Source organism: Pseudomonas sp. NY11955 (genome assembly GCF_048068035.1).
Lineage (GTDB): Bacteria > Pseudomonadota > Gammaproteobacteria > Pseudomonadales > Pseudomonadaceae > Aquipseudomonas.
Map to the genome: position 1 here is coordinate 171264 of NZ_JBLUPS010000001.1, position 230686 is coordinate 401949.

202 protein-coding genes, 2 tRNA genes, 3 pseudogenes and 2 riboswitches (2 of these 209 only partly in view) are annotated in these 230686 nt (G+C 63.4%); of the genes and pseudogenes, 98 read left to right on the forward strand and 109 right to left on the reverse strand.

Features of this window, described 5'->3' with window-relative positions; genetic code table 11:
* The 4 genes in view from rlmH to ACNFBR_RS00765 are tightly spaced (at most 43 nt apart) and all read right to left on the reverse strand, a layout consistent with a single transcriptional unit that may run on beyond the window.
* Positions 1–383 carry the 5' portion of a 23S rRNA (pseudouridine(1915)-N(3))-methyltransferase RlmH gene (rlmH, locus tag ACNFBR_RS00750; protein WP_003249722.1) on the reverse strand. It extends 85 nt beyond the left edge of the window, so only the first 383 of its 468 coding nucleotides appear in the window; it begins with the start codon at positions 381–383; the stop codon falls past the left edge of the window.
* A 10-nt stretch (positions 384–393) separates the two neighbouring features.
* Positions 394–813: a ribosome silencing factor gene (gene rsfS, locus ACNFBR_RS00755; RefSeq protein ID WP_009685825.1), complete on the reverse strand. Its 420-nt coding sequence runs from the start codon at positions 811–813 to the stop codon at positions 394–396.
* A 43-nt stretch (positions 814–856) separates the two neighbouring features.
* Positions 857–1516, reverse strand: coding sequence for a nicotinate-nucleotide adenylyltransferase (gene nadD / locus ACNFBR_RS00760; RefSeq protein WP_416733280.1), 660 nt, complete (start codon positions 1514–1516; stop codon positions 857–859).
* Position 1517: 1 nt separating this feature from the next.
* On the reverse strand, positions 1518–2789 hold the full coding sequence (locus ACNFBR_RS00765; RefSeq protein ID WP_416733281.1) for a glutamate-5-semialdehyde dehydrogenase: 1272 nt from the start codon (positions 2787–2789) through the stop codon (positions 1518–1520).
* 486 nt (positions 2790–3275) lie between these two features.
* On the opposite strand from ACNFBR_RS00765, the gene ACNFBR_RS00770 reads away from it, so the two are divergent.
* Positions 3276–3944, forward strand: a complete 669-nt coding sequence (locus ACNFBR_RS00770) for a DNA-3-methyladenine glycosylase (RefSeq protein ID WP_416733282.1) — start codon at positions 3276–3278, stop codon at positions 3942–3944.
* A gap of 2 nt (positions 3945–3946) precedes the next feature.
* On the forward strand, positions 3947–5263 hold the full coding sequence (locus ACNFBR_RS00775) for a bifunctional DedA family/phosphatase PAP2 family protein (protein WP_416733283.1): 1317 nt from the start codon (positions 3947–3949) through the stop codon (positions 5261–5263).
* Positions 5264–5374: 111 nt separating this feature from the next.
* Here ACNFBR_RS00775 and ACNFBR_RS00780 read toward each other — a convergent pair whose 3' ends face one another.
* The 3 genes from ACNFBR_RS00780 to ACNFBR_RS00790 are packed head-to-tail and all read right to left on the reverse strand — an operon-like array spanning position 5375 to position 7050.
* Positions 5375–5965, reverse strand: a complete 591-nt coding sequence (locus ACNFBR_RS00780; RefSeq protein WP_416733284.1) for an LON peptidase substrate-binding domain-containing protein — start codon at positions 5963–5965, stop codon at positions 5375–5377.
* Positions 5966–5974: 9 nt separating this feature from the next.
* Positions 5975–6691, reverse strand: coding sequence for an LrgB family protein (locus tag ACNFBR_RS00785; RefSeq protein ID WP_416733285.1), 717 nt, complete (start codon positions 6689–6691; stop codon positions 5975–5977).
* Positions 6688–7050, reverse strand: coding sequence for a CidA/LrgA family protein (locus ACNFBR_RS00790; RefSeq protein WP_416733286.1), 363 nt, complete (start codon positions 7048–7050; stop codon positions 6688–6690). The genes ACNFBR_RS00785 and ACNFBR_RS00790 overlap by 4 nt, the downstream gene beginning before the upstream one ends.
* Before the next feature lie 143 nt (positions 7051–7193).
* Between ACNFBR_RS00790 and ACNFBR_RS00795 the strand changes: the two genes are divergently transcribed.
* From ACNFBR_RS00795 to ACNFBR_RS00835, 9 genes are all read left to right on the forward strand, one after another.
* On the forward strand, positions 7194–7649 hold the full coding sequence (locus tag ACNFBR_RS00795; RefSeq protein WP_012274386.1) for a MaoC family dehydratase: 456 nt from the start codon (positions 7194–7196) through the stop codon (positions 7647–7649).
* 179 nt (positions 7650–7828) lie between these two features.
* Positions 7829–8707, forward strand: coding sequence for a 50S ribosomal protein L11 methyltransferase (gene prmA, locus ACNFBR_RS00800; RefSeq protein WP_416733287.1), 879 nt, complete (start codon positions 7829–7831; stop codon positions 8705–8707).
* A 42-nt stretch (positions 8708–8749) separates the two neighbouring features.
* Positions 8750–10111 (forward strand): DUF3426 domain-containing protein, encoded by a 1362-nt coding sequence (locus ACNFBR_RS00805; protein WP_416733288.1) that lies wholly within the window; start codon positions 8750–8752, stop codon positions 10109–10111.
* Between the two features lie 174 nt (positions 10112–10285).
* Positions 10286–11299 (forward strand): tRNA dihydrouridine synthase DusB, encoded by a 1014-nt coding sequence (gene dusB / locus ACNFBR_RS00810; protein ID WP_416733289.1) that lies wholly within the window; start codon positions 10286–10288, stop codon positions 11297–11299.
* The gene (gene fis, locus ACNFBR_RS00815) at positions 11296–11616 is read left to right on the forward strand and encodes a DNA-binding transcriptional regulator Fis (RefSeq protein WP_012274390.1); all 321 of its coding nucleotides are present in this window, start codon (positions 11296–11298) and stop codon (positions 11614–11616) included. Before dusB ends, fis begins: the two co-directional genes overlap by 4 nt.
* 81 nt (positions 11617–11697) lie before the next feature.
* Entirely contained in the window at positions 11698–13305 is a 1608-nt protein-coding gene (purH, locus tag ACNFBR_RS00820; protein ID WP_416733290.1) for a bifunctional phosphoribosylaminoimidazolecarboxamide formyltransferase/IMP cyclohydrolase, read from the forward strand.
* A 182-nt stretch (positions 13306–13487) separates the two neighbouring features.
* On the forward strand, positions 13488–14783 hold the full coding sequence (purD, locus tag ACNFBR_RS00825; protein WP_416733291.1) for a phosphoribosylamine--glycine ligase: 1296 nt from the start codon (positions 13488–13490) through the stop codon (positions 14781–14783).
* 135 nt (positions 14784–14918) lie between these two features.
* Entirely contained in the window at positions 14919–17690 is a 2772-nt protein-coding gene (locus tag ACNFBR_RS00830; protein WP_416733292.1) for a response regulator, read from the forward strand.
* A gap of 157 nt (positions 17691–17847) precedes the next feature.
* Complete coding sequence (locus ACNFBR_RS00835) at positions 17848–18444, forward strand: MarC family protein (RefSeq protein WP_416733293.1); 597 nt, start codon at positions 17848–17850, stop codon at positions 18442–18444.
* On the opposite strand, the gene ACNFBR_RS00840 is transcribed toward ACNFBR_RS00835, so the two are convergent.
* From ACNFBR_RS00840 to cobG, 7 genes are all read right to left on the reverse strand, one after another.
* Complete coding sequence (locus tag ACNFBR_RS00840; protein ID WP_416733294.1) at positions 18441–19097, reverse strand: hypothetical protein; 657 nt, start codon at positions 19095–19097, stop codon at positions 18441–18443. The two genes, ACNFBR_RS00835 and ACNFBR_RS00840, sit on opposite strands and share 4 nt — an antisense overlap.
* Entirely contained in the window at positions 19090–19782 is a 693-nt protein-coding gene (locus ACNFBR_RS00845) for a hypothetical protein (protein ID WP_416733295.1), read from the reverse strand. Before ACNFBR_RS00845 ends, ACNFBR_RS00840 begins: the two co-directional genes overlap by 8 nt.
* Before the next feature lie 54 nt (positions 19783–19836).
* The gene (locus ACNFBR_RS00850) at positions 19837–20520 is read right to left on the reverse strand and encodes a hypothetical protein (RefSeq protein WP_416733296.1); all 684 of its coding nucleotides are present in this window, start codon (positions 20518–20520) and stop codon (positions 19837–19839) included.
* 119 nt (positions 20521–20639) lie between these two features.
* Positions 20640–22337 (reverse strand): precorrin-3B C(17)-methyltransferase, encoded by a 1698-nt coding sequence (gene cobJ / locus ACNFBR_RS00855; protein WP_416733297.1) that lies wholly within the window; start codon positions 22335–22337, stop codon positions 20640–20642.
* Positions 22325–23056, reverse strand: a complete 732-nt coding sequence (locus ACNFBR_RS00860) for a precorrin-2 C(20)-methyltransferase (protein ID WP_416733298.1) — start codon at positions 23054–23056, stop codon at positions 22325–22327. The genes cobJ and ACNFBR_RS00860 overlap by 13 nt, the downstream gene beginning before the upstream one ends.
* Positions 23056–23682, reverse strand: a complete 627-nt coding sequence (locus ACNFBR_RS00865; RefSeq protein ID WP_003257545.1) for a precorrin-8X methylmutase — start codon at positions 23680–23682, stop codon at positions 23056–23058. The genes ACNFBR_RS00860 and ACNFBR_RS00865 overlap by 1 nt, the downstream gene beginning before the upstream one ends.
* A complete protein-coding gene (cobG, locus tag ACNFBR_RS00870; protein ID WP_416733299.1) occupies positions 23675–25006 on the reverse strand; it encodes a precorrin-3B synthase in 1332 nt (443 codons plus the stop codon). Before cobG ends, ACNFBR_RS00865 begins: the two co-directional genes overlap by 8 nt.
* A gap of 242 nt (positions 25007–25248) precedes the next feature.
* Between cobG and cbiE the strand changes: the two genes are divergently transcribed.
* The 17 genes from cbiE (at position 25249) to ACNFBR_RS00955 (ending at position 43407) form a co-directional block, all read left to right on the forward strand.
* Positions 25249–26460: a precorrin-6y C5,15-methyltransferase (decarboxylating) subunit CbiE gene (cbiE, locus tag ACNFBR_RS00875; RefSeq protein WP_416733300.1), complete on the forward strand. Its 1212-nt coding sequence runs from the start codon at positions 25249–25251 to the stop codon at positions 26458–26460.
* Positions 26453–27547 carry a cobalt-precorrin-5B (C(1))-methyltransferase gene (locus ACNFBR_RS00880; protein WP_416733301.1) on the forward strand — a complete coding sequence of 365 codons (1095 nt, stop codon included), beginning with the start codon at positions 26453–26455 and terminating at the stop codon, positions 27545–27547. Before cbiE ends, ACNFBR_RS00880 begins: the two co-directional genes overlap by 8 nt.
* Positions 27544–28335 (forward strand): cobalt-precorrin-6A reductase, encoded by a 792-nt coding sequence (locus ACNFBR_RS00885; RefSeq protein ID WP_416733302.1) that lies wholly within the window; start codon positions 27544–27546, stop codon positions 28333–28335. Before ACNFBR_RS00880 ends, ACNFBR_RS00885 begins: the two co-directional genes overlap by 4 nt.
* 438 nt (positions 28336–28773) lie before the next feature.
* The gene (locus ACNFBR_RS00890) at positions 28774–29211 is read left to right on the forward strand and encodes an NfeD family protein (protein WP_416733303.1); all 438 of its coding nucleotides are present in this window, start codon (positions 28774–28776) and stop codon (positions 29209–29211) included.
* A gap of 26 nt (positions 29212–29237) precedes the next feature.
* Positions 29238–30092: an SPFH domain-containing protein gene (locus ACNFBR_RS00895; RefSeq protein WP_016712216.1), complete on the forward strand. Its 855-nt coding sequence runs from the start codon at positions 29238–29240 to the stop codon at positions 30090–30092.
* 207 nt (positions 30093–30299) lie between these two features.
* Positions 30300–30689: a DUF2946 domain-containing protein gene (locus ACNFBR_RS00900; protein ID WP_416733304.1), complete on the forward strand. Its 390-nt coding sequence runs from the start codon at positions 30300–30302 to the stop codon at positions 30687–30689.
* Between the two features lie 47 nt (positions 30690–30736).
* A complete protein-coding gene (locus ACNFBR_RS00905; protein WP_416733305.1) occupies positions 30737–31222 on the forward strand; it encodes a copper chaperone PCu(A)C in 486 nt (161 codons plus the stop codon).
* A 22-nt stretch (positions 31223–31244) separates the two neighbouring features.
* On the forward strand, positions 31245–31676 hold the full coding sequence (locus ACNFBR_RS00910) for a DUF2946 domain-containing protein (RefSeq protein WP_416733306.1): 432 nt from the start codon (positions 31245–31247) through the stop codon (positions 31674–31676).
* Positions 31677–31742: 66 nt separating this feature from the next.
* The gene (locus ACNFBR_RS00915) at positions 31743–33794 is read left to right on the forward strand and encodes a TonB-dependent copper receptor (RefSeq protein WP_416733307.1); all 2052 of its coding nucleotides are present in this window, start codon (positions 31743–31745) and stop codon (positions 33792–33794) included.
* 58 nt (positions 33795–33852) lie between these two features.
* Positions 33853–35220, forward strand: coding sequence for a PepSY-associated TM helix domain-containing protein (locus tag ACNFBR_RS00920; RefSeq protein WP_416733308.1), 1368 nt, complete (start codon positions 33853–33855; stop codon positions 35218–35220).
* A gap of 220 nt (positions 35221–35440) precedes the next feature.
* Positions 35441–36847 carry a D-serine/D-alanine/glycine transporter gene (cycA, locus tag ACNFBR_RS00925; protein WP_416733309.1) on the forward strand — a complete coding sequence of 469 codons (1407 nt, stop codon included), beginning with the start codon at positions 35441–35443 and terminating at the stop codon, positions 36845–36847.
* Positions 36848–37242: 395 nt separating this feature from the next.
* Entirely contained in the window at positions 37243–38508 is a 1266-nt protein-coding gene (gene urtA, locus ACNFBR_RS00930; protein WP_416733310.1) for an urea ABC transporter substrate-binding protein, read from the forward strand.
* Between the two features lie 54 nt (positions 38509–38562).
* Positions 38563–40083: an urea ABC transporter permease subunit UrtB gene (gene urtB, locus ACNFBR_RS00935; RefSeq protein WP_416733311.1), complete on the forward strand. Its 1521-nt coding sequence runs from the start codon at positions 38563–38565 to the stop codon at positions 40081–40083.
* The gene (gene urtC, locus ACNFBR_RS00940; protein WP_416733312.1) at positions 40083–41162 is read left to right on the forward strand and encodes an urea ABC transporter permease subunit UrtC; all 1080 of its coding nucleotides are present in this window, start codon (positions 40083–40085) and stop codon (positions 41160–41162) included. Before urtB ends, urtC begins: the two co-directional genes overlap by 1 nt.
* The gene (gene urtD / locus ACNFBR_RS00945) at positions 41159–42016 is read left to right on the forward strand and encodes an urea ABC transporter ATP-binding protein UrtD (RefSeq protein ID WP_416733313.1); all 858 of its coding nucleotides are present in this window, start codon (positions 41159–41161) and stop codon (positions 42014–42016) included. Before urtC ends, urtD begins: the two co-directional genes overlap by 4 nt.
* 145 nt (positions 42017–42161) lie before the next feature.
* On the forward strand, positions 42162–42860 hold the full coding sequence (gene urtE / locus ACNFBR_RS00950) for an urea ABC transporter ATP-binding subunit UrtE (RefSeq protein ID WP_416733314.1): 699 nt from the start codon (positions 42162–42164) through the stop codon (positions 42858–42860).
* Positions 42861–42891: 31 nt separating this feature from the next.
* On the forward strand, positions 42892–43407 hold the full coding sequence (locus ACNFBR_RS00955) for a GNAT family N-acetyltransferase (protein ID WP_416733315.1): 516 nt from the start codon (positions 42892–42894) through the stop codon (positions 43405–43407).
* Positions 43408–43559: 152 nt separating this feature from the next.
* Here the strand turns inward: ACNFBR_RS00955 and ACNFBR_RS00960 are convergent, their stop codons facing one another.
* On the reverse strand, positions 43560–43865 hold the full coding sequence (locus ACNFBR_RS00960) for a chaperone modulator CbpM (RefSeq protein WP_012274420.1): 306 nt from the start codon (positions 43863–43865) through the stop codon (positions 43560–43562).
* Positions 43866–43867: 2 nt separating this feature from the next.
* The gene (gene cbpA, locus ACNFBR_RS00965; protein WP_416733316.1) at positions 43868–44824 is read right to left on the reverse strand and encodes a curved DNA-binding protein; all 957 of its coding nucleotides are present in this window, start codon (positions 44822–44824) and stop codon (positions 43868–43870) included.
* 164 nt (positions 44825–44988) lie between these two features.
* Between cbpA and ACNFBR_RS00970 the strand changes: the two genes are divergently transcribed.
* Positions 44989–46260, forward strand: coding sequence for an Hsp70 family protein (locus ACNFBR_RS00970; protein ID WP_416733317.1), 1272 nt, complete (start codon positions 44989–44991; stop codon positions 46258–46260).
* Between the two features lie 120 nt (positions 46261–46380).
* Here the strand turns inward: ACNFBR_RS00970 and ACNFBR_RS00975 are convergent, their stop codons facing one another.
* The 3 genes from ACNFBR_RS00975 to ACNFBR_RS00985 form a co-directional block, all read right to left on the reverse strand.
* Positions 46381–47388 (reverse strand): AI-2E family transporter, encoded by a 1008-nt coding sequence (locus ACNFBR_RS00975; protein WP_060498558.1) that lies wholly within the window; start codon positions 47386–47388, stop codon positions 46381–46383.
* Between the two features lie 70 nt (positions 47389–47458).
* Positions 47459–47746, reverse strand: coding sequence for a PsiF family protein (locus ACNFBR_RS00980; protein ID WP_264360928.1), 288 nt, complete (start codon positions 47744–47746; stop codon positions 47459–47461).
* Between the two features lie 63 nt (positions 47747–47809).
* Positions 47810–48598 carry an AraC family transcriptional regulator gene (locus tag ACNFBR_RS00985; protein WP_416733318.1) on the reverse strand — a complete coding sequence of 263 codons (789 nt, stop codon included), beginning with the start codon at positions 48596–48598 and terminating at the stop codon, positions 47810–47812.
* A 253-nt stretch (positions 48599–48851) separates the two neighbouring features.
* Between ACNFBR_RS00985 and ACNFBR_RS00990 the strand changes: the two genes are divergently transcribed.
* The gene (locus ACNFBR_RS00990; RefSeq protein WP_416733603.1) at positions 48852–49724 is read left to right on the forward strand and encodes a DMT family transporter; all 873 of its coding nucleotides are present in this window, start codon (positions 48852–48854) and stop codon (positions 49722–49724) included.
* Here ACNFBR_RS00990 and ACNFBR_RS00995 read toward each other — a convergent pair.
* Positions 49721–50611 carry an alpha/beta fold hydrolase gene (locus tag ACNFBR_RS00995; protein ID WP_416733319.1) on the reverse strand — a complete coding sequence of 297 codons (891 nt, stop codon included), beginning with the start codon at positions 50609–50611 and terminating at the stop codon, positions 49721–49723. The genes ACNFBR_RS00990 and ACNFBR_RS00995 overlap by 4 nt on opposite strands.
* Positions 50612–50734: 123 nt before the next feature.
* Here ACNFBR_RS00995 and osmE point away from each other — a divergent pair, with 123 nt between their 5' ends.
* Positions 50735–51076 (forward strand): osmotically-inducible lipoprotein OsmE, encoded by a 342-nt coding sequence (osmE, locus tag ACNFBR_RS01000; protein WP_004576961.1) that lies wholly within the window; start codon positions 50735–50737, stop codon positions 51074–51076.
* A 36-nt stretch (positions 51077–51112) separates the two neighbouring features.
* Complete coding sequence (locus ACNFBR_RS01005; protein WP_416733320.1) at positions 51113–51643, forward strand: ferritin-like domain-containing protein; 531 nt, start codon at positions 51113–51115, stop codon at positions 51641–51643.
* Positions 51644–51746: 103 nt separating this feature from the next.
* Here the strand turns inward: ACNFBR_RS01005 and ACNFBR_RS01010 are convergent, their stop codons facing one another.
* Entirely contained in the window at positions 51747–53813 is a 2067-nt protein-coding gene (locus tag ACNFBR_RS01010; RefSeq protein ID WP_416733321.1) for an AsmA family protein, read from the reverse strand.
* 341 nt (positions 53814–54154) lie between these two features.
* Here ACNFBR_RS01010 and ACNFBR_RS01015 point away from each other — a divergent pair, with 341 nt between their 5' ends.
* The 3 genes from ACNFBR_RS01015 (at position 54155) to ACNFBR_RS01025 (ending at position 56504) form a co-directional block, all read left to right on the forward strand.
* Complete coding sequence (locus tag ACNFBR_RS01015) at positions 54155–54562, forward strand: phage infection protein (RefSeq protein WP_416733322.1); 408 nt, start codon at positions 54155–54157, stop codon at positions 54560–54562.
* A 122-nt stretch (positions 54563–54684) separates the two neighbouring features.
* Positions 54685–55317: a TetR family transcriptional regulator gene (locus tag ACNFBR_RS01020; protein WP_416733323.1), complete on the forward strand. Its 633-nt coding sequence runs from the start codon at positions 54685–54687 to the stop codon at positions 55315–55317.
* Between the two features lie 89 nt (positions 55318–55406).
* Positions 55407–56504 carry an AGE family epimerase/isomerase gene (locus ACNFBR_RS01025; RefSeq protein ID WP_416733324.1) on the forward strand — a complete coding sequence of 366 codons (1098 nt, stop codon included), beginning with the start codon at positions 55407–55409 and terminating at the stop codon, positions 56502–56504.
* A gap of 164 nt (positions 56505–56668) precedes the next feature.
* On the opposite strand, the gene ACNFBR_RS01030 is transcribed toward ACNFBR_RS01025, so the two are convergent.
* From ACNFBR_RS01030 to ACNFBR_RS01055, 6 genes are all read right to left on the reverse strand, one after another.
* Positions 56669–57436 carry an SDR family oxidoreductase gene (locus ACNFBR_RS01030; protein WP_012274433.1) on the reverse strand — a complete coding sequence of 256 codons (768 nt, stop codon included), beginning with the start codon at positions 57434–57436 and terminating at the stop codon, positions 56669–56671.
* A gap of 593 nt (positions 57437–58029) precedes the next feature.
* On the reverse strand, positions 58030–58746 hold the full coding sequence (locus tag ACNFBR_RS01035; protein ID WP_004576969.1) for an ABC transporter ATP-binding protein: 717 nt from the start codon (positions 58744–58746) through the stop codon (positions 58030–58032).
* A complete protein-coding gene (locus ACNFBR_RS01040; protein ID WP_010955466.1) occupies positions 58743–59618 on the reverse strand; it encodes an ATP-binding cassette domain-containing protein in 876 nt (291 codons plus the stop codon). Before ACNFBR_RS01040 ends, ACNFBR_RS01035 begins: the two co-directional genes overlap by 4 nt.
* Positions 59615–60916: a high-affinity branched-chain amino acid ABC transporter permease LivM gene (livM, locus tag ACNFBR_RS01045; RefSeq protein WP_416733325.1), complete on the reverse strand. Its 1302-nt coding sequence runs from the start codon at positions 60914–60916 to the stop codon at positions 59615–59617. Before livM ends, ACNFBR_RS01040 begins: the two co-directional genes overlap by 4 nt.
* 2 nt (positions 60917–60918) lie before the next feature.
* The gene (locus ACNFBR_RS01050) at positions 60919–61833 is read right to left on the reverse strand and encodes an ABC transporter permease subunit (RefSeq protein WP_416733326.1); all 915 of its coding nucleotides are present in this window, start codon (positions 61831–61833) and stop codon (positions 60919–60921) included.
* Positions 61834–61987: 154 nt separating this feature from the next.
* On the reverse strand, positions 61988–63124 hold the full coding sequence (locus tag ACNFBR_RS01055) for a branched-chain amino acid ABC transporter substrate-binding protein (protein ID WP_003249588.1): 1137 nt from the start codon (positions 63122–63124) through the stop codon (positions 61988–61990).
* A gap of 448 nt (positions 63125–63572) precedes the next feature.
* Here ACNFBR_RS01055 and pncB point away from each other — a divergent pair, with 448 nt between their 5' ends.
* Both pncB and nadE read left to right on the forward strand, forming a co-directional pair.
* Entirely contained in the window at positions 63573–64778 is a 1206-nt protein-coding gene (gene pncB / locus ACNFBR_RS01060; protein ID WP_416733327.1) for a nicotinate phosphoribosyltransferase, read from the forward strand.
* Between the two features lie 3 nt (positions 64779–64781).
* Positions 64782–65609 (forward strand): ammonia-dependent NAD(+) synthetase, encoded by an 828-nt coding sequence (gene nadE / locus ACNFBR_RS01065; RefSeq protein ID WP_346644209.1) that lies wholly within the window; start codon positions 64782–64784, stop codon positions 65607–65609.
* A gap of 114 nt (positions 65610–65723) precedes the next feature.
* On the opposite strand, the gene azu is transcribed toward nadE, so the two are convergent.
* The gene (azu, locus tag ACNFBR_RS01070; protein ID WP_008099951.1) at positions 65724–66173 is read right to left on the reverse strand and encodes an azurin; all 450 of its coding nucleotides are present in this window, start codon (positions 66171–66173) and stop codon (positions 65724–65726) included.
* A 349-nt stretch (positions 66174–66522) separates the two neighbouring features.
* Here azu and ACNFBR_RS01075 point away from each other — a divergent pair, with 349 nt between their 5' ends.
* Positions 66523–67110: a TIGR00730 family Rossman fold protein gene (locus ACNFBR_RS01075; protein WP_416733328.1), complete on the forward strand. Its 588-nt coding sequence runs from the start codon at positions 66523–66525 to the stop codon at positions 67108–67110.
* A gap of 129 nt (positions 67111–67239) precedes the next feature.
* On the opposite strand, the gene ACNFBR_RS01080 is transcribed toward ACNFBR_RS01075, so the two are convergent.
* The 8 genes from ACNFBR_RS01080 to rnr form a co-directional block, all read right to left on the reverse strand.
* A complete protein-coding gene (locus tag ACNFBR_RS01080) occupies positions 67240–69540 on the reverse strand; it encodes a YgiQ family radical SAM protein (RefSeq protein WP_416733329.1) in 2301 nt (766 codons plus the stop codon).
* A gap of 516 nt (positions 69541–70056) precedes the next feature.
* Positions 70057–71454, reverse strand: coding sequence for a replicative DNA helicase (dnaB, locus tag ACNFBR_RS01085; RefSeq protein ID WP_416733330.1), 1398 nt, complete (start codon positions 71452–71454; stop codon positions 70057–70059).
* A gap of 113 nt (positions 71455–71567) precedes the next feature.
* Positions 71568–72014 carry a 50S ribosomal protein L9 gene (gene rplI, locus ACNFBR_RS01090; protein WP_003249568.1) on the reverse strand — a complete coding sequence of 149 codons (447 nt, stop codon included), beginning with the start codon at positions 72012–72014 and terminating at the stop codon, positions 71568–71570.
* 20 nt (positions 72015–72034) lie between these two features.
* Positions 72035–72898 (reverse strand): hypothetical protein, encoded by an 864-nt coding sequence (locus ACNFBR_RS01095; protein WP_012274446.1) that lies wholly within the window; start codon positions 72896–72898, stop codon positions 72035–72037.
* 33 nt (positions 72899–72931) lie between these two features.
* Complete coding sequence (rpsR, locus tag ACNFBR_RS01100; protein WP_003249563.1) at positions 72932–73162, reverse strand: 30S ribosomal protein S18; 231 nt, start codon at positions 73160–73162, stop codon at positions 72932–72934.
* Positions 73163–73190: 28 nt separating this feature from the next.
* The gene (rpsF, locus tag ACNFBR_RS01105; RefSeq protein WP_003249557.1) at positions 73191–73616 is read right to left on the reverse strand and encodes a 30S ribosomal protein S6; all 426 of its coding nucleotides are present in this window, start codon (positions 73614–73616) and stop codon (positions 73191–73193) included.
* Positions 73617–73922: 306 nt separating this feature from the next.
* The gene (rlmB, locus tag ACNFBR_RS01110; RefSeq protein ID WP_416733331.1) at positions 73923–74669 is read right to left on the reverse strand and encodes a 23S rRNA (guanosine(2251)-2'-O)-methyltransferase RlmB; all 747 of its coding nucleotides are present in this window, start codon (positions 74667–74669) and stop codon (positions 73923–73925) included.
* Complete coding sequence (rnr, locus tag ACNFBR_RS01115) at positions 74666–77239, reverse strand: ribonuclease R (protein WP_416733332.1); 2574 nt, start codon at positions 77237–77239, stop codon at positions 74666–74668. Before rnr ends, rlmB begins: the two co-directional genes overlap by 4 nt.
* Positions 77240–77511: 272 nt before the next feature.
* Here rnr and ACNFBR_RS01120 point away from each other — a divergent pair.
* From ACNFBR_RS01120 to ACNFBR_RS01135, 4 genes are all read left to right on the forward strand, one after another.
* Positions 77512–77598: transfer RNA gene (locus tag ACNFBR_RS01120), tRNA-Leu, on the forward strand.
* A gap of 88 nt (positions 77599–77686) precedes the next feature.
* Positions 77687–77773: transfer RNA gene (locus tag ACNFBR_RS01125), tRNA-Leu, on the forward strand.
* A gap of 199 nt (positions 77774–77972) precedes the next feature.
* Positions 77973–78986 (forward strand): extracellular solute-binding protein, encoded by a 1014-nt coding sequence (locus tag ACNFBR_RS01130; RefSeq protein ID WP_416733333.1) that lies wholly within the window; start codon positions 77973–77975, stop codon positions 78984–78986.
* Positions 78986–80551 carry an ABC transporter permease gene (locus ACNFBR_RS01135; RefSeq protein ID WP_416733334.1) on the forward strand — a complete coding sequence of 522 codons (1566 nt, stop codon included), beginning with the start codon at positions 78986–78988 and terminating at the stop codon, positions 80549–80551. Before ACNFBR_RS01130 ends, ACNFBR_RS01135 begins: the two co-directional genes overlap by 1 nt.
* A gap of 50 nt (positions 80552–80601) precedes the next feature.
* Here ACNFBR_RS01135 and ACNFBR_RS01140 read toward each other — a convergent pair whose 3' ends face one another.
* The 14 genes and pseudogenes from ACNFBR_RS01140 to ACNFBR_RS01205 all read right to left on the reverse strand — a co-directional run bounded on the left by ACNFBR_RS01140 (position 80602) and on the right by ACNFBR_RS01205 (position 95652).
* Positions 80602–81072: a DUF2867 domain-containing protein gene (locus ACNFBR_RS01140; protein ID WP_416733335.1), complete on the reverse strand. Its 471-nt coding sequence runs from the start codon at positions 81070–81072 to the stop codon at positions 80602–80604.
* Between the two features lie 171 nt (positions 81073–81243).
* Positions 81244–82128, reverse strand: a complete 885-nt coding sequence (locus ACNFBR_RS01145) for a methyl-accepting chemotaxis protein (RefSeq protein WP_370739372.1) — start codon at positions 82126–82128, stop codon at positions 81244–81246.
* Between the two features lie 21 nt (positions 82129–82149).
* Positions 82150–82842: pseudogene (locus ACNFBR_RS01150) on the reverse strand (methyl-accepting chemotaxis protein); the annotation flags it as partial.
* Between the two features lie 521 nt (positions 82843–83363).
* The gene (locus ACNFBR_RS01155; protein ID WP_234226687.1) at positions 83364–84656 is read right to left on the reverse strand and encodes an adenylosuccinate synthase; all 1293 of its coding nucleotides are present in this window, start codon (positions 84654–84656) and stop codon (positions 83364–83366) included.
* A gap of 56 nt (positions 84657–84712) precedes the next feature.
* A complete protein-coding gene (locus ACNFBR_RS01160; RefSeq protein WP_003249540.1) occupies positions 84713–85900 on the reverse strand; it encodes an ATP phosphoribosyltransferase regulatory subunit in 1188 nt (395 codons plus the stop codon).
* 301 nt (positions 85901–86201) lie between these two features.
* On the reverse strand, positions 86202–87071 hold the full coding sequence (gene hflC, locus ACNFBR_RS01165; protein WP_416733336.1) for a protease modulator HflC: 870 nt from the start codon (positions 87069–87071) through the stop codon (positions 86202–86204).
* The gene (hflK, locus tag ACNFBR_RS01170; protein WP_416733337.1) at positions 87071–88252 is read right to left on the reverse strand and encodes an FtsH protease activity modulator HflK; all 1182 of its coding nucleotides are present in this window, start codon (positions 88250–88252) and stop codon (positions 87071–87073) included. Before hflK ends, hflC begins: the two co-directional genes overlap by 1 nt.
* A 96-nt stretch (positions 88253–88348) precedes the next feature.
* Positions 88349–89650, reverse strand: coding sequence for a ribosome rescue GTPase HflX (hflX, locus tag ACNFBR_RS01175; protein WP_416733338.1), 1302 nt, complete (start codon positions 89648–89650; stop codon positions 88349–88351).
* Positions 89651–89662: 12 nt separating this feature from the next.
* Complete coding sequence (hfq, locus tag ACNFBR_RS01180) at positions 89663–89923, reverse strand: RNA chaperone Hfq (protein WP_012274457.1); 261 nt, start codon at positions 89921–89923, stop codon at positions 89663–89665.
* Positions 89924–90017: 94 nt separating this feature from the next.
* Positions 90018–90989, reverse strand: a complete 972-nt coding sequence (miaA, locus tag ACNFBR_RS01185) for a tRNA (adenosine(37)-N6)-dimethylallyltransferase MiaA (protein WP_416733339.1) — start codon at positions 90987–90989, stop codon at positions 90018–90020.
* A gap of 1 nt (position 90990) precedes the next feature.
* Positions 90991–92889 carry a DNA mismatch repair endonuclease MutL gene (mutL, locus tag ACNFBR_RS01190; protein WP_416733340.1) on the reverse strand — a complete coding sequence of 633 codons (1899 nt, stop codon included), beginning with the start codon at positions 92887–92889 and terminating at the stop codon, positions 90991–90993.
* A complete protein-coding gene (locus tag ACNFBR_RS01195) occupies positions 92889–94319 on the reverse strand; it encodes an N-acetylmuramoyl-L-alanine amidase (protein ID WP_416733341.1) in 1431 nt (476 codons plus the stop codon). The genes mutL and ACNFBR_RS01195 overlap by 1 nt, the downstream gene beginning before the upstream one ends.
* An 11-nt stretch (positions 94320–94330) precedes the next feature.
* Positions 94331–94789 (reverse strand): tRNA (adenosine(37)-N6)-threonylcarbamoyltransferase complex ATPase subunit type 1 TsaE, encoded by a 459-nt coding sequence (tsaE, locus tag ACNFBR_RS01200; RefSeq protein WP_256667174.1) that lies wholly within the window; start codon positions 94787–94789, stop codon positions 94331–94333.
* 2 nt (positions 94790–94791) lie between these two features.
* Positions 94792–95652 (reverse strand): NAD(P)H-hydrate dehydratase, encoded by an 861-nt coding sequence (locus ACNFBR_RS01205; RefSeq protein WP_416733342.1) that lies wholly within the window; start codon positions 95650–95652, stop codon positions 94792–94794.
* A 65-nt stretch (positions 95653–95717) separates the two neighbouring features.
* Between ACNFBR_RS01205 and queG the strand changes: the two genes are divergently transcribed.
* A complete protein-coding gene (gene queG, locus ACNFBR_RS01210) occupies positions 95718–96782 on the forward strand; it encodes a tRNA epoxyqueuosine(34) reductase QueG (RefSeq protein ID WP_416733343.1) in 1065 nt (354 codons plus the stop codon).
* Positions 96783–97078: 296 nt separating this feature from the next.
* Here queG and ACNFBR_RS01215 read toward each other — a convergent pair whose 3' ends face one another.
* Both ACNFBR_RS01215 and orn read right to left on the reverse strand, forming a co-directional pair.
* Positions 97079–97690: a trimeric intracellular cation channel family protein gene (locus ACNFBR_RS01215; protein WP_020193322.1), complete on the reverse strand. Its 612-nt coding sequence runs from the start codon at positions 97688–97690 to the stop codon at positions 97079–97081.
* Between the two features lie 91 nt (positions 97691–97781).
* Complete coding sequence (orn, locus tag ACNFBR_RS01220) at positions 97782–98324, reverse strand: oligoribonuclease (protein ID WP_416733344.1); 543 nt, start codon at positions 98322–98324, stop codon at positions 97782–97784.
* Between the two features lie 152 nt (positions 98325–98476).
* On the opposite strand from orn, the gene rsgA reads away from it, so the two are divergent.
* Both rsgA and ACNFBR_RS01230 read left to right on the forward strand, forming a co-directional pair.
* A complete protein-coding gene (gene rsgA / locus ACNFBR_RS01225) occupies positions 98477–99508 on the forward strand; it encodes a small ribosomal subunit biogenesis GTPase RsgA (RefSeq protein WP_416733345.1) in 1032 nt (343 codons plus the stop codon).
* A gap of 134 nt (positions 99509–99642) precedes the next feature.
* Positions 99643–100122, forward strand: coding sequence for a molecular chaperone Tir (locus ACNFBR_RS01230; RefSeq protein WP_416733346.1), 480 nt, complete (start codon positions 99643–99645; stop codon positions 100120–100122).
* Positions 100123–100320: 198 nt separating this feature from the next.
* Here the strand turns inward: ACNFBR_RS01230 and motB are convergent, their stop codons facing one another.
* Together motB and motA are read right to left on the reverse strand one after the other, a co-directional pair.
* Positions 100321–101373 (reverse strand): flagellar motor protein MotB, encoded by a 1053-nt coding sequence (gene motB, locus ACNFBR_RS01235; RefSeq protein WP_416733347.1) that lies wholly within the window; start codon positions 101371–101373, stop codon positions 100321–100323.
* A 3-nt stretch (positions 101374–101376) separates the two neighbouring features.
* On the reverse strand, positions 101377–102228 hold the full coding sequence (motA, locus tag ACNFBR_RS01240; RefSeq protein WP_012274469.1) for a flagellar motor stator protein MotA: 852 nt from the start codon (positions 102226–102228) through the stop codon (positions 101377–101379).
* 130 nt (positions 102229–102358) lie between these two features.
* On the opposite strand from motA, the gene ACNFBR_RS01245 reads away from it, so the two are divergent.
* From ACNFBR_RS01245 to asd, 3 genes are read left to right on the forward strand one after another with little or no spacing between them, the layout of a single operon-like run.
* Entirely contained in the window at positions 102359–103894 is a 1536-nt protein-coding gene (locus ACNFBR_RS01245) for an HDOD domain-containing protein (RefSeq protein ID WP_416733348.1), read from the forward strand.
* A 44-nt stretch (positions 103895–103938) separates the two neighbouring features.
* Positions 103939–104748, forward strand: coding sequence for a rhodanese-like domain-containing protein (locus tag ACNFBR_RS01250; protein ID WP_416733349.1), 810 nt, complete (start codon positions 103939–103941; stop codon positions 104746–104748).
* A gap of 9 nt (positions 104749–104757) precedes the next feature.
* Entirely contained in the window at positions 104758–105621 is an 864-nt protein-coding gene (gene asd / locus ACNFBR_RS01255; protein ID WP_025340835.1) for an archaetidylserine decarboxylase, read from the forward strand.
* A 321-nt stretch (positions 105622–105942) separates the two neighbouring features.
* On the opposite strand, the gene serB is transcribed toward asd, so the two are convergent.
* Positions 105943–107157, reverse strand: a complete 1215-nt coding sequence (gene serB / locus ACNFBR_RS01260; protein ID WP_416733350.1) for a phosphoserine phosphatase SerB — start codon at positions 107155–107157, stop codon at positions 105943–105945.
* Positions 107158–107291: 134 nt separating this feature from the next.
* Between serB and ACNFBR_RS01265 the strand changes: the two genes are divergently transcribed.
* Positions 107292–108755 carry a histidine kinase gene (locus ACNFBR_RS01265; RefSeq protein WP_416733351.1) on the forward strand — a complete coding sequence of 488 codons (1464 nt, stop codon included), beginning with the start codon at positions 107292–107294 and terminating at the stop codon, positions 108753–108755.
* Positions 108756–108934: 179 nt separating this feature from the next.
* Here the strand turns inward: ACNFBR_RS01265 and ACNFBR_RS01270 are convergent, their stop codons facing one another.
* The 9 genes from ACNFBR_RS01270 to ACNFBR_RS01310 all read right to left on the reverse strand — a co-directional run bounded on the left by ACNFBR_RS01270 (position 108935) and on the right by ACNFBR_RS01310 (position 118264).
* Positions 108935–109645: a PqiC family protein gene (locus ACNFBR_RS01270; RefSeq protein ID WP_416733352.1), complete on the reverse strand. Its 711-nt coding sequence runs from the start codon at positions 109643–109645 to the stop codon at positions 108935–108937.
* Between the two features lie 172 nt (positions 109646–109817).
* Positions 109818–112076, reverse strand: coding sequence for a DNA topoisomerase IV subunit A (gene parC, locus ACNFBR_RS01275; protein ID WP_416733353.1), 2259 nt, complete (start codon positions 112074–112076; stop codon positions 109818–109820).
* Positions 112077–112086: 10 nt separating this feature from the next.
* Positions 112087–112605 carry a retropepsin-like aspartic protease family protein gene (locus tag ACNFBR_RS01280; protein ID WP_416733354.1) on the reverse strand — a complete coding sequence of 173 codons (519 nt, stop codon included), beginning with the start codon at positions 112603–112605 and terminating at the stop codon, positions 112087–112089.
* Positions 112602–113588 carry an esterase-like activity of phytase family protein gene (locus tag ACNFBR_RS01285; protein ID WP_416733355.1) on the reverse strand — a complete coding sequence of 329 codons (987 nt, stop codon included), beginning with the start codon at positions 113586–113588 and terminating at the stop codon, positions 112602–112604. Before ACNFBR_RS01285 ends, ACNFBR_RS01280 begins: the two co-directional genes overlap by 4 nt.
* Positions 113585–115489, reverse strand: coding sequence for a DNA topoisomerase IV subunit B (gene parE / locus ACNFBR_RS01290; RefSeq protein WP_416733356.1), 1905 nt, complete (start codon positions 115487–115489; stop codon positions 113585–113587). Before parE ends, ACNFBR_RS01285 begins: the two co-directional genes overlap by 4 nt.
* Positions 115490–115524: 35 nt before the next feature.
* On the reverse strand, positions 115525–116133 hold the full coding sequence (locus tag ACNFBR_RS01295; protein ID WP_416733357.1) for a YqiA/YcfP family alpha/beta fold hydrolase: 609 nt from the start codon (positions 116131–116133) through the stop codon (positions 115525–115527).
* A 271-nt stretch (positions 116134–116404) separates the two neighbouring features.
* Positions 116405–117202 carry a 3',5'-cyclic-AMP phosphodiesterase gene (gene cpdA, locus ACNFBR_RS01300; protein WP_416733358.1) on the reverse strand — a complete coding sequence of 266 codons (798 nt, stop codon included), beginning with the start codon at positions 117200–117202 and terminating at the stop codon, positions 116405–116407.
* A 1-nt stretch (position 117203) separates the two neighbouring features.
* Positions 117204–117656, reverse strand: a complete 453-nt coding sequence (locus ACNFBR_RS01305) for a DUF1249 domain-containing protein (RefSeq protein WP_041166609.1) — start codon at positions 117654–117656, stop codon at positions 117204–117206.
* Complete coding sequence (locus tag ACNFBR_RS01310) at positions 117647–118264, reverse strand: NUDIX domain-containing protein (RefSeq protein WP_416733359.1); 618 nt, start codon at positions 118262–118264, stop codon at positions 117647–117649. Before ACNFBR_RS01310 ends, ACNFBR_RS01305 begins: the two co-directional genes overlap by 10 nt.
* A gap of 196 nt (positions 118265–118460) precedes the next feature.
* Here ACNFBR_RS01310 and ACNFBR_RS01315 point away from each other — a divergent pair, with 196 nt between their 5' ends.
* Positions 118461–119207, forward strand: a complete 747-nt coding sequence (locus ACNFBR_RS01315) for an RsiV family protein (protein ID WP_416733360.1) — start codon at positions 118461–118463, stop codon at positions 119205–119207.
* Here ACNFBR_RS01315 and cytX read toward each other — a convergent pair.
* Both cytX and thiC read right to left on the reverse strand, forming a co-directional pair.
* Positions 119176–120459, reverse strand: coding sequence for a putative hydroxymethylpyrimidine transporter CytX (cytX, locus tag ACNFBR_RS01320; RefSeq protein WP_416733361.1), 1284 nt, complete (start codon positions 120457–120459; stop codon positions 119176–119178). The genes ACNFBR_RS01315 and cytX overlap by 32 nt on opposite strands.
* Positions 120460–120603: 144 nt before the next feature.
* On the reverse strand, positions 120604–122484 hold the full coding sequence (gene thiC / locus ACNFBR_RS01325; protein ID WP_416733362.1) for a phosphomethylpyrimidine synthase ThiC: 1881 nt from the start codon (positions 122482–122484) through the stop codon (positions 120604–120606).
* Positions 122485–122639: 155 nt separating this feature from the next.
* Positions 122640–122746, reverse strand: a riboswitch (TPP riboswitch).
* A gap of 160 nt (positions 122747–122906) precedes the next feature.
* On the opposite strand from thiC, the gene ACNFBR_RS01330 reads away from it, so the two are divergent.
* The gene (locus ACNFBR_RS01330; RefSeq protein ID WP_416733363.1) at positions 122907–124343 is read left to right on the forward strand and encodes a TolC family outer membrane protein; all 1437 of its coding nucleotides are present in this window, start codon (positions 122907–122909) and stop codon (positions 124341–124343) included.
* A 90-nt stretch (positions 124344–124433) separates the two neighbouring features.
* Here the strand turns inward: ACNFBR_RS01330 and waaA are convergent, their stop codons facing one another.
* Positions 124434–125705, reverse strand: coding sequence for a lipid IV(A) 3-deoxy-D-manno-octulosonic acid transferase (gene waaA / locus ACNFBR_RS01335; RefSeq protein ID WP_416733364.1), 1272 nt, complete (start codon positions 125703–125705; stop codon positions 124434–124436).
* 11 nt (positions 125706–125716) lie between these two features.
* Complete coding sequence (locus ACNFBR_RS01340; protein WP_416733365.1) at positions 125717–126607, reverse strand: LysR family transcriptional regulator; 891 nt, start codon at positions 126605–126607, stop codon at positions 125717–125719.
* 87 nt (positions 126608–126694) lie between these two features.
* Here ACNFBR_RS01340 and ACNFBR_RS01345 point away from each other — a divergent pair, with 87 nt between their 5' ends.
* From ACNFBR_RS01345 to ACNFBR_RS01360, 4 genes are all read left to right on the forward strand, one after another.
* Positions 126695–127027: a DMT family transporter gene (locus ACNFBR_RS01345; protein WP_416733366.1), complete on the forward strand. Its 333-nt coding sequence runs from the start codon at positions 126695–126697 to the stop codon at positions 127025–127027.
* Positions 127028–127425: 398 nt separating this feature from the next.
* Positions 127426–128601, forward strand: coding sequence for an NAD(P)/FAD-dependent oxidoreductase (locus ACNFBR_RS01350; protein WP_416733367.1), 1176 nt, complete (start codon positions 127426–127428; stop codon positions 128599–128601).
* Positions 128598–129410 (forward strand): aldo/keto reductase, encoded by an 813-nt coding sequence (locus ACNFBR_RS01355; RefSeq protein WP_416733368.1) that lies wholly within the window; start codon positions 128598–128600, stop codon positions 129408–129410. Before ACNFBR_RS01350 ends, ACNFBR_RS01355 begins: the two co-directional genes overlap by 4 nt.
* 52 nt (positions 129411–129462) lie before the next feature.
* The gene (locus ACNFBR_RS01360) at positions 129463–130431 is read left to right on the forward strand and encodes a metal ABC transporter ATPase (protein WP_416733369.1); all 969 of its coding nucleotides are present in this window, start codon (positions 129463–129465) and stop codon (positions 130429–130431) included.
* Positions 130432–130579: 148 nt separating this feature from the next.
* Here ACNFBR_RS01360 and hldE read toward each other — a convergent pair whose 3' ends face one another.
* The 3 genes from hldE to ACNFBR_RS01375 all read right to left on the reverse strand — a co-directional run bounded on the left by hldE (position 130580) and on the right by ACNFBR_RS01375 (position 135130).
* Positions 130580–132001 carry a bifunctional D-glycero-beta-D-manno-heptose-7-phosphate kinase/D-glycero-beta-D-manno-heptose 1-phosphate adenylyltransferase HldE gene (gene hldE, locus ACNFBR_RS01365; protein ID WP_416733370.1) on the reverse strand — a complete coding sequence of 474 codons (1422 nt, stop codon included), beginning with the start codon at positions 131999–132001 and terminating at the stop codon, positions 130580–130582.
* 129 nt (positions 132002–132130) lie between these two features.
* Positions 132131–133939, reverse strand: a complete 1809-nt coding sequence (gene msbA, locus ACNFBR_RS01370; protein ID WP_416733371.1) for a lipid A export permease/ATP-binding protein MsbA — start codon at positions 133937–133939, stop codon at positions 132131–132133.
* A gap of 15 nt (positions 133940–133954) precedes the next feature.
* On the reverse strand, positions 133955–135130 hold the full coding sequence (locus ACNFBR_RS01375; protein ID WP_416733372.1) for an O-antigen ligase family protein: 1176 nt from the start codon (positions 135128–135130) through the stop codon (positions 133955–133957).
* A gap of 101 nt (positions 135131–135231) precedes the next feature.
* Here ACNFBR_RS01375 and ACNFBR_RS01380 point away from each other — a divergent pair, with 101 nt between their 5' ends.
* Positions 135232–135837 (forward strand): toluene tolerance protein, encoded by a 606-nt coding sequence (locus ACNFBR_RS01380; protein ID WP_416733373.1) that lies wholly within the window; start codon positions 135232–135234, stop codon positions 135835–135837.
* Positions 135838–135840: 3 nt separating this feature from the next.
* Here the strand turns inward: ACNFBR_RS01380 and ACNFBR_RS01385 are convergent, their stop codons facing one another.
* The 9 genes from ACNFBR_RS01385 to putP all read right to left on the reverse strand — a co-directional run bounded on the left by ACNFBR_RS01385 (position 135841) and on the right by putP (position 146702).
* Entirely contained in the window at positions 135841–136932 is a 1092-nt protein-coding gene (locus tag ACNFBR_RS01385) for a glycosyltransferase (protein WP_416733374.1), read from the reverse strand.
* Positions 136933–136969: 37 nt separating this feature from the next.
* The gene (locus tag ACNFBR_RS01390; protein ID WP_416733375.1) at positions 136970–137743 is read right to left on the reverse strand and encodes a glycosyltransferase family 2 protein; all 774 of its coding nucleotides are present in this window, start codon (positions 137741–137743) and stop codon (positions 136970–136972) included.
* A gap of 65 nt (positions 137744–137808) precedes the next feature.
* Complete coding sequence (locus ACNFBR_RS01395; protein WP_416733376.1) at positions 137809–138765, reverse strand: glycosyltransferase family protein; 957 nt, start codon at positions 138763–138765, stop codon at positions 137809–137811.
* Between the two features lie 48 nt (positions 138766–138813).
* Entirely contained in the window at positions 138814–140217 is a 1404-nt protein-coding gene (locus tag ACNFBR_RS01400; RefSeq protein ID WP_416733377.1) for a PIG-L deacetylase family protein, read from the reverse strand.
* A complete protein-coding gene (locus tag ACNFBR_RS01405) occupies positions 140214–141110 on the reverse strand; it encodes an antimicrobial resistance protein Mig-14 (RefSeq protein ID WP_416733378.1) in 897 nt (298 codons plus the stop codon). The genes ACNFBR_RS01400 and ACNFBR_RS01405 overlap by 4 nt, the downstream gene beginning before the upstream one ends.
* On the reverse strand, positions 141110–142240 hold the full coding sequence (locus ACNFBR_RS01410) for a glycosyltransferase (RefSeq protein ID WP_416733379.1): 1131 nt from the start codon (positions 142238–142240) through the stop codon (positions 141110–141112). The genes ACNFBR_RS01405 and ACNFBR_RS01410 overlap by 1 nt, the downstream gene beginning before the upstream one ends.
* Positions 142224–143981 carry a carbamoyltransferase gene (locus ACNFBR_RS01415; RefSeq protein WP_012274504.1) on the reverse strand — a complete coding sequence of 586 codons (1758 nt, stop codon included), beginning with the start codon at positions 143979–143981 and terminating at the stop codon, positions 142224–142226. Before ACNFBR_RS01415 ends, ACNFBR_RS01410 begins: the two co-directional genes overlap by 17 nt.
* A gap of 220 nt (positions 143982–144201) precedes the next feature.
* Positions 144202–145038 carry a 23S rRNA (adenine(2030)-N(6))-methyltransferase RlmJ gene (locus tag ACNFBR_RS01420; RefSeq protein ID WP_416733380.1) on the reverse strand — a complete coding sequence of 279 codons (837 nt, stop codon included), beginning with the start codon at positions 145036–145038 and terminating at the stop codon, positions 144202–144204.
* A gap of 185 nt (positions 145039–145223) precedes the next feature.
* Positions 145224–146702: a sodium/proline symporter PutP gene (gene putP, locus ACNFBR_RS01425; protein ID WP_416733381.1), complete on the reverse strand. Its 1479-nt coding sequence runs from the start codon at positions 146700–146702 to the stop codon at positions 145224–145226.
* A gap of 29 nt (positions 146703–146731) precedes the next feature.
* On the opposite strand from putP, the gene ACNFBR_RS01430 reads away from it, so the two are divergent.
* Together ACNFBR_RS01430 and putA are read left to right on the forward strand one after the other, a co-directional pair.
* Positions 146732–146965, forward strand: a complete 234-nt coding sequence (locus tag ACNFBR_RS01430; RefSeq protein WP_416733382.1) for a hypothetical protein — start codon at positions 146732–146734, stop codon at positions 146963–146965.
* 94 nt (positions 146966–147059) lie between these two features.
* Positions 147060–151013 (forward strand): trifunctional transcriptional regulator/proline dehydrogenase/L-glutamate gamma-semialdehyde dehydrogenase, encoded by a 3954-nt coding sequence (gene putA, locus ACNFBR_RS01435; protein ID WP_416733383.1) that lies wholly within the window; start codon positions 147060–147062, stop codon positions 151011–151013.
* Between the two features lie 233 nt (positions 151014–151246).
* Here putA and ACNFBR_RS01440 read toward each other — a convergent pair whose 3' ends face one another.
* On the reverse strand, positions 151247–151807 hold the full coding sequence (locus ACNFBR_RS01440) for a hypothetical protein (protein ID WP_416733384.1): 561 nt from the start codon (positions 151805–151807) through the stop codon (positions 151247–151249).
* Between the two features lie 611 nt (positions 151808–152418).
* Here ACNFBR_RS01440 and ACNFBR_RS01445 point away from each other — a divergent pair.
* The gene (locus tag ACNFBR_RS01445) at positions 152419–152910 is read left to right on the forward strand and encodes a hypothetical protein (protein ID WP_416733385.1); all 492 of its coding nucleotides are present in this window, start codon (positions 152419–152421) and stop codon (positions 152908–152910) included.
* 353 nt (positions 152911–153263) lie between these two features.
* A pseudogene (locus ACNFBR_RS01450) lies at positions 153264–153362 on the forward strand (hypothetical protein); the annotation flags it as partial.
* A 308-nt stretch (positions 153363–153670) separates the two neighbouring features.
* Here ACNFBR_RS01450 and ACNFBR_RS01455 read toward each other — a convergent pair.
* Together ACNFBR_RS01455 and ACNFBR_RS01460 are read right to left on the reverse strand one after the other, a co-directional pair.
* A complete protein-coding gene (locus ACNFBR_RS01455; RefSeq protein ID WP_416733386.1) occupies positions 153671–153934 on the reverse strand; it encodes a DUF3077 domain-containing protein in 264 nt (87 codons plus the stop codon).
* 155 nt (positions 153935–154089) lie between these two features.
* Positions 154090–154332: a hypothetical protein gene (locus ACNFBR_RS01460; protein ID WP_416733604.1), complete on the reverse strand. Its 243-nt coding sequence runs from the start codon at positions 154330–154332 to the stop codon at positions 154090–154092.
* 731 nt (positions 154333–155063) lie between these two features.
* Between ACNFBR_RS01460 and ACNFBR_RS01465 the strand changes: the two genes are divergently transcribed.
* The 7 genes from ACNFBR_RS01465 to yccS all read left to right on the forward strand — a co-directional run bounded on the left by ACNFBR_RS01465 (position 155064) and on the right by yccS (position 166279).
* On the forward strand, positions 155064–156866 hold the full coding sequence (locus tag ACNFBR_RS01465; protein WP_416733387.1) for an acyl-CoA dehydrogenase: 1803 nt from the start codon (positions 155064–155066) through the stop codon (positions 156864–156866).
* Between the two features lie 31 nt (positions 156867–156897).
* Positions 156898–158340: a TldD/PmbA family protein gene (locus ACNFBR_RS01470; RefSeq protein WP_416733388.1), complete on the forward strand. Its 1443-nt coding sequence runs from the start codon at positions 156898–156900 to the stop codon at positions 158338–158340.
* The gene (locus ACNFBR_RS01475; RefSeq protein WP_416733389.1) at positions 158340–159659 is read left to right on the forward strand and encodes a TldD/PmbA family protein; all 1320 of its coding nucleotides are present in this window, start codon (positions 158340–158342) and stop codon (positions 159657–159659) included. The genes ACNFBR_RS01470 and ACNFBR_RS01475 overlap by 1 nt, the downstream gene beginning before the upstream one ends.
* A gap of 157 nt (positions 159660–159816) precedes the next feature.
* Entirely contained in the window at positions 159817–161244 is a 1428-nt protein-coding gene (mdtD, locus tag ACNFBR_RS01480; protein WP_416733390.1) for a multidrug transporter subunit MdtD, read from the forward strand.
* A 112-nt stretch (positions 161245–161356) separates the two neighbouring features.
* Complete coding sequence (dbpA, locus tag ACNFBR_RS01485) at positions 161357–162694, forward strand: ATP-dependent RNA helicase DbpA (RefSeq protein WP_416733605.1); 1338 nt, start codon at positions 161357–161359, stop codon at positions 162692–162694.
* A gap of 136 nt (positions 162695–162830) precedes the next feature.
* Positions 162831–164012, forward strand: a complete 1182-nt coding sequence (locus ACNFBR_RS01490) for an NAD(P)/FAD-dependent oxidoreductase (protein ID WP_416733391.1) — start codon at positions 162831–162833, stop codon at positions 164010–164012.
* Positions 164013–164095: 83 nt separating this feature from the next.
* A complete protein-coding gene (yccS, locus tag ACNFBR_RS01495) occupies positions 164096–166279 on the forward strand; it encodes a YccS family putative transporter (protein WP_416733392.1) in 2184 nt (727 codons plus the stop codon).
* 68 nt (positions 166280–166347) lie between these two features.
* Here yccS and ACNFBR_RS01500 read toward each other — a convergent pair whose 3' ends face one another.
* Entirely contained in the window at positions 166348–167085 is a 738-nt protein-coding gene (locus tag ACNFBR_RS01500) for a substrate-binding periplasmic protein (protein WP_416733393.1), read from the reverse strand.
* Positions 167086–167239: 154 nt separating this feature from the next.
* Between ACNFBR_RS01500 and ACNFBR_RS01505 the strand changes: the two genes are divergently transcribed.
* Positions 167240–167692, forward strand: a complete 453-nt coding sequence (locus tag ACNFBR_RS01505; protein WP_416733394.1) for a GNAT family N-acetyltransferase — start codon at positions 167240–167242, stop codon at positions 167690–167692.
* 109 nt (positions 167693–167801) lie between these two features.
* Here the strand turns inward: ACNFBR_RS01505 and ACNFBR_RS01510 are convergent, their stop codons facing one another.
* The 9 genes from ACNFBR_RS01510 to tkt form a co-directional block, all read right to left on the reverse strand.
* Positions 167802–168098, reverse strand: coding sequence for a winged helix-turn-helix domain-containing protein (locus ACNFBR_RS01510; RefSeq protein ID WP_003249396.1), 297 nt, complete (start codon positions 168096–168098; stop codon positions 167802–167804).
* A 12-nt stretch (positions 168099–168110) separates the two neighbouring features.
* Entirely contained in the window at positions 168111–168611 is a 501-nt protein-coding gene (locus ACNFBR_RS01515; RefSeq protein ID WP_416733395.1) for a M48 family metallopeptidase, read from the reverse strand.
* 39 nt (positions 168612–168650) lie between these two features.
* Positions 168651–170777 (reverse strand): putative bifunctional diguanylate cyclase/phosphodiesterase, encoded by a 2127-nt coding sequence (locus ACNFBR_RS01520; RefSeq protein WP_416733396.1) that lies wholly within the window; start codon positions 170775–170777, stop codon positions 168651–168653.
* Between the two features lie 275 nt (positions 170778–171052).
* On the reverse strand, positions 171053–172117 hold the full coding sequence (fba, locus tag ACNFBR_RS01525) for a class II fructose-bisphosphate aldolase (protein WP_012274520.1): 1065 nt from the start codon (positions 172115–172117) through the stop codon (positions 171053–171055).
* 100 nt (positions 172118–172217) lie between these two features.
* Positions 172218–172547: an MliC family protein gene (locus ACNFBR_RS01530; RefSeq protein ID WP_416733397.1), complete on the reverse strand. Its 330-nt coding sequence runs from the start codon at positions 172545–172547 to the stop codon at positions 172218–172220.
* A gap of 63 nt (positions 172548–172610) precedes the next feature.
* Positions 172611–172862, reverse strand: a complete 252-nt coding sequence (locus tag ACNFBR_RS01535; protein ID WP_416733398.1) for a hypothetical protein — start codon at positions 172860–172862, stop codon at positions 172611–172613.
* Entirely contained in the window at positions 172862–174025 is a 1164-nt protein-coding gene (locus tag ACNFBR_RS01540) for a phosphoglycerate kinase (protein WP_416733399.1), read from the reverse strand. The genes ACNFBR_RS01535 and ACNFBR_RS01540 overlap by 1 nt, the downstream gene beginning before the upstream one ends.
* A 12-nt stretch (positions 174026–174037) precedes the next feature.
* Complete coding sequence (epd, locus tag ACNFBR_RS01545) at positions 174038–175099, reverse strand: erythrose-4-phosphate dehydrogenase (RefSeq protein WP_416733400.1); 1062 nt, start codon at positions 175097–175099, stop codon at positions 174038–174040.
* Positions 175100–175249: 150 nt separating this feature from the next.
* Positions 175250–177247, reverse strand: coding sequence for a transketolase (tkt, locus tag ACNFBR_RS01550; protein ID WP_416733401.1), 1998 nt, complete (start codon positions 177245–177247; stop codon positions 175250–175252).
* Between the two features lie 229 nt (positions 177248–177476).
* On the opposite strand from tkt, the gene ACNFBR_RS01555 reads away from it, so the two are divergent.
* The 4 genes from ACNFBR_RS01555 (at position 177477) to ACNFBR_RS01570 (ending at position 182358) form a co-directional block, all read left to right on the forward strand.
* Positions 177477–178469: an ArsR/SmtB family transcription factor gene (locus tag ACNFBR_RS01555; protein WP_416733402.1), complete on the forward strand. Its 993-nt coding sequence runs from the start codon at positions 177477–177479 to the stop codon at positions 178467–178469.
* Positions 178470–178487: 18 nt separating this feature from the next.
* A complete protein-coding gene (metK, locus tag ACNFBR_RS01560; RefSeq protein WP_003249375.1) occupies positions 178488–179678 on the forward strand; it encodes a methionine adenosyltransferase in 1191 nt (396 codons plus the stop codon).
* Positions 179679–180133: 455 nt separating this feature from the next.
* The gene (gene ligB, locus ACNFBR_RS01565; RefSeq protein ID WP_416733403.1) at positions 180134–181834 is read left to right on the forward strand and encodes an NAD-dependent DNA ligase LigB; all 1701 of its coding nucleotides are present in this window, start codon (positions 180134–180136) and stop codon (positions 181832–181834) included.
* 131 nt (positions 181835–181965) lie between these two features.
* Positions 181966–182358 carry a DUF1090 domain-containing protein gene (locus tag ACNFBR_RS01570; RefSeq protein ID WP_416733404.1) on the forward strand — a complete coding sequence of 131 codons (393 nt, stop codon included), beginning with the start codon at positions 181966–181968 and terminating at the stop codon, positions 182356–182358.
* A gap of 125 nt (positions 182359–182483) precedes the next feature.
* Here ACNFBR_RS01570 and ACNFBR_RS01575 read toward each other — a convergent pair whose 3' ends face one another.
* Positions 182484–182930 (reverse strand): c-type cytochrome, encoded by a 447-nt coding sequence (locus ACNFBR_RS01575; RefSeq protein ID WP_416733405.1) that lies wholly within the window; start codon positions 182928–182930, stop codon positions 182484–182486.
* A gap of 119 nt (positions 182931–183049) precedes the next feature.
* Between ACNFBR_RS01575 and ACNFBR_RS01580 the strand changes: the two genes are divergently transcribed.
* Complete coding sequence (locus ACNFBR_RS01580; protein ID WP_416733406.1) at positions 183050–184201, forward strand: murein transglycosylase A; 1152 nt, start codon at positions 183050–183052, stop codon at positions 184199–184201.
* Between the two features lie 111 nt (positions 184202–184312).
* Here the strand turns inward: ACNFBR_RS01580 and ACNFBR_RS01585 are convergent, their stop codons facing one another.
* Positions 184313–184699, reverse strand: a complete 387-nt coding sequence (locus ACNFBR_RS01585) for an MAPEG family protein (protein WP_119371649.1) — start codon at positions 184697–184699, stop codon at positions 184313–184315.
* A 27-nt stretch (positions 184700–184726) separates the two neighbouring features.
* Entirely contained in the window at positions 184727–185560 is an 834-nt protein-coding gene (locus tag ACNFBR_RS01590) for an EamA family transporter (protein WP_416733407.1), read from the reverse strand.
* 206 nt (positions 185561–185766) lie between these two features.
* Here ACNFBR_RS01590 and ACNFBR_RS01595 point away from each other — a divergent pair, with 206 nt between their 5' ends.
* The gene (locus ACNFBR_RS01595) at positions 185767–187002 is read left to right on the forward strand and encodes a cation:proton antiporter (protein ID WP_416733408.1); all 1236 of its coding nucleotides are present in this window, start codon (positions 185767–185769) and stop codon (positions 187000–187002) included.
* Positions 187003–187116: 114 nt separating this feature from the next.
* Here ACNFBR_RS01595 and ACNFBR_RS01600 read toward each other — a convergent pair whose 3' ends face one another.
* Positions 187117–187518 carry an acyl-CoA thioesterase gene (locus ACNFBR_RS01600; RefSeq protein WP_003257757.1) on the reverse strand — a complete coding sequence of 134 codons (402 nt, stop codon included), beginning with the start codon at positions 187516–187518 and terminating at the stop codon, positions 187117–187119.
* A 179-nt stretch (positions 187519–187697) separates the two neighbouring features.
* Positions 187698–187794, forward strand: a riboswitch (S-adenosyl-L-homocysteine riboswitch).
* 20 nt (positions 187795–187814) lie between these two features.
* Here ACNFBR_RS01600 and ahcY point away from each other — a divergent pair.
* The 6 genes from ahcY (at position 187815) to ACNFBR_RS01630 (ending at position 196140) form a co-directional block, all read left to right on the forward strand.
* The gene (gene ahcY, locus ACNFBR_RS01605) at positions 187815–189224 is read left to right on the forward strand and encodes an adenosylhomocysteinase (protein WP_119371650.1); all 1410 of its coding nucleotides are present in this window, start codon (positions 187815–187817) and stop codon (positions 189222–189224) included.
* A gap of 122 nt (positions 189225–189346) precedes the next feature.
* Entirely contained in the window at positions 189347–190192 is an 846-nt protein-coding gene (gene metF, locus ACNFBR_RS01610) for a methylenetetrahydrofolate reductase [NAD(P)H] (protein WP_012274536.1), read from the forward strand.
* Between the two features lie 93 nt (positions 190193–190285).
* On the forward strand, positions 190286–191362 hold the full coding sequence (locus ACNFBR_RS01615) for a hypothetical protein (RefSeq protein WP_416733409.1): 1077 nt from the start codon (positions 190286–190288) through the stop codon (positions 191360–191362).
* Between the two features lie 168 nt (positions 191363–191530).
* On the forward strand, positions 191531–192319 hold the full coding sequence (locus ACNFBR_RS01620) for a substrate-binding periplasmic protein (RefSeq protein WP_416733410.1): 789 nt from the start codon (positions 191531–191533) through the stop codon (positions 192317–192319).
* A gap of 218 nt (positions 192320–192537) precedes the next feature.
* A complete protein-coding gene (locus tag ACNFBR_RS01625) occupies positions 192538–194436 on the forward strand; it encodes a DEAD/DEAH box helicase (RefSeq protein WP_416733411.1) in 1899 nt (632 codons plus the stop codon).
* 150 nt (positions 194437–194586) lie between these two features.
* Positions 194587–196140: a M60 family metallopeptidase gene (locus tag ACNFBR_RS01630; RefSeq protein ID WP_416733412.1), complete on the forward strand. Its 1554-nt coding sequence runs from the start codon at positions 194587–194589 to the stop codon at positions 196138–196140.
* A 72-nt stretch (positions 196141–196212) separates the two neighbouring features.
* Here the strand turns inward: ACNFBR_RS01630 and ACNFBR_RS01635 are convergent, their stop codons facing one another.
* The 3 genes and pseudogenes from ACNFBR_RS01635 to ACNFBR_RS01645 form a co-directional block, all read right to left on the reverse strand.
* The gene (locus ACNFBR_RS01635; RefSeq protein WP_416733413.1) at positions 196213–196791 is read right to left on the reverse strand and encodes a YceI family protein; all 579 of its coding nucleotides are present in this window, start codon (positions 196789–196791) and stop codon (positions 196213–196215) included.
* A 32-nt stretch (positions 196792–196823) separates the two neighbouring features.
* Entirely contained in the window at positions 196824–197375 is a 552-nt protein-coding gene (locus ACNFBR_RS01640; protein ID WP_416733414.1) for a cytochrome b, read from the reverse strand.
* 263 nt (positions 197376–197638) lie between these two features.
* Positions 197639–199267: pseudogene (locus ACNFBR_RS01645) on the reverse strand (flavin monoamine oxidase family protein); the annotation flags it as partial.
* Positions 199268–199477: 210 nt separating this feature from the next.
* Here ACNFBR_RS01645 and ACNFBR_RS01650 point away from each other — a divergent pair.
* From ACNFBR_RS01650 to ACNFBR_RS01660, 3 genes are all read left to right on the forward strand, one after another.
* Positions 199478–199969, forward strand: coding sequence for a hypothetical protein (locus tag ACNFBR_RS01650; protein WP_416733606.1), 492 nt, complete (start codon positions 199478–199480; stop codon positions 199967–199969).
* A gap of 79 nt (positions 199970–200048) precedes the next feature.
* Positions 200049–201455, forward strand: a complete 1407-nt coding sequence (locus ACNFBR_RS01655; RefSeq protein ID WP_416733415.1) for an adenosylmethionine--8-amino-7-oxononanoate transaminase — start codon at positions 200049–200051, stop codon at positions 201453–201455.
* A gap of 55 nt (positions 201456–201510) precedes the next feature.
* Positions 201511–202230, forward strand: coding sequence for a 16S rRNA (uracil(1498)-N(3))-methyltransferase (locus ACNFBR_RS01660; protein ID WP_416733416.1), 720 nt, complete (start codon positions 201511–201513; stop codon positions 202228–202230).
* Here the strand turns inward: ACNFBR_RS01660 and trhA are convergent, their stop codons facing one another.
* The 7 genes from trhA to ACNFBR_RS01695 form a co-directional block, all read right to left on the reverse strand.
* Complete coding sequence (trhA, locus tag ACNFBR_RS01665; RefSeq protein ID WP_416733417.1) at positions 202231–202848, reverse strand: PAQR family membrane homeostasis protein TrhA; 618 nt, start codon at positions 202846–202848, stop codon at positions 202231–202233.
* A 217-nt stretch (positions 202849–203065) separates the two neighbouring features.
* Complete coding sequence (locus ACNFBR_RS01670; protein ID WP_416733418.1) at positions 203066–203539, reverse strand: chemotaxis protein CheW; 474 nt, start codon at positions 203537–203539, stop codon at positions 203066–203068.
* On the reverse strand, positions 203532–208475 hold the full coding sequence (locus tag ACNFBR_RS01675; protein WP_416733419.1) for an Hpt domain-containing protein: 4944 nt from the start codon (positions 208473–208475) through the stop codon (positions 203532–203534). The genes ACNFBR_RS01670 and ACNFBR_RS01675 overlap by 8 nt, the downstream gene beginning before the upstream one ends.
* A 22-nt stretch (positions 208476–208497) precedes the next feature.
* Positions 208498–210522 (reverse strand): methyl-accepting chemotaxis protein, encoded by a 2025-nt coding sequence (locus tag ACNFBR_RS01680; RefSeq protein WP_416733607.1) that lies wholly within the window; start codon positions 210520–210522, stop codon positions 208498–208500.
* A 47-nt stretch (positions 210523–210569) separates the two neighbouring features.
* Complete coding sequence (locus ACNFBR_RS01685; protein ID WP_416733420.1) at positions 210570–211124, reverse strand: chemotaxis protein CheW; 555 nt, start codon at positions 211122–211124, stop codon at positions 210570–210572.
* Positions 211121–211486, reverse strand: a complete 366-nt coding sequence (pilH, locus tag ACNFBR_RS01690) for a twitching motility response regulator PilH (protein WP_012274551.1) — start codon at positions 211484–211486, stop codon at positions 211121–211123. Before pilH ends, ACNFBR_RS01685 begins: the two co-directional genes overlap by 4 nt.
* 46 nt (positions 211487–211532) lie before the next feature.
* Positions 211533–211934 carry a response regulator gene (locus ACNFBR_RS01695; protein ID WP_010955560.1) on the reverse strand — a complete coding sequence of 134 codons (402 nt, stop codon included), beginning with the start codon at positions 211932–211934 and terminating at the stop codon, positions 211533–211535.
* Positions 211935–212088: 154 nt separating this feature from the next.
* Here ACNFBR_RS01695 and gshB point away from each other — a divergent pair, with 154 nt between their 5' ends.
* From gshB to ACNFBR_RS01765, 14 genes are all read left to right on the forward strand, one after another.
* On the forward strand, positions 212089–213042 hold the full coding sequence (gene gshB / locus ACNFBR_RS01700; RefSeq protein ID WP_416733421.1) for a glutathione synthase: 954 nt from the start codon (positions 212089–212091) through the stop codon (positions 213040–213042).
* Positions 213043–213133: 91 nt separating this feature from the next.
* The gene (locus ACNFBR_RS01705) at positions 213134–214039 is read left to right on the forward strand and encodes a TonB family protein (protein ID WP_416733422.1); all 906 of its coding nucleotides are present in this window, start codon (positions 213134–213136) and stop codon (positions 214037–214039) included.
* Between the two features lie 358 nt (positions 214040–214397).
* A complete protein-coding gene (locus tag ACNFBR_RS01710) occupies positions 214398–214967 on the forward strand; it encodes a YqgE/AlgH family protein (protein ID WP_416733423.1) in 570 nt (189 codons plus the stop codon).
* Positions 214967–215392 (forward strand): Holliday junction resolvase RuvX, encoded by a 426-nt coding sequence (ruvX, locus tag ACNFBR_RS01715; RefSeq protein ID WP_416733424.1) that lies wholly within the window; start codon positions 214967–214969, stop codon positions 215390–215392. The genes ACNFBR_RS01710 and ruvX overlap by 1 nt, the downstream gene beginning before the upstream one ends.
* Before the next feature lie 49 nt (positions 215393–215441).
* Positions 215442–215960 carry a bifunctional pyr operon transcriptional regulator/uracil phosphoribosyltransferase PyrR gene (pyrR, locus tag ACNFBR_RS01720; protein WP_416733425.1) on the forward strand — a complete coding sequence of 173 codons (519 nt, stop codon included), beginning with the start codon at positions 215442–215444 and terminating at the stop codon, positions 215958–215960.
* A 12-nt stretch (positions 215961–215972) separates the two neighbouring features.
* Positions 215973–216977, forward strand: coding sequence for an aspartate carbamoyltransferase catalytic subunit (locus ACNFBR_RS01725; protein ID WP_110633220.1), 1005 nt, complete (start codon positions 215973–215975; stop codon positions 216975–216977).
* The gene (locus tag ACNFBR_RS01730) at positions 216974–218245 is read left to right on the forward strand and encodes a dihydroorotase (protein WP_416733426.1); all 1272 of its coding nucleotides are present in this window, start codon (positions 216974–216976) and stop codon (positions 218243–218245) included. The genes ACNFBR_RS01725 and ACNFBR_RS01730 overlap by 4 nt, the downstream gene beginning before the upstream one ends.
* Before the next feature lie 257 nt (positions 218246–218502).
* Positions 218503–219033: an ATP-dependent protease subunit HslV gene (gene hslV / locus ACNFBR_RS01735; RefSeq protein ID WP_003249309.1), complete on the forward strand. Its 531-nt coding sequence runs from the start codon at positions 218503–218505 to the stop codon at positions 219031–219033.
* 76 nt (positions 219034–219109) lie between these two features.
* The gene (gene hslU / locus ACNFBR_RS01740) at positions 219110–220453 is read left to right on the forward strand and encodes an ATP-dependent protease ATPase subunit HslU (protein ID WP_416733427.1); all 1344 of its coding nucleotides are present in this window, start codon (positions 219110–219112) and stop codon (positions 220451–220453) included.
* A 188-nt stretch (positions 220454–220641) separates the two neighbouring features.
* Positions 220642–221019, forward strand: coding sequence for a gamma-butyrobetaine hydroxylase-like domain-containing protein (locus ACNFBR_RS01745; RefSeq protein WP_012274559.1), 378 nt, complete (start codon positions 220642–220644; stop codon positions 221017–221019).
* A gap of 268 nt (positions 221020–221287) precedes the next feature.
* Positions 221288–222967, forward strand: a complete 1680-nt coding sequence (phaC, locus tag ACNFBR_RS01750) for a class II poly(R)-hydroxyalkanoic acid synthase (RefSeq protein ID WP_416733428.1) — start codon at positions 221288–221290, stop codon at positions 222965–222967.
* A 61-nt stretch (positions 222968–223028) separates the two neighbouring features.
* Positions 223029–223880, forward strand: coding sequence for a poly(3-hydroxyalkanoate) depolymerase (gene phaZ / locus ACNFBR_RS01755; RefSeq protein WP_416733429.1), 852 nt, complete (start codon positions 223029–223031; stop codon positions 223878–223880).
* A 52-nt stretch (positions 223881–223932) separates the two neighbouring features.
* Positions 223933–225615, forward strand: coding sequence for a class II poly(R)-hydroxyalkanoic acid synthase (phaC, locus tag ACNFBR_RS01760; protein ID WP_416733430.1), 1683 nt, complete (start codon positions 223933–223935; stop codon positions 225613–225615).
* A gap of 13 nt (positions 225616–225628) precedes the next feature.
* Positions 225629–226243, forward strand: a complete 615-nt coding sequence (locus ACNFBR_RS01765; RefSeq protein ID WP_105946387.1) for a TetR/AcrR family transcriptional regulator — start codon at positions 225629–225631, stop codon at positions 226241–226243.
* Positions 226244–226364: 121 nt separating this feature from the next.
* Here ACNFBR_RS01765 and ACNFBR_RS01770 read toward each other — a convergent pair whose 3' ends face one another.
* Both ACNFBR_RS01770 and ACNFBR_RS01775 read right to left on the reverse strand, forming a co-directional pair.
* Positions 226365–227144 (reverse strand): phasin family protein, encoded by a 780-nt coding sequence (locus ACNFBR_RS01770; protein WP_416733431.1) that lies wholly within the window; start codon positions 227142–227144, stop codon positions 226365–226367.
* A 10-nt stretch (positions 227145–227154) separates the two neighbouring features.
* On the reverse strand, positions 227155–227574 hold the full coding sequence (locus tag ACNFBR_RS01775) for a phasin family protein (protein ID WP_402999916.1): 420 nt from the start codon (positions 227572–227574) through the stop codon (positions 227155–227157).
* 176 nt (positions 227575–227750) lie between these two features.
* Between ACNFBR_RS01775 and ACNFBR_RS01780 the strand changes: the two genes are divergently transcribed.
* Positions 227751–230686 carry the 5' portion of a hypothetical protein gene (locus tag ACNFBR_RS01780; RefSeq protein WP_416733432.1) on the forward strand. Its footprint extends 1738 nt past the window's final position, so 2936 of the gene's 4674 nt are visible here — the first part of the coding sequence; the start codon lies at positions 227751–227753; its stop codon lies beyond the right edge, outside the window.

The following is a 230686-nucleotide window of genomic DNA, read 5'->3' on the forward strand; positions in this document are numbered from 1 at the left end:
AAGGTCAGCGGCGACAGCGACCAACGTTGCTCGGCGCGTGCGCAAACCTCAGGCGCCAGGCCTTCCGGGCCCCCCACCATCAAATTCACCGTGCGCGCATCCAGGCGCCAGCGGTCCAGCTCGGTGGCCAGCTGCTCGGTACTCCAGGGCTTGCCATGGACCTCGAGGGTGACAATGCGTTCCCCAGGCTGCACCTTGCTCAGCATGGCTTCGCCCTCCTGACGGATCAGGCGGGCGACGTCGGCATTCTTGCCACGGGTATTCAGCGGGATCTCCACCAGCTCCAGCGACAGCTCGGCGGGCAGGCGCTTGGCATACTCATGCCAGCCTTCCTCGACCCACTTCGGCATGCGCGAGCCGACCGCAATCAGGCGCAAACGCACAGCGCTTTCCTTATTCGCGGTCTTTGAGCTTGTCGGAGTACTCGTGGGCATGGTCCGGGCTGTGGTGCTTGCCATCGGCGGCACGGCTTTGCTCGGCACCCTGCCACAGGCGCTCCAGGTCGTAGAACTGGCGGGCGGCGGCGGTCATCATGTGCACGATGACGTCGTTCAGGTCCAGCAGTACCCAGTCGCTGTCGCCCTTGCCTTCTTCGCCCAGTGGCTGAGCGCCCTTGGCCTTGACCGCTTCACGAACCTTTTCGGCCATCGCGTTGATCTGGCGGTTGGAGGTACCGGTGGCAATGATCATGTAGTCGGTCAGGCTGTGCTTTTCGCGCACGTCGATGACCTGGATGTCCTGGGCCTTGACGTCTTCCAGCGCTGCCTTGGTCACTGCGACCAGTTCTTCGCCGTAAATTTTCTGCTTGGTCATATAAAACTCGTTCAACTCGTTGGATGAGGCGCCAGAGGCACCGTCAGTTGGGCGCACGATACAGTTCGTGCGCCTCGATGTAGGCCAGTACGGCGTCCGGCACCAGGAACCTCACCGATTTGCCGCTGGCCAGCAGCTGTCGGATCTGTGTAGCCGACACCGCAAGCGGCGTCTGCCAGACGAACGAAATATTTCCCGCCGGGCCGGACATGGCGGTGGGATCGCTCTCCGAGCGCGCAGCCAGCAGGTTGCGCAGCTCGTCAGGGGGTTCTACGTCGGCATCCGGGCGTTGCAGCACCAGGATGTGACAGTGTTGCAGCAATTCTTCCCAGCGGTGCCAGGCAGGCAGGCCACAGAAGGCATCCCAGCCCAGCACCAGGAACAGCTGGTCGTTGCCGGCCAGTTCGGCGCGGATCGATTCCAGCGTCTCGATGGTGTACGACGGCTTGTCGCGCTCCAGTTCGCGAGCATCGACGCTCAGGCAAGCGACGCCCTGCACTGCTTCACGCACCATGGCCAGGCGCTGCTGCGCGGCCACCTGCGGCGTGTCACGGTGCGGCGGCCGGGCGTTGGGCAACAGGCGTAGCTCATCCAGCCCCATGAGCTCGGCCACCTCCAGCGCGCTGCGCAGGTGGCCGATGTGCACGGGGTCGAAGGTGCCGCCTAGAATGCCGATGCGCCGGACTGCCTGGGCCTTGCTCAACTCAGCAGGACCCCTGGCCGCGCAGCTGGCCGTCGCCGATCACCACGTACTTCTCGCAGGTCAGGCCTTCCAGACCGACCGGGCCGCGGGCATGCAGCTTGTCGGTGGAAATCCCGATTTCCGCACCCAGGCCGTACTCGAAGCCGTCGGCAAAGCAGGTCGGGGTATTGAGCATGACCGACGCCGAATCGACCTCAGCCATGAACTGACGGGCCTCACCCTGGTGTTCGCTGATGATCGAGTCGGTGTGGTGCGAGCCATAGTGGTTGATGTGCTCGATGGCCTGGTCCAGGCCATCCACGACGCGGATCGACAGGATTGCGTCGAGGTACTCGGTGTGCCAGTCGTCTTCGCTGGCCGGCTTGGCCTCGATCAGCGCGCGGGTGCGCTCGCAGCCACGCAGCTCCACGCCCTTTTCCTGGAAGCGGCGGGCCATTTCCGGCAGGAAGCGCTCCGCCACCTGCTGGTCGACCAGCAGCGTTTCCATGGCGCCGCAGATGCCGTAGCGGTAGGTCTTGGCGTTGAATGCCACGTTCCAGGCCTTGTCCAGGTCGGCGTGCTGGCTGACATAGACATGGCAGATGCCGTCCAGGTGCTTGATCACCGGCACGCGGGCATCGCGGCTGATACGTTCGATCAGGCCACGGCCACCGCGCGGTACGATGACGTCGACGAATTCCGGCATGCTGATCAGCGCGCCCACGGCTTCGCGGTCGGTAGTCTCGACCACTTGCACCACGGCTGCCGGCAGGCCGGCTTCAGCCAGGCCACGCTGGATGCAGGTGGCAATGGCGCGGTTGGAATGGATGGCTTCGGAGCCGCCACGCAGGATGGTCGCGTTACCCGACTTCAGGCACAGGCTGGCGGCATCGATGGTCACGTTCGGGCGCGACTCGTAGATGATCCCGATCACCCCCAGCGGCGTACGCATCTTGCCGACCTGGATACCCGATGGGCGGTAGCTCATGTCGCGGATGGCACCGACCGGGTCCGGCAGGCTGGCCACTTGGCGCAGGCCGGTGATCATGCCGTCGATGCGTGCCGGGGTCAGCGCCAGGCGATCGAGCAGCGCCGGCTCCAGGCCGTTGGCGCGGCCGGCGGCCAGGTCCAGCTCGTTGGCAGCGGTGAGCTCGGCACGGGCGGCGTCCAGCGCGTCGGCGGCCGCTTGCAGGGCGCGGTTCTTCTGCGCGGTGCTGGCACGGCCGATCACCCGGGAAGCCTCACGGGCGGCGCGACCCAGGCGGGTCATATAGTCAAGAACGGACTCAGTCATGGGTTCGGTGTCTTGGCGAAGGGGAAATCGGCTGATTATAACTGCCGCGCAGGTGTACGCCCAGCGGTGGGTGGCGGATGGTAGGAAATGAGGGGTTCGCCTTTGGTTTTTCTGCGCCTGTGAGATCGAGCGCCGCCCGCGCGGCGCATCGCGAGCAAGCTCGCTCCTACGTTTGTTTCGGGCCAGTGTCGCCTGCACCAGCGCGCGCGACGGCCTGGTTTGTACAACGCGATATCGAGTCATGCGCCAAGGCGTTCGCGCGCAAATCCCACAGGAATAATTGGCCCGAAACAAACGTAGGAGCGAGCTTGCTCGCGATGCGCCGCGCGGGCGGCGCTCGATCTCACAGGCGACGAACACCTCAAGACAAACACCCCGCAGCCCTGCCAATGAAACATGCAGATACCATTCATTCGCAATATTGGTTCAGCCTCGATTAAGCCATTCATTGCTATCATCCCGCCTCCCCAGCCACGAACCGCCCGCATGCCAGCCCTGCCCGACAGCTTTTTCGACCGCGATGCCCAGACCCTGGCCAAGGCCCTGCTCGGCAAGGTTATCCGCCATCGCCACGGCAACCTGTGGCTGGCTGCGCGCATCATCGAGACCGAGGCCTACTACCTCACCGACAAAGGCAGCCACGCCTCGCTCGGCTACACCGAAAAGCGCAAGGCGCTGTTCCTCGACGGCGGGCATATCTACATGTACTACGCGCGCGGCGGCGATTCGTTGAACTTCAGCGCCCACGGACCAGGCAACGCGGTGCTGATCAAGTCTGCCTATCCTTGGCAGGATGCCCTGTCTGGCCCGAACAGCCTGGCGCAGATGCAACTGAACAACCCCGACGCCAGCGGCAAGCTGCGCCCGGATGAGCGCCTGTGCGCCGGCCAGACCCTGTTGTGCCGGGCCCTGGGCCTGAAAGTACCGCACTGGGACGCCCAGCGCTTCGATGCCGAGCGCCTGTACGTCGAAGATTGCGGCAACGCCGTGCCCCGAGTGGTCCAGGCCGCGCGCCTGGGCATCCCGCACGGGCGCGACGAGCATCTGCCGTACCGCTTCGTCGATGCCGAGTACGCCCGCTTCTGCACGCGGAACCCGTTACGCCGCGGCCAAGTCGAAGGCCGTGATTTCTTCATTCTCGAACAAGGAAGCTGAACATGGGCCAATGGCTCGACAGCCTGACCGGCTGGCTCAGCGCCAACCCGCAGTGGCTTGGCCTGGCGATTTTCCTGATAGCCTGCATCGAATGCCTGGCCATCGCCGGCATCATCGTGCCGGGCACCGTGCTGCTGTTCGCCGTCGCGGTACTGGCCGGCAGCGGCGCCTTCAGCCTGGGCGAAACATTGCTGCTGGGCTTTCTTGGCGGCCTGCTGGGCGACGCCTTGTCGTACACGGTGGGCAAGTACTTCCACCAGAACATCCGCCGCCTGCCGCTGCTGCGCCACCACCCGGAATGGATTGGCAGCGCCGAAAGCTACTTCCAGCGCTATGGCATCGCCAGCCTGCTGGTAGGCCGCTTCATCGGCCCGCTGCGGCCAATGCTGCCAATGGTCGCCGGCATGTTCGACATGCCCCTGCCGCGCTTCATCGCCGTCAGCCTGGTGGCCGGTGCCGGCTGGTCGGTCGCCTATCTGCTACCCGGCTGGGCCACCGGCGCCGCCATGCGCCTGCCCCTGCCAGAAGGCTTCTGGCTGGATGCCGGGATCATCGCCGGCACCCTGGCGGTGGTGATCGGCCTGAGCCTGAACAGCAGCCTGCGCGACCAGCGCCACGGCACTCGGCTGGTGGCTGCCCTCAGCTTCGTCGCCCTGGCCGGTGTATTTCTCGGCTGGCCTTACCTGCATGAGTTCGACCAAGGGGTGATGACACTGGTGCAGGAACATCGCAGCCAGGCCATCGATGGCATCGTGGTACTGGTGACGCGGCTGGGCGACTTCCGCACCCAACTGTTCCTCGGCGGCCTGCTGACCGGCCTGCTGCTGCTTGCCCGGCAGTGGCGACACGCATTTTTCGCCGCGGGCGCGCTGATGGGCACGGCGATCGCCAACGGTACTCTGAAATGGCTGTTCGCCCGGGCCAGGCCAGAAGTTCTGACCGACCCGCTGACCAGCTACAGCATGCCCAGCGGGCACAGCTCGGCCTCGTTCGCGTTCTTTCTGGTGCTGGCGGTGCTGGCTGGACGCGGACAACCGCCGCGGATGCGCCTGACCTGGGTGATGCTGGGTTGTATTCCAGCACTGGCGATTGCCCTGTCGCGGGTTTACCTGGGGGCGCACTGGCCGACCGACATCCTGGCCGGGGCCCTGCTGGCATGTTGCGTGTGCGCGCTTAGCCTGACAGTAGTGCAACGCAAACAGACGCTGCCCGCCCTGCCGCTGCGGGTGTGGTGGCTGGTATTGCCGGCGTGCCTGGCGCTGTTGGCATTCTTTGCCATGCATGCGCTGCCGCAGGCCTTGCTGAGATATCAGTATTGATGTGGCCTGTGCCGGCCTCTTCGCAGCGCAAGGCTGCTCCTACAGGCTAGCGAGGTCCCTGTAGGAGCAGCCTTGCGCTGCGAAGAGGCCGGTGCAGACACAACAGAACCATCAGGCAAACAGCTCGCCCTGAATTCGCTCCAACAGCTTCTGGATCTCTCCCAACCGCTGCTGCGGCGAATCGATGGTCAGCAAATCCAGCTTGTCCTCCTCCATGAACGGCAACAGGTATGCCAGCTGGTTGGCCAGCGCCTGGCGCCCATCCACCGGGCGCGGCATGTCCAACGCCTCGACCATGGGGTGCTCACCCAGCGCCACCAACAGCGCCAGCAGGTCGTCATCGGCCTCGAGCAACGGGCTGTCCGCCTGCTCCGGCAGCCATTGCACCTGCCCTACCAGCAACTGGTCCTTCTGCACCTCGGTGCTGTCCAGGTTGAAGCGCCGCACACCCTCGACACGGATACCCAGCAAACCATTGTCCTGCTGCACGAAGTCGCGAATGACGGCTTCACAGCCGATCGAGGCAACCACCGGCGGCGCCTTGCCGACCTGTTCGCCTTCAAGGATGCACACCACACCAAAACCTTCGCCCTGCTTCATGCAGCGCCCGATCATGTCCAGGTAGCGCGCCTCGAAAATCTGCAAATCGAGAAAGCATCCGGGAAACAGCACGGTATTGAGCGGAAACAGCGGTAGCGTCATCACAACTCCTCAAGCCACCAGGCTGACCGCCAGCGGCAGGAACACCGCCGTGGCCACCCCCATCAGGCTCATCGCCAGCGCGGCAAAGGCGCCGCATTCGTCACTTTCCTGCAGGGCCACCGAAGTGCCCACCGCGTGCGCCGTTACGCCCAGCGACATGCCACGCGCCTCGGGGCTGTGCACGCCGAAGCGGCTCAGCAGCGCCGGGCCGAAGATGGCGCCGATCACCCCGGTAATCAAAACGAACACCGCCGCCAGGGCCGCCACACCACCTATCTGCTCGGCCACCAGCATGGCGATCGGCGAGGTGACGGACTTTGGTGCCATGGTCATCAGGATCATGTGCTCGGCACCGAACCACCAACCCAGCACCAGGCAACACAGCGTGGCGAACAGGCCTCCGACTACCAGCGTAGTAAATGTCGGCCAGAACAGCTGACGGATACGCCGCAGGTTGAGGTAGAGCGGCACAGCCAAGGCCACAGTGGCGGGCCCCAGCAGGATGTTCATGATTTCGGTGCTTTTACGGTACTCGCTGTAGTCAATGCCGCACAGCAGCAACACGCCGATCACCAGCAGCATCGATACCAGTACAGGTTGCAGGAAGATCCAGCGGGTTTTCTCGTAGGCGGCCAGCACGACCTGGTAAGCCCCGAGCGTGATGCCGATGCCGAATAATGGGTGATGCACGACCGCGTCAACCGCGCCTTGCCAGTCGAGCATCATGGCTGCTCCTCGCGCTTGCCTTGGCGGTGGATGAGCTTTTGCATCAGCACACCGACGAACACCAGGGTCACCAGGCAGGAGATCAGCAAGGCCCCGGCAATCGCCCAGAAGTCGGCGGCGATGTCCTTGGCATACACCATCACCCCCACCGCCGGCGGCACCAGCAACAACGGCAGGTAGCGCAACAGGCTGCTAGCCGCCTCGCTCAGTGGCGTGCCCACCTCGCCACGGGCCATGAGGAAGAACAGCAGCAGCAACAGGCCGATGATCGGCCCAGGCAAAAACGGCACAAACAGGTGATTGATCGCCGTCCCCAGCAGCTGGAACAGCACCAGCCAGGTCAAACCACGCAACAGCATAAGCATCTCCCTCGGGCATGGCGGCCATTATAAGCACGGGCGGCTATAGACCGATATTCGCCGAAAAGCGGGCAACTTGACTGAAACGGTTCGCCGTGCTGATCTTGCACTCTCGTACCAACTGACAACCCGGAGAGTCCGCGATGCCCTATGTACCGGTTACAGAGCTTTCGCAATACGTTGGTAAGGAACTGGGCCGCTCTGCCTGGTTGAAGATCGACCAGCAGCGCATCAACCTGTTCGCCGAGGCGACCGGCGATTTCCAGTTCATTCATGTCGACCCTGAAAAAGCGGCAAAAACCCCGTTTGGCGGCACGATCGCCCACGGGTTCCTGACCTTGTCGCTGATCCCCAAGCTGATCGAGGACATCCTGGTCCTGCCCCAAGGCCTGAAGATGGTGGTGAACTATGGGCTGGACAGCGTGCGCTTCATCCAGCCGGTCAAGGTCGACAGCCAAGTCCGGCTGAAGGTGGACCTGGCCGAAGTGGTGGAGAAGAAACCGGGGCAGTGGCTGCTCAAGGCAATCGCCACACTGGAGATCGACGGTGAAGAGAAGCCTGCCTATATAGCGGAGTCGCTTTCCCTCTGCTTTGTCTGATGGCCCCATTCGCAGCACAAGGCTGCTCCTACAGGGATAGGCGAACCGCTGTAGGAGCAGCCTTGTGCTGCGAATGGGCTGCACAGCAGCCCCCGATCCACAAATCCCCCGCACTCGCGTAAACTGCCAGCCTTCGCGCAGCCAAGGGCTGCCCCTGTCTATTTATCAAGGTGCCCGCCATGCCCTGGCTGCAAGTACGCCTGGCCATCAGCCCGGAACAAGCCGAAACCTACGAAGACGCCCTGCTTGAAGTAGGCGCCGTCTCGGTCACGTTCATGGATGCCGAAGATCAACCGATCTTCGAACCCGACCTCAACACCACCCCGCTGTGGTCGCACACCCACCTGCTGGCCCTGTTCGAGGCCGATGCCGACCCTGAGCAGGTGTTCGCCCACCTGCGCCTGCTGACCGGTGCCGAGCTGCCCGAGCACCAGGCCGAGGTGATCGAGGACCAGGACTGGGAGCGCAGCTGGATGGACAACTTCCAGCCGATGCGTTTCGGCCGCCGCCTGTGGATCGTGCCCAGCTGGCACGATGCCCCGGACCAGGACGCGGTGAACCTGCTGCTCGACCCAGGCCTGGCCTTCGGCACCGGCACCCACCCCACCACCGCACTGTGCCTGGAATGGCTCGACGGCCAGCAGCTCGAAGGCACCCAGGTGCTGGACTTTGGCTGCGGCTCGGGCATCCTGGCCATCGCTGCGCTGCTGCTGGGCGCCCGTGAAGCGGTAGGTACCGACATCGACGTGCAGGCCATCGAGGCGTCGCGTGACAATGCCCAGCGCAACGGCATTGCCGATGAGAAACTGGCGCTGTTCCTGCCCGAGCACATGCCAGCGATGCAGGCCGACGTGCTGGTCGCCAACATTCTCGCCGGCCCGCTGGTATCGCTGGCTCCGCAGTTGTCCAGCCTGGTTCGCCCAGGTGGCCTGCTGGCGCTGTCGGGCATCCTCGCCGAACAAGGTGAGGAAGTGGCCGCCGCCTACGCCGCCGACTTCGAGCTGGACCCGATCGTCCTGCGCGACGGCTGGGTGCGCATCAGTGGCCGGCGCCGCTAAGCGGGCCTAGAATACTTTTCTGCACAGCACCCGGATCGCCGCATGACCGACAGTTTCGTCACCCAGTGCCCGCATTGCCAGACCAGCTTTCGCGTCACCCACCACCAGTTGAGCGTGGCTCGCGGCGTGGTGCGCTGCGGTCACTGCCTGCAGGTGTTCAACGCCGCCAAGCAGTTGCTGGAGCAGAATCGCGCCGGCTCCGCCAGCGCGCCCGTGATACCTGCCCCGGCACCCGCCGCGCCTGTCGAGCCGCCGATCGAACCGGCCAGCGCTCCTGAGCCTGCCATCGGTGTACGCAGCAGCCACCCTGAGCAGGACTGGGCACTTACCGCCCAGGCGCTGGACGCCCTTGACCTCGACAAGGAACTGGAGCGCCTGGAACGTCGCGGCCAGCCGGCACCGGCGCGCCCGGTCAGCCAGGATGGCGGGCTGCAGGCACGGCGCGACGAGCTGCACCCGGACGAGCACGCAGACGACCTTTTCGGCACCGCCACCGATGAGCCCTTCGAGCCACAACCAGCGGCGCAGCCCACTCCCGTATTGTTGCAGCCGGAGCCTCTGGCGCTGGACCTGGAGCCCGCACCCGGCGAGCGTACCGAGCCGACCCTGGGCAGCAACCTTGACCTGGACATCGATGACGAGCCGCCTGTACAGCGCGCGGCCGAGATCGATGACCAGCCCGCATTCATTGAGCCGCTGCACGCCAGCGATGACGAAACCCCGGAAAAAGGCCTGAGCGCCCGCGACGATGAGCCGCTGGCGCTGCACCTGTCGGCGCGTGACGACGAGCCTGTCGAGCCATTGCCCGGGGAGCGCCTGGAACCAGGCCTTGCCGGCAAGCCCGAGCGCCCCTCGCGCAAAGAGCCGCTGGTCGACGTGGTTGACGACCCCCTGCAACTGGGCTGGGAAAAACCCGCACCCAACTGGGGCAAGCGCCTGCTATGGGGCGTGCTGAGCCTGCTGGCAGCAGGCCTGCTGGCGTTCCAGTACGTGTGGTTCCACTTCGACGAAATGGCCCGTCAGGACCAGTACCGGCCGATCTTCCAGCAGATCTGCCCGATGGTCGGCTGCCAGGTGCCCACTCGCGTCGATATTGCCCGGATCAAGAGCAGCAACCTGGTGGTGCGCAGCCACCCGGACTTCAAGGGCGCACTGATCGTCGACGCGATCATCTACAACCGCGCGCCGTTTGCCCAGCCGTTCCCGCTGCTGGAGCTGCGCTTCGCCGACCTCAATGGCCAGCTCATCGCCAGCCGTCGCTTCAAGCCCAGCGAGTATTTGTCCGGCGAATTGGCAGGGCGCGGCGAAATGCCCAGCCAGACGCCAATCCACATCGCCCTGGACATCCTCGACCCGGGGCCGAAGGCCGTGAACTACAGCCTGAGCTTCCGCTCGCCGGAATAACCACCCGCTGCCACTGGGCAGCGGGTAAGCCCCAGACCCTCGCCAGCAGCAAATGTCATAAGCCGACAACTGTTCAGATTTTATCCAAATCCATCTTTATCCGGTCACCGAGAGCGGGTATCATGCCAACCCTTTTTCGAACTCCAAGATTCGGCCCCACAACAGGGATCACCTATGTCGGCGGTACGCATCGGCCAATACACACTACGTAATAATCTGATCCTCGCGCCCATGGCCGGGGTCACGGACCAGCCTTTCCGTACACTTTGCCAGCGCTTGGGCGCCGGCATGGTGGTGTCGGAAATGGTCAGCAGCGACATGAGCCTGTGGAACAGCCGCAAATCGAGCCTGCGCCGCATTCATGAAGGCGATCCCGAGCCACGCTCGGTGCAGATCGCCGGCGGTGATGCGCAGATGATGGCAGCGGCGGCAAGGGCCAACGTCGAAGCGGGTGCCCAGATCATCGATATCAACATGGGCTGCCCGGCAAAAAAAGTCTGCAACAAAGCCGCAGGCTCTGCTTTATTGAAAGATGAAGCCTTGGTCAGCGAGATCCTCCACGCCGTGGTCGGCGCCGTGGACGTCCCGGTGACCCTGAAGATCCGTACCGGCTGGGACCGGGCGAACAAGAACGGCCTGAACGTGGCGAAGATCGCCGAACAGGCCGGCATCCAGGCGCTGGCGGTGCATGGCCGCACACGCGCCGACCTGTACACCGGCGATGCCGAATACGACACCATCGCCGCCATCAAACAGGCGGTGTCGATCCCGGTTTTTGCCAACGGCGATATCACCTCGCCAGAAAAGGCCCAGGCGGTGCTGGATGCCACCGGGGTTGATGGCCTGTTGATTGGCCGGGCTGCCCAAGGGCGACCCTGGATCTTTCGCGAGATCGAGCATTACCTGCGCACTGGCGAACACCTGCCAGCGCCGCAACTGGACGAAGTGGAACGCATCCTGCTGGAGCATCTGGCCGCGCTGCATGCCTTCTATGGCGATGTGATGGGCGTACGTATCGCCCGCAAGCACGTTGGCTGGTACCTGGCAACACGACCCGGCGGCAAGGAGTTTCGCTCCCGGTTCAACGCTTTGGAAGACACACAAGCGCAGTGCGCCAACGTTCGCGCGTTTTTCAGCGAACGTCGACAGAGCCTTGAGACAGAGGACGGACAAGGGGTGGCCGCATGACGATGATGACCGAGACATTTGTGAGTGGAACAACGCCCGTGAGCGACAACGCCAACCTGAAACAGCACCTCAACACGCCGAGCGAAGAAGGCCAGACCCTTCGCGACAGCGTCGAGAAGGCGCTGCACAACTACTTCGCCCACCTGGAAGGCGCGACCGTCACGGACGTGTACAACCTGGTGCTCTCCGAAGTCGAGGCGCCCCTGCTCGAAAGCGTGATGAACTACGTGAAGGGCAACCAGACCAAGGCCAGCGAGATGCTCGGGCTGAACCGAGGCACCCTGCGCAAGAAGCTCAAGCAGTACGACTTGTTGTAAGCCAGAATCCCATCCAGAAAAGGCGGCTCCCTGAACAGAGACGCCTTTTTTGCTGACTCCACCGCGTTATTGGAACCCGAAATGACCGACCAGACTACCCGCCTGCCAGTCCGCCGCGCCCTGATCAGCGTCTCCGACAAGACCGGTATCCTCGAATTCGCCCGTGAGCTGCAACAGCTCGGTGTCGAGATCCTGTCCACCGGCGGCACCTACAAGCTGCTCAAGGACAACGGCGTCAACGCGGTGGAAGTGGCCGACTACACCGGCTTCGCCGAAATGATGGATGGCCGGGTCAAGACCCTGCACCCGAAGATCCACGGCGGCATCCTCGGCCGTCGCGGCATCGACGACGCCATCATGAACGAGCACGGCATCAAGCCGATCGACCTGGTCGCGGTCAACCTGTACCCGTTCGAAGCCACCATTTCCAAGCCTGGCTGTGACCTGCCGACCGCCATCGAGAACATCGACATCGGCGGCCCGACCATGGTCCGTTCGGCAGCCAAGAACCACAAAGACGTGGCCATCGTGGTCAACGCCAGCGATTACGCCGGCATCGTCGAAGGCCTCAAGGCCGGCGGCCTGACCTACGCCCAGCGCTTCGACCTGATGCTCAAGGCGTTCGAGCACACTGCTGCCTACGACGGCATGATCGCCAACTACATGGGCACCATCGACCAGGCCAAGGACACCCTTTCGACTGCCGACCGCAGCGAATTCCCGCGCACCTTCAACAGCCAGTTCGTCAAAGCCCAGGAAATGCGCTACGGCGAGAACCCGCACCAGAGCGCGGCGTTCTACGTGGAAGCCAAAAAAGGCGAAGCCAGCATTTCCACCGCCGTCCAGCTGCAAGGCAAGGAACTGTCGTTCAACAACGTGGCCGACACCGACGCCGCGCTGGAATGCGTGAAGAGCTTCGTCAAACCGGCCTGTGTCATCGTCAAGCACGCCAACCCGTGCGGCGTGGCAGTAGTGCCTGAAGACGAGGGCGGCATCCGCAAGGCCTACGATCTGGCCTACGCCACCGACACCGAATCGGCGTTCGGCGGCATCATCGCCTTCAACCGTGAACTGGACGGCGAAACCGCCAAGGCCATCGTCGACCGCCAGTTCGTCGAAGTGATCATCGCCCCGAAAATCTCCCAGGCCGCCCGCGACGTCGTGGCAGCCAAGCAGAACGTACGCCTGCTGGAGTGCGGCGAGTGGGCAGCCGAGCGCGCTGCCGGTTGGGACTTCAAGCGCGTCAACGGTGGCCTGCTGGTGCAAAGCCGCGATATCGGCATGATCACCGCCGATGACCTGAAGATCGTCACCAAGCGTGCCCCGACCGAGCAAGAGATCCACGACCTGGTATTCGCCTGGAAGGTGGCCAAGTTCGTCAAGTCCAACGCCATTGTCTACGCCAAGCAGCGCCAAACCATCGGCGTCGGCGCCGGCCAGATGAGCCGCGTCAACTCCGCGCGCATCGCTGCAATCAAGGCCGAGCATGCCGGCCTGCAGGTGCAGGGCGCGGTCATGGCGTCGGATGCGTTCTTCCCGTTCCGTGATGGCATCGACAATGCGGCTAAAGTGGGTATCAGCGCCGTGATCCAGCCGGGTGGTTCGATGCGTGATGCTGAAGTCATCGCTGCTGCCGACGAAGCCGGCATCGCCATGGTATTCACCGGCATGCGCCACTTCCGCCACTGATTTACGACAATCGGCCGCACTGAAGCAGGCATCTGCTGCGTTGGGGCCGGTTCCGCTGATGCTCATTGCCAAAAGGCAACTCCGCTCATCGGAACCGGCCCCGCCTTGCATCTACCTGCTTCATTGCGACCTCGTACAGCGTGAGGCTTTGCCTTACGCCCGAAAGAATTCGAGGTTTTGACATGAAAGTTTTGATCATCGGCAGCGGCGGCCGTGAGCACGCCCTGGCCTGGAAAGTCGCCCAGGACCCTCGCGTCGAGAAAGTCTTCGTTGCCCCGGGCAACGCCGGCACCGCCATTGAAGCCAAGTGCGAAAACGTCGCCATCGACGTCTGCGCCCTGGAGCAACTGGCCGACTTCGCCGAGAAGAACGTCGACCTGACCATCGTCGGCCCGGAAGCACCGCTGGTTATCGGCGTGGTCGACCTGTTCCGCAGCCGCGGCCTGGACTGCTTCGGCCCAACCAAGGGCGCGGCCCAGTTGGAAGGCTCCAAGGCCTTCACCAAGGACTTCCTGGCGCGTCACAAGATCCCGACCGCCGACTACCAGAACTTCACCGAAATCGAGCCGGCGCTGGCCTACCTGCAGGAAAAAGGCGCGCCAATCGTGATCAAGGCCGACGGCCTGGCCGCGGGCAAAGGCGTGATCGTCGCCATGACCCTGGAAGAAGCCGAAGCCGCCGTGCGTGACATGCTGGCTGGCAACGCCTTCGGAGAAGCCGGTTCGCGCGTTGTAATCGAAGAGTTCCTCGACGGCGAGGAAGCCAGCTTCATCGTCATGGTCGACGGCCAGAACGTGCTGCCCATGGCCACCAGCCAGGACCACAAGCGCGTCGGCGATCAGGACACCGGCCCGAACACCGGTGGCATGGGTGCCTACTCCCCTGCCCCGGTGGTGACCGCCGACGTGCACCAGCGCGTGATGGACCAGGTGATCTGGCCGACCGTGCGTGGCATGGCCGAGGAAGGCAACGTCTATACCGGCTTCCTCTACGCCGGCCTGATGATCGACAAGGCGGGCAACCCCAAGGTCATCGAGTTCAACTGCCGCTTCGGCGACCCGGAAACCCAGCCGGTCATGCTGCGCCTGGAGTCGAGCCTGGTGCTGCTGGTGGAAGCCGCATTCGCCAAGGCGCTGGACAAGGTAGAAGCGCAGTGGGACCCGCGCCCGAGCCTGGGCGTGGTCCTGGCTGCTGGCGGTTACCCAGGCGACTACGCCAAAGGCGACGTGATCAACGGTTTGGACGCTGCCGCGAAGATCGAAGGCAAGGTGTTCCATGCCGGTACTGCGCTCAAGGATGGCAAGGTGACCACCAACGGCGGGCGCGTACTGTGTGCCACCGCCATGGGCAGCACCGTTGCCGACGCGCAGCAGCAGGCTTATCGCCTGGCCAAGGAAGTCAGCTGGAACGGTAGCTTCTACCGTACCGACATCGGTTATCGGGCCATCGCCCGCGAGCGCGGTGAGCACCAGCAGTAAGTACTACCGGCATGCCGTAGCGTTTTGCGCCTGCGGCATCCGGCTCGTCGACAGGGCCCGGCATGGGCCTTGCCTTCGACTTGGCGCGCCGCGCATAGTTAGTACCCGGCACATCGGCTAAGAAGGGATTTCGTAGTGCGTCGGCTTCGGATTGCCTCAGCTCTGATCGTCAGCTTGCTGACCCTGCTCTGCATGTTTCCGGCTGCGGCCGAACATGACGGAGGCTGGACCGTTCTGCTCGACGAACAGGCCAACCTGCAACTGAGCGATGTGCGCTCCGAGCGCTACCGCAACCAGTTCAGCCCCCTGATCCTCACCGAACTGGATGCGGCCCCGGCGGAACAGGCCTTGTGGCTGCACTATCGCCTGCAACCAGGCGACCAGGAACAACTGCTGCGGGTATTTGCCCCAGACCTGTCTGGCCTGGACCTCTACGCCCTCGAAGGCGACCAACTTCTTCGTCAGCTGCACCATGGGCGCCAGGCCGGCAATGCCAGCCCGACCCTGCGCGGCAGCGACCATGTACTGCCCCTGCCCAACAGCAGGCAACCGCTGGACATCTACCTGCGCCTGGTTTCCGAACACCAGCTGCGTCCGGCCATCAGCCTGGAGCCCGCGGCCGAAGCTGCCTCTGACCAACGTCAGCCATTGCTGTTCGGCATGCTGTTCGGCGGCCTGGTGATGCTGATCATGCACAACCTGATCCGCTTCCTGTACAGCCGCTCCAGCACCACCCTGATCCTGGCGCTGTACCACGGCCTGATGCTGCTCAGTGGCCTGATTCTGCTGAACCTCAGCGGCCCCTGGTGGCATGTGTGGCACAGCGCGCAAACGCCCGCTGCCTACCTGACGCTGGTCCTGGCCGGCCTGGCCGGGCTGTATTTCACCCAGCATTTCTTCTCGCCGTGCAACTCGCCACGGCTGAACCGCTTGCTACAGGGTGAAATGCTGATCGTCGGTCTCAGCGGCCTGGTGCTGCTGTTCGTCGATACCTTGCCGCTCAACCTGATGACCTACGCCCTGATGGCGCTGGGCAGCGTAAGCATGCTGCTGGTCAGCAGCTATCAATGGTACAAGGGCTATGGGCCCGGGCGCCTGTTCAGCCTGGCCATGGTCGTGTTCAACCTCGGAGGCCTGGTACTGCTACCTGCCCTGCTGGGCCTGACCCGCACCTCCACGCCGTGGCTGCTGTGCATCTTGCTGGGCCTGACCGTGGTCAGCGGCCTGCTGCTCAACCTGGCCGTCAGCGAACGCCTGCGGCGCATGAGCGAGGAGCGTTTCAGCGCCAGCCGCGCCCTGGCTGCCAGTGATGCCGAAATCAATGCCAAGGCCGAGTTCCTCGCCAAGATCAGCCACGAAATCCGCACCCCCATGAACGGTGTGCTGGGCATGACCGAACTGCTGCTGGGCACACCGCTGTCGGTCAAGCAGCGCGACTACGTGCAGACCATTCACAGCGCCGGCAACGAGTTGTTAACGCTGATCAACGAAATTCTCGACATTTCCAAGTTGGAATCCCGGCAGATCGAGCTGGATGACGTGCAATTCGATCTCAACGCGCTGATCGAGGATTGCCTGAACATCTTCCGCGCCAAGGCCGAGCAGCAGAACATCGAACTGATCAGCTTCACCCAGCCGCAAGTACCGCGGGTGATCAGCGGCGACCCGACACGCTTGCGCCAGGCCTTGTCGAGCCTGCTGGAAAACGCCCTGAAAAACACCGACCAAGGCGAGATCCTGCTGGTGGTGGCGCTGGATCAACGCGGTGAGCTGCCCCGCCTGCGCATTGCCGTGCAGGACAGCGGCGAGCCGCTGCCCGCCGCCGACCGCGAAGCCCTGCTGCAGGCCGAGTTGCACAGCCGTCACTTCCTTTCCAGCAACAAGCTGGGTGGCCACCTGGGGCTGGTCATCGCCAAACAACTGATCGGCCTGATGCAAGGCGAGTTCGGCATCAAGAGCAGCACCGGCATGGGCAACACCCTGTGGCTGACCCTGCCGCTGGACCCTTCGCGCCTGGAACAGCCACCGGCCGACCTCGACAGCCCGCTGCGCGATGCCCGCGTACTGGTGGTGGACGACAACGACACCTGCCGCAAGGTGCTGGTGCAACAGTGCAGCGCCTGGGGCATGAACGTCAGTGCGGTGCCGTCGGGCAAGGAAGCCTTAGCCCTGTTGCGCACCAAGGCGCACCTGCGCGACTACTTCGACGCCGTGCTGCTGGACCAGAACATGCCCGGCATGACCGGCATGCAACTGGCCGCCAAGATCAAGGAAGACCCAAGCCTGAACCACGACATCCTGGTGGTGATGCTGACCGGTATCAGCAATGCGCCGAGCAAGGTCATCGCGCGCAACGCCGGGGTCAAGCGGATACTCGCCAAGCCAGTGGCCGGCTACACGCTAAAGACCACCCTGGCCGAAGAACTGGCCCAGCGCGGCCGCGAGCAAGCGGTGCCTGCCAGCCTGCCTGGCATCCCGCAGGCGCTGGACCTGCCTGGCGACTTCCGCGTGCTGGTCGCCGAAGACAACAGCATCTCCACCAAGGTGATCCGTGGCATGCTCGGCAAGCTCAACCTTGAGCCCGACACTGCCTGCAATGGCGAGGAAGCCTTGCAGGCGATGAAAGCGCAGCACTATGACCTGGTGTTGATGGACTGCGAAATGCCGATTCTGGACGGCTTCTCGGCCACCCAGCAGCTACGGGCCTGGGAAACGGCCAACCAGCGTAAGCGCACACCGGTGGTGGCATTGACCGCGCACATTCTTGCTGAACACAAGGAACGCGCGCGGCTGGCGGGCATGGACGGGCACATGGCCAAACCGGTGGAATTGTCGCAATTGCGCGAGCTGATCCAGTACTGGGCCAACCAGCGCGAAGCCAAGGCAGACCCGGCGCATACTTCCTAAGCTACGCTGTCGCACAGAGAAGTGTATTCGAGAGCTCAATACGGACCCTGTGGGAGCGGGCGTGCCCGCGAACATGGGCGAAGCCCGTGCCATCCATTGCGGCACCTGCTCCCACAAGGATCGCGCAAGCTTTTAGATTCCCCAAGGACTAGCCCCCATGCTCCATGAGTTATTCAGCGTCTACCTGAAAATGCTCGTGCTCTACAGCCCGTTCTTCGTGCTGTCGTGCTTCATCAGCCTGACCCGCGGTCACTCCAGCAAGGAGCGCAAGCAACTGGCCTGGAAGGTCGCCTTCGCTGCCCTGGTCGCCAGCGTGCTGCTGTACCTGTTCGGGCGGGTGATCTTCGGCATTTTTGGCATTACCGCCGACGCCTTCCGCATCGGCGCCGGCAGCGTGCTGTTCATTTCGGCCCTGGGGATGGCGCAAGGCAAGCCAGCGGTACAGGCCGACAACGTGCAGCAGGATGTGACCATCGTGCCGCTGACCATTCCACTGACCGTCGGCCCCGGCACCATTGGTGCCCTGCTGGTGATGGGCGTGGGCCAGCCACACTGGGATGACAAGTTGCTGGCCATCGTCAGCATCGCGCTGGCCAGCTTCACGGTAGGCCTGGTGCTTTACCTGTCACACGGCATCGAGCGAATCCTCGGTGAGCAAGGCCTGCAGATCGTCAGTCGGCTGATGGGGTTGTTCGTCTGCGCCCTGGCTGCACAGATCATCTTCACCGGGATAAAAGGCTACCTGGTACCTTAAAGCAGCAAATCACGAATCACCTTCTCATTGCTCCGATCCACGCTGGCCTCTGCCCGGCGACGGTAGTTCTGACGAAATCCTTGCAAGTTGAAACGGATCACCTCCACGCGCAAATCCTTCACTGCCACCTCCCGGTGCAAGTCAATGAACAGAAAACCTTTGGAAGACTGCTTCAGCGACAACTCCATGTGCAGCAGCACCATGTCTATAAATCCGTTCGCTTGCTGAGCACAAGGCAACAGCTGGAAATACCCTCTGCCTTGGTGAACCGTGCGGGACTCGAAGGCAACCAGCGCCTGCTCATCGTTACGCAGCGCTTGCAAGGATCGCTCGGCGAGCGTCGTGTGGGCGGCTGACGCGACAGCGTTAATCTGCGCGACCGCCTGCTTGGCAACACTGTCTCGGTTCGGCCCCGGCTGACGCACTGTAGGTGCCAGTTTGCCATCGAACCCCAGTGCTGCCAGGTTACGCCAATAGTTCCTGAACCAGTCCAGCTCCAAGCCTTCATTCAAATCACCCCAAGCCACTTGCTGGGCATAGGCATTGGCCAGCAGGAGGTCACCACGCGCTTCACGGCTGACCCCAGACATGAACGATAACAAGCTGCTTTGAACGAGCTTGCCACTGGCTGCCTGTTCGTTGGATTCACACATATTCGAGCCCCCGATCTGAACACAATCTGACCGCGCTGCGATATTGTGCCTGCTTGCTCTTGATCGACCTGGACAGCCCAGCACCGATTGCATCGATTTGCTTGTCGCTGGTCAGGTAGTGGCCATCGAATCGCTGACTTGAAAACACGCTTGTATGTTCCAGCGACTGCCACAGCCACTGAGGGCTCAGTGACACGTCAGTGCTGAAACACAATTCAGTGCTGATAACAGTTGAGTCATGCAATATCACCCGCAACTCAATATGTGCATGACTACGGCCCGTGCTATCTGGCAGCCGTACACACTCGCCCCATAACACCTGCTGTACGGTGTCGTCAGGGCAGGCTCGGAATGTGTTCAGGCACTCCGCCAGTGGCGGCTGCAGGACGCTGGGCACCTCGCCAAGCAAGTTGGCCCGCAGTAACGTCCAAGGTTCGAAACGCCCCTCCTTCGTCAGCGACTGACTGTACCGCTGGGCAGCGAGCATGCACCCGAAACCCACTTGAATTCGCAGATATTCTTTATGCCAATCTGCGCGCTGCATTGAAGAAGCGTAACGCTTGTTAGCGGTAAGGTAAGCGGCCAGTTGAACATTGAGCAGGTCTTCGGCGCGAGAATCGCTGATAGCACTATCGATCCACACCAAACTGTTACCGTTCAGCCACAATGCGTACTTGGTTTGCATTAGTGTGCCTCCAGCGCCCACCGACACCCTGGCGTCGGCGGGTCGTCTTCGTGGTCAGATATCAAGAGCCAGCAGCACTTGCAAGGCGTTATCGTTCAGCTTGGTTTCAACCAGAGCGCGGACTCTTTCATATTGGTGCTGATCGAAGTCCAGCACCGCTCCACAGGCGAAGTTGGTAGTGCCACTGCTTTGCCATTTAGCCAAAAGATAACTGGCTTTCTTGCCGGGTTCTGCGTCCGTCTGCATGGCACTCACCAACATGGCCACTTGACCGCCGGTGGTCTGCTCGCACTTGGACAGGCTTAGCGCGGTGCGGTCATCTTCGTTTGTCTTGCGGTCAAGCAGTTCGACATTCTTGGCACTTGCGGCCAACGCCGCGATCACCGTCTTACCGAGGTTTTCCAACGCGTTGGCCACATCACCGGTGAAAACACCGTAGGCTGCCTTGAGCCCCTTGCCGAGCAGGTTGCTGACTTCCAAGTGCATGCCATGCTGTGTGATCTGCTGCACATCGACCCTGCTTGGCGTCCAGCCCATCTTGGACATCAGGAAGATGTATTGCTTGAACCAGAGCTGGGTCTCTCGAATGGGGTCGTGCTGCTTGTTGGCACCTTGGGTGGCTAAGGCGTGGCAGGCTTTGGCGGCATCACGATTGCTATTGCTCATGTTGTCGGGGAAGACGAACAGATTCTTGTCGGCCAGTACCTGCAGTTCCAGTTTATCGCCCTTGTTGCTCATCGCTATGGTCTCCAAGTAGGTATAGGGTTAGAGCCACGTGGCCCTAGCTGCAAACCTACCGGCATAGCGATTCTCAACCAGCCGCGAAGCCCTTCCTCAACCGCAGGGCCTGCCGCCACTCAAGGTTTGATGCCATACCAACGCGGGGTATACACCCACTGCCCACCACCTGCGCGATCAAAGGTGCAAGTGGTGGAGGAACCGACCAACACCATGGTGCGCATATCGACCATTTCTGGCAGCAGTTCGGCCAAGGTGACTACCTTCAGCGTCTGCCCCGGCCTACCGATATCACGGCCAAGGACTACAGGCGTGTTCCCGTCGCGGTGTCGGCGCACCACCTCCAGCGCCACACCGAGCTGATGCGGTCGTGCTTTGGAGATCGGGTTGTAGAAGGCCAGCACCAGGTCAGCCTGGGCCGCCAGGTCCAGGCGTTTTTCGATGATCGACCAGGGCTTGAGGTTGTCCGACAGCGACATCACGCAGAAATCATGCCCCAGCGGTGCCCCTGCCTGGGCAGCGGTTGCCAGCGAGGCCGACACCCCAGGCAAAATCTCGAGGTCCACGCGGTGCCAAGCAGGGTCGCTGGATGCGTGCAACGCTTCAAGCACCGCTGCAGCCATGGCGAACACGCCAGGGTCACCCGATGAAACCACCACCACCGAACGGCCCTGGGCCGCCAGTTCGAAAGCATGCCGGGCGCGCTGCATCTCTTCACGGTTGTCGGTGCAGTGCATGACCTGGTCATCACGGAACGGTCCGGCCATGCGCACATAGGTTTCGTAGCCGAGCACATCCTCGGCCTGCGCAAGCTCGGCCTTGACCGCCGGCACCATCAACTCCGCCGCACCTGGGCCAAGGCCGATGACCGCCAGGCGACCGCGACGGCGGCCAATCTGCGCTACGTCGACCGGGGCAGGCGCAACCGCGATGACGAGTTCGTCGAACGCAATCAACTCGGCATCGGGCAATACCGCTGCAACCATGCTGGCCAAGCCGCCTGGGTTGGTGGCGAAGCGCAAGGCAACACCCAGGGCCTGGGCAGCCTCGTGCAAGTCACCATCAGCCATGGCCTGCTCGTGCGCCAGCAAACAGGCGACCGATGGCTCGGCGATGCCTGCCTGCTGCAATGCAGCTCGAATTGCGTGCAGGTTACCGCCTGCAACACCCACCACCACCGAGCGTGGGTGGATCAGCAGTTCGTCGCGGTTGGCCGGGCGCGCCTGATGCCCAACATGGATGGTGCGCTGCGCCGCTTCGCTGGCGGGCAATTGCGCCTGCTGCAACCACGGGGCCTCCCCCTCGATGCGCACCGACTCGCCAGCCAGCAGATCGGAGACGAAGCGCTTGCCTTGTTCGATATCCGCCAGGGCGTAGCCCTGCGGCGGGTTCAACAGGCAAGTGCCGAAGCGCAGCTCGCCACTGGTGGTAATGGCGGCGGCAACGCCCAGCGCTTCGGCGATTTCGCGCGCCATCAGGTTCACCCCGCCGAGGCCACCGAGCAACGGCACTACCGCGCTGCCATCCTCGGCCACGGCCAGTACCGGCGGCTCGCTGCCTTTCTCGCTGAGCAGGCTGGCCAAGCTGCGGATGACGATACCGGCAGCACACAGGGCAATGATCGGCGTGTCCTGCTGGTACAGCCCACGCAAGGTATCGCCGAACGCGCTGTAGTAAAGGTCGGCACCGTCGACCCGGCCTTCCAGGCCATGGATCGACGCCTGTGGATAACACTGCTGGATACGCTGCGCGGTGGCCAGGCTGCCCGGGCCAAGGATGACGATTGCCGGTGCCTTGTGCATGTTCAACCCTGCCATTTTTCCCCCGGCACGATGATCAGCGAGAAGTAGGGCGACGACTGCGGGTCCACCTGATCCAGCGGCACGATCTTCTGGTTGGCCATGGTCGCCCGCTCCACATACAGCGCGCGCCCGTCCAGGCCCAATTCGGCCAGCACTTCGCGCACCTTGGGGAAGTTGCGCCCAAGTTTCATGATCACCGCCGCATCGGCGTCGGCCAAGCGGCGCTTGAGCTCTTCGGCGGGCAACACGCCTGACAGCACCGACAGGCTCTGGTTGCGGTACACCAAGGGTGCGCCCAGCACCGAAGCGCCACCGAGCATCGAGCAGACGCCAGGGATCACTTCGGCCTCATAGCGCTGCGCCAGGCGGTCATGCAGGTACATGTAGGAGCCGTAGAAGAACGGGTCGCCCTCGCAGATCACCGCCACGTCGCGGCCCGCATCCAGGTGCTCGGCCACTTGCACGCTGGCTTCGTCGTAGAAATCGCTGATCACTTGCTCATAGGACAGCGGCGCCGGCAGGGCCTCGGTGGTTACCGGGTAGACCAGCGGCAACAGGGTCTGCTCGGGCTGCAGGTGCCCCTCGATGATGCCAAAGGCATTGCCACGCTTGCCCTTGGCCACGAAGTAGCCGACCACCGGCGCCTCCCGCAGCAGGCGCAAGGCCTTGAGGGTGATCAGCTCAGGGTCGCCCGGGCCCACGCCCAGGCCCAGCAGTCGTCCACGCGGCGCCATCACTCCACCTCCGTGGCCAGGGCGTTGACCGCGGCGGCGGCCATCGCGCTGCCGCCCAGGCGGCCTTGCATGATCACGAACGGCACACCACGGCTGTCGGCGGCGAGCATGGCCTTGGACTCGGCTGCGCCGACGAAGCCGACCGGGAAGCCGAGGATCAGCGCCGGCTTGGGTGCGCCGGCATCGAGCATTTCCAGCAGGTAGAACAGCGCAGTAGGGGCGTTGCCGATCACGACCACGCTGCCTTCCAGGTGCGGGCGCCACAGCTCCAGGGCCACGGCGGAACGGGTGTTGCCGGCGTCCTTGGCCAAGCCCGGCACGCTAGGGTCACGCAGGGTGCAAATGACTTTGTTGTCTGCGGGCAGGCGGGCCCGGGTGATGCCTTCGGCCACCATGTGCGCATCGCACAGGATCGGCGCACCGTTGAGCAGCGCCTCGCGCCCGGCCCGGCCGGCACCTTCGGAGAACTGCAGGCCATCGATGGCGTCGACCATGCCACAGGCGTGGATCACGCGCACGGCGAGCTTTTCGAGGTCTGCGGGGATCCGCTCGAGTCGAGCCTCCTCACGGATGATCCGGAAGGAATTGCGATAGATCTCCTGACCATCGCGGATGTAGTCAATCATCAAGGTGCTCCGTCGGCAGGTCGAGCATGGCGCCTGCTTCATTCAAGGTAAGGTCGGTGGCGCGCAGGGCACCGAAGCCCGGCAGGCGCGCATCACGCAGGTACAAGTCGTAACGGCCCGGTGAACGGGCCAGCAGCGTGGCCGGGGCAACGTGGGCCACGGCGCAGGAACGAGGGCAGCCGGACAGGTGCACGCTGGCGGGCACGCCAGGGCCCAGCAGCGCGGCCAGGGCAACAGCGTCGGCCTTGGTCTCGCCAAGGGCCTTGGTGCAACCACTGGCACCGGTGCAGGCGCTGATGCGCGCCAGGGGTTCATGGTCGTGGCACAGCAAGCCCAGCGCGGACAGTTCGGCCTGGGCTTGCTCGATGTGCTGTGCATGCAGGTTGGTCAGCACCAGGCTTTGCCAGGGGCTCAGGCGCAGGCTGCCATCACCCGATTCACGGGCAATGCGCGCCGCACCGCGGAGCATGGCCGGGGTCAGGCGGCCTTGCGGCGGCGCGACGCCAAGGGCCACGCCATGCGCCTGACGCAGCGTGCCCAACCACGAGGCGCGGTGCAATTCACGGCGCCACCCGAGCACGGCGGCATCGCGGCGGATGTCCAGGCCGAGCCCATCGACGAAATCGGTTGCCGAGCACACCTCAAGCAACTGGCGCATGCGCGACTGCGCGGGGGTTGCCAGGTCGAGAAAGCGCTCCAGCACCGCGCGCACCAGCGCCAGGCCCTGCGCCAGCGGCACAGCACCGAGCACCTGGCCGTTTGCCGGGCAACCCGCCAGGCCAAATGCCAGCCAGGTCTGCTGCTCCAGGCACAGAGGCGACAGCCACAGGTCATGGGGGTGTTCGAGCATGGCCAGGCGCTCGCCGGCATCCAGTTGCACGGCGAACTTGGCCGACAACTGGTGAAAACGCGGGGTGCCTTCCAGCAGGTCGAGGATCTGCCCGGCCAACGGCCGTGCGTCCAGCAGCATCGCCGGGTCATGCCCGGCCAGCGGGCTGAGCATCAGGTTGCGCACATCGTCACCGCCCGCCTCGCGCGGGCCCAGGCCGGCTGCCAGCAGTGTCTGGACCAACGCACGGTGCTCGCTGCCAATGCCGCGGATCTGCAGGTTGCCACGGTTGGTGGCCTCGATCACGCCATCGGCAAAACGCTCGGCCGCCGCTGCCACAGCTTCGGCCTGCTCGGCCAGCAGCAGACCGCCCGGCAGCTTGATGCGGCAGATACCACCATCACGGGCACTGACGATGCGCCACAACCCCGGGCAGGCCGAGGGGCGGGGCGAAACATTGGGGGCATGAGCCTGCGTCAAAGGGGCATCCGGCAATCTGTGAAAATGCGCTTGAGTGTAGAAGGCGCGGTATTATGCCTGCTTTGTCCGGCGGCATGAAAAGCCGGTGGTCGAGCATCCTCAGCGACTGAGCAGAAATTCAGCACCGCGTCGCCTTCTTCGCGGGCCTGCCCGCTCCCACAGGATCACCGCAGCCCTCGACGGCGGCGCTGAATCTGTCGGAGTGGGCGGGCCCGCGATAGGGCGCGAAGCGGCCCGAAAATGGCGGAATGATAGACATGGCACCCTGGCTGACAGTAGTAGGCATCGGCGAAGACGGCTTCAGTGGCCTGGGCAAGCAGGCCCGGCGCGCGCTGCTGGGCGCTGCGCGTATCTTCGGCAGCCCACGCCAGTTGGCCTTGCTGCCGCGCTGCGTGCCTGGCGAACGGCTGGGCTGGCCAAGCCCGTTCTCGCTGGCCCCGGTACTGGCCCTGCGTGGCGAGCCAGTGTGCGTGCTGGCCAGCGGCGACCCTATGTTCTACGGCGTCGGAGCCAGCCTGGCACGCCAGGTGCCGGCCGCGGAAATGCGCGTGCTGTCGATGCCCTCCTCCTGCGCCCTGGCGGCTGCCCGCCTGGGCTGGCCGCTGCAGGACCTGCCGGTGGTGTCGCTGGTGGCTCGGCCCCTGGCGGCGCTCAATGCCCACTTGCACAGCGGCATGCGCCTGCTGGTGCTGAGTAACGATGGCGACAGCCCAGCGGCCATTGCCGCGCAGCTGTGCGAGCGAGGCTTCGGGCCAAGCCGCCTGCAGGTGTTCGAGCACCTGGGCGGCGTGGACGAGCGGGTGCTGACCGGCACCGCCCAGCACTGGCCGCACGCCGGTGTCGCGGCGCTCAACCTGGCCGCCATCGAGTGCCTGGCTACGCCCGATGCGCCACGCCTGCACCGGCTGGCCGGGCTGCCAGACACCGCATTCCGGCACGATGGCCAACTGACCAAGCGCGACGTCCGTGCCATCACCCTGGCGCGCCTGGCGCCGCAGCCCGGCGAACTGCTGTGGGACGTGGGCGCAGGCTGCGGCTCGATCGGCATCGAATGGATGCGCGCCCACCCAGCCTGCCGCGCCCTGGCCATCGAAGCCGACGAAGGCCGCCAGGGCTTCATCGAACATAACCGCGAGGCACTGGGGGTACCCGGCCTGCAACTGGTTCGCGGCAAGGCGCCGGCAGCGCTGGATGGCCTGGAACGCCCGGATGCGATCTTCATCGGCGGCGGTGTCACCCGCGCAGGCGTGCTCGACCTGTGCTGGGCAAGCCTGCGCCCTGGTGGCCGGTTGGTGGCCAACGCAGTCACCCTGCAAAGCGAACTGGCCCTGGCGCACTTTCGCGAGCTGCACGGTGGTGAACTGACCCGTATCCATGTTGCCCATGCTCAGCCCTTGGGCGCGTTCGACACCTGGCGCCAGGCGCTACCGATCACCCTGCTGGAAGTGGTGAAGCCCGCCGATGCGTGAAGAAACCCGCGAACAGCCCGCGCCCCTGCGCAGCGGCCTGACCACCGGCAGCTGCGCCACCGCCACCAGCCTGGCAGCCGCCAAGTTGCTGCTTACCGGGCAGTGTGACGATGCGGTGGCTATCACCCTGCCCAAAGGCAAGGTGGTACAGATGCGCCTGGAATTCTGCCGCCTGACCGGCGAAGGCGCCGAGGCCGGCACCCTCAAGGATGCAGGCGACGACCCGGATGTGACCCACGGTGCCCTGCTCTACAGCCAGGTCCGCCTGCTGGTCGAACCCGGCATCCGTTTTGTCGCCGGCACCGGCGTTGGCACCGTGACTCGACCGGGGCTGGTGCTGGCGGTGGGTGAACCGGCCATCAACCCGGTACCCCGGCGCATGATCAGCGAGCACCTGCAACGCCTGGCCGACGCGTGCAGCTACCCTGGCGGCTTCGAGGTGACGGTCAATGTGCAGGACGGCGAGCAGTTGGCCCTGAAGACCATGAACCCGCGCCTGGGCATCCTCGGCGGGCTGTCGATTCTCGGCACCAGCGGCATCGTGCGGCCGTTCTCCTGCGCGGCCTACATTGCCTCTATCCACCAGGGCATCGACGTGGCTCACACCAACGGCTACACGCACATTGCCGCGTGTACCGGCAACGCCAGCGAAGACACCATGCGCCGCGTCTACGGCCTGCCGGAAATTGCCCTGATCGAAATGGGCGACTTCGTCGGCGCGGTGCTCAAGCACCTGCGCAAGGTACCGGTGCCGCGCCTGACCCTGTGCGGTGGCTTCGGCAAAATCAGCAAACTGGCCGCCGGCCATATGGACCTGCACAGCCGCCATTCCAGCATCGACCTGCCACAACTGGCCGGTTGGGCCGCGGACATTGGCGCTGACGAAGCGCTGCAGGCGGCCATCATCGGCGCCAACACCAGCCAGCAAGCTCTCGCGCTGGCGCATGCGGCCGGCATTGCCCTGGGCGACGCGGTGTGTGCCCACGCCCTGGCCTTCGCCCGCAGCGTCGTGCCGGCGCAGGTGCAAGTGGAAGTGTTCGCCATCGACCGCCAAGGCGGCATCGTCGGCCGGGCAGGTGTGCAATGACGGCGCGTATCCTGCTGCTGGGCGGTGTCACCGAAGCCCTGGCCATCGCCCGCCGCCTCGGCCCGCAGCATGTCTACAGCCTGGCCGGCATTGGCCGGGTGCCGCAGGACCTGCAATGCCAGGTGCGGGTCGGGGGCTTTGGCGGTGCCGAAGGCCTGGCCAGCTACCTGCGCGAAGCAGGCATCACCCTGCTGATCGACGCCACCCATCCCTATGCCGCGCAAATCAGCCGCAATGCGGCCAGCGCCGCGCGTAATGCAGGTATCCCGTGCTGGGCCTTGCGCCGCCCGGCCTGGCAAGCACAAGCGGGGGACGATTGGCGTGAGGTCGAGGACTGGGCGGGGCTGATAGCGGCACTCAAGCCGTTCCGCAGGCCTCTGTTCACGCTAGGCCGCGAGCCGTTGCAACATCTGGACGAGATTCCACCGGAACAGTTTTGGACCTTGCGTGCGCTGGAGGCATACGCTGGGAACGAACGGTGCGAAGTCATTGGTGCGCGAGGTCCATTCCACATCGAAGATGAGCGCAGCCTTTTTGATGAGCGGGGTATTGATGTGCTGATCAGCAAGAACAGCGGCAGCGTGGCGACGGAACCGAAACTGGAAGTGGCTCGAGAACGGGGGGTTCCGGTTCTCATTTTGAAGCGTCCGCTATTACCTGGCGTGGATTGCGATTTCGATTCTCAGGAATTGCTGGTGGCTGCATTGGAACGCTTCGATGATGACGCCTGCGCAGACTTCATGGTCACCCGCGATCAACCGGAAGAGCAAAAGCGGGAAGATTTGTAGGTCGCTGCACTTTCTGCTCGGTACGACGAAAGTTATTTATTGCCCTCAAGATCGAGCGCCGCCCGCGCGGCGCATCGCGAGCAAGCTCGCTCCTACATCTGTTTCGGGCCAGTATCGCCTGTGCCGGCGCGCGCGACCGCCTTGTTTGTACGACGCGATATCGAGCCATGCGCCAGGGCGTTCGCGCGCAACGCTCACAGGAATAATTGGCCTGAAACAGATGTAGGAGCGAGCTTGCTCGCGATGCGCCGCGCGGGCGGCGCTCGATCTCATAAGCGCTGCATACCTGTCGACAAACACCCGTTAGCCTTACACCTTCTCTATCAGCCCACAGCCATTATCAGAACACTCCTACAGCCCAATCGGTCTCACCTGAATAGCCTTCGCACACCCCACTGAATTAAGCTTTAGCCCCCTCCCCCGGAAGGTTTCACCCATATGGAAATGCAATGGTGGATCTGGCTGGTCTTCGGCATCGCGCTGATCCTGCTCGAACTGGTCCTGCCGACGTTCTTCATCCTCTGGTTCGGCATCGGTGCCGTGCTGGTCTCGCTCATCTCGCTCGCTGCCCCCAGCCTGCAACTGGATATGCAGGTACTGCTGTGGGTGCTGCTGTCCTCTGCCACCACCGTGCTGTGGTTCAAAGTGTTCCGACGCAAGCAGCCGGATGTGCGCTGGACCGCCGACAGCGTGATCGGTGAAGTGGGCCTGCTGACCGCTGGCGTGTCGGAGTTCCAGAAAGGCCGCGTGCGCTTCCAGAAGCCGATTCTCGGCAACGAAGAATGGACCTGTATCGCTGACAGCGAGATCCCGGCTGGCGAACGGGTACGCCTGACCGCCATCGAGGGCAACACCGCCCGCGTCATCCGGGCCTGAACCTGCACAAAAAGGAATAACCCATCATGACCAGCCTCATCGTCGTCGCCGCCATCGCCCTGTTCGTCCTGATCACCGTATTCAAGGGGGTACGCATCGTGCCCCAGGGCGAGGAATGGATCGTCGAACGCCTGGGCCGCTACCACAGCACCCTCAAGCCGGGCCTGAACATTCTCATCCCGTACATGGACGTGGTCGCCTACCGCCTGCCAACCAAGGACATCATCCTCGATGTGCAACAGCAGGAGATCATCACCAAGGACAACGCGGTGATCGTCGCCAACGCCTTGTGCTTCGCGAAAGTGGTCGACCCGCAGAAGGCCTCCTACGGCGTGCAGAACTTCTCGTTCGCCGTCACCAGCCTGACCATGACCTCGCTGCGCGCTATCGTCGGTGCCATGGACCTGGACGAAGCCTTGTCCAGCCGCGAACAGATCAAGGCACGCCTGCGCGATGCAATGTCCGAGCAGACCGAAGACTGGGGCGTGACCGTGCGCTCGGTGGAAATCCAGGACATCAAGCCTTCGGAAAACATGCAACTGGCCATGGAGCGCCAGGCCGCCGCCGAGCGTGAGCGCAAGGCCGACGTGACCCGCGCCGAAGGCGCCAAGCAGGCTGCGATCCTTGAAGCCGAAGCACGCCTGCAGGCAGCCAGGCTGGATGCCGAGGCGCAGATCAGCCTGGCCGAGGCCTCGGCGCGGGCGATTTCGCTGGTCAAGGAAGCGGTGGGCAACGAGACCGTACCGGCCATGTACCTGCTGGGCGAGCGCTATGTCGGGGCCATGGAAAACCTGGCGGGCAGCAGCAATGCCAAGGTGGTGGTGCTGCCGGCAGACCTGCAGGAAACCGTGCGCGGGTTGATGGGCCGCAACAAGGCTTGAGATTGATTCAACCGGCTTCGCGGGCACGCCCGCTCCCACAGAATTACCAAAAGCCTTGAGAACTGCGAGGTACCTGTGGGAGCGGGCGTGCCCGCGAAGCAGACAACACCGCTTCAACTGCCCACCTGCGTCACTTCACCGCACCCCGCCATTTTTACCTATACTCCGCCTTACAATAGCCACCACGATTCCTGACCGGATCTCTCCATGCCCCCACGTCGGCACATTGCCTGGATAGCCTGCCTTGCAGTGCTGTTCAACCTGCTGGCCATGCCGCTGGCCTCAGCTGTGCCCAAGGGCCCGGCCGAGCAGCTGCTGTGGGGGGCTTTCTGTTCCAGCATGGCCAACAAGGCCAAAGTCGATGTCCAGGCCCTGGCCAAGATCGACCTCGGGCCGCAAAGCGACGACAGCGCCAGCATGATGAATTGCTGGTGCTGCTCTGGCGCCGCGCCGCTGCTGGCACTGCCTGGCTATCCGCCACAGTTGCACAACCCGCCGACACTGCTTAGCGGGCTACTGCCGCCACCTGCCAAGTACTCACCCACGCCGCGCCAACTCTGGCCTGCGCTAAACCCCCGTGCCTCTCCGCTGGCCTGAGTTCATCACGCTGTCTGCCTGAACCTGAACAGAAACGGAGATTCACCATGCTCAAGCACGCCCTCGTCATGGCCGCCCTGCTGCTGCCTGGCGCCTTTGCCAATGCCCACGAATACAGCGTGGGTGACCTGCACATTGCCCACCCCTGGTCACTGCAGCTGCCACCCAATGCGCCCAACGTCGCGGCGTATTTCGTGGTGCACAACAATGGCCAGGCCGACGACCGCCTGCTCAGCGTCGACAGCCCCATCAGCGATGACGCACAACTGCACGAGCATGCCATGAGCGCCAGCGGCGCCATGAAGATGCAACAAGTGCCCAGTGTGGTGGTGCCTGCCGGCAAAGACCTGACCTTCGCCCCCAGCGCCTACCATGTGATGCTGATGCAGCCTAAGGACCGCAGCCTGCTCACTGACGGCAAGCGCTTCCCGTTGACCCTGCACTTCGAAAAGGCCGGCGACATCACTGTCGAAGTGGCCGTGCAGAAGCAGGCGCCAACGGACCAGCCGCAAGCCCACGAACACGCGCACTGACACCTGCTGACAGGCACTCATCATGAGCCTGCCGCGCAACAGCACTCGCCGTACCACCCGCCCTGACCGCAGGCGCGCCGGTGGCGGATGGCTGAGCCTGTTCGCCATGTGGATGATCTTCATCGGCCCGCTGATTTCCCAGTCGATGCCGATGGACCACCACGCCGGTATGAGCATGCCGATGGACATGCCGATGGCGGCTGCCCATCAGCATGGCGGCGACACCCATCACGGCCACGGCGGCGGTGGCCAGCTGCATGTGATGTGGGAAAAGTGCGGTTACTGCAGCCTGTTGTTCAACTGCCCTGCCCTACCCCAGGCCCTCAGCCCGCTCAGTGCAGGCAGCGTAATCCCCACCAGCCACTTGCTTGCGCCAACGCACCAGGGCCATGCCCGGCAGGCTGTATTCCCCGGTGCGCGCAGCCGCGCCCCGCCCGCCTCGATCAGCGTCTGAAAGCACATTTTGCGCACGAAGCCAGGAGGCTTCGCGCTAACTCATGACTGATCGACTGGAATCATTATGTCCGGCTGCACCCCCGTTTTTGCCTTGTCCCTGCGTGGGACCCTCGCCGCCGTGTGCGGCTCGCTGCTCGCGCCCGTGGCCCTGGCCGCCGACCCTGGCCATGAAGGCCATGCGCACGACGCCCCCGAGCTGAGCCCGACGGTGATCACCGCCGTGGCCCCAAGCTCGCCCCTGACCGTGGTCACCAACCCGAAAGACCCGCGCCAGCCAGTGCCGGCCAGCGACGGCGCCGACTACCTGAAGACCATCCCCGGCTTCTCGGCGATCCGTGCCGGTGGCACCAACGGCGACCCGGTATTGCGCGGCATGTTCGGCTCGCGCCTGAACATCCTCACCAATGGCGGCCTGATGCTCGGTGCCTGCCCCAATCGCATGGACGCACCCACGTCCTACATCTCGCCGGAAACCTACGACCGCCTGACCGTCATCAAAGGCCCACAAAGCGTGATCTGGGGCCCGGGCGGCTCGGCAGGCACCATCCTTTTCGAGCGCGAACCAGAGAAGTTCGGCACCCTCGGCAGCCGGGTCAACGCCAGCCTGCTGGCCGGCTCCAACGGCCGTTTCGACAAGGTGCTGGATGCCGCTGCCGGTAACAGCCAGGCCTATGCCCGGTTCGTCGGCAACCAGTCACGCTCGGACGATTACCACGACGGCAACGACGACACCGTGCCATCGCGCTGGGAAAAGTGGAACGGCGATGTCGCCCTAGGCTGGACTCCCGACCAGGACACCTTGCTGGAACTCACGGCCGGCAAGGGCGATGGCGAGGCCCGCTATGCCGGGCGCGGCATGGACGGGTCGCAGTTCAAGCGCGAAAGCCTGGGCCTGCGCTTTGAAAAGTCCAACCTCGGCGAAGTGCTCGACAAGGTCGAGGCGCAGGTCTACTACAACTACGCCGACCATGTGATGGACAACTACAGCCTGCGTACCCCGTCGGGCAGCGGCATGATGGGCATGCCGATGGTCAGCAACGTCGACCGGCGCACCCTGGGCGCACGCATCAAAGCCACCTGGCGCTGGGCCGACGTGCAACTGATCAGCGGCATCGATGCGCAAACCAACGAACATCGCCAGCGTGGCGGCATGGGGGTGGATGCGCACAAAGGCCAGGCCTGGACCAAAGACGCCGACTTCCACAACTACGGCGCCTTCAGCGAACTGACCTGGTATGTCAGCGGTGAGGACCGGCTGATTACCGGCGCCCGCCTGGACCGCGCCTCGGCCCGGGACTTCCGCTCGGCCAGCGCCACCAATGGCGATACCCGCGCCGATACGCTGCCCAGCGGTTTCCTCCGTTACGAGCACGATCTGGCGGCACTACCTGCCACCACCTACATCGGCCTGGGCCATGCCCAGCGCTTCCCTGACTACTGGGAGCTGTTCTCGCCCAAGCTGGCACCACCCGGGTCTGCCAACGCCTTCGACGGCATCAAGCCAGAGAAAACCACTCAGCTCGACTTCGGCATCCAGTACCGCACCGAGCGCCTGGAAGCCTGGGCTTCAGGTTATGTCGGCCAGATTCGCGACTACATCCTGTTCGATTACCAAGGGATGAGCTCCCAGGCCCGCAACATCGACGCCCGCATCATGGGCGGCGAACTGGGCGCGGCTTATCAGCTGACCGAAAACTGGAAGGCCGACGGCACGCTGGCCTATGCGTGGGGCAAGAACAGCAGCGACGGCAAGGCGCTACCGCAGATGCCACCTCTGGAGAGCCGCCTGGGCCTGACCTACAGCCGCGATGTGTGGAGCGTCGGCGCCCTGTGGCGGTTGGTGGCGGCGCAGAACCGCATCGCCGAGAACCAGGGCAACGTGGTCGGCAAGGACTACGACAAGAGCGCCGGTTTCGGCGTGTTCTCCCTGAACGGCGCCTACAAGGTGAACAACAACCTCAAGCTCAGCGCAGGGGTCGACAACCTGTTCGACAAAACCTACGCCGAGCACTTGAACCTGGCAGGGAACGCCGGGTTCGGCTACCCGGCCACCGATCCACAGCCGGTCAACGAGCCAGGCAGGACCTTCTGGACCAAGGTCGATTTCAGCTTCTGACAACAACAACGGGCGCCGCTTCGGTGGCGCCCTTCAGCTGGTCAAACAGGAGGTTCCCATGAGAGGAACACGCATCAATTTCTATAACCTGGCCTGGCGTTGGCACTTCTATGCGGGGCTGTTCGTGGCCCCGTTCATGATCTTGTTGGCGATCACCGGGATCATCTACCTGTTCAAGCCGCAGCTCGACCCGCTGCTGTACCGCGACCTGATGGTGGTCGAAGCCGGCCACCACCGACAGGGCGCGGACACGATGCTGGCCGAAGTGCGCCAGGCCTACCCCAAGGGCCACGTCGGCCAGTACCTGCCGCCACTGAACGCCGAACGCAGCGCGCAGTTCGTGGTGCATGACGGCGGGCGCGAATTGAACGTATTCGTCGACCCGTATAGCGGCAAGGTACTTGGCGAACAGGACGGCAAGCAGAACCTGCAGGCCATCGCCCGCGCGCTGCATGGCGAACTGATGGTCGGCACGCTCGGTGACCGCCTGGTGGAACTGGCGGCAGGGTGGGGCATCGTGCTGGTGGTGTCGGGCCTGTACCTGTGGTGGCCACGCGGGCGCAATGGCGCTGGCGTGCTGTGGCCCCGGTTCAGTGCGCGCGGCCGCTTGTTCTGGCGCGACCTGCATGCAGTAACGGGCTTCTGGGGTTCGGCCTTGCTGTTGCTGATGCTGGTCAGTGGCATGACCTGGACCGGCATGTGGGGCAAGCAGTATGCCGATTTGTGGAACCGCTTCCCGGCGGCCATGTGGAACGACGTGCCCAAGTCGGACCAGCAAGCGGGTGAGCTGAACGACGCGCACCGCCAGACCGTGCCCTGGGCCATGGAAAACACACCCATGCCGCAGTCTGGCGCGCACGCCGAGCACGCCGGGCACGGCATGATGTCAGACATGCCGGCAGCGCCCCAGGTGAGCGTACAGCAGGTCGAAGACATCGCCACTTCGCGCCAGGTCGAGCCGGGCTACAGCATCACCTTGCCCACTACCGCCGACGGGGTGTTCACCATTGCCGTGTTCGCCGACGACCCACGCAACGACGCTACCCTGCATGTCGACCAGTACACCGGCAAGGTGCTGGCCGACGTGCGCTGGCAGGACTACAGCCCGGTCGCCCGCGCCACCGAGATGGGCGTGATGCTGCATGAAGGCAAGATGTTCGGGGCGCTCAACCAGATCATCATCCTGCTGGTGTGCCTGATGATTCTGCTGGGCTCGGTGAGCGGGCTGGTGATGTGGTGGAAGCGCCGGCCAGCCGGTGGGCTGGGCGTGCCACCGCTGCGCCATGACCTGCCGCGCTGGAAGACGGCGGTGGGGGTGATGCTGGTGCTGGGGGTGATGTTCCCGCTGGTGGGGCTGTCGATGGTGGTGATGTGGGTGTTGGATAGCCTGGTGGTCCGGCGCAGTCGGGTGCTGGCCAGCGCTTGAGATCAGGCCTTCACCGGCCTCTTCGCGGGCTTGCCCGCTCCCACAGGTGCACCACAGTCCCCAAAATTTGTGGTGACCTTGTGGGAGCGGGCAAGCCCGCGAAGGGGCCGCTGCTACCCAAAAGTCGAGTCGATCTGTCGCGCCCCGAACGGGAACGCGCGTGTTAGCCTAGCCGGCTACCTCCGACAAGAAGACAGACCTTTACAAGGGAATGCAGCCTATGACGCAAACCTCACCCACAACGCCAGATGAACAGCATCTGCAGCGCAACCTGACCAACCGCCACATCCAGCTGATCGCCATCGGCGGCGCGATCGGTACCGGCCTGTTCATGGGCTCGGGCAAAACCATCAGCCTGGCCGGGCCCTCGATCATCTTCGTCTACATGATCATCGGCTTCATGCTGTTCTTCGTCATGCGCGCCATGGGCGAACTGCTGCTGTCGAACCTGAACTACAAGTCGTTCATCGACTTCTCCGCCGACCTGCTCGGCCCCTGGGCCGGCTATTTCACCGGCTGGACCTACTGGTTCTGCTGGGTGGTCACCGGCATCGCCGACGTGGTCGCCATCGCCGCCTACACACAGTTCTGGTTCCCCGACTTGCCACAGTGGATACCGGCGTTGACCTGCGTCGGGCTGCTGCTGTCGCTGAACCTGGTGACAGTGAAGATGTTCGGCGAGCTGGAGTTCTGGTTCGCCCTGGTCAAGATCGTCGCCATCCTCGGCCTGGTCGCGACCGGCCTGTACATGGTGATCACCGGCTTCACCTCGCCCAGCGGACGCACCGCGCAATTGGCCAACCTGTGGAATGACGGCGGCATGTTCCCCAATGGCCTGATGGGCTTCTTCGCCGGTTTCCAGATCGCGGTGTTCGCCTTTGTCGGCATCGAGCTGGTGGGCACCACCGCCGCGGAAGCGAAGAACCCTGAGCGCACCTTGCCACGGGCGATCAACTCGATCCCGATCCGCATCATCGTGTTCTATGTGCTGGCGCTGATCGCGATCATGGCCGTGACCCCATGGCGCGACGTGGTGCCAGGCAAGAGCCCGTTCGTCGAGCTGTTCGTGCTGGCGGGCCTGCCGGCGGCGGCGAGCATCATCAACTTCGTGGTCCTGACCTCGGCGGCCTCGTCGGCCAACAGCGGCGTGTTCTCCACCAGCCGTATGCTCTATGGTCTGAGCCAGGAGGGCGACGCACCCAAGGCCTTCGAAAAACTGTCGAGCCGCTCGGTGCCGGCCAACGGCCTGTACTTCTCCTGCACCTGCCTGCTGCTGGGCGCGGTGCTGATCTACCTGGTGCCGAACGTGGTCGAGGCGTTCACCCTGGTCACTACCGTTTCGGCGGTGCTGTTCATGTTCGTCTGGACGCTGATCCTGCTGTCGTACCTGAAGTACCGCAAGAATCGCGCGGCACTGCACCAGGCGTCGAAGTACAAAATGCCTGGCGGGCGCTTCATGTGCTACGTGTGCCTGGTGTTCTTTGCCTTCATTCTGGTGTTGCTGAGCCTGGAGGCCGACACCCGCTCGGCGCTGGTGGTGACGCCGATCTGGTTTGTATTGCTGGCAGTGACCTATCAATTCGTGCGCAGCAAACGCCATCCACGCACGGCGGTGCGTAACGGCTGATAACGCCGGGGCTGCTCCAACTCCCGCAGGTATGCGCGGAATCTGCAGGAGCAGCCTTGTGCTGCGAAAGGGCAATTGCTGTCGACGCAAATCGTTAGCCTGACCTCCCTTCGCAGCACAAGGCTGCTCCTACAGGTACGGCGCCGACCTGAAGGCCTGTGCTGGGCCTGAGGTACTACCCTTGCTCCAGGCCTTCCAGCACAGCCTCGGCCAGCGCCGGTCGCACAGCGGCCCCAATGCTGTGCAAACACATCCCGCAGGCACCAAGCTGGACCGGAAAAACGCCCCAACACCTCGCACAACCCCTCTATTACGCACCTTCCGCCACTAGGCACACCCCTTGCAATACCCCTCCCCGCTTGCCCAACACATAAAAAACTCAGCGGAGAGAGCACATGAAGCGACGCAGTCTGATCAAGGCTTTTACCCTCAGCGCATCGATTGCGGCGATGGGCCTGAGCTGGAGCATCCAGGCCGCCGAGACCATCAAGGTCGGTATCCTGCATTCGCTTTCCGGGACCATGGCCATTTCCGAGACCTCGCTCAAGGACATGGCGCTGATGACCATCGACGAGATCAACGCCAAGGGCGGTGTGAACGGCAAGCTGCTCGAACCGGTGGTGGTCGACCCGGCCTCCAACTGGCCGCTGTTCGCTGAAAAGAGCCGCCAGTTGCTGACCCAGGACAAAGTCGCCGTGGTGTTCGGCTGCTGGACCTCGGTGTCGCGCAAGTCGGTACTGCCGGTGTTCGAAGAACTCAACGGCCTGCTGTTCTACCCGGTGCAATACGAGGGTGAAGAGATGTCGCCGAACGTGTTCTACACCGGCGCGGCCCCCAACCAGCAGGCGATTCCGGCCGTGGAATACCTGATGAGCGAGGACGGCGGCGGCGCCCAGCGCTTCTTCCTGCTGGGCACCGACTACGTCTACCCACGCACCACCAACAAGATCCTGCGCGCCTTCCTGCACAGCAAGGGCGTGGCCGACAAGGACATCGAAGAGGTGTACACGCCGTTCGGCCACGCCGATTACCAGACCATCGTCGCCAACATCAAGAAGTTCTCCGCAGGCGGCAAGACGGCAGTCATTTCCACGGTCAACGGCGACTCCAACGTGCCGTTCTACAAGGAGCTGGCCAACCAGGGCCTGAAGGCCACCGATGTGCCGGTGGTGGCTTTCTCGGTGGGCGAAGAAGAGCTGCGCGGCATCGACACCAAGCCACTGGTGGGCCACCTGGCGGCGTGGAACTACTTCGAGTCGGTGGATAACCCGGTGAACCAGAAGTTCGTCGCCGACTGGAAGGCCTATGCCAAGGCCAAGGGCCTGCCGGGTGCCGACAAGGCCGTGACCAACGACCCGATGGAGGCTACCTACGTGGGCATCCACATGTGGGCACAAGCGGTGGAGAAGGCCAAGTCCACCGACGTCGACAAAGTGCGCGAGGCGCTGGCCGGGCAGAGCTTCAAGGCGCCGTCGGGCTTCACCCTGACCATGGACAAGACCAACCACCACCTGCACAAGCCGGTGATGATCGGCGAGATCCAGGATGACGGGCAGTTCAGCGTGGTGTGGGAAACCGAGCAGCCACTGCGCGCGCAGCCTTGGAGCCCGTTCATTCCGGGCAACGACAAGCGCCCGGACTATGCAGTGAAAGGGAACTGAGTGCCCTGGGGCCGCTATGCGGCCCAATCGCGAGCAAGCTCGCTCCTACAAGCGATGAATCCACCGCCGATCTCCAGGATTACCCGCATGCTCAAACTCCTGCTCACCCTGCTCCTGCTACTGCCGCTGGCAACCCAGGCCAGCGAGGGCGAATTCTTCCTCACCGCCAAGCCCGCTGAGCAAGCCCGTCTGCTCGAAGGCTGGGCGGCGCAACCCGATGCCGCGCGCCTGCCGCTGCTGAATGAACTGCGCCAAGGCCGCATCGCCGCCGACGACACCCGCAAGGTACGCCTGAACAACCGCCTGCGCGGCCTGATCGACAACGCCCTGGCCAGCCACCAGTTGCTCAGCGACAACAGCGACACTCGCCTGGCCGCTGCCCAACACCTGCAAAAAAGCGCACAACCGGCGCAAATGGCCTTCCTCGACCGGCGCTTCGCCAGCGAGCCGGACGCCACCGTGCACGCCGCCCTCGGCCTGGCCCTGGCCAACCTGCAACTGGGCGCCAGCGAGCCAGCGGTGCGCCTGGCCGCCGTGCGCCTGCTGGGTGAAACCGGCGACCCGCTGGCCCGCACCCGCCTCGAAGCGCTGCTGCAACCTGATGCGGAAAGCGACCCGGGCGTGCGCACCGCTGCCGAAACCAGCCTGGCCCAGGTCAAGCGCAAGCTGCTGGTCGGCGAACTGCTCGGCCAGGCGTTCAGCGGCCTGTCGCTGGGTTCGATCCTGCTGCTGGCGGCGCTCGGCCTGGCGATCACCTTCGGCCTGCTCGGGGTGATCAACATGGCCCACGGCGAGATGCTGATGCTCGGTGCCTACAGCACCTACATGGTGCAGGTGCTGATGCAGCGCTACGCCCCGGGCGCCATCGAGTTCTACCCGCTGATCGCCCTGCCGGTGGCCTTCGCTGTCAGCGCCGGGGTCGGCATGGCGCTGGAACGCGCGGTCATCCGCCACCTGTACGGTCGCCCGCTGGAAACCCTGCTGGCCACCTGGGGCATCAGCCTGATCCTGATCCAGGCCATCCGCCTGCTGTTCGGCGCGCAAAACGTCGAGGTGAGCAACCCGGCCTGGCTGTCCGGTGGTATCCAGCTGCTGCCTAACCTGGTGCTGCCCTACAACCGCCTGGTGATCATCGCCTTCGCCCTGGCCGTAGTCCTGCTCACCTGGCTGCTGCTCAACCGCACGCGGCTGGGCCTGAACGTGCGCGCGGTCACGCAGAACCGCAACATGGCAGCCTGCTGCGGGGTGTCCACCGGGCGCGTCGACATGCTCGCCTTTGGCCTGGGTTCTGGTATCGCCGGGCTCGGCGGCGTGGCCCTGAGCCAGGTCGGCAACGTCGGCCCGGACCTGGGCCAGAGCTACATCATCGATTCGTTCCTGGTGGTGGTGCTCGGCGGCGTCGGGCAACTGGCCGGTAGCCTCTGGGCCGCGTTCGGCCTTGGTATCGCCAACAAGCTGCTGGAGCCGCAGATCGGCGCCGTGCTCGGCAAGATCCTCATCCTTGCGTTGATCATTCTGTTCATCCAGAAGCGCCCGCAAGGCCTGTTCGCCCTCAAGGGACGGGTAATCGACTGATGAACCAGCCACTGCTTGTCACCGCTACGCAAAAGGCCGGGCCACGCCTGGCCCTGGCCATCGGCGCCGTCGTCGTCCTGCTGTTGGTTGCCCTGCCGCTGCTGTCGCTGCTGCCGGCGGACCATGCCTTGCAGGTGTCGGCCTACACCCTGACCCTGGTTGGCAAGATCCTCTGCTACGCCATCGTCGCCCTGGCCCTGGACCTGGTCTGGGGCTATGCCGGCCTGCTGTCGCTGGGCCATGGCCTGTTCTTCGCCCTGGGCGGCTACGCCATGGGTATGTACCTGATGCGCCAGGCCGCCGGTGATGGCCTGCCGGGGTTCATGACGTTCCTGTCGTGGACCGAGCTGCCGTGGTACTGGGCCGGCACCCAGCATTTCGCCTGGGCCCTGTGCCTGGTGGTGCTAGCGCCCGGGTTGCTGGCGCTGGTGTTCGGCTGGTTCGCCTTCCGCTCGCGGATCAAGGGCGTGTACTTCTCGATCATGACCCAGGCCCTGACCTTTGCCGGCATGCTGCTGTTCTTCCGTAACGAAACCGGCTTTGGTGGCAACAACGGGTTCACCAACTTCCGCACCATCCTCGGCTTCGACATTACCGCGCAAGGCACCCGCGCGGTGTTGTTCCTGTTCACCGTCGCCCTGCTGCTGGCCAGCCTGTACCTGTGCTGGCGCCTGACCCGCAGCAAGTTCGGCCGCCTGCTCACCGCCGTGCGCGACGCCGAGAACCGCATGATGTTCTGCGGCTACGACCCGCGCGGCTTCAAGTTGCTGGTGTGGGTGCTCAGCGCCGTGCTGTGCGGCCTGGCCGGTGCGCTGTACGTGCCGCAGGTGGGCATCATCAACCCAAGCGAGATGTCGCCGACCAACTCCATCGAAGCCGCCGTGTGGGTGGCCTTGGGCGGGCGCGGCACGTTGATCGGCCCGCTGCTCGGCGCAGGCCTGGTCAACGGCATGAAAAGCTGGTTCACCGTGGCCTTCCCGGAGTTCTGGCTGTTCTTCCTCGGCGCGCTGTTCATGCTTGTCACCCTGTACCTGCCCAAGGGCGTGGTCGGCCTGTTGAAGAAAAGGAGCCAGCCATGAGAGGCGTGCCCCCGGTTCACCCGGAATTCATGTTGGAGCCGGTGTTCGACAACCTCGGTGCCGGCCGCGACGCCATCGGCCTGGGCCAAAGCCGCAAGGCCGGCCTCGACACCCGCCACGGCACGGTGCTCAGCCTTGAGGACATCAGCGTCAGCTTCGATGGTTTCAAGGCGCTCAACGCACTGAACCTGTACATCGGCGTGGGCGAGCTGCGCTGCATCATCGGCCCCAACGGTGCCGGCAAGACCACGATGATGGACGTGATCACCGGCAAGACCCGCCCTGACAGCGGTACGGCTTATTTCGGCGACACCCTCGACCTGACCCGCATGAGCGAACACCAGATCGCCCAGGCCGGCATTGGCCGCAAGTTCCAGAAGCCCACGGTGTTCGAGGCGCTGACGGTGTTCGAAAACCTGGAGCTGGCACTGAAGGCCGACAAGTCGGTATGGGCCAGCCTGGCGGCGCGCCTGAGTGGTGAACAGCGCCAGCGCATCGAGCAAGTGCTGGCCACCTTGCGCCTGCTGCCCCTGGCCCAGCGCCAGGCGGGCTTGCTGTCGCACGGGCAGAAGCAGTTTCTGGAGATCGGCATGCTGCTGGTGCAGGAGCCGAAATTGCTGTTGCTGGATGAACCGGTGGCGGGCATGACCGACGCCGAGACCGAGTTTACCGCCGAGCTGTTCAAGGGCCTGGCTGGCACGCATTCGCTGATGGTGGTGGAGCATGACATGGGTTTTGTCGGCAGCATTGCCGACCATGTCACCGTGCTGCACCAGGGCAGTGTGCTGGCAGAAGGGTCGCTGGAGCAGGTGCAGGCGGATGAGCGGGTGGTCGAGGTGTACCTGGGCCGCTAGACATGGATACCTGTGCCGGCCTCTTCGCGGGTAAACCCGCTCCCACAGGTACGGCGCAGGTATCAAGACTTGCGCGGTCCCTGTGGGAGCGGGTTTACCCGCGAAAGGGCCGGCACAGGCAATGCAAACTTCCCAGGAACCACACATGCTCAAGATCGACACCCTGCACCAGTACTACGGCGGCAGCCACATCCTGCGTGGCCTGTCTTTCGAAGCCAAGGTCGGCGAGGTCACCTGCCTGCTGGGCCGCAATGGCGTGGGCAAGACCACCCTGCTGCGCTGCCTGATGGGCCTGGTACCCGCCCGTGACGGCAGCATCGAATGGGAAGGCAAGCCCATCACCCGCCTCAAGCCCCAGCAACGGGTCCACGCCGGCATCGCCTACGTGCCCCAGGGCCGCGAGATTTTCCCGCGCCTTACCGTCGAAGAAAACCTGCTCATGGGCCTGTCGCGCTTCCCCGCCCGTGAAGCCCGCGAAGTGCCGGCCTTCATCTATGAACTGTTCCCGGTGCTGGAGCAGATGAAGCAACGCCGTGGCGGTGACCTGTCCGGTGGCCAGCAGCAACAGCTGGCCATCGGCCGCGCCCTGGCCAGCCGCCCGCGCCTGCTGATCCTCGACGAGCCGACCGAAGGCATCCAACCCTCGGTGATCAAGGAAATCGGCGCGGTCATCCGCCGCCTGGCCCAGCGCGGCGACATGGCGATTCTGCTGGTGGAGCAGTTCTACGACTTTGCCGAAGAACTGGCCGACCAATACCTGGTCATGGCCCGTGGCGAAATCGTCCAGCGTGGCCGCGGTGAAAACATGCAAGCCGAAGGTGTGCGCGGGCTGGTAACCATTTAATCTGCATTCAACGACCCTGCGAGACGCTGTCATGAGTTATGAAATCCGCGATGCCCTGCCCGCCGACCTGCCAGGCATCCTCGACATCTACAACGACGCCGTGCGCAACACCACGGCGATCTGGAACGAAACCCCGGTCGACCTGGCCAACCGCCAGGCCTGGTTCGAGGCGCGGGCACAGCAGGGTTATCCGATCCTGGTCGCAGTGGATGAGACTGGTGTGCTGGGGTATGCCTCGTTTGGCGACTGGCGGCCGTTCGAGGGCTTTCGCCTGACCGTGGAGCACTCGGTGTACGTCCGCGGTGACCAGCGTGGCAAAGGGCTGGGGCCGGTGTTGATGGACAGGCTGGTCGAGCGCGCGCGTGCTTGTGGCAAGCATGTGATGGTGGCGGCCATCGAGAGTGGCAATGCGGCGTCGGTGCGCCTGCATGAGCGCTTGGGCTTCGTGGTGACCGGGCAGATGCCCCAGGTGGGGGTGAAGTTTGGCCGCTGGCTGGATTTGACCTTCATGCAGTTGGTGCTGAACCCGGGCGCCGACCCCACCTGAAACCCAGCCCTGACGCAACCCTGTAGGAGCGGCCTTGTGCCGCGAAAGGGCTGCACAGCAGCCCCGGATCTTTGTCCTGCCACAAGATTGCTGGGGCTGCTGCGCAGCCCTTTCGCGGCACAAGGCCGCTCCTACAGGGGGCGGCGCAGCATTTACATCTGGGTAAACCTGCCCAGCCGCTGGCGCAACATGCTGTTCTCGCTGCGCAACTGCTGCACTTCCTGCAACAGCTCCAGCGCCAGCGCCACCCCTTCCCACTCCAGTTCCAGTTCCTGGTGCAGCTTGGCCGCACGCCGGGTCAGCAGCGGCGCCTGATCGTCGAACAACCAGTCCTCGGGCGTTCGCCCAGAGGGTTCGACAATGCCGTGCTCGACGATTTCGATCACGCAGTCCGCCGTGACATCGGCTTCCTGACACAGGGTACGCATGTCCAGTTGAACGATCAGGGTGCTGCTCATGATCACTTACTCCATTGTGTCCTCGGGTTGAACGCGGCCGTTTCGGAAAGCTTGGCCCACAGTTCACGGGTAGCCTCGTCAGACGTCGTCGGCATCACCACTTTGAGCTGCGCGTACAGGTTGCCGCGCTCGCCCTGCTTGTTCGCCAGGCCCTTGCCCGGTACGCGCAGGCGTTGGCCGCTCTGGCTGTCGGGGCGGATGGTCAGGTTGATCTTGCCATCCAGGGTCGGTACCGCCACCTTGGCACCCAGGGCGGCCTCCCACGGTGCCAGCGGCACGGTGATGATCAGGTCATGGCCTTCGACATCGAACAGCGGGTGCGGTGCCATGCGAATGGTCAGGAACAAGTCGCCATTGGCCCCGCCACCGCTGCCCGGTGCGCCCTGGCCCTTGAGGCGGATGCGCTCGCCGTCGGTCACCCCGGCCGGAATCTTCACGTTCAAGGTTTTGGTGGTGAAGCCGGTGCGCTGGCCCATGGCATTGGTCTGCGGCACCTGGAAGCTGATCTGCTTGGACTCCTTGCTCAGGGTCTCCTCAAGGAATACCGCCAGTTCAAGCTCCACGTCCTGCCCCCGCCTGCCGGCACTGCGTTGCTGCTGCCGGGCGCCACCGAAGGGGTTGCCACCCCCACGCCCACCGAAGATCGAACTGAAGAAGTCGGAGAAGTCGCCGCCTTCGAAGCCGCCGCCACCGCCACGGCTTTCCCAGCCCGGTGGTGCCTGGAACGGCCGGCCATGCTGGCCGCCGTACTTGCGGATTTCATCGAACTCGGCACGTTTCTGCGCGTCGCCCAGTACCTCGTAGGCCTCGTTGGCCTCCTTGAACTTGTCCTCGGCGTCGCGCTCCTTGCTGACATCGGGGTGATACTTGCGCGCCAGCTTGCGGTAGGCGGCCTTGATCGCCTTGTCATCCGCCGTGGGCTCTACGCCGAGTATCTTGTAATAGTCTTTGAAGTCCATCTGTGGATCACCAATGTGAAAGTGCGTGTTGCAACTGAAGATAGGGGTCAAGCATAGCCTTTCAAGACCACCTTGGGTTTGCGCCATGGCAGACGACTGGTCTTGATTCTGTAGCCAACTGGCATACACTGCGCGGCCGTTTTGCCTCCGGAAGCTGATTTCCCATGTCTGACGTATCCCCGGCCCGCGCCCTGGGCATCGACTTTGGCACCTCCAACTCCACGGTCGGCTGGCACCGCCCTGGCGTGGAGTCGCTGATTGCCCTGGAAGACGGCAAGATCACCTTGCCCTCGGTGGTGTTCTTCAATATCGAAGAGCGGCGCCCGGTATATGGTCGCCTGGCACTGCACGAGTACCTGGAAGGCTACGAAGGCCGCCTGATGCGCTCGCTGAAAAGCCTGCTGGGCTCGAAGCTGATCAAGCACGACACCAGCGTGCTGGGCAGCGCCCTGCCGTTCAAGGACCTGCTGGGCATGTTCATCGGCGAGCTGAAAAAGCGCGCCGAAGCCGCCGCGGGCCGTGAGTTCGACCAGGTGGTGCTGGGCCGCCCGGTGTTCTTCGTCGACGAAGACCCGGCCGCCGACCAGGAAGCAGAAGATACCCTGGCCGAAGTAGCGCGCAAGATCGGCTTCAAGGACGTGTCGTTCCAGTACGAGCCGATTGCCGCAGCCTTCGACTACGAGTCGAGCATCAGCCGTGAAGAGCTGGTGCTGATCGTCGACATCGGCGGTGGTACCTCGGACTTCACCCTGATCCGCCTGTCGCCGGAGCGCCACCTGGTCGCCGAGCGCCAGAGCGACATCCTCGCCACCGGCGGCGTGCACATCGGCGGTACCGACTTCGACAAGCAGCTGAGCCTGCAGGGCGTGATGCCGCTGTTCGGCTACGGCAGCCGCATGAAGAGCGGCGCGCTGATGCCTACCAGCTACCACCTCAACCTGGCCACCTGGCACACCATCAACGCCCTGTACTCGCAGAAGTCGCAGTTGGCCCTGGGCAGCATGCGCTACGACATCGAGGACAGCTTCGGCATCGACCGCCTGTTCAAACTGATCGAGCAGCGCGCCGGGCACTGGCTGGCGATGGAAGTGGAAGCCAGCAAGATCGAGCTGACCGAGCACGACAGCCGCCGTATCGACCTGCGCCGCGTCGAGCCTGAGTTGACGGCGGACCTGACTCGCGTGCTGTTCGAAGAAGCCATCGAAGGCCTGCTGGAGCGGGTGCGCGGTAGCGTGACCGAGCTGCTGGCCAAGGCTGGCGTGAGCGAAAGCCAGGTCGACACAGTGTTCTTCACGGGCGGTTCCAGCGGCATTCCGGCGCTGCGCAACAGTGTGTCGGCGATGCTGCCGAATGCACGGCATGTGGAAGGCAACATCTTTGGCAGCATTGGCAGCGGCCTGGCCATCGAGGCGCGCAAGCGGTACGGCGCAGCTTGAGCCATTTGGGGCTGCTCTGCTGCCCATTCGCGGCACAAGGCCGCTCCTACAGGGTATCGCGGTCCCTTGTAGGAGCGGCCTTGTGCCGCGAATGGGCCGCAATGCGGCCCCGGCGATCCATCAGACCAGCTCCGCCCGCTTCAGCTCACTCTTCAGGTAGGCATAGTAGATCGGCCCCGCCACCACCCCAGGCAGCCCGAACGCCGCTTCGAACACCAGCATCGCCAACAGCAACTCCCACGCCTTGGCACTGATCTGCCCACCCACGATCCGCGCGTTGAGGAAGTATTCGACCTTGTGGATGACGATCAGGTAACCCAGCGCCGCCGCCGCCACCCAGATCGACAGCGACAAGCCGACGATGGTGATCAGGGTGTTGGACATCAGGTTACCGATCACCGGCAACAGGCCCAGCAGGAACGTCAGCACGATCAGCGTCTTGGTCAACGGCAGGTGCACGCCGAACAACGGCATCACCACGGCCAGGAAGATGCCGGTGAAGACCGTGTTGAGCAGCGAGATCTTGATCTGCGCGAAGACGATGTTGCGAAACGCCTTGACCAACAGGTTGAGGCGCTCGAACAGCGCCGCCGCCAAGGGCTTGCGCCGGGATACATCGGGAATGCGCTGCAAGGCGATGATGGCGCCGAGGATCATGCCGATCAGCAGCGTCACGAACATATGCGCCATGCCCTTGCCCACCAGTTGCAAATCGCTCAGGTGGCTCTTGATCCAGTCACCGATGGCTACCTTGAACTCTGCGGCACTGGCGGGCAGGTAGCCTTCGATGAAGGGGGGCAGTTGACCGCGGGCACGCTCGACCAAGGCCATGAACTTGTCCAGCGAGGCGCCGGGGTTCTCCGCCTCGTGCAGCAAAAAGCTGAAGGCGCCGGCAATCAGCAGCGTCAGGGTGCTGACCACCAGCGTGCCGAGCAGCGCCACGGCCAGCCAGCGCGCGCGTTGGCCAGCCAGCAACGGCTGCAGGCGCGGGGTCAGCATGTTGACCAGTTCGAACACCAGCAGGCCAGCCAGCAGGCTGGGCAGCAACTTCAGGGGCAAAGCCAGCAGCAGCCCGGCCATGACGATGATCAGGCTGGCCAGGGTGATCTGACGGGGGGTAAAGGTCATACAGCCTCGGCGGCAGACAGCGGGAATGCCCGCAGTCTGCCAGCCTTGGCGGCGCAGGCATAGGCGCAGGTCATTTCTTCTTCAGGCAGTCGCTCATGAAGGCCTTGCGCTCGTCCCCCTTCAGGGCTTTGGTGGTGGCGTCGGCGTTGCAGGTCTTCATCTTCTCTTGCTGGGTTTGCGGCACATCCTTCTTCAGGCAGGTGCTCATGAAGGCTTTGCGTTCATCGCCCTTGAGGGCTTTGGTGGTGGCGTCGGCATTGCAGGTTTTCATCTTTTCCTGCTGCGCGGTATTGGCCGCGAAGCCTTGGGCGCTGAACAACACAGCCAACGCCAGCAATGGAATGTGCAGCACTTTCATGGAGTGGTCTCCTTGGCTCCGCGCCCGATGCACGGGGGTCGAGCTGAGTGTAGCCAAGAATTTTCAGCGCCCCGCCCGGGCCTGCCGGCGGTATTGCTCGGGGGTGCACTGGGCCTGGCGCTGGAACATGGCGATGAACGCCGACGCACTGCTGTAGCCCAGGTCGAAGGCGATGGCCTGAATCGGCAGGCCGGCTTCCAGCGCTTCGATGGCGCGCAAAAAACGCAGGCGCAAGCGCCACTCGCCAAAACTGATGCCCAGCTCGCGCAGAAACTGGCGGGCCAGGGTGCGTTCGCTGACATGCACACGGGCGGCCCAGTCGGCCAGCGGGCGGTTGTCGCCAGGCTCGGCGCTGAGCGCGTCGAGCACCTGGCGCAAACCATCGCTGTGGGCGAACGGCAGGTAGCAGGCCTGGGTGGGTGCCAGCAGCAACTGGTCGAGCAGTACCTGCACCAGGCGCTGGTCGCGCGGGTCCTCGGCCACCTTGAGGTCGCGGCGGGCGAAGTCGGCGAGGATGGCCTTGAGGATGTCACTGATCATCAAGCTGCACGGTTGCTCTGGCAGCGCGGCGCATAGGCTGCGGTCGAGATACACGGAGCGGTAGACGATGGCCTGCGGGTTGTAGCAGCCATGCGCCGTGTCGGGTGGCACCCATACGGCGTAGCTCGGCGGCGACAGAAAGCGCTCGCCGGCAACGTCCAGGTGCATCACGCCGTGAGCGGTGTAGTTCAGTTGGCCCCAGGCGTGGCAGTGCACGGCGCTGTGGGTGTCGGCAACGAACTCGTCGTGACGGAAGTACACCGGGGCCGGGAGCTGGGCGAACTGGGGGATGTCGAGGTATTTGCGCGGCATGCTGTCTGCTTGGCGGGGTGGGTTGTCTGGATAGAAGTATAGGCTTGCGAACAGACAGTTGATAATGGCAGCCATCGGGGCTTGCAGACATACCGCGCGCCCCTGTAGGAGCAGCCTTGCGCTGCGAAGAGGCCGGTACTGCCATGAAAGCTCTTGCGCCGGTACCGGCCCTTTCGCAGCACAAGGCTGCTCCTACAGGGACCGCGCAAGCGGTATGGCTTGCCCCAAAACCGCCATACCGAGTACCCGCTACATGAACTACCTGTTCCCCCTCACCGCCATCCTCATCTGGGCCGGCAACACCGTGGTCACCAAGATGTCCGCCGGCGCCATCCACCCCGCCGAGATCGGCTTCTACCGCTGGCTGCTGGCCGCCGTGCTGTTCACCCCGTTCCTGCTGCCCGCCGTGTGGCGCAACCGTGCAGCCATTCGCCCGCACCTGGCCAAGGTGTTCGTACTCGGCGTGCTGGGCATGGCGCTGTACCAGAGCCTGGCCTACTTCGCCGCCGGCATCACCAGCGCCACCAACATGGGCATCATCCTCTCGCTGATGCCGCTGATGTCACTGGCGCTATCCATCGCCTGGCTGGGCCAGCGCCTTAGCTACGGCGCCCTGCTAGGTGCGCTGGTGTCGTTTTTCGGCGTACTGGAGGTGGTCAGCGCCGGCCACCCCGCCGGCCTGCTGCGCCAAGGGCTGAACAGCGGCGATCTGTTGATGCTGGTGGCTACCCTGGCCTATGCGCTGTACAGCTTCCTGCTGAAAAAATGGCAGCTGCGCCTGCCGCCGATGCAACTGCTGTACCTGCAGGTGCTGGTGGCCATCGTCGTGTTGCTGCCGCTGTTCCTGCTGTCGGACAAGACCGGCCTGAACAGCCACAATATCGGCCTGGTGCTGTATGCCTGCGTGCTGGCCTCGATGATCGCGCCACTCATGTGGATGCAGGCCGTACACCGCCTGGGGCCAAGCCGCACCACACTGTTCTTCAACCTGCTGCCGCTGGTCACTGCGCTGATCGCCGCCGTGGTGCTGGACGAGCGACTGGCCAGTTACCACCTGCTCGGCGGCTTGCTGACCCTGGCCGGCGTGGTGCTGGCCGAGCGCTGGACCACACCGATCCGCCGCTAAAGCCCGGCGGCCTTGAGACGCGCGGCATGCTCGGTAAACAGCCGCACCGGCTCGGCGCCCTTGCCCACGGCGCCGAGCGACTGGTTGACGATGTCCAGGTGATCGAGTGGGTAATCGTCGCCGATCACCTGCCCCAGGTGCGAACTGAAACGCCCGACCATACCGTCGCAATGGCCCTTTTCCTTGATGAAACTGCGTGCGAACAGGCGGCAGAAGCGGTTGCTGCCGTCGAAGCGGTTGCGCCCCTGGTCGGTCACGCCGGGCTGCAAGGTGCCCGACCAGGAGTAATAGCGCACACCCTCGACCTCATAGGCCCCTTCCCCACCCCAGGTCTGCGGCAGGCCCTGTGGATAAGCCTGGTTGAACCGTGCCACCCCGGCGCTGGTCAGCGACTGGTGCGAGGCGTGTACATCCACAGGCAGCGGGTCGCGGCGCCAGCCCGTCTCCAGCCATACCAGCAACAGGGCAAAGCCATGCAGCACGGCCTTGAGGATGCGCCCTTGGGGTGAATCGCCCGGTGCCGTGCGCTCCAGGTGGTCGGCCAGTTCCGAGCCATGGTTGGGCCCGGCCACCGAGGTGACCGAGGCCACCCGCCCAGGCCGCTTGGCCGCTGCGTAGCGTGCGCTCAGGGCACCCTGGCTGTGGCCGATAAGGTTGACCTTGTCGGCACCGGTGCGCTGGCAAATGTCTTCGATGATCGCCAGCAGCTGCTCACCGCGCACTTCGCTGGAATGCAGCGGCGAAACCTGCACCGCAAACACCTGCGCGCCCCCTTTGCGCAAGGCCGGCACGATGCCGAACCAGTAGGGGTAAAGCACCACCCGGACAAACCCGAGCATGCCCGGCACCAACACCAACGGGTATCGCGTGGCCAATTCCTGCGGCATTCCCCCAGCCCCTTTGCGTGGACGACCGGCCAACACTACAGCGGCCATCATGACCATCGCAATCGAACTCCCGGCGCGTGCTGTGGTTCCAAACCACACAGACCCTTTGCAAGGAGCGGGACCATGTACAAGCAGACCCTGGCAATCCTTCTGGCAAGCGCCACCCTGGCCGCCTGCGGCAGCCGCCCGGAAAACCCGGTGGACTACGTCACCTACCGTGACGAACCGCTGGTCAAGCAGGTGGAGAACGGCATGACCATGCAGAAGGTCATCGCCATCGGCGGCAGCCCGTCGAACGTGATCGACCTGCCGCACGGGGGAACCTGCAACGACTACATCCTCAACCGCGATGGCAAGCAACAGCCCTACTACGTGCGCTTCGATGCTACCGGCCACGTCGATGCCAAAGGCTTCAAGACCTGCAAGCAACGCCAGGAAGACAGCGACGCCTTGCATGGCGCATAAGCCAATGCCCCAACCTGACCCCTGTTGGAGATAACCATGAGCAATGTTGAACTGACCGATGTGAAGACCCTGCGCGAACGTGCCCGCCAGCATGTGGAGCAAGGCGCGGTGACCGAGGGCTATCACGCCGATCGCAAAGAGATCCTGCGCCTGCTGAACGAGTCGCTGGCCACCGAGCTGGTCTGCGTGCTCCGCTATAAACGCCATTACTTCATGGCCAGCGGTATCAAGGCCAGCGTGGCTGCCGAGGAATTTCTGGAGCATGCCAACCAGGAAGCCGAACATGCCGACAAACTGGCCGAGCGCATCGTGCAACTGGGCGGCGAGCCGGACTTCAACCCCGATAACCTAACCAAGAACTCCCATGCGCAGTACGTGGCAGGCGACTCGCTGAAGGAGATGGTGCTGGAAGACCTGGTGGCTGAGCGGATCGCCATCGACAGCTACCGCGAGATCATTCAGTACATCGGCGATAAAGACCCGACTACACGGCGGATCTTCGAAGACATCCTGGCGCAGGAAGAAGAGCACGCGGACGACATGTCCGACCTGTTGCAAGGGCTGTAATCGCAAGGGGCTGCGTTGCAGCCCATTCGCGGCACAAGGCCGCTCCTACAGGGGGATACGCGATCCCTTGCAGGAGCGGCCTTGTGCCGCGAGTGGCCCCCTGCTATTTCCGCCCTTTCACCGCCGCCGGCGCCTTGCCTGCCTTCATCTGCTGCAACAACGGCGTGCACTGGTTAGGCTCATCGCCACTGCTGGGCGCAATCAGCGCCAGCAACCCCGCCGCCGGCCCGGCCACCACCCCCAGCGCCACCATCCCAGCACCGCGCAACGCCAGCGGCAGCGCCTGCACACCGGCGTTCGGCTTGGCAAACGGCCCACGTACATACAGTGGCGAACGCAGCGAGAACAACCGCAGCCCTTTCGATTCCGGGGTGATCTTCAAATCCAGTTGCTCAGCGGCAAAATTGGCCGTGCCGTTGATGTAGATGATCGCGTTCTCGGTATCGAAGATGAACAGCCGCGTAGTCGCCAGGCCATCCTTGATCCCCACATCGGCCGCCGCGCAGTTGATCTTTACGTCTTCATCGCCGAACAGCTTGCCGACCACATAGTTGCCCACGTTCAACCCGGCAATCTCCATCAGGCTGCGGCTGATGGCGCCATCGTTGATCAGCATGCGCAGATCGCCATTGGCCGTGCCCAGCAAGGCGGCCACCGAGTTGCCACGGCCAGTGATGTCGGCGTCGCCGTTCAACTCACCGAAGCTGGTTTGCATTGGCGCAAACCTGGGGAACAGTTGCTTGAGCTTGAAACCCCGTGCAGTCAAGCGTGCGCGGCCTTGCAAGGGCACGCTGCGCCCGTCCAGGCGGATGTTGGAGGCCAGGCTGCCGCCGGCCACGCCAAAGCGCAGCGGCTCCAGGCGCAGCAGGCCGTCGTCCAGAATCACGTGGGCCGACAGGTCGTTGAACGGCAGTTGCGCGCTGTGCACGATGCGCTTGCCGGCAAAGGTGACGTCAGCGTCCATCGCGCGCCAACGCTCGGTGCGGAACTCCTCCACCGGCAGCACCTTGCCTGCCGGCTGCTTGCTGGCACCGCCGCGGGCCTTCTGTTCGGCGTTGGAGTCGGCGCCGATCAACGGCGCCAGGTCCTTGAACAGCAATTGGTTCGATACCAGGTTGCCGGACAGTTTGGGCCGTGGCTGGCTGGCGACGAAGGCCAGGTCACCGTGGATGTCGCTGTCGCCGATCTTGCCGTTGAAGCCCTGGTAATCGAACGTCGCCCCTTGCGCCGCATGCAGGTTGGCGCGGAGGCGGCCGTCGGTGGAATAGGCCGGGGTGTCGGGCAAGGTTACTCCCGTCAACGGGTAGAGGTTGCCCAGGCTGGCACCCGACAAGCGCAGGCGCAGGTCGAGGGCACCGAGGTTGCGCGGGTCGGTCAGGGTGCCGGCAAGCACCACATGGGTGTCGGCGATGCGCACGTCGGCCTGCAGCGGGAACGGCTGGCTGGCATCCTGCAGGGCCAGCAAGCCACCGATCTTGCCGGTGCCGGACACTGGCTGGCCTTTGTAACGGCCCTGGGCCTTGAGGCCGAAGGCATAGTCCTGGGCAGCGCCAACTTTCTCGGCGCTGGCCTTGCCGACAATGTCGCTGAACGGGATGGGCTTGCCCAGGGGGTCGATCTGCACCTTCATGCTGGTTTTCAGGGTCTGGTCGTCGAAGCTGACATTACCCTGGTCAAAACCGATGGCGCCGATATCCAGCTGCCATTTGGAGGGTTCGGCGTTTTCATCCTTGGGGCCGAAGTCGAACACCCAGTTGGCGCGGCCGTCGGCCAGGCGGGTGAGGCTGGCGGTAGGCTTGGTCAGGTCGATGCGGGGGATGCTGATCTGCTGAAACAGCAGCGGCAGCGGCGCCAGGCGAAATTCCACGCGCTCCAGGCCGACCATCTTTGGCTCCTTGAGCCAGTCCGGGTTGCCCAAAGTCAGGTCTTCGGCAATGAAGTGCGGCCACGGCACCCAGGCCCGCCAACCGCCCTCTTCGGGCTCGGTACGCCAGTGCACGGCGAGGTTGCCATTGATTGCGAAAGGCCGATGCAGGGCTTCGGAGACCTTCTCGTTGAGCAGCGGCTTGACGCGGTTCCAGTCGAAGGTGGCGATTACCACCACCAGGATCGCCAGCACGGTCAGCAGGCTGGTGAGGGTCCAGACGAGGATTCTGACGGGACGCGTCATTGCGTGATTCTCCTTGCGGTATGACACAGAACAGGCACTGCAGTGGCACTCAATATCTCGGACTCATGAAAACCCATGGGGTTTTATCGATGGCGCCATGATAGCGAAGTTTTTCCTGGCCTCTTGCTCAGCAATTTGTCGCGCCAGGCTGTACCTGTTACCCACCCACAACAGGCGCCGCGGGTCGCCTGCATGCCTGCAAGGTGCTGAATAGACAGGTTGCGAACCTGTATCAATACGGTCGATTGTTACCATTACCCGTATGAACTTCTCTCTGGCGTTACGCGGCGTAGCATTGGCTTCGTACCCACTTTCCAGCCCCCGAGAGGAGCACCGAAATCATGAAACGCCATCTGCTGACCCTGACCCTGTCCATCCTGGCTGCCAACGCTTTTGCCCTGCCAGCCGCCGAACAACACCTGACCGCCGAATCGCGCACCAGCGCTGCCGAGATCGCCCAGCCGCTGAAAACCGTAGCTGAAGGTGGTTCCGATCGCCTGATCGAACGGACTGGCCGCGTGGCTGAAGGTGGCTCCGACCGCCTGATCGAACAAGCTGGCCGCGTTGCCGAAGGTGGCTCGGATCGCCTGATCGAACAAGCTGGCCGCGTTGCTGAAGGTGGCTCGGATCGCCTGATCGAACAAGCTGGCCGCGTTGCCGAAGGTGGCTCGGATCGCCTGATCGAACAAGCTGGCCGCGTTGCTGAAGGTGGCTCTGATCGCCTGGTTGAACTCAGCCGTGTGAGCTGATCACCATGGCCGAAAAGAACAACCTCTGTCACACCGCTTGCTCCCCTCCAGGCCCGGTCCATTGACCGGGCTTTGTTTTTTTATCTAGAGTGCCCAGCCTTACCGTCACAGAAGCCCGCATCATGCTGCCGCGCGCCGAACAGAAGCTACAGACCCGCCAGGCCCTGCTCGATGCTGCCTGCCTGCTCATGGAGAGTGGCCGTGGTTTCGGCAGTATCAGCCTGCGCGAGGTGTCGAAAACGGCTGGCATCGTGCCGACCGGCTTCTATCGGCATTTTTCCGACATGGATGCCTTGGGCCTGGCCCTGGTAGCGGAAATCGACACCACCTTCCGCCAGACCATCCGCCTGGTGCGGCAAAACGAATTCGAGCTGGGTGGCATCACCGACGCTTCGGTGCGCATCTTCCTCGACGTGGTAGCCGCGCACCGCGCGCAGTTCCTGTTCCTGGCCCGCGAGCAGTACGGCGGTTCACAGGCCGTGCGCCAGGCCATCGCCCGCCTGCGCCAGGACATCAGCGACGACCTGGCCACCGACCTTGCGCGCATGAAGCGCTGGCAGCACCTGGACAGCGCCGCGCTGGCAGTGATGGCCGACCTGGTGGTGAAAACCGTGTTCGCCACCCTGCCCGAGCTTATCGACAGCCCGGAAGCGGGTTATCCACAGGCGCTGACACCACAGGAAAAGATCACCCAGCAGTTGCGCTTCATCTTCGTCGGGGCGCGGCATTGGCAGGGGCTGGGCAACCCAGGCTGAGTAGACAGCCCGCGAAGAGGCCCGCACAGGCTACCGAAAACCCCAGTTCTGCTACCATGGCGCCCTGCCCGAAAGCGACGAGCGCCGACATGTCCGACCCCCGCCCCACCCAGCCCGAACTGGCCCGCTTCAATCAGCACTTTGCCGAACGCATCGTGCCGCTGTGGCAAGGCCCAGGCTGGAACGCCGACATGGCCCTGCCCTACGAAGCGCTGGACGCCCAGCACCAGCCATTGCCGGTGCAGCGCTACCGGGCCATGGCCTGTGCCCGTCAGCTGTACCTGTTCAGCAGCCGTATCGGGCAACCGGGCGCCGCAGAGCGTGCGGCAGCCCTGTTCCGCTCGCTGCAAAAGCACTTCCACGACGCCGAGCACGGTGGCTGGTTCTACAGCATCGACGCCCAAGGCAAGCCGCTGGACCGGCGCAAGGACCTGTACACCCACGCCTTCATCGTGTTCGCCTGCGCGCACTACTGGGGCCAGGTGCGCGAAAGCCTGGTGGAATCCACGTTGAATGCCGCGCTGGACATCATCGACCAGCAGTTCGCCCGTGACGATGGCCTGTACGAAGCCAGCCTGGACGAAGACTGGGCCGACCTCGGCAGTGGGCCGCTGCAAAACCCGCAAATGCACCTGGCCGAAGCGTTCCTGCAGGTTCTGGCAGTGCGTGACGACGAACATGCCCGCCAGTCGCTGCTGCAACTGTGCGAGGCGCTTGAGGCGCACTTCATCGAACCGGCCCATGGCCTGATGCTGGAGAAGCCACGCGGGGCTGTGGATAACTGGTTCGAGCCGGGGCACCAGTTCGAGTGGTTCTACCTGCTGCACACCTCGCCGCTGCTGCGTGACACGCCGCTGCATGCGTCCATCGACCGGGCTTTCGGCTTTGCCGAGCAGTTCGGGGTGAAAGGTGCGGCGGTGTTGGCGATGCTCGATGTGGATGGCAATGTGATCGACGCTACCCAGCGGATCTGGGCTCAGGCGGAGTATCTGCGCGCGCTCGGGTTGCGCTCGGCGAGCGACGCGAAGCTGGTAGACCAGCTGCAGGCGCTTGAAACGCGGTTCTTGCGCGAAGCGGGTTGGTATGAGTGCCGGGATGGTGAAGGGGCGGTCAGTCGGCATGATATGCCCTCTACCACGCCCTACCATTTGGCGACCTGCCTGGAAGGGTTGCAGCGCCTGGGCTGACGCATTCGCGGGCATGCCCGCTCCCACAACCTCAAGGCATGCGCAATCCCTGTGGGAGCGGGCATGCCCGCGAAGAGGCCGGCACAAGCAGCACAAGACAGTTGCTCCCACAGGGCTCGCGCAGTAATTGTGGGAGCGGGCGTGCCCGCGAATAGGCCCTTGGATCAGCCCTTGGCCGACCGGTCGATGGAGAACCCTGCCCAGTCCTGGCTCACAGGCATCAGCTCCAGGCTGTTGATGTTGATGTGCGCCGGCTGGTTGAGGATCCAGAAGATGGTCTCGGCAATGTCCTGTGGCTGGATCGGCTCGGCACCTGCGTAGGTGGCATCGTACTTGGCCTGGTCACCACCAAAACGCACCAACGAGAACTCGCTCTCGCACAGACCCGGTTCGATGTTGCTCACACGCACGCCAGTCCCGCGCAGGTCGCAGCGCAGGCTCAGCGAAAACTGGCCGACGAAAGCCTTGGTGCCGCCATACACGTTGCTGCCCGGATACGGGTAGTTGCCCGCCACGGACCCTACGTTGAGGATCGACGCGCCGCGGCCGTGGGCGATCAGCCGAGGCAACAGCAAGCGGGTGGTGTACATCAAGCCCTTGATGTTGGTGTCGACCATGGTTTCCCAGTCGTCCAGGCTGCAGTTTTGCGCCGCATCCACACCCAGCGCCAGGCCGGCGTTGTTGACCAGGCCGCGAATTTTTTCGAACCCAGCCGGTAGATTGGCGATGGCCTGCTCCATGGCCTTGCGATCACGCACATCAAGCACCAGGCCGTGCACTTCGGTCTTGGCCGACAGTTCGGCGCACAGGGCGTCCAGGCGCTCTTTGCGGCGGCCAGTGAGCACCAGCTTCCAGCCCGCTTCGGCGAAGCGGCGGGCGGTGGCTTCGCCAAAACCGGAAGTCGCGCCAGTGATGAATACGGTGGACGTCATGCTCTGTTCCTCGGGGTAGGTTGTCATGGCAGCTTTGCAGCATGCCCGCGCCAGGCGCTGGCAGCAAGCCGTTCAGGGTGCTGTTCATTTTTTGTTCATACCTGCCAAACCCTTGTGTCAGAGGGCTCACCGCCAGGTATGCGCATGTTATCCACAGGGCTTTCCCCACAGATTGGGGGCAACTTGTCCACCGTGCGGAACCCATTCAGCGGTCTGTGGTCTGTGGATATCTTTTCAGTGATGGCGCAAGGCTTTCAATTATGCCGCCTGCAGCGGTCTGTCCAAGGTTTTTGCACAGAGTTATCCACAAGCATTCCGCAGGCTTGAAGATAGCCACAGGCCTTTGAAAAACCTGGGAAAATCATCCACGAACGAGATGTGATCAAAAAACGACCACGTCGCTGCAAGGCTTGGTATCAAAGGGCTTGAGCAAGATGCCACCATGTTTTCCACAGGCGGTTCCACATTATCCGTGGAAAAGATCCGCCCTGTGGAAACAATGGCTTGCGAGAAGATACTGGGGTGTGCGGGGCGTGATGCGCGACAAGTTGTCCACATTGATGATGGGGCTGCTTTGCAGCCCCGGATGCAACTCAGTGCCCGCCAAGATAAGCGTTACGCACTTCCTCGTTGACCAGCAGCTCCTGCCCGGTCCCGGTCATGCGAATCTGCCCGTTGACCATCACATATGCCCGATCCGACAGTTTCAGTGCATGGTTGGCATTCTGCTCGACCAGAAAAATGGTCATCCCGGTCTTGGCCAGCTCGCGCAGGGTCGAGAAGATCTGCTTGACCACGATCGGCGCCAGCCCCAGCGATGGCTCGTCCAGCAACAGCAACTTTGGCCGGCTCATCAGCGCCCGAGCAATCGCCAACATTTGCTGCTCGCCACCTGACATGGTCATCGCCCGCTGGTTGCGCCGCTCCTTCAAGCGCGGGAACAGCTCGTACATACGCTGCATGTCTTCGTCAGCATGCTTGTCGCCGATGGGGATGGTCCCCATCATCAGGTTTTCCTCCACGGTCATGTCCGGAAACACCCGGCGCCCTTCCGGCGACTGGGCAATGCCGTTGGAGGCGATGTAGTGGGAAGACTTGCGGGTGATGTCGGTGCCGCGGTACACGATATGGCCGGAGGCCGCGCGCGGCTGGCCGAAAATCGACATCAGCAGGGTCGACTTGCCGGCACCGTTGGCACCGATCAGGCTGACCGTCTCGCCTTCGTTGATGTGCATCGAAACCTTTTTCAGCGCCTGGATCGGCCCGTAGAACACGTCCAGGTCCTTCAGTTCGAGAATGGGTGCACTCATACCAGTTCCTCTTCGTCTGCACCCAGGTAGGCGGCGATCACCGTCGGGTTGTGGCGGATGTCCTGCGGCGCGCCTTCGGCAATCACGTTGCCATGGTCCAGCACCACGATATGGTCGGAAATGCTCATGACCATGCCCATGTCGTGCTCGATCAGCACCACGGTGATGTCATGCTCGTCACGCAATACCCGGATCATGCGGCTGAGCGCCTCGGTTTCCTGCGGGTTCAGGCCCGCCGCCGGTTCGTCCAGGCAGATGATTTTCGGCCGTGTGCACATGGCCCGGGCAATCTCCAGGCGCCGCTGCTGGCCGTAGGACAACTCGCCGGCCAGACGGTTGGCACAGTCGACCAGGTCGACCACCTCCAGCCAGTAGAAGGCGTGGTCCAGGGCATCGCTTTCAGCCTTGCGATAGGCCTTGGTGTTGAGTACCCCGGCCAGCAGGTTGCGGTTGACCCACATGTGCTGGGCCACCAGCAGGTTCTCCACCACCGACATTTCCTTGAACAGGCGGATGTTCTGGAAGGTGCGGGCCAGGCCTGCGCGGTTGACCAGGTGGGTGCCGCCGAACATCTTGTAGTACATGCGATTGGCAAAGCGTGCAGGCGACACGAAGTCGGCCGCCTGGAAGCGCTCGCCGAGCAGCTGGATGACGTTGGTGTGGCTGCCGCGCACGTTCAGCTCGATACGCCCGCCACTGGCCTTGTAGAAGCCGGTCAGGCAGTTGAACACTGTGGTCTTGCCGGCGCCGTTGGGGCCGATCAGGGCGAAGATCTGGTTGCGCCGGACCTTCAGGCTGACATCGCTGAGCGCCTTGATGCCACCGAACTGCATCATCAGGTTGTCGACCGAGAGAATGATATCGTCGCTCATGGCGCCACTCCTTTACGCGGGGTCACACCGGTGCGGCTGATGCGGATCAGCCCACGCGGTCGCCAGATCATCATCAGCACCATCAGCACGCCGAACAGCAGCACCCGGTACTCGGAGAAGCTGCGCAGCAGCTCCGGCGCCACGGTCAGCACGAACGCCGCAATGACCACGCCCACGGTCGAACCCATGCCACCCAACACGACGATGGCGAGGATCAGCGCCGACTCGAAGAAGGTGAACGACGACGGGTTGACGAAGCCCTGGTAGGTGGCGAAGAACACCCCGGCCAGGCCGGCGGTGGAGGCACCCAAGGTAAACGCAGAAAGCTTGACCAGCACGTGGTTCAGGCCCATCGAACGGCAGGCGATTTCGTCTTCGCGCAGCGCTTCCCAGGCCCGGCCGACGGGCATGCGGGTCAGGCGGTGCTTGATGTACAGCACGGCCAGCACGACCAGGAACAGCACCGCGTAGATGAACACGAACTTGAGGTTGGCGTTGTACTCGAAGCCGAAGAACTCGTGGATCGGCACCCCGCCGTCCTTGGCCCGGCGGCCGAACTCCAGGCCGAAGAAGGTTGGCGAAGGCGCCGGCATGCCATTGGGGCCACCGGTGAACGACAGCCAGTTGTTCAGCACCAGGCGGATGATCTCGCCAAAGCCCAGGGTCACGATCGCCAGGTAGTCACCGTGCATCCGTAGCACCGGGAAGCCAAGGATGCACCCCGCCAGCGCCGCTGCGATGGCCGCCAGCGGCAGCACGCTCCAGAAGCCCAGGCCGAGGTACTGGTAACCCAGCGCCAGGCCGTAGGCGCCAATGGCATAGAACGCCACGTAGCCGAGGTCGAGCAGGCCGGCCAAGCCGACCACGATGTTCAGGCCAAGGCCCAGCAGTACGTAGATCAGGCCGAGGATGACCACGGTCAGCAGGTACTTGTTGGCGAAGATCGGGAAGACGATGGCGATCACGATCAGCGCAGGGATGATGTAGCGCAGGCGCGACTTGTAGTCCGGGGCATTCACATGCACGCCCGAGCCACCGCTGTCGAAGCCCTGGAGCATGCGCTGCCCAGGGGCGGTCTGCAGGAACAGGCTGAGCAGGAAGCGCCCGACCATCACACCGCCGACCAGCCAGGCCACGCGGCGCGGCTCGGCATTGAAGGTGTAGCCGTCGAGCACCACGCCAACGACCGGGCCAAACACGATAAGTGCCAGCAGGCCAGCGACGATCGTCTCCAGCAGGCTGCGTTTAAGGTCGAAACCCTTGGTTTCGCTAACAGAGGCAGTTTTGGCAACGGACATGTTCACACCTTAGCCACGAGCGGGCGACCCAGCAGGCCTTGTGGGCGGAAGATAAGGATCATCACCAGCAGCGAGAAGCTGAACACATCCTTGTAGTCGGAGTTGATCAGGCCGGAGAACAGCGACTCGGAAATACCCAGGATGATCCCGCCGAGCATGGCGCCAGGCAGCGAGCCGATACCACCGAGCACTGCGGCGGTGAATGCCTTGATACCGATGATGAAGCCGGCGTAGAAGTCGAAGGTGCCGTAGTTCATGGTGATCAGCACGCCGGCCAGGGCGGCCATCACTGCACCGATGACGAACACGTAGGAGATCACCCGGTCGGTGTTGATGCCCAGGATCGAGGCCATCTTGCGGTCTTGCTGGGTGGCACGGCACATGCGGCCGAGCTTGGTGTACTTGATCACGTAGGTGAGCAGGCCCATGCCGACGAAGGCTGCCACCAGGATGAAGATCTTGGTATAGGTCAGTTGCACGAAGCCGGTGCCGACTTCGATACGCATGGCCCCTTCCAGCAGGGTTGGCACGCCTTGCTGGCGGGCGCCCTGGCTGATCTGGGCGTAGTTTTGCAGGATCAGCGAAATGCCGATGGCACTGATCAGCGGCGCCAGGCGGGTGGAGTTACGCAGGGGTTTGTAGGCGATGCGCTCGATGGTGAAACCATAGACGCCCGTGACGACGACGGTGAACAACAGCGTGCCCAACATCAGTAGCGGGAACGACTCGACGCCGAAATAGGCCAGCAATGCCAGGCTGATTGCCGCGAGGTACGCGGAAATCATATACACCTCGCCGTGCGCGAAGTTGATCATGCCAATGATGCCATAGACCATTGTGTAGCCGATGGCGATCAGGCCATAGACCGACCCGAGGGTCAGGCCGTTGACCAGTTGCTGCAGGAAAATACCATCCATAACGCAATCTCACCTGATTGAGATTGCACGAGCGCCGACCACGGCGCGGGCCACCTGTGCGGGGCCCTCGCAGCGCAGAACTGTGCAGATCTACGAATAAAGACTGGTACCGCGGGGCTTGGGCCCGAGCATCAGCCCGGGCCGTGGGCCGTTGTTATTTTTGTTTTTCCAGCTGGTGGTATTTACCGGTCTTGTCCCACTGGTAGACCACATAGTCGGAGACGGTCAGGTCACCCTTGCTGTCCCATTTCTTCTCGCCCATGACGGTCTGCACCGGGTTGGCCTTGAGCCACTTGGCAGCGTCTTCGCCCTTGTTCGACTTGGCGCCGTTGAACGCGGCGGCCAGGGCCTGCAGCGAGGCGTAGGCATACAGGGTGTAGCCTTCAGGTTCGGTACCGGCCTTGCGGAACTCCTCCACCACCGCCTTGCTGTCTGGCAGCAGGCGCGGGTCGGCGCCGAAGGTCATGTACACGCCATCGACGTACTGCGCGCCGCCGGCGGTGGACACCAGTTCGTCGGTGACGATGCCGTCGTCGGACATGAACTTGACGTCCTTCAGGCCCTGCTCGCGCAGCTGGCGCACCAGCGGGCCGGCCTCTGGGTGCAGGCCACCGAAGTAGACCACGTCGGCGCCAGTGGAGCGGATCTTGGTGACCACGGCGCTGAAGTCTTTTTCGCCACGGGTCAGGCCTTCGTACAGCACCGGCTTCACGCCGCGTTTTTCCAGCTGCGCCTTGGTCGCGTCGGCCAGGCCCTGGCCGTAGGTGTCCTTGTCGTGCAGCACCGCGACTTTCTTGCCCTTGAGCACGTCGACGATGTAGTCGCCAGCGACGATGCCTTGCTGGTCGTCACGGCCGCACATACGGAACATGGCGCTCAGGCCGCGCTCGGTAACCTGTGGGTTGGTGGAGCCCGGCGTGATGGCGATGACACCCGCCTCGTCATACACCTCGGACGCCGGGATGGTGTTGGAGGAACAGAAGTGGCCGACCACGCCGATCACCTTGTCCTGATCCACCAGGCGGTTGGCCACGGCCACGGCCTGCTTCGGTTCACAGGCGTCATCGCCTTTGACCAGAACGATTTTCTCGCCGTTCACGCCACCGGCGGCGTTGATCTTGTCGGCCGCTGCCTGCGCACCTTTCATGTACTGCTCGCCAAACGCTGCGTTTGCCCCGGTCATGGGGCCCGCTACACCGATCTTGACGTCGGCCTGAACATACGAAGAAACACCCAGTGCCGTAGCTACGGCCAGAGCCAGGAAACCTTTCTTGTAAAACGTCTGCGACATGAGGTGGTGCTCCTAGAGTTTTTTTTGGTTGGCACTACAACTTCTCAGCCCTGTGCTCTGAGCAAGGGCCGTGCCATAGGTTTTGTATTCCGGGAAAACACACTGTGCAGGGTGCAGGCAGGCGACCGGCGGCCTTTTCTTTATTGAGCGTGCAACCGTCTGCCGCGCGGCAGGCGCCACCACACGTACAGACAAGGAGCAACCGCCTGGTGCCATCATTGCAACCTCGGCAAGTGTTTACGTGCAACCGCCCTGTAACAGCGGACGTCACCGAAGTGCACACCGCTGGTGCGCGACTGCTACAGGCGGCACCGTTTCAAGGCTAGCCGGTGCACGGAAAAACACCTCTGTTTTGGCTGTTCTGGCTTCTTCGCAGGCCGGAACAGGCACAACAAGGCCGAAAAGGCTGGCACAATATCGGCCATTCGCCGCTTCCGGAGCCCCCTTGATGAGCGAAAGCGCATTCGCCGAGCGCATCGTGCACAACCTGCTCGACACTGACTTCTACAAACTCACCATGATGCAGGGTGTGCTGCACAACTACCCGGACGCCGACGTCGAATGGGAATTTCGCTGCCGCAACGGCGAGGACCTGCGCCCCTACCTCGGCGAGATCCGCAACCAGCTCGAACTGCTGAGCGACCTCACCCTGGACGACGGCCAGCTGGCCTTCCTCGAACGCATCAGCTTTCTCAAGCCTGACTTCCTGCGCTTTCTGCGCCTGTTCCGCTTCAACTTGCGCTATGTGCGCATCGGCATTGAGAACGACCAACTGTTCCTGCGCCTGAAAGGCCCGTGGCTGCATGTGATCCTGTTCGAAGTGCCGCTGCTGGCCATCATCAGCGAAGTGCGCAACCGCCAGCTGCACCCGCACATGCGCCTGGCCGAGGCACGCGACCAGCTATACCGCAAGTTCGACTGGCTGCGCGCGCATGCCAGCGATGACGAACTGGCCGAGTTGCAAGTGGCGGACTTTGGCACCCGCCGGCGCTTCTCCAGCCGCGTGCAGGAAGAAGTGGTTCGCGTGTTGCGCGATGACTTTCCGGCGCGCTTCGTCGGCACCAGCAATGTCGACCTGGCATGGAAACTGGATATCAAGCCGCTGGGCACCATGGCCCATGAATGGATCATGGCCCACCAGCAGCTCGGCCCACGGCTGATCGACAGCCAGATCGCCGCGCTGGACTGCTGGGTGCGCGAGTACCGCGGCCTGCTCGGCATCGCCCTGACCGACTGCATCACCATGGATGCTTTCCTCGGCGATTTCGACCTGTACTTCGCCAAGCTGTTCGACGGCCTGCGCCACGACTCGGGCGAGCCGGTGGCCTGGGCGGAAAAGGCCATCGCCCACTACCAGCAACTGGGTATCGACCCGATGACCAAGACCCTGGTGTTTTCCGACGGCCTCAACCTGACCCGTTCGCTGGAAATCTTCCGCGCCCTGCGCGGTCGCATCAACGTCAGTTTTGGCATCGGCACCAACCTGACCTGCGACATACCGGGTGTGGCACCGATGAGCATCGTGCTTAAAATGACCGACTGCAATGGCGCGCCAGTGGCCAAGATCTCGGACGAAGCCGCCAAGACCCAGTGCCGCGACGAAAACTTCGTCGCCTATATGCGTCACGTATTCAAAGTCCCCAGCAAGGAGTAACCCATGCAAGCGGTTCAGCAAGAGATTGCCCAGGCGCTGAAGGTACAGCCGCCGTTCGCCGACGCTGCAGCGCTTGAGGCCGAAGTCGCCCGACGCGTGGCGTTCATCAAGGGCTGCCTGGCCAACGCCCGGCTCAAGACACTGGTGCTGGGCATCAGCGGCGGCGTCGACTCGCTGACCGCCGCCCTGCTCGCCCAGCGCGCCGTCAACGAACTGCGTGCCGAAACCGGCGACAAGGCCTACACCTTCATCGCCGTGCGCCTGCCGTACCAGGTGCAGCATGACGAGCATGACGCCCAGGCCTGCCTGGAAGTGATCAAGGCCGATGAAGTGCACACCGTGGACATTGCCCCGGCAGTACGGGCGCTGGCGGCTGAAGTGGTGGAGTTGAAGAACGGTTCGCCGACGTTGGTGGATTTCGTTGTCGGCAACGTCAAGGCACGCACGCGCATGGTCGCCCAGTACACCATCGCCGGCGCCCGCGCGGGTTTGGTGATCGGTACCGACCACGCCGCCGAGGCGGTGATGGGCTTCTTCACCAAGTTTGGTGATGGTGCCTGCGACCTGGCGCCGCTGAGCGGCCTAGTGAAGAACCAGGTACGGGCGATTGCGCGCAGTTTCGGTGCGCCGGAGTCACTGGTGGAGAAGGTGCCGACGGCCGACTTGGAAGACCTGGAGCCAGGCAAGCCGGACGAAGCGTCGCATGGCGTGACCTACCAGCAGATCGACGCCTTCCTGCATGGGCAGCCGGTTGACCAGGCAGCGTTCGACATCATCGTCGCCACCTACCGCAAGACCCAGCACAAGCGCGAACTGCCGTTCGCCCCGTAAAAGCTTCGCGGGCACGCCCGCTCCCACAGGTACACCACAGAAGCTGGATCTTGTGGGTTACCTGTGGGAGCGGGCGTGCCCGCGAATAGGCCCGAAAGCCCTACACCGGGATCATTACTTGACGATGACCTTGCCTTTCATCATCGAGATGTGGCCTGGGAAGGTGCAGAAGAAGCTGTAGTCACCACCGGCTTCCAGCTTGGAAGTGTCGAACTTCACTTCGGTTTCTTTTTCCGGTGCACCGATCATCGCAGTGTGGGCGATGATGTTGGCGTTATCTTCCTTCAGGTAGCCCTTTTCAATGCCCTGGCTCATGCCTTCGGTAGCAATGCCCTGCATATCGGCAGTCTTGCTGATCACCAGGTTGTGGCCCATGACGTTCTTCGGCAGGTTGCCGGAGTGGGTCAGTTTGACGGTGAATTCCTTGCAGCTCTTGTCGACGGTGAATTCCTTGGTGGTATAGGACATCTGGTCCGTCGATTCGACAGTTACCGAGCACTCGGCGGCGAAGACAGAGGCGCTGGCGAGGGTCAGCAGGGATACCGCTACAGCTTTCGCAAACATCATGAATCTCCTTGGCAGGGTTTTATCAATTGCGAGACTGCCTGAACCCGTTCATTCCCTTGCTGATATGGGTCAAGGGGGTGTCAAGAGGCCAGCCAGTAGAATTGTTCAATGGATTGTATACAACCAATCTAAGGGCACATCATGCCCTTTTATTGGAGGATGGGACAACCTCTCATTTAGGAGCAATACCAAATGCCCATCTCCAACTTCTTGAATAGCCTGCTTGCTGCCTACGCCCACGGTGCTACGGGGGCCATCTGCGAATTCTCCCGCCCGGAATGAACGCGGCCTTGGAAGCGACGGGCATGCGCCGTACCCTGTGCACCTAAGTGACAGGAGACAAGCAATGCCCGTACGTTCCGTTTGTGTGTTCTGCGGCGCCAGCATCGGCACCAACCCTGCCTACCGTGAAGCGGCCGTCGCGCTGGGCCAGTCCATTGCGCGTCGCGGCCTGACGCTGGTGTATGGCGGCGGCGCCGTGGGCCTGATGGGTGTGGTGGCCGACGCTGCCATGGCAGCAGGTGGCGAAGTGGTAGGGATCATTCCACAGAGCCTGCTGGACGCCGAAGTCGGCCACAAAGGCCTGACGCGCCTGGAAGTGGTCGATGGCATGCATGCGCGCAAGGCTCGCATGGCCGAGTTGAGCGATGCCTTTATCGCCCTGCCGGGTGGGCTGGGTACGCTGGAGGAATTGTTCGAGGTGTGGACCTGGGGGCAACTGGGCTATCACGCCAAACCGCTGGGGCTGCTCGATGTGAATGGCTTCTACGACAAACTGGGCGGGTTCCTCGACCATATCGTCGAAGAAGGCTTCGTGCGGCCGCAGCACCGGGCGATGTTGCTGCTGGCGCAGCAACCGGAGGAGCTGCTGGACGGGATGGAGCGCTTTGTTGCGCCGGTCGCGCCGAAGTGGGTCGACAAAAAACCGGATTGAAGCTGAGATTTTTGGGACCGCTTTGCGGTCCTTTCGCGGCACAAGGCCGCTCCTACAGAAAACCGCGATTTCTTGTAGGAGCGGCCTTGTGCCGCGAAAGGGCTGCATAGCAGCCCCAAAATCGATCAGTTAACGCGGAATGACAGGCTGGCGCGGCTTCTTGTTGCCCTTGCCGCCCTTGGCCGCTTCCTTGCGCTCCTTGGCCGCCTGCTGGTTACGCGCAAATGCTTCGGCCTTGGCCTTCTCGCGCTTGTCCCATGGCTTGCTGCCATCGCTGGCACGTGGCGGCAGGCCGGTGTGCTGGGTGAGGATCTTCTGGTCCTTGCCCACCTTGTGGCTACCCGCCGGGGTCGAGTTCTTGCGGCGCGCGCTCTGGTAGCTGTCGCTCTGCGGCTGGTGCAGCGGGATCAGCTGGTGCTTGCCCGGCCCGATCAGGTCGGCACGGCCCATGCGCTCCAGCGCTTCACGCAGCATCGGCCAGCCTTTCGGGTCGTGGTAGCGCAAGAACGCCTTGTGCAGGCGGCGCTGCTCGTCGCTCTTGACGATCTCCACCCCTTCGCTCTTGTAGGTCACCTTGCGCAGCGGGTTCTTGCCCGAGTGGTACATGGCCGTGGCCGAAGCCATCGGCGACGGGTAGAACGCCTGCACCTGGTCGGCGCGGAAGCCATTGCCCTTCAGCCACAGCGCCAGGTTCATCATGTCTTCGTCGGTGGTGCCCGGGTGCGCGGCGATGAAGTACGGAATCAGGTACTGTTCCTTGCCCGCTTCTTTCGAGAACTTCTCGAACATGCGCTTGAAGCGGTCGTAGGTGCCGATACCCGGCTTCATCATCTTGTCCAGCGGGCCGCGCTCGGTGTGCTCCGGGGCAATCTTCAGGTAACCGCCAACGTGGTGGGTCACCAGCTCCTTGACGTACTCCGGCGATTCCACCGCCAGGTCGTAACGCAGGCCGGAGGCGATCAGGATCTTCTTCACGCCCGGCAAGGCACGGGCCTTGCGGTACAGCTCGATCAGCGAGCTGTGGTCGGTGTTGAGGTTTTCGCAGATACCCGGGAACACACACGACGGCTTGCGGCAGTGCTTCTCGATGTCGTGGCTCTTGCAGGCGATGCGGTACATGTTGGCGGTTGGCCCGCCAAGGTCGGAGACCACGCCGGTGAAGCCCGGCACCTTGTCGCGCATCTCTTCGATCTCGTTCAGGATCGACTCGTGCGAACGGTTCTGGATGATGCGGCCTTCGTGCTCGGTGATCGAGCAGAAGGTGCAGCCACCGAAGCAGCCACGCATGATGTTCACCGAGAAACGGATCATCTCGTAGGCCGGGATGCGTTCCTTGCCATAGGCCGGGTGCGGCACACGGGCGTACGGCATGCCGAACACGTAGTCCATTTCTTCGGTGCTCATGGGGATGGGTGGCGGGTTGAACCACACATCCACTTCGCCGTGCTTCTGCACCAGGGCGCGGGCGTTGCCTGGGTTGGTTTCCAGGTGCAGCACGCGGTTGGCGTGGGCGTAAAGCACCGGGTCGTTACGCACCTTTTCGAACGACGGCAGGCGGATCACCGACTTTTCCCGGGTCACGCTCGGGCTGTCGAGAATCTGTACGACCTTGGCTTCGTTCGGGTCTTCCTGGTCGCCCTTGGCCTGCTCGATGGCGCAGGCCTGGGTGTCCTGGGTGTTCACGTACGGGTTGATGATCTTGTCGACGCGGCCTGGGCGGTCGATACGGGTAGAGTCGATTTCGTACCAGCCTTGCGGCGTGTCACGGCGCACGAACGCGGTGCCGCGCACGTCGGTGATGGTTTCGATCTTCTCGCCGTTGGACAGGCGCTGGGCCACTTCGACCACAGCGCGCTCGGCGTTGCCGAACAGCAGGATGTCGGCGCTGGCGTCGATCAGGATCGAATGGCGGACTTTGTCCTGCCAGTAGTCGTAGTGGGCGATGCGGCGCAGCGAAGCCTCGATGCCGCCGAGCACGATCGGCACATGCTTGTAGGCTTCCTTGCAGCGCTGGCTGTACACCAGGCTGGCGCGGTCCGGACGGCTGCCTGCCAGGCCACCTGGGGTGTAGGCGTCGTCGGAGCGGATCTTCTTGTCCGCGGTGTAGCGGTTGATCATCGAATCCATGTTGCCGGCGGCCACACCGAAGAACAGGTTCGGCTCGCCGAGCTTCATGAAGTCGTCTTTCGACTGCCAGTTCGGCTGGGCGATGATGCCTACGCGAAAGCCCTGGGCTTCCAGCAGGCGGCCGATGATGGCCATGCCGAACGACGGGTGGTCGACGTAGGCATCACCGGTCACGATGATGATGTCGCAGGAATCCCAGCCGAGCAGATCCATCTCCTCCCTGCTCATTGGCAGGAACGGTGCTGGCCCGAAGCATTCGGCCCAGTACTTGGGATAGTCGTAGAGTGGTTTGGCTGCTTGCATGTCAGTGACCGGTTCTGGTGTGCAGGGAAATCGCGGGCGCGGAATATAGCACAAATTTTGACCAAATCCGACTGGATTCGTGGGGATTGGTGGGCGGGGTGACGGCTGGGGGCGAGTCAGGTAGCGGGAGGGCCGCCATGTGTTCGCCGCAGCAGTTTCGGTGCCTATGAGATCGAGCGCCGCCCGCGCGGCGCTTCGCGGCACAAGGCCGCTCCCACATTTGTTGCAACGTGGCCATGCCTGTGGGAGAGGCGTTGTCAGCCTTGGTGCAAGGCTTGAGGCAGGTGGGGCGGCAGTGGTGGCAACCCAGAAATCCAGCCGGCCCTCCCAGGCTGACAACCATGGCCTGACAGGTTTGGCACGTTGCAACAAATGTGGGAGCGGCCTTGTGCCGCGAAGCGCCGCGCGGGCGGCGCTCGATCTCATAGGCACCGAAACTGCTGCGGCGAACACCTGGCAGCCTTCATGCCATATGAAGACAAGCCCTCAACGTCTCATCCCAACAGCCGGCGGCCGTCACTCGTCATCATCGAAGTTGTACATACCCGGCGCAAGGTTCTCGAAGCGGGTGTACTTGCCGATGAACGCCAAACGTACGAAGCCGATGGGGCCGTTACGCTGTTTACCGATGATGATTTCCGCCACGCCCTTGTGCTCGGTCTCGGGGTGGTACACCTCGTCGCGGTACACGAACATGATCACGTCGGCGTCCTGCTCGATTGCACCGGATTCACGCAAGTCGGAGTTCACGGGGCGTTTGTTCGGGCGCTGTTCCAGCGAGCGGTTCAGCTGCGACAGGGCGATGACCGGGCAGTTGAACTCCTTGGCCAGGGCCTTGAGCGAGCGGGAGATCTCGGAAATTTCGTTGGTACGGTTGTCACCCGCCGAGCCAGGGATCTGCATCAGCTGCAGGTAGTCGACCATGATCATGGCGATGTCGCCGTGCTCACGAGCCAGGCGGCGGGTACGCGCGCGCATTTCCGACGGGCTGATGCCGGCGGTGTCGTCAATGAACAATTTGCGGTCGTTGAGCAGGTTCACCGCCGAGGTCAGCCGAGGCCAGTCGTCGTCGTCCAGTTGGCCGGAACGCACCTTGGTCTGGTCGATACGCCCAAGGGACGAGAGCATACGCATGATCAGCGATTCACCTGGCATCTCAAGGGAGAACACCAGCACCGCCTTGTCGGTACGCAGCACGGCGTTTTCCACCAGGTTCATGGCGAACGTGGTCTTACCCATCGACGGACGACCGGCGACGATGATCAGGTCGGCAGCCTGCAGGCCGCTGGTCTTCTCGTCGAGGTCGGTGAAGCCGGTAGAGACACCGGTGATATCGCTGTCGGAGTTGAACAGCGTATCGATACGGTCGATGGCCATGGTCAACAGTTCGTTGACCCCCACCGGGCCGCCGGTCTTCGGCCGCGCCTCGGCGATCTGGAAGATCTGCCGTTCGGCATCGTCGAGAATCTCTTCGGCGTTGCGCCCTTGCGGGTTGAAGGCGTTGTCGGCGATGTCGGTGCTGATGCTGATCAGCTGGCGCAACGTGGCCCGCTCGCGAATGATCGCGGCGTAGGCCTTGATGTTGGCCACCGACGGGGTGTTCTTGGCCAGCTCGGCCAGGTACGCCAAGCCACCGATTTGCGAGGACAGCCCTTCCTTGTCCAATTGCTCGTGCAGGGTCACCACGTCGAATGGCTGGTTGGCGTCGGCCAACTTGTGCACGGCACGGAAGATCAGGCGGTGGTCATGCCGGTAGAAGTCGCCATCCGATACCTGGTCCAGCACCCGCTCCCAGGCGTTGTTGTCCAGCATCAGGCCACCGAGCACGGCCTGTTCGGCCTCGATGGAATGCGGCGGCACCTTCAGGGCTGCGGTTTGCAGGTCAAGCTGTTCGGAGGTGGTGATCTCGTTCATGGCCACGAAAGAATTCTGGAGGATGAAAAAGACAAAGGGCACGGCCTGTCGAAAACAGGACCGTGCCCGATGTTAACCGCCCGACTCACAAGGAGCCAGCCAGTTAGCGCAGCTTAGGCAGCTACGACGACCACACGTACGGTGGCTTCAACGTCGCTGTGCAGGTGCACGGCTACGTCGTATTCGCCAACCTGACGGATGGTGCCGTTCGGCAGACGAACTTCAGCTTTGGCCACTTCAACGCCGGAGGCGGTCAGGGCGTCAGCGATGTCGTGGGTGCCGATCGAACCGAACAGCTTGCCTTCGTCGCCAGCGGTGGCAGTGATGGTCACTTCCAGCTCGGCCAGTTGGGCAGCGCGGCTTTCAGCCGAAGCTTTCTTGTCAGCGGCTGCTTTTTCCAGCTCGGCGCGACGCTCTTCGAACGCGGCCAGGTTGGCGGCGTTGGCAACGGTGGCCTTGCCGAATGGCAGCAGGAAGTTACGGCCGTAACCAGCCTTAACTTTTACTTTGTCGCCCAGGTTGCCCAGGTTAGCGACTTTTTCCAGCAGGATCAGTTCCATTTGGTAAAACCTCTTAACTTTTAACCTTCACCGTTCGCGGAGTCATTCCCCTTGGGGGACTTGCGACCGCGAAAATCAATCAGGCTGTCGACAATGGCCAAAACCATCAGCAAGGGGTAAATCAGCTGCATGATCAGCGGTAGCGTCACGTACATCCCTACCAGCCAGAAACCGGCCAGTCGGCCCTGTGCCACCAGCCCGTGCATCAAGGCGATGCCGGCCAGCACCAGAACCAGGCTTGAGGCCGATGCCAGGATGATGAACTGCGGCCCGATAAACGGAGCCACCACCATCACTGCCACCAAGACCGCCATGGTCTGTTTCGGCAACTTCAGCGCGCGAAACTCGCGACCGAAGCCTCCAGGGTTGTACAACGCTGCCTGCCAATAGCGCGCCAGCACCAAGGCCAGCACACTGAACAATTGCACCGTCACTGCTGTGGAGGCGACCAGCACAGGGCGGATCAGCTCACCGGAAAGCACCGGTTGCCCTTCGATTTTCGGCATGGCTTCGGCAAACGCCTTGGCCAGCACATCGAAGGTTTGCGCCAGCGCCAGATCGAGCACGAGGCTGAAAGCCACGGCGAACACGGCACTGACCAGCAACACTCGGCTCCAGGGATGCTCGGCACGCAACAGGGCGGCCAAGGCCACAGCACCCGCAATCACCAAAAAGGTGATGGGATCGCCCATGACCCACACGGCCAGCCCGGCCAGCAGGCCGCCGGCGATGACCGTTGTAGCATCCTTGAACCCACGCCGCAGCAGCACAAGGCTGCAGGCAGCGGCACTCAACCAGAACAGCAGCGGCAGTACCGCGCTGATGACCACCACCAGGGTGGCCTGCACACGACCGCGCATGATGAAACTTGCTAACGCTCGCATGCTAATCCCTTACTGCTTGTCGACGACCCGGTCTCAGCGGCCGTGGCTGTCGGTGTAGGGCAGCAGGGCCAGGAAGCGGGCGCGCTTGATAGCGGTAGCCAGCTGACGCTGATAACGAGCTTTGGTACCGGTGATACGGCTTGGAACGATCTTGCCGGTTTCGGATACGTAAGCTTTCAGGGTGTTGAGATCTTTGAAGTCGATCTCTTTCACGTCTTCAGCAGTGAAGCGGCAGAATTTACGACGACGGAAGAAACGTGCCATTTAATAGGCTCCTCTAAAGGTCCGTGGATTACTCGTCAGCGTTATCGCTGGAGTCGCTGTCATTGCTGTCGTCGCCTTCGGCGGAGTCAGCATGCTCAGGACGCTCGCGACGCTCACGGCGCTCGCTGCGGTTCTCTTCAGCCTTCAGCATCTCGGACTGGCCGGTAACGGCTTCGTCGCGACGGATGACCAGGTTACGGATAACGGCATCGTTGTAGCGGAAGTTGTCTTCCAGCTCGGCCAGGGCCTTGCCGGTGCACTCAACGTTCAGCATCACGTAGTGAGCCTTGTGAACATTGTTGATTGCGTAGGCCAGTTGACGACGGCCCCAGTCTTCCAGGCGGTGGATCTTGCCACCATCTTCTTCGATCAGCTTGGTGTAACGCTCAACCATGCCGCCGACTTGCTCGCTCTGGTCCGGGTGAACCAGGAAGATGATTTCGTAATGACGCATGAATGCTCCTTACGGGTTAGTAGTCTGCCAGCGAATCTGGTCAGACAAGGAGTGAATGACACTGTATGTCTTGCACGGAGGGGAGGCACATGAGCGCCTGCCAGCTCGGCAAGGGGCGCAATTGTAGAGAAGGCGTGGCGCACAAGCAAGGTAATTGGCGAATATTTGAACAGCCTGAAACATATTCAGAATGTGCCACCCCCCATTCGCGGGCACGCCCGCTCCCACAGGTTCACTGCTGCCTTTGGCATTGCAGATTACCTGTGGGAGCGGGCGCGCCCGCGAAGAGGCAGGAACAGGCTGAGATCAGCGCTTGGCCTGACGCTGACGCACCGCTTCGAACAGGCAAACCCCGGTCGCCACCGACACGTTCAGGCTGCTGACGCTACCGCCCATCGGCAACTTCACCAGGAAATCGCAATGTTCGCGGGTCAGTCGGCGCATGCCCTTGCCTTCCGCGCCCATGATCATCACCAGTGGCCCGGTCAGGTCCTGCTGGTAGATCTCCTGCTCGGCCTCGCCAGCGGTACCCACTACCCACAGGCCACGCTGCTGCAGCTTTTCCAGGGTGCGCGCCAGGTTGGTCACGGCCACCAGCGGGATCACTTCCGCCGCGCCGCAGGCCACTTTGCGCACAACCGGCGTCAGCGTTGCGGACTTGTCCTTGGGCACGATCACTGCCGTGGCGCCGGCCGCATCGGCCGTGCGCAGGCAGGCGCCAAGGTTGTGCGGGTCGGTCACGCCATCGAGCACCAGGATCAGCGGCGGCGTCTCAGTGCGTTCGAGCAGCTCTTCGAGCATCAACTCGCCCCACACCTGGCTTGGGCTCACCTCGGCGACCACGCCCTGGTGCACGCCCTCTACCCAGGCATCCAGCTCACGGCGCTCGGCCTGGCCGACCGCCACGCGGTTTTCCGCGGCCAGCGCCAGCAGGGTTTCCAGGCGTGGCTCTCTGCGCCCTTCCGACAGCCAGATCTGCTTGACCCGCTTTGGATGGTGCTGCAGCAATGCCTGCACGGCGTGCACGCCGTAGATTTTTTCCAGCTGACTCATGACTTGCTCTTGCTCTTGCGTGGCGCGCCGGACTTCGGCGGGCCTTTACGGTGCTTGGTCGGTTTGCCGGACGACTTGCCGCCTTTCTCCGACTTGCTGCCAGCATTGCTGCGCGCATCGGTCATCAGGGCTTTCTTCATCTCGCGGCTTTTACGCACTTCAGCGTTACGCTGCACGGCATCCTTGGGGAAGTACGCCTCGGATGCTTCGCTTTTGCGGCTGCGCGGCTTGGGCGTGGCTTTCGCTTCGGTAACGGGCTGCTGCTCGGCCTTGTCGGCCACCGGCGCGGCGCCGCGCTGCTTGCGGCCGATCGGTGCGGCGAGGGTCTTGTCCGACACTTCGAAGTCGATCTTGCGCTCGTCCAGGTCGACACGCATGACCTTGACTTCGATGGTGTCGCCCAGGCGGAAGCTGCGCCCGGTACGCTCGCCGGACAGGCGATGGTGCACTGGGTCGAAGTGGTAGTAGTCGCCCGGCAGCGCACTGACGTGCACCAAGCCTTCTACATAGATATCGGTCAGTTCGACAAACAGGCCGAAGCCGGTCACCGCAGTGATAACACCCGGGAACGTCTCGCCCACGCGGTCCTTCATGAACTCGCACTTGAGCCAGTTGACCACGTCACGGGTGGCCTCGTCGGCCCGGCGCTCGGTCATCGAGCACTGCTCGCCGAGTTGCTCCAGGGTGTTTTCGTCGTACGGGTAGATACGCGCCTTGGGGATGCTCATGGCGCCGGCACGCTTGACGTGCGGGGTATCCACCTTGGAACGGATGATGCTGCGGATGGCGCGATGCACCAGCAGGTCCGGGTAACGGCGAATCGGCGAGGTGAAGTGGGTGTACGCCTCGTAGTTCAGGCCGAAGTGGCCGTTGTTCTCGGTGCTGTACACCGCCTGGCTCAGCGAGCGCAGCATGACGGTCTGGATCAGGTGGAAGTCCGGGCGCCCGGCGATGCTCGCCAGCAGGGCCTGGTAGTCCTTCGGCGACGGGTCCTTGCCCTTGTGCAGGCTCAGGCCCAGCTCGCCAAGGAAGGCGCGCAGTTTTTCCAGGCGCTCCGGCGGCGGGCCGTCGTGCACACGGTACAGGGCCGGCACGCCGTGCTTCTGCAGGAATTCGGCGGTGGCCACGTTGGCCGCCAGCATGCATTCCTCGATCAGCTTGTGGGCGTCATTGCGCACGGTCGGGCGGATTTCCGCGATCTTGCGCTGGTCACCGAAGATGATGCGGGTTTCCTGGGTTTCGAAGTCGATGGCGCCACGCGTGTGACGCGCATCCACCAGCACCTTGTACAGGTTGTACAGGTTCTTCAGGTCCGGCACGACCTCCTTGTACTCCTCGCGCAGCGCTTTGCCCTCACGGGTGCGCGCATGCTCGAGCATGCTGCTGACCTTGTTGTAGGTCAGGCGGGCGTGGGAGTGGATCACGCCTTCATAGAACTGGTAGTCGACCATCTGGCCAGCTTTGTTCATGGTCATTTCACAGACCATGGCCAACCGGTCGACGTGCGGGTTCAGCGAGCACAGGCCGTTGGACAGCTCCTCGGGGAGCATCGGCACCACGCGCTCGGGGAAGTACACCGAGTTGCCACGCTGCTGGGCTTCGACATCCAGGGCCGAGCCCAGGCGCACATAGCTGGACACGTCAGCGATGGCCACGTACAGGCGCCAGCCACCGGAGAACAGGCGCAGCTTGCCCAGCGGCTCGCAATAGACGGCATCGTCGAAGTCGCGGGCATCTTCACCGTCGATGGTGACGAACGGCAGGTGGCGCAGGTCGACACGCTTCTCTTTGTCCTTCTCCTCGACTTCGGAGCGGAACTTGCGCGCTTCCTTGACCACATCGGCGGGCCAGACGTGCGGAATGTCGTAGCTGCGCAGGGCAACATCGATTTCCATGCCCGGCGCCATGTAGTTGCCGATGACTTCGACCACGTCGCCTTGCGGCTGGAAGCGTGGGGTTGGCCAGTGGGTGATCTTGATCTCGACGAACTGGCCGATCTTCGCGCCACCATTACGCCCGGCGGTTACCAGCACTTCTTGCTGGATTTTCGGGTTGTCCGGGGTTACGTAACCAATGCCGCCTTCTTCGAAGTAGCGGCCGACCACGCTTTCATGGGCACGGGATATGACCTCGACCAGCACACCTTCGCGGCGGCCACGGCGATCGACGCCAGAAACGCGGGCCAGGCCGCGGTCACCGTCGAACACCAGGCGCATTTGCGACGGGCTGAGGAACAGGTCTTCGCTGCCGTCATCCGGGATAAGGAAGCCAAAGCCATCACGGTGGCCGGAGACGCGACCGCAGATCAGGTCCAGCTTGTCTACCGGGGCATAAGTGCCGCGCCGGGTATAGATAAGCTGGCCATCACGCTCCATGGCACGCAGGCGGCGGCGCAGGGCTTCGATCTGGTCTTCTTCATAGAGACCGAACTCTTTCGCCAGCTCCTCGCGCGCGGCGGGTTCGCCACGGTCGGCAAGGCGCTGCAGGATCAGCTCACGGCTGGGAATGGGGTTGTCGTATTTTTCCGCTTCGCGAGCGGCCTCGGGATCGAGGGATTGCCAATCGGCCATCAGAAGGGGTTCACCTTGGGGTATATAGATAGGAATTCTGGCATAGGCGTATTGAAACCGGAAATGTCTGCCTTGGACAGCCCCCGCCGCAGTGCATAGACAGCAGGAATAGGCCTGTGGAATCAACAAGTTGAATTTTTTGAAATTTTTTTTGATTGGGGGCTTTACAGCCTTGGGGAGCGTCCGTATAGTGCGCACCACAACGACGGACAACCCCGAAGTTGTAGTAGAGATGAACGGCGCTGTAAAGCATCTTGTAATCTCGAATGTGTGCCCAGGTGGCGGAATTGGTAGACGCGCTGGTTTCAGGTATCAGTGACCGCAAGGTCGTGGAAGTTCGAGTCTTCTCCTGGGCACCAAATATTTTCAAGTAACAGATGACCAAGGATCTGTTACTACTGTGTGAAAGCGAACGATAGTCGCCTTCTCCAGACGATGTAAAGCTTTGCCCAGGTGGCGGAATTGGTAGACGCGCTGGTTTCAGGTATCAGTGACTTAACGGTCGTGGAAGTTCGAGTCTTCTCCTGGGCACCATACAAAAACCCACTAGCATGCTAGTGGGTTTTTTCTTGCCTGCGTTTTTTGCATCCCTCCCCTTTCAGCCACAGGTGCAAGCCCGTTCCGACGGTTACACCATCGTCTGACCATGAATTTCTCCTCACTCGGCCACTTGAGAAACGATTTCGTTTACCATTGTTTCCAAATATGTAGCCGTAAGCGAGGAAGTACCCGCATGACGATCCGCCCGCAACCGCTGATGCGTACCTTGGCCGCCGCCGTGCTGAGCCTGGTCATCGGCGCTCCGGCCGCCATGGCAGACGCACCGGTCAGCTTGACCATGTACAACGGTCAGCACAAGGAAATCGGCGAAGCCATCGCCAAGGCCTACGAGGCCAAGACCGGTATTCATATCGACATCCGCAAAGGCAGCAGCAACCAGCTGGCCAGCCAGATCATCGAGGAAGGCGACCGCTCGCCGGCCGACATCATCTACACCGAAGAGTCCCCGCCCCTGAACAACCTGGGCGAACTGGGTCTGCTGGCGAAGATCGACGACGCCACCGCGAACATGATGCCCAAGCAGTACGTGGGCGCCAACGGCACCTGGATGGGCATCACCGCCCGTACGCGTATCGTGGTGTACAACCCGAAGAAGGTCGACGAGAAAGACCTGCCAACCACGGTGATGGACTTCGCCAACCCTGAGTGGGAAGGCCGCGTCGGCTACGTCCCCACCAGCGGCGCATTCCAGGAGCAGGCGGTTGCCATTCTGAAGATGCATGGTCGCGAAGCCACCGAAGAATGGCTGACCGGCCTGAAAGCCTTCGGCAAGACCTACACCAACAACATGGTCGCCCTCAAAGCCGTGGAAAAAGGCGAAGTGGCTGCGGTACTGGTGAACAACTACTACTGGTACGCGCTTGAACGCGAACGCGGCAAGCTGGACACCAAGCTCTACTACCTGGCCGACGGCGACGCCGGCAACCTGGTCACCATCTCCGGCGCGGCCGTGGTCAAGGCCAGCAAGCACCCCAAAGAAGCCCAGGCCCTGCTCAACTGGATGGCCAGCGAAGAAGGCCAGCGCGTGATCACCCAGACCACCGCCGAGTACCCGCTGCACAAGGGTATGGTTTCCGACCGCGGCCTGAAGCCGTTCGACGAACTGCGCCCGCCGAAGATCTCGCCAGCCGATCTGGGCAATGCCGAAGAAGCCATCGAGCTTGAGCGCGAGGTCGGTCTGCTCTGATGACTGCCGCCCTGTCCGAACCGGCGCCGGTACGCTTCGTACCGCGCCGCAAGCGCCCCTCCATCTGGGTGGTGCTGCCTGTGCTGTTCCTGGTGGCGATGAGCTTGCTGCCACTGGCTTACGTCGCCATCAAAGCCTGGGAAGCCGGCTGGCGCGAGGCCTTGCACTTGCTGTGGCGCCCCTTTGTCTGGGGATTGATGCGCAACACCCTGATGCTGATGGTCGGGGTGACGCTGACTTGCATGGTGGTCGGCCTGGCGCTGGCCTGGCTGCTGGAGCGTAGCAACCTGGCGGGCCGTCGGCTGTGGGGCGTGGTGCTGTGCCTGCCGTTCGCCGTGCCATCGTTCGTCAGCAGCTTCACCTGGGTGTCGCTGAGCTCGGACTTCGAAGGCCTTGGCGGGGCGATCATGGTCATGGCCCTGTCCAAATACCCGCTGGTGTTCCTGCCCGTTGCCGCGACCCTGCGCAACCTCGACACCTCGCTCGAGGAATCGGCGCGCACCCTGGGTTGCAGCCGCTGGGGCGTGTTCAGCAAGGTCACCCTGCCGCTGCTGTGGCCGTCGATGCTTGGTGGCGCGCTACTGATTGCCCTGCACATGCTGGTGGAGTTCGGCGCGCTGTCGATTCTCGGCCTACAAACCTTCACGACGGCGATTTACCAGCAGTTCGAACTGGAGTTCAGCAATGCCAACGCGGCCATGCTGTCCGCCGTGCTGCTGGCGATGTGCCTGGTGATGCTGTGGCTGGAACTGCGCGTTCGCGGTAAAGCCCGCCATGTGCGCATCGGCCAAGGCGTAGCGCGGCGCGCACAACCGGTACGGTTGCGTGGCTGGGCGGTGCTGGCGCAGGTGTTCTGCATTGCCTTGGCGGTGCTGGGCAGCGGTATTCCGCTGGCCATGCTCGGCTACTGGCTTAGCGTCGGTTCATCGGCGGCGTTCCCTGTGGCAGCCATTTCCAAGGCACTGTTTACTTCGCTGTCGGTATCACTGGGTGGCGCGGGCTTCTGTGTGCTGCTGGCCCTGCCTATCAGCTTCCTGGTGGTGCGTTACAAAGGCCGCCTGGCGATTTGGGCCGAGCGCCTGCCGTACCTGCTGCACGCCCTGCCCGGCTTGGTGATAGCCCTGACCCTGGTGTTCTTCGCCCTGCACTACGTGCCGGCGCTGTACCAGACCACGGCATTGCTGCTGCTGGCTTATGCGCTGCTGTTCTTGCCATTGGCGCAGTCACCGGTGCGCACCGCGCTGAACAAGGCCTCGCCGACGCTGGAAGAAGCCGCGCGCACGCTGGGTGCCAACAGCTTCGCAGCGTTCTGCCGGGTGACCTTGCCAATCATCTTCCCGGCCATGGCGGCAGCGTTTGCGCTGGTGTTCCTGGATGCCATGAAAGAGCTGACCGCTACCCTGCTACTGAGCCCGACCGGGATGACCACCCTGGCGACCGAGGTATGGGCACACACCGCCAACGTCGAATTCGCCGCAGCGGCGCCTTATGCGGCATTGCTGATTGTGGTGTCGGGGCTGCCGGTTTATCTGCTGACCACGCGGATGTACCTGAACAAGGCATGAGTCGTGTAGCCCTCATCGCCTGCAAGGCAGCGATGAGGGCACCCCAGCCATCACGCGATATTGCGCAGCATGCGCCGCACGATTGGCCCGTGAGCCATGCCGACAGGCAGCATGTAGTAGCGACCGAAACGATTGAAGCACTGCACCGAGGTGGTGACGCTAAGGCGCTGCCGGCCTTGCTCTGCTTCACCCAGATCCATGCTCACCATGACCGCCAAGTGCGTGTCACGTGAAGTCAGGACCAGTTGCTGGTCGCTAATTGCCTCGACGGTGAAGAAATCCAGACGCTCACCCACTGCCGGTATCCGCTCGGGGTTGCGCGATAAGAAACCGTGGATGGCGGAAACGTTGAACCGGCGCGAGATGAAGTCGCGCAAGCGGAAGGCTGCAGCCAGCCAGCCCGGCACGTCCGAGGTCATGGCGTAATAAGCCTGGATGGCAGTCATTGGCGCAGTGACGTTTATGCCATCGCTATGAAGAAAATCCAGCTCCGCCGGAGCGGCGACCAGTTGGGCGGACATGAACAACTCCTTTTGTCACGTGTCGCCGCCATCATAGCAATACCGCCCACGGAGTAACGGCCCTGTGTGCCGATCTTTGTGGGAGCGGGCGTGCCCGCGAACACCGGCGAAGCCGGTGCAATTCACCGCGTCGCCTGCTTCGCGGGCACGCCCGCTCCCACAACGCTCACCTTATGCCCTGAATTGTCCCAGGCTTGCCCGCAACTGCGCCGCCAAGTCATCCAGCACCTTGCTGCTGGCCGTTGTCTGCATCACCACCTCAGCCGAACGCTCAGCCTGGGCATGGATGGTTTCCACCCGGCCACGCACCGCCTGTGCGCCATTCGCCTGCTGCTCTGCAGCTCGGGTAGCCAGGCCAATGGCCGCATGTACCTGCTCGACCGCCGCCTGCACCGACTGCTGCCGGCGCTCGTTGTCACGCAGCACCAGCAACCCTTCGCTGGCCTTGAGCCCGGCCTGGCTGATAGTCGCCACTGCTTCCTTGGCGCCCTTCTGCAACGCGGCAATATGCGCCTGGATATCCCCGGTGGAGCTTTGCGTCTTGCTCGCCAGCGCCCGCACTTCGTCGGCTACCACGGCAAAACCGCGCCCGGTTTCACCAGCTCGGGCCGCCTCGATGGCAGCATTCAAGGCCAACAGATTGGTCTGCTCGGCGATGCCATGGATCACTGTCAGCACCACTTCGATCTGCTCACTCTGCTTGGCCAGCCGCTCGATCACCTGGGAGCCGGTATTCACTTGCCCGGCCAGGTTCTCGATCAAGCCGGCGAGCTGGGTCGAGGTGCGGCTGTTCTCGTCAGTGGCCTGGCGGATGTCCACTACCTGCTGCAAGGCCGCCTGCATCGCATGGCTTTCGGCCTGAGCCTCATCGGCCATGCTCGACAAGTCACGCAGGCTGGCCGCCACTTCATCGCGCTGCAGCGCAGCAGCGGCATCGGCACCCGCATTGCGCTGGGCCATCGCGCCAATCTCCACACCGGTGCGCTGCGCCACTTCACCCGCCTCGCGCACGATCGGCTGCAGCTTGTCGACGAAGCGGTTCACCGCCGAGGCCATATCGCCAATTTCATCGCGGCTGTCGAGTGGCACGCGCTTGGTCAGGTCACCTTCGCCGGCCGCCAGGTCGTCAAGGGCAGCAATCAACAGACGCAGCTTGCTCAACACGCGGCGGCCAAGCACGACAGCTACCACCAGCAGCACACCGAGACCGACCAGCACCAAGCCCAAGCCGATGCGCCAGCGCAGCTCAGCAGCGGCATCGCGCACGGTCTGTGCGGTATTGGCCTGCATTGCCGCCGCACTGCCTTGGGCTTTCTCCAGGCGTTCGCGCAGGGTCTTGCCACTGTCGGCAGCGGCGCCGACCAGGCTATCACCTACCAATTGCTCACCACTGGCAATCAGTGCCGCAAAGCGTTGATCCAGGGCTTTGAGTTCCTGGTCAATGCCGGCAGTGGAAACGCCCATCACCACCTTGCCGATTTCCGCACCATTGGGGTTGATCGAGGCTTCGACGAAGTACACCGCCGGATCACGCCGGGCCGCATCGATCACCTTGTCCAGCGCGCGCTCGCCCTGGCCCTTCTCCATCAACGCCTGGTTGATTGGGTTTTGCCGGTTGAGGTAGCGGGTCAGGTGCTGGCCCTGGGCGTCGTCGTACACCACGAACAGCACGTTCGGGTTGCGCTGGGCGCGCCGGGCGAAGTCGGAGAGTACCGGCACGTCGTTGTCCCAGATCGCCCGCGGGGCAACCGAAGCCAGCAGCTCGGCCATGTCGTTGGCGGAGTCCTTGAGATTCTTTTCCAGGGTGCTGCGCAGTTGCTGCTGTTCGCTTTGCAAGCGTTCCGACAACCCTGCACTCAGCCGCTGACGGGTACTGCTGGACAGGCCGTCGAGACCAGAGCGCACATCTTGCCCAGCTTGCTCCAGATCGCTGGCGAGTTGGCGGCTGTCATTGCCCAGGCGTTCGCCAAGCTCGGCCTCCAGGGCGGTGACCGTGCTTCGGGTGAGCGCAACGGCAACCAGCACCTGCACCAAAAGAGCGATACCAAGGGCAACAAACACAGGCCGCAAAAGGCGGCTTCGTAACAGTGAGAGGATGGCAGACACGGTGTAACCCTCGTGTTTTCTGGCGCCACTATTTTGATGGCATCTACAGAAACTTCTTACAGCAAGGGTTGTGCCGGGAGCAGCAGGGATAAACGCCAAGATTCAGCAAGGCGGTTGCCTGCCCCACAAATGAAAACGCCGCAGCCCCTTTCAGGGCCACGGCGTCAGATCAGCCTGGAGGCAGATCAGGCGAACGGATGACGCAGCACGATGGTCTCGTTGCGGTCCGGGCCGGTCGAAATGATATCGATCGGCGCGCCAACCAGCTCCTCGATGCGCTTGATGTAGTTACGCGCAGCTTGCGGCAGCTCTTCCAGGGTTTTCGCACCCAGGGTCGACTCGCTCCAGCCTGGCATCTCTTCGTACACCGGCTCCAGGCCGATGTAGCTGTCGGCATCGGAAGGGGCGTCGATGACAGCACCGTTCTCGTTCTTGTAGCCAACGCAGATGTTGATGGTTTCCAGGCCGTCCAGTACGTCCAGCTTGGTCAGGCAGATGCCCGAGATGCTGTTGACGTCGATGGCGCGACGCAGGATCACGGCATCGAACCAGCCGCAACGACGGGCGCGGCCAGTGGTGGAACCGAACTCGTGCCCACGCTTGGCCAGGGTAGCGCCGGTCTCGTCGAACAGTTCGGTCGGGAACGGACCGGAACCCACGCGAGTGGTGTAGGCCTTGGTGATACCCAGGATGTAGTCCAGGTACATCGGGCCAACGCCGGAACCGGTGGAGATACCGCCAGCGGTGGTGTTGGAGCTGGTGACGTACGGGTAGGTACCGTGGTCGATGTCCAGCAGCGAGCCCTGGGCACCTTCGAACATGATGTCCTTGCCGGCGCGGCGCAGGTTGTGCAGCTCGGCGGTGACGTCGAGCATCATCGGCTTGAGCTGTTCGGCGTAGGCCATGCACTCGTCCAGGGTCTGCTGGAAGTCGATGGCCGGCTCTTTGTAGTAGTTCACCAGCTGGAAGTTGTGGTAGTCCAGCAGCTCACCCAGCTTGGCGGCGAAACGCTCGCGGTGGAACAGGTCGCCCACGCGCAGGCCGCGGCGTGCGACCTTGTCTTCGTAGGCTGGGCCGATACCACGGCCGGTGGTGCCGATCTTGGCTTCGCCACGGGCTTTTTCGCGGGCCTGGTCCAGGGCCACGTGGTACGACAGGATCAGCGGCGCAGCCGGGGAGATGCGCAGGCGCTCGCGCACCGGTACGCCCTTCTCTTCCAGCTTGGTGATTTCACGCATCAGCGCGTCCGGGGCAACGACCACGCCGTTGCCGATCAGGCACTGTACGCCTTCACGCAGGATGCCGGACGGAATCAGGTGCAGAACGGTCTTTTCACCGTTGATCACCAGGGTGTGACCCGCGTTGTGGCCACCCTGATAGCGCACTACGGCGGCAGCATGTTCGGTCAGCAGATCGACGATCTTGCCTTTGCCCTCATCACCCCACTGGGTGCCCAGGACGACGACATTCTTACCCATTACATTGGTCCTCATTCACGCAAACTTGGTTGCCGGCCTGTTGCCGACGCAGAAACTCACTGGGCCAGCGGCAGAACCTGCCAGCGCCCGTCTTGCTGAATCAATTGCCGATCACAATCCGCCTCGAGAGCAGCACTCAACGGCTGGCCAGGCAGAGCCTGGACCACACGCTGGCCCTCGTTGCGCAACTGGCAGACTTGCTGCCAGAGGGCCGCGTCGCCACTGTCCGGCATCCAGATGCCGCCAGTTGGCAATACGACCTCCGCTCGCCCCAGTGTGACCAGGGTCTTCAAATCCGTGGAGAAACCGGTAGCCGGGCGTGCCCGGCCAAAGTCGGCGCCGATGTCGTCGTAGCGCCCGCCCTGGGCGATGGATTGACCTTCGCCCGGCACGAACACGGCGAACACCACGCCGGTGTGATAGTGGTAACCGCGCAGTTCGCCGAGGTCGAAGTACAGCGGCAGGTCCGGGTAGCGCGACGCCAGGCGATCGGCGATCGCCAACAGGTCGTCCAGCGCCGCCAGCACGCTGGCCGGAGCACGGCCCAGGCGCACGCGGGCTTCGGCCAGCACTTCGCGGCCACCGCACAGCTCGACCAGCGCGCGCAGCATGTTGCCCAGGTCCTTCGGCAGGTCGGCGGTCAGCGCCTGCACTTCATCGACAGCCTTGCGTTGCATGGCATCGAACAGCTGTTGCTCGACCGCACCGGACAGCCCGGCGGCACGGGCCAGGCCGCGGTAGATACCGACGTGGCCCAGGTCCATGTGCACATCCGGCACGTCGGCCAGCTGCAGCGTGGCGAGCATCAGGCTGATGACTTCGACGTCGCTGGTGGGGCTGGCATCGCCGTACAGCTCGGCACCCAGCTGGATCGGGCTGCGTGAGGTGGACAGCGCACGCGGCTGGGCGTGCAGCACGCTGCCGGCATAGCACAGGCGGCTCGGGCCTTCACGGCGCAGGGTGTGGGCGTCGATGCGCGCCACCTGCGGGGTGAAGTCGGCGCGGAAGCCCATCAGGCGGCCGGACTGTGGGTCCACCACCTTGAAGGTGCGCTGATCCAGGTCCTGGCCGGCGCCGGTAAGCAGCGACTCCAGGTACTCGATATGCGGGGTGACGACCAGTTCGTAGCCCCAACTCTGGAACAGGTCCAACACCTGGCGGCGCGCGATCTCGATGCGCGCAGCCTCAGGTGGCAGTACTTCCTCGATGCCATCTGGCAGCAGCCAGCGGTCTACCGTTGCCATTACGCCATTTCCCCTCTGGTCCGGGCGGCTTGCCAGCAGGCGAGCCGTCAGTAAAGCCGGTATCGCGCACAGCAGCGGGCAGCACTGATCCCAGCGCAGCCACCGTACCCGACACCCTCGAATTGCCTTGCGACCTGACCAAACCGTCAACTGGCGCGATGCCAATCAACCTTGCAGACGCAAAAAAGCCGGGAAATTTCCCGGCTGCCTCATCATACACCCCTTTTCATTCAGGATGCACCCCGCCTGGTGTTTTAGCTGCCAGGCGGGGCGCCGCTGCACGAAAATCAGGGCCTGAGCATCACGGCTTGCTCTTGTCCAGGTAACGGAAGAACTCGTTCTTCGGGTCCAGGACCAGCACGTCGCTCTTGCTCGAGAAGCTCTCGCGGTACGCCTGCAGGCTACGGTAGAACGCATAGAAATCGGCGTCCTGGGTGTAGGCCTTGGCATAGATGGCGGCCGACTGGGCGTCGCCGTCACCGCGGGTTTCTTCTGCTTCGCGATAAGCTTCGGCCAGCAGCACACGGCGCTGACGGTCAGCATCGGCACGAATACCTTCAGCCAGCTCGTTACCCTTGGCACGGTGCTCGCGGGCCTCACGCTCACGCTCGGTGCTCATGCGGTCGAACACGCTGCGGTTGACTTCCTTCGGCAGGTCGATGGCCTTGACGCGCACGTCGACCACCTCGATACCCAGCTCCTTGCTGGCCATGCGGTTCAGCGATGCCGTGATGTCAGCCATCAGTGCGTCACGTTCACCGGATACCACTTCGTGCAGGGTACGTTTACCGAACTGGTCACGCAGGCCGCTTTCCAGACGACGCGACAGGCGCTCGTCGGCGATCTGCTTCATACCGGACGTGGCGGTGTAGAAGCGCTCGGCATCCTTGACGCGCCACTTGGCGTAGGCGTCGACCATCACCGCTTTCTTCTCCAGGGTCAGGAACCGCTGGGTCGGAGCGTCGAGGGTCATCAGGCGGGCGTCGAACTTGCGTACCTGGTTCACGTACGGAATCTTCACGTGCAGGCCAGGCTGAACGTCCGCCTGGACCACCTTACCGAAGCGCAGCAGTACCGCACGCTCGGTCTGGGACACGATGTAGAAGCTGTTCCAGGCCACGATGGCCAGGACCACGGCGGCGATCAGGGCGATCAGCGATCTATTGCTCATCAGCGGCTCTCCCTAGTGCGCAGCGGCTGCTGTTGCTGTTGCAGGTCCTGCGCCGCACGGGCGGCTGCATCGTTGACCGATGGCGACACGCTGCTGGTCGGCGCGGACGGGTTACGGCTGCCTTCGACCATCTTGTCCAGCGGCAGGTAGAGCAGGTTGTTCTGCCCATCCTTGGTGGCCACCATGACTTTGCTGGTGTTGCTGTAGACCTCTTGCATGGTCTCCAGGTACAGGCGCTGACGGGTCACGTCAGGTGCCTTGCGGTACTCGGCGACCAGCTTGGTGAAGCGGTCGGCCTCACCCTTGGCGCGGGCAATGACTTCGTCGCGGTAACCGTTGGCGTCCTCGATGATGCGCTGAGCCTGACCACGGGCTTCCGGCACCACGCCATTGGCGTAGGACTCGGCCTGGTTGCGGGCACGCTGCTCGTCTTCGCGGGCACGGATCACGTCGTCGAAGGCTTCCTGCACTTCACGCGGGGCTGCCGCGCTCTGTACGTTGACCTGGGTAACGGTGATACCGGTACGGTAGTTGTCGAGGAAGCGCTGCAGACGTTCGCGGATATCCACGGCCATCTGTTCACGGCCTTCGGTCAGCACCTGGTCCATCGAGGTGGAGCCCACCACGTGGCGCAGGGCACTGTCGGTCGCGTGCTGCAGGCTAACCTCAGGCTGGTCGACGTTGAGCACGAAGTCCTGCAGGTTGCTGATCTTGTACTGGACGGTCAGCGGCACCTCGACGATGTTCTCGTCCTCGGTCAGCATCTGGCCCTGTTTGGTGTAGGCACGCTCGCGCGTGACGTTTTCCATGTACTTGCGATCGATCGGCGGGAAGTAGATGTTCAGGCCGGGACCGACCGTCTCGTAGTACTTGCCGAAGCGCAGCACCACGGCCTGCTCCTGCTCGTCGACCACGTACACGGCGCTGTACAGCCAGATGGCCGCCAGTACCGCCAGGCCGATGCCCAGCAGGCCCAGGCCACCGCCCTTGCCGACATTGCGGTCACCACCGCCACGTTTTTTGTTACCGCCGAACATGCCATTGAGGCTGTCCTGCAGTTTGCGGAAGGCCTCGTCCAGATCCGGCGGACCTTTCTTGTCACCACCACCGCCACCGCCACCACGGCGGCCGCCCCAGGGATCCTGATTGTTCGAGTTGCCACCCGGCTCGTTCCAAGCCATAGCGCTCTCCATCTGATAAAGCAAAGACGCGCCCACGGCGCGCCGTCCAATGCTACAGAATGCCTGTCACTGCTGCCCGGCGACCTCGACGAGCATTTATTGCAAAGTGTGTTGCTCGACAAACACTTGCGGCTCCATGCCTTCGCGGCTGACCAGGCGATTCAGTTCGACCATGGGCAGTCGCACGCTCAGCAGGCTGCGCCCTTCTTCATCATGCGCTTCACTCTGCACGGCACCCAGGGCAAAGAATTGCGCGCGCAAGCGGGCAAAACGCTGCTCCAGGCACAGGGTACCGACAAACAGATCATCCCCCAACAACTCGGCAACCGCCTGGCCAACCAGCTCCAGGCCACGCCCATCGCGTGCCGATACCCAGACCCGTTCCGGCTTGCCATCGGCATTGCGCTGGATCTGTGGCTCAACATCTTCGAGCAAGTCGAGTTTGTTGTACACCTCGAGGATCGGCAACCCCTCGGCACCAATCTCGCCCAACACCGCCAGCACTTGCTCGATCTGTTCCATGCGCTCTGGCTCATGGGCGTCGATCACATGCAGCAACAGGTCGGAGTTGCTCGACTCTTCGAGCGTAGCCCGAAATGCCTCGACCAGCTTGTGCGGCAGGTGGCGAATGAAACCCACGGTATCGGCCAGCACGATCGGCCCCAGGTCGTTGAGCTCGAGCCGGCGCAGGGTCGGGTCGAGGGTGGCGAACAGCTGGTCCGCGGCGTACACCTCGGATTCGGTCAGGGCGTTGAACAGCGTGGACTTGCCGGCGTTGGTGTAACCCACCAACGACACCGACGGGATATCCGCGCGCTTGCGCCCACGCCGCGCCTGCTCGCGCTGGCTGCGTACCTTCTCCAGGCGTGACTTGATCTGGCGTATGCGCACCCGCAACAGGCGGCGGTCGGTTTCCAGCTGGGTTTCACCCGGGCCACGCAGGCCGATACCACCTTTTTGTCGCTCAAGGTGAGTCCAGCCGCGCACCAGCCGCGTGCTCATGTGCTCCAGCTGGGCCAGTTCGACCTGCAGCTTGCCTTCATGGGTACGCGCCCGTTGGGCGAAGATATCGAGGATCAGCCCGGTACGGTCGAGCACACGACACTCGAACACACGTTCAAGGTTGCGCTCCTGACTGGGCGTGAGGGTGTGATTGAAAATCACCAGGTCTACCTGTTCGGCATGGACCAGGTCGTGCAACTCCTCGACCTTGCCACTGCCAATCAGGTATTTGGCGGAAGGCTGATGCCTTGTCACCGTGACCAGCGAGACGATGTCGGCACCGGCCGACAATGCCAGTTCCTGAAACTCCTGCGGGTCTTCGCGCGCCTCAGGGTTCTGACCTTCCAAGTGAACGAGCAACGCTCGCTCACCACCACCGTGGCGCTCAAAGAACAATGCAGGCTCCTATCAGGCGTTGCCTGGCTCGCTGTCGCCGTGCTCGCCATCGGTCGGGCTTGGCAGGCGGACCGGACGGGCCGGAACCACGGTCGAAATGGCGTGCTTGTAGACCATCTGGCTGACGGTGTTCTTCAGCAGGACCACGAACTGGTCGAACGATTCGATCGAGCCCTGCAGCTTGATGCCGTTGACCAGGTAGATGGATACCGGGACCTTTTCTTTTCTCAAGGTGTTCAAGTAAGGGTCTTGTAGCGAATGCCCTTTTGACATATGCCGCACTCCTGTAAGGATAAATAATAGAAAATCAATAAAATCGATAAATTAGGCCGCCCCTTCGCAAGAATAGACGGCAATCAGCAGGGACTCAGCTCAATATGGAGATGGCCCCTAGGTATTTCAAGGTGCGGGACAGATTGTCGCAGGCCAGGCTGTCAAGCCAGTGCACTTCAGGCCAGCCACGCAACCAGGTGAACTGCCGCTTGGCCAGCTGCCGGGTAGCAATGATACCGCGTTCACGCATCTCATTCTCAGTCAGCTTGCCGTCCAGGTAGTCCCAGACTTGCCGATAACCCACTGCCCGTATAGACGGCAGCCCGGCGTGCAAGTCACTTCTGGCTCGCAGCGATCGGACCTCGTCAACGAAGCCCTGTTCCAGCATCTGCGAAAATCGTAACGCAATTCGCTGATGCAAAATGTGACGATCTGTAGGAGCAATCGCCAAACTGGCGACAGTATAGGGCAAATGTCCGTCAGCGCCTGCGTCTGCGCCGCGACTTTCCGCGAATTGACGCTGACGATGGGCTGTCATGCTCTCACCACTTACCCGGTAGACCTCCAGCGCACGGATCAACCGCTGCGGGTCGTTGGGGTGGATCCGCGCCGCCGAAACGGGGTCTACCTCGGCCAACTGGCGGTGCAACTCGGCCAGGCCCAAGGCTTCGGCCTGAGATTCCAGCTCGGCCCGCACGGCAGCATCGGCAGCCGGCATATCGGCCAGGCCATCGATCAACGCCTTGTAATAGAGCATGGTGCCGCCGACCAGCAGCGGGATCTTGCCGCGCGCGGTGATCTCGGCCATGGCCTCCAGGGCATCGGCACGAAACTGCGCGGCCGAGTAACTCTCGGCCGGGTCACGAATGTCGATCAGCCGGTGCGGGTGGGCGGCGAGGACCTCTTTCGACGGTTTGGCCGAACCGATGTCCATGCCCCGGTAAACCAGTGCCGAATCGACGCTGATCAGCTCACAGGGCAGCACCTTGGTCAGCTCGATGGCCAAGTCGGTCTTGCCGGCCGCCGTCGGGCCCATCAGGAATATTGCGGGGGGCTTGCTGCTCATTTCATCGACCGCGCAAGAAGAGTTTGTCCAGGTCGTCCAGGCCCATCTGGGTCCAGGTGGGACGACCGTGGTTGCACTGGCCACTGCGTTCGGTGTTTTCCATGTCGCGCAGCAAGGCGTTCATTTCGGGAATTGCCAGGCGCCGGTTGGCGCGCACGGCGCCGTGGCAGGCCATGGTACCGAGCAGTTCGTTGAGGTGCGCCTGAATACGGTCGCTGGTGCCGTACTCCATCAGGTCGGCAAGCACGTCCTGCACCAGGCGGTTGGCCTCGGCCTGCTTGAGCAAGGCCGGGATCTGGCGAATCGCCAAAGTCTCGGGGCCCAGGCGCTGCAATTCGAAGCCCAGGCGCTGGAACCACTGCGCATGCTCTTCGGCACAGTCGGCCTCACGCTGGCTCAGGGCCAGGGTTTCCGGCACCAGCAGCGGCTGACCACTGAGGCCTTCGCTGGCCATGGCCACCTTGAGCCGCTCGTACATGATCCGCTCATGGGCGGCGTGCATGTCCACCAGCACCAGGCCAACGGCGTTCTCGGCCAAGATGTAGATGCCCTTGAGCTGCGCCAGTGCGTAGCCCAGCGGGGGAATGTCGCCTTGGCTTTCGGGCAGGGCTGCAGCAGGCGCGGCAGCGTTTTCCAACGGTTTGTAGAACTCGCGATACACCGCCTGCGCCTCGGCGGCCGGCAGCGGCTGCGAAGGGCGCGGCGTGTATTGATACTGGTAACCGGCGCCACTGCCGCCATTGGAGAACGGCTGCTGCGCGGCACGCGGCTGCTCAAGCACCGGCGATGCCAGGCGCATTTCACCCTGGGGGCCGAACTCACCGGCCTGCTGACCCGTGGGGCGGATCGCCTCCGGCACGGCGGCAGGCGCGGCCAGCTGGTCTTCCGGGCGGACATCGGCCAGGGCGCGGTGCAGGGTGCCATACAGGAAGTCATGTACCGAGCGCCCCTCACGGAAGCGCACTTCATGCTTGGTCGGGTGCACGTTGACGTCGACGCCGTTGGGCTCCAGTTCGAGGAACAGCACGAAGGTCGGGTGCCGGCCATTGAACAACACGTCGCGGTAGGCCTGGCGCACGGCGTGTGCGACCAGCTTGTCGCGCACCGCGCGGCCGTTGACGAAGAAGTACTGCAAGTCTGCCTGGCTGCGTGAGAAGGTCGGCAGGCCGACCCAGCCCCACAGGCGCAGACCGTTGCGCTCGACGTCGATGGGCAGCGCCTGTTCCATGAAGCCTGGGCCGCATATGGCCCCCACCCGCCGCGCGCGGGCGGTTTCGTCGTGGGCTTCGTGCAGGCTGAGGATGCTCTTGCCATTGTGGCGCAGGTGGAAGCCGACATCGAAACGCGCCAGCGCCAGCCGGCGAATCACTTCTTGCAGGTGGTCGAATTCGGTTTTCTCGGCCTTGAGGAACTTGCGCCGGGCCGGGGTATTGAAGAACAGGTCGCGCACCTCCACCAAGGTGCCGACCGGGTGCGCCGCCGGCTGCACCCGCGGGAGCATGTCGCGGCCTTCGGTTTCCACCTGCCAGGCCTCGGTGGCGCTGGCGGTACGCGAGGTCAGGGTCAGGCGCGCCACCGAGCTGATCGAGGCCAGGGCCTCGCCCCGGAAGCCCAGGCTCAAGACGCCTTCGAGATCTTCCAGCTCGCGGATCTTGCTGGTGGCGTGACGGGCCAGGGCCAAGGGCAGGTCGTCGGCGGAGATGCCACTGCCATCGTCCCGTACCTTCAGCAGCTTGACGCCGCCCTGCTCGACCTCCACGTCGATACGCCGGGCACCGGAGTCCAGGCTGTTTTCCAACAGCTCCTTGGCAACGGAGGCGGGCCGTTCGACAACCTCGCCAGCGGCAATCTGGTTGGCCAGCCGCGGGCTAAGCAGCTGAATGCGCGAACCGCCACTCATTATTGCGCGGCCAAGGTTGTGGCAGGGACATCGAGGCGCTGGCCAACCTTCAGCTCATCGGTCTTGAGGCTGTTGGTGCTGCGCAGGCTGGCCACACTGACCTGGTAGCGCACGGCGAGCATCGCCAGGGTTTCGCCAGGGCGCACGGTGTGCTCACGCGGGCCGGCGGCAATCTTGCCGGTGTCGCGCAGCCAGGCGATGTACGTGCCAGGCGGCGGGTTCTGCTGGAAGTACTGGCGCACGCCGGTGTGAATCGAGCGGGCCAGGGCCTGCTGATGGCTGGCAGTGGCCAGTTTGGCGGCTTCGTTGTTGTTCGAGATGAACCCGGTTTCAACCAGGATCGACGGAATATCCGGCGATTTCAGCACCATGAAGCCGGCCTGCTCCACACGCTGCTTGTGCAGCGAAGTGACACGCCCCATGTTGCCCAGCACCTTCTGCCCCACGTTGAGGCTGGAGCTGAGCGTGGCGGTCATGGAGAGGTCAAGCAGCACACCCGCAAGCATGCGGTCCTTGTCATCGAGGCTGACGTTACCCGCACCACCGATCAGGTCGGAACGGTTTTCCGTATCAGCCAGCCAGCGCGCGGTTTCGGAAGTGGCGCCGCGGTCGGACAGGGCGAACACCGAGGCACCGAAGGCCGCGCGCGAAGGCGCCGCATCGGCGTGGATCGAAATGAACAGGTCGGCGCCCTTCTTGCGGGCGATTTCCGTACGCTTGCGCAGCGGGATGAAGTAATCGCCGGTACGGGTCAACTCGGCACGGAAGCCTCTCTCGCTGTTGATCTGCCGCTGCAGCTCTTTAGCGATCTGCAGCACGATGTCTTTTTCGTGCTGGCCGCGCGAGCCCGACGCGCCCGGGTCTTCACCGCCGTGGCCGGCGTCGATCGCCACCACGATGTCACGCTTGCCGCTGGGTACCGGTGGCAGCTTGATCGCAGGCTGGGCCGGCGTCACCGGCACCGCTGGGGTGGTTGCGGGCGTTTGCACCGGGGCCGGTGCGGGCGGCGGCGTGCTGGCCGCGATGGCGTCGGCCTCCTGGTCGTACAGGTCGACCACCAGGCGATTGCCGTACTGGGCATTGGGCGCCAGGGTGAAGCTTTTCGGGGTGACCGACTTTTTCAGGTCGACCACCACGCGCAAGTCCGTCGGCGTGCGCTGGGCCGAACGCACGCTGCTGATCGGCGTGTTGGAGGTAGCCACATTCAAGGGCGCGGCCAGGGTCGCGCCATTGATGTCGATGACCAGACGATCGGGTGCGCTCAGGGTGAAGACACTGTGCTGCACGGGGCCAGACAGGTCGAAGACCAGCCGCGTGTTGTCCGGTGCGCGCCACAGGCGCATGCTCTTGACTTGAGTGACGGCCAGAGCGTCAACGGTCACCGTTGTCAGCAGCAGCCCAACGATGGCGACCAGTGCGCGTATGCGCATACCTACCCCACTTACTGTTTATAGTGTTCGGCCAGTGCCACGCACCAGGCCTCGCCGCGAGCCCCCTGCGGCGAAAGGATCAGCGAGCGTCCGCCCGCTTGGGGGCTTATGGTAATGGTCAGGTCGGGCTTTGGCAAAACGCCCGCACCCTTTTGTGGCCACTCGAACAGGCACAGCGGGTCGCCCTCGAAATAGTCACGAATGCCCATGAACTCAAGCTCCTCCGGGTCGACCAGGCGATACAGGTCGAAGTGAAAGGCTCGGACCTCGCCGATTTCGTAGGGTTCGACCACCGTAAAGGTTGGGCTTTTCACTGCACCCGTATGGCCCAGGCCACGAATCAGCCCTCGGGAAAGCGTAGTCTTGCCCGCCCCCAGGTCGCCTTCAAGAAAGATCACGCCGCGACCACCGGTCACTTCGGCCATTTTTGCACCGAAGTCGACCGTGGCCGCTTCATCGGCCAGAAACAGATTTAAGCCAGACACGCAGAATGCTCCTCCAACAACTCACGAATGACCGGCGCCAGATCGCTGGCCGCCAGGCCTCTACCTTTTACCCCCAGGCGCTCGCCCGCACAGGCGTGCAGCCATGTCCCCAGGCAGCCCGCGCGCCAGGCGTCCAGGCCCTGGGCCAGCAGTGCCGCCAGCACGCCGGTCAGCACATCGCCCAGGCCGGCGCCGGCCATCGCCGGATGGCCGCGCTCGCACAGCGCCAGTTGCCCGGCCGGGTCCGCCACCAGGGTACCGGCACCTTTGAGCACGCAGACGCTGTTGTAACGGCGCGCCAGCTTGCGCGCGGCCCCCGGGCGGTCGGCCTGCACCGCCTCGGTGGAAATGCCCAGCAGCCGCGCCGCTTCCCGGGGGTGCGGGGTAAGGATGCTGCCACTGGGCAGGGCCAGTGGCGTGCGCGCCAGCAGATTCAGGGCATCGGCATCCCACACCTGCGGCCGCTGGGCGTTGGCCACCGCCGACAGCAGGCTACGGCCCCACGCTGCCTGCCCAAGGCCCGGGCCGACCACCAGCACCGAGGCGCGCTCCAGCATGCCCATCAGCTGGTTGGCCGAACTGGCGCCCAGGCACATGACCTCGGGCAGGCGCGCCAGGCTGGCCGCCACATGTTCTGGCCGGGTTGCCACGCTGACCAGCCCGGCGCCGCAGCGCAGGGCGGCTTCGGCGCTGAGCAACACCGCGCCACCGGTGCCGAGGTCGCCCCCCACCACCAGCACATGGCCGAAGTCGCCTTTGTGGGCATGCGCATGCCGTGCCGGCAGGTGCGCGACGGTCACGCTGCTGAGCAGTTGCGGGGCATTGCTGGGGTGTTTGGTCTGCGGCATGGGGTCAAAGGCTCCAATGTCTGGCAGAATTATACGCACCTGAGCCCGTATTGCCTTGCCCATCCATGCCCGCCTCTACTCCTGACCTCGCCCAACTGGCCCAATCGATCAAGACTTGGGGCCAGGAACTCGGTTTTGCCCACGTGGGCATCGCCGGGGTCGACCTTGGTGAACACGAACACCACCTGCAACGTTGGCTCGATGCCGGCTACCAGGGCGAAATGGAGTACCTGGGCGCCCACGGCAGCAAAAGGTCACACCCCGACCAGCTGATCCCCGGCACGATACGCGTGGTCTCGCTGCGCATGGACTACCTGCCGGGCGATACACAGATGGCGCAGCGCCTGGCCCAGCCGGAAAAGGCCTACATATCGCGCTATGCGCTGGGCCGGGACTATCACAAGCTGGTGCGCAAGCGCGTGCAGTTCCTCGCCGACCGCATCCAGGAGGCCATCGGCCCGTTCGGCTACCGCGCCTTCGTCGACAGCGCCCCAGTGCTGGAAAAGGCCCTGGCCGAACAGGCCGGGCTGGGCTGGATCGGCAAGAACACCCTGTTGCTCAACCGCAAGGCGGGTAGCTATTTCTTCCTTGCCGAACTGTTCGTCGACCTGCCGCTGCCAGTGGACGAAGCCACCACCAGCGAGCACTGCGGGCGCTGCCAGGCCTGCCTGGACATCTGCCCGACCCAGGCGTTTGTCGGGCCCTATGTACTGGATGCGCGGCGCTGCATCTCGTACCTGACCATCGAGTTGAGGGGCGCGATCCCTGTGGAGTTGCGCGCAAAGATGGGCAACCGGGTGTTCGGTTGCGACGACTGCCAGATCGTCTGCCCGTGGAACCGCTTCGCCAAGCACAGCCAGGAGCAGGATTTCCAGCCACGGCACGGGCTGGAAAATGCCGAATTGGCGCAGATGTTCCTGTGGGATGAGCGCACTTTCCTGCGCAAGACCGAAGGCGGGCCGCTGCGGCGGGCGGGGTATGAGCGGTTCTTGCGCAACCTGGCGGTGGGGTTGGGCAATGCGCCCTCCACGATTCAGGTGATCGAGGCGTTGAAGGCGCGCCGCGAGGATGCGTCTGAGCTGGTGCGCGAGCATGTGGAGTGGGCGCTGGCCCAGCACGGACAGGCGTAGTTTGCGTTAAGACTGACAGGTGCTTGCCTTGAGGTTTATGGTGCCTGTGGGGCCGAGCGCCGCCCGCGCGGCGCATCGCGAGCAAGCTCGCTCCTACATTTTTTCGGGCCAGTTATTCCTGGGGCAGCGGCGCGCGGCCGCTTGGTATTCGCCTCAAAATCGTGTCGTGCAAACAAGGCGGACGCGCACGTTGGCGCAGGCGTTACTGGCCCGAAAAAATGTAGGAGCGAGCTTGCTCGCGATGCGCCGCGCGGGCGGCGCTCGGCCTCACAGGCCCCGCAACACTCATGCCTGGCCTATTGCTGGTCGTTGTAGTGGAACTTGGGCATTTCCCAGTGGAAGCGAATCGCCAACAGGCGCAGCAGGAACCCGCCAAACAGGGTCAGCAGCATCGCCTGCTCCGCCGGCACCTTGAAATACACGCACCCCAGATAGAACCAGGCCGCCGCGAACGACACACTGGCATACAGCTCACGGCGGAACACCAACGGGATGTCGTTGCAGAAGATATCCCGCAGGATGCCGCCAAACACCCCGGTGATCACCCCGCTGATCGACGCCACCAGCATGCCCTGGCCCATCTCCAGCGCCGTCATGCAGCCAATCAGGGTAAACGCCACCAGCCCCAGGGCATCGAGCACCAGGAACAGCGAGCGCAGGCGGCGCATCATCGGCGCGATGAAAATGGTCAGTAGCGCGGCAAAGCTGGTCAGCACCAGGTACTCCGGGTGCTTCACCCAAGTCAGCGGGTAGTGCCCAAGCAGCACATCACGCACCGAACCGCCGCCCAGGGCGGTGACGCAGGCAATCAGCACCACGCCGAACCAGTCCATGCCGCGACGCCCGGCAGAAAGCGCGCCAGTCATGGCTTCGGCGGTGATGGCGATGAGGTAGAGCATCAACAACATGGTGCGGGTCCGTGCAGGAAAGGCGCGCAGTCTAACCAGTTGCCCAAGGCACCAAAAGGGGGCGCAGATACATTATCTGCGCCGTTTCGGATCACAGCTTGATGAAGTGCTCGCGGTAATGACGCAGCTCGGCGATCGATTCGCGGATATCGTCCAGTGCCAGGTGGGTATTGCCCTTCTTGAAGCTGTCACGCACATCCGGCGCCCAACGCGCGGCCAACTCCTTCAGGGTGGAGACATCCAGGTTGCGGTAGTGGAAGTAGTTTTCCAGGTTGCGCATGTGGCGGTAGAGGAAGCGGCGGTCCTGGCAGATGCTGTTGCCGCAGATCGGCGACTTGCCTTTTGGCACCCATTGTTCGAGGAAGGCGATGGTCTGCGCCTCGGCTTCGGCCATGCCGACCTTGCTTTCGCGCACGCGCTGGGTCAGGCCCGACGCGCCATGGGTGCGGGTGTTCCACTCGTCCATGCGCGCCAGCACTTCGTCACTGTGGTGGATGGCGATCACCGGCCCTTCGGCCAGGGTGTTCAGCTGGCTGTCGGTAACGATGGTGGCCATTTCGATGATGACGTCGCTGTCCGGATCCAGGCCGGTCATTTCCAGGTCGATCCAGATCAGGTTCTGTGGGTTTTGCATGCAGGGGCTCCTCGTATAGGCCGTCATAGTAGCCTAGTGGCCCAGGCTCGCCCATTCACGGCACAAAGGTAAGCGCAATGGTCCAGCGCCTGGCGTGCTAAACTCCCTGCCGTTTTCAATGCCCTATCCTGGGCCTTTCTCACGGTACCTTCATGGCCAAACGCCAGCTCAATCGCCGCCAGAACTGGCGGATCGAAAAAATCCAGGGCGAGCGCGCCGCTCGCGCAGCCAAACGCGAGCAGCATGTACTGCAGGAACTGGAGGGCGGCGACCTGGGGCCAGAGCAACTGGGCCTGGTGATCGCGCACTTCGGCGTACAGGTAGAAGTGGAAGCCCAGGATGGCGAAAGCGCAGGCCAGGTATTCCGCTGCCACCTGCGCGCCAACCTGCCGGCGTTGGTCACCGGTGACCGCGTTGTGTGGCGGGCGGGTAACCAGGGCATTGGCGTGATCGTGGCGCAGATGCCCCGCAGCACCGAACTGTGCCGGCCGAACAACCACGGCCAACTGAAGCCGGTAGCCGCCAACGTCGACCTGATCGTGATCGTGTTCGCCCCAGCGCCGGAGCCGCACCCAAACCTGATCGACCGCTACCTGGTAGCTGCCGAGCACGCCGGTTTGCGCCCTTTGTTGCTGCTGAACAAGGCCGACCTGATCAACGAAGAGAACGGCCCTGGCCTGCATGCACTGCTGGATGTTTATCGCGAGTTGGGCTACCCGCTGCTGGAAGTATCGGCTCACCACGGCGATGGCATGCAGCGCCTGCAGCAGCAGCTCGACGGCCACATCAGCGTGTTCGTCGGCCAGTCGGGGGTGGGCAAGTCGTCGCTGGTCAACAGCCTGTTACCAGAGGCCGGCACCCGCGTCGGCGACCTGTCGGAATGGTCCGGGCAGGGTACCCACACCACCACCACCGCACGCCTGTATCACTTCCCCAATGGCGGCGACCTGATCGACTCGCCAGGCATCCGCGAGTTCGGCCTAGGCCATGTCAGCCGCAGCGACGTGGAAGATGGCTTCATCGAATTTCGCGACCTGTTCGGCACGTGCCGCTTCCGCGACTGCAAGCATGACCGTGAGCCAGGCTGCGCGCTGCTCAAGGCACTGGACGACGGACGTATCAAGCCGCAGCGCATGAACAGCTACCGCTCGATCATCGCCAGCCTGACAGAAGACAGCTATTGAGTGGTCGGCTGAGCAGAGCGAGCTGTAGGATTTTTTACCGCGACATGTAGGGCAATTCTGGTTTCTCCGTCAGCTATTGCCCAAACATCTGCTTTCCCTGATGGTCATGGCTTCTATCAGGGAGCGTAACCGCCATGCCGGTTCTTATCAGTTACCGCCACGAAGTGCGGCTCGACGCCTTCATCCTCAACGAGCGCCTGCTGCTCGAAGGCATCCCCACGCAAGTGGTGCAATTCGACTGCGACGGGCAGACCCATGACGACCTGTATGGCAGTTTCTGCCAACAGATGAACGATGCCACCCACTGGATCGGCGTGCTGCCAACCGATGCCGGCGAGGACTGGTGGACCGCCTGGCGGCTAGGCGCGGCAGCGATGGCCTGCCGCCGGGTGAGCTTCTTTCGCAAAGGGCCAGACGAACTGCCGGAGCACCTGAGCAAATGGCCAACCATGCGCGAACGTGCGCATATCGACCTGTTTGTGCGGGCTTACCATGACGAACGCACGTTCGACCGGGCCATGACCCTACCGCCGGGGCGTGGCTCTGGTACCGACAGGGACAATGCGGACTTCTTTCATGCTGATCTCAAGGCCAAGATCAGGCGGGGGTTCTGATGCAGTCGCAGCCAGTGGCACCGGCTGCGCCGGTGTTCGCGGCTAAAGCCGCTCCCGTAGGAGCGGGCTTGCCCGCGAAGAATCCAGCGCGGTGCATGGCACCGGCTGCGCCGGTGTTCGCGGGCAAGCCCGCTCCCACAGTGTTCGCGCAAACCTGCGGAGGCTGAGCAACACAGTTGCGCCCGCAAGATGCCGGGCTTACTGGTCCTTGGCCTCATCCATCTTCAACGTACCATCCTCGAAGATGTTCAGCTTCTGGCGTAGCTCACGCGGCTGCATCGGCGCCTGTTCGGTCTCGCCGCCCGCCCCCGAGGCAGTTGGCGCGGCCGGTGCAGCAGCCCCAGGCGCTGCACCACTGGCCGGCGGCGCGGCAGGCTCGGCGGCCGGCGTTTCCGGCGTACCCTGCTCGCCCTCAATGTTGCGCTGGGCCTTCTTGGTCAGCACGATGATGTCGATGCGGCGGTTGACCGGGTTGAACGGGTCCTTGCGGTCGAACAGCGACGACGAAGCGTAACCCACCACCCGCGCCACCTGGCCGTCCGGGTAACCACCGGCCACCAGTGCACGACGCGCGGCGTTGGCGCGGTTGGCCGACAGCTCCCAGTTGCCGTACTCGCCAGTGCCGGCATACGGCTTGGCATCGGTGTGGCCGCTGATGCTGATCTTGTTCGGCACCGCCTTGATGGTGTCGGCCATGGCCAGCAGGATGTCCTCGAAGTACGGCTGCAGGCGCGCGCTGCCGATGTCGAACATCGGCCGGTTCTCGGCATCCATGATCTGGATGCGCAGGCCGTCCTGGGTGATCTCGAACAGGATCTGGTCCTTGAACTTCTGCAGCTGCGGGTTCTCTTCCACCTTGTTCTGCAGTTCCTGCAGCAGCAGCTCCAGGCGCTCACGCTCCACCTGCTCGGCCATGGTCTCGACCTGGTCCTTGCTCAACTGGGTGGTGGACTCCTGCGTCGGTTCGGCCTTCACTTCCGGGTTGATGGTCTTTTCCGGTGCCAGCTCAGGTGAACCGCCCAGGTCGATGACATAGGGCGTGCCGCTTTCGGAAAAGCCGATCGGGTCCTTGAAGTAGCCGGCAATGGCGATCTTCTGCTCCGGCGTGGCCGTGGACATCAGCCACAGCACCAGAAAGAACGCCATCATCGCCGTGGCGAAGTCGGCGAAGGCAATTTTCCAGGCGCCGCCGTGGTGGCCGCCGCCAAAGCGCTTGACGCGCTTGACGATGATGGGCTGGTTGTTCTCCATGACTCAGCGACCGCGAACCGCTTGTTCCAGTTCGGCGAAGCTTGGGCGGTGCTTGGGGTACAGCACCTTGCGCCCGAACTCGACCGCCAGCGAAGGCGGCATGCCCGAGGCCGAAGCCACCAGCGAGGCCTTGATCGATTCGTAGAGGTTCAACTCTTCTTTGGCATCGTGCTCCAGGCACTTGGCCAACGGGCCGAAGAAGCCGTAAGCCGCCAGAATACCGAAGAAGGTACCGACCAACGCCGCACCCACGTGCATGCCGATGGCCGCCTGATCACCCTCGCCCAGCGAAGCCATGGTCACCACGATACCCAGCACTGCCGCGACAATACCGAAGCCGGGCATGCCGTCGGCGATGCCGGTCACCGCGTGGGACGGGTGCTCCAGTTCTTCCTTCATGCTCAGCAGTTCCATGTCGAACAGGCCCTCGAGCTCGTGCGGGGCCATGTTGCCGGTGGACATGATGCGCAGGTAGTCGCAGACGAACGCCGTCATGCGCTCATCGGCCAGCACCGTCGGGTACTTGGCGAAAATCGGGCTGGCGGCGGCGTCCTCGATGTCGGCCTCGATGGCCATCATGCCTTCGCGACGGCTCTTGTTGAGGATCTCGTACACCAGGCCCAGCACCTCCAGGTAGAAGGCATGGCTGAAGCGCGAGCCGAACATCTTCATCGACTTCTTGATGACGTGCATGGTCATGTGGCCAGGGTTGGCCTGCAGGAACGCACCAAAGGCCGCACCGCCAATGATCAGTACTTCGAACGGCTGGATCAGCGCCGCGATCTTGCCGTGGGAGAGCACGTAGCCGCCGAGCACGCTCGCGAATACGACGATGATGCCGATAATTTTAGCCATAGGTTCAAAGCACTTGCTGTCGTGGTCAGGGGAAGAGACGGGAGCTTTAAAACTCTTCTTCTACTTATCGGCAGAACTGCGCCAGACTATAGCCACTCAATGCGAAAAGCCAGTTCGGACTGATGTCAAAATGCCAATTGAAACCAAGGTGCCCGCTCAGGCCCCGCGTACGTTAGAGGCCTGGGTAAAGCTGCTCGAGAGTGTTCGCATCCCCGTGCCGAAGCCTAGCTACGACCGGGTAATGGCCGCCATCAACGATAGCCGCCGCTCGCTGCGCGATATCGCCGAACTGATGCAGGATAGCCCGGCACTGGTGCTGTCGGTGATGCGCGAAGCCAATCACCCCACCAATGCCAGCCTGGCCGAGCCCGCCGAAAGCCTGGAAGTCGCCCTCAACCGTCTGGGCCTGGAACGCACCGAACAGTTGCTCAAGCGCCTGCCGGCACTGCCCGTGGAGGAAATCCCGCCGGTGCTGTGCCAGTTCCAGATGATCAGCCAACATGCCGCGCAGCAGGCCAGCGGCCTGTTCGCCAGCCGCCTGGCTCGGCTCTGGCAGGAAATTCATTGGGGCAGCCTGCTGTTCCTGTCGCCTTTGTGGCCACTGGCACTGGCCTACCCCAAGCTGCTCGATACCTGGGAGCTGCGGGTTATCCACAAGGGTGAGGACGCAACTGGGGTGGAGGAAGAACTGTTTGGCGTGCGCATCATGGCGCTGTGCCAGACCATGGCCGAGTACTGGCGACTGCCACAATGGGTCACCCAGGGTTACCGCCTGCTGCTGGAAGAACGCGATCAACTGGCCCAGGTGCTGAACATCGCCCGCGACGAAGACCTGCTCAGCCAGCAACACCGCCTGGACGCCGAACCCGGCCTGCGGCGCTGGTTCAACCAGCCGGCCAATACCGTGTTGCTGGCCAACAACCTGGCCCTGGCGGCACAAGTCGGCTGGGACAACCCGCACCTGCTGCGCTGGCAGCTGCTGACTGCGCTGTACCTGCAAACCTCGCTGGAAGACGTGCAGCAGCAGGTGCACCAGCAGGCCGCCGCCAGCGCCCGCCGCCACGCTCGGCATGCCCTGTTCCACCCGGCCGAGGCGTTGATCTGGCCCTGGCACCAACGCCGCCCGCACCCGGACATGCTGGCCCCGCCTCCACCCAGCAGCGAAGACCTGGCACGCTGGCGCACGCTGTGCCAGGACCTGCTGGCCCAACCCAGCCCGTTCACCAACACCGTGCACCTGGCCACCCAGGCCCGCGAGGCCCTACTGGCTTGCGGCATGCAACGCATCATGCTGCTGAGCCTGGACAAAGCCAATGACTACCTGCGCGTCCAGCAAATTGCCGGCCTACCCAAGGAAGCCGGGGCATTGGCCCTGCAGGTGTCGCAGAGCAAGCTGCTGCAAAAGCTGTTGAGCCAGGCTGGGCAGCTGCGCATCACCCCGGAAAACCACAGCCAGTTCTCGGCCCTGCTGCCCGCCCCGCTGCGTGCCTTGTTCCGCAGCGAGCATGTATTGCTGCGTTCGCTGGCGGTGAACGACCAGGTGCTGATGCTGCTGGTGGCCGACCAGGGCTGCCGGCCCTTGGCCGATATCAGCGTGCAAGCTTTCGGCAAGACCGCACAATGTATCGAGCGGGCCCTGTCGGTGTTTGCCAACCGCAAGGGCTGAGGCTTGCGCTACAATCGCCCCTCTTTCCACACTGGAGACCGTGGATGACTGACTTTTCCGGCTTGCCTCTGGTAATCGAAGCCGCGGACCTGCTGCCACGCCTGGATTCGCCACAGCTGATCCTGGTCGACTTGAGCAGCGCCAACCGCTATGTCAGCGGGCATATTCCCGGCGCACGCTTTGTCGAAGGCAAGCGTACCCAGCTTGGCCAGCCGCCCGCGCCCGGCCTGCTGCCGGCCCTGGGCGACCTGGAAAAACTGTTCAGTGAGCTCGGCCACCGCGACGATGCCGTGTATGTGGTGTACGACGATGAAGGCGGCGGCTGGGCCGGGCGTTTCATCTGGCTGCTCGACGTGATCGGCCACACGCGTTACCACTACCTCAACGGCGGCATCCAGGCCTGGCCAGCCGACAAGCTGGTCACCGAAGTGCCCGCAATCGGCAGCAGGCCGGTGCACTTGCATCTGAACAACGCCCCTACCGCCACCCGCGAGTACCTGCAAAGCCGCCTGGGCGCCGATGACCTGGTCATCTGGGACGCGCGCGGGCCGCAGGAATTCAGCGGCGAGAAAGTGCTGGCAGCCAAAGGCGGCCACATCCCCGGCGCGATCAACTTCGAGTGGACCGCCGGCATGGACCTCAACGACCATCTGCGCATCCGCCAGGACATCGCCGAAGTCCTGCAGAAGCTGGGCATCACCCCCGACAAGGAAGTGATCACCCACTGCCAGACACACCGCCGCTCCGGCTTCACTTATCTGGTGGCCAAGGCCCTCGGCTACCCACGTGTAAAGGCCTACGCCGGCTCGTGGAGCGAATGGGGCAACCACCCGGACACGCCTGTAGAAGTTTAAGGAACCTGCATGAAATCCCGTTTGTTCATCATCAGCCAGTACCTGCTGCCGCATCACCTGCTGTCGCGGCTGGCCGGCTGCATCGCCGAGTGCCGCGTACGCTGGTTCAAGAACGCCTTCACCGCCTGGTTCGCCAAGCGCTACCAGGTCAACATGAGTGAAGCGCTGGTCGAAGACCTGAGCGCCTACGAGCACTTCAACGCGTTCTTCACCCGCGCCCTGAAACCAGGTGCTCGCCCGCTCGACGAAACCCCGGGCGCCATCCTGTGCCCGGCCGACGGCGCTGTCAGCCAGCTCGGCCCGATCGAGCACGGCCGCATCTTCCAGGCCAAAGGCCACGGTTTCAGCGCGCAAGAGCTGCTGGGCGGCGACCCGGCCATGGCTGCCCCATTCATGGGCGGCGAGTTCGCCACCATCTACCTGTCGCCCAAGGACTACCACCGCGTGCACATGCCGCTGGCCGGCACCCTGCGTGAAATGGTCTACGTGCCGGGTCGTCTGTTCTCGGTCAACCAGACCACCGCGGAGAACGTCCCCGAGTTGTTCGCCCGCAACGAGCGCGTGGTCTGCCTGTTCGACACCGAACGCGGGCCGATGGCCGTGGTGCTGGTCGGCGCAATGATCGTCGCCTCGATCGAAACCGTATGGGCCGGGCTGGTCACGCCGCCCAAGCGTGAGCTGAAAACCTTCCGTTACGACGAAGCCAGCCGCGCGCCGATCCACCTGGAGAAAGGTGCCGAACTGGGCCGCTTCAAGCTGGGGTCGACCGCTATCGTGCTGTTCGGGCCAGAGCAGGTGAAGTGGGCCGAGAGCCTGGGTGCTGGTTCTGCGGTGCGCATGGGGCAGCAGTTGGCGGCGCCTGTGCAGGCTTGATTGCTTTGGGGTGTATGTCGCGGTTTATTCTGCGCTTGTGAGATCGAGCGCCGCCCGCGCGGCGCTTCGCGGCACAAGGCCGCTCCCACATTTGTTGAAACGTGGCCATGCCTGTGGGAGAGGCGTTGTCAGCCTTGGTGCAAGGCTTGAGGCAGGTGGGGCGGTAGTGATGCCAACCCAGAAATCCAGCCGGCCCACCCAGGCTGGCAACCATGGCCTGACAGGCTTGGCACGTTGCAACAAATGTGGGAGCGGCCTTGTGCCGCGAAGCGCCGCGCGGGCGGCGCTCGATTTCACAGGCGCTGAAGATACAACGGCAAACTAGCCGCGGGCGTCGCGGTCGCGCAGGCCCAGCAGGTACAGCACCCCATCCAACCCCAGGGTTGAAATCGCTTGTTTGGCCGACTGGCGCACCAGCGGCTTGGCACGGAACGCCACGCCCAGCCCGGCCAGCGACAGCATCGGCAGGTCGTTGGCGCCATCCCCCACGGCAATGGTCTGCTCCAACTGCAAGCCTTCTTCGCTGGCCAGCTTCTGCAACAGCTCAGCCTTGCGCTGGGCATCGACAATCGGCTCCACCGCCACACCTGTCACTTTGCCGTCGACCACTTCCAGCTCATTGGCGAACACATAGTCGATACCCAGGCGCGCCTGCACCTGGCGGGCGAAGTAGGTAAAGCCACCAGACAGAATCGCAGTCTTGTAACCCAGGCGCTTGAGCTCGGCGAACAGGTTCTCGGCGCCTTCGGTCAGGCGCAGGGATGCACCGATCTCGTCCAGCACCCCCACGTCCAGGCCCTTGAGCAGCGCCATGCGCTCCTTGAAGCTGGCGCGGAAGTCCAGCTCACCGCGCATGGCGCGCTCGGTGATGGCTGCAACTTGCTCACCCACACCGGCCGCCTTGGCCAATTCGTCGATGACCTCGGCTTCGATCAGTGTCGAGTCCATGTCGAACACTGCCAGGCGGCGGTTGCGGCGGAACAGGTCGTCCTTCTGGAACGCGATGTCGATGCTCAGCTCTTCTGCCAAGGCAAAGAAATCGGCACGCAGCGCCTGGGCATCGCTCGGTACGCCGCGCACGGAGATCTCGACGGCTGCCTTGCCCTTTTCGGTTTCGGCATCCAACGCAACCCGAGCCGACAGGCGTTCGATGCGTTCGATGGTCAGGGCGTACTGGCTGATCACCGCACTCACCCGCTGCAGTTGCTCGGGGGTGATCTTGCGGCTGAGCAGGGTAACGATATGGCGCGCTTCGCCATGACCGTCGGCCCACTGCTGGTAGTCCGACTCGGAAATCGGTGTGTAACGGGCCTGCAGGTTCAGTTCGTGGGCCTTGGCCTGCACGCTTTGCAGCAAGGCAGTAGCCACTTCGTTGTCCGGGATGTCGACCAGGATGCCAAACGACAAGGTGCCGTGCATGACTGCCAGGCCGATGTCGAGGATACTCACACCGCCCTGCAGCAGGACGCCGGTGATTGCCGCAGTGAGACCGGGACGGTCCTCACCGGTGATGTTGATCAGGACGATTTCGCGCACAACCTGGCTCCGACTTCGATGAAAAATGCGCATTCTACCGATTTTCCATGACCATCGGGCGCCAACGATACTTTGCCGACAAAACCCGGCTCGCTATACTCCCCCCACTTTCATGCCATTAAGAGCCGAGCTCAGTGAACCGGCCCACGCCAGTCAAACCAGACAACTTCTTCCTGATGATCTATCGTGCCCTGAGTCAACGTCGCGTGCCGCTGGCACTGCGTATCGCCTGCACCAACATCTTCCTGGTGGCGCTGGCGCTGGTGATCTATGCCTGCGTGATGGGCCTGCAGTTCAAGCAGGCCATGCATGAGCAGGCCGATGCCCTGGGGCAGAGCCTGACCACTCAGACGGCCACGTCGGCAACCGAGCTGCTGGTGTCGAACGACATCCTCAGCCTCAACGTGCTGCTGGGCAACCTGGTGAAAAACCCGCTGGTGGCCCATGCGGCGATCTACAGCGTGGACAACCGCATCCTCGCCGAGGCTGGCCAGCGCCCACGCAACAGCCTGCTGGGCGAGGCCGAAGGCCTGTACCAGACCAAGATCACCTTCCAGGACGTGACCGCCGGGCAACTGCGCATCAGCCTGGACATGAGCCAGTTCCAGCAACCGATGCTGATCAGCCTGCAGAGCATGGGCATTCTGGCCGCCATCCTGCTGGCCCTGGCCCTGGCCCTCAGCTTGCGCCAAGGCCGTTTCATCACCCTGCCGCTGCTGCAGCTGCGGGTCTGGCTGCGCGACCCGCAGCCCTATACCCCAGCCACCGACCGCCAGGACGAGATTGGCGACATCGCCCGCCAGTTGCATGCACGCCTGGCCCCGCCGCCGCCGCCAGAGCCGGAGCCCGAGGAAGAGGACGACGAGCAGTTCGACGACCTGCACGAAGCTGCCCCGGCCCCCAAGGCCGCACCGCGCGCCAAAAAAGTTGTCGCCCTGGAAGACGAAGATGACGACGAAGCCTTCGCCGGCCTGCTGGACGACGACACTGCGCCCAAAGCCGCCGCGGCGGTCGAGCCTGACGAGCCGCAGTACAGCGCCGTGCTTGCCGTGCAGTTGGGCTCGCAGGAGCAACTGCGCCGCCTGCCACGCACACGCCTGGCCGAGCTGACCGAGCGCTACCGTGATTGCCTGGAGCACGCGGCTTCGCTGTACGACGGCGAAACCCACACGCTCAACGACGGCAGTACCCTGGTGCTGTTCCACAGCCGTGAGTGTGGCGAGGACTACCTGACCAACGCCATTTGCTGCGGCGAGCTGTTGCGCGCCCTGGGCCATGCCTTGCAGATCGAAGTGGCCGACAGCGGCATCACCTTGCAGCTGCAGTTGGGGCTGGTCTTGGGCAACGACCTGCATGGACTGGAACTGGTCGACCTGCTGATGGCCGAGAAGGTCCAGGATGCCTTGGCGCTGTCGCAGCACAGCCGCAACCTGTTGCTGGTGGAGCGGCAGATCAGCGATGACACGCTGATTCGTCAGCGTGCCCGCATTCGCCCGATTGCCAGCCCTGAAGGTGCCTGCTGCGTAGAGCGCCTGATGGAGCCCTACCCGTCCATGCTGGAACGCCAGCTGGCGCGCATGCACGAGCGCAGGGCCTGATACTGCGCCGGCTTCTTCGCGGGTAAACCCGCTCCCACAGCTACTACACAGGCCCTGAGGGCGGTGCAGTGCCTGTGGGAGCGGGTTTACCCGCGAAGAGGCCGGCGCAGGCGATACATGAACCAGCAGATACAAAAAAGCCCGCATGTTCGCGGGCTTTTTTGTATCTGGCAGTTCGATCAGAACCGATAAACTTCCATATCGGTACGAATCGGCGAGGCCATCGGGATCTTGGACTTCTCCGGTTCCTTCTTCACCTGTACCGGCGCAGCAGGCTTTTTCGGTGCTTCTTCGACAATCGCCGGCTGGTTGGCCAGTGGCTTCACCGCGGTGCTCAGCTGCTCGGCCAGCTTCTGCAGCAGTTGGCCCTGAGCCTGAACCTGCGACGACTCACTGCCCTCGTGCGGCTGCTCAAGGTGAACAATACGGTTGTCACGCACATGGCCACGGCGGTCGAGCAGGCGCCATTGGGCATCCAGAATGGCCGGCTGATTCTTGCCCGAGTCCAGGCGAGTGATCGACAACAGCACCTGCACGTCCGGGCTGAAGCCAGCGGTCGCCGGTGCCAATACCACGCGCTGGCTGTCCAGGCGCCAGGCCAGTTGACGGACCAACAGCTGGTCGATATCCGACGAAAGGCTACCGGCCCAACGGCCATCGGTCGCCGCGCTCAGGCTGCCATCGGCTTGACGCTGCAGGAACGTCTCGCGCTGCAGGTAATCGGCCACCGATACCGGGCCGAGTACCACGGCCATGCCCGCACTCTGCGACGGCTGGCCAGGATCACCACTGTCGAGCTGATACAGGGCAACCGGCTGGTGCATGGAGCACCCGCCAAGGCCCAGCAGGCCAGTCATCAACAGCGCAAATGGAAGGCGCAGAAATTTCATCATCCCATCCAGGCGGCCGCCATCAGGCACACCGCAGTGATACATGTAGATTCAAACGGGCACACGGCCACGCCGGCACCGCAAGGGCCATATCATCCGCGAAATAACCGTCCGACTCCAGCATTTCTGCCCGGAACGGCGCTGAAATTGCCGTTCCAGACATTTCTGGCCGTTACGCCGGCACTTCCACCTGCAACCCATCGACGCGCTGGAAGCCGCGTGGCAGCTTGCTGCCGCGCCGTCCACGCTCGCCCTTGTAATGCTCCAGGTCGTCCGCCTTCAGAGACAGGGTACGCTTGCCGGCCTGCAATACAAGGGTCGCGCCTTCTGGAATCACCGCCAGATCGGTGACAAATTCTTCACGGCTGGCCACCCGGTCGCCCGGCACGCCAATAATCTTGTTGCCCTTGCCTTTACCCAGCTGTGGCAAGTCGCTGACCTTGAACACCAGCAGGCGGCCTTCGGTGGTCACCGCCGCCAGCCAGTCCTGCTCGCGATCGGCCACCGGGCGCGGGGTCATGACCTTGGCGCCATTGGGCAGGCTGAGCAAGCCCTTGCCGGCCTTGTTCTTGGCCTGCAGGTCTTCACCTTTGACCACGAAGCCGTAACCGGCATCCGAGGCCACCACATACAGCGCATCGTCATCAGGCAGCAGCACGCATTCGAACGTGGCCCCCGGTGGCGGCGTCAGGCGGCCTGTCAGCGGCTCGCCCTGACCACGCGCCGATGGCAGGCTGTGAGCGGGCAGCGAATAGCTGCGCCCGGTGGAATCGACCAGTACGGCAAACTGGTTGGAACGCCCGGCCGCGGCGGCCTTGAAACCGTCGCCGGCCTTGTAGGAAAGGCCGGTGGCGTCGATGTCGTGGCCCTTGGCGCAGCGCACCCAGCCCTTCTCCGACAGCACCACGGTGACGGGCTCGGTCGGCATCAGTTCGTTTTCCGACAGGGCCTTGGCTTCGCTGCGCTCTACAATTGGCGAGCGGCGATCGTCGCCATAGGTTTCGGCATCCTTGATCAGCTCGCTGCGCACCAGCTTGCGCAGCTTGGCCTCGCTACCCAGCAGGGCCTGCAGCTTGGCTTGCTCTTTCAGCAACTCATCCTGCTCGCCACGAATCTTCATCTCTTCCAGGCGCGCCAGCTGCCGCAGGCGGGTCTCGAGAATGTAGTCGGCCTGGATCTCGGTGAGGTCGAAGCGGGCAATAAGGGCCTGCTTGGGGTGTTCCTCGGTGCGGATGATGTGGATCACTTCATCCAGGTTGAGGAAGGCGGTGAGCAAACCGTCCAACAGGTGCAAGCGCTTCTCGACCTTGTCCAGACGGTGCTGCAATCGGCGACGAACGGTATTGGTGCGGAACTCCAGCCACTCCACCAACAGGGCTCGCAGGTTTTTCAACTGCGGCCGGCCATCGAGGCCGATGATGTTCACGTTGACCCGGTAGGTGCTTTCCAGGTCGGTGGTGGCAAACAAGTGCTGCATCAGCTCGTCGGCATCCACGCGGTTGGAACGCGGAATGATGACGATGCGGCACGGGTTCTCGTGGTCCGACTCGTCGCGCAAGTCGGCGACCATCGGCAATTTCTTGGCCTGCATCTGCGCCGCGATCTGCTCCAGCACCTTGGCCCCGGAGACCTGGTGCGGCAGCGCGGTGACGACGATGTCGCCATCCTCGATGCGGTACACGGCGCGCATGCGGATCGAACCACGGCCACTTTCGTACATCTTGAGGATTTCGGCCCGTGGCGTGACGATTTCGGCCTCGGTCGGGTAGTCCGGCCCCTGGATATGCTCACACAGCTGCTCGATGGTGGCCTTGGGCTCGTCGAGCAGGCGCACACAAGCGCTGGCCACTTCACGCAGGTTGTGCGGCGGCACGTCGGTGGCCATGCCCACGGCGATACCGGTGGTACCGTTGAGCAGGATGTTGGGCAGGCGCGCCGGCAGCACGGCCGGCTCCTGCAAGGTGCCGTCGAAGTTCGGCACCCAGTCCACGGTGCCCTGGCCGACTTCGCTAAGCAGCACTTCGGCGTAGCGCGACAGCCGCGCCTCGGTGTAACGCATGGCGGCGAACGACTTCGGATCGTCCGGCGCACCCCAGTTGCCCTGGCCGTCGACCAGGGTGTAGCGGTAGCTGAACGGCTGTGCCATCAGCACCATGGCCTCGTAGCAGGCCGAATCGCCGTGGGGGTGGAACTTACCGAGCACGTCACCGACGGTACGCGCCGACTTCTTGTGCTTGGAATCGGCATCGAGCCCCAACTCGCTCATGGCGTAGACGATACGTCGCTGCACCGGCTTCAGGCCGTCGCCGATATGCGGCAAGGCACGGTCCATGATCACGTACATGGAGTAGTTGAGGTAGGCCTGTTCGGTGAAGTCAGCCAGCGAGCGGCGTTCGACGCCGTCCAGGCTGAGTTCCAGTGAGTCGCTCATGCGGGCCTCGTCATTTCAGGTTCTGGCGCAACAGCATGGTGCCGCCGCGCTGGGTAAATTCAAGTTGTTGCAGGGCACTCATGCCCAGCAATACGGTGGGCCCATCCAGGCCCGGCACCACGATGGCGCGTACGTCCCGCAGGCGGATATCGCCCAGTTGCAGGCTGGCCAGGCGCGTGCGGTAGCCCTCGGTACGGCCATTGGCGGTGCTGAGCAGCACGGGGCTGCCGCGCTCCAGGCTCAGATCACGCGCCAACGCCTCCGGGATCGCCACGTCGGTGGCACCGGTGTCGAGCATGAAATGCACCACCTGGCCGTTGATCGCACCATCCACCACGAAGTGGCCTTGGCCGTTACTCAGCAAGCGCACTTCGATAAAGCCTTCGCCATGCTCGGATTGCACCTGGCTGTTGGGGTTGCGCTGGTTGTCTTCCCACTGGCCGAAAAAGCGCGTGGCAAGGAACAGCGCCGCCGCCCAGGCGACGATCATCAGCACCCTGCCCGCGCGCTTGCCCGGCGCCTGGCTCATGGCTTGGCGCTCCAGCCGCCTTCGGGCGCGTCGAAGCGCCAGACGATCGGGCGGGTTTCGCCATCGGCACGGGCGCCGTTGTTGTTGTCCAGGCCGATCCAGGCACCCTTGGCATCGATCACCAGGGCTTCGGCCAGGCCAAACGGCTGCGCGTAGCGGCGTGACTCGACCAGCGCATCGGCAGCGAAAGACCAGCAACGCTCGACTTTACCGGTGTCGGCATCACGCCGGCACACCCGGTAGGCGTTGCGTTCAAGGGTAAACAGTTTGCCCTCGAACCAGGTCAGGTCGGCGAAGTCGCGCGACAGGGCCCTGGCATCGGGCATTTGCGCCGGCTGCATCTCGACCCCGGCCTCGCTCAGCAGTACGCAACTGCGCCCGCAGGTCCATACCGATTGCTGGCGCTCGATGGCCACCAGGCCACGGCGTTCACGCTCGGCGGCCAGCCACAGGCGGTCACCCGCCGGGTTGATCGCCAGCCCTTCGAACAGGGCATTGAAGTTCAGCAGCATGCCACTGGCCCGCGCCTGGCGCACCATGGCCGGGTCGATCTTCAACCAGTCCGGCTCGCCTTCCAGCGGTAGTTGCAGCACCGCGGCATGGGCTTCGCTGACCAAATACAGGTTGCCCGCCTGGTCACAGGTGATGCCTTCGAAATCCAGCTCGCCACCGCGAATGTACGACGCTGCCCAGTTACGCGACCTCAACCCCCACGGCAGGCCGCTTTCCGGCGGCGATGGCGGGGTGAAGGTAAGCGGTTGGGCGCGCCAGGTGGTGTTCTGCTGGTCGAAGCGGTAGATACGGTCGTCGTCGCGATCGGAAACGCCCCACAGCCCGCCCCGGCATTGCGCCAGGCCAGACAGGTTGCCACCGCGCATGCCTTCGATCGGGTGCTCGGCACTCAGCTTCAGCTCTGGCCAGTTGCCCGCCAGGCAAGGCAGGGCAACCAGCGCAAGGCAAACGGCAAGTACTTGCCGAATCAAACCATGACCTCGGCCAGGTTGCCCTTGGTTTCCAACCAGCTCTTGCGGTCACCGGCACGCTTCTTGGCCAGCAGCTTGTCCATCAGCTCGCGGGTGGCCTCCACGTCGTCCAGGGTCAGTTGCACCAGGCGCCGGGTGTTCGGGTCCATGGTGGTTTCGCGCAACTGCGGCGGGTTCATCTCGCCCAGGCCCTTGAAGCGGGTGACCTGCGGCTTGCCACGTTTCTTCTCGGCCACCAGGCGGTCGAGGATGCCGTCACGCTCGGCTTCGTCGAGGGCGTAGTAGATTTCCTTGCCCAGGTCGATGCGGTACAGCGGCGGCATGGCCACGTACACATGCCCGGCCTCGACCAACGCGCGGAAGTGCTGGACGAACAGCGCGCACAGCAAGGTGGCGATGTGCAGGCCGTCGGAGTCGGCGTCGGCAAGAATGCAGATCTTGCCGTAGCGCAGCTGCGCCAGGTCCGTGGCACCCGGGTCGACGCCAATGGCCACGGCAATGTTATGCACTTCCTGGCTGGCCAGGACCTCGCCACCGTCCACTTCCCAGGTGTTGAGGATCTTGCCGCGCAGCGGCAGGATGGCCTGGAACTCTTTGTCCCGCGCCTGCTTGGCCGAGCCACCTGCCGAGTCACCTTCGACCAGGAACAGTTCGGCACGCATCGGATCCTGGCCTGCGCAATCGGCCAGCTTGCCAGGCAATGCCGGGCCCTGGGTGATGCGCTTGCGCTCGACCTTCTTGCTGGCCTTGAGGCGGCGCCCGGCATTGCTGATGGCCAGCTCCGCCAGTTGCATGCCCAACTCTGGGTGGGCGTTGAGCCACAGGCTGAAAGCATCCTTGACCACACCGGAGACGAACGCAGCCGCCTCGCGTGACGACAGGCGCTCCTTGGTCTGCCCGGAGAACTGCGGGTCCTGCATCTTCATCGACAGCACGAAGGTAATGCGTTCCCAGACGTCTTCCGGCGCCAGCTTCACCCCGCGCGGCAGCAGGTTGCGGAACTCGCAGAACTCGCGCATGGCGTCCAGCAGGCCTTGGCGCAGGCCGTTGACGTGGGTACCGCCCTGGGCGGTGGGGATCAGGTTGACGTAGCTTTCCTGGATGCTGTCGCCACCCTCGGGCAGCCACAGCAAGGCCCAGTCCACAGCCTCCTTGTTCCCGGCCAGGCTGCCGCAGAACGGCTCGTCGGGCAGGCGCTGGAACTCGTTGACCGAGTCAACCAGATAGGAACGCAGGCCATCCTCGTAGTGCCATTCGACCTTTTCGCCACTGGCCTTGTCCTCGAAGCTGACCAACAGCCCCGGGCACAGCACAGCCTTGGCCTTGAGCACATGCTTGAGGCGGCTGATGGAGAACTTGGGCGAATCGAAGTATTTCGGGTCGGGGCTGAAGTACACGCTGGTGCCGGTGTTGCGCTTGCCGACCGAGCCGACCACTTCCAGCTCGCTGGCTTTGAAGCCGTCGGCGAAGGTCATCTGGTATTCGTTGCCGTCACGCTTGACGCGCACACGCACCTGGGTCGACAGGGCGTTGACCACCGAAATGCCCACGCCATGCAGGCCGCCAGAGAACTGGTAGTTCTTGTTGGAGAACTTGCCGCCGGCGTGCAGCTTGGTGAGGATCAGCTCGACCCCGGACACGCCTTCTTCCGGGTGGATGTCCACCGGCATGCCACGGCCGTCGTCGCTGACTTCCAGCGAGTGGTCGGCATGCAGGATGACCTGCACCGAACGCGCGTGGCCGGCCAAGGCTTCGTCGACACTGTTGTCGATGACTTCCTGGGCCAGGTGGTTGGGGCGGCTGGTATCGGTGTACATGCCCGGCCGCTTGCGGACCGGGTCAAGGCCCGAGAGGACTTCGATGGCGTCTGCGTTATAGGCGCTAGCGCTGGGATTGGCCATAGGGTCTCGTCGTCAGTCTGGTGAGTGCAAAAAAGTCAAAATACAGAAAAATCGAGCGCCGCATACTGCCCACGGGCAATGCCAGCGAAGGCCAGCAGTGCCGGCAGGCGCTCGGCGAAGCCCTGGAAGCTGTGGTCGCCACCGGCCTGGATACGCAGGGCACAAGCACGGTAATAGCGCTCGGCGTGGCGATAGTCCAGGGTTTCATCGGCGGTCTGCAGCCACACTTGATAGCGGCTGGCATCTACCGGGGCCGGCACTTCAAGCTCGGCCAGGGCCTGCACGTGATCGTGGGTCAGCTCCCAGGTTTCACCGCTGTAGTGGTTGCGCTGGGTACCCAGGTAACCGTCGAAATGCTTGTGTGGGGTTACCGCCGGGTTGACCAGCAGGGCCTTGAGTCCATGGCGCTCGGCCAGATGGGTGGCATAGTAGCCGCCGAGCGAACTGCCCACCAGCAATGGCGCACCGAGCTCGGCGATAGCCGCTTCGAGCTGGGCGATGGCCTGACGCGGGTGGTGGTGCAAGGCCGGCACACGCAGCTGGTCGGCCAGGCCGAGCTGCTGCATGACTGCTTCGAGTTGGCGCGCCTTGGTGGAAAGCGGCGAGCTGTTGAAGCCATGGATATAGAGGATGGAACCCGACATGCTGCCCCCGGAATCTGTGGCTTCGCGCCTGATGATGCGGGCGCAGGGACGCGCAGTGTAGCGCGTTCGCCGGGTTTTGACGCAGCATGGGTTAATTCGCAACAATTTCTTCAAATTGCCAGCATCGATCCCTTGGCATGCACGGCCTTGGTAGGAGCAGCCTTGCGCTGCGAAGAGGCCGGTAAATCCGGTAGAAATGCAGGGGCTGTGCTGGCCTCTTCGCAGCACAAGGCTGCTCCTACAGGGGGATGTGCCTGCAGTTACCCCCGCTTCAATACCCTGGGCTGTCGAAGTCGAGCTCAACGATGAAATCCAGCGCCCGCTCCACCCCGGTCTCCAGCCGCCCGTCGGCATGCAGGCGCAACCAGCGGTAACCCGGATGCTCTTCACTCACCTTGAAGTCTTCGCTGCGTGCCGCGAACTGAATACAGGTCGAAGGCGTCGCCAACAGGCGCCGGCCATCGCGTACTTCATCCCATTCCTGGTGCACATGCCCCCACAGCAAAGCCCGCACCTGTGGATAACCCTCGACGATATCGAACAGCGCCTGGGCATTGCGCAAGCCGATCGGCGCAATCCAGGCGCAGCCGATGTCCACCGGCTGATGGTGGAAACACACCAGGCAATGCCGCTCGCCGGCTTCTTTCAAGGCAGCGTCCAGCACGGCCAGCTGGTCGTTCTGCAGAAACCCGTGGGTAGCACCGTGCACAGCGGTGTTGAGCATGATCACACGCCACGCGCCGATATCGGTCACCGCCTGCACCAGTTCCGGCGCCACTTGCGCCATCACCTGGGCCTCGTCATGGTTACCCGGCAGCCAGCGGGTGGGCGCGGCAAACGGCGCAGTCAGTGCACGGAACGCCTCATAAGAGGCGGCACTGGCGTCCTGAGACAGATCGCCCGTGCACAACAGCAAGTCGACAAGCGGTTGCTCCCGACGCACCTGGGCTACCACATGGCGCAGGCTGTCACGGGTGTTGAGGCCCAGCATGCTGCCGGTCGGGTCGGCGAAAAGATGGGCGTCGGTCAGTTGCACCACATGTACAGGACGCGTCTGGTCTGTCTGCATGTCAGCGAACGCTCGCCAGTTCGTGGCCGCAGGCCAGGCAGTGGCTGAGCCATTCACCGAGGAACAGGTTGAGCTGGGCCTTTTCGTCCGGCTGGTGCATGGCCGCGTTCGGATACGGGTAGATGCTGCGCAGGCGCCGGGTGTGTTCGGCGCTGACCACTTCGGCCATGCGTGCATCGTGGTACACCTGCACCTCCAGGTGCGGCACGGGCAACCACGGCAGGCTGTGTTCCTGGCGTACGTGCAACGTGGTGGTGTATGGGCAGGCCAGCACCACGTCGAGCACCAGCACACCGAGCATCTGGTCGCCCTGGGTCATGCCGATGCGGCGCGAGCTCTGGGTGGTGCGCATGTCAGGCAACAGGCGCATCAGCCGGGCGTAGTTGGCCTCGCAGGCTGCCTGCAGCCCAACCAGGTCGACTCGATAGCGCTCGCGCAGCAGGTTCACTTCCACATACCTCGTACTTCGTCACGGTTCAGCGCCAGCCATTGCAGGCCAATGATGGTCGCCGCGTTGCAGATGCGCCCGTCGCGCACCGCCTGCAAGGCATCCTCGAACGACCACACGCGCACGCGAATATCCTCGCCCTCTTCTTCCAGGCCATGCAGGCCGCCCGCCCCCTCGCTGCTGCAGCGGCCAAGGAACAGGTGAACGTATTCATCACTGCCGCCAGGCGACGGGAAGTAACGGGTAATCGGCCACAGTGCACTGAACGTCAGGCCCGCCTCTTCTTCGGCTTCACGGTGGGCGACCTCCTCGGGCTGTTCATCCTTGTCGATCAACCCGGCCACCATCTCGATCAGCCAGGGGTTATCGGCCTTGCCCAAGGCTCCGACGCGGAATTGCTCGATCAGCACCACCTCATCGCGCAACGGGTCGTACGGCAGCACACACACTGCATCGTGGCGCACGAACAGTTCACGGCTGATCTCGCGCCCCATACCCCCAGCGAACAGCTCGTGGCGCAGGTGCACCTTGTCGAGCTTGTAGAAGCCCTGGAAGCAATTGGCTCGCTTGACGATCTCGACCGCCTTGGGCACTGAACTCAACGTGTCTGACATGAAAATCCTCGTTGCTACATCGACCGCATGGTTACCGCATCGCGCCATCCTACTCTGCACGCCTGCCCGTTTCATCCCTTTCCGGCAACCATTCGTACACTCGGGACAGCAGGTCTTCACTCTGTTAGCTTAGTGGCGAACTGAAGGCCGCGCAGACGGTCAAAGGCCGACTTTTCCCTGTTCTGCAAGGATCATCATGACACTTGTCAAACTGACTTCCGTGGCCGTGCTGGCACTCGCGCTGGGCGCCTGCCAGAGCCTGTTCACGCCCAACTACCGGGCCCCGCTCGAGGTCAAGCGCGACGCCTGGGAGCATGTCAAACCCGGCTGCAGCGAGAGCGACTGCCCGCTGGTGAACATCGACATGGTCCACTTCCCGGCCCTGCCCAAGCTCGACGCCATCGTCGAAAAGCGCCTGCTGCAACTGACCGAAGATAATCAGCATGGCACCGCGCCAGGCACCCTGCAGGCCTACGAACAGCAATACCTGGCCAATGCCGACAAACGTAACAGCAGCTACTTGCAAGCCAAGGTACGCGAGCAGCATGACGGGCTGGTGATCATCGAGTTGTCCAGCTATCTGGACAGCGGTGGCGCCCACGGCATGCCCGGGCGCGGCTTCATCAACTACTCGCGCAAGCTGGACAAGGTGCTGACCTTGCAGGACATGCTGGTGCCAGGCCAGGAGGACACCTTCTGGAAAACCGTCGAGGAGTCACACCGCGCCTGGCTGATGAGCGTGGGCATGGACAAGGACGCCGAGTTCGTCAAAACCTGGCCGTTCAAGCAGTCGCCGCACATCGCCCTGACGTACGGCGCGGTAGTGGTCAAGTACGAGGTCTATGCCATCGCGCCCTATTCCATGGGCCACGTGGAACTGAAGATCCCCTACCCACGCCTGAATGGCGTGCTCAAGCCTGAACTGTTTCCCGGCCGCGGCTGAGGCTTAGCAGCCCATGCAGTACACCTGCCAGTAGCAGTGCTGGCAGGGTAGCGCCCAGTTCCGGTGCATTGGCGGCAATCAGATGATACGCCGCCACACCCGCAAACCAGGCCACCAGCGCCTGCCAGTGCAAGCCATCAACCTGCACCGGCAGGCGACGGCGACGGATCACGTAGTGGTCCATCAGCACCACGCCGAACAGCGGCGCGAACACCGAACCGATCAGCAGCAGGAAGTTTTCGTACTGCGCCAGTGGCGCCAGCAGGGCGATCAGGGTGCACAGCACGCCGATGGCCAACGCCAGGTGCTCGACTTTCAGCGGCAGCAGCACACCGGTTGAAACCGCCGCCGAATGGATGTCGGCGAAGGCCTTTTCCGACTCGTCCAGCAGAATCAGCAGCAGCGGGATCCCCATGCCGGCCCCTGCCAGCGCCAGCAGCAGCGCATTGACTTCGCCACTGGCGGCGAAAGCCAGGGTGTAGGCCACGCCCAGGCTCATCAGCCAGGTGTTGCCGATGAAATAGCCCACGACCGTGCCACCGAACACATGCTTGCCGTTGCGGGCGAAACGCGAGTAGTCGGCGATCAGTGGCAACCAGGACAGCGGCATGGCGATGACGATATCGAAGCCCACCGCAAGGGACATCGAACCATCCCCAGCGCGGCTCCACAGATCAGCCAGGTCGGCCTTGGCGAACAGATTCCAGGTGAGCCAGGCGCAAGCACCCAGCAGCAACCAGATACCCCAGGCGCGCAGTACCTTGCGCACGAAGGCCAATGGCCCGCTCACTGCCAGCAAGGTAGCCAAGGCACCGAAGCACAGGGTCCACAGCATCGGGCTGTTCCAGGCACTGTCCTCACCGAAGGCTCGCGCGCCCAATAGGCTGGCAGCATCGCGCATGACGATGATCTCGAACGCGCCCCAGCCCACCAGTTGCAGGAGGTTGAGCAACGCCGGCAAACGGGCGCCGTGGCTGCCCAGGCTGAGCTTCAGCGTGCCCATGGCGGACAGGCCGGTGTCGCTGCCGATCACCCCGGCGGCGCCCAGCAACAGCACACCGACACCGGTGCCCAGGGCGATGGCAAGCACCGCGCCGGCAAGGCCCAGGCCTGGCGCCAGCATGGCGCCGACCTGCAGCACCATCAGGCCGATGCCGAGGGAGAACCACAGCGAGAACAGGTCGCGGGCGCCGAAGATGCGTTGGTGGGTGGGGACCGGGTGGTCGGGGGAAAACTGGCTGGGGGTGGTCATTGTTATGTTCGCCGGAAGAATATGAGTTTGCGCCATCCCCCTGCAGGAGCAGCCTTGTGCTGCGAAGAGGCCAGTGGCTAAAGCATGGAATGACACATGGCCCTTTCGCAGCACAAGGCTGCTCCTACAGGTAGGGTGTTGCCCTTAGACTTTGTGGTACAGCTGGCTGCCTTCCTGGCGGAACCGCTCGGCCTGCTCACGCATGCCTTCTTCGACCGTTACATCCACGGCCTCGATCTTGGCGGCGTACTCACGCACTTCCTGGGTGATCTTCATCGAGCAGAACTTCGGCCCGCACATCGAGCAGAAGTGCGCGACCTTGGCCGACTCCTTCGGCAGCGTCTCGTCGTGGAAGGCACGGGCGGTGTCCGGGTCCAGGCCCAGGTTGAACTGGTCTTCCCAACGGAACTCGAAGCGCGCCTTGGACAAGGCGTTGTCACGAATCTGTGCGCCCGGGTGGCCCTTGGCAAGGTCGGCGGCATGCGCGGCAATCTTGTAGGTGATGATGCCGGTCTTGACGTCGTCCTTGTTCGGCAGGCCCAGGTGCTCCTTGGGCGTGACGTAGCAGAGCATGGCGCAACCGAACCAGCCGATCATCGCCGCGCCAATACCCGAGGTGATGTGGTCGTAGCCGGGGGCAATGTCGGTGGTCAGCGGGCCGAGGGTGTAGAACGGCGCCTCGTCGCAGCACTCCAGCTGCTTGTCCATGTTCTCCTTGATCAACTGCATCGGCACGTGGCCAGGGCCTTCGATCATGCACTGCACGTCGTGCTTCCAGGCGATCTTGGTCAGCTCGCCGAGGGTTTCCAGCTCGCCGAACTGCGCAGCGTCGTTGGCGTCGGCAATCGAGCCAGGGCGCAGGCCATCGCCCAGCGAGAAGCTGACGTCGTAGGCCTTCATGATTTCGCAGATTTCGTCGAAATGGGTGTACAGGAAGTTTTCCTTGTGGTGCGCCAGGCACCACTTGGCCATGATCGAGCCACCACGGCTGACGATGCCAGTAACGCGCTTGGCGGTCAGCGGCACATAACGCAGCAGCACACCGGCGTGGATAGTGAAGTAGTCCACGCCCTGCTCGGCCTGCTCGATCAGGGTGTCGCGGAACAGCTCCCAGGTCAGGTCTTCGGCCACGCCGTTGACCTTTTCCAGGGCCTGGTAGATCGGCACAGTACCGATTGGCACTGGCGAGTTGCGGATGATCCACTCGCGGGTTTCGTGGATGTGCTTGCCGGTGGACAGGTCCATGACCGTGTCCGAGCCCCAGCGGATGCCCCAGGTCAGCTTGGCCACTTCTTCCTCGATCGAGGAACCCAGGGCGCTGTTGCCGATGTTGCCGTTGATCTTAACCAGGAAATTGCGGCCGATGATCATCGGCTCCACTTCCGGGTGGTTGATGTTGGCCGGAATGATCGCGCGGCCACGGGCGATTTCCTGGCGGACGAATTCGGGGGTGATTTCTTTCGGGATGTTGGCCCCGAAGCTGTGGCCGGCGTGTTGCTCGTTGAGCAGGCCGGCGGCGCGAGCCTCTTGCAGCTTCATGTTTTCACGGATGGCCACGTACTCCATCTCGGCGGTGATGATGCCCTGGCGGGCATAATGCATCTGCGAGACGTTGGCGCCGGCCTTGGCGCGGCGCGGGTTGCGTACGTGGGCAAAGCGCAGCTTGGCCAGCTCGGCATCGTTCAGGCGCTGCTGGCCGAAGTCGGAGCTCAGGCCGGCCAGGCGCTCGGTGTCACCGCGGGCTTCGATCCACGCCGAACGCACATCGGCCAGGCCTTTGCGCACATCGATGATTACGTTGGGGTCGGTGTACGGGCCGGAAGTGTCATAAACCAGCACCGGGGCGTTGGACTCACCACCGAAATCGGTTGGGGTGTCATCCAGGCTGATTTCACGCATGGGGACGCGGATGTCCGGGCGCGAGCCTTCGACATAGACTTTGCGCGAACGCGGGAACGGTTGCACGGACTGCTGATCGACTTGCGCCGATTCGCTGAGGTTGATCGCTTTTTCTTGTTTGGTCATCACAGGCTCTCCAGACGGCTTCCTAGCAGTGGAATGTCGGGGTGAACCTGAAACGCGCGGACGCACCCTCTTTGGAGTGCAGTGCCGGATATGGGGGTGCCTGAAGCTGCATGCAGCTGCGACATTCCCGGACCTGGCACAAGAGGCTCCCCGGGAAGGCGAGCAATCTTGTTCCCTACGCAGGCGCTAACCTGATCAGGTTCAACGGGATCCGCACCTCTGCGATCTCAGCCTTTGCTTCAAGGCACCCCGACAAGAACATGCGCAGTCTAGACTGGAGTGGTCGGCAAAGCCAAGCGGGTAAATGCGCGGATGATGAAAGGCACACCGAGCGATTGTTGCCGGGTGCGCATGGCACTACACTGGCCCGTCGCGCGATACTCAACAGTTCAGTAATTAAATTTCGTACAAGGATTGCCTCTATGCTGCGCAAACTCTCACTGGCGATAGCCGTGTCTTGTGCGTCCAACGGAGTGGTCTGGGCAGCGGACGTGCCCCAATCAGTGAAGACCGACCTGGTCAGCGTCTATCAGGAAGCGGTCGACAACAACGCCGACCTGGCGGCGGCACGCGCCGATTACGGCGCCCGCAAAGAGGTGGTGCCCCAGGCCCGTGCCGGGTTGCTGCCGAACCTGTCCGCCGGCGCCGAAATGCTGAACACGCGCACCAAGCTGGACGAGCCATCGACCACCAGCAACCGCAGCGGCAACACCTGGAGCGCCACCCTGGCTCAGCCGATCTTCCGCGCTGACCGCTGGTTCCAGCTGCAAGCTGCCGAAGCGGTCAACGAACAGGCCGCACTGGAGCTGTCGGCGACCGAGCAGAACCTGATCCTGCAAACCGCGCAGAACTACTTCGCCGTACTCCGCGCACAGGACAACCTGGCCGCGACCAAGGCCGAGGAAGCGGCCTTCAAGCGCCAGCTGGACCAATCCAACGAACGCTTCGACGTCGGCCTTTCCGACAAGACCGACGTGCTGCAGTCCCAGGCCAGCTACGACACCGCCCGGGCCAACCGGATCATCGCCGAACGCCAGGTGCAGGACGCCTTCGAAGCGCTGGTGACCCTGACCAACCGCGAATACACCTCGATCCAGGGGGTGGTGCACACCCTGCCGGTGCAGGTGCCGACACCCAACGACGCCAAGGCCTGGGTAGAGACCGCTGGGCGCCAGAACCTCAACCTGCTGGCTACCAACTACGCGGTTTCCGCCGCCGAAGAGACCCTGCGCCAGCGCAAGGCCGGCCATGCGCCGACCCTCGACGCCGTGGCCAAGTACCAAAAAGGTGACAACGACAACTTCGGTTTCACCAACCCCGCACCGGCCCCCATCACGCGCTACGGCGGCGATGTCGAGCAGACCAGCATCGGCCTGCAACTGAACATCCCGATCTACAGCGGCGGCCTGACCAGCTCGCAGGTGCGCGAGGCGTACCAGCGCCTGAGCCAGAGCGAGCAGCAGCGCGAAAGCCTGCGCCGCCAGGTGGTGGAAAACACCCGCAACCTGCACCGCGCGGTGAACACCGATGTGGAGCAGGTACAGGCGCGCAAGCAGTCGATCATCTCCAACCAGAGCGCACTGGAAGCCACCGAAATCGGTTACCAGGTCGGTACCCGCAACATCGTCGACGTGCTCGACGCCCAGCGCCAGCTGTACACCTCGGTACGCGACTACAACAACAGCCGCTATGACTACATTCTCGACAACCTGAGCCTGAAGCAGGCAGCCGGCACCCTGAGCCCGCAAGACCTGCAGGACCTCAAGCGCTACCTGAAAGCGGACTACAACCCGGACAAGGACTTCCTGCCGCCGGACCTGGCTGCCGCAGCGGCCAAGAACTTCGAACGCAGGCCTTGAGTTAGGTGCTGGATTTTTCGCGGGCTCGCCCGCTCCCACAAGCCGAAGCCTGTGGGAGCGGGCGAGCCCGCGAAGAAGGCGATGCAAAAATCAGCGAATAAGCGCGCCCAGCCCATCGAGCAAGCGCTGCAGCGCCCCCTGATTGGCCCGCATCACCGCCCTGCCCGCCTCACCCATGCGCTGGGCATCCTGCGGTAGCTCGACCAGGCGCCGCACCGCACCGGCCAGCCCATCGGCATCATCCACCTGCTGCAACGCCCCTGCCTCGCGCAGCATCGCGCTGATTTCGAGGAAGTTGAACACATGCGGCCCCATGAGCACCGGCAAGGCCAACGCCGCCGGCTCCAACGGATTGTGCCCACCGGTCGGTACCAGGCTGCCACCGACGAAGGCAATGTCGGCCAAGGCATACAGGAACAGCAGTTCGCCCATGGTGTCGCCCAGCAATACCCGGGTTTGCCCATCGACCGGCGTGCCAGCAGAACGGCGCACGGTGGCGAACTGCTCAGTGCACAACGCATGTACCGCATTGAATCGCTCGGGATGGCGCGGCACCAGGATCAGCAAGGCATCGCCATGCACCTGCAACAACTGCCGGTGCGCCTGCAGAATCAACGCGTCCTCACCCTCATGGGTACTGGCCGCAATCCACACCGGGCGCTGTTCGGCCCCCCACTGCTCACGCAGTGCCCTGGCACGTGGCAGCAGTTGCTCATCGATCTTCAGGTCGAACTTGATCGACCCCGTCACCTGCACACACTCAGGGCGCGCACCCAGGTCACGGAAGCGCTGCGCCTCGGTTTCGGTCTGCACGGCAATCAGGCTCATCTCGGCCAGCATCGGCCGGGTCAACTTGGCAAAGCGCCCGTAGCCACGGGCTGAGCGCTCGGACAAACGCGCATTGGCCAGCGCCACCGGAATTGCGCGTCTAGCGCACTGGTGGATGTGATTGGGCCACAGCTCGGTTTCCATGATGATGCCCAGCTTCGGCTGCACATGGTCGAGAAAACGCCCTGCCGCCCATGGCAGGTCGTAGGGCAGGTAGCAATGCTGCACCCGCGGTTCGTCGGCGAACATGGCGCGAATGCGCTCGGAACCGGTCGGCGTCATGCAGGTCAGCGTGATTGGCAACTCCGGGTAGGCCTTGAGCAAGGCCCGCACCATGGGTGCGGCGGCGATGCTTTCGCCCACCGACACCGCATGCACCCAGATCCCACCCTGGCGCATGGCCGGCAGCTTGAAGGCAAAGCGTTCGCCGATACGTTGGCCATAGGCCGGCGCCTTGCGCGCGCGCAGGTACAGGCGCAGCGCAACCAGCGGCAGGCCCAGGTGAAACAGCAAGGTATAGAGGGTTCTGTTCATGGCGGCGAAGTTTACCCGATCGCGCGCAGATGCACTGCAAAGCGCTCGGCCAGCCACTGCGCGGCCGGGCCCAGCGGCTCATCACGGCGCCAGGCCAGCTCCGCCACTAACGCCGGAGGGCGCCACTCGCTGTCCAGTTCGACCATGTATGCCTGGTATGTTGGGTACTGCACCACATGCCGCGGCAGCCAGGCCCAACCCAGGCCGCGCATGAGCAATTCGGCCATGGCGTAGAAGCTGTCGGCACGCCACACCTGCGGGCTGACCGCCTCGCCACCGGGGTAGCCGCTTTGCTGCGGGGTGATGAGCAGTTGCCGGTGGCGCGCCAGTTGCTGCCGAGTGACCCGGCCTTCGCCCGCCAGTGGGTGGCCAACCGCGCACACCGTGACCATTTCCACACTGCCCAGGGCACGACGCTCCAGCGATGCCGGCATGCTTTCGTGGTGAAAGAACAGGCCCAGGTCGGCACGCCGCTCCACCAGCTTGCGTGCCACATCGCCTTGGGCGCCGCTGGCCAGTTGCACTTCCAGAAACGGGTAGCGGCTGGCCAGTTCGTCGAGGCTGTCGATCACCGGTTGATAGGGCATGGCTTCGTCCTGAGCCACACGTAGCAAGGCCTCCTGCCCGCGCATCAGGGCCAAGGCACGGCCATCCAGGCGCTCACACTGGCGCAGCAATTCGCGGGCATCTTCCAGCAAGGCGCTGCCGTTTTCGGTCAGTTTCGGCTGCCGGCCGCTGCTGCGCTCGAACAGGGTGACCCCAAGGTCGGTTTCGAGCAGGGCGATGGCGCTGCTGATCGCCGACTGGGCCTTGCGTTGCTCACGGGCCACGGCGGAGAACGAGCGCAGTTCCGCCACCCGCAGAAAGGTACGCAGTTGTTCAAGGTTCCACTGCTCGGCCATCAACCTATCTCCCCTATTGATAGGTAATGACTTTACCCCATCCAGGTAACGTCTAGAATGCCCGACCAGTAACCGGAGGATCCCGCCATGAATGCCTATACCTATCTCACCATTGCCATCTGCGCCGAAGTCATCGCCACCGCCTCGATGAAAGCGGTAAAAGGCCTGAGCACGCCGGTGCCACTGCTGCTGATGGTAGTGGGCTATGGCATTGCGTTCTGGATGCTGACCCTTGTGGTGCGCAGCATCCCGGTGGGGATCGCCTATGCCATCTGGTCGGGGCTGGGGATTGTACTGATCAGTGTGGCGGCATTGGTGATCTACGGGCAGAAGCTGGATTTGCCGGCGATGCTGGGTATGGCCATGATCGTGGGTGGCGTGGTGGTAATTCAGCTGTTCTCCAAGACTGCCGGGCACTGATGATTGCCTTGTGCCTGAGAGGCGGTTGCGTTAGGGCGGCTAGGCGCTTGCCTTGATTTTTGTGGTGTTGCGTAGATCGAGCGCCGCCCGCGCGGCGCATCGCGAGCTGCGCTCGCTCCTACGTTTGTTTCGGGCCAATTGTTCCTGGGGGATTTGCGCGCGAACGCCTTGGCGCATGGCGCGATATCGCGTCGTACAAACAAGGCGGTCGCGCGCGCCTGTCACAGGCGTTACTGGCCAAAAACAAACGTAGGAGCGAGCGCAGCTCGCGATGCGCCGCGCGGGCGGCGCTCGATTTCAAAGGCGCTGAAGACGTTAAGGCATGCACCTGTTTCGCAAAACCCACACCTGCCCGACCCTGTATACTTGCCAGCTGTCCCAGTCTTCGAGGTACCGCCATGCCATCTGCCATTTCCACTGACGTGCTGATCGTCGGCGCCGGGGTCGCAGGCCTCTGGCTCAATGCCCGCCTGCGTCGCCAGGGCTACTCGACAGTGCTGGTGGAACGCGCCAGCCTTGGCGGCGAACAAACCATCAAATCGCAGGGCATCATCCACGGCGGCACCAAGTACGCCCTGCACGGTGCCCTGACCGGCGCCTCGGAAGCCATTGCCGACATGCCGCGCCGCTGGCGCGAGGCCTTGAGCGGCAGCGGCGAGCTGAACCTGAGCGGCACTCGCCTGCTGTCCGATGCGCACTACCTGTGGTCGCCAGGCACCCTGGCCGGCAACCTCACCAGCTTCTTCGCCAGCAAGGCCGTTCGCGGGCGAGTCGACCAGGTGAAAGGTGAGCAACTGCCGCCGGCCCTGCAAGACCGCGCCTTCAAGGGCAAGGTCTACCGCCTGGCCGAACTGGTCATCGACGTGCCCAGCCTGCTGGCCAACCTGGCCGAACTGGCGGGCGACAGCCTGCTGGCTGGGGAGCACATCGAGCCGCTGCGCGAAAACGACGAGTTGGTCGGCCTGCGCGTTGACGGTCGCGATATCCGGGCCCAACGCGTCGTGCTCAGCGCCGGCGCCGGCACCGAGCAGCTGCTGCATGCCCTGGGCCTGAGCCAACCGGCCATGCAAACACGGCCGCTGCACATGGTCATGGCCAAAGGCGCCAACCTGAAACCACTTTACGCTCACTGCCTGGGTGGCGGGCCCAAGCCGCGAGTTACGGTGACCACCCATCCGGCAGCCGACGGCCAGTGGGTCTGGTACCTGGGCGGCGACCTGGCCGAAGCCGATGGCGTTGCCCGCGAGCCAGCCGCACAAATCGCCGCAGCGCAAAAGGAAATCGCCAGCCTGCTGCCATGGGTCGACCAGAGCCTGGTGCGTTGGGCCACCCTGCGCGTCGACCGCGCCGAACCGGCGCAATCCGGCCTGGTTCGCCCTGACAACGCCTTCCTTGCCGACCAGCAGCGCCTGCTGGTCGGCTGGCCGACCAAGCTGGCGTTGGCACCGGACTTCAGCGACCGGGTCATCAGTCACCTGGAGCGCGACGGCATCCGCCCGCAAGCGCAGACCGACCTGGCCGGCCTGCCACGCCCTCCACTGGGCGTACCGGCCTGGGAGCAATTGCTGCCATGAGCCTGCCAACCCTGCACGACTTCCATCGCCCGCTGGGCAGCACCGGCTTCAAGGTTTCACCGCTGGGCCTGGGCACGGTCAAACTGGGCCGCGACCAAGGTGTGAAATACCCCACCGGCTTCACCATCCCCGGCGATGACGAAGCCCGCCTGCTACTGGCCCAGGCTCGCGATCTTGGCATCAACCTGATCGACACCGCGCCGGCCTATGGCCGCAGCGAAGAACGCCTGGGCCCACTGCTGCGCGGCCAGCGCGATGAATGGGTGATCGTCAGCAAGGTCGGTGAAGAATTCGACCAAGGCCACTCGCATTTCGACTTCACTGCCGCCCACACCCGCCGCTCGGTGGAGCGTAGCCTGCGTCGCCTTGAAACCGACCGTATCGAGCTGGTGCTGGTGCATTCCGACGGCAACGACCTGGCCATCCTCGAACAGCAGGAGGTCTACCAGACCCTGGCCGAGCTCAAGCAGGAAGGCAAGATCCTCGGCTTTGGCCTGTCCGGCAAGACCGTCGCCGGTGGCCTGAAGGCGCTGGAGCAAGGCGACTGCGCCATGGTCACCTACAACCTCAACGAGCAGGCAGAACGCCCGGTGCTGGACTACGCTGCCGAACACGGCAAGGCCATCCTGGTAAAGAAGGCCTTGGCCAGCGGGCATATCTGCCTGGCCCCGGGCGTTGACCCGGTGCAGGCCAGCTTCGAGCTGCTGTTCGCCCACCCCGGTGTCAGCAGTGCTATCGTCGGCACCATCAACCCGTTGCACCTGGCCCACAACGTGGCCACCGTCGCCCGTATCCTGGGCCAGCAGTGAGTCACCCCTGGCCCAAGGGCCGGGAAACTGACCCGACGCAAGGAGGAGCCTCGTGGCGCGAACGCTGATCCGCAAGAACCCGAGCAACTTCAAGACACTGCCACTGCATGTCGAGGCCACGGCCGAAGGCCTGATCTACCAAAGCATCGGCATGCCGCTGAACTTTGCCCAGACCCAGCAGCGGCGCAAGGCCATCCAGCTCCCCGACGTACAGCGCTTCGTGGTCGAACTGGCCAACCTGGGCGTGTCGGTGCGCCTTACCCTGCATTGGCAGAACCGGGATTATTGGGTGCTGGTGCGTCAGCGCCGACAAGACCGTGGCGATGTGGTGCTGAAACTGATTTCCGGTTACGTACCGGCGCAGGAGTTGAACCTGCCGCTGCACACGGCGGTGCAGGAGGTGGCCGAGGAATGCCTGCTGGAAACCCCGGAAGGCTGGCTGGGCGGGCGCTTCAACGATACCTGGCTGCCCGTCCCGTACGCCGCCGCCCTGCACTACCGCGAAACGCCACACTTCGTGCTGGCCCCGGAGTCCGGTGCCGCCCGGCCCGTGCACTGCGGCAAGCTGATGCTGCTCGAGCGCCCACGGGCCTATGTGCACTTGCCCACCGCCTCGCTGCAACTGATCTACGACATGCGCCTGCAGGTGCCCCGTGACGCCAAGAAGCTCAGCCTGTTCCACGTCGATGAGCGGCTGGAGGGCGGCCAATTGGTAGCGCGGCTTAACCGCAAACGTCCAGACCTGTACCTGATGCCGCTGAAGGACGGCCAGCCGCTGGCTGAGCTGTATACCTTGAAGAAGGATGAGCTGGTGCCGGCGAGTACCCGCGGGCTTTATCTGGCAGAGAGTTTTGCCCGGCAGGAAGGCTGGGTGGTCACCGACGAGCGGGTACGCTGGAAAGACTGGGTGAAGCAGCAGGGGCTGGTGGAGAGTAAACCGGTGCGGGCGTCGCACCTGCAGCGCTTTGGCGACAAGGCGCGAGCGCTGCTGGAGCGGGCACGCACCTCACTGCACAAGTAACGCCCCAGGGCCTGCGCTCGCTCCTGTAGGAGCAGCCTTGTGCTGCGAAGAGGCCGGTAGAGCAACTTTGCCTTACCGGCCTCTTCGCAGCACAAGGCTGCTCCTACAGGTATTGAGGCAGCCTCAACAATGGAGCAAGGCAGCTCGATCAGTTCTTGCGAATCTTCTCGACAATCGCCGTGGTCGAGCTGTTCTCGACCAGACCCAGCACCTTCACGGTGCCGCCATAGGCCTTGACGATATCGGCGCCCACCACCTGGTCGATACCATAGTCGCCGCCCTTGACCAACACATCCGGCTTGACCTGGCTCAGCAGGTTTTCCGGGGTGCCTTCTGGGAAGCTGATCACCCAGTCCACCGCGCCCAAGCCGGCCAGTACGGCCATGCGCCGGTCGACACTGTTGATCGGCCGGCCCGGTCCTTTCAGGCGGCTGACCGAAGCATCGTCGTTGACCGCGACGATCAGGCGATCGCCCTGGGCCCGTGCCTGTTCCAGGTAGGTGACATGCCCGGCATGCAGGATGTCGAAGCAGCCGTTAGTGAAGACGATCTTCTCTTTGTGCGCCCGCGCGTCATCGATGGCCAGCAGCAGTTGCTCCAGGCCCAGCACGCCACGCTCGGAGCCTTCCTCACGCTGGATGGCCCGGCGCAGTTCAGGGGCGCTGATGGCCGCCGTACCCAGCTTGCCGACCACGATGCCCGCCGCCAGGTTGGCCAGCGCCACCGCATGGGGCAGGTCCTCGCCAGCGGCGATGGCGGCGGCAAGGGTGGAAATGACGGTATCACCGGCACCGGTCACGTCGAACACTTCACGTGCCCGCGCCGGCAGGTGCAGCGCCGGCTGGCCTACGCGCAGGAGGGTCATGCCGTGCTCGCCACGGGTCACCAGCAAGGCGCCGAGGTCCAGGTCCTGCAGCAGCTGCAAACCTTTGGCGACCAGCTCAGCCTCATCGGCGCAACGACCAACGATGGTCTCGAACTCGCTGAGGTTCGGGGTGATCAGGCTGGCGCCACGGTAAATGGAAAAATCCTTGCCCTTGGGGTCGGCCAGCACCGGAATGCCTTTGGCCCGCGCCGCCTGGATCAGGCTTTGGTGATTTTTCAGTGCGCCCTTGCCGTAGTCGGACAGCACCAGCACCTTGACGCCTTCGAGCAGGCTGTCGACCTCGGAGGCCAGCGACAGCGGGTCGGTGGCGAACGGTTCTTCGAAATCGATACGCAGCAACTGCTGGTGACGGCTCATGACCCGCAGCTTGACGATGGTCGGCTGGTGCGCGATGCGCTGGAAAACCGAACGAACACCGGCAGCCTGCAGGCTGTTGGCCAGGCTGTCGGCAGCCTCGTCCTGGCCGGTGACACCGATCAGCGAAGCCGGCGCGCCCAGCGCGGCAATGTTCAAGGCAACGTTGGCCGCGCCGCCTGGGCGATCCTCGATCTGATCGACCTTGACCACCGGCACTGGCGCTTCAGGCGAGATACGCGAAGTACCACCATGCCAGTAGCGGTCGAGCATGACATCGCCGACCACCAGTACCGGGGCTTGATCGAAACGCGGCATGGACAACTTCATGGGCAACCCATATGAAAATAATGAACAGGGGCAGGATATTAGCACAGGGTAATCGACGGCTTTATGGCCAGATCGTCCCCGGAAAATTCCCGTGACAATCGGGGCCATGACGGCCCCGATCAAGGGGGTTCAGGTGATATCGGCCTTGGCCGGCTCGTCCAGGCCCATGGCATGCAGGCGGGCATAATGGCCATTAGCCGCAAGCAGCTCGGCATGCGTGCCACGCTCCACCAGGCGCCCCTGGTCCATGACCAGGATCTGGTCGGCCTTTTCGATGGTCGACAGACGGTGAGCGATCACCAGCGTGGTACGGCCCTGCATGACGTGATCCAGGGCCGCCTGGATATGCCGCTCGGACTCGGTGTCCAACGCAGAGGTAGCCTCGTCGAGGATCAGCAGCGGCGCGTTTTTCAGCAGTGCCCGGGCAATTGCCAGGCGCTGGCGCTGACCACCGGAAAGCAGTACACCGTTCTCACCCACTTCAGTATCGAAGCCCTTCGGCAGCCGGTCGACGAACTCCTTGGCATAGGCATCGGCCGCGGCGGCCTCGATGTCTGCACGCGGTGCGCCCGCCAGGTCGCCATAGGCGATGTTGTTGGCCACGGTGTCATTGAACAGGGTGACGTGCTGGGTGACTTGCGAAACATGGCGACGCAGGTTGCGCAGGCGATAGTTCTCGATCTCCACGCCATCGAGCAGAATCTGCCCCTGATCGTGGTGATAGAAGCGCGGGATCAGGGCCGCCAGGGTCGACTTGCCACTGCCGGAGCGGCCTACCAGGGCGATCATCTGCCCAGGCTCGGCGACAAAACTGATGTCGCTCAGCACTTCACGCTCGGTCCCCGGGTAGGTGAAGCTCAGGTTGCGCACTTCCAGGCGCCCTTCCACGCGTTCCTTCTCGACAGTACCGGTATCCACTTCAGGCTCTTCGTCCAACTGCTCGAAGATGCTCTCGGCGCCTGCCAGGCCCTTCTGGATGGTCGAGCTGACTTCCGAAAGCTGGCGAATCGGCTTGGGCAGCAGGCCGGCGGCGGTGATATAGGCCACCAGGTCACCGGCGGTGGACTCGCCACGCAGGAACAGCACCAGGAACATCAGCGCAGCCATGGCGCTGTAGATCACCAGCTGCAGCATCGGCGTGTACAGCGAGCCGGTCTTGGTCATGCGCAGTTGTTTGTCGGTGTTGCTCTGGCTGGCCTTGCCGAAACGCTGCTCCTCGTAGGCCTCGCCACCGAAGCTGCGGACCACGCGGTAACCCTGGATGGTTTCCGAAGCGACATGGGTCACGTCGCCCATGGCCACCTGGATCTTCTTGCTCTGCTTGCGGAATTTCTTGCTGGCGACACTGACCATCACCGCGATTACCGGCAGGATGGCGACCATTACCAAGGTCAGGTGCCAGTTCATCCACAGCAGGTAGGCAAACAGGAAGACCACCGTCAGGCCTTCGCGGATCACCACCTTGATGGCGTCGGTAGCCGCGCCGGTGACCATGGTCACGTTGAAGGTGATGCGCGAAATCAAGTGCCCGGAGTTGTGGTTGTCGAAGTAGCGGTTAGGCAGCACCAGCAGCTTGTTGAACAACTCCACACGCAGGTCGTGCACCAGGCACAGGGAAACCTTGGCCAGAAAGTAGTTGCCAAGGAACGAACCCAGGCCCTGCCAGGCGGCGATCAGGATGATCAACAGCGGCACCGCCTGCAGCAACTGCAGGTCACGCAGGTAGGGGACGTTGGGGAACAAGACCGCTTCGGGGTTGCTCAGCCCATCGACGAAATACTTGAGAATGCCGGCCAGCATCGGCTGGGTCGAGGCAAAGATCACGAAACCGACAATGCTCAGCAGGAAAATGCCGACATAGGGTTTCACATAGCTCAGCAGCCGGAAGTAGATCTTCAGGCTGGAGGTGTGCTCCGCCGGTCGCGGGGTTTCGGCCATTATCGAGCTCGCTGTTCAGGTTGAACCGGAAATTTTACCACAGGCGTCATTTTCGGCACGCCCCCATGGCAGCATCATGGCAAGGCCCACCGGCAACCAGCTGATGAACCATTCTGCACGCGGCGTACCGGTGAGGCTGGCAGCATCGAACTGCATGGCCAGGGTCGAATACACCCAGAACCCCAGCAGGACCTTGCCGAACAAGGTGCCACGGGCGCGCACGATTTCACCCAGCGTGAACAGCCATACCAAGACCCACAGCAGCATACCGGGCAGGCCCATCTCGACCGCGATGTGGGTGAACATATTGTGGGTATGGTCGAAATGCTTGCCAACCGCACTCACGTCGTAGGCCGAGCCCAGGCCCAGGCCTGTCCAGGGATGCGCAGCGATCATGTCCACCACGGCATGGAAGATTTCCGGCCGGTACGACGAGCCGCGCTTGGCGATCAGATCGTACACGAAGTAGAAGGCAAGGCCCGTGGCAAAGACCGCCAGGATGGAAAACACCCGGCTGTGGCGGTCGCGGAACCACAGCGGCGCCATCACCACGGTGATCACCAGCGCCAGAATGGCCCCACGGCTTTGGCTGAGCATGGCAAATGCACCCAGGCAAGCCAGTGCCGCCAGCCACAACACCTGCAAGCCACGCTGCCGAGGCGGCTCGTAGAGCAGAAAGAGCACGGCCGAGCCAATGACATAGGCGCCCAGGATGGGGTGGGATATCTCACCGATACCCGCCAGCCTGAACAGCAAAGGCATGTGCTGCAACCCGTAGAAATTGATGATGGAGACCAGCGCCGCGATGGCCAGCAGCGCGCTACCAAGCAACAGCAACTGGCGAATGCGGGCCAAGCCCAGTTGGGCCAGCAGCGGAAACGCCAGCAGGAAGACCAGGATGTAGAGCAGCCGCTTGACCTCGCGCCCGTCATCTTCGGCAGACGACCACACCAGGCTCAGCCCACTCCAGGCCAACAGCAGCAACACGCTCCCCCACAGCGCCGGCTGACGCTTCCAGGCTTGCACCAGCACGTCACGGGCTGACCAGGCCAATACCAGCGTTGGCAGCCACAGGAACAACACCAGCCCCTGCTGATAAACCTTGTTGCTCGGTGCCAGGGCAATCGCCGCCAGGAACCAGACCAGACCCAATCCTAACCAGGCCCGTGCCCAGTTTTTTTGATACAACATCCATTTCCCCCGATGAATCAAAGGCACCATCCATGGTGCTACCGCATTATTTTCGGCATTATTGCCGGTCATTTTGCTCGCCAGACGACAAGGCTCTATTCATGCAATGCTCCCGGCTCACCCAGGTCGACTTCGATCAGCTGACACAAGGCGCACAGGTGCTTGAGGCAGACAGCCATGGCGCCAAAGTCTACCTGCTCGCGAATGGAAATTTCCTCAAGGTTTTTCGTAGGAAACGACTGATTTCATCTGCACTGCTGCGTCCCTACTCGCAGCGCTTCGTCGATAACGCCGCCCGCCTGGCGCAACTGGGCATCCCCACCCTCGAGGTGATCAGCCAGCACAAGCTCGACCTGCCAGGCCGTACCGCCGTGCTGTATCGCCCGCTACCCGGGCGCACGCTGTTGCAGATGTCGCGCGACGAAGGCTTCAGCTGGGACATTTACCTGCCACGCTTGATCGCACTGATCCGCCAGTTGCACCGCAGCGGTGTGTACTTCCGCTCGCTGCACCTGGGCAATGTAGTGGTCACCCCGGACCAGCACCTGGGCCTGATCGACGTCGCCGACATGCGTTTCCTGCGCCCGCCACTGTCGGCACGCATGATTCGGCGCAATGTGCAACATATGGTGCGCTATATCGAGCGGGAGAACCTGGGCGACCGGTTCCCCCTCGCCGCCTTCGAGGCAGCCCTGCTGGCGCGCTGAGCGTCAGCTGCGCAACAGGCTCTGCGAGCCGTTGCAGAACGCCTGCCAGGCCTGCTCCGGTGCCAGTGCCTGGCGCTGCTTTGCGGCAACCGCCGAAGCGCTGAGCGCCGTGCAACGCTCGATTGCCTCGGCCCAGGCGCACTCGTCGGCAACGGGCAGGTAGCCCCCGGTTTCGCGCAACTGCTCGCGGAACACTTGCAAGTCGCTGCACACCACCGGCACATCGGCCATCACCGCCTCCTGCACCACCAGCCCCAGGCCTTCGGAACGCGACGGCACCAATAGCCAGTCGAACGCCCGATACAGCCGCTGCAGGTCTTCGCGGTGGCCGCACAGATGAACGCGACCCGCCAGGCCCAGCGCATCGATGCGCTCCTGCAGCACGGCATGCTGCGGCCCCTCACCAATGATCGCCAACTGCAGGCCCGGTTGCCGTGCACCGGCCTTGGCAAATGCTTCGATCAGCATTTCGAAGCCCTTGCTCTCTACCAGTCGCCCTACCGCACCCAGCATCACGCCGCCGTTACTAGGCAACTGCAGCGCCTGCCTGGCCTGCTCCCGGCTCAGCAACGGTTCGACGAACGCCAGCGGGTCGAGCGCCATGCGCAGCGTCTGCACCGGCCTGCCCAGGTCGCGCTCCAGCGACTCGGCCAGGGTCTGCGACACTGCCGCGATACTCAGGCGCTCGGCCGGGAGCATCCGCAGCAGGCGAATATCGCTGGCATGCAGACGTGTCTTGCCATGGAACAGCACCTTGGCACGCACCTCTGGAATATGCTGCAGCAGCGGCAGCACCAGCCGCGCGACGCCAATACCGTCGAGCAGCACGATTTCTGCCCTGGCTTCGGCCAGCGCCTTGCGCAAGCGCATGCGCAACCAAGGGCGCAGCAAGCGCCACAAGTGCCGCCCTTTGAGCGCACGTGACGGCATGTGCCACTCCCGGGTCGAACCGAGCCCACAGCAAAGCCCGCTGCCCAGTAGCAGCCAGTTACTGATACGGGCATCGGCACCCGCGTTCGACAACACCTGCCGATGCACCTTGTGGATGGACATATACGGCGTTCCACCCGCCCACATCATATTGACGATGTTCATGGGCCCTCTCCCGCTCATGTCAGGTGGGACAGCGACTTCATTGAACAAAAATGGTGATACCCATGCCGATCAAGGCACCCGCCACCAGCGTCAATGCCAGTTTCATCCGATCACGTTGACGACGCTTGGCCTTACGCTCCACTTCAATGGGCAAGGTCACGTGATTACCAAATCCAGTGTGCAATACTGCATCACCCTCCAAGGTGACCGCTGTCAGATTTAACTCAGCGTAGCGGCGGGAAAGCGCCTTCTCTCCAGCATAGGCGGCAAATGGCGCGCAGCGCTGGTAATCGCTCAAACGACGCAGGCCAGGATTGAGCGAGAACGCCTGCCATTCGGCCTTGTCGGAAAGCAGCGGATAACACGGCACACCAGCGATCACCTGGCGATCACCCAGGTGGATGTACGGGCTGTGGATAGCCAGGTCGTGGGCATGGCTGCGCAGCCACACCTGCAACAGGTTGGGGCTGACCTGCAGAATGGCCCGCGAGTCTTCGACGAAGCCTTGGCGGTAGAAATGCCAGTCGTCTTCGCAGTGGAAGATGTACGGCGTCTTGACGTGGCTATAGGCCAGGTCGATAGACGGCAACTGGCCAAGCTTGGGCCGGTTGACGAACACCTTGCAGTACGGCTTCCAGTGCTCCGGCACAGCGGCGTGCACGGCATCGTCACCGGAATCTTCGGTGATGAATACCTCGCGAATGGGCGCGGTGTTGTAGCGATCGAAACTCTCAAGGGTGTCTTTGAGCAGATCGAACCGCCCACAACTGGTCACGACGAGCGTGACGTCACTCTCATTTGAAAAGCGCACCGGACTCCCTCCGCATTGCGACTGTCGGCTTTCAACATCCCGCTCCTGGGCGCGAAAGCTCTTATTTAGATGCCCAGCTTCAGGCGCAACCGCTGCCACGCAGACAACGGTGGGTGGGGCCTGAGCGCCGGGCGCATGTGGTCGACGATGCTACGTCCAACTGCGCCAAAACTGAAACGTGAAACCGCCAGATGGCGGCCATTCTCTGCAATATTCCGGGCCAGTTCAGGGTCTGCACGCAAACGCTGCAGCTTTTCCTGAAGGGTCGGGATGTTGTCATAGAACACCACGTTGTGCATGTCCTGCAGGCCCAGGGCGCGGTTCTCTTCCTCGCCCTGGTCGTATGCCAGCAATACACAGCCACAGGCCATCGCTTCGAAGTTCTTGATCATGTACTCGCCCATGCCGACATCGGCACTGACGAAGAAACGGATACGGTTGAGCGTGTTGCAGTAGTCTTCGCCCGACTTGGTGCGGGTTACCAGCAGGTTCTCGACCTGCCCCAACTCGTCCAGCAGCGCCTTGCGACCGCTGTAGGCCACGCTGTTGACACTGCCGACGAACGCCAGTTCGATGTCGCGCTCGCGCCCCTGGTCGGCCAGCAACTGCTCGTCATAGCCCTTGGGCACGAACACCGCGTCGAACCCTTCCTGGCGCAGGCGCTCGCTGACCATGTAGCCAGAGCTGATCACCCGCGCCCATGGCAGCTGACGGTAATGGGCGCTGAATTTGCCGGTGTACTTGCACGGGATGTAGTTCTGGTAGGCGTCGTGCTCGAGGATGACCAGGTTCGGCACGGTGCGGATGAAGGCCACCTGGCGGATCTCTTGCTTGAAACGCAGGAAGAACACGATGCGGTCGTAGCGCTCGACCTGCACCTCACGCTTGAAATAGCGGCGCAGGTTGCGCTGGTCTTCGCTGGTCAGCCAGCGCAGGTCGCACTCGCAGTTGGCCGCGACGCCATCGTACAGGCGGTCGAGAATCGCCCGCTGTTCCTTCTGTACCAGAAATAGGACTTTCATAACGTTCCTTGGGCGCTCGGCGCCATCGCGGTCAAGCATGGGGCGTGGTTACAGCTCACGCCGCCAAAACAGTTCATGTCGGCGCACGGCCTTGCGGAAGAACTCGTTCTCCCCGTAAGGCGAGGGACGCCGCCCCGCCAGCCAGCGTTGCAACAAGCGGCGCAGACGGCGCTTGAACGGGGCCGGTGGCTGCAGGTCGTGCATCATGCCCAGGGCCATGGCCTTGTCGCGCTGGGTCGCCAGGTCCAGCACCAGGCTGCAAGGGGCCCAGGCCTGGGCGGCACTCAATTGCGGCGGCAAGGCCACGCCATCGCCGCTATCGCCCATGGGCCAGCGGTCGTTGTCATGCAGGTGGTTGGCGTAGCACAGCAGGGTCTGAGGCTGCCAGGCCGAGCCTTGCAAGGCCTCCAGCACCGCCGCCTGGGCGCAGATGTGGTCGGGGTGCGGGTCGAGCTGCGGGTGCGGCATCACCAGCACCTCTGGCCTGGCCAGTTCCAGCAAGGCACGCAGGTCGGCCAGCAGGTTGTGCCAAGTTGGCGCGCCATCGCCATCACCCGGCAACGGGAACGGGTTGAACTGGCGGAACAGACGGATATCGGCCAGGTCAGCTTCGCGGGAGGCAGCCGGCTGGTCGGGCGCGGCTTGCATGGCCGGCAGTTGCAGGCAGAAATAGCCCAGTTGCACACAACGCGATTCCGGCACACCGGCCCAACGCGGTACGGCGATGCTGTCCCAGGCACGCAGGCGGCCCTTCAGGCGTGCGGCTTCGGCTTTATCCAGGCCCATCTGCTGGTAGTGCTCGGCTTCGATTTCGCCGGCAGTCAGGGTTACCACCCAAGTTTCGTCAGCCTGGCTGTAAAGACCGTATGCGGCCAGCTCGGCATCGTCGGCATGTGGCGCAATCACCATTACCCGGCGCCGCTGCAATTCCACCGCTGGGGTTATCCACAGACGGGGCTGGCCCAGCAGGCGGCAATGCCGACCGCGCAGGCGCAAGGTGCCGGCCTGCAGCGGTGCAGCCAGGCCAGTCAGGTTAAGGAAACGTACACCACCGACACCACGCTCGAAGGTTTGCCGATCGACCTGATCGGCAGCGGTCAGCTCGACCCGCGGGTCGAGGAAGCGCCCCAGCCAGCTGCTTTTTACCTGCAGCTCCAGCACCAGGGTTTCGTCGCCCCGCAACGTGCACTCGGCCTTGAGCAACCCCGCCTGCAGGCTGGCAGGCAACGGCTGCGCCTGGTCGCCGAAGTCATAGGCGTAATCCTCGCCTGGCGCATAGAACAGGTGGTCGGCAAACCAGGCTTCGTGAGCGGCCCAGAGCAGCGGCAACAGCAGCAACGGTAGCCACCACCAGGTGAATATCCCCACGGCGACCAGCGCAGCCAGGCCCGCCAGCAGGCCCAGGCGCTTGTTGCGCCGGTGGCGCTTGAGCAACTGCTGCTTGCGGCTCACGCCTGATACACCGGCACAGGGTTGCACCAGCGATCCTTGTACTCGCGGTCGGCACGGCCGAACGAGAACCGCAGTGGCTTGTTGCGCGCACGGGCATCTTCCCAGGCGGCTTGGGTATTGAGGAAGCTCAGCACGCTGCCGGGGCTGAAGGCTTTGGTTTCAGGGTCGACACCACCATTGATGTACTCGACGCTGATCCACTCCGGCGCTTCGACGCGATACACCAGCTGGATGGCGATCGGTTTGCCGTCCAGCAACAGCACCGAGCCGATCAACAGCTCGCGCAGGCGCTCCAGCACCTCGGCCATGCGCTCGGCGCCCGTGGCCGGGAAGCCCCAGCGGCGCAGGAACAGGTCGCAGTACATGCTGGCGATCTCCTGGGCGCTGAAATCGCTGATCGGGCGCACCAGGCCACCCGCCTCTTCCAGCAGGCGCAGTTCTCGGCGCTGGTTGTAGCGGAACTTCTTCGACAGGTCTTCAGGCGCCCGGGCCATGGCCAGCTGTTCCTTTTGCGCCTTGAGGCCGCTGAAGCGACCCTGGTTCAGTTCGGACAGGTAGCGCATGGTATGGCGCAACGGTGCACCGGCATCGGGCGCCGCCGGCAGGATGATTTCAGCATTGCCGAGGTCGAACAGGGCTTTCTTGCCGACACGCTTGAGCACGTCCTTGGACAGCGCCAGGTGGTGCCCCCATGCAGGGATGGCGGCTTTCAGCTCGCCGGCCTGGTGCCAGCCCAGGTAACGTACCGGGATCTGCGCCAAGTCCGCCAGTTGTTCGACCACCAACGGATGGGTGGCGACACTGCCGCCAAAACGCGCCCATGCCTCGGAGTAGGCCTTGGCATCGATAGCTTGCCAACCGCGTTCGCGGAAGGCTTGGATACGATTGAGCATCAGGCCTGCCCCACCAGCGCACGCACCTGCGGCAGTTGCCAGAAGGCCTCGCGCACCGCCTGGTCGGAGAAGCGCTCATGCAAGCGCTGCAGCATATGCTCGGCACAAGCCTGGCGCTGCTCGGCGTTCAGCACGACCATGTGCTTCAGGCCCTCGGCCAGCTGCGCTGCATCGCCCAACGGGAACAGTACACCTACGCCCTCCACCACTTCGCGGGCACCGCCACAGGCCGTGGCCAGCACCGGCACACCCGCGACCATGGCTTCGAGTAGCACCATGCCGAACGGCTCATGGTCGGAGCTCAAGGCGAATACGTCGAAGGCCTGGAAATAGCGGCGTGCATCCGGCACCTGGCCGAGGAAGTCCACCTGCCCGGCAATGCCCAGCTCGGCAGCCAGGGCCTTGAGCTTGGCCTCCAGGCGACCCTTGCCCAGGACCGCCAGGCGAGCGCCAGTCGGCAACCCAGGCAATGCCTGGGCAAAACCGCGCAACAGGGTGGCCTGGTCCTTGTCCGGGTGCAGACGCCCGACGTTGCCGACGATCCACGCCTGCGCGTCCAGGCCCAGGGCCTGGCGCGCCTCGGCACGCGGCACCAGGGCCGCTTGCAAGGCGTCGATGTCGATGCGGTTGTACAGGGTCTGGATGCGCTCGGCCGGCCACTGGGGCAGGCAACGACGCATGTCGTCACGCACGGCATCGGATACACCCAGCAGGCTCAGGCGCTTGCTGAACAGGTTGGCGAAGAGGCGACGCCCCTTGCGCTGGTAATCACCGAAAGCATGGTGCACACCGATCACCGGCAGGCTAGTACCCAGCAACGCCACGTAAATCGGCTTGAAGCGATGGGCGATGCAGAACGCGAAATTGCGCTCGGCCGCGACCCGCCGCAACGCGCGGATCGCCCCAAGCTTCAGGCCGCGCACGGCCTTTGAGCTGAACTCCAGGAACAGCACCTCGTCCGAAGCGCAGCCGGCCGCTACCTGCGGGTCGGCGGCCCCGGTAAGGAACACCGTGGTGACCTGGTAGCCACGCCCCTGGAACAGGCTGGCGTACTGACGGGCGCAATCCAGGAAAGGCCCGTCATAGCCATGGCAGAACTGCAGAATGCGCGGTTCAGAGCGGCTGGTCATAGGCGGCGGCGCCGTCCTTCACGACCAGGATGTCTTCCATGATCAGGTACTGCAGGTCCGAACCGAAGAACATGTTCAGGGCATCGGTCGGCGAGCAAATCATCGGCTCACCCCGGCGGTTCAACGAGGTGTTCAGCGACACGCCGTTGCCGGTCAGGTCTTCCAGCGCCTTCATCATGTCGTAGTAGCGCGGGTTGTATTCGCGCTTGAGCACCTGGGCACGCGAAGTGCCGTCCTCGTGCACCACTTCCGGCACGCGGGTCTTCCACTCTTCAGCCACTTCAAAGGTGAAGGTCATGAACGGCGCCGGGTGGTCGACCTTGATCATCTGCGGGGCAACGGTGTCGAGCATCGACGGGCAGAAAGGTCTCCAGCGTTCGCGGAACTTGATCTGGTGGTTGATGCGGTCAGCCACGCCTTCGACGCTCGGGCAGCCGATGATCGAACGGCCACCGAGGGCACGCGGGCCGAACTCCATGCGGCCCTGGAACCAGGCCACCGGGTTGCCGTCGACCATGATCTTGGCGATCTGCTGGGGCATGTTTTCCAGCTTGCGCCACTTCGGCTGGTTCGGGTGACGGGCGCAGGCGGCGATCACGTCTTCATTGGAGTACGACGGGCCGAGGTAGACGTGTTCCATCTTCTCGACCGGTACGCCACGGGCGTGGGAAACATAGGCCGCGGCGCCAACAGCGGTGCCGGCGTCGCCTGAGGCCGGCTGGACGAACAGCTCTTTCACGTCCGGGCGGGCGATGATCTTCTGGTTGAGCTTGACGTTCAGCGCGCAGCCGCCGGCGAAGGCCAGCTTGCCGGTTTCGCGCAGGGTGTCGCCCAGGTAGTGGTCGATCATCTGCAGCGCCAGCTTCTCGAACAGCGCCTGCATGCTGGCGGCGTAATGGATGTACGGCTCGTCGGCGATGTCGCCTTCGCGCTTGGGGCCCAGCCATTCGATCAACTTCGGCGAGAAGTAGAAGCCCTTGCCCTTCTCTTTATAGCGGCGCAGGCCGATGACGTTGGCGTACTCGGTGTTGATCACCAGCTCGCCGTTTTCGAAGCTGGCCAGGCGCGAGAAGTCGTATTTGCTAGCGTCGCCATACGGCGCCATGCCCATGACCTTGAACTCGCCGTCGAGCATCTCGAAACCGAGGAACTCGGTGATCGCGCCGTACAGGCCACCCAGGGAGTCCGGGTCGAAGAATTCCTTGATCTTGTGGATCTTGCCGTTTTCGCCGTAGCCAAAGAAGGTGGTGGCGTACTCGCCTTTACCGTCGATGCCGAGGATGGCGGTTTTTTCCTTGAAGCCCGAGCAGTGGTAGGCGCTGGAGGCGTGGGCCAGGTGGTGTTCGACCGGCTCGATCTTGACCTTTTTCGGGTCGAAGCCCAACTGTTCCAGGCACCAGACGATCTTCTTGCGGTAGCGCTTGTAGCGGCGGTTGCCCATCAGGATGGCGTCGAGGGCGCGATCCGGGGCGTACCAGTAGCGCTTGGCGTAGTGCCAGCGCGCCTTGCCGAACAGGCTGATCGGGGCGAACGGGATGGCTACCACGTCGACGTCGGACGGCTTGATGCCTGCCTGCTCCAGGCAGAACTTCGCCGACTCGTAGGGCATGCGGTTCTTCGCATGCTTGTCACGCACGAAGCGCTCTTCTTCGGCGGCGGCAATCAGCTTGCCGTCAATGTACAGGGCCGCGGAAGGGTCATGGCTAAGGGCGCCGGACAGGCCAAGAATCGTCAATGCCAAGGGATTAGCCTCTTCATTCGGTAAAAATGCGCCAGCGGCCTCTTGGGCGGGTGGCGGCTAAAGGGCGGGATTATAACGCAAACACCAAGCGCTGCACGGTCGTTGTAGGAGCAGCCTTGCGCTGCGAAGAGGGCCGCGAGGACGACACAGATGCGTGGCCTGTCCCGGCCTCTTCGCAGCACAAGGCTGCTCCCACAGAAACTGCACAACCTCAACCACCTTATTCGGCGATCAGCCAGTCCATGCGGTAGCTACCGTCCGTCTGCGCCAGCTCTTTGGCCAGCCACGGCAACAGCTCGCGCAGCTCTTCCTCCAGCCCCCACGGCGGGTTGGCGATAGCCAGGCCAGAGCCATTGAGCCCCTGCGGGCTGTCCTGGTGGTGCACGTACAGCTCGACCCGCAGCAGCTTCGGTGCGCCGGTGCTGGTCAGGTCCTGGTAATAGCGGGTCAGCGAGCGCTGGTCCTTGATCGGGTACCAGATGGCCGCCACCGTCTGGCGCATGCGGCCAATGGCCTCTTTCATGGCATTGGTACAGCGCTTGAGCTCGTCGGCCTGCTCGAACGGCGGGTCGATCAGCATGATCGCGCGCTTTTCCTGCACGGGCAGCAGCGCCCGCGGCACATGCCAACCCTCACCCAGGTGCACGACCACACGCGGGTCTTTCTTCATGTTCTCTTTGAGCAGCGGCCCGTCTTCGGGGTGCTTCTCGTTGAGCAGGGCGCGGTCTTGCTGGCGCATCAGGCGGCGGGCCAACTCGGGCGAACCTGGGTAGTAGCGCAGCTCGCCGTCGGCGTTCAGCCGCTTGATGACGCGCAGGTAGTCGCTGGCCATGGCTGGCAGGTCATCGCGATTCCACAGGCGGGCGACGCCTTCCAGGTACTCGCCGGTGCGGGTTGCCTGGTCACCTTGCAGGTCGTACAAACCAAGCCCTGCGTGGGTATCGATGTAGGCGAACGGCTGCTCCTTGCGCGACATCAGGGCGATGAGGCGGGTCAGCACGATGTGTTTGAGGACGTCGGCGTGGTTGCCGGCGTGGAAGGCGTGACGATAATTCATGGCAACTCCTGCGGGGGTGGCAAGTTTACCTTGCCTTGCAGGCGGAGTCAGGCCTGGCTGCTGATTGGCGGTGGCTTCTTCGCGGGCTTGCCCGCTCCCACAGTGCCTGCACAACGCGTGGAGCCTGTGCAGTACCTGTGGGAGTGGGCAAGCCCGCGAAGAGGCCGCTGCCGAATCAACGGGTATTACTTGTCAGCGTGATACGCCGCATCAGCCGTCTCGAAACGCTGCACCATCGCCTTCGAAGGGCTGCCCATCTTGCTCACCAGCAAGATGGCGATACTCGCCAGCAGGAAGCCTGGGATAATTTCGTACAGGCCCCAAGGATCGATCTGCTTCCACAGGATCACGGTAACCGCACCGACCACGATACCGGCCAGCGCGCCGTTACGGGTCATACCTTTCCAAAGCACCGAAATCAGCACCACCGGACCAAAGGCGGCGCCGAAGCCGGCCCAGGCGTAGGCCACCAGGCCCAGCACGCGGTTTTCCGGGTTGGCAGCCATGGCAATGGCGATCAGCGCCACGGCCAGCACCATCAGACGGCCGACCCACACCAGCTCGACCTGCGAAGCATTCTTGCGCAGGAAGGCCTTGTAGAAGTCCTCGGTCAGAGCACTGGAGCACACCAGCAACTGGCAGCTCAGGGTGCTCATCACCGCCGCCAGAATGGCCGACAGCAATACACCGGCGATCCATGGGTTGAACAGGATCTTGGCCAGTTCGATGAACACACGCTCGTGGTTCTCGGTAACCGGCCCCGCCAGGCCAGGGTTGGCCGAGAAATAGGCGATACCGAAGAAGCCCACGGCACAGGTACCGGCCAGGCACAGGATCATCCAGGTCATGGAAATGCGACGGGCGTTGGCGATCGACTTCACCGAATCAGCCGCCATGAAACGCGCCAGGATGTGCGGCTGACCGAAGTAGCCCAGGCCCCAGCCCATCAGCGAAATGATGCCAATGAAGGTAGCGCCCTTGAACATGTCGAAGTTGGCCGGGTTCACCGCCTCGATGGCAGCGAAGGTGGTGTCGAAGCCCCCGGTGGAGATCAGCACGATCACCGGAGTCAGGATCAGCGCGAAGATCATCAGCGAAGCCTGCACGGTGTCGGTCCAGCTCACTGCCAGGAAGCCACCAATGAAGGTGTAGGCGATGGTAGCCGCGGCGCCAGCCCACAGGGCGGTCTCGTACGACATGCCGAAGGTGCTTTCGAACAGACGGGCACCGGCAACGATGCCGGAGGCACAGTAGATGGTGAAGAACACCAGGATAACGATCGCCGAAATGATCCGCAGCAGGCCGCTTTGGTCTTCGAAACGGCTGGAGAAGTAGTCCGGCAGGGTCAGTGCGTCGCCGTTGTGCTCGGTCTGCACGCGCAGACGACCGGCCACGAACAGCCAGTTCAGGTAGGCACCCACGGTCAGGCCGATGGCGATCCAGGCTTCGGACAGCCCCGAGAAGTAGATGGCGCCCGGCAGGCCCATCAGCAGCCAGCCACTCATGTCGGATGCGCCGGCAGACAGCGCGGTAACCACGCTACCCAGGCTGCGACCGCCCAGAATGTAATCGGAAAGGTTGTTGGTGGAGCGATAGGCGGCGAAGCCGATCAGCACCATTGCCGCGATGTAGATCACGAAGGTGATCGTTAGTGGATTGCCCATGCGTGTGCCCTGGCGTTTGTTTTTATTTCATGCACAACCGCAGCCATGGCGGTTGCACCCAGGCGGCGAATCCTATGCAACAACACAAAGCAGGTGCAACCATTTTTCATTTGCAAGTTGCACCTTCCCGTGCAATTTCCGCAAAAAACGATTTTTTGCTCCTTTTGGGAGCAACAAGCCGGTTTTTCAGAATAAAACGCATCGAAAACACCCCTTTTCAGGATGTGGAAATGGCTGTCGGACGAGTTGCACCTTGCGTATGAAAAATTCGGGTTGCACCTGGTTGCACCCGAATTGTCCTACAGCTACTCTTGGCGCCAGCTTAGGCCACAACCGTGGCAATAACGAGGATAAGAAATGGCGACTACCACCCTTGGGGTCAAACTCGACGACCCGACCCGTGAGCGACTCAAAGCAGCTGCGCAGTCCATTGACCGCACGCCGCACTGGTTGATCAAGCAAGCGATCTTCAACTATCTGGAGAAGCTCGAGGGTGGCGCCACCCTGACCGAACTCAACGGTCATGTCAGCAACCTGGCCGATGATGCCGGTGAAGTCCAGGCCGACCACAGCCACCAGTGCTTCCTCGAATTCGCCGAAAGCATCCTGCCGCAGTCGGTTCTGCGTTCGGCCATCACCGCCGCCTACCGCCGCCCCGAGCAGGAAGTGGTGCCGATGCTGCTGGAGCAGGCGCGCCTGAGCGCACCACTGGCCGAAGCCACCAACAAGCTGGCTGCCGGCATCGCCGAAAAACTGCGCAACCAGAAGAGCGCTGGCGGCCGCGCCGGCATCGTCCAGGGCCTGCTGCAGGAATTCTCGCTGTCGTCCCAGGAAGGCGTGGCCCTGATGTGCCTGGCCGAAGCCCTGCTGCGCATCCCCGACAAGGGCACCCGTGATGCGCTGATCCGCGACAAGATCAGCACCGGCAACTGGCAGCCGCACCTGGGCAACAGCCCGTCGCTGTTCGTCAACGCCGCCACCTGGGGCCTGCTGCTGACCGGCAAGCTGGTCAGCACCCATAACGAATCCGGCCTCACTTCCTCGCTCACCCGCATCATCGGCAAGAGCGGCGAACCGATGATCCGCAAGGGCGTCGACATGGCCATGCGCCTGATGGGCGAGCAGTTCGTGACCGGCGAGACCATCGCCGAAGCCCTGGCCAACGCCAGCCGCTTCGAGGCCAAGGGCTTCCGTTATTCCTACGACATGCTCGGCGAAGCCGCCCTGACCGAGCACGACGCGCAGAAGTACATGGCGTCCTACGAGCAGGCTATCCACTCGATCGGCAAGGCTTCCCATGGCCGCGGCATCTATGAAGGCCCGGGCATCTCGATCAAGCTGTCGGCACTGCACCCACGCTACAGCCGCGCCCAGTACGAGCGCGTGATGGAAGAGCTGTACCCGCGCCTGCTGTCGCTGACCCTGCTGGCCAAGCAATATGACATCGGCCTGAACATCGACGCCGAAGAGGCCGACCGCCTGGAGCTGTCGCTCGACCTGCTCGAACGCCTGTGCTTCGAGCCTTCGCTGGCAGGCTGGAACGGTATCGGTTTCGTGATCCAGGCCTACCAGAAGCGCTGCCCATACGTGATCGACTACGTCATCGACCTGGCCAAGCGCAGCCGCCACCGCCTGATGATCCGCCTGGTGAAAGGCGCTTACTGGGACAGCGAAATCAAGCGTGCCCAGGTCGAAGGCCTGGAAGGCTACCCGGTCTACACCCGCAAGGTGTACACCGACGTGTCCTACGTTGCCTGCGCTCGCAAGCTGCTGGCCGTACCGGAAGCCATCTACCCGCAGTTCGCCACCCACAACGCCCACACTCTGTCGGCCATCTACCACATCGCCGGGCAGAACTATTACCCGGGCCAGTACGAGTTCCAGTGCCTGCACGGCATGGGCGAGCCGCTGTACGAGCAAGTGGTCGGCAAGATTGCCGATGGCAAGCTGAACCGCCCATGCCGCGTCTATGCGCCGGTCGGCACCCACGAAACGCTGCTGGCCTACCTGGTACGTCGCCTGCTGGAAAACGGCGCCAACACCTCGTTCGTCAACCGTATCGCCGACCACTCGATCTCCATCCAGGAACTGGTCGCCGACCCGGTCGCCAGCATCGAGCGCATGGGCACCCAGGAAGGCAGCATCGGCCTGCCACATCCACGCATCCCGTTGCCGCGTGACCTGTATGGCAACGAGCGGGCCAACTCGGCCGGCATCGACATGGCCAACGAACACCGCCTGGCGTCGCTGTCCTGCGCCATGCTGGCCACCGCCCACAACGACTGGAAAGCCACCCCGCTGCTGGCTTGCGCCGCCAGCGATAGCGCTGCCGTGCCGGTGCTGAACCCGGCCGACCTTCGCGATGTGGTGGGCCATGTACAGGAAGCCACCGTCGCCGACGTCGACAACGCTATCCAGTGCGCACTGAATGCCGCACCGATCTGGCAGGCCACGCCGCCAGCCGAACGCGCCGCCATTCTGGAGCGCACCGCCGACCTGATGGAGGCCGAGATCCAGCCTCTGATGGGCCTGCTCATCCGCGAAGCCGGCAAAACCTTCGCCAACGCCATCGCCGAAGTGCGTGAAGCCGTGGACTTCCTGCGCTACTACGCGGTGCAGGCCCGCAACGACTTCAGCAACGACGCCCACCGCCCACTGGGCCCGGTGGTGTGCATCAGCCCGTGGAACTTCCCGCTGGCGATCTTCACCGGCCAGGTGGCCGCGGCCCTGGCTGCCGGCAACCCGGTACTGGCCAAGCCCGCCGAGCAAACCCCACTGATCGCCGCTCAGGCCGTGCGCCTGCTGCTGGAAGCCGGCATCCCCGAAGGCGTACTGCAGCTGCTGCCAGGCCGCGGTGAAACCGTCGGTGCTGGTCTGGTCGGTGACGAGCGCGTCAAAGGCGTGATGTTCACCGGTTCCACCGAAGTGGCCCGCCTGCTGCAGCGCAACGTCGCCGGCCGCCTGGACAACCAGGGCCGCCCAATCCCGCTGATCGCCGAAACCGGTGGCCAGAACGCGATGATCGTCGATTCCTCGGCACTGACCGAGCAGGTGGTGATCGACGTGGTGTCCTCGGCCTTCGACAGTGCCGGCCAGCGTTGCTCGGCCCTGCGCGTACTGTGCTTGCAGGAAGACTCCGCCGACCGCGTGATCGAGATGCTCAAGGGCGCCATGGCCGAAAGCCGCCTGGGCTGCCCTGACCGCCTGGCCGTGGACATCGGCCCGGTGATCGACGCCGAAGCCAAGGCCGGCATCGAGAAGCATATCCAAGGCATGCGTGAGAAAGGCCGCTCGGTCTATCAGGTCGCCATTGCCGATGCTGCCGAGATCAAGCGCGGCACCTTCGTGATGCCGACCCTGATCGAGCTGGACAGCTTCGACGAGCTCAAGCGTGAAATCTTCGGCCCAGTGCTGCACGTGGTGCGCTACAACCGCCGCAACCTGGACCAGCTGATCGAGCAGATCAACAACTCCGGCTACGGCCTGACCCTCGGCGTGCACACCCGCATCGACGAGACCATCGCCAAGGTGGTGGAGACCGCCAATGCCGGCAACATGTACGTAAACCGCAACATTGTTGGCGCGGTGGTGGGCGTGCAGCCATTCGGCGGTGAAGGCCTGTCCGGCACCGGCCCGAAAGCCGGCGGCCCGCTGTACCTGTACCGCCTGCTGTCGACCCGCCCGGCCGACGCGATTGGCCGCCACTTCCAGCAGCAGGATGGCGAAGGCAAGCCGGACCGCACCCTGCACGAACAGCTGATCAAGCCGCTGCATGGCCTGAAGGCCTGGGCCGAGAGCAACCAGTTGGCCGACTTGGCTGCGCTGTGCGACCAGTTCGCCAGCCAGTCGCAGAGCGGCATCGCCCGCCTGCTGCCTGGCCCGACCGGCGAGCGCAACAGCTACACCATCCTGCCGCGCGAGCACGTGCTGTGCCTGGCCGACAACGAGGCTGACCTGCTGGCACAGTTGGCTGCAGTACTGGCCGTTGGTAGCTCGGCGGTATGGGCTGACGGGGAGCCGGGCAAAGCCCTGCGCCTGCGCCTGCCGCGTGAGCTGCAGGCCAAGATCAAGCTGGTGGCGGACTGGAGCAAGGATGAAGTGGCGTTCGACGCCGTGATCCACCATGGCGACTCGGACCAGCTGCGCGGTGTTTGCCAGCAAGTGGCCAAGCGCGCCGGGGCGATCGTCGGTGTGCACGGGTTGTCCAGCGGGGATCATCAGATTGCGTTGGAGCGGTTGGTGATCGAGCGGGCGGTGAGTGTGAACACTGCGGCGGCGGGCGGTAACGCCAGCTTGATGACCATTGGCTGATGGCTGAGGGTTGTTGAAGAAAAGGGAGAGCTTCGGCTCTCCTTTTTTATGGGTTTTTCTTGAGGTTTGGTTGGGCTGCCGGGTGCTTGCCACAATACTTGCTTCGCCTGTGAGACCGAGCGCCGCGCGGGCGGCGCTCGATCTCATAGGCGCAACAAAACTATCGGCGACCACACGGCGCCCTGATACAACCTACAGGCAACTCCAACCACAAATCCCCCGCCTGACAGGCATCAAGCCACTGCGATCGCAACCAGAGCAAACACCATCATCAGTTGAAGCCCAATCCCGGGCAGCATCCACAGCCAGTTGGCCAGCGTAAGGCGGCTATTGGATTGCCCCGTCATATCCCCCGCACTGAGGTTGATGCCGTTCTGCATCGCGATAAAGAGCATTACCCACGCTGCCTGGAGCACCAGCGACGCCAACAGTACAGCGGCCGGCCGCCCTTCAAGCATCGCGTTGACGACGACCCCGGCCACGGCCAGAGCGTAATGCACAAGCGTTAACCCGAGAATGGACCAGTCACTGGACCTTCCCGACACACGAATGCAGTCGTTCACCCGCCTCAACAGTGGGTAGATGAAGAAAATCGCAAAAAAGCAACGCCAGAAAGGGCTTACCTGCTCACCGGTCCTGGCTTGGTGCAGTTTCCAGTTTTGATAAAAGCAATAAAGCCAGTAAATACCAAAGGTAAAGAAGCCCATGACAGCCACCTTGCCTGGTGAAACGACGAAGAAAGGCGGTTGTTCGGCGCTACTATTAGCCGCGACCCCATTTACAAAATCGCTCATATGAAATGTTTCCCCATTGAATCCACGAATGCGCATTCAACGCCATATGGCACTCCAGTCGCAGTAGTCCGGCGCTAGCAGACTGCGTGGGAAACACCGCTTCAGCTTGTAGGATGAACTTGCACTGTTTGTATCGTCGTGTGTAGCGGTACACACACGACGGCCTTCATGCAACCTGACGACTCCAGGCACTGCAAAAATTCTGAAGACTGAAATAATCCTGTGGGAGCGGGTTTACCCGCGAAGAGGCCAGCACAGGCGACACGCCAATAAAGCACCAGTGCAACGTCTGAGACCAAGTGGCTTGCAGGGGAGTTGGAGGTATATTTCGGAAATGGACTACAAGGAATAGGTGAAAACCTAAAAAGATTGTAGGCAAAGCAGCTAAAAATCGACGGGATCGTAGGTGCGTGCCCTATATAGTTTTCAGCAATCCACGCGCGGCATGATAATAGCACCCACTAATGCACACCCACAAAGATATCTATCATACCACTCCCTTTTAAAGGCAAGAAATTTCCTATAGATATCCCGCTACAATATTGATCAGCCTAATTATTGACCTTCAGCTCTTGGCATATTTTCATAACCACTCTCAAAGGGTGGTTGCCATGCACTGGAAGAACTTAATCATCAACGGCAAGGAACACTGTATGGCACACTTGCGGCCTGCCACCCATTCCTTCAAAACTGTCTCACGCCTCATAAGCGTAGACTTCATATTTGGATTTCACTGCTTCACCGACAACAAGGGCGAAGGCCCACTACTCACCAATCCACGACCAAATGAGCAACGCAGCTTCAGCAGAAGACGCTACGAATGCTCAAAACAACTACCAGAATTCATTGCTCACCGATTCATCGACGCCAAGGTCCGGGCACATTTTGCGGGCAGGAATAATCGCCGTTACTTTTGCCTAGACACTTTTGATTACGCGATATTTTTTGAAATCCGTAAACTAGCTAACACAAAAGACTACCTCAGGGTGAATGTGATATCAGCCTATGAGATAGATCCATGGGGGCGGGCGAGCATGCCTAAAGGCCAACTTTTTAATGTTCGTTACGTGCTGGAAAAGCGCAATGACGGATTGATAGTTTAGTAGCTGATTAACCTCCTAAAAGCCCCACAAACAAAAAGGCCCCGAAACATTTGTTTCGGGGCCTTTTGCCATATCAGAACATCGGCCTGGCCTTTCAAATCCCGCTCACTGGCTGGGAGAAATCAGTATCACCTGATTCCCGGCATCGCTACCCCCTGATCAAGGGTTCCGGTCTGTAGCAACATCGCAATGCTATCCAAGCACAGACGGGACGTCAAAGGGATGAACACTCAAAAATGTTTCTGCGTGTTCCGCACTATCAACTGGATCAATCATGGTAGCTGCCTCCACTTGGTGATACCTACACTCGCAGCATCCCGCCTCAGGACCGCCACCATGCCCGAGACCCTGCTCAGCGCCCGCACTTCGACGAGTACAGCCGCGAAAGCTTCGACGCGGCACTGACCACCGCCTGCACCATCGCCAAAAAATGCTTCGCCCCGCACAACCGCCTACGTCAAGCTGACCACGTTGGAGCGGGCGGTGATCGAGTGGGCGGTGAGTGTGAACACTGCGGCGGCGGGTGGTAACGCCAGCTTGATGACCATTGGCTGAGGCTGAGGGTTGTTGAAGAAAAGGAGAGCTTCGGCTCTCCTTTTTTATGGATTTTTCTTGAGATTGGGTTGGGCTGCCAGGTGCTTGCCACAACACTTGCTTCGCCTGTGAGACCGAGCGCCGCCCGCGCGGCGCTCGATCTCATAGGCTCAGAAAATGTCATGGCGAACACCTATCAGCCTTCACGCAACCGAAAGCCAAGCCCTCACTGCTTCATGCCCAACTCGGCATCATCCATCAGCGCCTTGGCCATCGCACTCAGGTAATGTGCAGCCCAGATCATCATCGGTTTCTCATCCATCAAACCGGTGATGGTCAGTTCGCGGACATAGCCCATCAGCTCCGACGATTGTTCGCGGGCATCCCGACAGGGAATGCCAGGCTCGATGCGGAACAGTGGATGCGTGCCGTTTTCGCCTTGGTAGAAAGTGGTCTTGCCGACCGTGAGCTGGGTGTCTTCTATTGTCATTGTTCAATCCCCTGTAATTTCTCTGGCACCTGGGCCGGCCCTTTCGCGGGCACGCCCGCTCCCACAGGTACTGTGCAAGTCTTGAGGACTGTGATGATCCTGTGGGAGCGGGCGTGCCCGCGAAAGGGCCAGGCCTCACAACACATTAATCCGCCTTAGTGCGAGGTCTTGGGCCCTGCGGGCATCTGCACCTGAATCAATGCCGACTCAAGCAAAGCCCGCAGTACGTCCAGTTCATGCATCGAGGTCCTCATCAGGATCGATGCCAGCGACCTGGGCTGCAACAGCGCGGCCTGGTGCACAACGGTCGCGGCACATAGCGCGTAGTCCGCGGCTTGGATCAGGGTGTCTTCAAGGGAATGGGCGTGACGGGGTGGATCGGGGACTATCTTCAGCATCATGGTTCACCTAGTGATAAGGGCCACCACACACCTGCTGTCAAACAAGAGGGTGGCAGCTGTACATGGGTTGACAGACCGGTAGGCAAACCAAAACCCGGCGCACACGAAGTGCCCCATGCACAGCCGCCATAAAAGGCAATGCCATGCGGTTCGACCTGAGCGGCCTGTCAAAGCCGGTCACTGATTTGACAGCGACCACCCGAGACTAGGGCCCTACCCAGAACACCGCAATGGCTTGGAGGGGGTTGGAAGTATGTTTCGGAAATGGACTACATGGAATAGGTGAAAACCTAAAAAAGCAGCTGGGATGCTGGCCCAAATGCGGCGGGGCTGGCAGGTGATCCCCACGACAGTTGCAGCGCCTGGGAGATCGAGCGCCGCCCGCGCGGCGCTTCGCAGCACAAGGCTGCTCCCACATCTGTTTCGGGCCAGTATCGCCTGTGGCAGGCGCGCGCGACCGCCTTGTTTGTACAACGCGATATCGAGGTGGGCACCAAGGGGGCGCGCGCCCATGTCCCAGGAATAATTGGCCCGAAACAAATGTAGGAGCGAGCTTCGCTCGCGATGCGCCGCGCGGGCGGCGCTCGATCTCATAGGCGCCAAAAAACAAAAGGCAAGCGCCTACATGCCCCACCCCCTTTCTAAACCCATATCACCCAAACCTATTAACCTGTCCCCACCCCCATCACACTCCTACACTCGCAGCACCCCGCCTCAGGACCGCCACCATGCCCGAGACCCTGCTCAGCCCCCGCAACCTGGCCTTTGAACTCTACGAAGTGCTCGACGCCGAAGCCCTCACCCAGCGCCCACGCTTCGCCGAGCACAGCCGCGAAACCTTCGACGCGGCACTGACCACCGCCCGCACCATCGCCGAAAAGTACTTCGCCCCGCACAACCGCAAAGCCGACGAAAACGAGCCACGCTACGTCGACGGCCACGCAGAACTGATCCCCGAGGTAAAACCCGCCGTCGACGCCTTCCTCGAAGCCGGCTTCCTCAACGCCAACCGCGACTTCGAAGCCGGCGGCATGCAGCTGCCCAGCCTGCTATCACAAGCCTGCTTCGCCCATTTCCAAGCCGCCAACGCCGGCACCACGGCCTACCCGTTCCTGACCATGGGCGCGGCCAACCTGATCGAGAGTTTCGGCACAGAGGAACAGAAGCGCCTGTTCCTGCAGCCGATGATCGAGGGCCGCTACTTCGGCACCATGGCGCTGACCGAGCCCCACGCCGGCTCGTCTCTGGCCGACATCCGCACCCGCGCCGAGCCTGCGGGCGACGGCAGCTACCGGCTCAAAGGCAACAAGATCTTCATCTCCGGTGGCGATCACGAGCTGTCGGAAAACATCGTGCACATGGTGCTGGCCAAGCTGCCGGACGCCCCGCCCGGGGTGAAAGGCATTTCGCTGTTCATCGTGCCCAAGTTCAACGTCAACCCGGACGGCAGCCGTGGCCCGCGTAACGATGTGCTGCTGGCCGGCCTGTTCCACAAGATGGGCTGGCGTGGCACCACCTCCACCGCGCTGAACTTCGGCGACAACGGCGAGTGCGTCGGCTACCTGGTCGGCCAGCCGCACCAGGGCCTGGCCTGCATGTTCCAAATGATGAACGAGGCGCGTATCGGCGTCGGCATGGGCGCAGTGATGCTGGGCTACGCCGGCTACCTGTACTCGTTGGAATACGCCCGACAGCGCCCGCAGGGCCGGCTGCCGGACAACAAAGACCCGCACAGCCAAGCAGTGCCGATCATCGAACATAGCGATGTAAAGCGCATGCTGCTGGCGCAAAAGGCTTATGTGGAAGGTGCCTTCGACCTGGGCCTGTATGCCGCCCGCCTATTCGACGATACCCACACCGCCAGTGAAGAACGCACCCGCAAGCAGGCCCAGGAACTGCTCGACCTGCTGACCCCGATCGTTAAATCCTGGCCTTCGAGGTTCTGCCTCAAGGCCAACGAACTGGCGATCCAGATTCTCGGCGGCCACGGCTACACCCGCGAATACCCGGTGGAACAGTACTACCGCGACAACCGCCTGAACCCGATCCACGAAGGCACCGAGGGCATCCAGTCGCTCGACTTGCTTGGCCGCAAGCTGGCGCAAAACAATGGCGCCGGCCTCAAGCAGCTGATCCGCCTGATCGCCAACACAGACGAGCGCGCCAGCCATCACCCGCACCTTGACCCGCTGCGCCAGCCACTGGAGCAACTGGTCAACCGCCTGCAAAGCGTAACGCTGGCCCTGCTCGGCGACCTGGCCCAAGGCAAAGTCGCTGGCGCCTTGGCCAACTCGGCCCTGTACCTCAAGGCCTTCGGCCACTGCGTGATCGGCTGGCGCTGGCTGGAGCAGGCGATTCACGCCGAGCTTGGTTTGCTAAAGGGCAACGCTGCCGACCGCGATTTCTACCTCGGCAAGCTCCAGGCCGCGCGTTATTTCCTGACCTGGGAAGTACCGGGCTGCCATAATGAGCTGGCATTGCTAGAGGCGCGCGACGATACCTGCCTCGCCATGCAAGACGGGTGGTTCTAGGGGGAGCCACCGTGTACACGGAGGCTTTTGCATGTTCGATTCCAGCGCCCTGCTGCGCCAGCGCTTCGCCGCGCTGCGCAGTACGGCCGAGTTGTTTTCCCTGCGCCATGTGAAACAGTCGCACCAGGCGCTTTCAGTTCGTCGCAACGTCGCCGAACCACCCCTCTTCAGCCAGGACGAAGGCGCCATGCTCACCGTGCGGGTCAATGGCGTGGAGGCCTATGCAGCCACCGCCGACCTGTCCCAGGCTGGCCTGCAGCGCGCCCTGGAGCAGGCCGAGGCGCTGGCCCGGCAGATCGCCCGGCACAGCCTGCTGGACCTGCGCGAGCAGCCGGTGACCAGCGCTCGCCACGACCACATCTCACCCAATTTCGACCAGCCCGTGCCAAGCCTCGCCGACTGCCTTGGCCTGCTCGCCGCCGAATCGGCCAGCGTGCCCAAGGACAGCCGCCTGGTGGACTGGCAGGCCAGCCTGGGCCTGAGCCTGGTCGAGCAAACCTATCTGAACTCGGCCGGCGCCGAGCTGCGCCACGCCCAGCGCTTCCTGTTCCCAGGCTTGGGCGTTACCGCCAGCGATGGCCAGGACAGCCAGAGCCGTAGCCTGGGCCGCGACAACTTCGGCCAACAGGGCGGTTTTGAAATCATCGAGCGCTGCGGCCTGGTCGGCGCCGCCCGCCAGGTTGCGGACGAAGCCTTGCAACTGCTTCTGGCACCGAATACCCCCAGTGGCCCGCGCGACCTGCTGCTGATGCCCGACCAGATGATGCTGCAGATTCACGAGTCCATCGGCCACCCGCTGGAGATGGACCGCATTCTCGGCGACGAGCGCAACTACGCCGGCACCAGCTTCGTCAAAGCCAGCGACTTCGGCCACCTGCAATACGGCTCCAGCCTGCTGAACGTGACCTTCGACCCAACCATCGGCGAAGAGCTGGCCAGCTACAGCTTTGATGATGACGGCACCCCGGCCAGCAAGCAGTTCCTGATCCGCGACGGCCTGCTGCTGCGCCCGCTGGGTGGCGCGCTGTCGCAATTTCGCTCCGGCCTGGATGGCGTGGCCAACAGCCGCGCCTGTGGCTGGAACCGTGCGCCGATCGACCGCATGGCCAACCTCAACATCGAACCGGGCGACCAGCGCCTGGAGCAACTGATCCAAGGCATCGAGCACGGCATCCTGATGCGTACCAACCGTTCCTGGTCCATCGACGATGCGCGTAACAAGTTCCAGTTCGGCTGTGAATATGGCCAGTTGATTGAAAACGGCGAACTCAAGGGTATCGTCAAGAACCCTAACTATCGCGGCATCTCCGCGCAGTTCTGGCGCAACCTGTCGGCTGTCGGCGACCGTAGCACCTTCCAGGTACTGGGCACGCCCAACTGTGGCAAGGGCGAACCCAACCAGGTGGTACGGGTAGGCCATGCTTCGCCGGCCTGCGTATTCCGCCAGATCGACGTATTCGGAGGAGATGCGTGATGAAGCACGCTTTCGAAACCCTGGTCGGGGATGTGCGCGCCGCCCTGCAAGCAGGCGAGCAGTTCACCCTCGGCTACAGCGCCGAGCAGTCGCAATTCGTGCGTTTCAACCATGCCAAGGTGCGCCAGGCCGGCACGGTAAGCCAGGCCAGTGCGCAACTGCGGCTGGTACGCGATGGCCGCCAGGCGGAGCAGCAGGTGACCTTGAGTGGCGACGTGCAACTGGATCGCCAGCGCCTGGCCGATGCCCTGACGCTACTGCGCCAGACCTTACCGCTGCTGGCCGTCGACCCTTACCTGCGCCTGGACGAAAGTGCCTGGCACAGCCACAGCCTGCAGGAGCAGCCGCTGCCCGAACTGGACGAAGTGCTGGCCCTGCTCGACCGCGAAGCCGGTGACCTGGACCTGGTCGGTATCTACGCCAGCGGCCCGATCTGCCGGGGCTTCGCCAGCTCGTTCGGCGCCTTCGGCTGGCACCAGGCCAACAGCTTCAACTTCGACTGGAGCCTGTTCCACGAAAACGGCCAGGCGGTGAAGGCCAACTATGCCGGCCAGCTGTGGAACCCCGACGACTTCACCGCACGCCTGCGCCAGGCGCGGGAACAGTTGGGCTTCCTCGGGCGCCCGGCAGTCACCCTCAAGCCCGGCAGCTACCGTGCCTACCTGGCCCCTGCGGCCATGGACGAAATCGCCGGTATGCTCTGCTGGGGCGGTTTTTCCGCACAGGCCCTGGCCACCGGCAACAGCGCCCTGCAGCGCTTGTACAACGGCGATGCGCGGCTGAGCCCGCTGGTGAGTTTCACCGAGCAGGTCAGCGGCTCGCTGAGCCCGGCGTTTTCCGATGAAGGTGCGCCGCGCCTGGATGTGCCGCTGATCCAGCAAGGCCAGGCCCAGCAGCGGTTGATCAGTGCACGCAGCGCGGCCGAATTCGAACTGCTGGCCAATGGTGCCGACAGTTACGAGTCGCCCTGTGCCCTGAGCCTGGCGCCGGGTAACCTGGCCAGCGAGCAGGTCCTTCAGCGCCTAGGCACCGGCCTGTACATCAGCAACCTGTGGTACCTGAACTACTCCGACCTGCCAGCGGCGCGCATGACCGGGCTTACCCGCTTCGCCACTTTCTGGGTGGAAGACGGGCAGATCCAGGGGCCGGTGAGCACCATGCGTTTCGATGACAGCCTGTACAGTTTGCTGGGTAGCCAGCTGGAGGACCTGACCCGCGAGCGCGAGATGATCCTGTCGACCAGTACCTATGGACAGCGCAGTACCGGGTCGAGTCATTTGCCGGGGGCGCTGGTCAAAGGCCTGACCCTGACATTGTGACCGGACTTGCCGGCCCTTTCGCGGTTGCTGTAGGAGCAGCCTTGTGCTGCGAAGAGGCCATTGCGGCTGAAGATAATCTTTGGCCTTGCCGGCCTCTTCGCAGCACAAGGCTGCTCCTACAACCGCGAAGAGGCCGGCACTGACAAACGAGGAAGTCATGCCCGAACGCACTCCGCTGGACCCCGTCACCGCCCGCTGGATCCCTTGGGTGGTGGCCATCGCCTTCTTCATGCAGTCCCTGGACGGCACCATCCTCAACACCGCGCTGCCGGCCATGGCCCGCTCGCTGGCCGAAGACCCGCTGCGCATGCAGGGCGTGATCATCGCCTACATGCTCACCGTGGCCCTGTTGATCCCCGCCTCGGGCTGGATCGCCGACCGCTTCGGCACCAAGCGCATCTTCTTCAGCGCCATCCTGCTGTTCAGCTTCGGCTCGTTGCTGTGCGCCGCGGCCAACAGCCTTGGTTTCCTGATCTTCGCCCGCGTGGTACAGGGCCTGGGCGGTGCGCTGATGCTACCGGTCGGCCGACTGGTGGTACTGCGCGCCTACCCGCGCAGCGAATTGGTGCGGATCATGAGCTTCATCACCATCCCTGGCCTGCTGGGCCCCTTGCTGGGCCCAACGGTCGGCGGCTGGTTGGTGGAAATCCTCAGCTGGCACTGGATCTTCCTGCTCAACCTGCCGGTTGGCCTGCTTGGCTGCATTGCCGTCTGGAAGTTCATCCCGGACCTGCGCGGCGCCGAACGCACCACGTTCGACGGCCCCGGTTTCCTGCTGTTTGGCGCAGCGATGGTACTGATCACCATCGCCATGGAAGGCCTGGGCGAGTTGCACCTGCCGCACCTGCGGGTCATGTTGCTGCTGTTCGCCGGCATGGCCTGCCTGGCCGCCTACTGGCTGCGTGCCGGGCGCGACCCGGAGCCGTTGTTCTCGCCCAGCCTGTTCCGTGTGCGCACCTTCGCCATCGGCATCCTCGGCAACCTGTTCGCCCGCTTGGGTAGCGGCGCCCTGCCCTTTTTGGTGCCGTTGCTACTGCAGGTGGCGCTGGGCTATTCACCGGCCCAGGCCGGCATGAGCATGATCCCGCTGGCGGCGGCGGCCATGCTCGCCAAGTCCATCGCCAGGCCGCTGATCGAACGGTTCGGTTACCGCATCATCCTCACCGGCAACACGTTGCTGCTGGGCCTGCTGCTGGCCAGCCTCGGCCTGGTCGACGAGCAAACGCCCTACGCCGTGCTGCTGATCCAGCTGGGGCTGCTCGGCGCGGTCAACTCCATGCAGTTCACGGCCATGAACACAGTGACGTTGATCGACCTCGACGACGCCAGCGCCAGCAGTGGCAACAGCTTGCTGTCGGTGGTCGCGCAACTGGCGCTGAGCCTGGGCGTGGCCTGTGCCGGCGCACTGCTCGGCGGCTTTACCGCGGCAGGCAGTGCCGAAGGCGTGGAATCCACCCTTGGCGCATTCCAACTGACCTTCGTCACCATCGGCGTGATGGCCATGCTGGCGGCGGCGATCTTCCTGCAACTGGCGCCGACGGACGGAAGGCGTGCCCGTCGTCCGGAACAACACATGGAGTCGTAGGGCGAATGGCCACGAGGCTGGTAGACTGTGCGGCATTTTTCGCTTCGCACCGCAGGCCCGCCTCGTGACCACCGAATCCACCGCCTTTGCCACCTTGCCGCTGTCCACCGCCATGCTGGCCAACCTGGACGCCCTCGGCTATGCCTCGATGACGCCGATCCAGGCCCAGAGCCTGCCGGTCATCCTCAAAGGCCAGGACCTGATCGCCCAGGCCAAGACCGGCAGCGGCAAGACCGCCGCCTTCGGCATCGGCCTGCTCAACCCGATCAACCCGCGCTACTTCGGCTGCCAGGCATTGGTGCTGTGCCCTACCCGCGAGCTCGCCGACCAGGTGGCCAAGGAGCTGCGCCGCCTGGCCCGCGCCGAGGACAACATCAAGATCCTGACCCTGTGCGGCGGCGTTTCGCTGGGCCCGCAAATCGCTTCGCTGGAGCACGGTGCGCACATCATCGTCGGCACCCCCGGGCGCATCCAGCAGCACCTGGACAAAGGCACCCTGGTACTCGACGGCCTGAACACCTTGGTACTCGACGAAGCCGACCGCATGCTCGACATGGGCTTCTTCGATGCCATCGCCAGCATCATCGGCAAGACCCCGTCGCGCCGCCAGACCCTGCTGTTCTCGGCCACCTACCCGGCGGGCATCAAGCAACTGGCCGCCGACTTCATGCGCAACCCGCAGCAGGTCAAGGTCGAGAGCTTGCACACCGACAACCAGATCGAACAGCGTTTCATCGAGATCGACCCGCAGCAGCGCCTGGAGGCTGTCACCCGTGTGCTCGGCCACTATCGCCCGCAGTCCTGCGTGGCGTTCTGCTTCACCAAGCAGCAGTGCGAGGACGTGGTTGCCCACCTGACCGCCAAGGGCATCGTCGCCCAGGCCCTGCACGGCGACCTGGAGCAGCGCGACCGTGACCAGGTGCTGACCATGTTCGCCAACCGCAGCAGCTCGGTGCTGGTGGCGACCGACGTGGCCGCCCGTGGCCTGGACATCGATGGCCTGGACATGGTCATCAACGTGGAGCTGGCGCGTGATGCGGAAATCCACGTGCACCGCGTGGGCCGTACTGGCCGTGCCGGCGAGAAAGGGATCGCGGTCAGCCTGGTGGCACCGGCCGAAGGCCACCGTGCCCAGGCCATCGAAACCTTGCAGAAGAGCCCACTGCGCTGGGACCAGCTGGACAGCCTGAAAAGCAAGGGCGGCGAGCCGCTGCTGCCGGTGATGACCACGCTGTGCATCGCCGCTGGCCGCAAGGACAAGCTGCGCCCGGGTGACATCCTGGGGGCACTGACCGGTGATGCCGGCATCCCAGGCAAGCAGGTGGGCAAGATCGCCATCTTCGACTTCCAGGCGTTCGTTGCCGTGGAGCGCGCGCTGGCCAAGCAGGCCATGCAGCGGCTGAACAGCGGCAAGATCAAGGGCCGCGCCCTGAAAGTCCGTATCGTCTGACCTATTTTGGGGCTGTTTTGCGGCCCTTTCGCGGCACAAGGCCGCTCCTACAAGGGATCGCGCATCTCCTGTAGGAGCGGCCTTGTGCCGCGAAAGGGCTGCAAAGCAGCCCCGGCAATTCTGAAGAGGTAACACCGTGCACTCCACCGACGTGATCATCCTCGGCGCCGGCGCCGCTGGCCTGATGTGCGCCCAGCTCAGCGCCCGCCGTGGCCGCCGAGTACTGCTGCTCGACCACGCCAACAAGCCAGGCAAGAAGATCCTCATGTCCGGCGGCGGGCGCTGCAACTTCACCAACATGTACACCGAGCCAGCCAACTTCCTGTCGCAGAATGCGCATTTCTGCAAGTCGGCCCTGGCCCGCTACACCCAGTGGGACTTCATCGAACTGGTGTGCAAGCACGGCGTGGCGTACCACGAGAAGAAGCTCGGCCAGCTGTTCTGCGACAACAAGGCCAGCGACATCCTCGACATGCTGCTGGCCGAATGCGACGAGGCCGGCGCCGAGATCCGCATGCACACCAGCATCGAACAGATCGAGAAGACCGAAACCGGCTACCTGCTGCAGACCAGCGGCGGCCAGTTCGCCTGCCAGTCGCTGGTAATCGCCACCGGCGGCCTGTCGATCCCGACCCTGGGCGCCACCGGTTTCGGCTACCAGGTGGCCCGCCAGTTCGGCCACACCCTGCTGCCGACCCGCGCCGGGCTGGTGCCGTTCACCATCACCGAGCCCCAACTCAAGGCACTGTGCACCGAGTTGTCCGGCACCTCGCTGGATTGCACCGCCAGCTGCAACGGCACCAGCTTCCGCGAGAACCTGCTGTTCACCCACCGCGGCCTGAGCGGCCCGGCGATCCTGCAGATATCGTCGTTCTGGGAGGCCGGTGACACGGTCGAGATCAACCTGCTGCCCGACCGCGATGCGCTGACCTGGCTGCAACAGATGCAGGCCGAACGCGCCAACGCCGAACTCAAGACCGTATTGGGCGAAGTGTTCACCCGCAAGCTGGCCAACCTGCTGGCCGAGCAGTGGTTCGAGTCCAAGCCGATGAAGCAGTACACCCCGGCGGAACTGGCACACATCGCCGAAAAACTGGCGAACTGGCAGGTGGTGCCGGCCGGCACCGAAGGCTACCGCACCGCCGAAGTGACCTTGGGCGGCGTGGATACCCGCGAAGTGTCGTCCAAGACCATGGAATCGCTGAAAAGCCCTGGGCTGTATTTCATCGGGGAAGTGCTGGACGTTACCGGCCACCTGGGCGGTTTCAACTTCCAGTGGGCTTGGGCATCGGCCAACGCCGCAGCGCAGTTCGTGTAGAGTAGAATCCATTCAGCAGCACGGAACGCTTCTTGCTGGCCCGTGCTGCACTGCATTCTTCGCTCACTGCCTAGCAGGCCATCATGTCATCGAGCTCGTTCCGTCAGTCACTGCGTCGCCTGTGGGGCCAAGACAAGTTCAGCTACAGCATCCGGGTCACCATCGCCCTTACCGGCAGCCTGGCCCTGTGCTGGTACCAGAACGAGATGGCCCTGCTGATTCCACTGTTCCTCGGCATCATCGCCAGCGCCCTGGCCGAAACCGACGACAGCTGGCAGGGCCGCCTCAGCGCCCTGGCCGTTACCCTGGTGTGTTTCGCCATCGCCGCACTGGCCGTCGAGTTGCTGTTCCCCTACCCCTGGTTTTTTGCCATTGCCCTGGCCTTGGCGGCGTTCGGCCTGACCATGCTCGGCGCCTTGGGCGAGCGCTATGGTGCGATTGCCTCGGCGACACTGATCACGGCGGTTTACACCATGATCGGTGTGGACCAACGCGGCGGCCAAGTGACGGACTTCTGGCACGAGCCGTTGCTGCTGGTGGCGGGCGCGGCGTGGTACGGGCTGCTTTCAGTGTTGTGGCAGGCTTTGTTCTCCAACCAGCCGGTGCAGCAGAGCCTGGCCAAACTGTTTTTCGAACTGGGCAGCTACCTCAAGCTCAAGGCCAGCCTGTTCGAACCCGTGCGCACTCTCGACGTCGAGGCCAGCCGCCTGGAGCTGGCCCAGCAGAACGGCAAGGTGGTAGCCGCGCTGAACGCCGCCAAGGAAATCATCCTGCACCGCGTGGGCAACAGCCAACCGAACTCGAAGGTCAGCCGCTACCTCAAGCTGTACTTCCTGGCCCAGGACATTCACGAGCGGGTCAGTGCCTCGCACTACCCCTACAACGCCCTGACCGAGGCGTTTTTCCACAGTGATGTGATGTTCCGCTGCCAGCGCCTGTTGCGTAAGCAGGGTTCGTCCTGCCAAGAGCTGGCCCGCTCGATCCGCCTGCGTCAGCCGTTCGTGCTGGCCAGCGGCTATCCCGAAGCCCTCGAGGACCTCAACGCTTCGCTTGAGCACCTGCGCATTCAGAGCAATCCGGCCTGGCGCGGGCTGTTGCGTTCGTTGCGAGCGTTGGCCGCCAACCTGGCGACACTGGACCGCCTGCTCAGTGCCGCCAGCAACCCGGACAGCCTGGCCGATGCCAGCGACAGCAGCCTGCTCGACCGCTCGCCACGTTCGCTGAAAGACGTGTGGACGCGCCTGCGCACCCAGCTCACACCGACCTCGCTGCTGTTTCGCCATGCCTTGCGCCTGCCGCTGGCGCTGTCGGTCGGCTACGGCATGGTGCACCTGATTCACCCGACCCAAGGCTATTGGATCATCCTCACCACGCTGTTCGTGTGCCAGCCCAACTACGGTGCAACCCGGCGTAAGCTGGTGCAGCGTATCTTTGGCACCGCCGTCGGACTGACGGTGGGCTGGGCTTTGTTCGACCTGTTCCCCAACCCGGTCATCCAGTCGTTGTTCGCCGTGGTTGCCGGTGTGGTGTTCTTCGTCAACCGTACCACCCGTTACACCCTGGCCACGGCGGCGATCACCCTGATGGTGCTGTTCTGCTTCAACCAGATCGGCGATGGCTACGGCCTGTTCCTGCCACGCCTGTTCGATACCTTGGTGGGCAGCCTGATTGCCATCCTTGCGGTGTTCCTGTTCCTGCCTGACTGGCAAGGGCGGCGGTTGAACAAGGCGCTGGCCAATACCCTGGCCTGCGCCAGCGTGTACCTGCGCCAGATCATGCAGCAATATGCCCATGGCAAGCGTGACGACCTGGCCTACCGCCTGGCCCGGCGCAATGCTCACAACGCCGACGCGGCGCTGTCCACCACCTTGGCCAACATGCTGATGGAGCCGGGGCATTTTCGTAAGGAGGCCGACGTTGGCTTCCGCTTCCTGGTGCTGTCGCACACCTTGCTCAGTTACCTCTCGGGGCTAGGCGCGCACCGCGACACGGCGTTGCCGGCGCAGGTGCAGGAGCAGTTGATCGAAGGTGCCGGGCAAAGCCTGGCCAGCAGCCTGGACGAGATCGCCAACGGTTTGGCGGCGCGGCTGCCGGTGGCGATTCACAGCGATGCCGAAGAGGCACTGGCCAATGCCCTGGAGCAGATGCCGGACGAGTTGGATGAACATCAGCGGTTGGTGCAGACGCAGCTGGCGTTGATTTGCCGGCAGTTGGGGCCATTGAGGACCTTGGCGGCGCACCTGATCAAGGAAGGCTCACCCAGCTGACTTCTGGGTTGTCTGGATCGGCCTCTTCGCGGGCTCGCCCGCGAAGAGGTCGATACAGAAGATAGAGATCAGAAGCCATGCTGGCGCAGCAGCCGGGCATAGCTGCCATCGGCCTTCATCGCCGCAATCGCCTGCTCGAACCGCTCGACGATCCGCTTATGCTCCGGGTGTTTCAGGCTGACCAGGATATGCAAGGTGTTCTCCCCCAACGGCGGCTCCACCAGCATCACCCCGTCACGCACTTCCTGCGGCTCGCGCTGCAGGTTGTAGCGGGCCACATACTCATCCTCCACCGCCAGGTTCACGCGCCCTGCCGCCAGCATGCGTACCGCTGAAGAAAAGTTGCGTACCGGCACCTTGTGCAGGCGGGTATCCCTGTCGAACTCCGGTGAATAGGCGTAATCACGCACTACAGCAATGCTGTAGGGGTACAGGTCGGACTGGTGCTTGTAGCGAAACGCCTCGCCCTTGCGCTGCAGCAGGCGAATGCGGTTACTCAGGTAGGCTTTGGAAAACTGCCCGATAGTGGCGCGTGCATCGTTGTACCAGGCATTGATCAACACGTCGTAGCGCCCTTCTCCTACCCCCAGCAGCGCTCGCGCCCAAGGCGCTTCTTCATAGCCGCTGCTGTAGCCGGCACGGGCCAGTGCCGTGGTGACGATGCTGGTCGCCAGGCCCCCGCCCGGCATGTTGGCATCGGTGAACGGTGGCCAGTTGTCGGCCACCAGGCGCAGCCTGTCGTGACCCGGGGCGGGTGTTGCCAGCATCAATGCCAGTAATCCCAGAACACAAAGCAGTGGCCGCATGCTCACGTCCTTTCGCAATGGAGGGCACACACTGTCGATGAGATTACACAAAGCTGTTGCCGAGGGCAGCGGCCAATAGTGTCATTTAGCCTCTATTTTGGCCGAAGCCCATGCAGCATGCGATGATCGAGGCCCATCCAAGGAGACCACGCCAATGTCCATCGACTGGCTCTGCAAGCATCACACCGACCTCGGCAAGGAACAGCTCTATGCCATTTTGCAGTTACGCACCGAAGTGTTCGTGGTCGAGCAGCGCTGCGCCTACCAGGAAGTCGATGGCCAGGACCTGAGCGGCGACACCCTGCACCTCATGGCCTGGCAGGAAGACAAGCTGGTGGCCTACCTGCGGCTGCTCGACCCGCAGTCACAAGGCGGGGACGTGGTGATCGGGCGGGTGGTGACCGCGCCCGCGGCGCGCGGGCTGAAGCTTGGTCATACATTGCTGCTCAAGGGGTTGGAAGCTGCGCAGCATTGCTGGCCGGGGGTGCCGGTTTATCTGTCGGCGCAGGCGCACTTGCAGGGTTTCTACGCCGGCCATGGGTTTGTGGTGGTGGGCGAGGAATATCTTGAAGATGACATTCCGCATATCGGCATGCGTAAAGGCTGATGCTACCCGGGTCACTGTGGGAGCGGGCGTGCCCGCGAAGCAGGCGCTGAGGTGGATGGCACGGGCTTCGCCCGTGTTCGCGGGCAAGCCCGCTCCTACAGGGAGCTGATCAGGGGTAACCCAGCACTTCGCGGATCTGCCGCAGGTGACGAATGATCCACTGCTTGTCGATCGCGCCCCAGTCATGAATGCGGTAATGCCCGGCATGGTTGCGTGCACCTTCCTGCTGTTCGAACTCGCAGACGATGTCCAAGTCGGCCAGGGCGGCGATGGTGTCCTGAGCCGTGCGCCGGGGCATGCCCGTGGCTTCCATCAGGGCGGGCACGCTGGTCGCGGTCTGGCTGTCGATCAGCCAGGCCACGTACAGGCGGCGGTAGAAGCTGCTCTTGGTCTTGCTCACTTCCATGCTGCATGTTCCTTAAAGATTGCCCGGCAGCTCCCGGTAGGTCAGGTAGACGCGCAGGTCGAATTCCAGTTGGTGATAGTCCGGCTCCATGTGCTGGCAGAGCTGGTAGAACGCCTTGTTGTGATCGCGCTCACGCAGGTGCGCCAACTCGTGCACCACGATCATGCGCAAGAACTGCGGCGCAGCCTCTTTGAACAACGAGGCAATGCGGATTTCCTTCTTCGCCTTGAGCTTGCCGCCCTGCACCCGCGACACTGCCGTGTTCAGGCCCAGGGCCCGGTGGGTCAGGTCGAGGCGGCTGTCGAACTGCACCTTGTCCAGGCTCGGCGCGCTGCGCAGGTACTGCTGACGCAGATCCTGGGCATAGCCGTACAGCGCCTTGTCGCTTTGCACGTCATGGCGGTCGGGGTAGCGGCGCTGCAGGTACTCACCCAGGCGGTCACTGTCGATCATCTGCCGCACCTGCTCCTGCAGGTGCGGGGGGTAGGCTTGCAAGTAACGTAATACGGTCATGGCGCTGTAATCGGCGTAACGAATGCCGATTCTAGCCAATCATGGCCCTGGCCAGGAGAAAATCGCCGGGAAACCACTGGCGTCCGAAGCAGTCATGGGATGAGCCACCAGAAAGCCCTGCACGTATTCGCAACCATTGGCCTTGAGCCAGGCCGCCTGGGCCGGGGTTTCCACGCCTTCGGCGATCACCGTGATGCGGTAATCGGCGCACAAGCCGATAACGCTGCGAACCAGGGCGACATCCACGGCAGAGTCGGGCAAGCGCGCCACCAGGTGGCGGTCGAGCTTCAAGGTGTCGATCGGCAAGTCTCGCAGCATGCGCAGCGAACAGTCACCTGCGCCAAAATCGTCCAATGCCACCCGCACCCCTAGCTCGCGCAAACGGTGTATCTGTTTGACGGCCGCATCGATGTTGTACATCAGCGACGTTTCCGCCACCTCCACCTCCAGCTGTGCCGGAACAAGCTGGTAAAGCTGGATGACCCGCCGCAGCTCTTCCACCAGGCCCGGCATGACGAACTGGGCGCGGCTCAGGCTGATGCCGAGCACAAGGTCCGCGGGAAAGCGTTCGTACCAGGCCTGGCGCTGAGCGGCCCCCTGGCGGTAGATCCAGCTGGCCAGGCGGTTGATCAGCCGCGCCTCCTCCAGCAACGGGATGAACAACCCCGGCGGCACATCGCCAACGCTGGGGTGCTGCCAGCGCAGCAGGGCTTCGAAGCCGCGCAGGCGGCCATCATTGAAGGACACCTGCGGCTGGTAGACCAAGGTGAAATCTTGCTGCTCGATGGCCGTGCGCACGCCGTCTTCGAGCATCAACCGCGAACGCGCCCGACCATTGAGTTCCTGGTCGTAGAAACGGTACTGCTGGCGCCCGGCCTGCTTGGCCGCGTACATCGCCGCGTCGGCTGCCCGTAGCAGGCCTTCTACATTTGCGCCGCAGTCCGGGTAGGTGGCGATGCCGATGCTGACCCCAAGACACACATCCAGCCCGTCTACCTCATGGCTGATGGAAACACGCTCAAGCAGCCGTTCGGCATATCGCCCGGCTTGCTCCGGGTAGGGCAAGCTGTCGAACAGTGCGGTGAACTCATCGCCGCCCATGCGCGCCAGCAAGGCCTCACTGCCCAGGCAGTCCTTGAGCTGCTCGGCCACCCAGCGCAGCACCCGGTCGCCGGCGTCGTGGCCGAGCGAATCGTTGATACGCTTGAAGCCGTCCAGGTCCATGTACATCAGCGCCTGCGCCTTGTCCGAACGCTCGTTGCGCAACAGCGCACCTTCGGCGGCCTGGTAGAAACCACGGCGGTTGAGCAGACCGGTGAGCGGGTCGGTAACGGCCTGGTATTCCAGTTGCTGGTGCAGGTTGCGCACCACCGACATGTCCAGCACGGTCACCACCATGGCCTGCTGGTCGGCCGGTAATGGCGCGCAGGACAACGCCACCGGCACCAGATCGCCCCCTTTGGTACGCAGCTGGGCATCGTGTACACGGAAAATCCGTCGCCCCAGATAAGCCTGGTAGAAGTCCGATTCACGCCACAGGCTGGCACTGGCCAGTTGCACCAGGTCGAGCAGGTGACTGCCCTGCAACTGCTGCACCGGTGCCGCCAGCAAGCGCGAAATGGCCGGGTTGGCAAAGCTGATGAGGCCTTGGGCATCCACGACCAGAATGCCCTCGGCGGCATTTTCCAGGATCGATGCATTGAAGGCCCTGGCCGCTTCCAGCTCGCGGCTCAGCTGCTGCAGCATGCGCCGGTTGCGCTGCTGGTCGAGCAGCGCCTGGACCTTGGGCTTGAGAATTTGCGGGTCGAACGGTTTGAACATGTAGTCCACGGCACCGCTGGCGTAGCCTTTGAGCACGGCAGCTTCGGACTGTTCGTTGGCGGTAAGGAAAATGATCGGGGTCAGCCGGGTACGCTGGCTGCCGCGCATCAGCCGGGCGACTTCAAAGCCATCCATTTCCGGCATCTGCACATCCAGCAACACCAGGTCGACTTCGTGTTCCAGCAACGCGCTCAAGGCTTCCATCCCCGAACTTGCCGTCAACACTTGCCAATCCTGCCGGGCCAGCAAGGCCCGCATGCTGATGAGGTTCTCGGGGTAGTCATCTACCACCAGTAGAACCGAGCTGCCATCCAGTGGCTGTGGTTGAGGGTGAGCGCCATCCATGCTGCATCTCTGTTTTGTGACCGACTGCAAAATACGGTTGGATCCATTAGTACTCTAGACCCGAGGCTGCGACACGCAATGCAATCAGAACGCTATCAGTGGTTCAACTGTACGTTAGCCGACTAACGGTCGCTCTGCCCGGAAATATACATACCCCGCGCCCACAGCAGTTCCGTGGGAGCGGGCATGCCCGCGAAGAAGCCAGCACGAATGGCACTTTCCATCGCCCATGAAAAAACCCGCATCGCTGCGGGTTTTTCAGGGCTGCCTGTGGATCAGTTGACCTTGGCGGCCAACTCACCTTTCAGGTAACGCTGGTACATGCCTTCCAGGGAGATCGGCTTGATCTTCGAGGCATTGCCAGCGGTGCCGAAGGCTTCGTAACGGGCGATGCACACGTCGCGCATGGCCTTGACGGTTTCACCGAAGAACTTGCGCGGGTCGAACTCGCTCGGGTTGGTCGCCATCAGGCGGCGCATGGCACCGGTAGAGGCCAGACGCAGGTCGGTGTCGATGTTGACCTTGCGCACGCCGTACTTGATGCCTTCGACGATCTCTTCAACCGGTACGCCGTAGGTTTCCTTGATGTCGCCGCCGTACTGGTTGATGATCGCCAGCCACTCTTGCGGTACCGAGGACGAACCGTGCATCACCAGGTGGGTGTTGGGGATGCGCTTGTGGATTTCCTTGATGCGGTCGATGGCCAGCACGTCACCGGTAGGGGGCTTGGTGAACTTGTAGGCACCATGGCTGGTACCGATGGCGATCGCCAGGGCGTCGACCTGGGTCTTCTTGACGAAGTCGGCGGCTTCTTCCGGGTCGGTCAGCATCTGGCTGTGGTCCAGCACGCCTTCAGCACCGATGCCGTCTTCTTCACCGGCCATGCCGGTTTCCAGCGAACCCAGGCAACCCAGCTCGCCTTCTACCGAAACGCCGCAAGCGTGCGCCATGGCAACGGTCTGCTGGGTAACGCGGACGTTGTACTCGTAGTCGGTCGGGGTCTTGCCGTCTTCACCCAGCGAGCCGTCCATCATCACCGAGCTGAAGCCCAGCTGGATCGAGCGCTGGCAGACGTCAGGGCTGGTGCCGTGGTCCTGGTGCATGCACACCGGGATGTGTGGGAACTCTTCGATGGCAGCCAAGATCAGGTGGCGCAGGAACGGGGCGCCGGCGTATTTGCGGGCACCGGCCGAAGCCTGGACGATCACCGGGGAGTCGGTCTTGTCGGCCGCTTCCATGATGGCGCGCATCTGCTCGAGGTTGTTGACGTTGAAAGCTGGTACGCCGTAACCGAACTCGGCGGCGTGGTCCAGCATCTGGCGCATGCTAATGAGTGCCATTGTGTATCTCTCTCCCGACAAGCGTCGTTTGTTTCGTGCAAGCCTGCCGCAGGGGCGGTTGCTGTTCAAGTAGTGTGGGCCACCCTCGCGGCCCGGCCAGTCACGGTGCCTTGCAGCCCCGCCCAATCAGATCGTTGGTTACCACCCAGTACACCAGGCCTTCTTCGCCCTTGGTGTGGAAGGCCAGCATGCCATCGCTGTACAGCGCGCCCGAGGCACCCGGCTCGGACTTGAGCCGGTAGACCTGGTCACCGCCGCCTAGGCGCACATCGACCTGGTCGCGTTGTGCATCGGCGAAGCGCCACAGCACTTCGGCCTGGGTGTCGCAGACCCAACGGGTCCAGTTGTCTGCCGGGGCCGGTTGCGCCGGCTTTAGCAGTGAGCATCCTGCCAGTGTCGCCAGGGCCGTCACGGCCAAAAGCGCTTTCATTGCATATCCTCTAGCTGACCACACAGCGGTCGCTTGGTTGCCTGAGCCGACGAAACGCCGGGTTCAAGGGCAGCCCGGCGCCTTGCGCTGGTGGTCTTCGTCGTACTTTTCCAGGCCTTCCGGGCCCACGCGCTTGCTGATGACCGGCACGGTTTCGGCCTGCCACTCGGACTGGTAGCAACCGCCCTTGGGCGGTTGCGCCGGGTCGCCATCGGAGGCCGGGCTGCCGGAGCAGGCACTCAACAGGCCAGCCAGCAGCATCACAGGCAATTGCTTGACCATCAGGCCACTCCCTTTGCCAAGCGCCGACGTCATCAGGCCTTGGCCCGCTCTTCCAGGATTGCCACCGCTGGCAGGACCTTGCCTTCGACGAACTCGAGGAAGGCACCACCACCGGTAGAAATGTAGGAGATTTCCTTGCTGACGCCATATTTGTCGATGGCTGCCAGGGTGTCACCGCCACCGGCGATGGAGAACGCGGCGCTGTCAGCGATGGCCTTGGCCAGCACCTTGGTGCCGTTGCCGAACTGGTCGAATTCGAACACACCGACCGGGCCGTTCCACAAAATGGTCTTGGACGACTTCAGCAGCTCGGCGAAGTTGGCCGCGGTTTGCGGGCCAATGTCCAGGATCATGTCGTCGGCGGCAACGTCGGCGATGGCCTTGACGGTGGCTTCGGCAGTTTCGGCGAATTCCTTGGCGACCACCACGTCGACCGGCAGCGGTACGCTGACCTTGGCAGCGATGGCTTTTGCGGTGTCGACCAGATCAGGCTCGTACAGCGACTTGCCCACCGGGTGGCCAGCCGCGGCCAGGAAGGTGTTGGCGATGCCGCCGCCGACGATCAGCTGGTCGCAGACGCTGCTCAAGCTGTTCAGCACGTCCAGCTTGGTGGACACCTTGGAGCCGGCAACGATCGCCGCCATCGGTTTGGCCGGGGCCTTCAGGGCCTTGCCCAGGGCATCCAGCTCGGCGGCCAGCAGCGGGCCGGCAGCCGCGACCTTGGCGAACTTGGCTACGCCATGGGTCGAGCCTTCGGCGCGGTGCGCGGTGCCGAAAGCGTCCATGACGAACACATCGCACAGGGCTGCGTACTTCTGCGCCAGTTCGTCAGCGTTCTTTTTCTCGCCTTTGTTGAAGCGAACGTTCTCGAACAGCACCAGGTCACCGGCCTTGACCTCGACACCGTCCAGGTAGTCGGCAACCAGCGGCACATCACGGCCCAGGGCGTTGCTCAGGTAGTCGGCGACCGGCTTGAGGCTGTTCTCGGCAGAGAACTCGCCTTCGGTTGGGCGGCCCAGGTGCGAGCAGACCATTACCGCCGCGCCCTTCTCCAGGGCCAGCTTGATGGTCGGCAGCGCTGCCAGGATACGCGCGTCGCTGGTTACCACACCGTCCTTCACAGGCACGTTGAGGTCTTCGCGGATCAGTACGCGCTTACCTTGCAGGTCGAGGTCGGTCATCTTCAACACGGTCATGAATGCAGTCCTTCAGGGCTGTTTGTTGCGGGTTGGGTGAACGACGTGCAGATAGTGTTCGGCAACGTCGAGCATACGGTTGGCGAACCCCCATTCGTTGTCGAACCAGGCCAGCAGGTTCACCAGGCGAGGGCCGGAAACACGGGTCTGGCTGGCATCGACGATCGCCGAATGCGGGTCATGGTTGAAATCACAGCTGGCGTGCGGCAGCTCGGTGTAGGCCAGCAAGCCTTTCAGCGGGCCTTCCAGCGCGGCCTCGCGCAGCACCTGGTTGACCTCGGCCGCACTGGTGTCGCGGGCGGTCTGCAGGGTGATGTCCAGGCACGAGACGTTGACGGTCGGCACACGTACCGCTTTGGCCTGGATTCGTCCGGCAAGTTCCGGCAGCAGGCGCTCGATGCCACGCGCCAGCCCCGTGGACACCGGGATCACCGACTGGAAGGCCGAACGCGTACGGCGCAGGTCTTCGTGGTGGTAGGCATCGATCACCGGCTGGTCGTTCATGGCCGAGTGGATGGTGGTGATCTGCACGTACTCGATGCCGAACGCCTGGTCCAGCACCCGCAGCAGCGGCACGCCGCAGTTGGTGGTGCACGAGGCGTTGGACACCAGGCGCTCGCTGCCGGTCAGGCAGGCCTGGTTGATGCCGTAGACCACCGTGGCGTCGACGTCGGCCTCGCTGGCCATCGGCTGCGAGAACAGCACCCTGGGCGCACCGGCGTCGAGGAAGCGCTGGCCATCGGCACGGGTGTTGTAGGCACCGGAACACTCCAGCACCAGGTCGATGCCCAGTGCAGCCCAGTCGATGCCTTCAGGGGTGGCACTGCGCATGACCTTCACGCAGTCGCCATTGATATGCAGACAGTCGCCGTCGACCTTCACCTCGCCGGGGAAGCGCCCGTGGGTGGAGTCGAAGCGCGTCAGGTATTCCAGGCTGGCCTGGTCGGCCAAATCGTTCAGTGCGACGATCTCGAAACCGGCCTTCGCCCCCCGCTCGAACAGCGCGCGCAGGACACAGCGGCCGATACGGCCATAACCGTTGAGTGCAACTTTGTAGGGACGCAGGTGGGACATAGGTAGCTCTTGAACTCCGGCAGTTGAACGGGGCCGCCATGCGGCCCATTCGCGGCACAAGGCCGCTCCTACAGGGGACGGCGTGCGCAATACCCTGTAGGAGCGGCCTTGTGCCGCGAACGAGGGCCAAAGGCCCTCGCCTTCCTTGTATCAGTCTTCCAGCAGCTCTTCGGCAGTGCCCAGGATGTTTTCCAGGGTGAAGCCGAACGCTTCGAACAGTGCCGAAGCCGGCGCCGACTCACCGTAGGTGGTCATGCCGATGATACGACCTTCCAGGCCGACGTACTTGTACCAGAAGTCGGCGTGGGCAGCTTCGATGGCGATGCGCGCACCGACTTCCAGCGGCAGCACGGACTGCTTGTAGGCGGCGTCCTGGGCATCGAACACGCTGGTGCACGGCATGGAAACCACGCGCACCTTGCGGCCTTGCTCGGTCAGCTTGTCGAAGGCCTGAACAGCCAGGCCCACTTCCGAACCGGTGGCGATCAGGATCAGCTCAGGCTCGCCAGCGCAGTCCTTGAGCACGTAGCCACCACGGCTGATGTCGGCGATCTGCTGGGCGTTGCGGTCCTGGTGCTGCAGGTTCTGACGCGAGAAGATCAGCGCCGAAGGGCCGTCCTTGCGCTCCAGGGCGTTTTTCCAGGACACGGCGGACTCCACCGCGTCGGCTGGGCGCCAGGTGTCCAGGTTCGGCGTGCTGCGCAGGCTGGTCAGCTGCTCGATCGGCTGGTGAGTCGGGCCGTCTTCGCCCAGGCCGATGGAGTCGTGGGTGTACACGTGGATCACGCGCTGCTTCATCAGCGCCGACATGCGCACGGCGTTGCGGGCGTATTCCATGAACATCAGGAAGGTCGCGCCGTAAGGCACCAGGCCACCGTGCAGGGCAACGCCGTTCATGATGGCGGTCATGCCGAACTCGCGCACGCCGTAGAACACGTAGTTGCCGCTGGCGTCATTGGCCTCGACACCCTTGCAACCTTTCCACAGGGTCAGGTTGGAGCCGGCCAGGTCGGCCGAACCGCCGAGGAACTCGGGCAGCAGCGGGCCGAAAGCGTTCAGGGCGTTCTGGCTGGCCTTGCGGCTGGCGATGGTTTCGCCTTTGGCAGCCACTTCGTTGATGTAGGCCTGGGCCTTCTCGCTGAAGTCGGCCGGCAGCTCGCCGCTGTCACGGCGCTTGAACTCGGCAGCCAGCTCAGGGTAGGCCTTGGCGTAGGCGTCGAAGCGCTGGTTCCAGTCGGCTTCGGCCTTGGCGCCGGCGGCCTTGGCATCCCACTCGGCATAAATGTCGGCTGGGATTTCGAATGGGCCGTGGTTCCAGTTCAGTTCCTTGCGGGCCAGGGCGATTTCATCGTTGCCCAGCGGGGCACCGTGGCAGTCTTCCTTGCCCTGCTTGTTCGGCGAGCCGAAACCGATGATGGTCTTGCAGCAGATCAGGGTCGGACGGTCGCTTTTGCGCGCCGTTTCGATGGCCATCTTGATTTCTTCGGCATCGTGGCCGTTGACGTTGCGGATCACCTGCCAGTTGTACGCCTCGAAGCGCGCCGGGGTGTTGTCGGTGAACCAGCCGTGCACTTCGCCGTCGATGGAAATGCCGTTGTCGTCGTAGAAGGCGATCAGCTTGTTCAGGCCCAGGGTGCCGGCCAGCGAGGCGACTTCGTGGGAGATACCTTCCATCATGCAGCCGTCGCCGAGGAACACATAGGTGTTGTGGTCGACGATGTTGTGGCCGTCACGGTTGAACTGGGCAGCCAGCACTTTTTCGGCCAGGGCGAAGCCCACGGCGTTGGCGATACCTTGGCCGAGCGGGCCAGTGGTGGTCTCGACGCCTGGGGTGTAGCCGTATTCCGGGTGGCCCGGGGTGCGGCTGTGCAGCTGGCGAAAGCCTTTGATGTCATCGATGGTGACGTCGTAGCCGGTCAGGTGCAGCAGCGAGTAGATCAGCATCGAGCCGTGGCCGTTGGACAGCACGAAGCGGTCACGGTCGGCGAAGCTCGGGTTGCTCGGGTTGTGCTTCAGATAGTCGCGCCAAAGCACTTCGGCGATATCCGCCATGCCCATGGGGGCACCTGGGTGGCCGCTGTTGGCCTTTTGCACGGCATCCATGCTGAGGGCACGAATGGCGTTGGCACGTTCACGACGGCTGGGCATCGCTGATCTCCTGGGGGGCTTGAATAGGTGGTGTCACGAAAAAAGGCGGCCATTTTCGCCCAGTGGGGGGGCTTGGGGCAATGACGTATGGTCGCAGTCGGGGGATTTTCCTGTGATTGGCATTCAATTCGGGGCAAAACCGGGTCAACCGCCCCGCTCATCACTCAATATCAAAACTTTTTGATATTGGCCTTGCTAGGGCATCGATGCCTGTCTAGACTGCCGCCCCATGAACCTCCGTGCGCAATCGATCCCCGAGCAACGCGAAGCATTGGCCGCCCTGTGCAAAGCCAGTGGCGACGCGTTGCGCCTGAACGTATTGCGCGCCCTGGCCAACGACTCGTTCGGCGTGCTGGAACTGGCGCAGATCTTCGACGTCGGTCAGTCGGGCATGAGCCACCACCTGAAGGTGCTGGCCCAGGCCGAGCTGGTGGCCACCCGGCGCGAAGGCAACGCCATCTTCTACCGCCGCGCCCTGCCCGATGGCCTGCGCCTGGGCGGTCGGCTGCATGCGGCGCTGCTCGAAGAGGTCGACGAGCTGGCCCTGCCGCCCGATGTGCAGGCGCGAATCGCCCTGGTACAGCAGCGCCGCGCGGCCACCAGCCAGGACTTCTTCCTGCGCGTGGAGGAGAAGTTCCGCGCCCAGCAAGACCTGATCGCCGGCCTGCCGCAGTACCGCGAAAGCCTGCTGGCGCTGCTCGACAAGCTGCATTTCGACCCGGCCGCCAGCGCCCTGGAGGTCGGCCCCGGTGACGGTGGCTTCCTGCCTGACCTGGCCCGGCGCTTCGCCCAGGTCACCGCCCTGGACAACAGCCCGACCATGCTCGAACTGGCGCGCCAGGTGTGCCAGCGCGAAGGGCTCGACAACGTGAACCTGCAGTTGGCCGATGCACTGGGTGCAACGGATGTGGCCGCCGACTGCGTTGTGCTGAACATGGTGCTGCACCATTTCAGCGACCCGGCCCTGGCCTTGCGTCAGCTGGCCAAACGGGTGAAGGCAGGCGGCAGCCTGCTGGTCACCGAATTGTGCAGCCATGACCAGGGGTGGGCGCGGGATGCCTGCGGCGACCTGTGGCTTGGCTTTGAACAGGACGACCTGGCGCGCTGGGCCAACGCTGCCGGGCTGGCCCATGGGGACAGCCTGTACGTAGGCTTGCGTAACGGTTTCCAGATCCAGGTCCGCCATTTCCAGCGGACGGCTGGCGACATACACCATCGGTAAATTTCAGGAACCTTCGAGATGAGCGAATACTCCCTTTTCACCTCCGAGTCCGTGTCCGAAGGGCATCCGGACAAGATCGCCGACCAGATTTCGGACGCCGTCCTTGATGCCATCATCGCCCAGGACAAATACGCCCGCGTAGCCTGCGAAACCCTGGTCAAGACCGGTGTCGCCATCATTGCCGGCGAAGTGACCACTTCGGCCTGGGTCGACCTGGAAGACCTGGTGCGCAAGGTCATCATCGACATCGGCTACAACAGCTCCGACGTCGGCTTCGACGGCGCCACCTGCGCCGTGATGAACATCATCGGCAAGCAGTCGGTAGACATCGCCCAGGGCGTGGACCGCTCCAAGCCGGAAGACCAGGGCGCCGGTGACCAGGGCCTGATGTTCGGCTATGCCAGCAACGAAACCGAAGTGCTGATGCCAGCACCGATCTGCTTCTCGCACCGTCTGGTCGAGCGCCAGGCCGAAGCGCGCAAGTCTGGCCTGCTGCCATGGCTGCGCCCGGACGCCAAGTCGCAGGTCACCTGCCGCTACGAAAATGGCAAGGTAGTCGGTATCGACGCCGTGGTGCTGTCGACCCAGCACAACCCAGAGGTGTCGCAGAAAGACCTGCAAGAAGCCGTGATGGAGCTGATCGTCAAGCACACCCTGCCTGCCGAACTGCTGCACAAGGGCACCCAGTACCACATCAACCCGACCGGCAACTTCATCATCGGTGGCCCGGTGGGTGACTGCGGCCTGACCGGCCGCAAGATCATCGTCGACTCCTACGGCGGCATGGCCCGCCACGGTGGTGGCGCGTTCTCCGGCAAGGACCCGTCCAAGGTCGACCGTTCCGCCGCCTACGCCGGCCGCTACGTGGCCAAGAACATCGTCGCCGCTGGCCTGGCCGAGCGTTGCGAGATCCAGGTGTCCTACGCCATTGGCGTGGCCCAGCCGACCTCCATTTCGATCAACACCTTCGGCACCGGCAAGGTCTCCGACGACAAGATCATCCAGCTGGTGCGCGAGTGCTTCGACCTGCGTCCATACGCCATCACCACCATGCTCGACCTGCTGCACCCGATGTATCAGGAAACCGCTGCCTACGGCCACTTCGGCCGCACCCCGCAGCAGAAGACTGTCGGCGACGACACCTTCACCACCTTCACCTGGGAGCGCACTGACCGCGCCCAGTCGCTGCGTGACGCTGCCGGCCTGTAAGCTTCCTACAGCACCAGGCGAAAGCCCCTGCCGAGCGATCGGCAGGGGCTTTTTTGTGCTTGTCATGGCATCTTCATCGACTGTGAGATCGAGCGCCGCCCGCGCGGCGCTTCGCAGCACAAGGCTGCTCCCACATTTGTTTCGGACCAGTTATCACTGCACCAGGTGGGTTGCAGCCTGGGTGCATGACAGGGGATGGGTAGGAAGTTGTTGCCACCCCCGATATCGAATGGAACAAACAAGGCGGCCAAAGGTGGCCTCACAGGAGAGACTGGCCCGAAACAAATGTGGGAGCAGCCTTGTGCTGCGAAGCGCCGCGCGGGCGGCGCGCGATTCGCGCACCACCGCAACCCCAAGACAAGCACCTGGGAAACATCACCTGACAACTGCACTCACCAAGCGCCCGTCTGCCCGCCTACGCTAAGCGCTCACCCCGCCACGCAAGGATGCTGGCCATGCTGTACGCCAAGTTGCTCACCCTGTTGCTGTTGCTGCAGGCCCCACTGGCCTGGACCGCCTCATGCCCCGACTGGAATCTGCAAAAGGCCGAGGCCGAAGTCGCGCAACTGCAGGCCACCCTTACCCACTGGGACGATCACTACCATCGCCGGGGCGTCGCACTGGTGGCCGATGAGCTTTACGACCAAAGCCGCCAACATCTGGCGCACCTGCAACAGTGCTTCGGCCTCGCGGTCAGCCCATCGCCCCTGGCCAGCGCGCGCGGCCCGGTGCCTCACCCTGTGCCGCATACTGGCGTCGACAAGCTGACGGACCACCAGGCCGTGACGCGCTGGATGACCGGCAAGACCGGGGTTTGGGTACAGCCCAAGGTCGACGGTGTCGCAGTCTCCCTCAGTTATCGAAAAGGCCGACTGGTACAGCTGATCAGCCGGGGGGACGGGGTGCAGGGGCATGACTGGAGCCGGCACATTCCCCAGCTCGACGCAATCACCCGGCAGTTGCCGCAGGCGATCGACCTGCACTTGCAAGGTGAGCTGTACTTGCGTCTGAACGAACACGTACAAGCCAAGGCAGGCGGAGCCAACGCACGCGGTACGGTGGCTGGGCTGCTGGCACGCAAGCAACTGACCCGCGCGCAAGGGAACGCAATCGGCCTGTTCGTGTGGGACTGGCCGCACGGCCCCGATCAACAGGCCGATCGCCTCGCGCAGCTGGCACAATTGGGTTTCCCGGATAGCCAGCATTACAGCATCGCCATCGACACGCTGGCGGATGCAGCGCACTGGCGTGAGCACTGGTACCGCTCACCCCTGCCCTTCGCCAGCGACGGCGTGATCCTGCGCCAGAGCAGCCGGCCGCCCGCCGAGCGCTGGCAGGCCAAGGCACCGTACTGGATCGCGGCCTGGAAGTACCCCTATGCGCAAACCTTGGCCGAAGTACGCGACGTGCGCTTTCGAGTCGGCCGCACAGGCAGGGTCACGCCAGTGCTGCACGTGCAGCCGGTAACGCTCGATGACCGACGCATATCCCAGGTCAGCCTTGGGTCGCTGCCGCGCTGGCAAGCCTTGGATATTCGTCCCGGCGACCAAGTGGCCATCAGCCTTGCCGGGTTGACCATTCCCCGCCTCGAGCACGTCGTGCACCGCGCAGTCGAACGCCAACCGCTGGCCGCGCCTGCGCCCGAGCAGCATCATGCCCACAGTTGCTGGCAGGCCAGCGTGGGCTGCGAGGAACAATTCATTGCCCGGCTCACCTGGCTCAGCGGCAAACAAGGCCTGGCCTTGCCGCGCACGGGGCCTGGCACATGGCGTCGGCTAGTGGAGGCCAACCTGGTCACTTCGATGACCGATTGGCTGCAACTCGATGTCGAGCGTCTGCAGCAGGTACCTGGAATAAGCCACCTCACAGCGCAACAGCTGCTGGGCAGTTTCGACCAAGCCCGCTCACGCCCCTTTGATCAGTGGCTGCGCGGCCTTGGCGCGCCCATCGGCAAACATTTGCAACTGACGGGCGACTGGCCACAGCTGGCATCACGCAGTGCCGGGCAATGGCAGGCCGTGCCCGGCATCGGTGCAAAACGCTCGCAGCAACTGGTGGAGTTCTTCACGGCCTATGAGGTACAAGCCATTGCCGCACGGTTAGCGGACACCGGCATTGAAGGGTTCCTGGCCACGCACCCGCACAATGGGCAATGATTTTTTACCAAATAGCTTGCAAGAAAACCCAAGATTGAGCCGGAAAACCTCACCAAGGGTTTCTAAATGGGCAAAACCAAGGCAGGATTTCCACCAACTTTTGCTCCCCCGCCCCGTTCAGGAGGCTTTTCATGAAACGTATTTCGACTCTTTTCCTGCTCGCAACACTGGGCCTGGCTGCGGGTGCCGTGCAAGCCGCCCAGCCAGACCCGGGCCTGACCGGTTGCGCCGCCAAGCGCAGCGCCATCGAGAACCAGCTGAAGATTGCCCGTGACCACGGTAACAGCGACCAGATCGCAGGGCTGGAAGAAGCGCTGCGCGGCGTAGACAACTGCACCGATGCCAGCCTGCGCAAAGAGCGCGAGCAGAAGGTGCTCGATGCACGCCATGAAGTGGCGCAGCGGGAAAAGGACTTGAAGAAGGCCGAGAAGAAGGGCGACGCCGAGAAGATCAACAAGCGCAAGGACAAGCTGGCCGAGTCGCGTAAAGAGCTCCAGGAAGCCGTGGACGATCTGGATCGCTAAGCAGTCGCGGTCCTTGTAGGAGCGGGCTTGCCCGCGAAAAATGCGACGCGGTGCATGGCACCGGCTTCGCCGGTGTTCGCGGGCAAGCCCGCTCCTACAAGGGCCCGTACGGCCAGCGCAACCATTCAGTGATTACGAAACTCGGTATGGCAGGCTTTGCACGCGGCTTCGACCTTATCCATCGGTACCTTCAACTGCGTAGCGTCCAGCGGCTGGCTGCGGGTTGCCCCAACCAGTTCGCCGGTAACGCCCTCCAACTGCCGGGCCAGGTCATGAAATCGTGCCTGGCGCTCCCATACTTCGGCACGGGCCGCGCTGTCGCCACCATCTCGTACCTGTGGAAAGTGTTGCCAAGGCTGATGCGCAAGGCCGTCCAGCTTCAGCGCACCGTCGGCGAACTTCACCCCGTCGAACGGCAACCGGCCACGCAGCATGCCGCCCAGGTCCTCGCTGGTCTTGAGCATGTCCTTGAAGATCACCTTGCGCTTGCCCAGCGGCGAGTTCGGGTCAACTCGGTCACAACCACTCACGGCCAGCATGGCCAGCAGAACAACGGTCAATCGCTTCAACATCACGCTCACTTCGGCCTACGCACATGGGCGGCCAGTATCGCTGCCCAAGGGCCAAAGACCAATAGCCACATAAAAAACAGGGGCGAATCTTCATGTTCGCCCATGACAGGAATGCATACATGAAATCTGCCCTGCGCCACCTGGCCTGGACACTGCCGGTGCTGGCCTTGCTAGCCGGTTGCAACGGCGGCGAAAACGCCAAGCCCGAGCCCCACGCCATCGCCACCTACGCCCCGGCCACTTGGAAAGACCTGCCCGCGGTCAGCGATGAAGACCTGCTAGCCGGCTTCTACGCCTGGCGCAGCGGCTGCGAGAAACTCAAGCGCGACGCGGTGTGGGCCGCCACCTGCGAAGCAGCCGGCAACGCCACGGCCAGCGCCGCCCAGGTGCGTACCTTCCTTGAACAGAACTTGCAGGTATACGGCCTGCGCTCCGCCGAAAACAACGCCAACGGCCTGATTACCGGTTACTACGAACCGGTCTACCCCGGCAGCCTGAGCCAATCGGCAACCAACCATGTGGCGGTCTACGGCATCCCTGAAGACATGATCGTGGTCGACCTGGCCAGCGTGTACCCCGAACTCAAGGGTAAACGCTTGCGCGGCCGGCTTGATGGCCGGGTGCTCAAACCCTACGACACGGCCGAAGAGATCAACCGTAACGGCGTCAAGGCCCCCGTCCTGGCCTGGCTGACTGACCCGATGGACCTGCAGTTCCTGCAAATCCAGGGCTCCGGCCGTGTACAACTGGAAGACGGCCGTCAGCTGCGCCTGGGCTATGCCGACCAGAACGGCCACCCCTACCGGCCGATCGGCCGCTGGCTGGTGGAACAGGGCCAGTTGAAGAAAGAGGACGTGAGCATGGGAGCCATTCATGCCTGGGCCCAGGCCAATCCGCAGCGCGTACCGGAACTGCTGGCCAGTAACCCCAGCTACGTGTTCTTCAGCACCCGCCCGGACAGCAACGAAGGCCCTCGCGGTTCGCTTAACGTACCGCTCACTGCTGGCTACAGCGTGGCCATCGACCGCAAGGTGATTCCGCTGGGCAGCCTGCTGTGGCTGTCGACCACACGCCCGGACGGCTCGCCGGTGGTACGACCGGTAGGCGCGCAGGACACCGGTGGGGCGATTGCGGGCGAAGTGCGGGCCGACCTGTTCTGGGGGACCGGGCCAGAAGCCGGCGAACTGGCCGGGAACATGAAGCAGCAAGGACAGATCTGGATGTTGTGGCCCAAGGGCCAACCACTGCCTGAAGTACCAAAAGTGCTTTGATCGGCGGTGGTTTTTTCGCGGGCTTGCCCGCTCCCACAGGTACACCACAGTGTTCGAAGGCTGTGAGGCACCTGTGGGAGCAGGCAAGACCGCGAAGAACGCAACGCGGTTTCAGATGGAAACCACGAAGAACGACACGATCAGTGCCAAGCCGGCAAACCACACCAGCGAGCGCAAGGCGGCCCAATCAGCCAAGTAGCAGATGATGTACAGCAAGCGGCTGGTGATATACATCACCCCCAATACATCCTGGGTCACCTGCTCGGCATTGCCGACGATATCCGCCACCAGCACCGCCGCGGCAAACGCCGGGAACGCCTCGTAGCCATTCTGCTGCGCAGCATGGGCACGCCGTGGCAAGCCCGACAGGGTATCGAGGAAAGCACGGGGATCGTGATTGTCCTTGAGGCCGAAGCGGCCACTGCTCACCTTGGCAATCAAGGCGCAAAGCGGGTTCAACAGCAGCGCGATCAGGATGCACCACAGGGCAACGGTCATGCTCAGGACTCCTTGTTCGAAAATGGGTTAGAGCTTCATCACCAGCATGCCTGCCAGGACCAGCCCGCAAGCTAGGAGTCTCGGCCCGCCAAAAGGTTCTTTGAGGTAACGCATACCCAACAGCACCACCAGGATCACGCTCAACTCCCGTAGCGCTGCCGCCTCGGCCACCGACCCCAGGTGCATGGCCCACAACACCAGGGCATAACTGAACAATACGCAGAAACCTACCGCCAAACCCAAGCGCCATTGCGTTCGCCAGAACAGGACGAACGGCGCTCGCCGCGCCACACCGGCCAGCAACGGGAATTGCCAGGCGCTGAGCAGGGTCAGCCACACCAGGTAATCCCACGGCTTGCCCCACAGGCGCACGGCTTGGCCATCGAACCAGGTGTAGCACCCGATGCACAGACCAATCAATGCAACGACCGGTAGCATCGACCAGGGTAGCCGGTCACCGCCGCCGCCCTGCCACAACAGGCACGCCATGCCGCAAGGGATCAGCAGGATGCCGATGATCTGCTGCTGGCTCAGCGATTCGCCGGCGAAGGCCAGGGTGAGCCCCAGCACCACCAACGGCGACAGACCGCGCATCAGAGGATAGACCAGCCCCAGGTCGCCCACGCGGTAGGCCTGGATCAGCAAATAGCGGTACAACTGCTCGGCCAGCGCCGAGGCGATCAACCAGGGCCAGATTTCGGCCGGCGGCACATCGACAAAGGCTACAGCCAGCACCGCGAAGGCCAGCGCTACCGTGTCCATGCTGGCAATGACCAGCAAGCGCTCGCCACTGAATTTGATCAGGGTATTCCAGGTCGCATGCAGCAGGGCGGCGACCAGCACCAGGGATGTTGCCAACACGCCTTCTTATCCTTGTGAGGTTTTTCAGGGGTGAATATATAGCGTTCCATGAACCCGCTCCCACAAGGTAGGCAATACCTGCTCCATGCGGGAACGATTTGGACTAATCCGGTCAAACGCTGTGTCCCGAACCCCGCGCCAGGTCATCAAAGAACTGCCCGAGCCATTCGGGTTACGACTTGGAAGCCACTGTTACAGGATTCGGGATGCTTGAATTAGTTGCCGCGTTTATTTGCCTCACCACCCTCCTTACCTACGTGAATTACCGCTTCATCGGCCTGCCCCCCGCTATCGGCGTGATGGTCACGGCGTTGCTGTTTTCCCTGATGCTGCAGGGCCTGAGCCTGATCGGCTTCCCTGGCCTGGAAGAACGCGTCGAAGGCTTGATGAACCAGATCGACTTCAACGACCTGCTGATGCACTGGATGCTGGCGTTCCTGCTGTTTGCCGGCGCACTGCACGTCAACCTCAGCGACCTGCGCAGCTACCGCTGGCCCATTGGCCTGCTGGCCACCTTGGGCGTGCTGATCGCCACCGTGGTCATCGGCTACCTGTCGCACTGGGTGTTCGCCCTGTTCGGCTGGCAGGTGCCGTTGATCTACTGCCTGCTGTTCGGTGCGCTGATCTCGCCCACCGACCCGATTGCCGTGCTGGGTGCGCTGCGTACTGCCAACGCCTCCAAACCGCTGAAGACCACCATCGTCGGTGAATCGCTGTTCAACGACGGCACGGCCGTCGTGGTGTTTACCGTGTTGCTGGGCATCATCCAGCTGGGTAAAACGCCAAGCATGACCGACACGGCCCTCCTGTTCGCCCGCGAGGCCATTGGCGGCGTGGTGTTCGGTGGCCTGATCGGCTACGCCACCTACCGCATGATCAAGAGTGTCGAGCAGTACCAGGTGGAGGTCATGCTGACCTTGGCATTGGTGATCGGTGGCTCGGCGATGTGCTACGAGCTGCACGTTTCGGCGCCCATCGCCATGGTGGTGGCCGGCCTGATCATCGGCAACCTGGGGCGCAACCTGGCGATGAACGACATGACGCGCCGCTACATGGACGGTTTCTGGGAACTGATCGATGACATGCTCAACGCCCTGCTGTTCGCCTTGATCGGCCTGGAGCTGTTGCTGCTGCCGTTCAACTGGATGCACCTGGCGGCCGGCGGCGTGCTGGCGCTGGCAGTGCTGCTGTCGCGGCTGCTGACCGTGGCCCCGGCAATCGTGCTGCTGCGGCGCTGGCGCCCGGTGCCCAAGGGCACGGTGCGGGTGCTGACCTGGGGTGGCCTGCGCGGCGGGGTGTCGGTGGCCCTGGCGTTGTCGCTGCCGTTGGGCGAGGAGCGGGACCTGTTGCTGTCGATCACCTACATCGTGGTGTTGTCGTCGATCCTGGTGCAGGGGTTGAGCATCGGGCGGGTGGTGCGCAAGGTCAGCGCCCAGCCTTGAGACAAGCTACGGCCTCTTCGCGGGCTTGCCCGCTCCCACAGGTACTCCACCGGTTCTGAAACCTGCCATGTACCTGTGGGAGCGGGCGAGCCCGCGAAGCGCCAAGCGCCGAACTTATTCCACTGCAGAATCCGGGAACTGGTCCTGGATGTACTTGATTTCGGTACGCCCATGCGCCGCTGGCAGGCCGTCTTCGCCCAGGTTGACGAAGACCATCTTGTCGACCGTGAGGATGGCCTTGCGGGTGATCTTGTTGCGCACTTCGCACTTGAGGGTGATCGAGGTACGGCCAAATTCGGTGGCGGTGATGCCCAGTTCGATGATGTCGCCCTGGCGCGAAGCGCTGACGAAGTTGATTTCCGATATGTACTTGGTCACCACGCGCTGGTTGCCCAGCTGGACGATGGCGTAGATCGCCGCCTCTTCGTCGATCCAGCGCAACAGGCTGCCACCGAACAGGGTGCCATTGGGGTTGAGGTCTTCGGGTTTAACCCACTTGCGGGTGTGAAAGTTCATCTGTACTCCTGACCTGCTTGGCTAACGTGTAGCAATGATGGCAGAGCGGCCGCCATCGCTCCATTGAACATCGACTATCGTCGCGATTAATCGACAGAAAACCTTGGGTGAAGGTGCCGCTCGCGGCTATAATCTTCGCCGCTTCACATGGCCGCCCACAGCGGGGCCATGCCCGCCACCCGTCCGAGGGGCGCTGCAGCAGGCTAGGCCTGTCAGGCTCGGATGGGGCGTTGCTCGCTCTCGCGGGCGCTTAACGCACAACGGCGCCCATTCGCACACTACGAATGGAGGCTCTCATGAGCGCTGCAAACATGCCTGCTGGTTTTACCGATTACAAAGTCGCCGACATCTCCCTGGCCGCCTGGGGCCGTCGCGAAACCATCATTGCCGAATCGGAAATGCCTGCGCTGATGGGCCTGCGTCGCAAGTACCTGGCCGAGCAACCGCTCAAGGGTGCGAAGATCCTGGGCTGCATCCACATGACCATCCAGACCGCCGTGCTGATCGAAACCCTGGTTGCCCTGGGTGCCGAAGTGCGCTGGTCGTCCTGCAACATCTTCTCGACTCAAGACCAGGCCGCCGCCTCGATCGCCGCCGCTGGCATCCCGGTTTTCGCCTGGAAAGGTGAAACCGAAGAAGAGTACGAGTGGTGCCTGGAGCAGACCATCCTGAAAGATGGCCAGCCATGGGACGCCAACATGATCCTCGACGACGGCGGCGACCTGACCGAACTGCTGCACAAGAAGTACCCGCAGGTACTGGACCGTGTTCACGGCGTGACCGAAGAAACCACCACTGGCGTGCATCGCCTGCTGGACATGCTGGCCAAGGGCGAGCTGAAAGTCCCGGCGATCAACGTCAACGACTCGGTCACCAAAAGCAAGAACGACAACAAGTACGGCTGCCGTCACAGCCTGAACGACGCCATCAAACGTGGTACCGACCACCTGCTGTCGGGCAAGCAGGCCCTGGTGATCGGCTACGGCGACGTGGGCAAGGGCTCGGCCCAGTCCCTGCGTCAGGAAGGCATGATCGTGAAGGTCACCGAAGTTGACCCGATCTGCGCCATGCAAGCCTGCATGGACGGCTTCGAGCTGGTCTCGCCGTTCATCGACGGTATCAACGACGGCACCGAAGCCAGCATCGACAAGGCGCTGCTGGGCAAGATCGACCTGATCGTGACCACCACCGGTAACGTCAATGTCTGTGACGCCAACATGCTCAAGGCCCTGAAGAAGCGTGCCGTGGTCTGCAACATCGGCCACTTCGACAACGAGATCGACACCGCCTTCATGCGCAAGAACTGGGCCTGGGAAGAGGTCAAGCCGCAGGTGCACAAAATCCACCGCACCGGCGCTGGCAGCTTCGACCCGCAGAACGACGACTACCTGATCCTGCTGGCCGAAGGCCGCCTGGTCAACCTGGGCAACGCCACTGGCCACCCAAGCCGCATCATGGACGGCTCGTTCGCCAACCAGGTACTGGCACAGATCTTCCTGTTCGAGCAGAAGTACGCCGACCTGTCGGCCGAGAAGAAGGCCGAGCGCCTGACCGTTGAAGTGCTGCCGAAGAAGCTCGACGAAGAAGTGGCCCTGGAAATGGTCCGCGGCTTCGGCGGCGTGGTCACCCAGCTGACCAAGCAGCAGGCCGACTACATCGGTGTGACCGTCGAAGGCCCGTTCAAGCCGCACGCCTACCGCTACTAAGCGGCAAGCTTGAGGCTTGATGCTTCAAGGTTCATGAACGATGCCCAAGCCAGATCGGCCATCACCGATCTGGCTTTTACTTGCAGCTTGCCGCTAGCAGTTGGCTGCTTGAGGAACGAGTGATGTCACAAGAACGCCGCTACAGTTTCGAGTTCTTCCCGACCAAGACCGACGCCGGTCACGAAAAGCTGATGGGCGTCGCTCGCCAGCTGGCCACTTACAACCCAGACTTCTTTTCCTGCACCTACGGTGCCGGTGGCTCGACCCGCGACCGCACACTGAATACCGTGCTGCAGCTGGAAAACGAAGTGAAGGTGCCTGCCGCACCGCACCTGTCATGCGTGGGCGACTCCAAGGACGACCTGCGCGCCCTGCTGGCCGAATACAAGGCGGCCGGCATCAAGCGCATCGTTGCCCTGCGTGGCGACCTGCCGTCGGGCATGGGCATGGCCAGTGGCGAATTGCGCTATGCCAGCGACCTGGTCGAGTTCATCCGCCAGGAAACCGCCGATCACTTCCACCTGGAAGTCGCCGCCTACCCGGAAATGCACCCGCAGGCGCGCAACTTCGAAACCGACCTGGCCAACTTCGTGCACAAGGTCAAGGCCGGTGCCGACAGCGCCATCACCCAGTACTTCTTCAACGCCGACAGCTACTTCTACTTCGTCGAGCGTGCACAGAAGCTGGGCGTGGACATCCCGGTAGTGCCCGGCATCATGCCGATTACCAACTACAGCAAGCTGGCGCGTTTCTCCGATGCCTGCGGCGCCGAGATCCCGCGCTGGATCCGCAAGCAGCTGGAAGCCTACGCCGACGACACCGCCAGCATCCAGGCTTTCGGCGAAGAAGTGATCACCCGCATGTGCGAACAGCTGCTGCAAGGCGGCGCGCCGGGCCTGCACTTCTATACCCTGAACCAGGCCGAACCGAGCCTGGCGATCTGGAACAACCTGAAGCTGCCGCGCTGAAATCTTTTGGCAAAGTCTGCTTAAGAAATGATTAAGGCTTTGGTCATAGACTAAAGCCTTGTTCATTTTCGGGTTAAACAGGTCTTGCCTGCCATGCAGCACCCCCAGCCTTCGCGCCCACAGCTCGTCTACCTGGCTTTTGGCCCCGCAACCTATCATCAGGAAGCCTGCTTCAGCATCGTCAGCGCCCTTGCCCAACTGGGCGGCGCCGCCAGCGACGCCATGGACATCCTGGTGTACACCGACAATCCGCAGCCCTACGCCAGCCTGCCCGTCACCGTTCACCTGCTGGACGAAGCCACGCGCCAGGCATGGAACGCCCCGCACGGTTATCACTTTCGCAGCAAGCATGTGCTGTTGCGCCAGGTACTGCGGCAACACCCACTGGCGGTGCTGATCGACACCGACACCTTCTTCCGCACATCGCCGCTGCAACTGTTTGCCCGCGTGGCACCCGGCCGCCTGCTGTGCAACGCCATTGGCACGCGCTACGGCGCCGACCAGAAATGCCTGCTGTACAAGAACCTGTTGACCATTCTCGAGTCCCGGGGCCTGGCCGATTGCCAGATGCCGCTGATCAACTCCGGGGTGATCGGCCTCACGGCTGAAGATGCCGGCACCCTGGACCGCTCCATCGCCATGATGGACGAGTTCCACCCTTTGGCTCGCGAAGCCTACACCCTCGAGGAGTTCTGCCTGGCAGTGGCGGCCTACCGCAAACTGGAGCTGGCCGAGTGCACCGACGTCATCCATCACTACTGGAGCCGCAAGGCGCAGTTCCGCGCCAAGATCCAGGCCTGGCTGCGCAAGCACGGCCACGACCTGCTGAGCCCCGCAGCGCTGGCCGACGTAACCTTGGTCAACGACCAGCTCCCGCGCCCTCCTACCCTGCACCGCCTGGGTTACAAGGCGCTGAGCCTGACCCTGCCCAGCCACGAGCGCCAGTTCGCCCGCGAGTTGCTGTATGGCTGCTACCCCTACTCCAATGAATTCGACCGCGCCTGCGCGCCGGCCTGGTGGGACAAGGCCCTGGAGAACCTCAGTGCCCGCCATGGTCGCATCGAGCCCGAGCGGCTGCGCCAATGCCTGCGTCACCCAGGGTTGCGCTTGTCATTGGGTGAGCGGCGCAAGGACATCGAGGCGCATTTGCTGAGGTCGTCCCAGGCCTGAAGCCAATCCCTGTAGGAGCAGCCTTGTGCTGCGAAGAGGCCAGTAAGGCAACAGACAGTCTTCGGCAGAAATGGCCTCTTCGCAGCACAAGGCTGCTCCTACAGGCATACCATTCGCTTTCAGTTCAGGGGTCTGGCCTTGATTAGGCCGAGCGCGTAATCTCCGGCCATGCCACACATTGCCCGCCTGTTCTGGATCCTGCTGCTCGCCTGCCTGAGCCCGATGGCTCTGGGCGAGCGCCTGCGCCTGGTGACTGACGACTGGGCCCCCTATGTCTATCAGGACGACGGCCAACCGCGCGGCATCGACTATGAAGTCACCAGCCAGGTCTTCAAGCGCCTCGGCGTAGAGGTGGAGTGGCAGTTCCTGCCATGGAAGCGTTGCCTGGCAATGGTCGAGCAGGGCTTGGCCGACGGCATCCTCGACATCTTCCAGACCGAATCGCGCCAACCCTACCTGGTGTATGCCCCCGAGCCCCTTTCGAACGTCGAATTCGTCCTGTTCCAGGCGCAAGCACGTCGCCATGCCGTCACCCACCTGGAAGACCTCGCCGGCCTCACCGTCGGCACATCGCCCGGCTACGCCTATGGCCCAGCGTTCAACGACGCCCCGCACTTCAAGCGCGAAGCCGCGCCAACCCTAGAAGCCAACTTCGGCAAACTGATGCTGGGCCGCATCGATCTGGCGATTACCGACCGCAGGGTTGGGCATTACCTGCTCCATCAACTAGGCCTGCAACGGCAAGTCGAGGAACTGCCACTGGTGATCAGCCGGCAGACGCAGTATCTGGGGTTGGTGCGCAAACCCGGGCGGGAAGCATTGGCCCTGGCCTTTGCCGAAGAGCTGCAGCGGTTCAAGCAAGAACCGGCGTATGCAGCGATCGGCAACCGCTACACAGGCGACATCGGAAACATTCTCAACGCCGTTGAGCAGCAGGAAAGCAGCACAGCGCGATAGCTCTGTTATACTCGGGCCTTCCCGCCCGGCTCACGCCCGGACGCTCGGCCTCGCAACAGGCATCCCGATCGGCACAGACGCCCCTTCGCGTCCTGCCCCCGTTTCCCGGATGTGCAGTGAAAGCCCAGCTGGACCGGACGCGATCGCATCCCTCCGATGCCCGTCGCGCCAGGCAGAACATCCCAACGGGCCCAGCCCACACGAGAACAGGATCGCCCATGTCCTTTGCTTCCCTCGGTCTCTCCGAGGCTCTTGTCCGCGCTATCGAGGCTGCGGGCTACACCCAGCCGACTCCCGTGCAACAGCGGGCAATTCCCGCCGTGTTGCAAGGCCGCGACCTGATGGTTGCCGCACAGACAGGTACGGGTAAAACCGGCGGCTTCGCCCTGCCGATTCTCGAGCGCCTGTTCCCCGCCGGCCATCCCGACAAGTCGCAGCGTCACGGCCCGCGCCAGCCTCGCGTGCTGGTCCTGACCCCGACCCGCGAACTGGCGGCCCAGGTGCATGACAGCTTCAAGGTCTATGCCCGTGACCTGCCGCTGGTCAGCGCCTGCATCTTCGGCGGCGTTGGCATGAACCCGCAGATCCAGGCCATTGCCAAAGGCGTTGACGTGCTGGTCGCCTGCCCAGGCCGCCTGCTCGACCTGGCCGGCCAAGGCAAGGTCGACCTGGCCCACGTGGAAATCCTGGTGCTCGACGAAGCCGACCGCATGCTCGACATGGGTTTCATTCACGACGTCAAGAAGGTCCTCGCCCGCCTGCCGGCCAAGCGCCAGAACCTGCTGTTCTCGGCCACGTTCTCCAAGGACATCACCGACCTCGCCGACAAGCTCCTGCACAACCCGGAGCGTATCGAGGTCACGCCGCCGAACACCACCGTCGAGCGTATCGAGCAGCGCGTCTATCGCCTGCCCGCCAGCCACAAGCGCGCGCTGCTGGCACACCTGATCACCCTGGGTGCCTGGGAACAGGTACTGGTGTTCACCCGGACCAAGCACGGCGCCAACCGCCTGGCCGAGTACCTGGAAAAGCACGGGCTGACTGCCGCCGCGATCCACGGCAACAAGAGCCAGAACGCCCGCACCAAGGCCCTGGCCGACTTCAAGGCCAACAATGTGCGCGTGCTGGTTGCCACCGACATCGCCGCCCGTGGCCTGGACATCGACCAACTGCCGCACGTAGTCAACTTCGAGCTGCCGAACGTCGAGGAAGATTACGTTCACCGCATTGGCCGTACTGGCCGTGCCGGTCGTTCGGGCGAGGCCATTTCCATGGTTGCGCCAGATGAAGAGAAGCTGCTCAAGAGCATCGAGCGGGTGACCAAGCAGCGCATCCCGGATGGCGACCTGATGGGCTTCGATGCCAGTCAGGTAGAGGCCGAAAAGCCAGAAGTACGCGAGCGCCCACAGAACAACGGCCGTGGTGGCCGCAACCAGCAGGCCCGTGGCGAAGGCGGTAAAGACGCCAACGGCGGCCGCAAGGACAAAGGCAAGGATAAAGGCAAGGCCAAGCAGCAGGCTGCCGACAAGCCGGCCGAGAAGGAAAAGAGCGGCGACAAGCAACAGCAGCCGCGCAAACCGCGTGACAAAAAGCCACGCCAGCAGCAACAGCAGCAGGCCAGCACCAGCGGCATGCCGAAAGTACCGGCCGATCGCGACCCGGAAGAGTTCCTGGACGACGATGTCGACAACTTCGGTAACCGCGCCGACTACGTCAGCCCGTACCAAGGCAAGAACCAGGGCCGCAATCGCCGCCCGGGTGGTGGTGCCGGCCAGGGTCAGGGTAGCGGCCAACGCGCAAACAGCGGGGGCCAGGGCCAGGCTCGCAGTGGCGGCCAGCAGCGCAGTGGCGGTAACGGTGGTGGTGGCGAAAAGCGCCCGGCCCGCGCCAACAACGGTGGCGGTGCCCGTCGTGATGGCGGCGGTCGGGGTCGCCCAGCCCGTGACGACGCAGCCCGACAAGAGCCGGCCGTACGTAACCCACGCCAGCCAGAAAAACAGCCAGTGATCATCCGCAAGGAATCCAAGCTTGACCGTTACCCGACGCCTGAGCAGCTGGATGACGTGCCGACCCGCCCGCGCGGTGAGCGCCCGGCGCTGCTGACCCGAAAAGGCTAAACCTGACAGCCGCCTATGCGATGGGCCATGGCACGGCCTGTCGCATGAAACGCCAAGGCGCTTACGTTCCTGTCAACTCGTAGCGTTGGCAGTTTCGCAAAGACCTCATCGAACTCATTGTGATTACTCATTTTCCGTAGAGTCATCACAATGAGTTCCCACGCCGCTCAGAACAACATTCCCAAGCAAGACAAACTCATTAATTGCCTGGGCCCGCATTTCATTGAGCAGACGTTAGTTCCAAAACCTCTGATCGAAACACTCTCGCTAAGGGTCCTCGAACAAATTGATGTTCGTGGCAGCACCTCGGCCAGAAATGGCATAGTCGAAGCCTTTTCAGAGGGCCAATGGAAGGCGATTGCCGATGTAAATCCCGACGGCACATTCCATAACACCAATGTTCCAGACTACTACCTGTACAGCGAAGACACTGTGCTGGTTCGTGTAGTCGATGGTGAAACCTCCACCCCCGTGCTTGCCAACGACCACTTCGTCCACCCGCGCTCAGTCTGGGTGACACCGACCCCAACCAAACAGGCCGATCAGCAGGCATACCAATGGAACCTCCAATGGGCAGACTACAAGCCCACCGGCTACAAGCTGCCTGCCAACACCCGCGCTTCGGTCTACCTTGAAGGCGATGATTCCAACGTCACGATCACCATCGGCATTCAGGGCCTCGCCGAGCAGGAGGATCGCAGCCAGCAGACACCCAACATGCGCGAGCATCGGTTGACGCGCGGTGAGAACTTGCTGCCCATCGACCCGCTGGGGGGCGTGATTCATATTCGCAACAACGGCACTGCAGGATGCCAAGTGATTTTCGACGAAGCACTGCAGCCGATCCCCTACTACATCCTTCACCAAACGCCACCCGAAGACTTTCAGGAAATGCTGGCGCGCAGTGACGAGATGACCGAAGTTCAACTGGTCGGTGACCGAGTGGCCATTTCAACCTATGCCGATACTTACAAACGGTTTGCGCATGCCGATGTGGGGGAAATTGTAAGGTCCCACGAAGAGGTGTTGCGTATCGAGGTACAGGCATGTGGGCTGGACGGCTCATCACCAAGGCATGCACGCAGCGATATGTGGATTCACGCCGTGGAAGCCGCATCGCCACTCCCGCCGCATGCAACAACCGGCTACATCGGGCTGCCCCATGGCACGGACCCGGGTAACGAATACATGCATGCACTGCTTGCGGGTGAAGCCCATCAGCGTTGGGTCACACTTCACGAGTACGGCCATCACTTCCAGAATCGCGTGAACGCTGTTAGCCCTATGTTCGACGAGAACTCCGTCAACATCTATGCATTGGCAGTAGGCCGGGTTCACAGAAACGAGTACAGCGACGTATTTCCGACCCGCTGGCCAGCACTGAGGGAATGGTTGGCCAAGCCACGCGATCAGAAGAACTTCATGGAATCGCCAGACACCCAGGCCATTTTCGAACAACTCAGAAAAGGGTTCGGCGCTGACTATCTTCCCGGATGGGATCGTTTGATTCGCGACAACCCAGCGTTCGCATACAACCTAACTGGCTTCGCCACATCTCTAAGCAAAGCTGCAAACTGCAACCTCGCGGGTTTCCTTGCTGACTGGGGTGTCATACGGGAAAACGATGCCGCATGGCAGGCGGTGCAGAACCTGAATCTTCCAGCCCCTCCGGCTGGGCTGACCGACCAGGTGCCTTATCGCTGAACCTGGAACGGCAAAACGCCGCGGCCGGGCGTAAATACTCGGCCCCGGCGCTTCCTGTCAGGCTAAGGCAGCTTACTTCTGCTTCACACCTTCAACACTGATATCCAGGTCCAGGGTCTGCGAAGTAGCGCCTGGGCCTTTGATGCCGAAGTCGTTCAGGTTCAGGGTGGTGGTGGCGTTGAAACCAGCGCGCTCACCGCCCCATGGGTCCTTGCCTTCACCGTTGAAGGTGGCCTTGAAAGTGACCGGCTTGGTCACGCCGTGCATGGTCAGGTCGCCCGTTACATCAGCAGTCTTTTCGCCAGTGGACTTGACGCTGGTGGAGACGAACTTGGCGTCTGGGTACTTTTTCACGTCGAGGAAGTCGGCGCTGGCGATGTGCTTGTCACGCTCGGCGTGGTTCGACCACAGGCTGGCGGTCTTCAGGTCGACGCTGATCTTGCTGGCTTCAGGCTTGGCGCTGTCCCAGCTGAAGTTGCCGTCGAAGTCCTTGAAGGTACCGTGGATGAAGCTGTAGCCCAGGTGGCTGATTTTCCAGTCGACGAACGCGTGCTGGCCTTCCTTGTCGATCTTGTACTCGGCAGCCATGGCCTGGCCAGCGGAGAGCAGAGCGGTACCGAGCGCCAGAGCGGCAAAAGTCTTTTTCAACATCCTGTTCCTTCCTATGCAATTGAGGTTGAGGGTCAAGCTTTGCGGCCCAGCATGCGGGTCAGGGTCGCGTCACGGTCGATGAAATGGTGCTTCAGCGCTGCCAGAGCATGCAGCACGGCAAAAATCACCAGGCCCCAGGCCAGCCACAGATGAATCACACCCGCTGTGTCTGCCTGGTCAGGCAGGTCGCTGATCAGTGCTGGCACTTCGAACAGGCCGAACACTGGAATGCCGACGCCGTCGGCGGTGGAAATCAGGTAACCGGCAGCCATCACCGCGAACAGCCCAAGGTACAGGGCCAAGTGGCCCAGCTTGGCGGCCAGGCGAGTGACTGCGCCGTGGTTGGCGGGTGCCGGTGGTGGTGGGCTGATGAAACGCCAGACCACCCGCAGCAGCATCACCCCCAGCAACACCAGGCCGATACTCTTGTGCAAGTCCGGGCCGGCTTTGCGCCAAGGGCTGTAGTAGTCGAGGCCGACCATCCACAGGCCCAGGCCGAACAGGCCGAAGACTGCCAGCGCCACGCCCCAGTGCAGGACGATGCTGACCACGCCGTAGCGAGAAGGTGAGTTGCGCAGTTGCATGTTGACGTGTTTCCCCGTGAAAGCTGTGCACAGACTAACGCGTAACGTATCGAAGAAAAGCGGAAAAAATTGCTTCGGATTATCGAGAAATCCGATATTAATTTTGTAAGCTTCCCATTAAGGAAACATTAACGATAGCTGGAGAGTTCGGGGTTGTCAGTGCCGGCTCTTCGCAGCACAAGGCTGCTCCTACAGGGGTACGCGCTACCTGTGTAGGAGCAGCCTTGTGCTGCGAAGAGGCCGGCACTGCCAGTCAATCAGCCAGCCTTGGCCTCAGTATTAGCCACAGCCTTCTTGGCCTCGACGGGCTTGTCCGCCCCACCAAACAGGCGCTTGAAGAAGCCTGGCTTGTCCTGCTTGGCCTCATCGAGCGGCTTGGACTCAGCTTTGGCAGGCGCCGCGTCAGCCTTGTCGGACGAACCACCAAACATGTTCGAGAAGAACCCACCCTTGCTCGCCTTGGCTGGCACCGCGCCTGCCGCTGCAACCGGCGCCGCCTTGGCCGGGTCGAACGACTTGCCGGCCAACAGGTCTTGTGCCTGGCTGGCCGCACGCTGGCCGCTGCGCAGGGCGCCTTCCAGGGTGCCTGGATACAGCGCGTCGGTATGCTCACCGGCAAATGTGATGCGCTGCACCGGGCGCTCCCACAGGCGCCAGTACTTGCTGATCTGCCCTGGGCCGTAGGCCAGATAGGCCCCGCCGGTGCCGGCGTCGGTGCTGTAGCGCTTGACCTCGTAACCGGTGAAAGCCCCTCGGGCTTGCGGGTAGAACGCATGCAGGCGGATCAGCACCTGGTCGACCATCTGTTTGTCACCAAAGGCCTGCAGCAGGCGGGCGTTGTCGCCGGACAGGTTGATCACCACGTTGGCGCCGCCCTTGAGCGCCGGCTCGATCCACAGCATGCCGAGGCCGGCGTTACTGAAGATTTCGCCCGACATGCGTGCACGGCTTTCCCACACGGGTTTCTTGAACTTGAGCATCAACTGGTCGCGCCAGCCGTAGTTGGTGCCTTTGAGCGCGGCCAGGTGCAGGCTGTCCAGGCCCGGGGTCATCTGGATCTTGGCCAGGGCGCGCAGGGGCACGGCCATGACCAGATAATCGGCCTGGTAGCCAACGCTGCCGACTTTGACCGTTACCCCGTCCTTGTCCTGGACGATCGAGGTGACCGGCGAGCTGGTCTTGATGGTTTTCAGTTGTTTGACAAAGGCCTGGGCCAGCACTGGGCTGCCACCAGGCAGGCGCGCGGCACGCAGGTCGCGGTCGCTGACGCCGCGGTACACGCGGTTCTGCTGGGCGAAGTACAGCAGCGACAGGCGCGACGGTTCATCGTAGCGGGTACGGATCTGCTGGTTGACCAGTTGGCGGGCGGTGGCCGGCAGCTGCAGCTTGTCCAGCCAGGTGGAGACGTTGATCTGGTCGAGGGCGAACAGCGTGCTGTTTGCTTGCGGGTTCAGCGGGTCGTCGATCGAACGGGCCAGGTCGTCGAGGGTTTTCTCGTAACGCTTGAGCGCCTCGGCGGTAGCCGGCTGCTTGGTGGCCAGGTCGGTGGCGCTGAAGTACTCGCCGTCGATCAGGTAACCGGGGGTACGCACGAACTCCGGCGCAGGCAGTGTTTCAAGCTTGAAACGGTCCAGGTACTGGTTCAGCACCGGCTGCGCCTTGGCATTGCCGATCCACTCGCTGGTGGCCAGGCCCGAACGCCCGCCCATGCCCGCCTTGGCTTCCAACAGCGTCACTTGCCAGCCTTTGTTCTGCAGCTCGTAGGCTGCCGTCAGACCTGCCAGGCCGCCACCCACGACAATCGCCGTAGGCGCCTTGTCCTTAGCCAGCGCGGCGCCGCTGGACACACCAATCAATACCAACGCGCACAGGCGCACCCAAGCAGCAGCCATGTCGGCGAACTCCGAGTCAGAGGTTACAAAAACGGGGAAAGGCAGGGATGCCCCAGGACGATGCGTTAAGAATACGTCAGGTCCGAGCACCCTGCCAGCGCAGTGACATCAAGTCCTTTTGGCAACTGACATTTTTGCCAGTAGCCATGTCACAGCATGGCTGGTAAAGCTGGCGAAGATGGCCATCAGCCCCGCCAGGAGGGCATGCGCATGATCTTCGAGGAGCGTTTTCAACACGTCGAACGGCAGTTTCTGTGGCACAAGCAGACCCTTCATACCGCCACGGGCCTGAGCATCCGTTCCAACAGCACCTCCTGGACCGGTTTTCATGAAGCGTTCAGGGGCGAAGACGGCACAGAGCTGGTCATCGGTGAGCACAGCGACCTGGAGATCACCTTCGCCCAGGAAGTCGAATGCCTGCGGCTGGAATACTATGTCGTCAGCGATTTTCTCTGTGACGACCTGCACATGCTGTTCGATGCCGAGTGCCAAGAGGATGACCCGGTCGCACCGGCTCTGCGCAACTTCTACTGGCTCACCTTGGAAGGCAGCGGCGTGCGTGAACTGCGCCCCGGCCCAATCGCCACACACCCCTACCACCAGGTGATCGACGGGCCATTCCGGCGCCTGACCATCTCCACCTCGCAGGCCGGCACCGTGCACATCCGCCGCCTCGAGTGGACCGGCACCCACCCCCATTGAACGGCAGCGGTTGTCCTGCCCTGCGGCATTGCTTAGGCTTACGCGGTCGAACCACGCCGCAAAGCCAGGAGAAGTGCCCATGGGCCTCAATGATCAGTGGATGCAACGCGACCTCAAGGTCCTGTGGCATCCCTGTACCCAGATGAAAGACCACGAGCAGCTGCCGCTGATCCCGATCAAACGCGGCGAAGGCGTGTGGCTGGAGGACTTCGAAGGCAAACGCTACCTGGACGCGGTGAGCAGTTGGTGGGTCAATGTGTTCGGCCACGCCAACCCGCGTATCAACCAGCGCATCAAGGACCAGGTCGATCAGCTGGAGCACGTGATCCTGGCCGGCTTCAGCCATCAACCAGTGATCGAACTGTCCGAGCGCCTGGTGGCGATGACCCCGGCCGGCCTCGATCGGGTGTTCTATGCCGACAATGGCTCATCGTGCATCGAAGTGGCGCTGAAGATGAGCTTCCACTACTGGCAGAACGTCGGTAAACCCGGCAAGAAGCGCTTTGTCACCCTGACCAACAGCTACCACGGCGAAACCATTGCCGCCATGTCGGTGGGTGATGTGCCGCTGTTCACCGAAACCTACAAGGCGCTGTTGCTCGACACCCTCAAGGTGCCCAGCCCCGATTGCTACCTGCGCCCCGAAGGCATGAGCTGGGAGGAGCACTCGCGCAACATGTTCCAGGCCATGGAACAGACCCTGGCCGAGCACCACGCCTCGATCAGCGCCGTGATCGTCGAGCCGCTGATCCAGGGTGCCGGCGGCATGCGCATGTACCACCCGGTGTACCTAAAGCTGCTGCGCGAGGCCTGCGACCGCTACGACGTGCATTTGATCCACGACGAGATCGCCGTGGGCTTCGGTCGCACCGGCACGATGTTCGCCTGCGAGCAGGCCGGCATCCGTCCCGACTTCCTGTGCTTGTCCAAAGCCCTGACCGGTGGTTACTTGCCACTGGCCGCCTGCCTGACCACCGACAAGGTGTATCAGGCCTTCTACGATGACTACCCCACCCTGCGCGCCTTCCTGCATTCGCACAGCTACACCGGCAACCCGCTGGCTTGCGCCGCGGCACTGGCAACGCTGGATATCTTCGAGCAGGACAACGTGATCGAAGCCAACAAGGCCCTGGCCACGCGCATGGCCACAGCCACCGCGCACCTGGCCGATCATGCTCACGTTGCCGAAATTCGCCAGACCGGCATGGCCCTGGCCATCGAGATGGTTCAGGACAAGGCTGGCAAGGTTGCCTACCCCTGGCAGGAGCGGCGCGGCCTGAAGGTATTCGAACACGCCCTCACCCGCGGCGCCCTGCTGCGTCCGCTGGGCAGCGTGGTGTACTTCCTGCCGCCGTATGTGATCACCCCCGAGCAGATCGATTTTCTTGCCGAAGTGGCCAGCGAAGGCATCGACATCGCAACCTGCGATAGCGTCAGTGTCGCCGTGCCGGCCAACTTCCACCCCGACTTCCGCGACCCGGGCTAGGCCCGGCAGTTCGCCACACCACGTTCCCTGTGTCTCACTTTTACCGAGCAACCCCATGAGACTGTCCCGCTTTTTCATCGACATCCCCCTGAGCCTTGGCGAGCATGACTTGCCCGAGGCCCAGGCCCACTACATCGGCCGCGTACTGCGCATGGCCCCCGGCGACGCCGTGCAGCTGTTCGACGGCAGCGGCCAGGAATACCTCGGTCAATTGCTCGAGGTGGGCAAGAAAACTGTCCGCGTCAACCTTGACCGGGCGTTCGCCGGCCAGGCCGACTCACCGCTGCACGTGCATCTCGGCCAGGGCCTGTCGCGTGGCGAACGCATGGACTGGGCGATCCAGAAGGCCACCGAGCTTGGTGTGAATGAAATCACCCCGATCGTCAGCGAACGCTGCGAGGTACGCCTGAAAGACGAACGCGCCGACAAGCGTCTGGCCCACTGGCGCCAAGTGGCGATCAGTGCCTGCGAACAGTGCGGGCGCTCTACCTTGCCGGTCATCCACCCACCTGTAACCCTGGCCGAATGGCTGGGCAGCACCAAGGCAGACCTGAAACTGGTCCTGCACCCGGTGGCCGAGCCGCTCACCAGCCATGCAAAGCCCGCAGCCTTGGCCTTCCTGATCGGCCCCGAAGGGGGCCTGAGCGAAGCCGAAGTCGAACAGGCCAAAGCCACCGGCTTCCACGCCGCGCGCCTTGGCCCACGCGTGCTACGCACCGAAACCGCGCCAGTGGTGGCACTGTCGGTGGCACAGCAGCTGTGGGGCGACTTTTAACTAACGCACATAGCGCGACACCGCCACGAAGTGCATGAGGCTGCCGGCAATCACGAACAGGTGCCAGATGCCGTGCCAGTGACGGAAACGGCTGTCGAAGGCGAAAAAAATGATGCCGACGGTGTAGAACACCCCGCCGGCAGCCAGCCAGGTGAAACCTGCGGTGCCCAGCGAGTTCAGCAGCGGCTTGACGGCCACCAGCACGATCCAGCCCATGACCGCATAGATGATGATCGACAAGATCCGCGCCTCGGAGCGTGGCTTGATCTCTTGCAGCATGCCGATCACCGCCAGCCCCCAGACCACACCAAACAGGCTCCAGCCCCAAGGGCCGCGCAGGCTGACCAGGCAGAACGGCGTGTAGCTGCCGGCAATCAGCAGGTAGATCGACAGGTGATCGAGCTTGCGCATGATCACCTTCGCCCGCCCGCGAGTGCTGTGGTACAGGGTGGAAATGCTGTACAGCAACAGCAGCGTGCTGCCGTAGATGGAGAAGCTGACGATTTTCCACGGGTCACCTTGCAGGCCCGCGACCACGATCAACCAGATGGCACCGATACAGGCCAGGACGGCACCGACCAGGTGGGTCCAGGCGTTGAAGCGTTCACCGTAATACATGCAAACACAGACCTCCTGATGTCGGCTGGGTTCCTGATGTGATGCTGATGGCCGCACCGATTTCAAGGCAGACACAAGCCCTGTAGGAGCAGCCTTGTGCTGCGAAGCGGCCATTACCGCCGAAGATAATCTGCAGCCTTACCGGCCTCTTCGCAGCGCAAGGCTGCTCCTACAGGGCGATGCGCCAGCCTGACGACCCGGCCCTGTGCCTTGCATCCTACCCAAGGTCAGGTTGCAATTGCGCGTCACGCACCAGCCTTTCCAGCCCGGCCAGGTCCGGCACCCGCGCCACCTGCTCGCCCACCTGCACCGCCGCCAGTTCCAACCGCCCAAGCGCCACGTCCACATAGTTCAGCTGGCTGTCGAGCTTGCATGAGCGCGGGATATCCTGCAGCAACAGCGCCAGGTAGCGCAGGCCGGTATCGCCCAAGGCATTGAGCACCACCACGCGAGCCCGCTCACCGCAGGGCGTTTCACCACCGCACGCGGCCTCGAAGCCGATCAGCGGCAAGCGCTGCTGGCGCCAGTCGATCCAGCCCAGGTGCCAGCTGGGGTCGCCGTGCTGGCACAGCAGGTTGCGTTGCCCGCTCAACTCGGCCACCGCCACGTTGGGCAAGACCAGGGTGCGGTCACCCAACGGCAGCAATAGCCCGGTCAAGCTGCTGCGCTGGCCGGCAATCAGTTCAAGCATGGGTCAGGCTCCAATGGGCGATGCTCTGCAACAGCAGCGACTCCTGGTACGGCTTGCCCAGGTATTCGTTGACACCGATGGCCATGGCGCGGTCACGGTGCTTCTGCCCGGTGCGCGAGGTGATCATGATGATCGGCAGGTCTTTCAGCCGGGCATCACGGCGAATACGCGTGGCCACCTCGAAACCATCCATGCGTGGCATCTCGATGTCCAGCAGCAACACATCGGGCCGGTGTTCTTCCAGCAGGGCCATGGCATCGACACCGTCCTTGGCCGTCAGCACGCTCATGCCGTGGCGCTCCAGCAGGCGGCTGGTGACCTTGCGCACGGTCACCGAATCGTCCACCACCATCACCAGCAAGGCGCGGTGCGGGGCCGGGCCCAGCAGTTGGCGTTGGCCGCCACCACCGGGCAGGCGCGCCAACCGGCGCTGCTGGCCGCGCAGTTGGCCCAGCAGGTCAAGAATCAGCACCACCCGGCCATCGCCCAGCAACGTCGCACCCGACAGCCCGGCAACCGCGGCAAACTGCGGCCCCAGGCTTTTCACCACGATCTCGCGGCTGGGCGACAGGCTGTCGGCCTGAATGGCGAACGCTTGCTCCTTGGAATGCACCAGCAGCACCGGCAACGGTACGCTCTGCCCCAGCAGCGCCGGGCGCGGCAGACCTTGCAGCAACTCGCCCAGGTAGCGCAATTCGTATTCGTGGCCGGCGTAGACATAACGCGGCGAGTCTAGCTGGTAGCAAGCGGCAAGCTCGGCCGGCGGCACACGGACGATGCCCTCGATGGTGTTCAGGGGGATGGCGTACTGCTCGTCACCCAGGTGCACCATCAACGCACGGTTGATCGACACCGTGAACGGCAGGCGGATCAAGAAACGCGCGCCTTTGCCCTGGGCCGACTCGATGCTCATCGAGCCGCCCAGTTGCTTGACCTCCTCATGCACCACATCCATGCCCAGCCCGCGCCCGGAAATCTGGGTGATCTTTTCGGCAGTGGAAAAGCCCGGGCGCAGGATGAACTGCAGGATCTCGTGATCGCTCAGCTGCGCCTGCGGGTCCAGCAGGCCGCGTTTGATGGCCTTGCGCCGTACCGCTTCCAGTGGCACGCCGGCACCATCATCGGTCATTTCGATGACGATATCGGCACCCTCGTGCAGCAAGTTCAGGTGAATGGTGCCCTGCTCCGGCTTGCCGGCGGCCAGGCGCATTTCGCGGCTTTCCAGGCCATGGTCGACAGCGTTGCGCAGCATATGCTCCAGCGGCGCCACCATGCGTTCGAGCACGCTGCGGTCCAGTTCGCCTTCGGCATTGCCAACCACCAGCTCTACCTGCTTGCCCAGCTCGCTGGCGACCTGCCGCACCACGCGCTGCAAGCGTGGCACCAGGCGTTCGAACGGCACCATCAAGGTGGCGGTCAGGCCCTCCTGCAACTGGCTGTTCACCCGCGCCTGCTGCTGCAGCAGGCTGTATGCCTCCTGCGCGCGCTGGGCCAGGGTTTCCTTCAGGTCGAGCAGGTCCGAGGCAGATTCGAACAGGGCCCTGGACAGCTGCTGCAGCTGCGAATGGCGGTCCATTTCCAGGGGGTCGAAATCATCATACGCATCGCCTTCGAACTGCTGGCGGCTGGAGATTCGCCCTTGGGTCTCGACGTCCAGGCGCAGTAACTGGTCGCGCATGCGCTCGAGGGTGGTTTCCATCTCGTTGAGGGTGAACTGCGCATCGTTGACCTGCTGCTCGATGCGCCCACGAATGATCGAGTGCTCGCCGGCCAAGTTACCCAAATCGTCGAGCAACTCGGCATCGACCTTGACCATGTCCCCCGGCGCCCGCTCGGGTGCCGCTGCCGGCACCTCGGCGGTTGCAGCCTCTAGCGGCCCCTGGCCCGCGGCGCTGTCGGTCAGTGCCGCGCTGCTGAAGTTACGGATGTAGTCGATCAGCGCCGTGGCGGCATGCAACGGCTGCCCCAGGCGCACGGCATCGAGCATGTGCGCCAGGCGGTCGTGGCAGTTCTGCAGCAAGGCGAACAGCGGCGCACTTGGCGGCAGGCGCCCGGCGGCCAACAGTTCGTAGAGAAACTCCAGTTCGTGGGCCAGGTCGCCGATCGGGGCAATTTCGACCATGCGCGCCACGCCTTTGAGGGTGTGCAGGTCGCGCATCAGGTTGTCCACCTCGACGCTGTTGCGCGGGTCGGCCTGCCAGCGCGCCAGCGCCGCGGCGGCGCTTTCGACGATGTCCGAGCTTTCTTCGAGGAACACTTCCAGCAGCTCTTCGCCGGGGCTTTCCGGCTCATCGGCCAGCGGCTCGGCTAGCTCTGGCAGCAACGGCACGTGTGGCAGGCCCAGACCAGGGGTCAGGTCCATGTCCGGGTGCAGCGGCGTCACCGTGTCGATACCCACCAGGCCAGTGGCATCCGGCGCCAAAGCCTGGTCCAGCAGGCTACGCAGGTTGTCGACCAAGTCCGGGCGCGGTGCAAGATCCTGCCCGGCCGCCACTTCGTCGAGCATGTCCAGCAGGGCTTCATGGGCCTGCTGCGCCTGGGCGAAGAAGCGTGCATCGGCAGGCAGGCTGCCCTCCTCCACAGCACCGTACAGGTCCAGTAAGGCCTCGCAGACACTGTCCATCTGCCACAGGTCGGCCAGGTGCGCGGCGTGGCCCAGGGTGGTCATTTCATCCAGCAGGGTGTCCAGCGCGTCACGCTGGCCGGGCTGTTGCTGCCAGCGCGACAGCAACGATTCGGCATTGAGCAGAATGTCCATGGCCTGGGCCAGGAAGCTGGCGACCAGCTGCGGGTCGCGCTTGCTGCGCCGGGCATGCTGCGGGTCGTCATGCACGCTGGCCAGGCGGCCGTCCACTGCCTGGCCAACCAGTTCGATCAGCTCCGCGGCGCCGGGGATGGCTGCCAGCGGCGTGCTGTCGAGTTGCGCCAGGCCCAGGTGAAACAGCGAGCGCGCGGCTTCCAGCCATTCCATCTCGGCCATTTGCAGCGGCAACTGATGGCCTTTGTATTCACGGGCCAGGCGGTCGAAGGCGGTGGCGAGCTCGGCGACCGGCATCACCCCGGCCATCGCGGCACTGCCCTTGAGCGTGTGCAGCGCGCGCTGCAGGCCATCGCTGACCGGCGTGTCGTGGCCGTCGGCGCTTCGCAGAAAAACGTCAAGGCTGGCCAGATGGCCCTGGGCCTCACTGCGAAAAATGTCCAGCAACTGCGGATCGAGGCCATCGACGCCGGCCGCCGCCGGCGCATCGTTTTCGGCCAGGGTGTGCAGGTGCCCGGCCAATTGCTCGATTTCCGTCAGTTGCGGCAACTGGCCGGCGGCAAAGTCGGCCAGCAGGTCGGGCAAATGGACGAACACCTGCTGCAGCGCCACCACCCCTTCCGGGCTCAGCACACTGCGCCCCTCAAGCACCCGGTTCAGCAGGTGCTCGGCGCCCCAGGCCAGTTCGGCCACCGCCTCGGCATGCACCATGCGGCCGCTGCCTTTGAGCGTATGCAGCGCGCGCCGCACTTCACCCAACGCCTCGCGCTGCTGGTTGTCGGCCCGCCAGCGCAGCCAGTGGCGCTCGATTTCCGGCAACAGTTCGCCGGCTTCTTCGAGAAACACTTCGCGCAGCTCGTCGTCGATGCCGTCGCCGCGGCCATCCAGGTCTGTACCCGCGTCGACCTGCGCGCAGTGCACACCCAGCGCCGCCAGGCTGGCCCGCGCCATGTCGATGAACGGTTGACCATCCGCCAGCGGGTCTGCCACTCGCCATTGCAGGTAGCACTCGGCAGCACTCAGCGCTTCTGCCAGGTGCATCAGCTCATCGGCTGGCGGCTCCTCGTCCAGGTGCTGGAACCAACGCTGCACATAGCTCGCGCAGCCGCCAAACAGTTCGGCCACGGCAGGCAGCATCAACATGGCCAACGCACCGCGGATCTGCTGCAACAGCCCCGGCAAGGGCTGCAGGCGTTGCCGGGGCCAGTCGGACTCCAGGTAATCGCCGATCAGGTCCTTGGCCTGCTGCAACACGTTCAGCGATTCGTTCAGCACCAGCTGGCGTATCTCGGCCAGGTCCGAGCCCGGCAGGCTGCCCTGGCCATTCTCCTCCAGCGGGCCGACCATGCCGTTCAGCGAGGCCTCCACGTACAACAGGGCCCCCGCCACATCCATCAGCACCGCGTCATCCACCGCCCTCTCGCCCTGGGCCAGCGCCTGCAGCGCCAGCACCTGGTCGATGATCACCCGCCGTGGTTGCTGAAAACCCAGCACCGCCAGGGTGTCGGCCACGTGGCGCAGAGGTGCCAGCAGTGCATCGAGCTGCTCGCTGTGCTGGCGGTCGCCGCGCCCGTACTGGTCCAGGCGCTCCTTGATGCGCATCAAGTCGTCGCACAGCGCGGTCACCACCGAACGCAGGGCATCGCGCCCCGCCCCAGCCTGCAGCTGGTCACGCCAGTTGCCCAGCGACAGGTCGAGGTTGGCAAGGTCGTCGTCACCCGCAAAACGTTGGGCGGCGCCAGTCATCAGGCTGGCCTGGGCCAGCGGCTCCACACCACGGCAGGCGCGTAGCTGGTTGAGCAGCGGCAGCATCACCAGTGGCAGGTCGTGGCGGGCCCCGCGTAACCGCTCAAGGTACGACGGCAACTGCTCCAGGCCACGGAACAAGGCGCCCAGGCAATCCCCCCGGGGGCTGACCTGGCCATCGGCCAACGCCTTGGCGAACAGCTCCAGTTCCTCGGCCAGGCGCGTGGCGCCACGCAGTTCGAGCATGCGCAGGCAGCCGTGCACCTGGTGCAGGTTATCGACCACGAAGGCCAGCATCGACAGGTCGCCCGGTTCCCCGGCAAAGCGCTCCAGCGCCTGTCGTGCCTGGCCCAGGCAATCGAGGATGGCGGCCTTGGTCCAGGCCAGCGCCACCGTTTCGTGGCGCTCGGGGCTTACAGCAGCTACAGCCATGGGCACTCCTCAGCGCGGCGCTTCACTTGGGCTCGGCAGGTGACGGCAGGGTGAAACCGGACACCGAACGGCGCATCTCGCTGGCCATGCGGGCCAGGTGGCGGATGCTGTCGGCGGTGGCACCGGAGCCCGCGGAGGTTTGCGCGGTAATCTGCTGGATCACCGCCATGGTGTGGGAGATCTGCCCGGCCGACGAGGTCTGCAACTGGGCGGCGTCGGAGATGCTGTGGATAAGGTCGGCAAGGTTCTGCGATACCCCTTCGATCTCCGCCAGCGCCACCCCGGCATCCTGGGCCAGGCGCGCGCCACGCACCACTTCGGCGGTGGTCTGCTCCATGGAAATCACCGCCTCGTTGGTGTCGGCCTGGATGGTGCGCACCAGTGCCTCGATCTGGCGGGTGGCCGACGACGAGCGCTCGGCCAGGCGCTGGACTTCGTCGGCGACCACGGCAAAGCCGCGGCCGGCCTCACCGGCCAACGAAGCCTGGATCGCCGCGTTGAGGGCGAGAATGTTGGTTTGGTCGGCAATGTCGTCGATCAGGCTGACGATGTCGCCGATTTCCTGGGATGACTCGCCCAGGCGCTTGATCCGCTTGGCGGTGTCCTGGATCTGCTCGCGAATGTTGTCCATGCCGTTGATGGTGTTGTGCACCACCTCGTTGCCCTTGTTGGCGATAGCCACCGAGCGCTCGGCCACCTTGGCCGATTCGTAGGCATGCGCCGAGACCCGGTCAATCGACTCGACCATGTCGCCCACCGCCTCGGAAGCCTCGCTGATCTGCGCGGCCTGGTGCTCGGAGGCCTTGGCCAGCTGCCGCGCGGTGTTCTGCGTGTCCTGCACGGCGGCGGCGACCTGTACCGCACTGTGGTTGATGGTGGCGACCAAGTCGCGCAGCTGGTCCACGGAATAGTTGATCGAGTCGGCAATGGCCCCGGTGAAGTCCTCGGTCACCGATACGGTCACGGTCAGGTCACCATCGGCCAGCTCTTCGATTTCGTCGAGCAGGCGCATGATCGCCTGCTGGTTGCGTTCGTTCTTTTCCGCGGTCTCGCGCAACTGGCGGTTGGTGGTGCGCACCATGACCAGGCCGATGAGGATGATCGAGGCCAGCGCCAGCAGGCCCAGGGCATAGCCGCCAACGGTGTCGAGGGTGCGCCCGCCGGCCAGGTTCTCGAAGCCGTTGGCCAGGTGCGAGGCTTCGTCGAGCAGGGTTTGCGAAAGGCTGAAGATGTTGCCCGCGGCCTCACGCACACGGAACAATTCGGGCGAGGTTTCGAGGATTTCATCCACGGAACCTGCAACGAACTGGAACAGCTCGGCGATTTCGGCCAACCGCGCCCGGGCGTCGGCGTCCTCCACGCGGGTTACCTGGATCGTCGCATTGCCATTGAGCATGCCCTCCAGTACCTGGCCAAAGCGCCCGGCGTCGCGGCCAAAGGCATCGGCCGCCTGGGCCGCGCTGTCGTCACCCGCCAGTACCGTGTTGACCGAGCCGAGAATACGTTCAGCCAGCAACAGCTGGCGCTGGGCCACCGCCACCTGGTTGGCCGGGGCACCGCTCTGCAGCAGGATCTCAACCACTTTTTCATATTCCACCTGCAACTGCGGCACGGTCTCGGCCAGGGTCGCCGCCACCTGGTGCAGTGACAGCACGGTCTGCTCGCTGGCCAGGATGGTGTCGGTGTTCTTGCGCAGGTTCTCCCAGTCGCGGCGTACCGACTCCATCTCGTCACGCACCGAAGGTGGCGCAGGCGGCAGGCCGGTGGACTTGTCACCTTGGCGCAGGTAGCCCCAGCGCCGTTCGAAATCGTTGCGCGCATCCGACAGCAGCTTGAACGCCAGGGCTTTGCCGGTGGCGGCTTCGGTGGCGTTCTTGGCAATGCGTTGCGACAGCACGCGCAGTTCGCCAGCATGGCCGATGTACTGCTTGTCGTAGTTGGACTGGGTGTTCAGGTAGGCGAAGTTGGCGAACAGCAGGATGATCGACAGGATCAGGATCAGGAACAGCACGGTGATCTGCGCGATGCTGCGGGTACGTGGGGTCACGGTGGTGGCAGTGACGGGGGTGGCAGGCTTGTTCACGTTCGCAGGTCCTATAACGCCACATCGAGAAAGCCCGGCGCCTGGGCCAGGGCGAAGGGGCTGAAGATCGCCCAGTTGCGTTCACGCGGGAAGTGCCCCTGCACGAAGGGTGCAGCGGCACGGATCAGTGGCTGCGGCGGCGCCAGCTGCAGGCTGTCGAGGGCAAAGTGCTGCAGGCCCAGTACCTCGTCCACCAGCAGGCCGACGAACAGGTCGTCGTGGTCCAGCACCAGCACTCGCCGCTGCTTGCCCGGGGCGGCGTGGCCCAGGCCGAAGAAGCGGCTCAGGTCCATCACCGGCAACAGCCGACCACGCAGGTTGGCCACCCCGCACACCCACGGCTGCACGCCGGGGACGCGGCTGCTGCGCGGCTCGCGCAGCACCTCGGCCACTTCGCCCATGGGCGCGACGAACCACTGCCCGGCAATGCGAAAGCCGATGCCGCTCCACTGCTGCAGGCGGTTGTCCTGCGGTGGCTGGTCGGCGACCAGCAAGCGGCAACGCCGGTCGATGTCCAGCAACAACTCGAAGGCGGTCAGCGACGCGCCCTGCGGGCGGGTGGTCAAGCCCCCAGCACTTCTTTGAGCTTGGCGATCAGCGCGTCTTCTTCCACCGGCTTGGTCAGGAAGTCACGGGCACCCTGGCGCGTGGCCCAGATGCGGTCGGTTTCCTGGTCCTTGGTGGTCACCACGATCACTGGAATAGCGCTGGTTTCCGGGTCCTTGCTGAGCTGGCGGGTGGCCTGGAAACCGTTCATGCCAGGCATGACGATGTCCATCAGCACCGCGTCGGGCTTGTCCTGCCGGGCCAGGGCCACGCCATCGGCACCGTTGCTGGCCTTGAGCACCTGGTAGCCGTGCTTTTCCAGCCATTCGGTCAATCTGTACATCTCTGTCGGCGAGTCGTCGACAATCAGAACTCGGGCCATGCTGTTTCCCCATCAGGAAGTAGGACCGTGCCATGGCGGGGCGCGGTCAGGGTGCGTGTTGTTGAGGTGCGGCAAACCCAGGTACGTGGGCGCGGATCGCGTCGAGCAGTTCTTCCTTGCTGAACGGTTTGGTCAGAAACTGATCAGAACCGACCACCCGGCCTCGGGCCTTGTCGAACAAGCCGTCGCGCGACGACAGCAGGATCACCGGGGTGTCCTTGAAGGCACTGTTGTGCTTGATCACCGCGCAGGTCTGGTAGCCGTCCAGGCGCGGCATCAGCACATCGACGAAAATGATGCTGGGCTGGTGGTCGACGATCTTGGCCAGGGCATCGAAGCCATCGCTGGCAGTGATCACCTCGCAGCCCGCTTCACCGAGCAACATCTGCGCAGTGCGGCGGATCGTGCGGGAATCGTCGATCACCATCACCTTCAGGGGTTGTTCCATAGACGCCTACCAATGGAAATTAGCTGCACTTTTAGCACACTCCGAGTGGCCATTCCATCTGCCGCACCCCTTGACCGGCGGCGTTCGCGGCGCCACCCTGAGCCACTTTTCTTTCGATCCATCGCGGCCACCTGCCGCCAAGAGGAACCACCCCATGAGCGTTCGCCTCGGCATTGTCATGGACCCCATCGCGTCCATCTCCTACAAGAAGGACAGCTCGCTGGCCATGCTGCTGGCCGCCCAGGCACGCGGCTGGAGCCTGTTCTACATGGAACAGCAAGACCTGTACCAGGGTGAAAGCAAGGCCCGCGCCCGCATGCGCCCACTGAAGGTGTTCGCCGACCCGGCGCGCTGGTTCGAGCTGGGCGAGGAGCAGGACAGCCCGCTGGCCGAGCTGGACGTGATCCTGATGCGCAAGGACCCGCCCTTCGACATGGAGTTCGTCTACAGCACTTACCTGCTGGAGCAGGCCGAGCAGGATGGCGTGCTGGTGGTGAACCGCCCGCAGAGCCTGCGCGACTGCAACGAGAAGATGTTCGCCACGCTGTTCCCGCAATGCACCACGCCAACCCTGGTCAGCCGTCGCCCGGACATCATTCGCGCGTTCGCCGCCCAGCATGCCGACGTGATCCTCAAGCCACTGGATGGCATGGGCGGTACGTCGATCTTCCGCCACCGGGCAGGCGACCCCAACCTGTCGGTGATCCTGGAAACCCTGACGGCGCTGGGCACCCAGCAGATCATGGCGCAGGCCTACCTGCCGGCGATCAAGGACGGCGACAAGCGCATCCTGATGATCGACGGCGAGCCGGTGGACTATTGCCTGGCGCGCATCCCCGCCAGTGGCGAGACCCGTGGCAACCTGGCCGCCGGCGGGCGTGGCGAAGCCCGCCCGCTGACCGAGCGCGACCGCTGGATCGCCGCCCAGGTCGGCCCGACCCTGCGCGAGAAGGGCCTGCTGTTCGTGGGCCTGGACGTGATCGGCGACTACCTCACCGAAATCAACGTCACCAGCCCCACCTGCATCCGCGAGATCGATGCCGCCTACAACACCGATATCGGTGGCAAGTTGATGGATGCCATTGATCGCAAGCTCAAGGCGCGCTGACAGCCAACGCGAAGCAAAGCCGTGGAGTGGGGTATGATGCCGGTCCTATTCGATTGAGCTGCTGCCCCGCCCTGCGGTTGCTGGATACCCGATGACGCTGCCCGCTGACATCCCTGCCGACCTGCTGCCACCCCGTGTTCGCCCGGCGGACCGGCTTGGCTTTACCCTGTTCCTGGCTGCCCTGGTGCACCTGGCGCTGATCCTTGGCGTCGGTTTCACCGTGGTCAAGCCTGCCGAAATCCGCCACACCATGGACATCACCCTGGCCACCTTCAAAAGCGAGAAACCGCCCGAGAAGGCCGACTTCCAGGCCCAGGACAACCAGCAGGGCAGCGGCACCCTGGACAAGAAAGCGGTGCCCACCACCACCGAACTGGCGCCGTTCCAGGACAGCAAGATCAACAAGATCACCCCGCCACCCGCCGCCAGGCCCGAGGTGGTACCACCGCCTACCCCGCAAAAGTCAGCGGTAGTGACCACCGCGCCGAAGCCGCAGAAGGTCGAACCCAAGCCCAAGGAAAGCAAGGCGCAACCCAAGCCGGCCGCGCCAGCGCCGGACTTCGACAGCTCGCAGTTGTCCAGCCAGATCGCCAGCCTGGAGGCGGAGTTGTCCAACGAGCAGCAGATGTACGCCAAGCGCCCGCGCATCCACCGCTTGAACGCCGCCTCGACCATGCGCGACAAGGGCGCCTGGTACAAGGAAGAGTGGCGCAAGAAGGTCGAGCGGGTGGGTAACCTGAACTACCCCGATGAAGCGCGCCGGCAGCAGATTTACGGCAACTTGCGGATGATGGTGTCGATCAACCGCGATGGCTCGCTGTACGAGGTGCTGGTGCTCGAATCGTCCGGGCAACCGGTGCTGGACCAGGCGGCGCAGCGCATCGTGCGGCTGGCGGCGCCGTTTGCGCCGTTTACCGGGGACCTGGCCGAGTTTGACCGGCTGGAGATTATTCGGACATGGCGGTTTGCCCGTGGGGACCGTTTGTCCAGTAATTGAGTGAGGGCCTTGGGTGTAGGGCTTGCGATAGGCGCTGGCGCGGAAATCGAGCGCCGCCCGCGCGGCGCATCGCGAGCTGCGCTCGCTCCTACGTTTGTTTCGGGCCAGTTATTCCTGTGGGATTTGCGCGCGAACGCCTTGGCGCATGACTCGATATCGCGTCGTACAAACCAGGCGGTCGCGCGCGCTGGTGCAGGCGACACTGGCCCGAAACAAACGTAGGAGCGAGCGCAGCTCGCGATGCGCCGCGCGGGCGGCGCTCGATCTCATAGGCGCCAAAACCCTCAAGACAGTCGCCAACCAATCCACACCAATCCGCACCTTGTCAGCCTCGCCACCTGGCGCCACACTATCCCCCATGAAAACCCTCGCCCCGAGCTACCTCAAGCATCAGTTCCTGATCGCCATGCCGCACATGGCCGATCCGAACTTCGCCCAGACCCTCACGTACATCGTCGAGCACAATGAACATGGCGCCATGGGCCTGGTGGTCAACCGGCCGCAGGAGCTGAGCCTGGCCGACATCCTCGAACAGCTGCGCCCGGACGAAACGCCGCCGGCCAGCACCTTGCAGGTGCCGATCTACCAGGGTGGCCCGGTGCAGACCGACCGTGGCTTCGTGCTGCACACCAGCGAGTGCAGCTTCCAGGCCAGCGTGGCACTTGAAGGGCTGTCACTGACCACATCGCAGGACATATTGCTGGCCATCGCTGCCGGCGTAGGCCCGAAACAAAGCCTGATCACCCTGGGCTATGCCGGCTGGGAAGCGGGCCAGCTGGAAGCGGAGCTGGCCGACAACGCTTGGCTCAACTGCCCGTTCGACCCGGAAATCATCTTCGGCATGGCCAGCGACCTGCGCCTGGAGGCAGCGGCCTCCAGCCTGGGGATCAACCTGCACCTGCTGACCAGCCAGGCGGGGCACGCCTGATGGCTGAGCTACGCCTACTGCTGGGCTTCGACTATGGCAGCAAACAGATCGGCGTGGCCGTCGGCCAGGTGGTGACCGGCCAGGCTCGCGAACTGTGCACCCTGAAGGCGCAGAACGGCGTGCCGGACTGGGCCCAGGTGGAAAAGCTGATTGCCGAATGGAAGCCAGATGCCATCGTTGTCGGCCTGCCGCTGAACATGGACGGCACGCCCAGCGAAATGAGCGCCCGCGCCGAAAAGTTCGCCCGCCGCCTGAACGGCCGCTTCAACCTGCCCGTGCACACCCACGACGAGCGCCTGACCACCTTCGAGGCCAAAGGCGAACGCATGGCCCGTGGCGGCCAGCGCGGCAGCTACCGCGACAACCCGGTCGATGCCATCGCCGCGGCCTTGTTGCTGCAAGGCTGGCTGGAGGCCAACACCTGATCATCTTTGCCGCCGGGCCCACCCGGCGCACCCTTCCGAGGAGCCCGCAATGAGCCTACCCAATCCCGCCGAGCTGGTCCGGCAGATGGCTGTCGACCTTCGCGCCCACCTGGCCCGCCGCAACATCAGCGAGCCGCGCTACATCGGCATCCGCACTGGCGGTGTCTGGGTTGCCCAGGCCCTGCAGGAAGCCATGGGCGACACCAGCCCCATGGGCACCCTGGACGTTTCGTTCTACCGCGACGACTTCAGCCAGAACGGCCTGCACCCACAAGTGCGCCCGTCAGAGCTGCCGTTCGAAGTCGAAGGCCAGCACCTGGTTCTGGTGGATGACGTACTGATGAGCGGCCGCACCATTCGCGCCGCACTCAACGAACTGTTCGATTATGGCCGCCCGGCCAGCGTTACCCTGGTCTGCCTGCTGGACCTGGATGCCGGCGAATTGCCGATCCGCCCGAACGTGCTCGGCGCCACCCTGTCGCTGGCTGCCCATGAACGGGTAAAATTGACCGGACCCGCACCGCTCGCCCTCGAGCGCCAGGACCTCGCCTCCGCTTCCGCCCTTTAAGAGTCCCCCGCGATGACGCCAATCGACGCCAAGCGCCCGCTGCAGCTCAATGATCAGGGCCAGCTGCGCCACTTCCTCTCGCTCGACGGTTTGCCCCGCGAACTGCTCACCGAGATCCTCGACACCGCCGACTCCTTCCTCGAAGTCGGTGCCCGGGCCGTGAAAAAAGTCCCGCTGCTGCGCGGCAAGACCGTGTGCAACGTGTTCTTCGAGAACTCGACCCGTACCCGTACCACTTTCGAACTGGCGGCCCAGCGCCTGTCGGCCGACGTGATCAGCCTGAACGTGTCGACCTCCTCCACCAGCAAGGGCGAGACGCTGTTCGACACCCTGCGCAACCTGGAGGCCATGGCTGCCGACATGTTCGTCGTGCGCCACTCCGACTCCGGTGCTGCGCACTTCATCGCCGAGCACGTATGCCCGGACGTTGCCGTGATCAACGGCGGTGACGGCCGCCACGCGCACCCGACCCAGGGCATGCTCGACATGCTCACCATCCGCCGCCACAAGGGCAGCTTCGAAAACCTGTCGGTGGCCATCGTCGGCGACATCCTGCACTCGCGTGTGGCCCGCTCCGACATGCTCGCGCTCAAAGCGCTGGGTTGCCCGGACATCCGCGTGGTCGGCCCGAAAACCCTGATCCCGATCGGTATCGAGCAGTACGGCGTCAAGGTCTATACCGACCTCGCCGAAGGCCTGAAAGACGTCGACGTGGTGATCATGCTGCGCCTGCAGCGTGAGCGCATGGCCGGTGGCCTGCTGCCCAGCGAAGGCGAGTTCTACCGCCTGTTCGGCCTGACCACCGCACGCCTGGCCGGGGCCAAGCCCGATGCCATCGTCATGCACCCAGGCCCGATCAACCGTGGTGTGGAGATCGAGTCGGCAGTGGCCGATGGCAAGCACTCGGTGATCCTCAACCAGGTCACCTACGGCATCGCCGTGCGCATGGCCGTGCTGTCCATGGCCATGAGCGGACAGAACGCGCAACGTCAATTCGACCAGGAGAACGCCCAGTGACCCTCAGTATTCTCGGCGCCCGGGTCATCGACCCCAACAGCGGCCTGGACCAGGTCACCGACCTGCACCTGGATGGCGGCCGCATTGCCGCCATCGGTGCCGCCCCGGCCGGTTTCAGCGCCAGCCGCACAATCCAGGCCGAAGGCCTGGTCGCCGCGCCCGGCCTGGTCGACCTTGGCGTATCCCTGCGCGAGCCGGGCTACAGCCGCAAAGGCAACATTGCCAGCGAAACCCGCGCCGCGGTGGCCGGCGGCGTCACCAGCCTGTGCTGCCCGCCACAGACCAAGCCGGTGCTGGACACCTCGGCAGTGGCCGAACTGATCCTTGACCGCGCCCGTGAAGCGGCCAACAGCAAGGTCTACCCGATCGGCGCCCTGACCAAGGGCCTGGAAGGCGAGCAACTGGCCGAACTGGTGGCCCTGCGCGACACCGGTTGTGTGGCGTTCGGCAACGGCCTGAAGGAAATCCCCAACAACCGTACCCTGGCCCGTGCCCTGGAGTACGCGGCCACCTTCGACCTGACGGTGGTGTTCCACTCCCAGGACCGCGACCTGGCCCAGGGCGGCCTAGCCCACGAAGGTGCCATGGCCAGCTTCCTCGGCCTGCCAGGCATCCCGGAAAGCGCCGAAACCGTCGCCCTGGCGCGCAACCTACTGCTGGTGGAACAGAGTGGCGTGCGTGCGCACTTCAGCCAGATCACCAGCGCCCGTGGCGCGCGGCTGATCGCCCAAGCTCAGGCCCTGGGCCTGCCGGTGACCGCCGACGTGGCGCTGTACCAACTGATCCTCACCGACGAGTCACTGCGCGAGTTCTCCAGCCTGTACCACGTGCAGCCGCCGCTGCGTACCGCTGCCGACCGAGATGGCCTGCGCGAAGCAGTGAAGTCGGGGGTGATCCAGGCGATCTCCAGCCACCACCAGCCGCACGAGCGCGACGCCAAACTGGCCCCGTTCGGCGCCACCGAGCCGGGTATCAGCAGCGTCGAGTTGCTGCTGCCACTGGCCATGACCCTGGTGCAGGATGGCCTGCTCGACCTGCCGACCTTGCTCGCCCGCCTGAGCAGCGGCCCGGCTACCGCCCTGCGCCTGCCGGCCGGCGAGCTGAAAGTGGGCGGCGCGGCCGACCTGGTGCTGTTCGACCCGCAAGCCTCTACCGTTGCCGGCGAGCAATGGTTCTCGCGCGGCGAAAACTGCCCGTTCATCGGCCACTGCCTGCCGGGTGCGGTGCGTTATACCTTGGTCGATGGGCACGTCTGCCACGAGGCCTGAGCAAGCGCGCTGTCGCTTTTTGTAGGAGCGGCCTTGTGCCACGAAAGGGCCGCGCAGCGGCCCCAGCAATTCATGCATGGTGCGAAAATCCTGGGGCTGCTTCGCAGCCCTTTCGCGGCACAAGGCCGCTCCTACATCGACCACATCTGACCGGAAGATTGCCCCGACCATTCATCCCCCACGGTTGAAATCCTTCCCCCCACCCCCATATGAGTCTGCATCAGGCACTTTCGCCCCGCTGCGTGGAGACTCTCCCCTTGACCACCATCGTTTCTGTCCGCCGTAACGGCAAAGTCGTCATGGGCGGCGACGGCCAGGTATCCCTCGGCAACACCGTGATGAAAGGCAACGCCAAGAAAGTCCGTCGCCTGTACCACGGCCAGGTCATCGCCGGCTTCGCCGGTGCCACCGCCGATGCCTTCACCCTGTTCGAGCGCTTCGAAGGCCAGCTGGAGAAACACCAGGGCCACCTGGTCCGCGCCGCCGTCGAGCTGGCCAAGGAATGGCGTACCGACCGTTCCCTGAGCCGCCTGGAAGCCATGCTGGCCGTGGCCAACAAGGATGCTTCGCTGATCATCACCGGCAACGGTGACGTGGTCGAACCCGAAGACGGCCTGATCGCCATGGGCTCCGGCGGCGCCTACGCCCAAGCCGCAGCCCGCGCCCTGCTGAACAAGACCGACCTTTCGGCCCGCGAAATCGCCGAGACCGCCCTGAACATCGCCGGCGACATCTGCGTGTTCACCAACCACAACCTGACCATCGAGGAGCAGGACCTGGCCGACTGATTCAGCTGTTCTGGCGCCCCTTCCCGGTGAAGGGGTTTTTCCACGCTGACTCATCTGCCCAAGGACCCTATTGATCATGTCCATGACCCCCCGCGAGATCGTCCACGAACTCAACCGCCACATCATCGGCCAGGACGACGCCAAGCGCGCCGTGGCCATTGCCCTGCGCAACCGCTGGCGGCGCATGCAGCTCCCTGCCGAGCTGCGTGCCGAAGTCACCCCCAAGAACATCCTGATGATCGGCCCTACCGGCGTCGGCAAGACCGAGATCGCCCGCCGTCTGGCCAAGCTGGCCAACGCGCCGTTCCTCAAGGTGGAAGCCACCAAGTTCACCGAAGTGGGCTACGTGGGCCGCGACGTCGAATCGATCATCCGTGACCTGGCCGATGCCGCGCTGAAGATGCTGCGCGAGCAGGAGATCATCCGCGTGCGCCACCGCGCCGAAGATGCCGCCGAGGACCGCATCCTCGACGCCCTGCTGCCACAGGCACGCGTCACCAGCTTCAGCGAGGAAGCCGCGCAGACCAGCAGCGATTCCAACACCCGCCAGCTGTTCCGCAAGCGCCTGCGTGAAGGCCAGCTGGACGACAAGGAAATCGAGATCGAAGTGGCCGATGCCGTAGGCGTGGAAATTGCTGCCCCGCCCGGTATGGAAGAAATGACCAACCAGCTGCAGAGCCTGTTCGCCAACATGGGCAAGGGCAAGCGCAAAGCGCGCAAGCTGAAGGTGAAAGAAGCGCTGAAGATGGTTCGCGATGAAGAAGCGAGCCGCCTGGTCAACGAGGAAGAACTCAAGGCCAAGGCGCTGGAGGCCGTCGAGCAGCACGGGATCGTGTTCATCGACGAAATCGACAAGGTTGCCAAGCGTGGCAACGTTGGCGGCGCCGACGTGTCCCGCGAAGGCGTACAGCGCGACCTGCTGCCGCTGATCGAAGGCTGCACCGTCAACACCAAGCTGGGCATGGTCAAGACCGACCACATCCTGTTCATTGCCTCGGGTGCGTTCCACCTGAGCAAGCCGAGCGACCTGGTGCCCGAACTGCAAGGCCGTCTGCCGATTCGCGTGGAACTGAAGGCACTGACCCCGGAAGACTTCGAGCGCATCCTGCAAGAGCCGCACGCGTCGCTGACCGAGCAGTACCAGGCATTGCTCAAGACCGAAGGCCTGAACATCGAGTTCCAGGCGGATGGCATCAAGCGCCTGGCCGAAATTGCCTACCAGGTGAACGAGAAGACCGAGAACATCGGTGCCCGTCGCCTGCACACCCTGCTTGAACGCCTGCTCGAAGAGGTATCGTTCAGTGCTGGCGACCTGGCCAGTACCCACGACGAAACGCCGATCCAGATCGACGCGGCGTATGTGAACAGCCACCTGGGTGAGCTGGCACAGAACGAAGACCTGTCGCGTTACATCCTGTAAGACCGCACGGGGCCGCTTTGCGGCCCATTCGCGGCACAAGGCCGCTCCCACAGGGACCGCGCAAATCCTGAGTTCAACGCCTGCCTGTAGGAGCGGCCTTGTGCCGCGAATGGGCTGCAAAGCAGCCCCTTGCACAATGCACTGAATCTCCCGAAGCTTGCACCATCAGCTCACGAGAGATTCCAGCCATGGCCCGCCTGCCTACCGCCATCAACCTGCACAAAGCCTCGAAAACCCTCAGCCTCACCTACGCCCCCGGCGAGGTCTACCAACTGCCCGCCGAGTTCCTGCGCGTGCACTCCCCCTCCGCCGAGGTCCAGGGCCACGGCAACCCCATTCTGCAGTTCGGCAAGATCAACGTCGGCCTCGTCGGCCTGGAACCTGCCGGCCAATATGCACTGAAACTGACCTTCGACGACGGCCATGACAGCGGCCTGTTCACCTGGGAGTACCTCGAACAGCTATGCCTGCGCCAGGAACAGCTGTGGGCGGAGTACCTCGACGAGCTGCACAAGGCCGGCAAATCACGCGATCCGGCCGAATCGGTGGTGAAACTCATGCTCTAGCGCAAGGCCTGCAGGGTTTAGAGCGCATTTTCTAAAATCATCTGTTTGAATGGCTTACAGACAGCCCAGTGACGGGCTGTCTTGCGCATTACATGAAAGTCGGGTAACCAATGGGTGTGGCAAGCTCCCTGCATCATTTCGCAGGTCGTCAGAACCCCCGCAGCACCGCTGTTCCTTACCACTGGTCACCCGAGTAGCAGTACCGGGCTCAGGACTGTGCACCCGCCACAGCAACCGGTACTCGTCTCAGGACAACGGAGCGTCGTAGATGAGTAACAAGAACAACGATGAGCTACAGCGGCAGGCCTCGGAAAACACCTTGGGGCTGAACCCGGTCATCGGCATCCGCCGCAAGGACCTGTTGAGCTCGGCACGCACCGTGCTGCGCCAGGCCGTGCGCCAACCGCTGCACAGTGCCAAGCATGTGGCCCACTTTGGCCTGGAGCTGAAAAACGTGCTGCTGGGCAAGTCCAGCCTGGCGCCGGAAAGCGACGACCGTCGCTTCAATGACCCAGCCTGGAGCAACAACCCGCTGTACCGCCGCTACCTTCAAACCTACCTGGCCTGGCGCAAGGAATTGCAGGACTGGATCGGCAGCAGCGACCTGTCACCCCAGGACATCAGCCGCGGCCAGTTCGTCATCAACCTGATGACCGAAGCCATGGCGCCGACCAATACCCTGTCCAACCCGGCCGCAGTCAAACGCTTCTTCGAAACGGGCGGCAAGAGCCTGCTCGATGGCCTGTCCAACCTGGCCAAGGACATGGTCAACAACGGCGGCATGCCCAGCCAAGTGAACATGGATGCCTTCGAAGTGGGCAAGAACCTGGGCACCAGCGAAGGCGCGGTGGTGTACCGCAACGATGTGCTGGAGTTGATCCAGTACAGCCCCATCACCGAGCAGGTGCACGCCCGCCCGCTGCTGGTGGTACCGCCGCAGATCAACAAGTTCTACGTGTTCGACCTCAGCCCGGAAAAGAGCTTGGCGCGCTTCTGCCTGCGCGCGCAGCAGCAAACCTTCATCATCAGCTGGCGCAACCCAACCAAGGCCCAGCGCGAATGGGGCCTGTCCACCTACATCGATGCGCTCAAGGAAGCCGTCGACGCGGTGCTGGCGATTACCGGCAGCAAAGACCTGAACATGCTCGGGGCCTGCTCTGGTGGCATCACCTGCACCGCGCTGGTAGGCCACTATGCCGCCATTGGCGAGAACAAGGTCAATGCGCTGACCCTGTTGGTCAGCGTGCTGGACACCACCATGGACAACCAGGTGGCATTGTTCGTCGACGAGCAGACCCTGGAAGCCGCCAAGCGCCACTCCTACCAGGCGGGGGTGCTGGAAGGCAGCGAAATGGCCAAGGTATTCGCCTGGATGCGCCCCAATGACTTGATCTGGAACTACTGGGTCAACAACTACCTGCTCGGTAACGAGCCGCCCGTGTTCGACATCCTGTTCTGGAACAACGACACCACGCGCCTGCCGGCCGCCTTCCACGGCGACCTGATCGAAATGTTCAAGAGCAACCCGCTGACCCGCCCCGAAGCCTTGGAGGTGTGCGGTACCGCGATCGACCTGAAACAGGTCAAGTGCGACATCTACAGCCTTGCCGGCACCAACGACCACATCACGCCATGGCAGTCGTGCTACCGCTCGGCGCACCTGTTCGGCGGCAAGATCGAATTCGTACTGTCCAACAGCGGGCATATCCAGAGCATCCTCAACCCGCCGGGCAACCCCAAGGCACGCTTCATGACCGGTGCCGACCGCCCGGGCGACCCGGTGGCCTGGCAGGAAAACGCCACCAAACATGCCGACTCCTGGTGGTTGCACTGGCAAAGCTGGCTGGGCGAGCGCTCCGGCAGCCTGAAAAAAGCACCAACCCGCCTGGGCAACCGTGCCTACGCCGCCGGTGAGGCTTCCCCAGGCACTTACGTTCACGAGCGTTGAGTAACAGCGCCGTGGCCACCTGCGGGCGCCACGGTGTTTACTTCATCCAAGAGTCACGCGCATGCCGCAACCCTATATTTTCAGGACCGTCGAGCTGGACAATCAGTCCATCCGCACCGCCGTCCGCCCAGGCAAGCCGCACCTGACGCCGCTGCTGATCTTCAATGGCATCGGCGCCAACCTGGAACTGGTGTTTCCGTTCATCGAAGCACTGGACCCGGACCTGGAAGTCATCGCCTTCGATGTGCCGGGCGTCGGCGGTTCGTCCACGCCACGCCACCCGTATCGCTTCCCCGGGCTGGCCAAGCTGACGGCACGGATGCTCGACTACCTCGACTACGGCCAGGTCAACGTCATCGGCGTGTCCTGGGGCGGTGCCCTGGCCCAGCAGTTCGCTCACGACTACCCCGAACGCTGCAAGAAGCTGGTGCTGGCCGCCACCGCTGCCGGCGCGGTCATGGTGCCAGGCAAGCCCAAGGTGTTGTGGATGATGGCCAGCCCGCGGCGCTACGTGCAGCCTTCGCATGTCATCCGCATTGCGCCGATGATCTATGGCGGCGGCTTCCGGCGTGACCCGGACCTAGCCATGCACCATGCCGCCAAGGTGCGCTCCGGCGGCAAGTTGGGCTACTACTGGCAGCTGTTCGCCGGGCTTGGCTGGACCAGCATTCACTGGCTGCACAAGATCCAGCAGCCCACCCTGGTACTGGCCGGCGACGACGACCCGCTGATCCCGCTGATCAACATGCGCTTGCTGGCCTGGCGGATTCCCAATGCCCAGCTACACATTATCGACGACGGCCATTTGTTCCTGATCACCCGGGCCGAGGCCGTCGCCCCCATCATCATGAAGTTTCTGCAGCAAGAACGTCAGCGCGCAGTCATGCACCCTCGCCCGGCCTCGGGCGTGTAGGTGCGGGCTTGGCCGCGAGGCGGCGCCATGGTCAGAACGAGGGAGTGTTGCCATGAAAGACAAACCGGCCAAAGGATCGACAACGCTCCCCGCCACCCGCATGAACGCGCAGAACGCCATCCTCGGCCTGCGCGGGCGCGACTTGCTGTCCACACTGCGCAACGTCGGCCGCCACGGCCTGCGCCACCCGCTGCATACCGCGCATCATCTACTGACGCTTGGCGGGCAGCTGGGGCGTGTGATGCTAGGCGACTCGCCCTATCAGCCGAACCCGCGTGACGCGCGCTTCAGTGACCCGACCTGGAGCCAGAACCCGTTCTACCGCCGTGGTCTGCAGGCCTATCTGGCCTGGCAGAAGCAGAGCCGCCAGTGGATCGACGAGAGCCACCTGAATGACGATGACCGAGCGCGCGCCCACTTCCTGTTCAACCTGATCAACGATGCGCTGGCCCCCAGCAACTCACTGCTCAATCCGCTGGCGGTCAAAGAGCTGTTCAACACCGGCGGCCAGAGCCTGGTGCGTGGCGTGGCGCACCTGCTCGAAGACCTGCGCCACAACGATGGCCTGCCGCGTCAGGTGGACGAGCGTGCCTTCGAAGTGGGCGGCAACCTGGCAGCGACCCCGGGCGCGGTGGTCTTTCGCAATGAGCTGTTGGAGCTGATCCAGTACCAGCCGATGTGCGAAAGGCAGCACGCTCGCCCACTGCTGGTCGTGCCGCCGCAGATCAACAAGTTCTATATCTTCGACCTCAGCTCGACCAACAGTTTCGTGCAGTACATGCTCAAGAGCGGCTTGCAGGTGTTCATGGTCAGCTGGCGCAACCCCGACCCACGCCACCGTGAATGGGGCCTTTCCAGCTACGTGCAAGCCCTGGAAGAAGCGCTCAATGCCTGCCGCAGTATCAGCGGCAACCGCGACCCTAACCTGATGGGCGCCTGCGCCGGCGGCTTGACCATGGCTGCCCTGCAGGGCCACTTGCAAGCCAAGCAGCAGTTGCGCCGGGTGCGCAGTGCCACCTACCTGGTCAGCTTGCTGGACAGCAAGTTCGAAAGCCCGGCCAGCCTGTTTGCCGATGAGCAAACCATCGAAGCCGCCAAGCGCCGCTCTTATCAACGCGGTGTGCTAGACGGTGGCGAAGTGGCGCGGATCTTTGCCTGGATGCGGCCCAACGACCTGATCTGGAACTACTGGGTCAACAACTACCTGCTCGGCAAGACACCGCCGGCGTTCGACATCCTGTACTGGAACGCCGACAGCACACGCCTACCCGCCGCGCTGCATGGCGACCTGCTGGAGTTTTTCAAGCTCAACCCCTTGACCCACCCGGCCGGGCTTGAAGTGTGCGGTACGCCGATCGACCTGCAGCAGGTCGATCTGGACAGCTTTACCGTGGCCGGCAGCAACGACCACATCACCCCATGGGACGCGGTGTACCGCTCGGCCTTGCTGCTGGGTGGCGAGCGGCGCTTCGTGCTGGCCAACAGCGGGCATATCCAAAGCATCATCAACCCGCCAGGCAACGCCAAGGCCTACTACCTGGCCAACCCCAAACTGAGCAGCGACCCGCGCGCCTGGTTCCACGACGCCAAGCGCAGCGACGGCAGTTGGTGGCCATTGTGGCTGGAGTGGATCACCGCACGCTCCGGCCCGCTCAAGGCGCCACGCACTGAATTGGGCAATGCCACCTACCCACCGCTTGGCCCCGCGCCAGGCACCTACGTGCTGACCCGATGAGCATGCTGACTGGATGAAAACCCGCGACCGTATCCTTGAGTGCGCCTTGCAGCTGTTCAACCAGCAGGGCGAACCCAACGTATCCACCCTGGAAATTGCCAACGAACTGGGTATCAGCCCGGGCAACCTGTACTACCACTTCCATGGCAAGGAACCCCTGGTACTGGGCCTTTTCGAGCGTTTCGAGGAAGCGCTGATGCCCTTGCTCGACCCGCCCCTGGAGGTGCGCCTGGACGCCGAGGACTACTGGCTGTTCCTGCACCTGATCGTCGAGCACATGGCGCAGTACCGCTTCCTGTTCCAGGACCTGTCCAACTTGACGGGGCGCCTGCCCAAGCTGGCCCGTGGCATGCGCAGCCTGATCAATGCACTCAAGCGCACGCTGGCGGCACTGTTGGCCAGCCTCAAGGGCCAGGGGTTGGTGGAAAGCGATACCCAGGCGCTGGGGCAATTGGTGGAGCAGATCACCCTGACGCTGATGTTCTCGCTGGATTACCAGCGGGTGCTGGGGCGCGAGGGCGATGTGGGGATTGTGGTGTACCAGGTGATGATGCTGGTGGCGCCGCATCTGCAAGCACAGGCACGGGCGGCGGCAGAGCAATTGGCGGTGCGGTATCTGGAGGGATAAACCTGCTGTTCAGGCGCTGAGGCCTTCGCGGGCATGCCCGCTCCCACAGGGCCTGCGCTGACCTGCTGATCGGCACTGTACCTGTGGGAGCGGGCAAGCCCGCGAAGAAGGCGACGCGGTATCAGATCAGGGTACCGGTGCCGGTCGGAGCCGACGGCGTGCTGCTGGCCGGGGCGGCGGCAGGTGCCGGCGCTGCGCTAGCGGCCGGCGCGGCGCTGGCTGCTGGAGCTGCAGGCTTCGCGGCTGCCGGTTTGGCCGGTGCTTTCTTCACCGCAGGTTTCTTGGCTGCCGCTGGCTTGGCTGCTGCCGGTGCTTTCGCTGCAGGCTTGGCCGCTACGGGCTTGGCTGCTGGCTTGGCTGCAGGTTTGGCCGCCGCTGTTTTAGCGGCAGGCTTTGCTGCCGCGGGCTTGGCCGCTGCTGCCTTGGCCAGTGGTTTGGCTGCTGCCTTGCTCGCAGCCGGCTTGGCCGCGGCAGTGCGCGACGAAATCGGCGTAACCGAAGCACCGGTCAGCTTCTCGATCTGCTTGGTCAGGCTGTCCACTTGCTGGTGCAGGGCCTTGATCTCGTTGCGGCTCGGCACACCCAGGCGCGAGATGGCGCTGTTAAGGCGCTTGTCGAAGGCCTCTTCGAGCTCGCTCCACTTGCCCAGCGCACGGTCTTTCACGCCAGACACGCGCGATGTGGTGGAAGCCTTGGCGCTATCGGCCACATCTTCAGCGGTCTTCTTCGCCTGCTTCTCGGCCTTCTCGCCATCCTTCACCAGCGAGTCGAACAGCTTCGGGCCGTCCTGGTCGATCTTGGAATAGATACCCAGCCCCGCCAGCCAGATCTTGCGGGAGTATTTCTCGATCCCGCCGACCCAGGAGCTGCCTTCTTTTTCAGTGTTCTTCTTGCCAGCCATCCTGCTCTCCTTATGGTTTGTGCGCGACGCGCTCGAGCAGCTCGTGCAGCTGTTCAAGCTTGATCGACAGCGCCTCAACGTCATGTTTAGACGGAATGCCGAGGCGATTCAAGGCGCGTCCTACCCGTGCGTCGAAAGCTTTTTCGATCTTGTCGAGTTGAATTTCTACCTTGCCGCGTACGCGGCTGACTTCTTCAGCGGCTTCATCGAGCTGGTTGTTGGCAGCGTCGAGCTCTTTGTCGATGCGCTTCTTGCCACGCTTCTCGACGCCTTCGCCGGCCTTGACCAGCTCCTGAAAATAGTCGGAACCTTCCTGGCCCACACGCGCATAGGCGCCGATGCCAGCCAGCCAGATCTTGCGCGCGTAGCCGCGCACCTCGCCCAACGTACCCAGGGCGTCGTCCTTTTTCTTCACAGTCACTTTGGCCATGCTCTGTACCTCATGCTCATGAGTGGAGGAGGAACCGCCCATGGAGGTTGGGCTTGAGCATAAGGTAGGGGCTGGAATTAGAATCTTCACCCTAAGATCCCGCACTGACTTATCTACCGCAGTTGCTCCGGGCAGGCGTCTCAGCATTCGTCTCCCATTGACCGGAGCCTCATGCCATGCCCCAATCACCGCCGCCGACATCCCTGTCGTTCAAGCAACTGGTCGCGACGCAGTTCGCCAACCGCCCGAGCCTGCGCGAAGTCGTGGCCACTGCGGGTTTCGACGCACTCGCAGCACGCTACCCATGGACCCGCAAGAACCACCCACAACTGCAATCCATCGAGGGCTTGCGCGTCCTGCATGACCAGGATGAAGCACCCTCGACACAGCCAGACAGCCTGGTCGATACGTTGCTCGAGCATTTCCTTAGCGGTCAACCCATGGCGCTCAAGCCCACCGACCAGCTCAGCCTGAACCCACCCGCCATCTTTCGCCCCCAGCCTGTTACGCCGACCATCGATATTCGTATGGCCGATCTGAACACGGCCTACGACGAGATGCTGGCGACCCTTTCCGAGACCTTTCAGCAGGCACAGATCAGCTTCTGGAACGGCCGCGACGGCGACTCGGACGTCACCCGCCTGCAGTGGATGCAGCAGGTTATCAAGGCCGCACTACTCGACACGCTCGAACGCCAAGGCCTGGACAGCGATCAGAAGGCCGTGCTGTACGCCTTGCTCGCGCAAACCCATACAACCGCAACAGTCCACGCTTTGCAGGTTTCACTTGGCAGCCCCGGCAGCCGGGTGCACGAGGTATTACCGGACCTGCTCATCACTGCCCCAGAAGATGCTCGCGAACGGGTCCTGTGGTGCAAGCCCTCTGGCACCGTACGCGGCTTCAACGGGCTCGACGCGTTCGCCGCTGCCCTGCGCGAGGAGCTTTCCGAGCACCACGCATTCGACACGATGTCCTGGGCCTGCACGGCCTTGAGCGAAGACCCGTTCGGCTATCAGGCCCGGCAATTGCTCAACGGCCTGTTGCAAAACATCGACCAGGTGCAACTTGGCGCTATCGAACACGTGGGTGATCTGGAGGCTGTGTTCAGCAAGCTGAGCGATCCCTCATCGGTATTCCCGACGTGCTTCCACCTCGTGCAATCGACACCCGCGATCACGCTGCCTGACTGGCTCGAGAAAGCCACGGCGACTGACCGCTTCCAGTACCACATGGCGCTGCTGGAGCTGTCGGCAGGGCAAATGCTGACACAGGGTGAAACCTCCCTGGACGGCATGGAAGACTTGCAGCACTACACGGTTCGCCGCCTGCGCGAGCGAATGCGCGATGATCACCCGAACCAGCCGCCGTGCGACCCTGACCAGGTGCAGATCACGGTTTCACAAGTCGTGCAGGTGTCCTCCGTGGGGCCAGCAAAGCTTGAGTACCTGAAAACCATCAGCCTGACCGAACTGGCCATCTCACGCCTGCCATTGGGTAGCGACCAGGTGGCCTCGGCGATTCGATTTGCCGGGCAACAACCGCCAGCCAGTTGGATGGACCTTGACTACGTCGATGCACTGATCACTGCCGTAGACGTCGGTGGCCAGTATCCGCAGTTCGTCCACGATCAATTGCAGAGCGGTACTGACACCGACAAGCGGCGCCAGCGCTTTGCCGAAGAATGGCGTGCAGCCCTGCTGCTGGACGCACTACAGGCCAAGATCGCGGGGCGTTTGAGCGAACGCACCTGGCAGGCCGTCGCGGATTTTTGCCGCCGTAAAGCCCACGCCAGCACATCGCTAAGGCTGGGGCCATTGTCCTTCAACAGCGTGCCGGGTGGCCCAAAGGCCAACCAGGTGCATGCCATGTTTGTCATCGAGGTACCCTCCACCGGGGCCTGGCTACTCTATCGGCCCCTGTATGCCACGCAGGCCATCAGGCAGTTCGACAGTTCCAGCCAATTGATGACAAGCATCCGCACCGACCAAGCCCTGCAGCAGGAAGTCCTTGCCTGGCTGGATGACGACGCCCGCACCATTTATGCCGACGGTGGCTTCGACCACCCCCACCTGCATCCCGGCCTCACTGAACTGGCGCACCTGCTGGGGCCAGGCCCCGGGTTGGCCGCTGATGCCATCGAGCGCCTGAGGGCGCCTGCCACCTTGGCCTTCACGCCATGGTCTGAAGATCTGGACAGTTCGATGTACCAGGCCAGGGCGAGCGTGCTCTTGTTACTGGCCTCGCGGCAGAGCGTCTCCAATGCCCAGCAGCGCTGGGCGCTGGTCGTGCGGTTCGCATGGCTGGCGTTCAACACCGTCACGCCACTGCTACGTGGGCCGGCAGGTCTTCTGGCCTGGTTGGTGACAGCCCTACTCAGCATCAAGGATGACCTGACGGCCTTGACCCAGGGCAGCCCCGAAGAAAAGGCGCTCGCCGGTGCCGACATCCTGCTGAACCTGGCCATGCTGCTGGCCCACGGCCCCAGCACTGCCACCCCCGAACCACAACTGACATCTGAGCCCGAACCGCGTCGTGGTTCCAGCGCAATGGCTCAGCAGCCACCAGAACGAAAAGCCTGGCAGGCCCCTGCCAACGTCAGCCAATGGGGCAACGACCAGCGGCTCGGCAACCTGCCCCGTGAAGCCCGTGCGGCTCTCGACACCTTGCGCGCCAAGGTCAGCCTGAACGGGCAGAGTGCGCAGGCCAGCGGCCGTATGCGAGGGTTGTACAAGGTTGCCGACCGCTACTTCGTGAAACTGCAGGATGTTGCCTATGAGGTCGAAGAGAGCTGGAGTGGCATGCGCATCATCGGACCAGAGGTCAGCCAAAGCGAATGGTCACAGACTTGGGGTGCCGAGCCTGACGGCTACTACATTGTCGGCCGCGAGCGCAGCCGCGGCCCTTGGGTGACGCGCTGGAACGGCGAATGGATGCTCGACCTGCACCTACCGGGCGGCATGCCGAAAACGGCCAAGGCGCTGATAGACGAGAAGCGAGCAACCTTCAAGAACATGCTGGAAAGCCGGGTGCTCAATGACAAGAAACTCACCAGCACAGAAGCGTTCATCGAAGGTTACCTGGAACGGGTAAAACCCTATGACCAGGCACTCCT

Excerpts from the sequence above, each read along its gene's own strand:
- ACNFBR_RS01405 (WP_416733378.1), bottom strand. The coding sequence starts at position 141,110 with ATGCTCAATCGTATCCAAGCCTTCCGCGAACGCGGTTGGCAAGCTATC.
- ACNFBR_RS01595 (WP_416733408.1), top strand. The coding sequence starts at position 185,767 with ATGCTTGAATTAGTTGCCGCGTTTATTTGCCTCACCACCCTCCTTACC.
- rpsF (WP_003249557.1), bottom strand. The coding sequence starts at position 73,616 with ATGCGTCATTACGAAATCATCTTCCTGGTTCACCCGGACCAGAGCGAG.
- ACNFBR_RS01705 (WP_416733422.1), top strand. The coding sequence starts at position 213,134 with ATGACGCTGCCCGCTGACATCCCTGCCGACCTGCTGCCACCCCGTGTT.
- ACNFBR_RS01465 (WP_416733387.1), top strand. The coding sequence starts at position 155,064 with ATGCCCGAGACCCTGCTCAGCCCCCGCAACCTGGCCTTTGAACTCTAC.
- ACNFBR_RS01655 (WP_416733415.1), top strand. The coding sequence starts at position 200,049 with ATGGGCCTCAATGATCAGTGGATGCAACGCGACCTCAAGGTCCTGTGG.
- hfq (WP_012274457.1), bottom strand. The coding sequence starts at position 89,923 with ATGTCAAAAGGGCATTCGCTACAAGACCCTTACTTGAACACCTTGAGA.
- nadE (WP_346644209.1), top strand. The coding sequence starts at position 64,782 with ATGCAAGCGGTTCAGCAAGAGATTGCCCAGGCGCTGAAGGTACAGCCG.
- ACNFBR_RS01380 (WP_416733373.1), top strand. The coding sequence starts at position 135,232 with ATGCAATGCTCCCGGCTCACCCAGGTCGACTTCGATCAGCTGACACAA.
- ACNFBR_RS00790 (WP_416733286.1), bottom strand. The coding sequence starts at position 7,050 with ATGCTGTTGCGTGGTTTGACCTGGCTGGTGCTGTTCCAGCTGCTGGGG.
- pyrR (WP_416733425.1), top strand. The coding sequence starts at position 215,442 with ATGAGCCTACCCAATCCCGCCGAGCTGGTCCGGCAGATGGCTGTCGAC.
- phaC (WP_416733430.1), top strand. The coding sequence starts at position 223,933 with ATGAAAGACAAACCGGCCAAAGGATCGACAACGCTCCCCGCCACCCGC.
- dbpA (WP_416733605.1), top strand. The coding sequence starts at position 161,357 with ATGCTGGCCAACCTGGACGCCCTCGGCTATGCCTCGATGACGCCGATC.
- ACNFBR_RS00845 (WP_416733295.1), bottom strand. The coding sequence starts at position 19,782 with ATGCAAACCAAGTACGCATTGTGGCTGAACGGTAACAGTTTGGTGTGG.
- ACNFBR_RS01670 (WP_416733418.1), bottom strand. The coding sequence starts at position 203,539 with ATGCTTGAACTGATTGCCGGCCAGCGCAGCAGCTTGACCGGGCTATTG.
- waaA (WP_416733364.1), bottom strand. The coding sequence starts at position 125,705 with ATGAACAGAACCCTCTATACCTTGCTGTTTCACCTGGGCCTGCCGCTG.
- ACNFBR_RS01295 (WP_416733357.1), bottom strand. The coding sequence starts at position 116,133 with ATGTCGGGTTCCATCCTCTATATCCATGGCTTCAACAGCTCGCCGCTT.
- ACNFBR_RS00890 (WP_416733303.1), top strand. The coding sequence starts at position 28,774 with ATGGAAATGCAATGGTGGATCTGGCTGGTCTTCGGCATCGCGCTGATC.
- ACNFBR_RS00780 (WP_416733284.1), bottom strand. The coding sequence starts at position 5,965 with ATGACGCTACCGCTGTTTCCGCTCAATACCGTGCTGTTTCCCGGATGC.
- phaZ (WP_416733429.1), top strand. The coding sequence starts at position 223,029 with ATGCCGCAACCCTATATTTTCAGGACCGTCGAGCTGGACAATCAGTCC.
- ACNFBR_RS01460 (WP_416733604.1), bottom strand. The coding sequence starts at position 154,332 with ATGCTGAAGATAGTCCCCGATCCACCCCGTCACGCCCATTCCCTTGAA.
- mutL (WP_416733340.1), bottom strand. The coding sequence starts at position 92,889 with ATGAGTGGCGGTTCGCGCATTCAGCTGCTTAGCCCGCGGCTGGCCAAC.
- ACNFBR_RS01040 (WP_010955466.1), bottom strand. The coding sequence starts at position 59,618 with ATGAGCGACGATATCATTCTCTCGGTCGACAACCTGATGATGCAGTTC.
- ACNFBR_RS01395 (WP_416733376.1), bottom strand. The coding sequence starts at position 138,765 with ATGAAAGTCCTATTTCTGGTACAGAAGGAACAGCGGGCGATTCTCGAC.
- ACNFBR_RS01440 (WP_416733384.1), bottom strand. The coding sequence starts at position 151,807 with ATGAGCGATTTTGTAAATGGGGTCGCGGCTAATAGTAGCGCCGAACAA.
- metF (WP_012274536.1), top strand. The coding sequence starts at position 189,347 with ATGTCACAAGAACGCCGCTACAGTTTCGAGTTCTTCCCGACCAAGACC.
- epd (WP_416733400.1), bottom strand. The coding sequence starts at position 175,099 with ATGTCCCACCTGCGTCCCTACAAAGTTGCACTCAACGGTTATGGCCGT.
- ACNFBR_RS01615 (WP_416733409.1), top strand. The coding sequence starts at position 190,286 with ATGCAGCACCCCCAGCCTTCGCGCCCACAGCTCGTCTACCTGGCTTTT.
- pncB (WP_416733327.1), top strand. The coding sequence starts at position 63,573 with ATGAGCGAAAGCGCATTCGCCGAGCGCATCGTGCACAACCTGCTCGAC.
- ACNFBR_RS01195 (WP_416733341.1), bottom strand. The coding sequence starts at position 94,319 with ATGCGCATACGCGCACTGGTCGCCATCGTTGGGCTGCTGCTGACAACG.
- urtE (WP_416733314.1), top strand. The coding sequence starts at position 42,162 with ATGCTCAAGATCGACACCCTGCACCAGTACTACGGCGGCAGCCACATC.
- ligB (WP_416733403.1), top strand. The coding sequence starts at position 180,134 with ATGCTGTACGCCAAGTTGCTCACCCTGTTGCTGTTGCTGCAGGCCCCA.
- ACNFBR_RS00840 (WP_416733294.1), bottom strand. The coding sequence starts at position 19,097 with ATGTGTGAATCCAACGAACAGGCAGCCAGTGGCAAGCTCGTTCAAAGC.
- ACNFBR_RS01555 (WP_416733402.1), top strand. The coding sequence starts at position 177,477 with ATGAACCTCCGTGCGCAATCGATCCCCGAGCAACGCGAAGCATTGGCC.
- ACNFBR_RS00985 (WP_416733318.1), bottom strand. The coding sequence starts at position 48,598 with ATGCCGCGCAAATACCTCGACATCCCCCAGTTCGCCCAGCTCCCGGCC.
- parE (WP_416733356.1), bottom strand. The coding sequence starts at position 115,489 with ATGGCCAATCCCAGCGCTAGCGCCTATAACGCAGACGCCATCGAAGTC.
- ACNFBR_RS00910 (WP_416733306.1), top strand. The coding sequence starts at position 31,245 with ATGAGCCTGCCGCGCAACAGCACTCGCCGTACCACCCGCCCTGACCGC.
- miaA (WP_416733339.1), bottom strand. The coding sequence starts at position 90,989 with ATGAGCAGCAAGCCCCCCGCAATATTCCTGATGGGCCCGACGGCGGCC.
- ACNFBR_RS01280 (WP_416733354.1), bottom strand. The coding sequence starts at position 112,605 with ATGAGCCAGGCGCCGGGCAAGCGCGCGGGCAGGGTGCTGATGATCGTC.
- ACNFBR_RS01575 (WP_416733405.1), bottom strand. The coding sequence starts at position 182,930 with ATGTTGAAGCGATTGACCGTTGTTCTGCTGGCCATGCTGGCCGTGAGT.
- ACNFBR_RS01620 (WP_416733410.1), top strand. The coding sequence starts at position 191,531 with ATGCCACACATTGCCCGCCTGTTCTGGATCCTGCTGCTCGCCTGCCTG.
- ACNFBR_RS01250 (WP_416733349.1), top strand. The coding sequence starts at position 103,939 with ATGACTGACTTTTCCGGCTTGCCTCTGGTAATCGAAGCCGCGGACCTG.
- ACNFBR_RS01430 (WP_416733382.1), top strand. The coding sequence starts at position 146,732 with ATGCACAACCGCAGCCATGGCGGTTGCACCCAGGCGGCGAATCCTATG.
- trhA (WP_416733417.1), bottom strand. The coding sequence starts at position 202,848 with ATGTATTACGGTGAACGCTTCAACGCCTGGACCCACCTGGTCGGTGCC.
- queG (WP_416733343.1), top strand. The coding sequence starts at position 95,718 with ATGCCCGCCTCTACTCCTGACCTCGCCCAACTGGCCCAATCGATCAAG.
- ACNFBR_RS01270 (WP_416733352.1), bottom strand. The coding sequence starts at position 109,645 with ATGAAATTTCTGCGCCTTCCATTTGCGCTGTTGATGACTGGCCTGCTG.
- ACNFBR_RS01160 (WP_003249540.1), bottom strand. The coding sequence starts at position 85,900 with ATGGCAACGGTAGACCGCTGGCTGCTGCCAGATGGCATCGAGGAAGTA.
- ACNFBR_RS00770 (WP_416733282.1), top strand. The coding sequence starts at position 3,276 with ATGCCAGCCCTGCCCGACAGCTTTTTCGACCGCGATGCCCAGACCCTG.
- ACNFBR_RS01010 (WP_416733321.1), bottom strand. The coding sequence starts at position 53,813 with ATGACGCGTCCCGTCAGAATCCTCGTCTGGACCCTCACCAGCCTGCTG.
- dusB (WP_416733289.1), top strand. The coding sequence starts at position 10,286 with ATGTCGGCGGTACGCATCGGCCAATACACACTACGTAATAATCTGATC.
- phaC (WP_416733428.1), top strand. The coding sequence starts at position 221,288 with ATGAGTAACAAGAACAACGATGAGCTACAGCGGCAGGCCTCGGAAAAC.
- ACNFBR_RS00905 (WP_416733305.1), top strand. The coding sequence starts at position 30,737 with ATGCTCAAGCACGCCCTCGTCATGGCCGCCCTGCTGCTGCCTGGCGCC.
- ACNFBR_RS01710 (WP_416733423.1), top strand. The coding sequence starts at position 214,398 with ATGAAAACCCTCGCCCCGAGCTACCTCAAGCATCAGTTCCTGATCGCC.
- ACNFBR_RS01540 (WP_416733399.1), bottom strand. The coding sequence starts at position 174,025 with ATGACCGTGTTGAAGATGACCGACCTCGACCTGCAAGGTAAGCGCGTA.
- ACNFBR_RS01770 (WP_416733431.1), bottom strand. The coding sequence starts at position 227,144 with ATGGCTGGCAAGAAGAACACTGAAAAAGAAGGCAGCTCCTGGGTCGGC.
- ACNFBR_RS01455 (WP_416733386.1), bottom strand. The coding sequence starts at position 153,934 with ATGACAATAGAAGACACCCAGCTCACGGTCGGCAAGACCACTTTCTAC.
- ACNFBR_RS00915 (WP_416733307.1), top strand. The coding sequence starts at position 31,743 with ATGTCCGGCTGCACCCCCGTTTTTGCCTTGTCCCTGCGTGGGACCCTC.
- ACNFBR_RS01630 (WP_416733412.1), top strand. The coding sequence starts at position 194,587 with ATGAGTTCCCACGCCGCTCAGAACAACATTCCCAAGCAAGACAAACTC.
- ACNFBR_RS01330 (WP_416733363.1), top strand. The coding sequence starts at position 122,907 with ATGCTGCGCAAACTCTCACTGGCGATAGCCGTGTCTTGTGCGTCCAAC.
- ACNFBR_RS01055 (WP_003249588.1), bottom strand. The coding sequence starts at position 63,124 with ATGTCGCAGACGTTTTACAAGAAAGGTTTCCTGGCTCTGGCCGTAGCT.
- ACNFBR_RS00850 (WP_416733296.1), bottom strand. The coding sequence starts at position 20,520 with ATGAGCAACAAGGGCGATAAACTGGAACTGCAGGTACTGGCCGACAAG.
- rsgA (WP_416733345.1), top strand. The coding sequence starts at position 98,477 with ATGGCCAAACGCCAGCTCAATCGCCGCCAGAACTGGCGGATCGAAAAA.
- ACNFBR_RS01520 (WP_416733396.1), bottom strand. The coding sequence starts at position 170,777 with ATGGATGGCGCTCACCCTCAACCACAGCCACTGGATGGCAGCTCGGTT.
- ACNFBR_RS01230 (WP_416733346.1), top strand. The coding sequence starts at position 99,643 with ATGCCGGTTCTTATCAGTTACCGCCACGAAGTGCGGCTCGACGCCTTC.
- ACNFBR_RS00860 (WP_416733298.1), bottom strand. The coding sequence starts at position 23,056 with ATGGCGCCGCGTGGACGACTGCTGGGCCTGGGCGTGGGCCCGGGCGAC.
- ACNFBR_RS01035 (WP_004576969.1), bottom strand. The coding sequence starts at position 58,746 with ATGAGTGCACCCATTCTCGAACTGAAGGACCTGGACGTGTTCTACGGG.
- putA (WP_416733383.1), top strand. The coding sequence starts at position 147,060 with ATGGCGACTACCACCCTTGGGGTCAAACTCGACGACCCGACCCGTGAG.
- ACNFBR_RS00865 (WP_003257545.1), bottom strand. The coding sequence starts at position 23,682 with ATGATTGACTACATCCGCGATGGTCAGGAGATCTATCGCAATTCCTTC.
- ACNFBR_RS00895 (WP_016712216.1), top strand. The coding sequence starts at position 29,238 with ATGACCAGCCTCATCGTCGTCGCCGCCATCGCCCTGTTCGTCCTGATC.
- ACNFBR_RS01505 (WP_416733394.1), top strand. The coding sequence starts at position 167,240 with ATGTCCATCGACTGGCTCTGCAAGCATCACACCGACCTCGGCAAGGAA.
- ACNFBR_RS01410 (WP_416733379.1), bottom strand. The coding sequence starts at position 142,240 with ATGACCAGCCGCTCTGAACCGCGCATTCTGCAGTTCTGCCATGGCTAT.
- ACNFBR_RS01140 (WP_416733335.1), bottom strand. The coding sequence starts at position 81,072 with ATGTCCGCCCAACTGGTCGCCGCTCCGGCGGAGCTGGATTTTCTTCAT.
- cytX (WP_416733361.1), bottom strand. The coding sequence starts at position 120,459 with ATGACCACCCCCAGCCAGTTTTCCCCCGACCACCCGGTCCCCACCCAC.
- livM (WP_416733325.1), bottom strand. The coding sequence starts at position 60,916 with ATGTCCGTTGCCAAAACTGCCTCTGTTAGCGAAACCAAGGGTTTCGAC.
- hflK (WP_416733337.1), bottom strand. The coding sequence starts at position 88,252 with ATGGCTTGGAACGAGCCGGGTGGCAACTCGAACAATCAGGATCCCTGG.
- putP (WP_416733381.1), bottom strand. The coding sequence starts at position 146,702 with ATGGGCAATCCACTAACGATCACCTTCGTGATCTACATCGCGGCAATG.
- ruvX (WP_416733424.1), top strand. The coding sequence starts at position 214,967 with ATGGCTGAGCTACGCCTACTGCTGGGCTTCGACTATGGCAGCAAACAG.
- ACNFBR_RS01375 (WP_416733372.1), bottom strand. The coding sequence starts at position 135,130 with ATGTTGTATCAAAAAAACTGGGCACGGGCCTGGTTAGGATTGGGTCTG.
- purH (WP_416733290.1), top strand. The coding sequence starts at position 11,698 with ATGACCGACCAGACTACCCGCCTGCCAGTCCGCCGCGCCCTGATCAGC.
- ACNFBR_RS01310 (WP_416733359.1), bottom strand. The coding sequence starts at position 118,264 with ATGTCAGACACGTTGAGTTCAGTGCCCAAGGCGGTCGAGATCGTCAAG.
- asd (WP_025340835.1), top strand. The coding sequence starts at position 104,758 with ATGAAATCCCGTTTGTTCATCATCAGCCAGTACCTGCTGCCGCATCAC.
- metK (WP_003249375.1), top strand. The coding sequence starts at position 178,488 with ATGAGCGAATACTCCCTTTTCACCTCCGAGTCCGTGTCCGAAGGGCAT.
- ACNFBR_RS01725 (WP_110633220.1), top strand. The coding sequence starts at position 215,973 with ATGACGCCAATCGACGCCAAGCGCCCGCTGCAGCTCAATGATCAGGGC.
- hflC (WP_416733336.1), bottom strand. The coding sequence starts at position 87,071 with ATGAGCAATAGATCGCTGATCGCCCTGATCGCCGCCGTGGTCCTGGCC.
- ACNFBR_RS00805 (WP_416733288.1), top strand. The coding sequence starts at position 8,750 with ATGACCGACAGTTTCGTCACCCAGTGCCCGCATTGCCAGACCAGCTTT.
- ACNFBR_RS00880 (WP_416733301.1), top strand. The coding sequence starts at position 26,453 with ATGCGTGAAGAAACCCGCGAACAGCCCGCGCCCCTGCGCAGCGGCCTG.
- ACNFBR_RS01530 (WP_416733397.1), bottom strand. The coding sequence starts at position 172,547 with ATGAAAGCGCTTTTGGCCGTGACGGCCCTGGCGACACTGGCAGGATGC.
- ACNFBR_RS01130 (WP_416733333.1), top strand. The coding sequence starts at position 77,973 with ATGACGATCCGCCCGCAACCGCTGATGCGTACCTTGGCCGCCGCCGTG.
- ACNFBR_RS01765 (WP_105946387.1), top strand. The coding sequence starts at position 225,629 with ATGAAAACCCGCGACCGTATCCTTGAGTGCGCCTTGCAGCTGTTCAAC.
- ACNFBR_RS01350 (WP_416733367.1), top strand. The coding sequence starts at position 127,426 with ATGCCATCTGCCATTTCCACTGACGTGCTGATCGTCGGCGCCGGGGTC.
- ACNFBR_RS01145 (WP_370739372.1), bottom strand. The coding sequence starts at position 82,128 with ATGGCCTCGGCGGTGAACCGCTTCGTCGACAAGCTGCAGCCGATCGTG.
- ACNFBR_RS01515 (WP_416733395.1), bottom strand. The coding sequence starts at position 168,611 with ATGACCGTATTACGTTACTTGCAAGCCTACCCCCCGCACCTGCAGGAG.
- urtD (WP_416733313.1), top strand. The coding sequence starts at position 41,159 with ATGAGAGGCGTGCCCCCGGTTCACCCGGAATTCATGTTGGAGCCGGTG.
- cobJ (WP_416733297.1), bottom strand. The coding sequence starts at position 22,337 with ATGGCAGGGTTGAACATGCACAAGGCACCGGCAATCGTCATCCTTGGC.
- ACNFBR_RS01775 (WP_402999916.1), bottom strand. The coding sequence starts at position 227,574 with ATGGCCAAAGTGACTGTGAAGAAAAAGGACGACGCCCTGGGTACGTTG.
- ACNFBR_RS01640 (WP_416733414.1), bottom strand. The coding sequence starts at position 197,375 with ATGCAACTGCGCAACTCACCTTCTCGCTACGGCGTGGTCAGCATCGTC.
- ACNFBR_RS01745 (WP_012274559.1), top strand. The coding sequence starts at position 220,642 with ATGGCCCGCCTGCCTACCGCCATCAACCTGCACAAAGCCTCGAAAACC.
- ACNFBR_RS01625 (WP_416733411.1), top strand. The coding sequence starts at position 192,538 with ATGTCCTTTGCTTCCCTCGGTCTCTCCGAGGCTCTTGTCCGCGCTATC.
- yccS (WP_416733392.1), top strand. The coding sequence starts at position 164,096 with ATGTCATCGAGCTCGTTCCGTCAGTCACTGCGTCGCCTGTGGGGCCAA.
- ACNFBR_RS01695 (WP_010955560.1), bottom strand. The coding sequence starts at position 211,934 with ATGGAACAACCCCTGAAGGTGATGGTGATCGACGATTCCCGCACGATC.
- ACNFBR_RS01470 (WP_416733388.1), top strand. The coding sequence starts at position 156,898 with ATGTTCGATTCCAGCGCCCTGCTGCGCCAGCGCTTCGCCGCGCTGCGC.
- ACNFBR_RS00955 (WP_416733315.1), top strand. The coding sequence starts at position 42,892 with ATGAGTTATGAAATCCGCGATGCCCTGCCCGCCGACCTGCCAGGCATC.
- ACNFBR_RS01535 (WP_416733398.1), bottom strand. The coding sequence starts at position 172,862 with ATGACGTCGGCGCTTGGCAAAGGGAGTGGCCTGATGGTCAAGCAATTG.
- ACNFBR_RS01095 (WP_012274446.1), bottom strand. The coding sequence starts at position 72,898 with ATGCGAGCGTTAGCAAGTTTCATCATGCGCGGTCGTGTGCAGGCCACC.
- ACNFBR_RS00835 (WP_416733293.1), top strand. The coding sequence starts at position 17,848 with ATGCTCCATGAGTTATTCAGCGTCTACCTGAAAATGCTCGTGCTCTAC.
- ACNFBR_RS01080 (WP_416733329.1), bottom strand. The coding sequence starts at position 69,540 with ATGCAAGCAGCCAAACCACTCTACGACTATCCCAAGTACTGGGCCGAA.
- ACNFBR_RS01635 (WP_416733413.1), bottom strand. The coding sequence starts at position 196,791 with ATGTTGAAAAAGACTTTTGCCGCTCTGGCGCTCGGTACCGCTCTGCTC.
- ACNFBR_RS01135 (WP_416733334.1), top strand. The coding sequence starts at position 78,986 with ATGACTGCCGCCCTGTCCGAACCGGCGCCGGTACGCTTCGTACCGCGC.
- motB (WP_416733347.1), bottom strand. The coding sequence starts at position 101,373 with ATGGAGAACAACCAGCCCATCATCGTCAAGCGCGTCAAGCGCTTTGGC.
- rsfS (WP_009685825.1), bottom strand. The coding sequence starts at position 813 with ATGACCAAGCAGAAAATTTACGGCGAAGAACTGGTCGCAGTGACCAAG.
- ACNFBR_RS00795 (WP_012274386.1), top strand. The coding sequence starts at position 7,194 with ATGCCCTATGTACCGGTTACAGAGCTTTCGCAATACGTTGGTAAGGAA.
- urtC (WP_416733312.1), top strand. The coding sequence starts at position 40,083 with ATGAACCAGCCACTGCTTGTCACCGCTACGCAAAAGGCCGGGCCACGC.
- orn (WP_416733344.1), bottom strand. The coding sequence starts at position 98,324 with ATGCAAAACCCACAGAACCTGATCTGGATCGACCTGGAAATGACCGGC.
- ACNFBR_RS00995 (WP_416733319.1), bottom strand. The coding sequence starts at position 50,611 with ATGCCGCAGGAATTGGCCACGCGATACCCGTTGGTGTTGGTGCCGGGC.
- ACNFBR_RS01015 (WP_416733322.1), top strand. The coding sequence starts at position 54,155 with ATGAAACGCCATCTGCTGACCCTGACCCTGTCCATCCTGGCTGCCAAC.
- cbiE (WP_416733300.1), top strand. The coding sequence starts at position 25,249 with ATGGCACCCTGGCTGACAGTAGTAGGCATCGGCGAAGACGGCTTCAGT.
- ACNFBR_RS01570 (WP_416733404.1), top strand. The coding sequence starts at position 181,966 with ATGAAACGTATTTCGACTCTTTTCCTGCTCGCAACACTGGGCCTGGCT.
- ACNFBR_RS01155 (WP_234226687.1), bottom strand. The coding sequence starts at position 84,656 with ATGGGTAAGAATGTCGTCGTCCTGGGCACCCAGTGGGGTGATGAGGGC.
- ACNFBR_RS00990 (WP_416733603.1), top strand. The coding sequence starts at position 48,852 with ATGAACTACCTGTTCCCCCTCACCGCCATCCTCATCTGGGCCGGCAAC.
- pilH (WP_012274551.1), bottom strand. The coding sequence starts at position 211,486 with ATGGCCCGAGTTCTGATTGTCGACGACTCGCCGACAGAGATGTACAGA.
- ACNFBR_RS01345 (WP_416733366.1), top strand. The coding sequence starts at position 126,695 with ATGAATGCCTATACCTATCTCACCATTGCCATCTGCGCCGAAGTCATC.
- motA (WP_012274469.1), bottom strand. The coding sequence starts at position 102,228 with ATGGCTAAAATTATCGGCATCATCGTCGTATTCGCGAGCGTGCTCGGC.
- ACNFBR_RS01315 (WP_416733360.1), top strand. The coding sequence starts at position 118,461 with ATGACACTTGTCAAACTGACTTCCGTGGCCGTGCTGGCACTCGCGCTG.
- ACNFBR_RS01585 (WP_119371649.1), bottom strand. The coding sequence starts at position 184,699 with ATGACCGTTGCCCTGTGGTGCATCCTGATCGCGCTGCTGTTGAACCCG.
- urtB (WP_416733311.1), top strand. The coding sequence starts at position 38,563 with ATGAATCCACCGCCGATCTCCAGGATTACCCGCATGCTCAAACTCCTG.
- cycA (WP_416733309.1), top strand. The coding sequence starts at position 35,441 with ATGACGCAAACCTCACCCACAACGCCAGATGAACAGCATCTGCAGCGC.
- cpdA (WP_416733358.1), bottom strand. The coding sequence starts at position 117,202 with ATGCAGACAGACCAGACGCGTCCTGTACATGTGGTGCAACTGACCGAC.
- ACNFBR_RS00975 (WP_060498558.1), bottom strand. The coding sequence starts at position 47,388 with ATGACCTTTACCCCCCGTCAGATCACCCTGGCCAGCCTGATCATCGTC.
- urtA (WP_416733310.1), top strand. The coding sequence starts at position 37,243 with ATGAAGCGACGCAGTCTGATCAAGGCTTTTACCCTCAGCGCATCGATT.
- ACNFBR_RS01510 (WP_003249396.1), bottom strand. The coding sequence starts at position 168,098 with ATGGAAGTGAGCAAGACCAAGAGCAGCTTCTACCGCCGCCTGTACGTG.
- ACNFBR_RS00775 (WP_416733283.1), top strand. The coding sequence starts at position 3,947 with ATGGGCCAATGGCTCGACAGCCTGACCGGCTGGCTCAGCGCCAACCCG.
- ACNFBR_RS00960 (WP_012274420.1), bottom strand. The coding sequence starts at position 43,865 with ATGAGCAGCACCCTGATCGTTCAACTGGACATGCGTACCCTGTGTCAG.
- ACNFBR_RS01385 (WP_416733374.1), bottom strand. The coding sequence starts at position 136,932 with ATGAACATCGTCAATATGATGTGGGCGGGTGGAACGCCGTATATGTCC.
- ACNFBR_RS00885 (WP_416733302.1), top strand. The coding sequence starts at position 27,544 with ATGACGGCGCGTATCCTGCTGCTGGGCGGTGTCACCGAAGCCCTGGCC.
- azu (WP_008099951.1), bottom strand. The coding sequence starts at position 66,173 with ATGTTTGCGAAAGCTGTAGCGGTATCCCTGCTGACCCTCGCCAGCGCC.
- ACNFBR_RS00970 (WP_416733317.1), top strand. The coding sequence starts at position 44,989 with ATGTCTGACGTATCCCCGGCCCGCGCCCTGGGCATCGACTTTGGCACC.
- purD (WP_416733291.1), top strand. The coding sequence starts at position 13,488 with ATGAAAGTTTTGATCATCGGCAGCGGCGGCCGTGAGCACGCCCTGGCC.
- ACNFBR_RS01205 (WP_416733342.1), bottom strand. The coding sequence starts at position 95,652 with ATGCCGCAGACCAAACACCCCAGCAATGCCCCGCAACTGCTCAGCAGC.
- tkt (WP_416733401.1), bottom strand. The coding sequence starts at position 177,247 with ATGCCCAGCCGTCGTGAACGTGCCAACGCCATTCGTGCCCTCAGCATG.
- osmE (WP_004576961.1), top strand. The coding sequence starts at position 50,735 with ATGTACAAGCAGACCCTGGCAATCCTTCTGGCAAGCGCCACCCTGGCC.
- rnr (WP_416733332.1), bottom strand. The coding sequence starts at position 77,239 with ATGGCCGATTGGCAATCCCTCGATCCCGAGGCCGCTCGCGAAGCGGAA.
- ACNFBR_RS01445 (WP_416733385.1), top strand. The coding sequence starts at position 152,419 with ATGCACTGGAAGAACTTAATCATCAACGGCAAGGAACACTGTATGGCA.
- hslU (WP_416733427.1), top strand. The coding sequence starts at position 219,110 with ATGTCCATGACCCCCCGCGAGATCGTCCACGAACTCAACCGCCACATC.
- prmA (WP_416733287.1), top strand. The coding sequence starts at position 7,829 with ATGCCCTGGCTGCAAGTACGCCTGGCCATCAGCCCGGAACAAGCCGAA.
- ahcY (WP_119371650.1), top strand. The coding sequence starts at position 187,815 with ATGAGCGCTGCAAACATGCCTGCTGGTTTTACCGATTACAAAGTCGCC.
- dnaB (WP_416733330.1), bottom strand. The coding sequence starts at position 71,454 with ATGAACGAGATCACCACCTCCGAACAGCTTGACCTGCAAACCGCAGCC.
- msbA (WP_416733371.1), bottom strand. The coding sequence starts at position 133,939 with ATGGCCGAAACCCCGCGACCGGCGGAGCACACCTCCAGCCTGAAGATC.
- ACNFBR_RS01245 (WP_416733348.1), top strand. The coding sequence starts at position 102,359 with ATGCCAATTGAAACCAAGGTGCCCGCTCAGGCCCCGCGTACGTTAGAG.
- ACNFBR_RS01355 (WP_416733368.1), top strand. The coding sequence starts at position 128,598 with ATGAGCCTGCCAACCCTGCACGACTTCCATCGCCCGCTGGGCAGCACC.
- ACNFBR_RS01500 (WP_416733393.1), bottom strand. The coding sequence starts at position 167,085 with ATGCGGCCACTGCTTTGTGTTCTGGGATTACTGGCATTGATGCTGGCA.
- ACNFBR_RS00920 (WP_416733308.1), top strand. The coding sequence starts at position 33,853 with ATGAGAGGAACACGCATCAATTTCTATAACCTGGCCTGGCGTTGGCAC.
- ACNFBR_RS01075 (WP_416733328.1), top strand. The coding sequence starts at position 66,523 with ATGCCCGTACGTTCCGTTTGTGTGTTCTGCGGCGCCAGCATCGGCACC.
- ACNFBR_RS01475 (WP_416733389.1), top strand. The coding sequence starts at position 158,340 with ATGAAGCACGCTTTCGAAACCCTGGTCGGGGATGTGCGCGCCGCCCTG.
- ACNFBR_RS01025 (WP_416733324.1), top strand. The coding sequence starts at position 55,407 with ATGTCCGACCCCCGCCCCACCCAGCCCGAACTGGCCCGCTTCAATCAG.
- ACNFBR_RS00785 (WP_416733285.1), bottom strand. The coding sequence starts at position 6,691 with ATGATGCTCGACTGGCAAGGCGCGGTTGACGCGGTCGTGCATCACCCA.
- rpsR (WP_003249563.1), bottom strand. The coding sequence starts at position 73,162 with ATGGCACGTTTCTTCCGTCGTCGTAAATTCTGCCGCTTCACTGCTGAA.
- ACNFBR_RS01580 (WP_416733406.1), top strand. The coding sequence starts at position 183,050 with ATGAAATCTGCCCTGCGCCACCTGGCCTGGACACTGCCGGTGCTGGCC.
- ACNFBR_RS01675 (WP_416733419.1), bottom strand. The coding sequence starts at position 208,475 with ATGGCTGTAGCTGCTGTAAGCCCCGAGCGCCACGAAACGGTGGCGCTG.
- ACNFBR_RS01340 (WP_416733365.1), bottom strand. The coding sequence starts at position 126,607 with ATGGCCGAGCAGTGGAACCTTGAACAACTGCGTACCTTTCTGCGGGTG.
- ACNFBR_RS01005 (WP_416733320.1), top strand. The coding sequence starts at position 51,113 with ATGAGCAATGTTGAACTGACCGATGTGAAGACCCTGCGCGAACGTGCC.
- ACNFBR_RS01215 (WP_020193322.1), bottom strand. The coding sequence starts at position 97,690 with ATGTTGTTGATGCTCTACCTCATCGCCATCACCGCCGAAGCCATGACT.
- ACNFBR_RS01030 (WP_012274433.1), bottom strand. The coding sequence starts at position 57,436 with ATGACGTCCACCGTATTCATCACTGGCGCGACTTCCGGTTTTGGCGAA.
- thiC (WP_416733362.1), bottom strand. The coding sequence starts at position 122,484 with ATGACCAAACAAGAAAAAGCGATCAACCTCAGCGAATCGGCGCAAGTC.
- mdtD (WP_416733390.1), top strand. The coding sequence starts at position 159,817 with ATGCCCGAACGCACTCCGCTGGACCCCGTCACCGCCCGCTGGATCCCT.
- parC (WP_416733353.1), bottom strand. The coding sequence starts at position 112,076 with ATGAGCGACTCACTGGAACTCAGCCTGGACGGCGTCGAACGCCGCTCG.
- cbpA (WP_416733316.1), bottom strand. The coding sequence starts at position 44,824 with ATGGACTTCAAAGACTATTACAAGATACTCGGCGTAGAGCCCACGGCG.
- ACNFBR_RS00980 (WP_264360928.1), bottom strand. The coding sequence starts at position 47,746 with ATGAAAGTGCTGCACATTCCATTGCTGGCGTTGGCTGTGTTGTTCAGC.
- ACNFBR_RS01020 (WP_416733323.1), top strand. The coding sequence starts at position 54,685 with ATGCTGCCGCGCGCCGAACAGAAGCTACAGACCCGCCAGGCCCTGCTC.
- ACNFBR_RS01420 (WP_416733380.1), bottom strand. The coding sequence starts at position 145,038 with ATGAATTATCGTCACGCCTTCCACGCCGGCAACCACGCCGACGTCCTC.
- fis (WP_012274390.1), top strand. The coding sequence starts at position 11,296 with ATGACGATGATGACCGAGACATTTGTGAGTGGAACAACGCCCGTGAGC.
- gshB (WP_416733421.1), top strand. The coding sequence starts at position 212,089 with ATGAGCGTTCGCCTCGGCATTGTCATGGACCCCATCGCGTCCATCTCC.
- ACNFBR_RS01600 (WP_003257757.1), bottom strand. The coding sequence starts at position 187,518 with ATGAACTTTCACACCCGCAAGTGGGTTAAACCCGAAGACCTCAACCCC.
- rplI (WP_003249568.1), bottom strand. The coding sequence starts at position 72,014 with ATGGAACTGATCCTGCTGGAAAAAGTCGCTAACCTGGGCAACCTGGGC.
- ACNFBR_RS00900 (WP_416733304.1), top strand. The coding sequence starts at position 30,300 with ATGCCCCCACGTCGGCACATTGCCTGGATAGCCTGCCTTGCAGTGCTG.
- rlmB (WP_416733331.1), bottom strand. The coding sequence starts at position 74,669 with ATGAGTCAGCTGGAAAAAATCTACGGCGTGCACGCCGTGCAGGCATTG.
- fba (WP_012274520.1), bottom strand. The coding sequence starts at position 172,117 with ATGGCACTCATTAGCATGCGCCAGATGCTGGACCACGCCGCCGAGTTC.
- ACNFBR_RS01050 (WP_416733326.1), bottom strand. The coding sequence starts at position 61,833 with ATGGATGGTATTTTCCTGCAGCAACTGGTCAACGGCCTGACCCTCGGG.
- ACNFBR_RS00765 (WP_416733281.1), bottom strand. The coding sequence starts at position 2,789 with ATGACTGAGTCCGTTCTTGACTATATGACCCGCCTGGGTCGCGCCGCC.
- ACNFBR_RS01660 (WP_416733416.1), top strand. The coding sequence starts at position 201,511 with ATGAGACTGTCCCGCTTTTTCATCGACATCCCCCTGAGCCTTGGCGAG.
- ACNFBR_RS01650 (WP_416733606.1), top strand. The coding sequence starts at position 199,478 with ATGATCTTCGAGGAGCGTTTTCAACACGTCGAACGGCAGTTTCTGTGG.
- hldE (WP_416733370.1), bottom strand. The coding sequence starts at position 132,001 with ATGAAGTTGTCCATGCCGCGTTTCGATCAAGCCCCGGTACTGGTGGTC.